This window comes from Micromonospora sp. NPDC005173 (genome assembly GCF_040608515.1).
GTDB lineage: Bacteria > Actinomycetota > Actinomycetes > Mycobacteriales > Micromonosporaceae > Micromonospora.
This window is the reverse complement of record NZ_JBEXIK010000005.1, coordinates 54,378-272,308: the sequence shown is the minus strand read 5'-3', so window position 1 is coordinate 272,308 and position 217,931 is coordinate 54,378. Positions and strand designations below refer to the sequence as shown.

The window sequence follows — 217,931 nt, the reverse complement described above, 5'->3', positions numbered from 1 at the left end:
GGTCGGTGGTTCGTGTCCCTGCTGGTCGATGACCCCACCGTCAAGGCACTGCCGCCGCTGTTCACGGCGGTCGGGGTGGACGTGGGCATCACGAGTCTGCTCACCGTGTCCACCGGGGAGAAGGTCACCAACCCGCGTCATGAGCGCGCTGACCGGCGCAGGTTGGCCAAGGCGCAGCGGAACCTGTCCCGTAAGGGCAAGGACACCAAGAACCGGGCCAAGGCTCGCGTGGTGGTGGCTCGGATTCATGCCCGTATCGCCGATCGGCGGCGGGATCACCTGCACAAGCTGTCGACTCGACTCGTCCGCGAGAATCAAACGGTCGTGATCGAGGATCTCAGTGTGCGTAACATGCTGCGCAACCACAGTCTGGCCCGCGCTATCTCCGACGCGGCGTGGACCCAACTGCGCAGCATGATTGAGTACAAGGCCGCCTGGTACGGGCGGACCGTTGTCGCCGTCGACCGCTGGCATCCGAGCACGAAGACCTGCTCGGCGTGCGGGCGGATCAACACCGCAATGACCCTCGGCGTTCGCGCCTGGACGTGTCCCGGCTGTGATGCCGTGCACGACCGGGACGTCAACGCAGCGTGCAACATTCTCGCCGCCGGGCTGGCGGAGAGGTGAAACGCCTGTGGAGGGACGGTAAGACCCGACCCGCGCAAGCGGTGAAGGCGCGGCCCGGTGAAACAGGAACCCCCCCGGGTGACCGAGGGAATCCCCGCCCTTCAGGGCGGTGGAGGATGTCAAAAACGGGTTGTCAGAGATCGCAGCCCCGACGAGTCAGCGATGCCAGGACCTCGCCGGTAATTCGTCACGGCCGTATACCGCCGAGGATCTGCTCGGTGGTCCTGCCGGCACGGTGGCCAACCCACGCCCCGGGCAGCGGAGCTGCATGACGCCTTTCTCAGGCACGAGGAATGGCGTACCCAAGGGGATGAGTCAGGCATCGGGAAAGGTGGATCGTGAGGGGTGCCGCAATGGTGATGCTGGTCGCAGGGGCGCATCCGACGACCCCGGCAACCGTGCCGGCGATCAGCACGCCGCTGGCATTCGCACACTGATCACGAGTGCTGCGTTCCTTGTTCGTCCGCGACCTGAATGATCGTCTTGCCTGGCGTGCGGCGGCGGGCGAACGCGGAGGCGGTTTCGGAAAGCGGTCGCACGGCGCCGACGATGGGGTTGAGCCGTCCGGTCCGGAGGCGCTGGGCGAGGTCGGTCAGCCGAGTGCGATCAGGTTCGACGACGAAGAAGATGGCCCGCCCGTCCTTGGGCTGCACGGTAGGTGGCGTGGCGATGGTGACGAGGGTGCCGCCCGGGCGTACCAGTTTGGTCGATCGCTCGAGGATGTCGCCGCCGATGACGTCGAATACCACGTCCACCTCGCCGACGTGCTGCAGATCGTCGGCGTGCAAGTCGAGGAAGGTCTGCGCGCCGAGGCCGAGCGCGACGTCACGGTCGCCTGCTCGGCCGGTGCCGATCACGCGAGCGCCCACCTCCCGCGCGAGTTGAACGGCGATCGAGCCGACGCCGCCCGCGGCGCCGTGAATGAGGACGGTCTGGCCGGTCGTGAGGTGGGCGTGGTCGAACAGTCCCTGCCACGCGGTCAGTCCGGAGATGGGCAGCGCGGCCGCCACGGTGTGGTCGATGTCGGCGGCGAGGGGGGCGAGGTTGCGAGCCTCCACCGCGGTGTATTCGGCCAGGGATCCGTTGCGGGTCCAGTCGGTCAGTCCGAACACCCGCTGGCCCACGGTGAGGCCGGTGGTTCCGTAGCCGAGCTCGACCACGACTCCGGACAGCTCGTGCCCGGGGATGCTGGGTGCCCGGTCGCGACCGGCGCGATCGGACCACGTTCCCGGCCAGTCGAGTTCTCCGGGGGTGAAGCCTGCCGCGTGCACTTGCACGATGACGTCGTTTTCCGCAGCGTGGGGGTAGGGCATGTCGGTCAGGGTGAGCCCGCTGACACCCGCGTCACGGTCTCGCACAGTGATCGCTCGCATGCTCGAATCCTTTCCAAGAAAGTTCGTCGGCTCTTACCGTTCATCGCGTGCTCGCGTGAGATGTCCAATCAGCTTGGCCAGGGCGATCCGACGATGCGTTCGACCGTCGTGACGCGCTGGAAGCCGGGGATGAAGTGTTCGAGCACGTCGGAGTTCACGGTGCCGTTCGTGGTCTCGGGACGGTTCTTCAGCCCGTCGACGTGGGCCCGCAGAAACTCGTTCTTGAAGTCCCCTCGTGGGTGGACGGCGAGAATCTCGTCCAGCTGATCGTGTTCCAGTCCGTCCAGGCCCAACCCGAGCACGTCGGTCAAGACACCGAGGTACGTGGTCGCGATTTCCGGGGCCATCCGGTCGGGGATGCCCGGCGTGGTGTGTAGCGCGATCGCCGTCCAAACGGTCTCGGCGGCCGCCGTCGAGAAACCCCGGTCGAGGAGGAACTTGCGCGCGTGGTCGGCGCCATCGACTTCGAAGCGCTGCTCGACGTCGGAAAAGGGAGTCAGGAGGCCGGCGTCATGGAACATGGCCGCCAGATAGAGCAGCTCCGGGTCCGGTTTCACGCCGAGCTTGTGAGCGTGAATCAGGCTGAAGAGGAAGACCCTTCGGGAATGGTGGTAGATGAGAGGGCTGGTCGTCTCCCGGATGCGCCCGGTCGCTTCGGCGACCGCCGCTGTCTCAGGAATCTCCAGCCCCGCGATGACCTCTGGCACGATCTCTGACCTTCCCCGAGTGTGTGGACCATGTTTCCGACCTCCATGCTGCCCACCGATCGTCGTATGGCGCCGCCTTCGTCCGGACGGAAATCACCTATATCCGGACAGGGCGAAGTCGCAGTCGTGCTCCACCCACGCGCGGTGCCGTGTCCCCCCAGCGGGACGAGCGCGTGGCCTGCGACTTCGTGTCGTCCGTCACGGCCCGTTCCACGCGACGCCTGGTGTCGGGTTCATCGCGTGAGTCAACCGGGCATCGGTTGCGGAAAGAGGATTTCGTAGACCAGCCTTGCGACGGCTCCGGCGTTTCTTGAATAAACCCCGCTGTGTACGTAATCAGCCGAAGATCGCAGGGAGTTCGTTTACCTGCAATAGTCGAAACGTGAGTAACTCGGCCACGAGGATCCCCGTCGTCTCCGGTAATGTCGTGCTACCAATAGGCGGTGTCCATGCTCATGTTTCGCCGACCCGACGGCGGTCAGTGCCGCCGGGGTCCGGTCGCTCCCCGCAGGGATCCGGCTTCGAAGGGACCGGTGTGGTGAACGCTGGCCCCCATCGCGTCGCGATCTTCGTCTACGACGGAGTGACGTTGCTGGACGTCGCCGGTCCCGCGGAGGTGTTCAAGGAGTCGAACCGGTTCGGTGCCGACTACCGGATCGTGCTGCTGTCGCCGACCGGTGCGGACGTCACGTCGAACCTCGCGGTCCGGGTCGCGGTCGACGGCGCCATCTCCTCGGAGCCGGCTTTCGACACGTTGCTGGTGGCCGGGTCCGACCTCTATCCGCGCGCCCGTGTCCCCGCCGACCTGGCGGACGTCGTACGGATACCGGCGGCTGTGGCCGGCCGGGTCGCATCGATCTGCACCGGGGCGTTCGTCCTCGCCGCCGCCGGCATCCTCGACGGCAAGCGTGCGACCACGCACTGGCAGGTCGCGCACGAGCTTGCCGCCTGGTATCCGACGTGCCGCGTCGAGCCCGACGCGATCTACGTTCGCGATGGCACCACGTACACGTCGGCAGGGGTGACGGCCGGGATCGACCTGGCGCTCGCTCTCGTCGAAGAGGACCACGGGCCCGACCTGGCACGCGACGTCGCACGCGCCTTGGTGGTGTACATGCAGCGCGCGGGCGGCCAGTCCCAGTTCTCGGCGCCGCTGCAAGGACCGCCGCCCCGCTCGCCAGCGCTCCGCAGAATCACCGACCTGGTGACGGCGGACCCCCGTGGGGACCACTCGCTCGGTGAACTCGCGAAACACCTCAACGTGAGCACCCGGCACCTCACCCGGCTTTTCCACGACGAGCTGTCCACGACACCGGCCCGCTACGTGGAAAACATCCGATTCGACATGGCCAGGGCACTGCTCGACCAAGGACACACCGCGACGCAGGCCGCGACCCTCGCCGGGTTCCCCAGCTACGAAAGCATGCGACGGGTTTTCGCCAGGAAGCTGTCGATCAGCCCAGCCGCCTACCAACGCCGGTTCAGCACGACCCGCCGTGCGAATGCGGGTTAGTGCTCCAGTTGCAAGTTGCGGGAGCTGGCGTGCGGCCGCGTCGTGTCTGGCCTCCGCCTCAGGACGGGTCCTGGCTTGGCGTTGCGCGTCAGGAACCGACTCAGCTCACCGGTCGGTTGCGACTGCCGCGATGGCGGCGAGCGGCCGATGAGTGCCGTCACTGGGCCGCCGCTGGCGCTCAACTTCCGTGAAGCCGGCACGCGTCAGTCGCTCGGATATCGCGTCGACGGGCCAGCGATAGGCGGTCACGACTTTGTGGTCGAAGGCGTCGACCTCGTCACCGTCGAAGAGACCCAGCACCAACGTTCCGGACGGGGCGATGGCTCGCCGGAACTCAGCGAGCATGCCGTCGAGATCTTGCGGCGGTAGATGGATCAACGAGTACCAGGCCAGGATGCCGGCGATGGAGTGGTCGGCGACGTCGAGGCGTTCCATCGACCCGAGGTGGAACTCGGCGCTCGGGTGGTTCGCCCTCGCGTGGGCGATGAACTCGGGGACCATGTCGATTCCCGTTGCGTCGACGCCCAGTGAGCGAAGGTAGCCGGTGATATGGCCAGGCCCGCAGCCGAGATCGAGCACCGTGCCAGGTCGGCCTGCCAGATGTCGCCCGATGAAGGCGAGGTCGTCGGCGTGTACCTGCTGGCTCGTGCCGAACAGCTCGATGTAGAGCTCTGCAACGGACGCGTACGCCTGCCGGACCTGCTCCATGTTCACCGCCTGACTATATGAGCTCTCGGATTGGCCGGAGCCGGGCCCATGACCAGTTCGCCGCCGACCGAAGGCGGCGACTCAGGCCAACCGTCGCCGTGGTCGCAATTACCGATCGCGGTAGGTCAGCTCCTTGATGCGTTCTCGCGCACGGTGGTTCAGGCTACGAGCAGGCGGAGGCCGAGCTCTGCGGTGTCGAGGGGGACGAGGTCGCGGTTGCGCTCGGCCCACCGACCTGAGGAAAGGTCTTCGCGGAGTGTGCTGACTGCCCGCTGCTCAGCCTGCGGTCCGACTCTGGTCCATACCGAAACCGCGCGGCGTACATGTTCGTCCAGGTATGCCTCAGGCCGGCGCCAGTGTGCCTCGAAGAAGCCGTCAGCGCAGTCCCAGGGGACGAGCACCGGCTCCGCGCGTCCTCCGATCGCGCGGGTCAGGTCGGCCAGGGACGGCCAGCCGACGAGAAGGTTCGCGAATTCAGGCAGGTAGTCGCGGGTGAGCCAGAACCGCTGACGCCAGCCGGTGTCATCGGCGTCGTACGTGAACACCACCACGCGGCGGGCCACACGCCGCATCTCACGCAGCCCGGCGACCGGGTCCGGCCAGTGATGGACGGTGCTGACCGCCATCGCGGCATCAAAAGACTGGTCCTCGAACGGCAGACTCTCCGCGGCGGCGGCCACGCACGGCGCCGCGCCCACGGGACGCTGCGCCCGCATGACCGCCGACGGTTCCACCGCCGTGACATCGCGGTCGGGGGGCTCGTAGGAACCGGTGCCAGCCCCGACGTTCAGCACCGTTCGTGCGTCCCCCAGCGCATCCCAAATCTGCGCGGCGATCCGCGGCTCGGTGCGCCGCGTCGCTGGGTAAGCAGATCCGATGGCGTCGTACAACTGCGCGCCGAACACTTGCAGTTGCTCCTCTGGCGTCGTCCTGATCCCCATTGCTCGTGCCTCCAGTTCCCTGTCTATGGCCGTGACCATGGCAGCAGCTCGGTCGCGCTGGTCCGTTAGCAGGCCGCGCAGCCGGCACAGGTGCGCGACTGCGTCGGTGGCCGGATCGTCAACCAGATCCGCGATCTCCCGCAATCCGAAGCCGAGCCGCCGGTAGGCGAGCACCTCCCGGAGTCGCTCCACATCGTCGGCGGAGTAGGCCCGGTGCCCGGCCGCGGTCCGCGTGGACGGCTCCAGGAGGCCGATCTCGTCATAGTGATGCAGCGTGCGGACGCTGACGCCGGCCAACTCCGCCACACGCCCCACGGTCAGGTGATCCTCCACGCCACCGACTATGTGGCATGACGCCGCGTGAGGAGCAAGCCCCTCGCTGCTGGCATGATCGAGTTTCCGCTCATCGGCAACGCCTGCTTGATCATTGTGCGGTTGACGTTGCCTTCGAGGGCGCCGCCGTACGGCATGAACGCCGTCCTCACATCGGGCCGCCGGTACAGGTTCGGTGGGCAAGCATCGTGCACCTCCCGGTCGGCGTTCGGAGCGTCCGACTACGTCAGCCGTTGGCGCGGGTGCGCCGGCTTCCGAGCGCGGTGCCGAGGGCCGCGCCGGTGGCGGTACCCGCCGTCCATTCGAAGATCATGCCGAGGAGGAACTCTGGACGCAGCACATCGAGGACAGCGGCTTGCCACGTCGGCGGCACGGCGTCGCCGGTGCTCAGGTAGCCAGCGTGCTGGTTCGCCCAGACCACGGCCTCGGGGAGGCTGACGGCGAGCACCGCGACCAGGGCGGCCAGCCCGGCCAGTGCTCCGGTGCGCAGCCCGGCGCCGAAGGATCGGTTGCGCCAGGCCGTGGTGAGCGCGACGGCCAGCAGTAGGGGCATCGGGAGGAACACCCAGAAGCCGAGTATGCCGCCGCGGTCGTGCGCCAGCGACCAGCGCGAGGCGGCCAACGTGGCACCTGCCACGACGACCGCCGTCCCTGCGGCCAGCAGCCATGCGCCGTGCGGCAGCGCGGACCGCAGCGCGGCCCGTACCCCGCCGAGGGCGAACCTGCGGCGCTCGGCTGGCGGGTCGATCGCCGCGAGTTCGGCCCGCAGCGCGGCACCCCATGCGGATCGGTTGTGGGGCAGGTCGGCGGTGGCCAGGTCGAGCAGGATCTGCCAGACGTCGCGTGCCGCGTGCTGACGGCCTGCAGTGCGGGCGCCGAGCGCGGCTCCGAGGACTGGCCACGGCATGTTCCAGGCCAGCGCGACCAGGAAGACGTCGAGCGGCATCAGCAGGTCGCCGTCGCCGAGGTTCGCGATGACCGGGAACATGCCGGGCTCGGCCAGATAGGCGGCGCGCAGCGGCAGGTACGCGGCCGCGGTGCCGGCGACGATGGCGGCGAGGGCGAGCAGCCCGGCGATGGCGCCGGCTCCGAATCCGCGGGCGCGGGACACGGCGGCTGCAGCCGCGCCGACGAACGCGGCGCACCCGAGGGCCGCGAGCACTCCGAGCATCATGGACAGCAGCACTACGTCAAAGCCCCAGCGCGGGCCGTTGGTGACCGTGGCGAGGTACAGGCTCTCCAGGCCGGCAGTGAGCAGCGCGCTGGCCGCGGCGACGGCGATCAGTCTCGGCCACACCGGACGTCTGGTGCCGTCTCGCCACGCGGCGCGGGCGCGGGCGGCGAGCGTGCGCGCACCGCCCCGGCGTACGGCGTCACGCAGCCGGACCGCGAGCACCACGATCGCGAGCAGGGGCACCGGTAGGAGCAGCACCAGGATGAGGAGGAAAGCGAGCATCGAGGGCCTCCGAACGGCAGGTGCGGGTCGAGGTCGAGCGGTCGAAGCTCAGGTGGTCCCGGGCGCGAGCCGGGCCGCGCCCGGGGCGGGTGCGCCGTTCCTGGCACGTGCCGTCGCCGCGACGGCGCGCGCGAGTTCGGCGCCCGCGGTGCTGAGCCGGTACAGGTGCCGGGCCGGCCGCCCGCGCGGCGGGTCGGTCTCCCAGGAGGTCTCGACGTGTCCGCGCTCGGCGAGGCGGATCAGGATCGGGTAGACGGTGCCCGCCTTCAGGTCGAGGGCGCGGCACAGGTCGTAGCCGTGGCTCCAGCCCTCGCCTGCCTCGGCGAGGGCGGTGAGTACGGCCGCGGTCTGCGGGGAGGGATATCGGGTGCGGACCATGACACCATGGTCTACCTAGATAGAGTTATGCGCAAGACCCATCCCTTGATCTGCATTGCGCCTCCGGCTGACCGCTGGATGGCGAGCCGCTGAACCTCCCGCCATGATCAAAGCAGCGATGGTCGACTACATAGGCCCAAGGTCGAGAAGCGAACCCACGCTCATCGGAATCTGAGGGCGTCCACGACGACGGCGATTGGTAAAGCACGCTGACTCAGCTTTGTTGGTAGCTCACCGCGGCGAACCCGCACGGCTGGTGCAGGTGCAGGTAGTAAGCGCCTTCGCCGAAGTCGTCCAGGTCCGCGCCGCCGATCAAACCCACATAGTCCATCGGTTGGCCGCAACCGGGGCAGTCGGCGTGCTCGGCGTCCTGGATCCAGTCGGGCCGACCGCCCAGCGTCGAGCCGCCGCGATTCCAGGCGCTGGCCTGGTAGGGGTTCGGCAACGCCGGCCCCAAGACCGGAAGCAGCGCCGGCGGGTCCTCCGGTTCGGCAGCATCCGAGAGGTAGCTCGGGCGGGTGTTGCCGGCCCACCAGGTAGCGGAGCCGGCCGGCGTGACCCGGCTGTACAGCGTCGTATAGCAGGCGCAGAAGTGGCAGGTCTCGATCACCAATCGGCCGGACCAGCCCGCATGTGTCAGCGCAGCTTCGATGGCCGGTTCTGCGGTGTCGAGGTCCGCGGCAACCCAGAGCGGCGACGCACACCATGGACAGGTGGGCCCGTCTGCGCGTCGGGGTGTTTCGCGAATGACCCACCGATGCGCGGTGTCCCCGCACAGGCCCCGTCGGCTGTCGCCTGGGCCGATCGTCCAACCGCCCTCGAGCGCGTAGCTCAGCGCACCGACGTGCAGTTCGTCCGCGCCGGCCGGCGGTTGCGTCGACCAGCGACGCATGGCGCTCTCGGCGAGCGGGTGAGCACAGTGCGCCAGGATCAGGAGTAGATGATTGAGCCGATTGGGTGTCCGCCCGCCGTCGATCTGCTCGATGACCTGGCGAACAACGTCGGCGCCTGCCGCGCGGTACAACTTCGCCGGCCACAGCACGTCGAGGTCGAGCAATAGGCCCTGGTACGGGGCCAGCCTCTGCGGATCGGCGTCCGCGATCTCGCACAATTCCTCGATCGCGTCGTCGTCCTCGGCGGCCGTCCTCCTGATCAATTCCTCGATCACGAGCGGATCGTAGCCGGGTCGATTGGCCGGCCACCGTCAGCTGTAGTACTGAGCGAGGCAGAACTCGTGGTCCTCCGGGTCGGCCATGACCACGACCACACCCTCGTCATAGTCGTGCCGTTCACCGGTAAATCGGCCACCAAGGCCGATGACCAGCGCCATCGCCTCGTCGATATCGTCGACGGAGACGTCGAGGTGAATCCGAACCTTGCCTGTTCGAGGCTCCGGCACTGGCTGGAACACCAGCCGCGGCTGAGGGTCACCTCGCTCGCCGAGGTAGACCCAACCCTCCTGCGACGGCCCAGGCTCGCGACCGAGCAGGCCACTCCAGAACCGGGCTACCCGCTCGGGGTCAACGCAATCGATCGTGACACCGGACCAGACGTTCGCCATGTACTGATCCTGACAGAGCTCCGGTCGGCGATTCGTCCAGCGTCGACGCCACCCAGAGGCACTCGGGTCGGTATCACACGAGACGGGTGACGGCTTGGGCGCAGACCAGCGAAGTGGTCAACCGCCGTGGTGCCACTTTCCGCAGATGGGTCTCGTCCTTCGGCGCTGAGCGGACTTGTGGTGCCGGCAAGCGTGGGGGCCTGGGGCGTCGGCATCCGGCGGGTTTCCGCGGGCCGCCCCACCGCCTGTTCTCGCGTTACTAAGTGGAGTGATTCGCATCACGTCGTGTCATGTTTCGACGTTCCGTGGTGTCTTGGGGGCATGACTGAGCACATCACACGCCACAAGAAGGAGCTGACCTGCAAGGTCGCGCTGTCGAGGATCCGTCGCGAGGCCCGCAAGCCGGGTTCCACGGGCTGGGTCAAGGGCGGTCGCCAGCTGGAGCAGCCGGCCTTCGCCGCGCGGGTGGTCACGTCCCCGTGACCACCGACGAGCATGCCGAGCGGTTCACCCTGTTGCGGCCGCTGCTGTTCACGATCGTCTACGAAATACTCGGCTCCGCTACCGAATCCGACGACGTGCTGCAGGACAGCTATCTGCGGTGGGCCGAGGTGGACCTCGCGACGGTGCGGGACACCAGGTCGTACCTGGCGCGGTTGGTGACCCGTCAGACGCTCAACGCGTTGCGGGCGAGCGCGCGCCGTCGCGAGGACTACGTCGGCCCGTGGCTGCCCGAACCGCTGTTGCTCGACGAGAACGACCCGTCGGCCGACGTGGTGCTCGCCGAGTCGGTGTCGATGGCGATGCTGGTACTGCTCGAAACGCTCACCCCCGATGAGCGTGCGGTGTTCGTGCTGCGCGAGGTGTTCGGCTTCGGCTACGACGAAATCGCCGCAGCGGTGGGCAAATCCGTGACGACGGTGCACCAGGTGGCGCACCGCGCCCGCGAGCACGTGCAGGCGCGACGCAGGCGATTCCAGCCCGTCGACGCCGCGAAGACCGCGCAGATCACCGAGCAGTTCATGACCGCGGCGGACACCGGTGACATGGCGGGGCTGCTCTCCCTGCTCGCGCCGACCGTCACCTGGACCGCCGACAGTGGCGGCAAGGCCACCGCGGCGCGCCGGCCGGTGGTGGGCGCGCGGAAGGTGGCGACCGTCCTCATGGACCTCCTCCGCACGGGCCGGCAGAGGCCGGGCATGCGAATCCAGATGGTCAACTGCAACAACGCGCCCGCGATGGTTGCCCACGTCGGGGACCGCCCCGAAGGCGTCCTCCTGATCGAGATCATCGACGGGAAGATCACCAACTTCTACGCCATCCGCAACCCAGACAAACTCGTCGCGATGACGGTTCCGCGTCAGATCAGCCGGTAAGTTGCCCGCCTGCTCGCCGGTGTCGCCCCCGCTTCGGCAGGGCTCTCAATGTCGTCTACCGCAGCGTCAACGGCGACTCATCGGTGCTGCTGTTCGACGGTTCCTCCGCCTTCGCCGTCGTCATCCTCGACCTCACTTCGGGCGGCGGCCAGGTGTGCGGAATCTGCGCCGTCATCAATCCCGACAAGCTTCCCACGTCGACTGAACACTGAGGAATCCCCATGCTGCGAAAAGTAATGACCTTGCCCAGCGGCAGGATTGCGAAATGGGCCATCGTGGCCATCTGGGTCGCCCTGATGGTGCCGGCCCTCATGCTGGCAGGCAACCTGGGCGACGTTGAGAAGAACGACAACTCGGCCTGGCTGCCCAGCAACGCGGAGGCGACCAAGGTCATCGACCAGGCCAAGAAGTTCCAGCCCGCCGAGACCCTGCCCGCGATCGTGATCTACGACCGGCCCGAGGGCGTCACCACTGCCGACATGGCCAAGGCTCAAGCCGATGCCGACGCCTTCAAGGGCATCGAAAAGGTCGTGGGGCAGCCACAGGGCCCATTGAAGGCCCAGGATGGCAAGGCCATCCAGACCGTGGTCCAGGTTGACGACGGTAACGAGGGTTGGGACGGGGCCCACAAGGTCGTCGACGCGATGACCAAGATCGGCGAACAGAACGCCAACGGCCTCGGGTTCCACGTCACCGGCCCGGCCGGTTACGCGTCCGACTCGATAACGGCCTTCAGCGGAGGAGGCGCCCTGGGGGCGATCACCGCGTTGGTGGTGGTCGTCATCCTGCTGTTCACCTACCGCAGCCCGTTGCTGCCACTGCTGCCGCTGCTGACCGCGGGCGGTGCCCTGGTCGCGGCGGAAGCGGTGATCTACCTGCTGGCGAAAAGCGCCGGGCTCACCGTCAACACGCAGACCAGCCTCATTTTGACCGTACTGGTGTTCGGCGCCGCCACCGACTACGCGCTCCTGCTCATCTCGCGGTACCGGGAGGAGTTGAGGCGGCACGAGGACCGGCACGAGGCGATGGCGGAGGCCCTGTACCGCTCCAGTCCCGCGATCATCGCCAGCGCCGCGACCGTCGCTGTCAGCCTGCTGGTGCTGCTGCTGGCCACTCTCAACTCCACAAAAGGGCTCGGCCCGGCCTGTGCCGTCGGTATCCTCGTCGGGCTGCTCGCCATGGTCACCCTGATGCCGGCCCTGTTGGTCATCTGCGGCCGCTGGATCTTCTGGCCGGTGAAGCCGTCGTACGGCTCGGTCGGGACACCCAAGGACAGCATCTGGACGCGGGTCGGCACCGCCATCTCCGGTCGGCCGCGGATCGTGTGGGTCGGGACCGCGCTCGTCCTCGGCGTCATGGCGATCGGGGTGACGGGGCTCAAGGCCGATGGGATCCCGAGCAAGGGCCAGTTCACCAACGAGCCGCAGGCGGTCGTCGGCGAGGAGATCCAGTCCAGACACTTCCCGGCCGGGTCGGGTGACCCCATTTACGTCGTGGCCAAGGCTGCCTCGGCGGAGCAGGTCACGAGCGTGCTGTCAGGCGTCCCAGGGGTCGCCGACGTCGCGGCACCGATGATCAAGGATGGTGAGGTCTTCGTTCTCGGGACGCTCAAGGACGCTCCCGGCAGCAAGGCCGCGATGCGCACCGTCGAGCAGGCCAGAACCGCGGTCCACAAGATCGAGGGTGCGGATGCCCGGCTTGGCGGCAGCACGGCGATCGCACTCGATACACAGCAGTCGGCCGCCCGCGACTCCAAGGTGATCATCCCCGTCGTACTGATCGTGGTCTTCCTCATCCTCGCGCTGCTACTGCGGGCGATCGTCGCACCGCTGCTGCTCGTGGCGACGGTGGTGCTGTCGTTCGGTGCGGCCCTCGGCGTGAGCGCTCTGATGTTCAACCACGTGTTCGACTTCGCCGGGGCGGACGCGAACTTCCCGCTCCTGGTGTTCGTGTTCCTGGTCGCCCTGGGCATCGACTACAACATCTTCCTGGTCACCCGGGTACGGGAAGAGGCACTGCTGCACGGCACCCGGCGCGGCGCGCGGACCGGGCTGTCCGCGACCGGCGGCGTGATCACTTCGGCGGGTCTGGTACTGGCCGGTACCTTCGCGGCGCTGGGATCGCTGCCGTTGGTGTTCGCGGCGCAGCTGGGGTTCGCGGTGGCGTTCGGCGTGCTGCTGGACACCATGATCGTCCGCTCGGTACTGGTCACCGCGCTGACTCTGGACGTGGGTCGATGGATGTGGTGGCCCAGCAAGCTGTTCAAGCACCACGAGCCCCAGCCGTCGGCGGGCAAGGCCGACCCCGAACCGGCTTTCGTGGACGCGGGCAGGTGACAGCCTTCCGGCGCCGGGCCGGAAGGCCCTGCCTCGGGAGGTGACGCCGCTTGGGAAGGCCGGCCGTACGGTGCGCGGCCACGACCGTGTTCGGCCGCGTTGTGTGGGCCAACTCCGGCCCTTGCGACTTACATTGGGAGCGCCGGCCCGCTCATGGACCTTGTCCATGAGCGGGCGGGGTGCGGTTGATGGTTGCTCGTAATCCAGATGTGGGCTCACTTCGGACTTGTCGAGCTCGCTCTGGTACGCGGCTCGCGGTGGTGGTCGGGCGAGGCGCCGACGAGCTGGTGTGTCCGGTGTTGTGACGCGGCCCTGTACCGCCCGCTGACTAGAACCCAGCCGGCCACCACGACCATCGGCGCCGTCATCACCATCGTGGTCGCAGTGGCATCGGACCCTTCACCCAGCAGCGTGCCGGTCAGCAGCGACAGGGTCATGTTGTTCCCGGCATGGGCGACGCTGGTGGTCCAGATGCTGCCGCTGCGCAGCCGCAGCCAGGAAAGAATGATCTCTTGGCACATGAATGACACCGTCCAGACCAGCAGGCCCAGGGCCACGTTGCTGAACTGGATGTACCCGAGGAAGGGCAGCGGGTAGTGCCAGATCGCCCAGATCAGGCCCGTGGCCAGGGTGGCGGCCAGTGGTCGTCCGGGGAGGATCCGCAGCCGCAGGTAGCTGGTCCAGCCGAACTCCTCGCCCCAGTAGAGCGGGGCGAGCAGGGGGACGACGAGCATCAGCACGGCCAGGAAGGCCCACCAGGGCAGGCCCGGTACCAGATCGTTCATCGGCGCCAGGGTCGGCCGCCACAGCCCCACGGCCGCTGAGATCCCGAGGGCGGCGGCGGTGGAGGCCAGCGGTCCCAGCCATGCCGCGAGGTAGTGGGGCCAAGCGGCGCGCAGCCGCAGCGCCAACCCGGCGTCGGCGAAGCCCTCGCGCGTGACCCAGCGCCGGACGATGAAGGCAGCGGCGGCGGGCGCGATCCAGCCGAGGGAGAGAATCTGCACGAGCGGATTCGCCAGCGAGAAACCCTGTAGGTACAGCGCGATCTCGATGGTCCAGGTCACGCCAAAGCTGATCAGTAGGAAGGTCGTCAGTCCCTTGGTTCTCGACATGGCACCAGGCAACCAGCGGACCTGACGAAGATCACTACGGACAGCTATCAGAACGGGGTAGGGCTGGGTCTACCTCGTCGGTATGGCCAGCTCCAGAGACTTCGTTGGCACGGCTGATTAGCGTGATGGCCGTGCGCACAGACAGCCCACCGACAGCGCTGCGGGCCCTCGGCTACCGTCGGTTTCTGGCCAGTCGGTGGCCGTGGCGGTCGGCGGCCTACCTGCTCACAACGTTGCCGGCGGCGGTCCCGGCCTTCGCGGTGCTGGCGATCCCCTGGCTGGTCCTGGTAACACGGTTGGCGACGGAGGGCTTCGCGGCCGGGACGATCCTCTTCCTGATCTTCATCGGAACGGCGCTGGTCGGCATCCTCGGGCCGGTGATCGCACCGCCGCTGGCCAACCTGGAGCGCCGGCGCCTGCGCCTGGTCGACGATCGGCCAACGGCTGCTCCGCGCCGGAGGCCGCCGCTGCCCGGGCCGCTGTCGTGGCTACGGCACCGCTACACCGATCCAGCCACCTGGCGCGAGGTCGGCTACGCCTGTCTGCTGGCCACCGTGGCGCCGGTGCTGTCGATCGCGGCGCTGCTCACCCTGCCGTGGGCGGTTGTGTCCATCGTGAGTCCACTGATCGTGCTGGCCCAACAACCGGGCGGCGACCCCGTGGCGTTGGGCTTCGGCACTGCCGCGACGGTCGAGCAGACCGTGCCCTACACGGTCATGGGCGTCCTGGTGTTACCGCTGATTCCGTACCTGCAGGCGCTGGTGGCAGGCGGGCACGCGGCAGCGGCACGTGCCCTGCTGCTGACCGATTCCGCGGAACGGTTACGCGCCGAACTGGTCGAGGTGTCGCGCTCCCGGGTACGGCTCGCGGACGCCTTCGAGGCCGAACGCCGCCGCATCCAACGAGACCTTCACGACGGCGCCCAACAGACACTCGTCAGCCTCACACTGCAACTCGGGCTGATCAAAGTCGACCTGCCGCCCGACTCGACCGCCGCCAGCGGCATCGCCAAGGCGCACGACCGGGCCAAGCAGCTGATGGCCCAACTCCGCCAGCTCATCGACGGGATCCAGCCGCAGGTCCTGTCAGACCTCGGCCTGCCCGCCGCGCTCGAAGAACTTGCCGACCGTTCGACCATCCCGGTCACCGTCGACGTCGACATGTCCGGGAGGCTGTCCGACCAGACGGAGAACGCCGCGTACTTCGTGGCGGCCGAGGCTCTGACGAACATCGCCAAACACAGCGGCGCCACCAGCGCGGCCGTGACCGTACGCCAGCAACGCGACAGCCTCACGGTCGAGATCAGCGACAACGGTCGCGGCGGTGCCGATCCAGACCGCGGCACCGGCCTGACCGGGCTGGCCGACCGGGTGGCGGTCAACGGCGGCAGAATGTTGCTGTCCAGCCCGGCCGGCGGGCCGACCGTTCTCCGTGTGGAGCTTCCATGCAGCCAGCAACCATCCGGGTAGTCGTCGCCGACGACGCAGCCCTGCTCCGGGAAGGACTGGCCGGCCTGCTCGAACGGTTCGGGTTGCACGCCGTTGCCGTCGTCCGCGACGCCGAGGCACTGAAGGTCGCCGTGGACGAGCACGCCCCCGACCTTGTCCTCACCGACATCCGGATGCCCCCGACATACACCGACGAGGGATTGCGCGCCGCCGTCGAACTCCGCCGGGCCCGTCCCGGCCTCGCGGTCGTCGCACTCAGCCAGTACGTCCAGCACAGCTACGCCGCGGAGCTGCTCGACTCCGGCGACTGCCGCGGTGTCGGCTACCTGCTCAAGGACCGGGTCGTCGATGTGGAGGACTTCATCGCCACGTTGCGCACGGTCGCCGCCGGCGGCACCGTCATCGACCCTCAGGTGATCAGCCAACTCGTGCGTCGTCGCCGTGACCCACTGTCCGCTCTGTCGGCGCGCGAACGCGAGGTGCTGGCCCTGATCGCCGGGGGTCACTCCAACACGGCAATCGCCCAGCGGCTGTTCGTCTCCGAGGCCGCCGTCGGCAAACACGTCGGCAACATCTTCACAAAGCTCGACCTGGTCCAGGCCGGCGACACCAACCGTCGCGTCCTGGCCGTCCTGGCCTACCTCAGAAACACCGCTTGACCCTCGCCTTGCGCAGTGATCCGGCCGTCATGCGCGAGGTCACTGCGCGAGGGAGTCCGCCAGGTCGCTGGCCAACCGGTCCGCCGATTCCAGTGGGATCGGCTCGAACATCGCCGGCTCGTCCTCCGGGAAGAGCGCGGTCGGGCCGTAGATCCAGTCCGTGAAGGAGTGGTCGTCGACCTCCCGGGCGCGGAGCAGCACATTGCGTTGCTCGCGCTCGACGCCGTCGAGGTGCCACAGTTCGCCCCACGCGCGCGCCGTCAGCAGCACGCGTCGGCAGTGCTCCGGTCGGACCGCCTGGTAGGCCGCGAGTGCGCCCAACCAGTCGACGGCGCCGTCATCGTCCCGAAGTCGCTTGACGTGCTCGGCGAGTACCCAGCCGTCCTCGATCGCCATGATCGCGCCCTGCGCCAGGTATTGCAGCGGCGGATGGGCGGCGTCGCCCAGGAGGGCGATCCGGCCGTCGACCCAGGTGGCGATCGGGTCGCGGTCGTACATCCGCCACCACTTGTCGCGCCACATGTGCGGCAGTCCGTGCTGAACGGCGTCGAAGGTCCCGGCGAAGGCGGTGTCGAGCTCGTCGGGTGTTCCCCAGTCCTCAAGCCCGGCGAGTGCCTTGGGGGACTCGAAGACGGCGACCTGGTTGAGGAGGTCGCCACCACGTAGTCCGTAGTGGACGAAATGGCAGCGCGGGCCGACGTACACGACGATCTCGGAGAGGTCGACCGGGCGGCCTACCTCCGCGATCGGCACGGTGCCGCGGTAGGCGACGTATGCCGAGGAGACGGGTTGGTCGTCGACGAGGAGCTTCCGGGCGACGGAGTGCAGGCCGTCGGCCGCGATCACCACAGCTCCCTCATGGATGGTGCCGGCATCGGTCGTCGCGGTCGCCGTGTCCCCTTCCTGCGAGTACGCCGCGACCCGCTGCTCGGTGAGCAGCTCGACGCCGGCCTTCCGACATGCTTCGAGGAACAGCCCGTGAAGGTCGCTGCGGTGGATGACCAGGTACGGGAAGCCGTAGCTCCGCTCGAGGTCACGGAGGTCCAGCGAGGTCAGGTCCCGTCCGTCGACCGCGTCGCGCATCACCATCTTGTCGGGTACGACGCCGCGGGCCTTGGCCTCCTCGAGCAGCCCGTAGTCATCGAGGATCCGCGTGCAGTTCGGTGCGAGCTGGATGCCCGCGCCGACTTCGCCGAATTCCTTCGCCTGTTCGAGGACCCGCACCTTCAGTCCGAGGCGGGACAGCGCGAAGGCGGTGCTCAGCCCGCCAATCCCGCCACCGACGAGGACGACGTCAGGAGTGCTCATGTTCCTTGCCTTCTCAGAGCCAGGGGCCGAGGTCGGGAACCCCGGCGAGGGGGTGGGGCCGGCCGGCCAGGTAGGCGACCACCTCGGGCAGCGGACCGTCGGGAACCCCGACGAGACCGCGCTTGGCCTGGATGTCCTCCACGAGCGCGGAGAGGAATCCGTCCGGGAGGTCGGCGAAGGTCAGCCCCGTGCCGAGATCGACGGCGTGCACGCAGATCTCGCGGGCCCGGAGCCACGGGATCTCCGTGGCGGCGACCGAGCGGCCTTGGGCGGTGACGACCTCGGCGCGCCACTGGTCGGTGGTGAGGGCGTCCATGGCGACCGCGAGGTCGCGTGCCGATCCGTTCGTCCACGCCGCCAGTCGAGCTGCGGAGAGCTGCGGGCCGGACTCGATGTCGGCGTTTCGCTGGTCCATTGAGGAGTACATGGGCGTCCGCTCGCCGGTCCTGGCCCAGCGCACGAGGTTGCCGAGCGCGTCGGCGTTGCCGGCGACGTGCGCCACGAGGTGCTTGCGGGTCCAGCCGGGCAGAGCGCTGGGCTCGGTCATCGCCTGCTCGTCCAGCGCGGCGACCTGCGTGGCGAACAGCTCCGTTCCGTGCTCGACCCACTTCAGCGACTCGACGTGCGTGCGCAGCATCAGGACTCCTTGACGACCTGGTTGGTGCAGGCACCGATACCGGCGATCTCGGTCACGACGGTCTCGCCGCCGACGAGGTAGACCTTCGGGTCGCGCGCGTGGCCGACACCTGCGGGCGTGCCGGTCGCGATCAGGTCGCCCGGGTTGAGCCGGATGACCGTGGACACGTACCGCACCAGGTGCACCGGGTCGAACAGCAGCGTGCCGGTGTCGTCCTGCTGCATGACCTGGCCGTTGACGGTCGTCTTCACCTGGAGCGCCGGGCGGACGCCGCCGACCTCGTCGGGCGTCACGACGTACGGGCCGATCGGGGTGGAGGAGTCCCAGATCTTGCCCTGGGTCCACTCGATGGTCCGGAACTGCCAGTCGCGGACGGAGACGTCGTTCATGACGGTGAAGCCGGCGATGGCGGCCTCGGCCTCCGCCTCGGTGGCGCGCCGCACGGGCTTGCCGACGACGACCACGAGCTCGACCTCCCAGTCGAGGGCGTCGGTCTCGGCGGGCTTGGTGATCGGGTCGTTGGGTCCGATGAGGGTGTCGGCGAACTTGGTGAAGAGGGTCGGGTACGCCGGCAGCTCGCGACCCATCTCGGTGATGTGGTTGGTGTAGTTGTGGCCGACGCAGACCACCTTCGACGGGTGGGGCACCACCGGCGCCAGGTCCGCGCCCTCGGCCGGCCAGGTCTCACCGGTCGCGGAGGCCGCGATCGTGGCCCAGTCGTCCTGCGCGAACAGGGCGCCGACGTCCTCGTGGCCGAGGTCGACGAGGACGTCCCCGTCGAGGCGGACGGCACGGGTACCGCCGTCGACGCGGAGGGTGGCGAGCTTCATCGGAGGGTCTCCTGACGGTCGAGTTGGAGCGCCTCGAAGACGGGCGCGTCCGAGAAACGGAAGAGGTCCAGGGCGCCGGAATCGGAGTCGGTGGTGCCGGCCTCGGCGCGGGCGGAGAACGGCTCCCAGGACGGGACCACGAACAGGTCGCCCCGGGTGACCGACCAGGCCTTGTCGCCGACGGTCACCGTGCCGGAGCCGTCGAAGACCTGGTACACCGATGACCCGGTCTGGCGGACCGGTGTGGTCTCCGCGCCTCGGACGATCCGGTGGAACTCCGCGCGGATCGTCGGGAGCACGTCCCTGCCGTCGTGCGGGTTGCTGAACCGGACCGCCGCGTGGCCGGGCTCGACGGTGCCGCCGTACCCCTCCTTCTCCAGCAGCAGTTGGTCGCGGAGGGCGGCGTCGGTGTGTTCCCACTTGTAGGCCAGCAGCGGCGATCCGGGGGCTACCTCGCCCACCGAGAGCGGACGCAGGCCCGGGTGGCCCCACAGCCGCTCGGAGCGCGAGCGCTCCGGCGTGATCCGCTCAGCCTCGCTGATCTCTTCGCGGCCGAACTGGAAGAACTGCGACTCGGTGGCGTACTGGAACGGGATGTCGAGGCCGTCGATCCAGGCCATCGGCTCGGAGGTCGCGTTGTGGTGCGCGTGCCAGTTCCAGCCGGCCTGCGGCAGGAAGTCGCCGCGGCGCATCGGGACCGCGTCGCCGACCGGGGTCTCGCCGCTGCCGCCGACCACGGTCCACACGCCGGAGCCTTCGACGACGAACCGGAAGGCGTGCTGGGTGTGCCGGTGCTCGGGGGCGTCCTCGCCGGGCATCAGGTACTGGATCGCCGCCCACAGCGTCGGCGTCGCGAACGGTCGACCGCCGAGCGCCGGGTTCGCCAGGGCGATCGCACGACGTTCACCCCCGCGGCCCACCGGGACGATGTCGCCCGCCTTCTCGGCCAGGCGAAGCAGGTTCTCCCAACGCCACACGTGCGGCACCGCGCGCGACCTCGGGTGCGCCGGCATCAGATCGCCGATCTCGGTCCAGAGCGGCACCAGTAGTTCCTGCTCGAAGCCGCGATACAGCTCCTCCAGCGCTGGCGTCACGTCCGGCTGGCCCGGCGCCGAGACCGCCTTCAGGTGGACCGGGGTGTCAGTCGTGCTCATGCCGCCTACGATGAAGCCTGTCGCATCAGCAGAACGCAGGATTCTGGAGAGCGGAACGATCCGGCCATGAGCAGTGCGGAACCGAAGACCCCACCGACGTACCTCGTGACCAGTGCCGACCATGCGCTCCGGATCGCGGTCATGCTGCAGTTGGAGGGGCGGCTCACGGTGAGCCAGGTCGCTGAGCGGCTCGGCGTGGCGCGGTCGACAGCCCACCGATTGCTGCAGACGCTCGTCTACCGCGACTTCGCGGTCCAGGACGACCAGCGGGTCTATCACCCGGGGCCGGTCCTCGAGCTCGCCGCGCACTCGCAGTCGCGCACGTCGCAGCTACGCGCCGCCGCGCTGACGCATCTCCAGCGGCTCGTCGAGGTCGTGGGCGAGTCGGCGAACCTGGCCATCCGCACGGGCGACACGACGCGCTTCATCGCGAGCGTCGAGTGCCGGCAGGCGCTCCGGGTGGGTTCGCGCGAGGGGATGGTGTTCCCGGCCCACCGCACCACGGCCGGGCTCGTGTTGCTCGCGGAGCTGCCGCCGGCCGAGGTCGACGAGCTCTACGCCGCTGAGCGGTACGCCCAGCGCCCCGACGAACGACCGGATCTGGCGACTCTTCGGGGTCGGCTGACCCGCGTCCGCCGGGCCGGGTTCGCGCTCAACAACGGGCTGTCGGAGCGGGGCATCGTCGCGGTCGGCGTCCCGGTCCGCGACGCGGAGGGCACGGCGCTCGCCGGACTCTCCGTCTCGATACCGGCGGTCCGTTACGACCGCGGGCAGCTCCCGGCGCTCGTCGCCACCCTCCACGGGGCGGCCAGGGCCGTCGAGGCGGGCATCGACTGAGCCGATACATGCACCACGTGCATGCCGAACCATGCAAAACATGTGTTGGCTTGATGTGGGGGCGGTCACTTCAATTGGACGCACCGCAACACCACCCCGAGGTGACCCATGACCGATTCCATCGCACCCATCTCCGATCTCGATCTGTTCGACGACGCGGTGCTCGTCGACCCGTACCCCTCGTACGCGGCACTGCGCGACCTTGGCGGCGTCGTCCGTCTCCCGGCGAACGACGTCCACGTGCTCACGAGATACGACGTCATCCGCAACGCCCTGGCCGACTGGGAGAGCTTCTCCTCCGCAGGGGCGATCGGGTTCAACCCGGCGGTGAACGAGGCGCTCACGGGCACGTCCCTCGCCTCCGACCCGCCGGTCCACACCCAGCTGCGGGCGACCCTGACCGCGAACCTGTCGCCGCGCGCGCTGCGCGGCCTGAAGGCCAGCATCGACGCCAAGGCCGATGCCCTCGTCGAGCGACTGGTCGACAAGGGCTCGTTCGAGGCCATCGACGGGCTGGCCCGCGCCCTGCCGCTCGAGGTCGTCGCGGATCTCATCGGGTTCACCGGCAACGTCCGCGACAACATGCTGCGCTGGGGTCAGGCCGCGATGCAGGTCATCGGGCCGATGAACCAGCGCACCGCGGAGAGCTTCCCGATCGCCGGCGAGCTGTACGGCTGGTGCTCGACCGTCACCGCCGAGGACCTGGCGCCCGGCTCGGTCGGCCGGGGGATCTTCGAGGCCGAGGCGCGCGGCGACATTCCGCCCGACACGGCGGGCCACATCATCCACCAGTACCTCGGCGCCGGCGTCGACACCACCATCGCCTCGATCGGCAACATCGTGGCCCTGTTCGCGGCCCATCCCGAGCAGCTCGCGCTGGTCCGGGAGAACCCGTCGCTGGTGCCGGCCGCGTTCAACGAGGTGCTCCGCTACTGGGCACCGCTCCACGCCTGGGGACGTCGCGCGACCCGGGACGTGACCGTCGATGGGGTCCTCATCCCGCAGGGCGCGAAGGTCGCGATCCTGTTCGGCGCCGGCAACCGGGACCCGCGCCACTACGCGGACCCCGACGCGTTCCTGGTCGAGCGCAACCCGGTCGACCACCTGTCCTTCGGGTACGGCCCGCACGGCTGCGCCGGACAGGGGCTGGCCCGACTCGAGGCGCACGCCGTCATCGAGGCGCTGGCCCGCCGGGTCGGTCGCCTGCTCGTTGGGCCGGAGGTGCGGGTTCCCAGCAACATCACCCGCAGCATCGAGGAGCTGCCCGTCCTGGAGGTGGTGCCGGTATGAGGATCGTCCTGGATCGTCCGCGCTGCGAGGGGCACGGGCTGTGCGAGGAGGCCGCGCCCGACCTGATGCACCTCGACGACGCCGGCGAGCTGGTGCTCGACCGTGAGGAGATCAGCGACGCCGACGCCGCGCCGGCCCAGGGGGCCGTCCGGGTCTGCCCGGTCGCGGCCCTGCGCCTGGCATGAGTACGCCGATCCAGCGGGTCGTCGTCGTCGGCAACGGCATCGCGGGCCTCACCGCGGCCGACACTCTGCGTCAGGCTGGCTTCGACGGGGAGCTGACCATCGTCGGCGACGAGACGCACCCGGCGTACAGCCGTCCGGCCCTGTCGAAGGCGTTGCTGCGCGACGGCGACGACCTGTCGTCGCACAAGTTGCCGCCGACCACCCACGGGGCGATCGAGTTGTTGGGCGTACGCGCGACCGGGCTCGACGTCGACCGTCGGCTCGTCGCGCTCGACGACGGCGGGGCCTTGCCGTACGACCGACTCGTCCTCGCCACCGGGTCCCGGGCGCGACGGTTGTCCGACCTTCCCGAGGAGGTCGTGCTGCGCGGCCTCGATGATGCGCTCGCTTTGCGCAAGCGCGTGGCCGACCGACCGTCGGTCGTCGTGGTCGGCGGGGGTCCGCTCGGCATGGAGATCGCGTCGGGCTGCCTGGCCGCGGGGTGCCGGGTCACCCTCGTCTCCCAGGGCCTGCCGTTGGTCCTGCAGCTGGGCCCTTACCTGGCCGGGGCCTTCGTCACGGCGGCGCGGGAGCGCGGGCTCAGCATCGTGCAGACCGGATCGGCGCGACTCGATCGGCGTGGCGACGACGTCCGGGTGGTCCTCGACGACGGCGCCGTCCTCGAGGCCGAGCTGGTGGTGACCGCCGTCGGCGACGTCCCGAACACGGAGTGGCTCGCGGACACCGGCCTGGCTGACCGAGGCGTCATCCAGGTCGACTGCCGCGGGCTGGTCCGGCCCGAGATCGCCGCCGTCGGCGACCTGGCGGCGTTCCCCACGCCACACGGCCGGCGACGCATCCCGCTCTGGAGCAGCGCCATCGAGCAGGCGAAGGTGGCGGCGGTCGCCCTCGTCCGTGGGGACGACACTCCACCGCTCGCGTTCCAGCCGTACTTCTGGACCGAGCAGTTCGGCCTGAGCCTCAAGGCCGTCGGTCATCTCCCGCTTGAGGGCGAGCCGACGTACGTCGAGGGAGGGCCCGACGGTCCGGCGCTGATGCGCTGGTCGCACGGTGACGGCTCCGGCGCGGCCGTGGCGCTGAACCATCGGACCTCGATCCCGCGACTGCGCCGCCTGAGTCAGCAGGCCGGGTAGGGTTTCGTCGCGATGAGCGACGACGGAGAGGGCGCCACGGGGTCCGGGTTGTATCGGCTGGCATCGGTCAACCTCAACCTGCTGGTGCCCCTCCTCGCGCTCCTGGAGGAGCGCTCGGTGACGAGGGCGGCCGAGCGCGTCGGTCTGTCGCAGCCGGCGATGAGCCACGCGTTGGGTCGCATGCGGCGTCTCCTCGGCGACGACCTGCTCGTCCGGCAGGGGAGCAGTGTCACGCTGACTCCGCGCGCGCTCGAGCTGATCGGGCCTGTGCGGGCGACGCTTCAGCAAGCCGCGGAGGTGGTCAGATTCCCGGGCTTCGACCCGGCGACGGACCGCCGGGTCATCACCGTCGCGATGACCACCAGCACGGCCTTTGTCCTCGGGGCGCGGTTGGTTCGACTCGTGGCGGAACGAGCCCCGAACGCGATCCTCCGCGTACGCACCATCGCCGTGCCGACCGAGACCACCTTCACGGAGCACGGCGTCGACGCCGTGCTGCTCTCCGAGGCGTTCACGTCGCCGTACCCGCGGGAGCGCCTGTACGACGACCGCATCGTGGTGGTGGCCTCGATGGACACTCCGCCGGAGGCGAGCGCGCTCGACCTGCTGACCACGCAGCCGCACATCGTCGTCGACACCGAGCGGCGGGTCTTCCCGTACTCGGTGCTCGACGAGAAGGGCATCGACTACCGGGTCGGTCAGCTGATCTCCGACTTCCTGCTCGTCCCGTACCTGGTCGGACGGGCCGGCGGTGTCGCCCTCCTGCGCCATCGGGTCGCCGCGCAGATGCGGACGCTCGTCGACCTGCGGATCGAGGAGTTCCCGTTCCCGCTCCCGGGGCTGGGCATCGACATGGTGTGGAACCCGCACCTCGGCGACCACCACTTCATCTCCTGGTTGCGCCAGCTCCTGTTCGACGCGGCGCGGCCCTGACGCGCACAGCTCACGAGGGCGCGAGTCGGGTACGGGGTGCCGCGAGTGCGCGGCCGATGCCGTGGGCGGCGACGCGCATCGCGGGTAGCAGTCGCGCCTTGCCTTTGAGGTGGGGGACCACCACGCCGAGCGCGGCGACGGTGCGATCGTCGGCCGTCACGGGGACGGCGATGGAGCACGCGCCGAGGCTCATCTCCTCGCCGGTGGTCGCGTACCCGTCGCTGAGCACCCGGTCCAGCTGTTGCTGGAGACGTGCCGGTGAGGTCACCGTGTACGGCGTGGCTCGGGGGAGTGGCCTGCCGAGCACCTCGGCGCGCACCGTGGCCGGCGCGTGCGCGAGCAGCACCTTCCCCACGCCGGTGGCGTGGATCGGCAACCGGGAGCCGATCGTGCTGATGATCGGGAGCGAGGCGTTGCCGGACAGGCGGTCGAGGTAGAGCACCTGGTCGCCCTCGCGGACGGCGAGGTGCACGGTCACGCGCGTCGCGGCGTACAGGTCCTGCAGGTACGGCGAGGCGACCTCGCGCAGCGCCGTCTCCGCGGGTGCGAGCAGGCCGAGGTCCCACAGCCGCCGGCCGACCGCGTAGCCACCCGACGGCGTACGGCGCAGTGCGCCCCACGCCACCAGCTCGCCGACCAGCCGGTGCGCGGTCGGCAGGGCGAGGCCCGCGCGCCGCGCGAGCTCGCTGAGGGTGAGCACCCGGTGCTCGGGGTCGAAGGAGCCCAGAATGCCGAGCAGGCGCGAGGCGACCGTGACGCCGGGGGCGCCCGTGGTACGGGGCATCGGTGCACTCCTTCCATTCAACGGAAGCCGGTGCTTCGGCGATTGTAGGCCGCGGACCTACGTTGAACGACGTGACGACGCAAGCAGAGATCAGCGCGGAGATCGCGCGGATCGCGGTGGCGCGGCGCGATGTCGGTCCGGCCGACCAGCCGGCTCTCGACTACCCCCCGTACCGCTCCAGCCTCCTCCGGCACCCGACCAAGGATCTGCAGCTCGCCGATCCCGAGGGGGTCGAGCTCTTCGCGCCCTGCTTCGGCCATTCCGATGTCGACCCGCTCGAGGCGGACCTGACCATCCAGCACCGCGGCGAGCCTCTCGGTGAGCGCATCACCGTCGCCGGTCGTGTCCTCGACGGCGACGGACGGCCGGTCGTCGGTCAGCTGGTCGAGATCTGGCAGGCGAACGCGGCGGGCCGCTACATCCACCAGCGTGACCAGCACCCCGCGCCGCTGGATGCGAACTTCACGGGTGCCGGGCGGTGCCTCACCGGGCCCGACGGCTCCTACCGCTTCCGCACGATCAAGCCGGGCGCCTACCCGTGGCGCAACCACGACAACGCCTGGCGGCCGGCGCACATCCACTTCTCGCTGTTCGGTATCGACTTCACCGAGCGACTCGTCACCCAGATGTATTTCCCGGGCGACCCGCTCTTCGACCTCGACCCGATCTACCAGTCGATCATCCAGCCTGCGGCACGTGAGGCGCTCGTGGCCCGCTACGACCACGACGAGACCGAGCCGGAGTTCAGCCTCGGCTATCGCTGGGACATCGTGCTGACCGGTAGCCGGCGGACCTGGACGGAGCAGTCGGCATGAGCGACCTCGTGGCGACCCCCGGACAGACCGTGGGCCCGTTCTTCGGCTACGGCCTCCCGTACGCCCGCGGACACGAGCTGGTGCCGGCGAGCAGGGCGGGCGCCATCCGGCTGCACGGGTTCGTGTACGACGGTGCGGGCGATCCCGTCCCGGACTCGCTCATCGAGCTCTGGCAGGCCGATCCGGAGGGCAGCGTCGTCCAGCGGGAGGGCTCGCTGCGCCGGGACGGGTTCACCTTCACCGGCTGGGGCCGGGCCGCGACCGACGGGCGGGGCCACTACGAGTTCTCCACGTTGCGGCCCGGCGCCCAGACGGCCGAGCGGCCCGCGTTCTTTGCGCTGACCGTCTTCGCGCGTGGGCTGCTCGACCGGCTGTTCACCCGCGTCTACCTGCCCGACGACCAAGCGGTACTGGACGCCGATCCCTTCCTCAGCGCGGTGCCGACCGTCCGACGCCGGACGCTGCTCGCCGTCGCCGAGCCCGAGGGGTACCGCTTCGACCTGCGGCTCCAGGGGGACGACGAGACGGTCTTCCTCCGGCATGTGCGGTCCTGATGGCCGACCTGTTCTGGCCCGGTGACGAGCGCGCGGGCGCGCTCCTCAGCCAGCAGCGCTTCCTCGCTGCGATGCTCGAGGTCGAGCAGCAGTGGCTGTCCGCGTTGTCGGCCTGCGGCCTCGCACCGGCGGGGGCTGCGCGGTCCCTCGACGACGTCGTGGGCGCGGAAGACGTGGCAGAGCTGGCGACGGCGGCCGAGGCGAGTGGCAACCCCGTCGTTCCGCTGGTCCGGCTGGTGCGCCAGCGGCTCGGCGACGGACCCGCGGCGACCTGGCTGCACCGGGGTCTGACCAGTCAGGACGTGGTCGATACCGCGCTCGTCCTGTGCCTACGCGAGGCGCTGGTCGCCGTCCTCGCCGACCTCCGCGCCCAGTCGATGACGCTGGCCGCGCTGGCCGAGCGCCATCGCGCCACCCCGATGGCCGCCCGGACCTTGACCCAGCCCGCCGTACCCCTGACCTTCGGGTTGAAGGCCGCAACCTGGCTCGACTCCGTCATCGAGGCCGCGTGGGCGGTTCGTAGCGCGAAGAAGCGTTTGGCCGTGCAGGTCGGCGGCGCGGCCGGAACCCTCGCTGCCAGCACCGAGCTCTTCCGCCGGGTCGGCAGCTCCGATCCCGCCGCCGCGTCGCTCGCCCTCGTCGCCGACCTCGCCGACCGGCTCGGCCTGCCACCCGCGGCGCCTTGGCACACCGTGCGGGGCCGGCTGACCGGCGCCGCGGACGCGCTCGTCGCGGCCGGGGACGCCTGGGGTCGGATCGCGTCCGACGTCGCGCTCCTGGGCCGGCCGGAGGTCGGTGAACTCGCCGAGCCCACGGTGCCCGGCCGCGGCGGCTCGTCGACGATGCCGCACAAGGCGAACCCGATCCTCTCGGTGCTGCTGCGACGGCACGCCCTCGCCGCGCCGATGCTGGCGTCCACGATGCACGTCGCCGCGGCGACGTACGTCGACGAACGGCCCGACGGTGCGTGGCACGTCGAGTGGGACACCCTGCGAGTGCTGGGCCGCCGCAGCGTCGTCGCCGCATCCCAGGCCACCGAACTGCTCGCGGGGCTCACGGTCCACTCCGACCGGATGGCCGAGGCCGCACGCCGGGGTGAGCTCCTCGCGGAGCGGCGCAGTCTCGACGCCGTTGTCGAGGACCAGCCCGGCGGGCCTCCGTACCTCGGTGCGACCGACCGCATCATCGCCCAGTCGTTGGCTCGCTGCGCCCAGACGTGGAAGGACGATGGATGAGCACCCCGGAACTGACGACGGTCCACCTGGCCGGGCCGGTGGCCCGGCCACTTCTGGTGGTCGGTCCCTCGCTGGGTACCTCCGTCGAGAGACTGTGGGGCGAAGTCGCCTTGCTGCTCGCCGACGACTTCCACGTCGTCGGCTGGGAGCTGCCCGGGCACGGCGGCGCGCCGCTGGGCGAGCCGTTCACCATCGCCGAGCTGGCGCGCGGCGTCCGTGCGGCGGTCGACCGTGTCTTGGCACACCGGGGTGAGCCGGACGGTCCGTTCGCCTACGCCGGCGACTCGGTCGGTGGTGCCGTCGGGCTGCAACTCGTCCTCGACCACGCCGACCGGATCGACCGGGCCGCCCTCGTCGCGACCGGCGCCCGCCTCGGCGACGCCGACCTCTGGCGCGACCGCGCCGCACTCGTGCGGGGTTCGGGGACGGCCGCGTTGCTCGGCACCGCCGCTCAGCGGTGGTGGGCTCCGGGCTTCGCGGAGCGCGACCCCGACGTCGCCACGGCGCTGCTCGACGACCTCCGTGCGGTCGACGACGAGGGGTACGCACAGGTTTGCGACGCCCTGCGGGACTTCGATCTGCGAGACCGGCTCCGCGAGGTCCGACGGCCGCTGCTCGCCGTCGCCGGTTCTGCCGACCAGGCAACTCCGGTTGCCTCCCTGCGGGAGATTGCCGACGGCGTCCCCGGCGCGCGGCTGGTCGAACTCGACGGCGTCGCGCACCTGCCGCCGGTGGAGGCGCCCCGCGCGACCGCGAGTCTGCTCCGCGCCCTCCTCGCCGGCGCCGACGCTCGTCGCGCGACCGGCGTGGCCAACCGGCGAGCGGTCCTCGGCGACGCCCACGTCGACCGCGCGATCGCCGCCACCAGCCCGCTCACGGCCGACTTCCAGGACCTCATCACCCGGTACGCCTGGGGCGAGATCTGGGACCGTCCCGGCCTGTCGCGACGCGACCGCTCCATCGCGGTACTGACCGCACTCGTGGCCGGCCGCCACATCGAGGAGCTGGAGTTCCACCTCCGCGCCGCGCTGCGCAACGGGCTCACCCGGGACGAGATTGTCGAGGTGCTGCTGCAGGCCGCCGTCTACCTCGGCGTGCCGGCTGCCAACACCGCCTTCGGGGTCGCCGCCCGAGTGTTGGAAGCCGAGGTCTGACGGCGCGGCTCAGCGCTCAGTGGCGCCCGATCGAGCCGACCCAGCTCTCGGTGAGGACGTCCAGCATCTCGTCGTGCCCGACACCCCAGGTCCCCGGTGTCCAGTGGCGCGCGGTGTAGTCGAGCTCGGTCATCGCGATGACGCCGCGGAAGTGGCGGGTAGCGGCGGGAAACCGTTCGGCCCGGTCGAGCCCGTCCCTGATGTCACCGATGGCCTCGTTCAGCCACTCGTCCAGCAGCGTGCGGATCTCGGGGTCGACCGCCGCGGCCTCGTAGGCGGCCGTGGTGTAGGGGCGGATCGCATCCCATCGTTCCGAGGTCGACGCGAGCCAGGCGCGGATCCGCTCTCGTGAGCCGTCCTCGACCACGGCAACCAACTCACGCTCGGTCGACCCGTGCTCGGCGGAGGGGACCCGGTCGAGGGCGGCGTTGAGCCGCTCCGAGATGAGGGCCTTCATCAGGTCGACCTTGGAGGGGAAGTACGCATAGAAGGTCACTCGGGTCGTTCCCGCCGCCGACGCGATGTCGTCGACCGTCGTCGTCGCATAGCCCTTGGACACGAACAGGTCCAGACCGGCGTCGAGCAGGAGCCTTCGCGTCATCTCCTTCTGTGCCTCACGAAGCCTCGCCATGCCCGCCAGCATAGAGCACGACGACTGGCCGCCGTGCTTACCGATCGTTTCAAGTACGTAGTGCTCAGACTCTTGACGCCCTGTCAAGTCACGTGACACCTTGCACATCCGACAGGTGATCGCGCTCACTTCGGGGTGGCTGACCCCGAGCGGTCGGAACGGTCGCCCCGGCTCATCGACAAGGAAGAAATCCGCAATGATGCAGACCGCTGCGCGCAAGCAGGGCTACACCGCCACGGTGGTCGCCGGCTGCTTCGCCGTACTCCTCGCGCAGGTGGCGTACTCGCTGCCCGGCGCGCTCAATGGCACTTTCCAGCAGGAGTTCCAGACCACCGGTGCCCAACTGACCTGGGTCACGGCGGCCTTCGCCATCCCCATGGTCGTCTTCGAGCTGACCACCGGCGTGCTCGGTGACCTGTTCGGTCGCAAGCGGCTGCTGCAGGTGGGTGCGCTGCTGACCGTGGCCGGCTCGCTCGTCAGCTACCTCGCCGAGACGGTCCAGATCCTGTGGGTCGGCCAGATCGTCGCGGGTCTCGGAGCCGCGATCCTCTATCCGATCTCGCTCGCCATGCTGGCCGCGGTCAGCCCGTCGCAGGAGGCCCGCTCCAAGGCCATCGCCGTCTGGGCTGGCTTCCTCTCGATCGGCGCGGCGATCTCCCCGTTGATGGGTGGGTGGCTCGCCGCAGAGGGCAACTGGCGAATGTCGTACCTCGTCGTGATCGCGGCGGCGGTCATCTCGATCGCAATCACCCAGCTCGCTGCCGACTCCTCGGCACCGGAGGGGCGCAAGCTGGACATTCCGGGTCAGGTCACGCTGGCCCTCGGTCTGATCGCCATCCTCTTCGCCGCCACGCAGGGCTCCGAAGCCGGCTTCGCCCGCCCCGAGATCATCGGCGCCTTCGTCGCGGGCCTCGTGCTCCTCGGCGCCTTCGTCGTCATCGAGCTGCGGACCGACGTCCCGCTGCTGCACCTCAGCATCTTCGCCAACCGGTCGTACGCGATCGTCGCGATCACCACGGTGGTCGGCATGTTCGCGTTCCTCGCGATCTGCTACTCGATGAGCATCTGGCTCGGCGCGATCCAGCACCAGAGCGCTCTGAAGATCGGCGTGCTGTTCCTGTTCATCCAGGGGCCGGCGTTCGTACTGGTGCCGGTCGTCTCCCACCTGATTCGGAACTTCTCGTCCCGCTGGGTGCTCACCGTCGGTTTCGCCCTCATCGCCGTCAGCGGCATCTGGTGCTCGACGTTCGATATCCACCACATGAGCTGGACGCAGTTCATCGGTCCGATGCTGGTCCTCGGTGTCGGCTTCGCGCTCACCGTCGGCTCGATCACGGCCGTCGCGATCAACACTGTTCCGCTGCGGCTCGCCGGCATGGCCAGTGCCACCACCAACCTGCTCCGCGACTTCGGCTTCGCTCTCGGTCCGGTGCTCATCGCCGCGTTCGCGGTCAGCCGGGCGAACAGTGACCTGAGCACTGGTCTCGACGGAGCGATCGGCGAGTCCGGGCTCACGCCGCCGTACACCGACATCGCCGGGGGCATCGCGCACGGGGGTGGCGCCATGGCGATCAACTCGATGCCGGTCGTGCCCGGCGCCGGCCCGGACCTGCCGCCGGTGCCGATGCCGGGGAGCCTCCACGTGCTCGCGTTCGAGTCGCTCGGCAGCGCCTACAGCCTCGCGTTCCTGGTCGCCGGCCTCTGTGCCGCCGCCGCTGCGGCGCTGACGCTGGTCGGGCTCTCCGGCGCGAAGCGGGCCGACGTCGAGGAGCCGCTGATCGACGAGGAACTCGTCACCGCCGCGTGACCTGAGAGTCGCCGAACCTGGTCGAGGTCCCCGCTTCGCGGAGGTGGGGACCTCGATCGCGTACGGGTAGGCTATTTAATTTACCTCACGACCAAATTCTTGACACGGCGTAAACGAACGTGAAACCGTTCACCTCGGCGGCGTGACCGCAGTCACTCGCCGAGACCGAGAGGAGAGCGAGTGATGGGCGCCCAGACTGCCGGGGACACCACCGTCAACACCGTCCTTGGGCCCGTTCCCGCACAGCAGTTGGGGGTCGTCGCGGTGCACGAGGCTCTGCTGTCGGTCGTTCCGGGAGCGGAGTACGCGTTCGACGTCACCATCGACCGTGCCGAGATCTTCGAGATCCTGGCCGAGAAGCTGAAGGACTTCCGCCGGCACGGCGGCGGGACGATCGTCGACAGCACCGGCATGTTCCACGGGCGCGACGTGCGGCTGTACGAGGCCCTCTCCCGCACGACCGGTGTGCACATCGTCGCGTCGGTGGGCCAGGGCCCCGAGGAGATGCTCGGCGGCTACTTCCTGACGCCGCAGACCAATCCTCCGACGCCGTGGCCGGCCGAGAAGTTCGCCGACCTCTTCGCCAGGGAGGTCACCGAGGGCATGGTGGTTCCCCGGGTCGAGCGGCGGGCCGCGGCGGGTCTTGTGGCGACCGCCGCGACCCTCGCGGGCATGACCGCGACCGACGAGAGCCTGTTCCGCGGCGCGGCCCGCGCCGCCGCGACCACCGGTGTCCCGCTCTCCATCCGCTACGGGAACGACGCCGTACGTGACCTCGAGATCGTGCTGGACGAGAAGCTGCCGGCCGACCGCGTCGTCGTCGGCGGGCTCGACCGTAGGGACGCCGTCGCCGCCGGTGCGCCGCTCAAGGTCGCGACGCGCGGCGCCTACGTCGGCCTGGACCACGTGGGCACCGAGGACGACGGCCACATCAGCGACGCCGAGCGCGCCGCCCTGGTCGCCGAGCTGGTCGAGGCTGGCCACGGCAGTCGGATCCTGCTGTCGAGCAACGCGACCGGCGTCGCCAAGGGACACCCGGCCAACGGCCTGCCCTACAGCTACGTCCTGACCGCGTTCGTCCCCCTCCTCAAGGCACAGGGCATCAGCGACGAGGACATCCAGCGGATTCTCGTCGACAACCCGCGCGACCTGCTGTCGGTGCGCTGAGCGCGCGAGAGCTCAAGACATCAAGTTTCTTCTCTCAAAGGTGAGTGTTGTGTCGAGAGTCAACACCGTCCTGGGGTCGATCCCGACCGAGGAGCTGGGTCTCGTGGCTGTCCACGAGCACATCGGGTACGGCATGCCGGGCTCCGAGCTGGACACGAAGTGGTGGAAGAGCCCCGAGCAGCGGTACGAGGAGACCGTCCCGAAGCTGCGCCAGTTCCACGAGTACGGCGGCGGCACGTTCGTCGACGCAACCGGCATCTGCAACGGCCGAGACGTTGACTACTACAAGTCGCTGTCCGCGAAGACCGGCGTGCACATCGTGGCCAGCACCGGCTTTGTCGGCGGCGACACCGCGCTGCCGTTCTTCGCCCAGGCGAGCACCGAATACCTGGCCCAGCACTTCGTTCACGAGATCACCGTCGGCATCGGCAACACCGGCGGCCGCGCCGGCATCATCAAGGTCGGCGTGAGCCGCGGCGGCCGCATGACGGACCTGGACAAGCGCATCTACCGCGCTGCCGCACGGGCCGCCCTGACCACCGGCGTGCCCATCCTGACCCACCTCGCAATCGACGTCGAGAACGCGATCGCCATCTTCAACGCGGAGGGTCTCCCGCTCGACCGCGTCCTGTTCGGGCACGTCGACGACGGCGTCAACGCCGACAAGACCCGCGACACCTGGATCGCGGAGCAGGGCGGCCGGGTCGGGTTCGACACCTTCGGCTACGAGACCGAGCTCCCGGACCCGCCGTTCTGGGCCCGTCCGCGCAAGGAGCGGCTGGACCACTTCCTCCGGTTCATCGGCCAGGGGCACCTGGGCAAGGTGCTCGCCTCGGCCGACGCCAACTGCAGCCCGCTGGGCTGGGCGGGCGTGCAGGGCCACACCGTCAACTACATCTTCGAGGACCTCATCCCGGACCTCCGCGCCGCCGGTCTCGACGAAGCCGCGATCAAGACCATCCTCGTCGACAACCCCGCTGACTTCCTGACGATCCAGAACTGACAAGGACAAGAACCATGCAGACCTCCGACTTGAAAAAACTGAGCATCGCCATCGTCGGCGGCGGGTACGGCGGCGCTGCCGCGGCCAAGGCCCTCAGCCTCCTCGGGGCCGACGTCAACGTGTACGAGCAGGCCAACCAGATCCGCGAGGTCGGCGCCGGCATCGGTCTGCGTCCCTCCACCATGGGCCGGTTCCGTACGTGGGGGATCTTCGACGCGATCGCGAAGGTGAGCTCCCCGAGCGACTACTTCGAAATCCTCACCGCCACCGGTGAGCCGATCATGAAGGAGGAGTGGCCCGGCATCCACGACACCGCCGAGGTGACCAAGACCCACCTGATCCACCGCGGTGACTTCATCGACGCTCTCCTGGGCGTGCTTCCCGAGGGCATGGTGCACCTCGGTCACAAGCTGGAGACCGTCGCGGACCAGGGCGACCGCGCGACGCTCACCTTCGCAGGGGGCGAGAAGGTGACGGCCGACCTCGTGATCGGGGCCGACGGCATCCGCTCGGTGATCCGTGAGCAGTTGTTCAGCGACAAGGCTCCGGTGTTCTCCGGTGAGCGCGCCTACCGCGCGGTGATCTCCGCCGACGACGCCTACGGGCTGGTCGTCGACGACAACCTCCGGATGTACCTCGGCAGGGGCACGAAGGTCTACCTGCTGCCGCTGCGCCACCGCAACCAGGTGTCGTTCGACGTCACCGCCCTGTGCCCCGACAGCACCTGGACGCCGAAGGTCACGAAGGACGACCTCCTGGCTACGCTGGACGGCTTCGACGAGCGAATCGTGAATATCACGCGCGACCTCGACATGGACACCCTGAACGCCCGCGCCGTCTACGACATCGACCCGGTCGACACCTGGCACTCGGACTCCGTCGCGCTGCTCGGCGACGCGGCCCACTCGATGCTGCACCACCAGGGCCAGGGCGCCAACTCGGCGATCATGGACGCCGGCGCCCTCGCCGACGCCCTGCTGGAGGCGGGCTCCGTCCGGGAGGCGCTGGCCCTGTACCAGGCGACCCGCAAGCCCGTCACCGACGAGCTGCAGCGCATCTCCCGTCAGGGATGGACCGAGGACGAGGTCAACGACGTCTTCCCCGGCCAAAAGCCCGCGGCCCGGTCGGAGGCCTGACGCCATGGCACTGCACCCGGAGATCGCGAAGGTCATCGCCAGCCTGCCCGCTCCGCCTCCCGGTCCCCTGGACCCGGAGGCCATGCGCGCCGGCGAGGAGGCGACGGTTCCCCCGCTGGACGAGCGGCTGCCGCTTCACTCCGTCGAGGACACGACCGCCCAGACCCCGGCGGGCGACGTGCCCGTGCGCATCTATACACCGGTCGACGCCGAGGCGTACGGCCTGCTGGTCTACTTCCACGGCGGCGCCTTCTTCCTCGGCAGCCTGGACACCCACGACCACGTCGCGCGCTCGCTGGCGAAGGAGACCGGGCTCAAGGTCGTCTCCGTTGGCTACCGCCGGGCGCCCGAGGCTGCCTTTCCGGCTGGCCTCCAGGACTGCTACGCCGTAGTGCGCTGGGTCGCCGATAACGGCGAGCGCCTCGCCTGGGACGGCGCCGCTCTCGCCATCGCCGGCGACAGCTCGGGCGGCACCTTCGTCGCGGCCGTCGCCGCGATGGCCCACGACGAGGGATTCGATCGCATCACGCACCAGGTCCTCTTCTACCCCTCGCTCGATCTCGACTTCGACGTCGACCGCTACGCCTCGCTGCGCGAGAACGCTGTCGGCTACGGCATGGAGACGGCAGGGCTGAAGCCGTTCAACGCCTTCTACCTCGACAGCGGCGCCGACCCCGCCGACCCGCTGGTCTCGCCGATCAAGCGGGCCGACCTCACCGGGCTGCCGCCCGCGCTGATCGTGACCGCGGAGCACGACCCGCTGCGTGATGAGGGCGAACTCTACGGCCAGCGCCTCAAGCAGGCCGGAGTCGACGTCACGGTGAGTCGCTACGCGGGCGCCGGCCACGGATTCGTGCAGCACTTCTCCTGGCTCCCGGCGTACCACCGGGTCTTCGAGGAGACGGCCGCCTTCCTGCGGAGCGGGTCATGACGCAGGTGGACGTCCACCCCCTGGTCTCGCCGTGGGGTCGGTTCGGTCTGTACAGCTTCTTCATCGACGCCCCCGAGCCGGCCATCGTCGACACCGGGATCGCCTCCTCGCCCGCCGAGGGCATGGTCCCCGCGCTGGAGGCCATCGGGCGTCGCATCGAGGACGTGCGCTGGATCCTGCTGACCCACGGCCACATCGACCACGTCGGCGGCGCCCGCGCCCTGTGGGAACTCACCGGTCGGCGCGCGCAGGTGGTCATCCACGAGGCCGACGCCGCGATGCTGCGCTCGCGCCGGGCGCACGTGGACGAGTACCTCCACGGTCGGGCGCGGTACCTGAACGACCCCGAGGGCGAGGCGAAGGTGACGGCCGCGGCCAACGCGGTCATCTCCGGCGAGATGGAGCCGACCATGCTGCTCAAGGGCGGTGAGACCCTCTCGCTCGGCGGCGACGTCACCGTCTCCGTCCACCCGATCCCGGGCCACACGCCCGGATCGGTGGCCTATGTGATTGACGGCCAGCGCTCCGCGTTCGTCGGCGACGCCGTCCAGGTCCACGGGGCCGCCAACGGCTTCCCCGGCTACGTCGACCCGGTCGCGTACCGCGCCAGCCTGCGGTACCTGCGCGACGAGGTCCGTCCGCAGCGCCTGTACCTCGGGCACCCGTACCGCCGCGCGGACGGCATGCCGTACGGCGTCGAACTCGACGCCAACCAGGCTCGGGAGGCGCTCCAGGGGAGCCTGGACCTGGAGGTCGCCGTCAGCGAGGCGGCCTGCCGCTGTCTTCAGGACGGCCTGCAGGAGACGGACTCGCCGTACTCCCCGTTCGCCCCTGTCGCCGAGCGGCTCCGGTACACCGGCGACCCCACGCTCGAGCCGTCGCCGTTCTTCACCTCGATGCACGGCTACCGCACGCACTGCAACCAGAACTCGTAACTGAGGACAAGGAACTTCGCACTCATGGCTGACTTCCAGACGATCCAGGCGGGCGAGCAGGCGATTGCCGTCCGCAAGGAGCTGCAGGTGCCGATGCGCGACGGGGTCACCCTCGCCGTGGACGCCTACCACGGTATGGAGGACAAGCCGCGGCCGGCTCTGATTGCGATGAGCGCCTACGGCAAGGAGTTGCAGGCCCTCGCCCTCACCCTGCCGCCGCAGCGTCGCCCCAGCCCGATGTGGGACGGCTGTATCGAGGCTGGCGACATCGCGCGCGTCGTCAAGGAGGACTACGTCCACGTCATCGGTGACATGCGTGGCACCGGCGACTCCGGCGGCGCGATGATCGGCAACTACAACTTCGGTGGTGTTTCCCAGGGTCAGGACCTGTACGACCTGATCGAGTGGGTTGCCGAGCAGCCGTGGTGCGACGGAAACATCGGCATGATCGGCATCTCCTACTTCGGGTCGATGCAGGTGCTCGCCGCGGCCGAGCGGCCGCCACACCTGAAGGCGATCTTCGTCAGCGGCGGCCATTTCGACTTCTACGAGACCACGTACCACGGCGGCATCATGTGGTTCATGCCGCGGGCTGCCCGCGAGGGACGCGGTGGCGACTCCGGCATCGCGCATACCAACGTCAAGTCCCGTATGCAGGAGGTCTACTCACCGGAGGAGCTCAAGAAACTCGTCGACGAGCGGCTCGGTGACCCGGACGTCGCCGCGTGGCCGAACCTCGTGCACGTGCTGAAGTACCCGAAGAACCGCGAGCTCTGGTTCGACATCGTGATGAACAACCTCGACGGAAAGTGGTACGAGGAGCGCAACCCCATCACGCTGGCCGAGAACATCGACATCCCGGTCTATCTCCAGATCGACCAGGGACGCGGCTGGACGGTGGACAGCCACATCGAGCTGTTCAACCTGCTGAAGGGTCCCAAGAAGCTGGACATCGGCTCCTACCCGCCGATGCAGTCGCGCCCGTGGATCGAGGAGCACGACAAGATGTTCCGCTGGTACGAGTACTGGCTCAAGGGCATCGACAACGGCATCAAGGACGAGCCGGCCGTGAGCGTCTTCGTAGAGGGCTCGCGCGAGGTGGTCACCGCAGAGCAGTGGCCGCCGAAGGAAGTCGAGTACAGGCCGCTGTACCTGCGACCGCGCCACAAGCTCTCCTCGCAGCCTGAGCTGATGGGCATGGAGCACGCCGCCCCGGACGGCTTCTACCAGGCACCGCTGACGGTGACCGACAAGGTGGAGACGGTCAGCTGGAGCACCGCGCCATTCGAGGAGCCCACGGAACTCATCGGCGCCGGTGCGGCGCACCTGTTCGCCGAGATCGACCAGGACGACACGAATTTCATTCTGCGGCTGTGGGACGTCGCCCCGAACGGAAGCCGCCAGCTGATCACCACAGGTTTCCTCAAGGCGTCGCACCGCGAGTTGGACGACCGGACGACCGAGGGCAACCCGTACCACCCGCACACCCGCGCCGTGCCGGTGGAGCCCGGCAAGATCGACGAGTACGTCCTGCGGCTCTACCCGTTCGCGGCGACGTTCAACCCCGGCCACCGTCTGGTGGCGGAGCTGTCCAACGACGAACCGCTGGCCGACGCGCACAACGCGCTGCTGCCACCGGACTCGTTCCACCTCCCGGTGGGTCGCCCCGTCACCCACAAGATCTATCGCGACGCCGCCCACCAGTCCCGACTCATGCTGCCGTTCACGGTGCGCACCGCGGCGGAGAAGAGGTAGGCGGGCATGGCATTCGTCTACGCAGCGGTCCGCACTCCGTTCGGCCGGTTCAACGGAGCGCTGGCCGGCGCCCGTCCCGACGACCTCGCAGCGACCGCGATCACCGGCGTGCTCGCGAAGGCGCCGGCGCTGGACCGGGCCGAGATCGGCGAGATCGTGTGGGGTTGCGCGAACCAGGCTGGCGAGGACAACCGGAACGTCGGCCGGATGGCCGGACTGCTCGCCCGAGTGCCGGTGTCGGTACCTGCGACCACGGTCAATCGGCTGTGCGGCTCGTCGCTCGATGCGGCGATCGTCGGGTCCCGCACGATCGACACCGGTGACGCCGATGTCGTGCTTGTCGGCGGCGTGGAGTCGATGACCCGGGCGCCGTGGGTCCTGCCAAAGCCGGACCGAGCATTTCCTGCCGGCAACACCACCGCCGTTTCGACGACGCTCGGCTGGCGTCTGGTCAACTCGCGGATGCCGTCGGAGTGGACGGTGTCGTTGGGGGAGTGCAACGAGCAGCTCCAGGAGCGGTTCTCGATCTCAAGAGAGCGGCAGGACGAGTTCGCTTCGCGCTCGCACCGGCTCGCGGCGGCGGCCTGGGACGAGGGCTTCTACGACGACCTGGTGGTTCCGGTCGACGGCGTCGACCTGACCCGCGACGAAGGCATCCGCGCCGACTCCACGCCGGAGAAACTCGCCAGTCTCAAGCCGAGCTTCCGGCCCGACGGCACGATCACGGCTGGCAACGCATCACCGCTCAACGACGGGTCGGCGGCGTTGCTGCTCGGCTCGGAGGCCGCTGCCGCGCAGATCGGGCTTGACCCGGTTGCCCGGATCGTGGGGCGTGGTGCGTTCGCGCTGGAGCCGCAAGCCTTCGGGTTCGCTCCGGTCGAGGCTGCCAACAGAGCACTGGAACGGGCCGGCATCGGCTGGGATCAGGTGGGTGCTGTCGAGCTCAACGAGGCGTTCGCCGTCCAGTCGCTCGCGTGCCTGGATGCCTGGAAGGTCGACCCCGAGATCGTCAACGTCAAGGGTGGTGCGATCGCAATCGGCCATCCGCTCGGCGCCTCGGGCGCCCGCATCCTCGGCACCCTCGCCAAGGTGCTGGTTGCGAGGCGCGAGCGGTACGGCGTCGCGGCGATCTGCATCGGCGTGGGCCAGGCACTCGCCGTGGTCCTTGAGAACGTCACTGGAGGAGCGGCGTGAGCAAAGCGCAGATCTTCGCATCGCCGGACGAGGCGGTGAGCGTCGTCAAGGATGGCGACACCGTTCTGGTGGGTGGCTTCGGCCTCGCCGGCATGCCGTTCGACCTGATCGATGCCCTGATCCGGCACGGCGCGGGCGACCTCACCATCGTGTCCAACAACGCCGGCAACGGCGACGTGGGCCTGGCCGCACTGCTGAAGGCCGGCCAGGTGCGGAAGGTCCTGTGCTCGTTCCCACGGCAGGTCGACTCCTACGTCTTCGACGACCTCTACCGCCGTGGGGAGATCGAGCTCGAGGTCGTTCCGCAGGGCAACCTCGCCGAGCGGATGCGGGCGGCCGGGGCGGGCATCGGGGCGTTCTACTGCCCGACGGGCGTCGGCACGCCGCTCGCCGAGGGCAAGGAGACCCGCACAATCGACGGACGTGACTATGTCCTCGAGTATCCGATCAAGGGTGACGTCGCCCTGATCTCCGCTCACACTGCCGACACCATGGGCAACCTCGTGTACCGCAAGACCGCCCGGAACTTCGGCCCGGTGATGGCCACGGCCGCCACGACGACCGTCGTCCAGGTCTCGTCACTCGTGGACGCGGGGCAGATCGACCCGGAGGTCGTCGTCACCCCGAGCATCTACGTCGACCGGGTGGTCCAGGTCGAGCCACGTCACTACACCGTGCGGGGAGCCCGCTGATGCCACTCAATCCCGACCAGCTCGCAGCCCGGGTCGCACAGGACATCGAGCCGGGCAGTTTCGTCAACCTCGGCATCGGTCAACCGACCAAGGTCGCCGACCACCTGCCGGCCGAGATCGGCATCGTCCTCCACACCGAGAACGGCATGCTGGGCATGGGCGCAGCGGCTGTCGGCGACGAGGTCGACCCTGATCTCACCAATGCCGGCAAGGTACCGGTCACCGAACTGCCCGGCGCGGCGTACTTCCACCATGCGGATTCCTTCGCCATGATGCGCGGCGGCCACCTCGACGTGTGCGTCATGGGCGCCTTCCAGGTCTCGGCGAGCGGGGACCTCGCCAACTGGGACACCGGCGCGCCCGGCTCGATCCCCGCCGTCGGCGGCGCGATGGATCTGGCGATCGGCGCCAAGCGGGTCTACGTGATGATGACGCTCTTCGCGAAGGACGGCAGCCCGAAGCTCGTGCCCACCTGCACCTACCCCCTCACGGGTGTCGGCTGTGTCAGTCGTGTATACACCGACCACGCGGTGTTCGAGATCACCCGCGACGGTGTTCACGTGATCGAGTCGTTCGGCACCTCCGTCGAGGAGCTGCGGGCTCGGCTGGAGGTCGCTTGTGACTGACGTCCACATTCTCAATCGTCGGTAAAGCGATGTCTGGCATTCTTGCCCGGTGAACCGACACCGGGCCAGGCCCCCGAACCGGGTGCTGGCCGGCGCCGACGTGGCGCTCGTGGGCCTGTTTTCGGCGCAGGACAACGAGTTCGGTGCCAAGCTCGATCTTCTGGCGACCGCAGTGGAAGCACACGGTGGTCGGGTGGTGAGTCGGCACGTCCAGCGGCGGGGCGTCTCTCGCGGCGGTGTGGACAAGATGACCACTCCCTTCTCGCGACGGACGTTGCTCAGCCCGGGTAAGGCACGCGAAGTCGCCGACGCGTGCCAGGCGTCCGGAGTCGGCGTCGCGGTCTTCGCGAACCCGTTGACCGAACATCAGCGAGCTGTCCTCAACGAGATGTTCGACTGCCTCGTCATCAGCAACGAGGACCTCTTCGTAGGCCCGGAGGTCAGGCCAGCAGACGTTCCCGCATCCTCGCGCCCAGATTGATCCCAGCTACCGCCCGAGGGCCGGTCGGATCGTGCACGGCGAGGGTGTTGTTCCGGCGCATCAGCTCACGGACCGGAGGTGGCAGCCGGGGCGGGTCATCCATGGCCGCCAGGACCTTCGCGGCGCTGGAGATCAGTCGATCGGCCAGGGCGGCGGCGTCGGTGTCTACCCGCACCCGGCCGTACTCCCAGCCGGCGGTGGTGAGGTCGAGCACCTCGAACATGTGGGTCAGGAGCGGGTTCGGGTCGGTCACCCGGTCGAGCCGGGGCGCCTGGCTGCCGACTACCGCGACGGCGGCAGCCACCTGCGCGTACGGATGGAAGCCGCACGGCAACGCGAACAGTGGCCACCGCAGGGCCGGGCCGGCCTCCATCCACAGCGGCCGGTAGTTCCGGCGGTGCACCAGGAGCCGCCGGCCCGTCCGTCGGTGTATTTCCTGGGCCTGGGTCTTCAGGTCCGCGTGGGCCTCGTCGGCGACCTGGCTCACGATCCGGGCTGCCACCACCAAGCCGTCGTCGCTGTTCAGCATTCCGGTGACGGCCTCGACCTGCTCGGAGAACCGGATCTGCGCGCCGGCGCCGTACCGATACTGGACGTCCCGTAGCAGCGCCTCCTGCCGCCCCGCATCGAGCTGGACCCGCCCGCCGCCCAGCAACCGCCGGAGCCAACGCATTTCGCCTCGTTTCAGCCAAGCCGTCCCAGACCGCGGCAATGCTAGTGCGTCGGACCTTCCTCGTCCGGTGACGGGGTGGCAGAGCGACCTCTACGCAGGACGACGCGGTGTTACCGGCGACGCGGCGTGATCAGTCCCGACTCGTACGCCCACACGACCAGCTGGGCACGGTCGCGGCAGTGCAGCTTCATCATGGCCCGGTTGACGTGCGTCTTGGCGGTCAACGGACTGATCACCATGCGCAAGGCGATCTCGTCGTTACTCAGCCCTCGGGCGACGAGCTCGACGATCTCCTGTTCGCGGGCGGTCAGCACGTCGCGTCCGGCGGCTGGCTCGGCCGGCGGTGGGCCGGCCACGAACTCGCTGATGAGCGTACGTGTGACGGCCGGGGCGAGCAGCGCGTCGCCGCGAGCCACGACAGCCACTGCCTGCAGCAGGTCGGCGGGGTCGGCGTCCTTGAGGAGGAAACCGCTGGCGCCCGCGCGGAGTGCGGCGAAGACGTAGGAGTCGAGCCCGTAGTTGGTGAGGATGAGGACGCGGATCGCGGCGAGGTCGGGATCAGCGGCGATGCGCCGGGTGGCTTCGATGCCGTCGAGTCCCGGCATCTGCACGTCCATGAGCACGACGTCCGGGCGCAGGCGTCGCGACAACTGGACGGCCGACGTGCCGTCGGTGGCCTCGCCGACGACCTCCAGGTCGTCCTCGGCGTCGAGCAATGCCCGGAATCCGGCCCGCATCAGAGCCTGGTCGTCGGCGAGCAGGACCCTGATCATGCCGGCTCCTCCCTCCGGTCGGAGCCGCCACGATCCGTGGCTGACTGAGCTGGTTGGACCTCGCGCAAGCGCTCGGTCATGCCTGACCGTCCAGCGGGAACGTGGCCCGTACCGTGAACCCGCGGTCGTCGTGGGCGGCGGCTCGCAGTGTGCCGCCCACTCCGGTTACCCGTTCCCGCATGCCGCGCAGGCCCACACCCGGTGTCACCGGCCGGACCGGCGACGCCTGGCCGTCGTCGGTCACCGAGACGGTCAGCTGCGCCGGGGCGTACTCGACGTGGACCTGGGCGGTGGCGGGGCCGGCGTGGCGGGCCACGTTGGTCAGGGCCTCCTGGACGACGCGATATCCGGCCTGGTCGACCTCGGCGGGCAGGTCCCGGGGTTGACCCGTGACGGTCACCTGCACCGGTACGCCAGCGGCCCGGGTCCGTTCGGCGAGCTCGCCCACCCAGGTCAGCCCGACGCGGTCCTCGTCGGAGGGTGAGCGCAGAACGCCCAGCGTGGCTCGCAGTTCCCGCATCGCGGCGCTGCTGGCCTCCTGGATCGCCAGCAGCGTGGCCGAGGGCTCCTCGCCGTGCTTGCGGGCCAGGTGCACGGCGATCCCGGTCTGCACCTTGATCACGGAGATGTTGTGGGTCAGCGAGTCGTGCAGATCGCGGGCGATGCGCAGGCGCTCCTCCCCGGCGCGGCGCAACGCCATCTCCTCGCGGGTGCGTTCGGCCTCGATCGCCCGCTGCTCGACCTGTTCCAGGTACGCCCGGCGCTGCCGCGCGACGAACCCGGCGACGTTGGCCGCCACAAACCAGCCCAGCAGCAGGGCGGTCCGCTCGGCGATCAGCTGGCCGGGTTGGCCGGCGGGCGCGACCGAGATGTCGCGGGCCAGGAAGCCACCGAGGAAGACGACGCTGGCCAGGGCGGCGGCCGATCGGTGCCCCCGCCAGGCGGCGACGTAGACCGCGCCGAGGACGGGGAACGCGGCGGACACCCCGGAGTGCACCCGGACGTGGAGGGTCAGCATGGCGACGGTCACCACGCTCAACGCCACGACCGGGTACCGCCGGCACACCGCCAGGGCTGCCGCCATGGCCAGGACCAGGAGGACGTCGACAGCCCCGACCGTTGCGGCGTCCGGTGCGAGCGCGGCGTTGCCGAGCAGGAGGCCGCCGAGGGCGAGGCCGCTGAGGACGTACGGCAGGTCGCGGCGCATGGTCGAACTGTAGAACGGCCGTCGTCAGCGGAGCATCCCGCGCCCGCAGTAGATGAGGCGTACTGCGGACGCGGTATCGGCGGCCGGGCAAGTGTCTGCGGCGGCACGACGTATTCCCGGCCCGTCGAGGCAAGCATCGAGCTCATGACATACCGCTTCTTCACCCCCAACCCCGCGAAGGCGGCGACCGGTCTCACCGCGGAGGTCTACCGGCAGCTGTGGGACGACTTCATCGGGCCGGTGCCCACCTTCCAGGCGCTCTCGCCCGTACCGGAGGTGCTGGCCGCCACCTGGGCGCTGATGCGCGAGGCCCTGCTCGCCGGGGACGCGTCCCGGGTCGACCGCGAGCTCGTCGCGTCGACGGTGTCCCGCGCCAACCGCTGCCGGTTCTGCGTCGACGCCCACGTGATGCTGCTGCACGCGCTGGGCGAGCACGCGTTGGGCGAGGTCATTGCCCAGGGCGGGACGCCACCCGAGCCGAGGCACGCCGAGCTCGCCGGCTGGGCGGAGGCAAGCCGCAGCCCGAAGGCCGCCGGCTGGACCAGCCCGTACGGCCCCGAGGTCACCGGCACCCTGCTCGCCTTCCACTTCATCAACCGGATCGTCTCGGCGCTGCTCGACCCGGATCTGCTGCCCGGCGGCCTGCAACGCTCCCCGCTGGTGCGGTCGGTCGGAGGTCGGCTCTACGCCAAGACGGCCCGGGGGCCGAAGGAGCCCGGCCGCAGCCTCTCGCTCGTCGACGCCGGCACGACGGCGCCACCGGCCTGGGCGGGGGACAGCCCGGTCGGTGTCGCGTACCTGGCGCTGAGCAACGCCGCCACCCAGTGCGGGGACCTCCTGGGCGACGTGGCGCGCCAGACCGTCACGGCCACCGTGCGCTGGGAGGACGGGCGGTACCCGGCCCGGCCCTCGGACTGGGCCGTCGACCTGGTCCGGGACGTGCCCGGCACGGACCGCGTCGGGACTCGGATCGCGTTGCTGGCGGCGTTCGCTCCCAGCGCCATCAGCGTGGGCGACGTCGCCCTCTGGCGGCTCTCCCATCCGGCCGACGCCGACCTCGTGCGGCTTGTCGCGTACGGGGCGATCACGGCCACCGATCACGTCGCCCAGGCCCTGGCCTCGGCACACCTCTAGGAGGTCACCATGCGCAAGGCATTCGTCATCACCAGCATTCTGTTGCTCGTCTCGTTCGTCCTGCAGTTCGTCTTCGCCGCCGTGGGCGGGTTCACGAAACCCGCGGGCGACGGCGCCTATGTCCTGCACAGCGTCAACGGCATGGCGGTCATCCCCGTTCTCTCCCTGCTCACTGCCCTGTTCGCCGCGCTGGCGAAGGCGCCCGGCCGGCTCGTCGGACTGGCGATCCTGCCGATCGGCCTCGTCGTCGTGCAGGCGCTCATCGCCATGCTCGCGAACGCGTCCACCGACCCGGCGGGCGCCAGCACCCCACTCGGCCTGACCATCGCCGGGCTGCACGCGGTCAACGGAATCGTGGCGGTGCACGTCGTGGTCAGCGTGGTTCGGGCGGCGCGACAGCTGGCCAGCCCGGCGCCGGTCGACGCCACCCCCGTGACCGTCCGGGAAGCAGAGCCGGCATGACCACCGGCTCACTGCTCGCGGCCGACCTCGTGATCGCGGTCCTCGCGGCCGCCGGATGGCTGGGCGGCGGCGCCGCGTCGGCCGCCCGGCGCCGCCCGCTCGCGCTGGGACTGGCCGCCTTCGCGCTGCTCGCCACGCTCGCCCGGGCGATCACGATCACCGCGCTCGCCCGCGCCGGCTGGTGGTTCGCGGCGGAGAAGGTCCTCATCGCCGCCCCACTGTCGCTCGCGGCGGTGGCCGTCGTCGGGCCGCGGCTGCTGAGGCTGCCGGGCGACATCCGGTCCGTCGCGGTCCCGCTTCTCTTCGCCGGGTACGCCTCGAGCAGCGCACTGCTCGTGACGCTCCTGCACGGCTATCCGGCGTCGGCGGGCACGGGACTGCTAGCGGTCGCCGGGGTTGTCGCGGCGACCGCGGTCTCCTGGCGCGCCCTCGGCGCGCGCCCGTCCCGTTTGGTGTCCCGGGCAGCCCTCGTGGTGGCGGTCGCGGCGCTGGTGACCGGAACCGGGTTAGCCGCCGCCCCGGCCGCCGCGCCCGGCGTACCCCATGATCACGGATATCGGGATGCGCGGACCGCCGACGAACCCACCAGGCGGTTCGCCCTGACGGCCGGGACCACCACGGTGAGCGCGAGCGGCCGGGACGTCGCGGCGTGGGCGTTCAACGCGCAGGTTCCCGGGCCGGAACTGACAGCCACCGTCGGCGACGTCCTGGAGGTGACGCTGCGCAACCGGGACATCGAGCGAGGCGTCACGCTGCACTGGCACGGGTACGACGTGCCGAACAGTCAGGACGGAGTGCCGGGCGTGACGCAGGCGGCGGTGCTGCCCGGACAGGAGTTCGTCTACCGGTTCCGCGCCGACCAGGCCGGGACGTACTGGTACCACACGCATTCGGTCTCCGACGTCGGCGTCCGGATGGGTCTCTACGGTGTCCTGGTGGTGCGCCCGGCGCCGATGACCGGCGTCGACGTCACGGTGCCGGTGCACACGCTGGCGGGCCTACCGCTGCCCGCACCGAGAACCGAGCCGGTCGAGGCGGGTGTGCCCGTGCGGCTGCGGCTGATCAACACCGACAGCACGACGCACCGGTACGCCCTGGCCGGGACGGCATTCCGGGTCGCCGCGATCGACGGATCCGACCTGCAGGGCCCTACGTCGCTCGTGGACACCGCCGTGCTGATCCCGGCCGGGGGTCGTTACGACCTGGTGTTCACCGCCCCCGCCACGCCGGTGGCGCTGTTCGTCGACGGACGGGCGGTCTACTCGACCGGACCGGTGTCGGCGGCGACCGCCGCGTGGCCGGTGCTGGATCCGCTCACCTACGGCGTCGGTTCTCCGGTGCCGTGGTCCCGGTTCGACCGGGAGTTCACCCTCGTGCTCGACCGCGGCCTCGACCTGCACCGACTGCTTCCGCGATACGCCCACACCGTCAACGGCGCGGCCGATCCGGACATCCCGTCGCAGGTCGTCCGCCTCGGCGACGTTGTCAGGTTCACGATCGTCAACCGGTCTCAGATCGTGCACCCGTGGCATCTGCACGGCCATCACGTCCTGGTGCTGTCCCGCAACGGAAAGCCGGCGACCGGAAGCCCATTGTGGCTGGACTCCTTCGACGTACGCCCCGGCGACGTGTGGGAGGTGGCGTTCCGGGCCGACAACCCAGGAGTGTGGGCCAACCACTGCCACAATCTGGGGCACGCCGACGCCGGGATGATGCTGCACCTGATGTACTCGTGATCCTCAGGAATGCGGGACTGACCGCCGTGCCCAGGTCGGTGTCCAGACCTCGGCGTCGGGTGCCTCCGCCCGTCTGGAGTCGAGGTAGTCGCGAAGCTTGCGGAGCGCGGGATGCGGGTTGTCCGCACGCCAGATCATCGACATCGGGTAGATCGGGGTCGGACCACGCACCGGGATCCGCCGCAGGTCGTAGCTGTCCGGCCACAGGTACCGCGAGCCTTCGCCGACGAAGGTCGCCAACTCCGGGGAGTCGGCGATCTCCGCCAGCAGAGCCTCGTTTCCGAAGATGGGCCCGACCACGTCGATGGTGAGCCCGAACGCGGCGGCGAGTTCGTCGTAGTAGTCGGCCCATTCGGTGCCGGGGGCCATGCCGGGCATCCAGATGCGATGTCCGGCAAGGTGAGCGGGCGTGACGGCGCGCGCGTTGGCGAGCGCATGGTTGGGCCCGACGAGGAGCTGGTGTGGGTCGTCGATCACTCGGGCGGCCTTGATCGCGCCGGGCAGATGCTGCGGGGGAGTGGTGACAGCGTGGAAGCTGGCGTCGATCGTCCCGGCCTCGACGGCGGCGATCGCGGCGTCGACGTCGGCATTCAGGGTCACGACATCCAGCTCGATCTCGGGGTGCAGACGGTAGAAGTCCTGCAGACGTACCGCCGGCGCTATCCGCCGGTTGACGACGTCGACGCGTAGGGCGCGCCGGCCAGGGCGCACGGACGCGTCGGCGCGCTCTGCCACCCGCAGGAGTTCACGGGCGTGGGGCAGGAACGCCTGGCCGTCGATCGTGAGCTGGACCCCGCGGGCCGTACGGGTGAACAAGCGCACGTTCAGGTCGTTCTCCAGCGCGGCGACGCGCTTGGAGACGGCCTGCTGGGTGATCGACAGCGCGGCGGCGGTTTCCTGGAACTGGCCGGCGTCCGCAGCGGCGACGAAGGTGCGCACGGCGTCGAGATCCACGCGAAGACCCTAATCGCACAACAGACGGTTGTGGCTCGCCGCCAGTTCAGTTGTTTGACCCGTCGTCCCGGGCCTTGCTTTGCTCTCCAGCGATCAACGGCCGGTTGTCGAAGCGGGAGGCGCGGAGCGTGGTCAGACGGCGATCCCTGGGCCGACAGTTCGGATGGCTGTGGGCGGCCTACGCGGCCAGCGCCTACGGCTCGGCGCTGGGGTTCGGTGCGTTCCCGCTGATCGCCGTACTGGTGTTGGATGCCAGCCCCGCTCAGGTGTCCGTGTTGTCCGCGGTGGGGCCGGCAGTGGGCGCGCTGATCGCGCTGCCGCTCGGGCCGTGGGTGGAGTTCCGCCGTAAGCGGCCGGTGATGATCGCGATGGACCTGGCCCGGTTCGCGGTCATGCTGACGATCCCGGTCGCCTACGCCTTCGGCATGCTCAGCTTCGTCCAGCTACTGATCGTCTCGGCCGTGGTCGCCGCAGCCAAGATCGCCTTCAGCGCGGCCAGCGGCGCCCACCTCAAGGCCCTCGTCCGGCCAGAAGACCTGCTGGTGGCCAACGCGCGGTTCGAGTCGACGACGTGGAGTTCCATCGCCGTCGGCCCGCCGCTGGGCGGAGCGGCGATCGGCCTGTTCGGGCCGGTCACCACCGTGGTGGCCGACGCACTCAGCTACCTGTTCTCGGCGCTGGGCATCACGGCGATTCGCGGTCGCGAAGAACACCCGCAGCGAGCCGAGAAGCGCCGGGTACGTGCCGCCGAGTTGCTCGACGGCTGGCGACACCTCCTGAGCCATCCCGGCCTGCGGGCGCTCTACCTCAACCAGCTGCTCGTCAGCGGACTGATCATGGCCACCGAGCCGCTGTTGGCCGTGCTCCTGCTCCGCGAGCTCGGATTCCCACCCTGGCAGTACGGCCTCGCCTTCGCCGTCCCCTGCGTCGGCGGACTCATCGGCTCACGTCTCGCCCGCGGCGTCGTGGCGCGGTACGGCCAACACCGAATCCTCCGTACGGTCGGTACGCTGCGCGCGGTCTGGCTGATCGGCCTCGCCTTCGTGCAGCCGGGTGTCGCCGGCCTCGTGACCGTGATGACTGTCGAGCTCGCGATCATCATCAGCATGAGCCTGTACAACCCGGTACTCGCCACCTACCGGCTTGAACACACGCCCAACGACCGCATCGCCCGTACCCTTTCCGCCTGGTCGATCAGCAGCAGCGCAGCCATCGCCATCCTCAGCGCGCTCGGCGGACTGCTCGCCAGCGCCACCAGCCCACGCACGGCTATCGCCGTCGCGGGACTGCTCATCCTCGCCAGCCCGCTGCTGCTACCCCGCCGCCAGGACTCCGTGACCCGGCTGTCGAGCAGGTCCGATCAGTCGTCGCCGGCGGGCGTGTGAGGCGGGCGGCCTACCGGCGCAGGGTCTCGACCGTCACCTTCGCCGCCTGCGCGATCAGCTTGTCGTCGTACTCGGCGTCCTTCTCGTCGCGGGTCGAGAGGATCGCGAGCACGATGGGGGCGCTGTCGGGGGGCCAGACGACGGCAATGTCGTTGCGGGTGCCGTACCCGCCTGAGCCGGTCTTGTCGCCGACCTGCCAGGCGGCCGGGACGCCGGCCCTGATGAGCTTGTCTCCGGTCGTGTTCCCCTTGAGCCACGCGGTCAGCACCGTGCGGTCTTCGGCGGAGAGCGCATCGCCGAGAACGTACGCGCGGAGGTCGGTGGCAAGGGCCCGGGGAGTGCTCGTGTCGCGCTGGTCGCCGGGGGTCGCCTCGTTGAGGTCGGTCTCGAACCGCTCGGGATCGGTGACCTGGTCGCCGAGGTCGCGTAGGGCCCGCTCGAAGCCAGCCGGGCCGCCGAGCCGCTTCAGCAGCAGGTTGGCGGCGGTGTTGTCGCTGTACCGTACGGCGGCGTCACCCAGTTCGCGCGGCGTCATCCCCTTCCCCGCGTGCCGCTCGGTGATCGGCGAGTGGGTCACCAGGTCGGCCCTCGTGTACCGGACCACCTGGTTCAGCTCGGCAGTCGAGGTCGCGTCCAGCACCGCGGCGGCGGCGAGCGCCTTGAAGGTCGACGCGTAGGCGAACCGCTCGTCGGCGCGATGCTCGACGGTGCGGCCGGTGCCGGTGTCGATGGCATAAACGCCGAGCCGAGCGTCGAACTCCGCCTCGAGGAGGGCGAAATCCGGCCTGGCAGCGGGCGCTGAGGGGGAGGTGGCGACGGGGCTCGACGGAGAGTGCGACGGGGAAACGGTCGGCGCTTCTGCTGCCGAACAGGCGGCGAGCGCGAGCGCGGTGGTGGTCGCCACGGCAGCCCGGCGGGTCGCGAGAAGCACGGTTCGTGTTCCTTTCGTCGGTTGACGCCCCGGACCGGTTTTGCCGTTAGTTGCCCGGGGCAATAGGAGGGCGACGACAATCCTCTGGAGGGACGGCTCTCGTGGAAGTTACCGGCTTCTTCACCGCCATCATCATCGGTCTGATCATCGGCGCGCTCGGGCGGCTGGTCGTACCAGGCAAGCAGAACATCCCGATCTGGCTGACCCTGCTCATCGGTGTGGTCGCCGCGATCCTCGGCACCCTCGTCGCTGGCGCCGTCGGCGTCGACGACACCAGTGGGGTGGACTGGATCGAGCTGGTCCTCCAGGTCGTCTTCGCCGCTATCGGCGTGGCGATCGCCGCCGGCGCCTACGGCCGCCGCCGCGTGCACTGATCTTCGCGCCATCGCGACGGCCCGACCCCGTTCAACAGGGTCGGGCCGGCGCCCGTTGTGCGGGCTGTGCGGCCTCGTCTGCTATCGGCGTCATGGCCGAGGCGCCCGATTGCCGCCATGGTGGAGGAGAGCACGGCGGCGCTGGCGGGCGGAACGCCTTGTCTCTCACGTGGACTGGCCGGGTGGCGTCGATCCGCTGCCTTCTATACCGTGGCACGGTTGCGGGAGTGCCTTCCTCGATGGGGCGGTCCCGCGACCGGATTGTGCGTACGCAGTTGAGACGGGGGTTCGTCGTGACCATGGATCCGCAGGCGACCGGCCGGCCTGAGGCTGGCCAGGTCGACGTGCAGCAGAAGCTTGACACGTCGGTGCCGCATTCGGCGCGGATCTGGAACTACTGGCTCGGCGGCAAGGACAACTTCGCGGTCGACCGCGAGGCCGGCGACCAGTACCGGCAGGTCTTCCCCGGCGTCGTCGACGTCGCCCGTGCCTCCCGGCAGTTCCTGGTCCGTTCGATCACGTTCCTCGCCGGTGAGGCGGGGGTTCGCCAGTTCCTCGACGTCGGCACCGGGCTGCCGACGGCCGACAACACCCATCAGGTGGCGCAGCGGATCGTGCCGGAAGCGCGGATCGTCTACGTCGACAGCGACCCGCTGGTGCTGGTGCACGCCCGTGCGCTGCTGATCAGCACGGCCGAGGGCAGGACCGCCTACATCGACGCCGACCTGCACGACCCGGCCGCGGTCATCGCCGAGGCCGGCAAGACGCTCGACTTTCAGCAGCCGATCGGGCTCATCCTCAGCGGTGTCATGGGCCACGTGCCCGACTACGAGACGGCCCGGTCGATCACGCGCCAGCTGCTGGCGCCGTTGCCGAGCGGCAGTTACCTCTCACTCAACGACGGCACGAGCCTGATCAGCCCCGAGATGCAGCAGGCGCAGGACGACTACAACGACAGCGGGGCGACCCCGTACACACTGCGCTCGCCCGACCAGATCGCCGGGTTCTTCGATGACCTGGAATTGGTGGAGCCCGGCGTCGTACCGTGCCCGCAGTGGCGACCCGACGACGCGGTCGACACGCCCGTCGACATCGACGCCTTCGGCGGGGTCGGCCGCAAGCACTGAGGACTCCCGGGGGCGGCCTGTGGGAAGCGGAGCCAGCACGACCGCCCGCCTGCGCTGAGCTGGCGGGCGTGGTAACCGCGCTCGGTGAAGACCGCGCGTGCGGCGGCCACGATCGCCCCGCGATTGTCAGCCGAAGCAGCCGGGCCGCGGTTGACCTGACGTTTGTCACCGAGCACACTGAAAAGTGTGACCGGACGACATTGTCCGGTTAGGGGAGGCTGCCGATGACCTTCGACAGAACCTATGACGTAGTCGTTGTGGGCACCGGTGCTGCCGGCTTTGCCACCGCTCTGGGTGCGATCGACGAGGGTCTTTCAGTACTGATGCTGGAGAGCACGGCGAAGTGGGGCGGCAACAGCGCGAAGTCCGGTGGCGGCATGTGGTTGCCCAACAACCCGCTCATGCGACGCGACGGTGTGGGCGACTCGCGCGCCGAGGCGCTGACCTACCTCGAGGCCACTGTCGGGGACGAGGGCCGTTCGACCAGCCGGGAGCGCAAGGAGGCGTTCGTCGACGGTGTCGCCGACTTCGTCGAGACCGCGCAGAAGTACGGCATGGAGTTCGTACGCGCCGCCGAATACTCCGACTACTACCCGGAGCGGCCGGGCGGAAAGATCGGCCGCTCCATTGAGCACAAGCCGTTCAACCTACGCAAGATCGGCAAGTGGTGGCACTCATCGCAAGCACCCGCGGCGATGCCGATCCTCACCGACGACGTGTGGTTGCTGGGCCGGGCCTGGTCGACGCCCAGCGGCTTCCGGCGTGGTGCGCAGCTCGCCTTCCGCGCGGCAGGCGGCCTGGTTCGCGGTGCGAAGCTCGCGGGCATCGGCGCCGGCCTGACGGCGTCGTTCCTCAACGTCGTGGTGGTCAAGCACAAGGCCGACCTGTGGCTGGAGTCGCCGCTGGAAGATCTTGTTGTCACGGACGGCCGGGTCGTCGGGGTGCGCATCACCCATGAGGGCGGGCAGCTCACGATCGGCGCGCGCCGCGGCGTGATGCTCGCAGCCGGCGGCTTCGACTACAACCGCGAGTGGCGGCGGAAATACCACGGCATCGACGGCTCCCCGTCTGGTGCACCGGGCAATCTCGGCAAGCCGATCGGCATCGCGATGTCTCACGGCGCGGCCACCGAACTGCTCGACGACGCGTGGTGGGGAGCGTCCGTCGCCGCGACAAGCGCGTCCGAGCCGTCGTTCATCGTCGGCGAACGGTCGTTCCCATTCTCGATCATCGTCGATGCGCGGGGCGATCGGTTCGCCAACGAGTCGGAGTCGTACGTCGACCTCGGGCACCACATGCTCGACCACGACAAGGCTGGACCGTACTGGATGATCGCCGATCGCCGGCATGCCCGTCGTTACCTTCGCAGCTACCTGCTGGATCCCAAGGCGAAGCGGGCGATGCGGCGCGAGGGGGTGCTGTTCAAAGCAGACACGCTGGAGGAGTTGGCGACGCTGATCGGCGTTGATCCGGCCTGCCTGACCGCGACGGTCGAGCGGTTCAACGGCTTTGCCCGCGCCGGTGTTGACGGCGACTTCGGCCGCGGCAACTCGGCGTACGACCGCTACTACAGCGACCCGCTGGTCCACCCGAACCCCAATCTCGGCACGTTGGAACACGGGCCGTTCACCGCCGTTAAGGTCGTCATCGGGGACCTCGGCACCAAGGGCGGCGTGGTCACAGACGCCGACGGCCGCGCCCTGCGCGAGGACGGATCGGTGATCGAGGGGCTCTACTCGGCCGGCAACAACTCAGCCTCGGTGATGGGCAGGACCTACCCGGGCCCCGGCTCGACTATCGGCCCGGCTGTGGTGTTCGGGCTGCGCGCCGCCCGCCACCTGGCACACGGGAGATAGGGAGACCGTCGTGGAGATCAGGGACAACGTTTTCGTCGTCACCGGTGGTGGAAACGGGATCGGTCGGGAGGTCACCCTGGCGTTGCTCGCGCGTGGTGCCCGTGTCGTCGCCGTCGACCTGAGTGAAGCCGGCCTCAAGCAGACAGCCGATCGTGCCCGCGCCGGCGATCGGCTGATCACCATGCCCATCGACCTCACCGACCGCGCGGCGGTCCTGGCGCTGCCCTCGGCAGTCGTTGCCGCCCACGGACAAGTCGACGGCCTGATCAACGTCGCCGGCATCGTGCATGACTTCAAGCCGATCGCCGCACTGAGTTTCGAGGACATCGAGCGCGTCATGGCGGTCAACTTCTGGGCCACTGTCAACACCACGAAGGCCTTCTTGCCGCTGCTCGAAGCACGGCCGGCGTCGTCGCTGGTCAATGTCGGTTCGATGGGTTCGCTGGTGCCGTTCCCGGGACAGGGCGCTTACGGTGCGAGCAAGGCGGCGGTGAAGCTCTTCACCGAAGGGCTCATCGCCGAGCACCAGAGCGGTCCACTCAAAGTGACCATCGTTTTCCCGGGTGGCATCGCCACCAACATCCTGGGTAACTCCGGGGTTGACGCCAGGGGCGCCGTCGCCGATCAGGCGCAAGCGGCGGCCAAGCTCACGTCTCCTGAGGAGGCTGCGCGGCAGATCGTTGAGGCTGTCGTGACGGGGGCGCCGCGAGTCACGATCGGCAAGGACGCTCGGATGCTCGACCGCATGTCTCGTCTCATGCCCGCCCGCGCGATTCCCCTGATAGCCAAGAAGATGCGAGACCTGGTGGAATAGCGGCGCCAGGCGCCCTGTCATTCCGATGAGTGACGCAACGCCGTAAGTCCCGCCCGCTGACCAGCTGACCGGGCCCGCAATCTGTTGAACCGGCCCCGTCGCGCAGCGGCGGGGCCGACTCGCCGGGCATCGGCACCGCCGCGTAAAACTGGACGTCAGCCAGTGCGGGCGAGCGCGAAGCCCGCTGACCGCCCCCATGCGCCGGCTCTCGCACGGACACTGCAAAAAACCTGCAAGCGCTAGCCCTTGCCTTGAGGGAAACCGCTTTCCTACGATTGCGTTGCATCGATGTTTCATTTCTGGGCCGGGCGAACACATTTCGGGCAACGCCACTGTCGGCATGCCGTTTGCGCAGCGGTTCCCTCCAGTTGGCAGGGCGATGGATGAGCTACGCCCATTGATTGCCGACAATTTCAGAGCGGTCGAGAAGGCGTCGCACCGACAGGAGTGCGGTCGCGTCGACCGCCGCAGGCACGGCGAACCATTCGAATACGAAGGTGAGGCGAGATGAGACGACCAGTCGCACTGCGACTTCAGGCAGCACTGGCCACGGCAGTAGTTGGGATCGCGATCGGGGTGGGCCTGCCGACCCCGCAGGCGTCAGCGGCGGCCGACAGCGCCACCGGCTACGCCACCCAGAACGGCGGGACCACCGGCGGCGCGGGCGGGCAGACGGTACGAGCCACCACGGGGACCGCGATCCATGCGGCGCTGTGTGGTCGGGTCAGTAGCAGCACCCCGATCATCATCGAGGTCACGGGGACCATCAACCACGGCAACACCAGCAAGGTTTCGGGTTCGAGCTGCAACACCGCGGACGGCGTGATCGAGCTCAAGCAGATCAGCAACGTCACCATCATCGGGGTTGGCAGCGGAGCCGTTTTCGACCAGCTCGGCATCCACATCCGCGACTCCAGCAACATCATCATCCAGAACGTGACCGTCCGGAACGTCAAGAAGTCGGGCTCGCCGACCTCCAACGGTGGGGACGCCATCGGCATGGAGAGCACCGTCCGCAACGTTTGGGTCGATCACGTCACCCTGGAGGCATCGGGCGGGGAATCGGAGGGGTACGACGGCCTCTTCGACATGAAGGACAACACCCAGTACGTGACCCTGTCCTACAGCATCCTGCGCAACTCCGGTCGCGGCGGCCTCGTCGGGTCCAGCGAGAGCGACCTCTCGAACGGCTTCATCACGTACCACCACAACCTGTACGAGAACATCGATTCCCGTACGCCGCTGCTCCGCGGCGGCACGGCCCACATCTACAACAACCACTACGTGAGCCTCCACGAGTCCGGCATCAACTCCCGGGCCGGGGCAAAGGCCAAGGTGGAGAACAACTACTTCCGGAACTCCAAGGACGTCCTGGGTACCTTCTACACCAACGAGCGCGGCTACTGGCAGGTCAGCGGCAACACCTTCGACAACGTGACCTGGTCCAGCGCCGGCATCGAGAACTACCCCGCCGGCCCCAACCCGACGTCCAACACCACCGTCAGCATCCCGTACTCGTACAGCCTCGACGGGGCGAGCTGCGTGCCGGACGTCGTCCGGCAGACGGCGGGCGCGAACACGGGTCTGCGGGTTTCGGACGGTAGCTGCTCGCCGCAGACCCCGCCGCCCACCACGCCCCCGCCGACCACGCCCCCGCCCACCACGCCCCCGCCCACCACGCCGCCGCCGCCCAGCGGGACCAACCTCAGCCTCGGCGCCGGTGCCGACGGCTCCAGCAAGGCCAGCGGGACAAGCTATGGCAACGTGCGGGACGGCGGCATCAGCACCTACTGGTCGCCGGTCGGATCGACCGGCTCCATCTCGATCAAGTGGGGTTCCGCCACCCGGGTGTCCCGAGTGATCATCCGCGAGCCGTCGGGAACCCAGGGTTCCGTCGGGTCCTGGCAGCTCATCAACCACGACACCGGGGCCGTCCTGGCCTCCGGTGCCGGGGCGGGTTCCATCACCTTCTCCGCGACCTCACTGGTCAAGATCACCTTCAAGATCAACAGCTCGAGCAGTACGCCGCGAGTCGGTGAGTTCGAGACGTACGCCAGCTAGCAGCCGGCGCGGGACGGGGGCGGCAGATACCGCCGCTCCCGCCCCGGACATCACCATCGCGCAACCACCTCGCACGCAACGGCGTGTGGCTGCCGCGCCACCTGGGCGGCACGGCAGCCACAGGGGTGTCACCTGTTGTGCTTCTCCTGGCACGGCACGCAGAAGCGAGCATGCGGGAGAACCTCAAGCCGCTCCGCCGGGATGTTCTGGTGGCACTTCTCGCAGGCACCGTAGGTGCCATCGGAGATCCGGCTCAGGGCACCGGTGATCTGCTCGATGTTGCGGCGGGTGGCCACCAGCAGCGCGGCCCGGTTGTCGGCCTCGCTGGGGTCGCCGGTGTCCGCGTTGAGTTCGGTCAGTTCCCGCAGGCGAGCCGTCTGCGTGGCGAAGTCGTCCGCCAGGGACGCTCGCAGATCAGCCAGCCAAGTCTGGTCGACGGGATGATGATCGATGCCCATGGTCTGCCTTTCAAAAGGAACGGGAAAAAGAAAAAGGGCCGAAGCTCTATAGCTTCGCCCTGGCGGTCGTTCTGAGATGCAACGATTCCGCGGGAGGGCCTCGGCCAGTTCGCGCCGGGCTCGACAGCCGCGGTGTAGGCGCGATGTGCAGCGCACGGACAACCGGCACCCGCATGCAGGACTTTCGGCGCGCCGCCGTCGTCACGCGGACAGCGTCGAGCGCCGCCACCTCGGTGACGGCAGGCGAGCGGAACGTCACCGGCGGCATGCCTCCACCATAGGGTGGTGACTGACCTAAAGCCAACGCCTCTTGAGGGATGGTCACCGCAGCCGAGAGCGGCGCGGGGGTGGGAGCAGTCGGGTGCTCAGCCGCCGCTTGTGAGCGGGCGGCTGACGGTGGTGCCGAACGTTAGGCTCTCGCCGTGCCGGCCCTGATCGAGATCGTGTCCGTCATTGATGCCGCTCCGAGCGTGGTATTTGACCTGAAGCTCGACATGGATGTCCACGCCGCGTCCCTGCGATCCAGCCAGGAGACAGCCGTCACCAGCACCGGTCGACGCCAACTCGCGCTCGGGGACGAGGTCACCTTCCACGCCCGCCACTTCGGGCTGCGCTGGCGCATGACGAGCCGAATCACCGTCTACGAGCGTCCAGACCGCTTCGTCGACGAGCAGACGCGGGGCCCCTTTCGCCTCCTGCGACACGAGCACCAGTTCCACAACCTCAACGGCGTAGGAACCCAGATGACCGACCGCCTGTGGGTTGTCGCGCCCCTGGGACCGATGGGCACGGTTGTGACCCGTGCCCTGATTGCGCCGTACCTCCGCCGACTCTTGAGCCAGCGGGCAGCTCACATCAAGCACCTGGCGGAAGCCAGCCATTCGTAGCGCCAGAGGTACCGGCGGGCCTGGCCAGCGCCACGGCCAGGAGAAATTCGCGCGGCCGGGTGCTGGCCGGCCTGGCGGTGATGATCGTGCCGCACGGACTTTGCATGGGGGATGCAAGGATGGCGGCATGGGCAGGCCAAACGACCGGCGTGAGCCGTGAACCAGCACGAGCGGTGGCACCGGCTCCTGGACATGGTGGCGGCCGAGGGACAGCTCGACATCGAGTCCACCGCCCGTGAGCTGGGCATGAGCACGGCGACCATCCGGCGCGACTTCGACGAGCTCGCCATGCAGCAGCTGGTGACCCGCACCCGCGGCGGCGTGGTCGGCACCAGCGTCTCCTACGACCTGCCGCTGCGGTACAAGGCGGTGCGGCAGGCGTCGGAGAAGCAGCGGATCGCCACGGCCGCCGCCGCACTGATCCCAGCACGGAGCACGGTGGGGCTCAACGGAGGCACCACGACGACCGAGGTGGCACGGGCGCTCGCGCTGCGCACCGAACCGAACGGGCAGATGCCGGCGCTCACGGTGGTGACCAATGCGCTGAACATCGCCAACGAGCTCATCGTGCGGCCGCACATCCGGGTGGTGCTCACCGGCGGGACCGCCCGCCCGCGGTCGTACGAGCTGGTGGGCCGCATCGCCGAGACGATGCTCGGGTCCGTGGCGCTGGACGTGGTCGTGCTCGGGGTGGACGCGATCGACCACCAGCACGGCGCCAGCGCGCACAACGACGGCGAGGCGGCGATCAACCACGTCATGGTGACCAGCGCCGCGCGGACGATCGTGGTGGCGGACGCCTCGAAGCTGGGCCGGCGGAGCTTCAACCGGATCTGCCCGCTGGCCAACATCGACACTCTGATCACCGACAAGGCGGCGGACCCTGAGCAGGTGAGCCTCGTCGAGCAGGCCGGGGTGAAGGTGGTACAGGTCTGACCCGTCGAGATCGAGCGGTCGCAGTCCTCATCCGGGACCGCATCGCCGAGCGGCACGGTCGTGTGGCACGACCCTGTCAGTGTTCACCTCTGCAACTTTCTGCAAGCACTGCGGCGGCTCCTGCGCACCCCGTACCGGCTCGCCGACCGGCTCCGACGGCTCGCATCGCTGCACGGATCCCGTGTCCTGTCGGATATCGCAGCCGCTGAGCCCTCGTGGTCGGAACTCCGGGGCGTTCTGGGCGGACCTTGACGGCGGTACGGCCAGATCCTAAGGTCTGCAACATCCTGATTGATTCTGGCGCTTCAGTGTCACGAAAGATCGTGCGTGCTCGACTGGCCGGCATCTTCTGGGGAGGCGGATTATGAAGCGACAGGTGGGCGCGGCGCTCGTGACCGCCGAAGACCCGTCAGAGGGCCGGGAGCGGCGTGACCTGGTCATCTCGGTGTCGCTCAATCCCGCCCTGGACATCACCTACACCGTGCCCGAGCTGGTGGCGGACACGTCGCACCGGGTGACGAGCGTGGTCTCCCGTGCCGGGGGCAAGGGTCTGAACGTCGCCCGGGTGCTGCGTCAGTTGGGTGCCGAGACCCTGGTCCTGGGCCTGTCCGGCGGCGCCGTCGGCGAGCACATCGAGGCCGAGCTGGCGGCGGTCGGCGTGCCGGCGCAGTTCACCCGCCTCGGCGCGGAGACCCGCCGGACGGTGACCGTCCTCGCGCGGGGCACGGCGACGGTCCTCAACGAACCAGGCCCGCACGTCACCGAGGCGCAGTGGGCGGCGTTCCTGGACGCGTTCGCGGAGCGGGTCCGGGCGGCACGGGTGGTGGTGCTGTCCGGCAGTCGACCACCGGGTGTACCCGAGACCGCCTACGCCGATCTCGTCACCATCGCCCGGGCCGGCGGGGCCGAGGCCATCGTGGACGCGGAGGGCCCCGCGCTGCGACACGCGCTGGCTGCGGCACCAGCGCTGGCGAAACCGAACGCCCACGAGGCGGCGGACCTGCTCGGCCGCCCGGTACGTACCCGCGACGACGCCGTGGCGGTGGCGCACCGGCTCGTCCGACTCGGTGCCAGCGCGGGCGTGGTCTCCCGGGGCGCGGACGGGTTCGTGGCGGTTACCGGCGGGGTCGCGTTCAGCGCCCGCGCGCCCGAACAAGTGTCCGGCAACCCGACCGGCGCTGGCGACGCCCTGGCCGCCGTCCTTGCGTACGGGCTCATCACCCGCGCGCCGTGGCGGGACGTCCTCGCCCGAGGCGCGGCCGTCTCTGCGGCCGCCGTCGCCTGCCCGTGGGCGGGCGAGTACGACGACGACGTGGCTTCCCGGCTGCTGGACGGAACCACGGTGGAAACACTGGAAGAGCACCGCACCGAGAGAGAGCAGGAACCGTGTCGTACGTCGCCTCCGAGATAGCCTCCCAACCCGAGACTTGGCGGCGCGCCGTGGACCTGGTCGCCCAGCCGGGCGTCGCGCGGGCCCTGCCCCAGGCCGGTGAACGGGTCGCCGTCGTCGGCTGCGGCACGTCGTACTTCATGGCGCAGAGTTTCGCGGCGCTGCGAGAGTCGGCGGGCCAGGGGGAGACCGACGCCTTCGCCGCCTCGGAATTCCCCGCCGGACGGCGGTACGACCGCGTGGTCGCCATTACCCGCTCCGGCACCACCACCGAGGTGATCCGGCTGCTTGAGCAGTTGCCGCCGGGCAGTCGCTCGACCGTGATCACAACCGACGCCGACCGGCCGGTGACCCGGCTCGTGAGCGACTGCGTCGTCCTCGACTTCGCCGACGAGCAGTCGGTCGTGCAGACCCGCTTCGCCACGACCGCACTCGCCGCCTGGCGCGCCGGTCTCGGGCAGGACCTGACCGACCCGATCAGCCAGGTGCGGGCACAGCTGAGCACGCCGCTCGACCCGGCCGTGGCCGGCCGGGACCAGTTCACCTTCCTCGGCACCGGCTGGACCGTGGGGCTGGCGCACGAGGCGGCCCTCAAGCTGCGGGAGGCGGCACAGGTGTGGGCCGAGTCGTACCCGGCAATGGAGTTCCGACACGGTCCGATCAGCGTGGTCGACCACCGGTCTGTGGTCTGGATCTTCGGGCCGGTGGTCCCCGGCATCCGCGACGACCTGGCCGCCACGGGCGCGATCGTGGTGCACGAGGACGTCGACGCCATGGCGCACCTCACCACCGCGCAGCGGCTCGCGGTCGAGCTCGCGGTCCGTCGCGGCCTGCATCCGGACCGACCCCGACTGCTCACCCGGTCCGTCGTCCTGCCCGCACCGGCCGCCTGAGGAGCGCTGATGACCCTCGTCCCCACCGCCGACCTGGTGGCGGCGGCCCGCGCCGCTGGTACCGGCGTGCTGGCATTCAACGTGATCACGATCGAGTACGCCCAGGCGATCGCCGCCGCGGCGCAACGTGCCCACCGGCCCGCGATCCTGCAGATCAGCCAGAACGCGGCGCGCTACCACTCCGGCGTGTCGGCCATCGCCGCGGCGACGGCCGAGATCGCGCGGAAGTCCAGCGCGAACCTGTCACTGCATCTGGACCATGTGGACGACATCAGCCTGCTGGAGCAGGCCGCCGACACCGGTTTCAGCTCCGTGATGGTCGACGCGTCCGCGCTGCCGTACGCCGCCAACGTGGCCACCACCCGCAAGGCGACCGACTGGGCGCACGACCACCGGCTGTGGGTGGAGGCGGAACTCGGCTACGTCGGCGGTAAACCGGATGCCCCGGCGAGCGCCCACACCGTTGGCGTCCGCACCGACCCGGCCGAGGCCGCCCGGTACGTGGCTGAGACCGGCGTCGACGCGTTGGCGGTCGCGGTGGGCAGCTCGCACGCGATGGCCGACCGAACCGCCTCGCTGGATCTCGACCTGGTGGCCGCGATCCGCGACGCCGTACCCGTGCCCCTGGTCCTGCACGGTTCGTCCGGGGTGCCGCTGGAGCAGATCCGCGCCGCGGTCGGTTGCGGCATGGTGAAGATCAACGTTGGTACGGCGCTCAACGTGGCCTTCACCGACGCGGTCCGGGGCGCCCTGCCGGAATCCCGCGACCCGCGCCGGTACCTCGCCGCTGGACGGGACGCGGTGACCGGTGTTGTCGAGCGGCTGCTCACGCTCCTGCCCGCGGCACCGTAGCCGGTCGCGCCACCGCAGGGTTGCCGCGACGGCGCCCAGGGTGCCGCCCTCGTCGCCGCTCAGAAGCCCTGGTCGGACTGGGCCGACCAGGGCTTCTGGTTGTCCTGCTGAACCAATCCCGGTGTCAGGCGACGAAGCGGGTACGGCGGCGGCGGGTCACCACGAACAGGGCGGCACCCACGGCCAGCAGAGCGGCCGCGCCGGCCAGAACGATGCCGGACTGGCCCGTGATCGGCAGCGACGGGCCGTCGCCCTCCCCACCGCCACCGATGCCGCCGGCCGGGTTCACGACCAGCTTGGCCACGTCGTTGTCCGGCGTCACGTCAGGGGTCGAGGACTTCGCCGTGACGGTGCCGGTGAGTTCCCCGGCGGCGTCGACCCGCAGCCCGAAGTCCCACGTGACAGCTTGGTCCACCGCGAGCGGGTGGACGGCCGTCCGGCAGGCGTAGCCGGTGTCCGCCTTCGTGCAGCCGGCGGGCACCGTCGTCACGGTGGTGCCCGTCGGGGGAGTGAACGTGACGGTCGCGGCCGGCTCGGTGATGCCGGAGGCGTACGCGGGACCGAGGTTCTTGACGCCGAGCTTCGCGGTGACCGTGCTGCCCACGGCGGCCCGGACCTCCCCGCCGACGGCGCTCACGTCGGAGCGGTTCGTGCCCTCGACCGTGAGGATCACGTGCTGCGTGTCCAGGAAGAACGAGTCCTCGGTCTGGGCGCCCTGGGCGCGCAGCCCGGCGGGCTTCCGGACGAGGCCGAGGGTGCCCTGCGTGCCGCGGGTCGGCTTGGTGGCCCGGACCATGTCGAGGTTGTCGCGCCCGTCGATCGGGGTCGACCACGTGAAGCTGGCTCCGGCAACGCCCGGCGCCGGCACCTCCGGCCGCAGCCGCAACGGCAACTCCTCGGAGAGCACGTACTCCTGCTTCGGATCCAGCGTCGCGTCGAAGTGGCAGTACGCGGCGAAGCTGCCGTACTCGCAGTTGTCGTAGCGCTTGGGCACGGTGAACATGGCCTCGTAGAAGAAGAACAGGCCCACGCCGGTGATCGCGTTGTCCCCGGTGTTTCGCACCGTGAGCGGGTTCGTGACGGTGTCGCCCGGCTTGGCCTTCTTGGTGGTGATCGGCCCAACCTCCAGAGCGACCTTCTCGCTGATGGTCACCTTCGAGGTCTTGGTGAACGTCTGGTCTCGGCTGGTGACCTTCACGCTCACCTCGCCCTCGTCGCCGACCTTCGCTGCAGTCTCGGGCCGGAAGGTGAGCGTGGTGATACCCGCGAATAGGCTCTCCGAGGAGAGGGTGTCGAACCTGCAGGTGATGCTCGTGCCCGACTGCTCGCACGGGCTGGGGCCGTCGAACGTGAGCTTGGCCGTGGCGACGCCGGCGAGCTTCGCGGTGTCGATGGTGACCGCCACGTCGTTCAGGGTGAAGTCGGCGTCGTAGTTGTAGAGGTAGACGGACTGGGTCTTGCCAAACGAACCGGGCACCAGTGCGGTGTGGTCCAACCTGAGCTGCGTGCCCTTTGGCAACGCGACCGCGGCGACCGGTGCGACCGCGTTGGCACTGAGCACACCGATGGCGCAGGCGCCGAGCCACGCGGCGACGCGCAGCAGACGTGAACGACTCACAAGCGTTCCTCCCCCGTAGATGAACGGGAGCGATCATAGCCGTCGCGACGCGTTTCGTTGGGGCGCGATGCGGCCCCGGTGAGCAACCGGGTGCGCCGGCGCCCGGCTGGGCTATTGCAGACGCTGGTCGTCGAGGTCGAGGCGGTACCAGTTGCCGTCGTCGATGAGATGCAGGTCGGGTCCGCGGCCGGTGACCTGGGTCGCCTCGGGCATCGGGGAGCCGTCGGGCAGGACGAGCCGGTACTCGGCGACCTTGTGCAGTTGATCCTGGTCGCAACGGGCGATGACCAGCACGTCATGGTTGGGGCCGTAGCCGCCGTACATGGCTATGGTCTGGTCCGCGACAGCGAGGGCGCGTACGCCCCGGGCGATCGTGTTGTGCCAGCCGGTGACCGTGCCTGCCTGGATCCGCACGACGGGAAAGCCGGTGTAGTAGCAGGCCCAGGCGGTGTCGCCATCGACGTTGAGGGCGTAACAGTCGCTGATGGCACCCCAGGGCTCGTCGACGTGCGAGGGGTAGCGCCAATCAGGCTCCAGGTCAGGTGAGAACCGCACCAGCCCTGGCGCGCCCAGCGGGGGTGGCGATTCAGGGCCGCCCCAGCTGTAGTTGCCATAGACACCCTCGTCGAAGTAACCCATCCAGATGTGGCCGGAGCGGGAGACGCGCACGTGCTCGATGCCGTCACCGACGGTCTTCTCGGCGACAACGCGCCCATCGCCGTCGTAGATGATCGCGTTGCGATCGGGGCCGCCCGGTCGCCACCGGCAGCGCGCGGCCACGACGAGCACACGGCCGTCGGGCAGCACCTGGACAGTCGGATGAGCAAGCGGCAGATCTGAGATCCGGACACTCGTTGCCACGCCCTCCCGGTGCGCGGTGACGCGCACCGTCACCGCCTCGGACGCCCGTGGGTCGGGAAAGCTCGCCCATCCCGGCTGCGTGGTGGTCGCGGTCAGCGCGGCGACACCTTCCGGCGAGGTCGATAGCGCGATGACCTCACCGTTGGGGCCGACGGACGTGGTGACCAGCACGTCATCGGCATCGCCTGCCGTGATCACGCCATGCCGACGCACCGCCATCTCCGGCAGCGCCGCCACCTCCGCGCGTCGCTTCTTCTCCCGCTTGCGCCAGTCCTTCATGGCCACATCTGATCATCGACAACGCGACCGGTCCACCTGTTAGCGCATTCGATGCCCTCGATCTCGTTCGCGCTGGCCGCCACGACGTAGACCCCGGCTCATCATGCGGACAGCCCCTGATCGGTCATCCTCGCGTTCAGCGAAGAAGATCAAAATCAAGGGCTGTCGGCTGATCAGTACGCCTGTTCCGACGTAGCGCCAGCGAGGGTGAGCCTGCGCGATCAGTGCCTCGTCAGTGCGGGTGGACCGCACTGACGAGGCACATGATCACGGGATGGGCGCTACTTCTCGACGATCTTGATCGTCGCCGTACGGTAGTTGTTGCGCTGGTCGTTCTTCGTCGGGTCGTAGTTCTTCTCGATGTTGCCGGCGCTGTCGACCGAGAACCAGCGGAACGTCGTCGTCTCGGTCACGTGGAACACCTGCCCCGGCTCACGGAACTCGGTCGCCGCATAGCGTGGCGACTCGAGCGTGGGTCGGCTGCCGTCCGTCGTGTAGTAGATGGTGGCCGGCTCGCTGGTCTCGAAGCGCACGTCGACGGGCCCGCGGTACTTCCCGTCGCCGGGGACGAGCCGGGACGTCGGGTCCTTCTTGTCCTGGCCCCAGTCCGCCGCGACCCGGAACATCTCCATGATCCCGTTGGCGTACTCCATCGTCTCGGCGTGACCGCTGACGAGCTCGGGATTGCCCGCCCATTCTGGCTGGAACGAACCGCCCTGCCAGTCGCCGGTGCCCGGGTTGTAGACGGAGCCGCCGACCTCCCAGCCGAAGGCGTAGATCCCGTAGGTGTAGTACAGGTCCTCGCGCACATTGCCCGCGGAGGAGTAGAGGACGTCGGACGAACCGCCGACGTTCTCCGGCGTGACGACGGTTTCCCGGTGCGCCTTGACCTGCGACAGGATCCTGGCGGCCGACTGCCAGTAGAACGCCTCGTCACCCAGCGGCGGGCGCGGCGTGGTGATCCGCCCGTCCGCGATGTAGGCGCCGGGCTGCCAGAACAACTGACCGCCGTTGGAGTGCACCGACATCATGAACTTGATGTTCGAGTACTTCTCGACGAGCCAGATGATGTTCTTCGACTCGGGCTCGGACAGCTCCTCCGGCCCCTGGTAGGTGCCGCTGACGCAGTTGGTTGACCCTCCCGCGTAACCGTCGTGGCCCGACCCGACCCGGTAGTTCCGGTTCAGGTCGACGCCCCAGGAGTTCCGCTGCGCCGGATCGGCGGTCGCGTCCGGGCAGTGGTTCGTCATGTTCTTCCGCTGCGAGGCGAAGTTGTAGAAGCTGTAGTTCGCCCCGTCGGGGTTGTTGGAGAGGATGAAGAAGACGTCGGTGTTGTCGACGATCTTCTTCGTCTCCCGGTCGGACCGGTAGTTGTGCACCAGGCGCTCGGCCGACTCCAGGCTGGTCGTCGCCGGCACCCACTCGCGGGCGTGGTCCTGAGCCTGGATCAGGACACCAGGCTTCTTGCCGTCACGGTGCTTGCCGATCCGCAGGACGGGGATCGTGACCGGGCCTCGCGGCACCTCGCCCGCCGGTGCGCCGGCGCGCTTCTGGTCGAGGAAGTCGCTCAGCGCAACCGGGCCGGACGTCGGCGCGACGATGCCGGTGCCCGCGTTGGTGCGGTACGGGTGTGCCCGGTCGATGAGGCCCTGGGACTGGGCCCGCAGTGCGTCCGCCACCTGGGTGGCCGTACTCGCCGGTCCACCGGAGGCGTCCTTCGCGAGGAGGACGCGGACCGCCTTGCCTGCGACCTCCACCGCGAGCGGGAGGCTCGCGCCCGGCCGGTCCACGAACTCGACCGTGATGTCGTTGCCGCCCTCGTGACCCCACGCCGCCGAGCTGACGACGACCGCCGCCTGCCCCGTGCCGCCGATCGTGGCCTGCGCCTTGCGCTGGTAGCCGTTCGTCTGGTTCGGCAGGTAGACGATCTCGGCGATGTCCGGGTACTGGCGGGCGATCTCCTTGGCGCGGCTGTAGAGCTGCTGCGGGTGCTTGTAGCCGTCCACGAAGTCCGACTTGTAGGACGGGTTCGCGGTCAGCGGCGGCGGAGCGTCCTCGAGCCAGTTGGAGACGACGCCGGTGACGACGCCGCCGGTGGAGCTCGTCACCTGGATCTTGTCGGGGCGTGCGTCGAGCTTGAACAGGTTCCGGTGGAACATGTACTGCCCGGAGTCCACGAACCGGCTCATCGTCCGGGCGAAGCCGAACGGCGTGCCCTTGCCCGAGTCGTTCTCGAGCTGCATCCCGACGATCGGGTCTGCCTGCTGCCCCTCGGTGGTGCGCGCCTCGACGTAGAGGAAGCCCTGGCCCTTCGTGGTGAACCAGTCGGCGCGGGCGATGCGTACCGTCGCCTCGTGGTTCAACGGCTGGACCGCCCGCGAGGCAGCGCCGTTGATGCCGCCGTCGGCCTCGTCGCTCCACGCAAAGCCCACGTCGTCGCCGAGGACCTCGACGCCCATCGCCTTCAGTTCGGCGACCTGCTCGGCGGTGACCACCGCCTCGCCTTCGATGCCGGTCGGCACGCGCTTGAGGCCGTGCTCAAGGTCGAAGCCGGCGGCGACCACCTTGTCCAGCATGTCGGCGCCGGCCAGCTTGATGTGTACGAGGCGTACCTGCTCCCGATCCTCGAGTTGGGATCGTCCGGCCGTGGCTGTCGACTCCGTGGGATCCGCGCCCGCGGGCCCGGTCGCCACGAGGACGCCCGCCACCAGGGCGGGCAGCGCGAGAAGCGCGATGCGTCGTTGTATGTGTCGCATACTCCCCCTCCTTCTGCTTGCGACGTGTGATTGATGTGCTGGTCGGCCCTCGCGGAGGTCGCGCCTCCATTGAGGACAGTCTGGTGAAGCCGTCGTGCGGCGTGCCTGCGTACGACGGTGGTTGCCGTTGCGAGAAGGGTCGGGAAGGGCCGTGAGCGAGCTGAGTGCGGTGAGCGTATGTGCGTTTCGGGCGTCAGTGGCTCGCGTGCATCGAATTTGAGCATTACTTGAGCTGAGGGGGTTTCTCCGCCGCATAGACGGCCGTGAGCGCTGGCGGGGATGCTGGGGTGAGTCGGGTCGATCCGATGTGTCCGCCAGCCGGCCCCGGGGAGGGACGGCGTCACTGGAGGGTGAGGTCTGCACCATGCGCGTCGGCCAGACAGCGAGGTCTCCGTACGATTTCCGCCTGCTCGTGGTGGCACCGGACCCGGATCTGCGTGGTTCGCTCACGGCCCAGCTGAGCTTCGCGGGCTATCTGGTCACCTCTGCCGCGACCGGTGCCGCCGCGCTGCGACTGCTGGGGGAGCATCACGTCGATCTGATCGTGGTCGACGTGGAGATCCCCGATGTCCACGCCCTCGCCCGTGATCGCCCGATCCTCACCGACCGCCCCCCGGTCCTGTGCCTTGCCGCGTGCGAGTTTCTGGGGGCTCTGGTACCCGTGCTCGGCACCGAGATCCAGGACTACATCACCAAGCCGTGCCGGAGCGCGGAGTTGTTGGCCCGCGTGCAGGTGCTTCTGCGCGACAGGACCAACACGGGATCGGGGACCGTGCTGCGGCACGGTGATCTGCTGCTCGACGAGGTCGTCTGCCGGGCGTGGCGGGGTGATCGGGTGCTCGACGTGACCCCGGCGGAGTACCGGCTCCTGCGTCACCTGTTGCTCAACGCCGGCCGGGTGCTGTCGAAGGAGCAGATGGCCTGGCAGGTCTGGAGCGAATCCCGTGGGGTCAATGCCATCGAGCGGCTGGTGTCCCGACTGCGGCAGAAGGTGGACGAGACAGGGCCCCATCTGATCCACACGCACCGGGGATTCGGGTACTGGCTCGGCTCCTCCCAGTGACCTGAGTCACGTCAGGGATCTGTCAGGTTTGCGTCCAGGTTCCGTCAGCGCCCTTTGTTTGCATGGGTTGTCAGTCTTCGCGCGACGCTCCGAGGAGACCCATGTCCGAAACCGGCGTGCCCGAGTACCCGATGGCGCGTGAGGCGGCCTGCCCCTTCGCCCCCGCTGCCACCCTCCGCGCGATGACCCGGGAGAACCCGGTCGGGAAGGTGCGGATCTGGGACGACAGCACACCGTGGTTCATCACCCGGCACGCCGACCAGCGCGCTCTGCTGAACGACCCGCGGCTCAGCATCGACGAGAAGCGGCCGGGCTTTCCGCACATGACCCGCAGCCGCGCGGCGGGCGCCCCGCACTACCCCGCGCTGATCACGAACACGGACCCGCCCGAGCACACCCGCCTGCGCCGTACGGTCAACGCCCCCTTCATGGTGAAGCGGGTGGAGGCACTGCGACCGCGGATCCAGGAGGTCCTCAACTCCCTCATTGACGAGATGCTCGCCGGTCCGAATCCGGCCGACCTGGTTCAGGCGATCGGTCTGCCGGTACCCACGTTGGTCATCACCGAGATCCTCGGCGCGCCGTACAAGGATCATGAGCTCTTCCAGACCGCCAGCCACCAGCTGGTCAGTCATGAGGCGACGCCCGAGGATGCTCAGGAAGCCGCCCAGGCCCTGAGCGGGTACATCGGTGACCTGTTTCGGCGCCGGATGTCCGACCCCGGCGACGACGTGCTGTCCGAGATGGCGGGTCGGGTCAAAGCGGGGGAGATGACCCCTCAGGAAGCCATCACCATGGCCATGGCCATCCTCATCGCCGGCCACGAGACCAGCGCGAGCATGATCTCCCTGGGCACTCTCGCGCTGTTGCGGAATCCGGACCAGCTTGCCCTGCTACGGGAGAGCGACGACCCGAAGTTCGTGGCCAACGCGGTCGAGGAGCTGCTGCGCTACCTGACGATCGTGCACACCGGGATCCGGCGCATCGCCAACGAGGACATCGAGCTACGCGGCAAGGTCATCAAGGCCGGTGACGGCGTCATCTTCGATCTGTCCGGCGCGAACTGGGACGCCGAGGAGTTCCCAGACCCGGAGCGGCTGGACCTGCGGCGGCCTGCCCGTCAGCACCACGCGTTCGGTTACGGCGCCCACCAGTGCCTGGGCCAGTCGCTCGCCCGGGTGGAGTTGCAGGTCGTCTACGGCACTCTCTACAAGCGCGTCCCGACCCTGGCGCTGGCGGTGCCGTTCGAGGAGGTCGAGTTCGCTATGGAAGGCGTCGCCTACGGCCTCAGGTCCCTGCCGGTCACCTGGTGAGAGGAGCCGAGATGACGTTGCGAGTGGAGTTCGACGAACCGAAGTGCGTCGCGGCCGGGCAGTGCGCGATGGTCGCACCCGGCGTCTTCGACCAGCGCGACGAGGACGGTGTCGCGATCGTGCTCGACGACGAGCCCGGCCCGGAACAGCATGACGAGGTGCGGGAGGCCGCCGCCGTCTGCCCGGCGGCCGCGATCCGCCTGGTGGAGCAGTGAAGCACGCTGTCGTGGTGGGTGCCTCGGCAGCCGGCCTCGCCGCCGCGGAAACCCTGCGCCGCGAGGGCTACGACGGCACCCTCACCCTGATCGGTGAGGAAATCGATCCACCGTACGATCGTCCGCCGCTGTCCAAGCAGATCCTCGCCTCCGACTGGGACGCCGACCGGCTGGCCCTGCGGACCCTGGAGCAGCTGACCGCGCTGCGTCTGGACCTGCGGCTCGGTGCCCGCGCGACCGGCCTGGACCGAGCGGAACGCGTCGTGCGGCTGGCCGACGGCACCGTGATTCCCTACGACGGGCTGATCATCGCCACGGGGGTACGGCCGCGGCGGCTTCCGGGCGTGGGCGCGCACGTCCTGCGTACCCTCAGTGACGCGCTCACCCTGCGCAGGAGGCTGCGCCCCGGCATCCGGTTGGCCGTCGTCGGCGCCGGGTTCCTCGGCGCGGAGTGCGCCGCCGTGGCCCGCGGCCTCGGCTGCGACGTCGTCCTGCTCGAGCCGGCGCCGGTGCCGCTCGCCCATGCCGTCGGCGAGCAGATCGGGCGGGTCCTCTCGCAGGCGCACCGCGAACACGGCGTCGACCTGCGCACCGGCGTCGCGGTCTCGGCTGTCACCGACACCGGTGTTTTGCTGACCGGGGGAGAGCTGGTCGAAGCCGACGAGGTCCTGGTTGCGATCGGGTCGCAGCCCAACACCGAATGGCTCGACGGCAGCGGCCTGGAGATCGCCGACGGACTGGTCTGCGACCAGTACAGTGCCGCCGCGCCGGACGTCTACGGCGCCGGCGATGTCGCTCGCTGGCACAACCCGCTGTTCGGCGTGCCGATGCGCGTCGAGCACCGCACCAACGCCGCCGAGCAGGGCATGGCGGCCGCCCGGAACCTGCGGTATCCCGATGCGCGGAAGCCGTTCGCGCCGGTGCCGTACTTCTGGTCCGATCAGTACGACATGAAGATCCACGCCTACGGCCACCTGCGCGGCAGCAACGAGGTCGCCGTCGTTGACGGCGACCTCGAACAGCGACGGTTCGTGGCCGCGTACCGCAGTGGCGACCGTCTGGTCGGCGCCCTCGCCGTCGGCATGCCGCCCAAGGCCATCCGCCGGTGGCGGCAGGCCGTCGTTACCGGCACCGCCTGGAAGGACAAGTGACGGACGGTGTGGCGTCGTACGCACTCATCGGGATGTGCGTTCGATACCGCGCCGGACGAGACCGCGGACGCCGGGGAGTGTGATCGCTCGGATCGCCAGGTCGTTCATCCACACGTGGAACTGGCTGGGCGGCGCGTACTGGTGCATTCCCCGGCGCGCGAGTGCCTGTCGTTTGGTGACCTCCGGGCGCAGGCCGGCTTCCCACTCGGCCAGGGCCGCCGGGATGTTGTCGTCGTGCCGCCGCAGGGCTGCGCCGAGCTGGTCGGCGCCGGCGAGCGCGAGGGCCGCGCCGTGTCCGGCGAAGAGGGTGACGCACCAAGCCGCGTCTCCGAGCAGCACAATCCGGCCGGCGCTCCATCGGGGCATGACCACCTGGCTGACTGAGTCAAAGTAGGCATCGGCCGGATCCTTCTCAAGATGACGGATCGCATCGGGCACGCCCGCGCCCAGATCGCCGAACGTCGCGCTGAGCGCATCCACCGGTCCGCGTCTCAGGTCCGAGCCCGGGTCCGCGCATCGGTACGTGAAGAATGCCGACGACCGTTGTGGGCCCAGGTTGACGATCGCCGCGGTGCGTCCCGGACCGATGAAGGTCGTGGCGGACGACTCCGGCACGCCCGCCACCGGATGGACAAGCGGGAACGCGGCCACAACGTACGGGAGATCGACCCGGTGTCCAGAGCCGAATGCCGCCGTGCGGGTCGCGGAGTGAACACCGTCGGCACCGATCAGGAGATCGGCGTCCGCTGTCGTGCCGTCGCTCAACATCACCCGTACCCGGTCGGCGTCCTGGTCGACAGAGGCGACCGTGGTGCCGAAGCGAATGTCGGTGCGGTCGCGCACCGCTTCGTACAGGGCGGTCTCCAGGTCGCCACGGAACACCGACATGGTCCGTTTGCCGAGGGCGGCTTCGGCGATGGCGGACGGCACGGTGAACTTGGGCCGCCCGTCGGCCCGGACCAGCACGGTGGTGAACAGGCCCAGTTGCCGGTCGGACAGGGCGGGTAGGAGGCCGATGCGCTCGGCAGCGTCGTAGCCCGCCCCGAGCAGGTTCACCAGGTAGCCACTGCTCCGCCGGGCCGGAGCGCGCTCCACGACGAGCGTGTGCCACCCGTCCTGTCCGAGACGTAGGGCCATGGCCAGCCCGGCGATACCGGCGCCAACGATTACCGCGCGCTTCATCCATACTCCCAGCGCCGAGAATGAGCATCTGCTCAAACAAGTATGAGCATCTGCTCATACTGACGCAACAGCGGCTGGGGCCAACGCTTAGAATTCCGGGCATGCCACGCGGAGTCGCCATCCCCGAGCCCAGGCAGCAGTTGTTCGCTGCCGTGGAGCGGGTGATCGCGGAAGACGGACCGAGTCGACTCACCGGCCGGGCCGTGACCCGCCAGGCCGGCGTCGCCACCGGCCTGCTGTACGCGCACTTCGCGAACTTCGACGACTTCCTGGTCGGCTACGCGGTCGACCGCGCCTTCCAGATCTCCGGCGAGGTCGCCGGCCTCCCGGGGCGCGCCGGGACCGGCACGGTCACCGGGAATCTCAGCGACGCCATCCTGGCGACACCGCTGGCCATGCTGCTGGCATTGACCCGGCTGATGGCCTACCGGCCGGAACTGGCGGCAGGCGTCGAAGCGGTGCTGGGCGAAGGTAACGCCGGACTGCAGACGGTCGAGCGTGCGACCGCCGACTACCTGGCCGCCGAGCAACAACTCGGGCGGGTGCCCGCGGGGGCCGACACAGAGGCGCTGGCCTTGACGGTGGTCGGCGTGCTGCACCACGTCGCACTCACCGGCGGGACCAGCCCGACGGCGACCAACCGGATTCGCCGGGCCCTGGCCGCGCTGACCGACGGTTTCCCGGCCGTCGCCCCGTCCTGACCCCAATCCTCGCCAAGCGAGCGTCCGCATCCCCGACCTGCCGGGCTGACGGGATCGGGGTCGCTACGGTTCCCCCGCCTTCGTGCGCTCAGGGTGCATGTCGCCCGAGGTCGCTGGGCGACCAGGGAGGTTGATGCACAGCTGTCCCGGCTCAGCACCGCACACCGGGCAGGGGCGGTACGACTCGACGGGTCCCGGATCGAGGCCCCTCGCCCGGGCCGCTCGGGCAATGTCCTCGGCCGCGTGGTGCAGCTCAAGGTCCCGATGTCTCACGGCAGCCTGGTGGATTCGCTGGAGTGCGCTTCGCGCCAGCTCCCCTGGGTCGGTCATCCAACCGACCTTCCCGCTGTACTCGCCGACACACGCACCCCTCTCCCCTTCCGGCGTGCCCGCGAACGGGGAGAGTGCCTGGTCCACGGCGTGCTGCCGCCGGCAACGTCTACGCTGTGACCAGCGGCCACCGCACCATGCGACTGTCGTCCACACACACAGCCCATGCGGTGGCTGCGTTGCGCCTGTCGGCCCCGTCCAAGATCCGAACGGGCGACTGCAGTACCAGGTGCGAACGAACGCGATCCTGCGTCGGGCGAGAAGGGCGGATCATGATCGCTACGTGGTGCCGGGCGCTGACTCCCTTCCTGGCCGGGGCAGGCGGATGAGCGCAGTCGCGTTCCTCAACATCGCCATGCACGGGCACGTCAACCCGACGCTGCCGGTCGTGGCCGAGCTTGTTCGTCGCGGGCACTCCGTCACCTACCACACGATGCCCGCCCATGCCGAGGAGATCGCGGCCACCGGCGCGCGAGTGCTCCTGTACTCCGGGGCTGACGTACCGCTGTCCGGCCCGCCGATGCCGATCACGGTGATGGAGCAGCTTGCGCGCACCGCCGTACGGGTGCTGCCCGGCGTCCTCACCGATCTGCGCGGCGTCCGGCCCGATCTGATCGTGCACGACTCCCTCTGCCCGTGGGGGCCGGTGGCCGCCCGCGAACTCGACGTGCCGGCGGCGTCGTCGTTCACCACGTTCGCGTTCAACCGGCACGTGCCCAGCCCCACCCGCGGCTCCTGGGAGCTGCTCGCCGCGGCGGCGTCCAATCCCCGCCAAGCCGGGGGGTATCTGAGGTCGCGCTGGGAGCTGCGCCGCCGGTACGACAGCCGTGCGGTGCCCCTGATCGACCTGGCGAACATCCGTCAGCCGCTCAACCTGGTCTACACCTCGCGGGCGCTCCACCCCGAGGCCGACAGTTTCGACCAGTCCTACCGGTTCGTCGGGCCGAGCGTCGGTGCCCGCCCAGCCGACTCGTCGTTCCCGGTCGATCGGCTGCGGGACCCGGTGCTGTACGCCTCAATGGGCACGGTGTTCGGGGCCGGCCCGCAGCTGCTGCGCACCTTCGTCGAGGCGCTCGCCCCGCTGGGTGGCACCGTGATCGTCTCCACCGGACAGACCGATCCCGCCGCGCTCGGTCCGCTGCCGGCCAATGTGATCGCCCAGCGCTCCGTACCGCAGCCGGAGGTGCTGGCCCGCGCAGCGCTGTTCATCACCCACGGCGGGGTGAACAGCGTCAACGAGGCCCTGTACGCCGGCGTCCCGATGCTGGTGGTTCCGCAGGGCGCGGACCAACTGATGGTCGCTTCCCGCATCGTCGAGCTCGACGCCGGCCTCTCGATCCGCACCGAGGACGTCAACGTGGAGGTCGTGCGCGCCCTCGCCCGGCGCCTGCTCGACGAGCCGCGATTCCGGGCCGCCGCACGCACCCTGCAGGTCGCCCAGCGTGAGGCAGGGGGCTCTTCGCGCGCCGCCGACGAACTTGAGCGCTATGTGCAGCAGACCGGCCCGGTCACTCAGCCGGCCTCTGCCGAGCTGCCACCGCAGGGCTGACCGGTGTCCCCCGTCGTCGCCATCCTGCTGCTGCTCGCCGGGCTGTCCGAGGCCGCCGGGCGTCTCCTGCCCGTGGTCGCACGGCTGCCCAGCGTGTCGCGTACCAGGGTGGTCGGGTTGATGCTGGCCGGCGCCCTGGTCGACGGCGCGGTGTTCGCGCTCTGGCCGCTGTCCGCGTGGACCCTTGCCGAGCTGGCACTGCCCACCTCATCGTCCGACGAGGCCGCGCTGGTCTGGACACCAGGCATGGCTGCCCCGCTGCTGCTGGCCGCAATCCTCGCGTTCCCGCTGCTCGGGCCGCTGCTGCACCTGGTGCTCATGGTGGGAGTGGGGGCCGGCCTCGCCGCCGCGCTCGCCACGGTGGCCGGCCTCGGCTGGTGGGATGCCGCCGGCTGCGTGGCCATCGCGGGAATCGGGCTCGGCGTCGCCGTCGAGGGCGTCCGTCGCCTGGTCGTGAGGCTCAACACGAGAAGAGCACCGGAGCCACGTACATGATCGAGTTTGCGCTCCTGCTGCTGCTCGGCGGGATCGGCCCGGTGCTGCTCGCCGAAGCTCTGCTCGCCCGCTATGAGGTGCTGGCCTATGCCGCCGGCTGGCGAACTCCCACCACCGCGCTGCCCAAGGGCATGCCCTACGCCCGGGGCGCGGACCCGGACCGCCCTCCGGACGCCTACCTGGTCTATCTGGACGGTATCGGGAAACGCCGCTTCCACGACACCCGAGACGGTGGCCGACTGGTCAAGTCCCTGATCGCCCGAGCGCCGGAGCTCAGGGTGCTGGGCCAGGTGCAGCCCTACTCTCCGCTGGCCGATCCGTTGGCCGACCGTCCGGTGTGGACCTGGCTACGCCGCCACATCGGGCTGGTGCTGTTCCTGCACAACGTGGTGCAGATCTTCGTCGCCGCCGACCGCCGGTACCGTCCCCTGTACAACCGCGCCGTCGGCTCGCAGATCGCCACGCAGCTCCGGTTCGCCGGCTACCAGCATGACAGCGGTATCCCCGTGGTACTGCTCTGTTACAGCGGCGGCGCCCAGGTCGCCACCGGCGCGGTCGACGAACTGTGGTCCCAGCTGCGCTGCCCGCTCTGGCTGATCACTCTCGGCGGGTTCCACAACGGCGCCAACGACATCACCCACGCCGAGCACCTCTGCCGGCTCACCAGTGCCGGCGACCGGATTGAGCGAGTAGGCACCTGGATGTTCCCGCAGCGGTGGCGGCTGTTCCGCTGGAGCGGCTGGAACCGGGCTGACCGCGCGGGAAAGATCACGGTGCACCGGCTCGACCCGGCGACCCACGTCGGGCCGCACAGCTACATCAGTCCGGAGGTCGGGCTACCCGATGGCCGCAGTTACCTCGACCGGACCACCGACACCGTGATCACGCTGATCCGGGAGCGCCTGGCCGCGACTGCGGAGACCGACCGCCCGCTGCCATGAACGGCTTGACCATGGCGCACGGCCGGGACCAGTCGTCGCCGCGCTGTGCGTCGGGGGATGGAAGCCGCCCTGGCCCCACATCGCGAGGATGCGTTCGGCCAGGGCGGCGATCAGCTGGTGGGTCAGCGACGACCTTCCACGTTCAGTTCGGCGACCGCGGCGTACTTGTGCCCGGTCTGTTCGCTTAGGGCCACCAACCGGACGTACCTCGCCGTCACCGCGGGGAAGACCGCGCGCTGAGGTGCGAGCGACGTGGTGAAGCGGCTGGTGGCGAGGGGCGCTTCCCATGTCGTGCCGTCGAGGCTGGTGTAGATCTCGTAGTCCGCGACCTGCTCGTTGGCGCTGTTCTGCCGGCGGGTGTACTGGAGTCCACTGATCCGGTGTGCTCCACCCAGGTCGAGGGTGATCCGGTGCGGATAGCCGGGAGCATCGGCGCGGGACCATTCGGTGTGCCAGAACGTCGCGTCGCTGCCGTCGAGCACGTTGCGCGCTCGCCCGTCTTCGCTGGCGGTCTCTTCGCTGTCGACGTCGGCGATGCTCATTCGGGCCTGGTCGAGCAGCCCCACTGTGACGGTGAACGACGTCGACGTCTTGCCCACGGAGGTACGTAGTGTTGCTGTCACCGGGTAACGACCGGGAGCTGTGTCACGGGGAACCTTGATGGTCACCTTGCCCTTGGTCTGATGTCCGGGCCGGAGGGGCGTGACGGAGCCCCGCATCTGCCAGTCCGAGGGCGCCTGCAGTTCGAGGCGGGGCTTCGGTACGGCGATTCCGGACTGGTTCGTGACGGTGACCGGCACGGTAATCCGCTGGCCTGGGTCGATGGCGACATCCGGAATGGCGACGTTGGCGCAGATACCGTCCAGCCACGCGAGGTTGAAGTTGGCGTATCTGATGCCGTTGGCGGGCTCGTACAGCAGGCCGTAGGTGCCGTCGGGCAGTGCGGTGAGGGTTGAGTAGGACATCGCGCCGGGTTGGAAGACCTTCGAGACCGGCCAGGTCTGGCCGTCGTCGCAGGACATCCGGATCGTGCCCTGACTGCGCGAGGTCTGGTTGGCGGCGTTGGAGAAGAGCAGGATCTTGGCCTGAGCGGAGCCGGCCGGGGCGTCGGGGAAGGCCCGGATGATCGAGGCGTTGTTCGTCGGGTCGGGGAGTTCGCGGTCGACCGTCACCGGGCCGTAGCTGTGCCCGCCGTCGGTGGAGATGGTCACCTTGCGGTAGCCGCTGCGGGCCGAGTCGCGGCTGTTGAGCATGACGCGGCCGTCGGAGAGTTCCACGGTCTTGTTCTCGTCCATGCCGACTCCGACGGCTTCGCCGGCCCGCCAGGTCGTTCCGTGGTCGTCGCTGTACACGCTCACCGACTGGAAGGCTCCGGCGGCGTTGATGATCGTGTACTGCTGGATGAGTCGACCGGCGTGCGGTCCGTAGCGGAGTTGGATGCCTTCGCCGGAGGCGGCGAAGCGGCTGCGCCAGCCCGGGTCCGGGGTGATGTCGGCCGTGATGGTCCGCTCCGACCAGGTCCGGCCGCCGTCCGCCGAGGTGGCGACGTTGGCGTGGAGCACGTTGGGGTCTGCGGGGTCGGTGCCGGGTCGGCTGCCGCTGAAGCCCTGTTTCTGGGAGTAGACGTGGAAGTTGAAGATGGTCCCGGTCTCACGGTCGACGAGGTAGCTCGGATCGGAGAACCCCTTGATCGGGGCCGTGGTCTGGCCGGCGCTGACGACCTGTTGCTCGCCCCAGGTCCTGCCGCCGTCGGTGCTGCGGCGCTGGAGGATCGAGTTGGGACCGGGTGCGTCGATGCCGGTGGGGCGGCCGTCGTAGGAGGCCAGCAGGTCACCGTCGGGCGTCACGGTCAGGGCTGGGATGCGGTAGTTGGGAAAACCACCCGCTCCGTTGACCGCCAGATCCTGCTCCGTGTAGAGGGGCGGGACGGGGGCGGCCTGTGCGGGGGCGGCGCCGGTGAGCGTGGCTGCTGCTATCGCTGGTACTAACAGCAGGCTGGCGGCTCGGCGCGGGTGGCGGCGGAGGTGCGGATTCACGGTCAAGGGACATCCTTCCGCGGATTCCAATGTTGATCACAACATAAGATGTGTGACGTCTGATGTCCATGCCTGATGTCGAGGCTTGTTGGCCATCCCAGTTACCCGGCCCTCAGCCTTACCGCTGACGTGGCACCCAGAACTCCACCTCGGTGCCCTCCGGCGGGTGACTGTGGATGCTGGTCGTGCCGCCGAGATCGGCGATCCGGCCCCGCATCGACTGAGCCACCCCCAGCCGGCCGGCGCGGGCCGCGTCGGCCAGCCGCTGTGCGTCGAACCCGACCCCGTCGTCACGGACGGTCACTCGCACCCCGTCTCCTTCGTCTTCCAACAGCACCCACGCCCGGGCGGTCTGGCCGGCGTGCCGGCGGACGTTGTCCAGGGCGGCCTCGACCGCCGCGACAAGTTCGGCGGCGGGACCCGACGGCAACACGACTGGTTCTGCGGGCGCGGACACCTCGACCATGGGGGAGGCCAGGGCGGTGAGCGCCGTCCGCAGGTCCGCTTCACCGCCGGTACGGGCCACCTCGGCGCCGCCGGTGAGTAGGTTGCGCAGTGCGACCTCCTGCTCGCCGGCCAACTTTGCCAGCTGTGAGCCGGTCGCTCCCAGCTGCGAGCCCTGCCGCTGAACCAGCGCCAGCACCTGCAGAACACCGTCGTGGATCGGCCGGGCCAGCCGGTCCCGTTCGGCGGCAGCAGCCTCCTGTCGGATCAGCTCGGCCCGTTTCCGTTCCGCCCAGCGTTCGGCCATGTGATGCGCGACGCCCAGACCGCCGATCGCCGCGCCCGCCACGAGAAGCAACACGGCTGATGTGGTGATGTGGAAGACCGGGTTGAGATACGACGACGCCGGCAGGCCATCCTGCAGATACGTCACCTGGACAATCTGTAGCCCGCTGGCGGCGAGCACGCCGACGAGGGGGCCGAGCACGGCAGGAACAGCGCCACGGGCCGCGAGCACTGGCGCGGTCGCGCCGGCGACCGCCGTAGCCGCCGCGGTAACCAGAACGAGCAACAGTAGCGCCGGAATGACCCGCTGCTGTTCGGCCAGTTTCTCCGGATGGCCGGTCGTGGCGGCGTACGCGATGAGCACCGCCGTTGCCGCGCCCGCCGCCAGCGTACCGGCGGCCGCGACCCGCCACCGACTGCTGGCGGCCGCCGCACCGACCACCGCACCCGCGAGCGCACCCAGCCAGCGCACCGGACCCATCGCGCTGAGCGCGGTGAACGCCAGGATCAGCGGTGCTGCCACCGCCACCTGGACGGTTGCGACAGCGAGCGCCGCGGCCAGCGACCACAGTCCCGCGACGGCCGCCAGGCCCATCGCCACCACCAGCGTGACCACACCTGTCACCGCGATGGCCACTGCCTCGTGCCGGTACAGCGACGACCAGCTGACGTCCAGCAGCGCCGCGAGCCGCTCGGTGGTCAACAGGGACAGCGGAAGCACCAGGCACACCGCCAGCCCGGCGGCGATGACCAGCCGCAACCGCTGCCACGCCCACGGGCTGGTGCCCGGCGGCCCGGCCGCGGCGCCGTCGCCACGTCGGATCCGCCGGGCCGCGGGGATGAGCGCAACGAGGGCAACCGCGGTCATACCGGCATGCCAGGCAGGCCGCGACGGGTCCGAGTACAACCAGCCGGGGCCGACCAGCGCGGAGCCGACCAGGCGGGACCCGAAAGCCAGCCCCACCAGGGCCGCGCCCACACGTGGTGAGCCGTTGCCCAACAGACTCTGGGCACCGGCGAGGACGCCCACCAGGGCGAGTGGATACGCCGCGGAATGCGCGAAGGTCAGCACCAGCGGGTACGACAGGCCCGTCAGCTGCGCCCAGACGTAGGGCACGCTCAGCAGGCCGGCCACGGCCAGCAGAAACGGCCACCAACGCAGCAGGCACAGGCCCACCACGGTCGCCAGGATGGGGATCAGGGCGAGTATCCACCCCTGACCGTGGTACACCGGCCGCACGGGCGTGGCGATGAACGGCGGCAGCCCGCCAGCGTACTGGGGCGATGTCGCTACCGTGAGTAACAGGCAGCCACCCAGGCCAGCCAGAGCCTCCCGCCACTGCGGCGGCTTCTCCATCATGGCGCCGATCATGACCGATCCATCGGAACCGCGCCGTCCGCCCGGCCACAGGTGACGGCCGCGGCCACGCCAGGATGCGGCAGGCGGTCGGGCCGACCCTCAGGGCAGTATTCGAAGTGCCACCACTCGTTGTCGTACCTGCGGTACAGGCCGTACCGCGCGCCATGCCGCTCCAGCCAGCGAGCGCCTTCCGAGGGTCGTATGTCCAGGGCGGTGCCCGCCACGTGGCGCGACTCGTCTGGCGGGAGCGTCCACCGCCGAGCGGCCGCCACCGACCCGCTGCGCCGGACCTCCTCGGCGTAGAGAGCCGCTTGCGTGGCGGCGTCCCGGTAACCAGAGGTCAGTCCTATCAGCTCCCCGTACCGCCACAACGCCTGGCTGCGCGCCGCTTCGAAAGCCGCCCGGGCCGGGGGAGCCAGGCCGGCCAGGTTCTCGGCCGGGAAGCGCAGCGCCAGCGCCCACTGGCAGGCCGTATGGCGGGCATGCCCCGGAGCGACCATGTACGCCAAGGGGGCCAGCAAAAGGGCCAGCAGCCTGGTGACGGCAGGGTAGACCAGATCCCTGGTGCGAACGGTCCGGGCAGTGCCGACGCGGTGGGTGGCGTGCAGAGACATGCCCACCACGATCTCGATACCGACGGCCGTGGGCATGAGTCTGAGTACTCAGCACCGATGGCTCAGGCGGTGTCGCGGCGACGGGTCAGCTGGATGCCCGCTTCGGGAGCAGCAGCTCCTCATGATCGAGTTCACGTTCCAGAATGCGGAGCTCTTCGTCGGGCAGCCGGCCGGCGTCGCGCCAGCGCACGAGCTCCTCGCGCTGCGCGTCGATGGCAGTCCGGCGGACACGAAGCGCCGTCTCGTACTGCGGTGAGGTCGGTATCTCGGATGACCCGCTCCGCTCGAGCAGATCGAGCCGCCCGCGGTAGCGCGCCAATCGGGTCAGCAGCTGCGTACGGGTGGTGTTGACGGCCACTGCGCTGTCCGGCTCGTCGGCGGCAACTTCGTCGAGGCGGGCCAGGGCGGCCTCGACCGCCGCCGAGCGGGCCTCGTTGCGTACGCGAGCCTGGTCGGTCTCGTTGGCGCGCAGGCCCAGCATCCGCACGAGCGGTGCGAACGTCAGGCCCTGCCCGACGAGCGTCACCAGTACGACCACGAAGGTGCAGAACAGAAGGAGGTCGCGATCGGGGAAGGGCGCGCCACTGTCGGTGGTCAGCGGCAAAGTGAAGATCGCGGCCAGGCTGATGACGCCGCGGGTGCCGGACCAGCTCAGTGCCGTCACCTCGCGGAAGGAGAGCCGGCGGGCGTTGCGATCCGCGCGCGCGACCTGCCGGGCGCTGCTGGGCTCGTCGGGGTCGTCCTGCTCGGATATGCCGCCCAGCCGGGTGTGCAGCGACCGGGGGAGGGACTGGGTCAACACCAGCCACGCCGGGCGGAGAAGCAGCACCACGCCGACAGATATCGCGACGGCGATGACGATGGTGGACAGGTCGTACTGGCGCAGGCCCTTGATGACCTCGGGAAGCTGCTGGCCGATCAACAGGAAGACGAAGCCTTCGAGGAGGAAGTCGACCAGCCGCCACACCGCGCTGGTCTGCAGCCGGGCGGCGCCGGACCCGAGCTGGGGCGTCTGATGGCCGACGATCAGCCCGGCGACCACCACGGCGAGCACCCCGGAGACGTGTAGCTCCTCGCCCAACAGGTAGGCCACGAACGGTGTCGCGAGCGAGATGGCGTTGGACATCAACGGGTCCGCGGTCAGCGGTCGGGCCAGACGTACCGCCCAGGCGACGGCCGCCCCCACGGCGACCCCGCCGACCGCCGCCAGCAAGAACTGCCCAACGGCGGACGGGAACGAGAACTCACCACCCACGGCAGCGGCCACCGCGACGCTGAGCATCGTCAGCGCGGTGGCGTCGTTCAGCAGCCCCTCGCCCTGGATGAGCGTGACCAGCTTCGGCGGCAGGTTGACCCGGCGGCCCACTGCCAGGGCGGCCACCGGGTCGGGCGGCGCGATAGCGGCGCCGACCGCGATGCCGGCAGCCAGGGTCGCCCCGGCGACGAACAGGTGGAACCCGACTCCCACGAGTACCGCGGTGAGGAGCACCAGCACCACGGACAGGCTGACCACGATGCGGAGGTTCCGGCGGATGTCCAGCAGCGAGGAGTCCAGTGCGGCGCTGTAGAGCAACGGCGGCAGCACGACCATGAGCACAAGGTCGGGATCAAGGCTGACGTTGGGGCCCGGGAGCAGCGCGTACGCGATGCCGATCAGCGGCAGAAGCGCTGCCGCCGGCAGGCCGGTGCGGGCCGCCACCCACCGCACGGCGACGATGACCGCGACGGCGGCGAGCACGAACAACAACATCGAATGGGTGCTCACCTGGTGACTTCCCCCTGGAGCGGCGTGAGGTGCGAGGTCCTTCGGGTCGACTGCCGGCTCGCGGCCGAGCCGGCCGGTCGTATCCGATCGGTGACACCCGTCGACGCCGTAAGGCCTGGCAGCGCAGCCTGCAGCAATCCCGAGCCTACCCGTTTGATCAACGCGCCGTTCAGCGGCGGTCCCGGGAGAGCGTGCGACCAGGGGAGGACGTCAGCGGTGGGGTGGTTGTACCGAGAGTTCGTGCTGGAAGACGTTCCGTGGGTCCCATCGGGCCTTGACCTGCTGCAGTCGCGGGTAGTTGGGGCCGTAGTAGAGGTCGGTCCAGGATCGGGATTCGGCGGCTCGTGGCCGCTGGTGTCGACCAGCGGCCACGAGCCTTCGCGTACGGCTGCTAACCGACGACCACGACACCGCCGTCCTGCACCGGTTGCAGGTGGGCCGGGTCGAGATCGTCGGGCGCACCCCGCCCACTGTCGTAGACGACCCGTCCGCCGTCGTTCTCCCAGATCCTGATCCGGAACCGGTCCACGTCGCGCCCGCCCGCCGCGTCGTCGGCGACCGTCACCTGGTACGAGTACCCGGACTGGCCATTCACCGTTCCCTCGCCGCGGTACTGGCCCACCGCGCCGGAGACGGTCAGGCGCTCGTTCGTCGTCCCGGCGAACGCGAAGTCGCGGTCCCGCAGCCGGAATGTGGTCTGCCCGAACGGGGTGGGCGAGCCCTTCACCAGGTCGGCGACGAAGGCGAATTCGCCCGTGCCGGTGGCGGTCAGGTCCGCGCTCCAGGATCCAGGTGGGGAGACGATCGCACCCGCACCGGCGACCGTGACATCAGCCGGGTCGTAGACCACGATCCGGATCGTCTGCTGCCCCAGCCCGCCGTCGCTGTCGGTGATGGTGAGGCGGGCGAGGTGCACACCGGGCCGCAGGTTGCCGGTGGCCACACAGACGCCCTCGTTGCGCGCCTCGGTGACCACGCCGGGGATCGCCGGCTCGGCATCGTCGACGTCCCAGTCCATCGTGCACCGGTGAGCGTCCGGGACGCCCGGGTCGGTGAACGTGGCCCGCACGCTGACCGGACCGGCCGCCCGCAACTCCTCGTCGAGCGCGATCGGGCTCACCTCGATCGGCGGGTTCGCCACGGTGACCGTCACGGTGTCGGTCGTGGTGCCGTGCCGGGCGTCGGTGGCGGTGAGTTCCAGCCGATAGGTGCCACCCCGGTTGGCCCGGAACGACGGCCTGCTGGCCGTCCCCTCCAGTTGCAGGCCGCTGCCGAGCCCGCCGCCGTTCGGCTCGGCGAGCACCGTCCAGGACAGGGTCACCGGGTCGCCGTCCGGGTCGGTGGTCCGGCTCGCGTCCAGGGTGACCACGTCGCCCTCGGTAGCTGTCCGGTCCGGCCCGGCGTCGGCGAGCGGTGGGCTGCCGGCGGTGAGCACCCGTCCCACGGTCACCTCCGTGCGCGCGGTGGCCTGGCCACCGTCGGCATCGGTGGCGGTGACGGTGATGAGGTGTCGTCCCTCGGTGAGCTGTCCGGGGGTGAGGGTGGCGCCCGCGCCGAGGTCGCCGTCGAGGCTGGACGCCCAGCGCACGGCGGAGCCGTCGAGGGTGCCCTGCTCCGGGTCGGCGGCCGACGCGGCCAGCGTCACCGTCTGCCCGACGGCGAAGAACGCGCCGCCGAGCGGGGCGGTGATCCGTACCGCCGGGGTCTTGCCGGCGACCGTGAGCGGCCCGCTGGTGGCCTCGGCGGTGTTGACCCCGTCGGTGGCCCGCACCCGCAGCCGGCCGGTGGCCGCACCGCCGGTGCCCGCGAGCAGCCCGGCATCGAGGGTGTACGACGTCCCGGTGACGCCGTTGGCCAGCACCCGCCAGTCGTCGGACCCGTCCGGGCTGTAGAGGACGCTCGCGGTGACCGGGCCGCCGTCGGCGTCGCCGGCCGTCCAGCGGAGCGTGACCGGCCCGGTGGCCGGCACCGGGTCGGGCGGTGCCTCGCCGGTCAGCGACACGGCGGGCCGGTTCGCCGACACCGCGAGGGCGGCGAGTTCCCGTCCCGTCCGGGTGTCCACCAGGGTTACCCGCCGGGTGTCGGGTGCGAAGTCCACCACCTCGTCGAAGGTGCGTGTCGCCCCGTGTTCGGTGCCTGCCGGTGGGGTGAACGCGTGCTCGACCAGGGTGGTGCCGGCGGCGTCGAGCAGCCGCAGCGCGTACGGGCCGGGGGTGGTCGCCGGGCGCTGGGTGATCCTGGCGACGCGCTGCCCGGTGAGGGTGGCGCCGGCGTCGTCGATGGTGCCGGACAGCGTCAGCAGGTCACCGGCCGCGCCCTGCTGGACGGGTGGGTTCTGCACACGGTCCCGCCACAGCTTCCACAGGTCGTCCGAGACCCACGTGGCCCGGCAGTAGCTCATCAGGTCCGCGACCGGCGGGCTGGTGTCCGGCGCCCAGACGATCCGGCGCGGGACGCCGAGTGAGGCGTCGCCGATGTCGTAGCCGGCGAAGGCTGGGTTTGCCAGGTCCGGCCCACCAATGGTGCCGCGCGGGTACGGGTACGGTCGTGGCCCATCTTCGTCGGTGCGGTCCTCGGTGCACTCCACGTGCCGGGCGCCGAGCAGGTGCCCCAGCTCGTGCTGGATCACGGTCGGACTGGTTGAACCCCCGACGGCAACCCAACCGGGGATGTCCTCGGCGACACCGCCCATCTGGGGCCGGTTCACCAGCACCAGGTGGTAGACGCCGGGTTCCCGCTCACCGGCCGTCGCCTGCTGGTAGCGACTCAGCACCGAGAACGCGTCCGACGCGTCGAGACGGTAGATGTCGTCGTTGATCCAGGAGTACGGGTGTTCGTCCCGGAACTCGGTACGGGTCACTTCCAACCGGCTCGTCGGTAGCGTGCGCCGCAGCAGCGACTCGGCCCGGTTCAGCTCGGCCTCGGCGGGCAGCACCCATTTGCCGTCGCGTTTGAAGCCGAAGCCGACCAGTTGGATCCGCACCGGGTTGGACGCCAGGAAACGCACCGTGCGCTCGTGGACGTTGTCCAGGTAGGTCGGCTCGGTGACCCGGCGGTCGGGGTTGACCTCGACCCGTAGCCGCACCTCGCCCTCGCTGGTCCAGTTCGTCGGCAGCTCGAACAGGAAGCCGCCGCCGAGCTGCCCGCGCCGCACCGTGCGGTCCGGAACCAGCGTCCGGCCAGGGTTGGCCGGCGAGATCGGTGGGCCCAGGGACGTTCCGTCGGGTCGGAACCCGTGCAGAGCGGCCGTCACCGCGGGCGTCGCGGCGTCGGTGCCGACGTACGCCCGGACCACGGTGCGGCGGTCGGCGACCAGGGCGACGGAGTTGCTCTGATCCTGGATCACCTGGGTCGCCTCCAGATCGGCGACGCTCAGGTTCGGTCCCGGTTCGGTGCAGGTGTTCAGGTAGACGCGCAGGCTGTTGTCGACCTCGTCGAGGACGACCACGTCGAGGGACTGGTTGTTGTCGAACCGGCCCACCGCCGCCTGCACCGGTCGCCTGCCGGCGGCCAGCACCGCAGGTTGCCCGAAGGTGCCGTCGCCGCGACCCGGGAAGACGTAGACGGCGCGGCTGGCGTAGCCGACCACCACCAGGTCCGGCCGGCCGTCCCGGTTGACGTCGGCGACGTCCACGTCGTGCGGGCCCTCCGGCCCCGGGGTCAGCGGCGCCAGGTCCACCGACGGCAACTCCTGATCGGCTGGCGGGGGCCCGCTGCCGCCGGCCGGGTCGTGGAAGCCACGCCACAGCCGGATCCGGTCCTCGCCGAGGATCGCGACGGCCGCGTCGAGCTGACCGTCCAGGTCGAAGTCGGCGATCGCGGGCTTCCACGCCTCGCCCAGGCCCTCGATTCTGGGTGCGGGGCTGAGCTTTCCGTCGCGGACCACCGAGGCCGTGCTCTGCGCATGGCTGCTGAACAGCAGGTCGGGTACCCCGTTACCGGTCAGGTCCCCGGCCGTGACGAAGTTGGGCTGGACGTACGTGGGCTGGTCGCCGAGCGTGAACCGGGAGTCGAAGCCGCCGTTGAGGTTGCGGAAGACCCGGACACGGTTGTCCTCCGGGTCGTCCGGTACCTCGGGGTCGAGGGCGGCGAGGTCCGGTAGCAGGTCACGGTCGAAATCGGCCACCGCCACGTCCGCGACGTTGCGGTCGAACAGCACACCACGGCCCGGCCCGAAGCTCGGGTCGGTGCCGGCGTTGCCCGACCACATGCCCACCCCGTCGGTGGTGGCGACGGCGTAGTCCGGTTTTTCGTCCCGGTTGAAGTAGCCGACGGCGATGTTGCGCGGCGTCCCCGGCGCTTGATAGACCTCCGGCGGTGCGCCCGGCCCTATCGATGTGCGGAATGTGCCGTTGCCGACCGCGATGAACTGGTGGACGTCGCCGTCGCCGCCCGCCGACGCGACGAGCAGGTCGTCGAAGCCGTTCAGGTTGGTGTCGGCGACCTCGACGTCACGCGGACCGGCGACCCCGGCGACCGCCGGCATCGCAGTGAACCCGAACGTCTCACAGCCGGAGGCGAGCGTCGCCCGCGCGTCGGGCGTACCGCCGGCTGCGGCCGGCGCGGCCGATGAGGCTGGCACCCCCACGGCCGAACCGAGCAGTACCACGGCCAGAGCCGCTGCCACCCGGCCGGCCAGCGGGCCGAACCATCGTGATCGCATCACTGCCACCTTTCCGTGCCCACGACGGCACGAGGCACGCCGTCAGACACGGTCGTCGTCTGGATGAGGAGTCCCGGCTGGGAACACCGGAAGATGGCTGACGGCGGGCACCGGCGCGAGCCGGGCGGCCGCGCGGCAGCACCGCCCGTCAGCCAAGAACGAGTCTCATCGATGGAATCGGCCGGGACCAGGGTCCGCTGTCCCGGACGGCCGAACAGCCCGCTCGATCTTTCGGTACGGACGCGAGGCAACCCCTGCCCGTCCGTCCACATCGGGCGGACGAGTCGGGAAGGCGATTGCGTCGGCGACGATCGGCAACGAGCGGAGGCTCGTCAGGTCAGTGGCGGCCGGGGGTGGCGTGCACAGGGTGGAGTCGCCTTCCTGACCCTGCTGGGACGGCGGCCGGGCACCGGGGGAGACGGGTCAGGAGGCGGCCAGTCGATCCAGCAGTTCGTTGAGCAGGGCCTGCTCCCCGGCTGACAGCCCGGCCGAATCTTGGTCGAGCAGTGTGCGCAGGGTCAGTGCGGTGCAGGCGCGGGTCATTGCCGGTTGGTCGGCCTCCGGGCTGTTCCGCAGGACACCGGCGAGTGCTGCTTCGCGGACGCGATCGGAGAGGTTCATGTCGCGCTGGTCGTCCGGCTGGGTGATGAGACTGAGAGTGGCCCCGATGTTGGCGGCCAGGATCTGCTCGGCCGCGTCGTCGGCCGGCACCTTGAGCAGCCCTTCCCGCGCGGCCGCGACCAGCAGGTCCCGCAGGATGGCATGTGCTGGTGCGGTGATGGTGCAGGGCTTACCGAGCTCGACCTGTCCGTACAACAGCGCGTAGAACGTCGGATGGTCCAGCCCGAACTGGACATGCCGGTCCCAGCCCTGGCGGATGGCGTCCACCGGATCGCCGGTGTCGCCGGAAGCCGGCGAGGGCCGGACGTACTGGGTGAAACCGTGGCCGATCACCGCGTCGACCAGACCCTGCTTGCTGCCGAAGTGGTGGTACAGAGTTGGTGCCTGCACTCCGGCGCGTTCGCAGACCGCTCGGGTCGACAGGGCGCGGTCGTCGGAGCTGGCCAGAAGTTCGGCTGCGGCCAGCAGGAGTCGGTCCCGGGTGTTTCCGGTCGATGCTCTACTGCCCATGGCGCTAGCATATTCGATGTAGCGCTACGTACCCAGCTGTAGCGGTATGGGTGGGTGGGGTGGTGGCTGAACTGGGCCCGGCAGTCTGTCACGACCCGGGGTTCTGGCGGAGGCGCCTGGTTGGACGCTACAGTTGCCACTGTAGCGATTGACGCTTTTTCGGTGCCCACGTTTCTGCTCGCTCACCGAGGGCAATCCTGCTCAGGGGTCCCGCCAGTCCGCACAGCCCATCCCGCGCCGCCGCACGGGTCGCCGACGACAACGTGAACGGCGCCACCCCGAAAGGTGCAATCAGGTGCGTGCAGGGTCCAGCCGGTGCACCTCGGAGGCTTCGGCCACGGCTCGGCGAGTGACGTCATGAGATGCACGTTCCCCCTCCGGCGGTCGAGCCTTGTTCGTGGCAGGCCCGTCCCACCACACCAACCGGCTCGAACGACCGCAGACGCGCAGCGGCAGCGGTGGGCGGTGGAGACGATGGCGGTGGCTCCACACGACCACCTGCTGGAGATCGGTTGCGGTCGAGGAACAGCCGTCGCGCTGGTCGCCGAACGACTCACCACCGGCAAGATCGTGGCCATCGACCGCGCGGCGACGATGGCGCGGCTCGCAACAGAACGGAACGCGAGCCACATCAGCGCCGGCCGGGCCGAGATACGACGTGCGGGGTTCGAGTCGGCCGATCTTGCGGCCTGTCACTTCACCAAGATTTTCGCAGTGAACGTCAGCCTGTTCTGGCTGGGCGCCGCGACAGAGCAGATCGAGCGGATCCGGGACCTGCTGGCTCCGGGGGGCGTTTTCTACGTCTTCGGTGAGCGGCCCACGTCTGCGAACGCCACGGGGAACGTCATGTCGACCGAACGTCTGCTCCGCGCACACGGGTTCCGCACGACAAGATCAATCGTGGCTCGCGGGCAGAGCCGCTTGTTCACCTGCGTCACCGGTACGCCGATCTGACGATCGATGATGGACGGCACGGTCGGTGGCTTCCGACGTGCCGCGTGGGTGTCGGAGCCCGGGTGGTGACCGGGCCCCGACACCCGCCGAGGGTTGTCAGGCGATGGGGAAGGAGCCGCCGTTCCCCTCCGCCTGGATTGGGTCGAACCAGCGGTTCAGCGGCGCGGCTTGGGTGCGATGCGTGGCAGGACGTACGGCGGTCCGGCGAAGATCAGGTCGGACTTGAGCTCGTGGTACGCCCGCTTGGGTTGGTAGCTCTCGTCGTAGATGGTGGCCATGCCCTGCGGCGGGTCGTTGAACCAGCCCGGCACCCACGAGTGCTTGTCGCTGAAGCCCCAGACGGTGTACGACAGGCAGCTGCGTACGGCGAGGCAGGCCTTCATCAGCACGCTGAAGTTGGCGGCCGACGCCTGCAACCGGGGGTTGATCTCCGCCGAGTTGCCGGCCTGGACCGCCTCGGTCATCTCGCTGCGGACGTCGACCTCGGTGAACGCGGTGGCGACACCGAGCGCGGCGAACTTCTTCAGTGCGGCGGTCACCTGGAGGGTGTCGTAGTTGCCGTACTGGGTGCCCAGGTGGCCCTGGGAGCCGACGCCGTCGATCGGGACGCCCTGAGCGAGCAGACCCTTGACCATGTCGTGGACGAACTGCGGCTTGTCGTCGGCCGGATTGCCGGAGCCGAACGCCTCGATGTTGTAGTCGTTGTAGAACAGCAGCGCCTTGGGATCGGCGGCGCGTGCCCAGCGGAACGCGTCGGCGATGTAGCCGGGCCCGAGGTTCTGCGCCCAGAAGCCCTTGTAGTGCAGGGTGGACGGGGTGTCCCACGGGTCGCTGACCGCCTCGTTGACCACGTCCCACTGCCAGATCTTGCCCTTGTACCGGCTGACGACGGTGGTGATGTGCCTGCGTAGCAGCTCGCGCAGCTCCTGCCTGCTGATGGAGCCGTCGGCGACGCCACTGGTCAGCCAGGCGGGCAGCTGGTTGTGCCAGACCAGCACGTGGCCGCGCACGCTCTGCCTGTTGCGCTTGGCGAACTCGACGAGCTGGTCTGCCGCGGCCCAGTCGTAGGCGCCGCGGGTGGGCTCCAGGCTCTCCCACTTCATCGCGTTCTCGGCGGTGACCGAGGAGAACTCGGAGGTGGTCAGCCGGCGGTACTGCGGGTCGCTGGTGTCGTTGAGGGCCGCCATGTCCACCGCGGTGCCGACCTGGAGGCCGTGGCGCAGGCCGAGAGCGGCCAGGCTCTGCGCGGTCGGATCGTAGGGCCGGTTCGCGGCGGCTGGCACCGTGTTCAAGGCCGCAACGGTCGCGACGGCGACAGCGCCGGCGGTCATCCACCGTCTTAGCTTCATCTGCCTTCCTTTCATATTGATCGACAAGAGTCGATCATGAAACAGAGGGTGCGGGGCCGGTGCTGATGATCTGGGGGTGGGGTCGACGCCGGGTGTCGAGCGGTCGGGCTGACCGTGGGTGGTGCCGGTAGCTCGGGGTGGAAACCGGAAAGCTGCTCGAAACATTATGGTTGTCGATGTCCCTCGTCAACCTCGAAAACTTCCGGAAATCAGTTGTGTGAGCTGCGAAGCCCTGATTGCGCCGATGCCGAAACTTTCGAAGGGTGGCGGCGCGGCGGCATAGCCGGCAACACGAGGTCGCCGGCTGTGCCGTACGTGGATGTGTCTGCGGGTTGCCCTAGGCGCGGACCACGGCATCGCGCCAGAGACGCGGCCTAACGTCGACGGGCAGGCGGCGACGTGGTTGCCGACCCCTGACGCCCCGACCGCTGCGGGCCGGTCGGCTGGGCATGCCAGCGGGCCAGCTCGTCGGCGGTGGCGACGCGTACCGGGTCGGGGTTGGCCCAGCTCCAGTTGGGGTGGGCCCGGTTGGTGAGAAGGACGAACACGAGCTTGCGGGTGGGGTCGACCAGCAGGGAGGTGCCGGTGAAGCCGGTATGCCCGAAGGTGGTCGGACGGCTGAGCCGACCCATGAACCAGGGCTGGTTGAGCACCACGCCGAGCCCGTGGTCGGCGGTGCGGTGCGGCCGTTCGGGGTCGACGGCGGGCAGTCCCGCGTTGGCGTTGGTGAGCATCCGGCGCACCGTGCTCTCGGCCAGGACCCGGCGCCCACCGTAGGTGCCGCCGTCGAGCAGGAGTTGACCGATGACGGCGACCTCCTGCGCGGTGCTGAAGATGCCGGCGTGCCCGGCGATGCCGCCGAGGTGGTTGGCGACGTCGTCGTGCACGACCCCGCGGAGAAGTCCGCGTGAGGAGCGGGCGTCGGTGGCGACCATCCGAGCGTCCCGTTCGGTGCTGCTGATCCAGGTGTTCGGGTTGAAGCCCGTCCACCGCAGGCCGAGCGGGTCGGTCAGGCCGGTCTTCAGTGCCTGGTCGAGGCGTTGGCCGGTGACCTTCTCGACAAGCTTGCCGGCGACCATCAGGCCGACGCTGGAGTAGCGGAACACCCGGCCGGGCACGCCGCCGCTGACCAGCGGGGTGGCCAGGACCGCCTTCCACTTCTCGGCGAGGGTGGGGTAGCCGGTGACGTTGGCGCCCACGGGCAGACCGCTGGTGTGTGCCAGGAGCATCGCCACGGTGACGGCCGACTTGCCGGTGCCGGTGAACTCGGGCAGGTAGCTCACCACTGGTGCGTCGAGGTCGAGGCGCCCCTGCTCGACCTGCTGCAGCACGAGGATGGCCGTGTAGACCTTCGTGATCGACGCGAGGTCGAAGATGGAGTCGGGACGCATCCGGACGCGCTGCGCGGCTGGCAGGAGCACCGGCCCGGCGCCGAAGCGAAGCGCCTCGCCGACGGTTGCCTGAGCGCTCGGCTGCCCGCCGGCGAGGGTGAGCGCCACCGCCCCCGCGTACGTGGGGTGCGAGGGGTTCTGGCTGGTGGGCTGCAGGTGGACGTTCAGGACGCCGGTCAGCCGCTGGCTGATCGTTCTCGAGGTGCGGGCCAGGGGACCGGTGGCCGCGGCGCCACCCTGTCCGGCTACGGGCTCAGCCGGGATCTGCCATGAGCCGGCCTGCCCGGTCGAGGGCTTCGACTGGCAGCCGGTGAGCGCCGCAGCGGCAGCGGAGAGTCCGAGGCCAAGCATCGAGCGTCGATCGATACGCACGGCAGGATCATGCCATCTCATCAGGCGTGACGACAGCACAGCTCTGCGACTGGCTGTTGTCCGTACCTCTGTCGATGGACGGACGGCCACGCGGTGCGTGGTTGGATGCGGGCATGGCTGAGTATCCGCAACTGCTGCACACGGTCATCGACACAACGGACGTCCGTGCCCTTGCCGAGTTCTATCGGCAGCTCCTGGGACTGCGGTACCGGCAGGGCGACGAACCTCCGGCGGATGGGGTTGCGGACGACGCGGACTGGCTCGTCCTCGTGGACGTGAACGGGGCCCGCAGGCTGGCGTTTCAGCAGGTGGAGCGTCTGGAGCGTACGACGTGGCCCAAGCATGACATTCCCATGCAGATGCACCTCGACTGCACAGTGTCCAGTTTCGAGGAGCTGCAGCGGCAGCGGGAGCGGGCCGAGTCGCTCGGGGCGCAGTTGCTGCTGGACCGGTCGGACCACGCGGACGAGCCGCTCTATGTCCTCGCCGACCTCTCGGGTCATCCGTTCTGCATCTTCGTCGGCTGATCCGCGGCTTTTTCGCCACGCGGTCGCCGCTGGCAGCATGTTTCGCTCGGATCAACCCGTTGACACGGCCGTGGTCTGCCCGGAACTATCAGCCACAGTCCAGCGGTCCCGCGTCGTCGGTCACGAGCCTTCATGACAACGATGTCAGGATCGATCGCAGCAGCCACGGTCCACTCTGCCCAGACGTTCGACGTACTCGACCCGGTTCGAGGCGAAAGGCCCTGTCCCCATGTCGCATTCCCCCCCTGTGCGCTCCTGGTCCCCTCGTCTGCTCGCCGCGACAACCGCAGTCCTGCTCCCGGTAGGGCTGCTCGTCGCCGCACCGCTGGCCAGCGCCGCGCCCCCCACGCCGCAGCCCGGCAACTTCAACTCCTCGTTCGAGTCGGCCGACCCGCAACCCGCCACGAGCACCGTGGAGGTCGGCCAGAACGGAAAGCCGATCCAGGCGAACCTCAGCGGATCGGTCACCACGCTGCCAGGAAGCCTGCTCGACCAGGTCAGCGCGGTAACCGCGAGCGCCGACAACCCGCCGAACGAGATCGCCGCGAACCTCAAGGACGACGACCCCGCGACAAAGTGGCTGGTGTTCGCCTCGACCGGCTGGGTGACCTACCGGCTGGCCGAGCCCGCGGCGGTCGTGCGGTACTCGCTGACCTCAGCGGACGACGCACCCGGCCGCGACCCCCGGGACTTCGTCGTGCAGGGATCGAACGACGGCAGTACCTGGACCGACCTGGACCAGCGCGCCGGCGAGACGTTCAGCGGGCGGTTCGCCACCAACATCTACAGCTTCACCAACACGACCGCCTACGGCTACTACCGGCTGAACGTCACCGCGAACTCCGGTGACCCCCTCGTGCAACTCGCCGACTGGAACATCAGCGACGGCTCGGACGTGCGGCCGCCGGCCACCCCCATGGTCAGCGAGGTCGGCGCCGGTCCGGACGGCGGCTACACCACGAAGCCGGAGGCCGGTTTCACCGGATTGGCCGCACTGCGGTACTCCGGTGGCGCCGAAGGCGACGGACGCTCGTACGGGACCAACAAGCTGTTCGACGTCGACATCCCGGTCGGGCCGAAGACCCGGCTGTCCTACAAGATCTTCCCTGAGTTCACCGGGAAGGACGGACGCTACCCGTCCACCTACGCGGCGGTTGACCTGCACTTCACCGACGGCAGCTACCTGAGCGGGCGTTCGCCCGTCGACCAGCACGGCTACGCGCTCACCGCAGCCGGACAGGGTGCGTCGAAGGTGCTCTACGCCGATCAGTGGAACGCGGTGCAGTCCGACATCGGCACCGTGGCAGCCGGCAAGACGATCGACCGGATCCTGCTCGCCTACGACAATCCGCAGGCCACCGGGCAGACCCGGTTCCAGGGCTGGCTCGACGACGTCGAGCTGACGGGCTCACCGGCGTCGATCGACGGCTCACGGCTAACCAACTACGTCGACACCCGGCGCGGGACCAACTCGACGGGCGGGTTCTCGCGCGGCAACAACCTGCCGATCACCTCGGTGCCGAACGGCTTCAACTTCTTCACGCCGGTGACCGACGCCACGTCCAACTCGTGGGAGTACCAGTACCACCGGGTCAACAACGCGGCCAACCTGCCGACCCTGCAGGGCCTCGCGATCTCTCACGAGCCCAGCCCGTGGATGGGTGACCGCAACCAGATGTCGGTCATGCCGGTGGCGGGCGACAGACCCCTCACCGGGACGCCCGCCAGCCGGGCGCTCGCCTTCAGCCACGAGGACGAGACGGCGCAGCCGGACCTCTACCGGGTCACGACGCAGAACGGTCTGACGGCGGAGATGTCGCCGACCGACCACGCCGGAATCATGCGGTTCACCTTCCCGCCCGGGCAGCCGACCGGAAGCCTCGTCTTCTACAACGGCACGTTCACCATCGGCGCGGACGGCACGTTCACCGGCTGGGTCGACAACGGAAGCGGCCTGTCGGCCGGCCGTACCCGGATGTTCGTGTCCGGCGCCTTCGACCGGGCGCCGACGGCGTCCTCGGCGACGTCCGCCACCTTCGACGTCACCGCGGACCGTCAGGTGACGATGCGCATCGCGACGTCGTTCCTCTCGGTCGACCAGGCCCGCCGGAATCTCGACCTGGAGGTCACCGGGAAGAGCTTCGACCAGGTCCACGCCGCCGCCACGGCGGCTTGGAAGGATCGACTCGGCCGGGTTGAGGTCCGGGGCGCGACCGAGGCGCAGTTGGTCACGATGTACTCGAACCTCTACCGGCTGAACCTGTACCCGAACTCGCAGTCGGAGAACACCGGCACCGCCGCCGCGCCGCGCTGGCAGTACGCGAGCCCGGTGTCGGCGCCGACCGGTACGTCGACCCCCACCCAGACCGGCGCGAAGATCGTCGACGGGCAGATCTACGTCAACAACGGCTTCTGGGACACCTACCGCACCGTGTGGCCCGCCTACGCGCTGCTCTACCCGGACGTCGCAGCCAAGATCTCTGACGGGTTCGTCCAGCACTACCGCGACGGCGGTTGGATCGCCCGCTGGTCGTCTCCCGGGTACGCCGACCTGATGACCGGCACCAGCGCCAACGTGGCACTGGCGCAGGCGTACCTCACCGGGGTCAAGCTGCCCGACCCGCTGGCGGCGTACGACGCGGCGGTCAAGGACGCGACCGTCGCGTCCGGGCGCAGCGAGGTCGGCCGTAAGGGCATCGAGACCTCGCTGTTCCTCGGCTACACGCCGACCTCCACCGGCGAGTCGGTGTCGTGGGCGCTGGAGGGCTTCATCAACGACTACGGCATCGGCAACATGGGTGCGGCCCTGGCCAAGGACCCGGCCACGCCGAAGTCGGAACGCGAGCGGCTCAAGGAGGAGTCGCGGTACTTCCTGGAGCGCGCCCGCAACTACGTCCACCTCTTCGATCCGAAGACGAAGCTCTTCCAGGGCCGCGACGCCGCCGGCAACTTCCTCGCCGGTGACCCATTGGACTGGGGTGGCGTCTACACCGAGACCAACGGGTGGAACTTCGCGTTCACCGCGCAGCAGGACGGCCAGGGACTGGTCAACCTGTACGGCGGCCAGAAGGCGCTGCGGGACAAGCTCGACGAGTTCTTCTCCACCCCGGAGAAGGCCGACCGTCCCGGCGGTTACGGCGGCACGATCCACGAGATGCTTGAGGCGCAGGCGGTGCGGATGGGTCAGCTCGGCATGAGCAACCAGCCGTCGCACCACATCCCGTACATGTACGACTTCGCGGGCGCGCCGGACAAGACGCAGGCGATCGTGCGGGAGATCCTGCAGCGCCTCTACGTCGGCAGCGAGATCGGCCAGGGCTACCTGGGCGACGAGGACAACGGCGAGATGTCGGCGTGGTACATCCTCAGTTCGCTGGGCATCTACCCTCTGCAGGCCGGGTCCGCCCAGTGGGCCATCGGCTCGCCGCAGTTCACCAAGATGACCGTCCACCGCACGAGCGGCGACATCGTCGTCAACGCGTCGAACAACAGCACGACGAACGTCTACGTGCAGAGCGTCAAGGTCAACGGTAAGAAGCAGCGCGAGGTGTCCCTCGACGTGTCCGCGCTCGCCAAGGGCGGCACGATCGACTTCCAGATGGGTCCCAAGCCGTCGTCCTGGGGCAGCGGCAAGAACGACGCGCCGCCGTCACTGACCAAGGGTGACGCCGCGCCCAAGCCGCTGCAGGACACCACCGGCCCCGGTCTCGGCACCGCGACCGCGAGTGACGGGCAGGACGCCTCGAAGCTGTTCGACGACTCGTCGACCACGCAGCTGACGTTCACCTCGGCCACGCCGCAGATCAGCTGGGCCTCCCGTGGTGGCAAGCAGAAGCCGAGGTACTACACCGTCACCTCCGGTGCGGCCGCGGGCGATCCGGCGGCCTGGCGACTGCAGGGCTCCAACGACGGCATCACCTGGAGCACCGTCGACTCCCGAAAGGACGAGGTGTTCCCGTGGCGTAACCAGACCCGTCCGTTCACGATCAGCGATCCGGGACGGTTCGCGCAGTTCCGCCTCGCCGTGACCAAGACCGTCGGCGCCGCGCAGACGAACCTCGCCGAGATCGAGTTGCTCGCCGGAGGCGACCTCGAACTCGGTGGCGGCGACATCTCGGTGACCGCCGCGGGCAGCGTGCACGCGACGTCCGGTGTGCCCGTGTCGGTGCCGTTGGCCTCCGTCACCGGGGGCACCGCCACCGGCTACCAGGCCACGATCGACTGGGGTGACGGCTCACCGGTCACCGAAGGAACCCTGACGCTGAGCTCTCGGGCCGTCTACAGCGTCAGTGGCGCGCACACCTACGCCACGCCGGGTCACCACCAGGCGAGCGTCACGGTGACCGACGGCACCGGCCAGAGCTCGGCGACGGTCGGCGTCGACGTGGCCTACGCGCCGAGTTCCGGGCTCACCGCGGCATTCGACACCGTCTGCATCGGCGACGAGGGCACCCTCGCGGCGAACTGCGACGCCAAGTCGTGGGCGTACTCGCGGGCGGCCCTGACGGCAGCCGGCGTGACCCAGGGCCAGCGGCACGAGGTGCCCGGAACGGCACTGACCTTCACGCTGCCGGTGATCCCGGCGGGTCAGCCGGACAACGCCACCGGTAACGGCAAGACGATCGTTCTGAACCTTCCGACCGACGCCAGGAGCATCTCGTTCATCGGCGCCGGCACGCAGGGCGACCAGAGCACCACCGGCACGGCGACGTTCAGCGACGGCAGCACCGCCAGCATCCCGATCCAGATGAGTGACTGGACGCTGGGCGGCAACGCCAACGGCACTCCGTCCTACAGCAACATCGTCGTCGCCAAGGCCGCGTACCGGCTGAGCGGTACGAGCCGGGACGGCGCGCAGCCGTTCCTGTTCGCCACCGCGCCGTACCAGATCCCGGCGGGCAAGACGCTCGTCTCGGTGACCCTCCCGACGCAGACCGGCAACCCCGGCTCGGAGGGCAGGATCCACGTGTTCGCCATCGCGGACGACGGCACGCCGGCCCCCGCGCTGGCGACCGTCGCCCCGAGTGACCAGACGGTCAACGCCGGTCAGGTCCTCTCGGCGAAGCTCGGCTCGGTCACCGGCGGCGTGCCCGGCACCCCGGGCTACCGCGCCCGCGTCCAGTGGGGTGACGGCACGATTCCGGGCGACGTCACGATCGACCAGTCCGGTGTGATGAGCGGACAGCACACCTACACGCAGGAGGGCACCTACACGGTGCACGTCACCGCGTGGGACACGTTGTCGAGCAGCACCGGGACGTTCACCGTGACCGTGGCACGTGGCGCCCGCCAGCCGGCGATCGCGGTGTCCGCGTCCGCCACCACTGGTGAAACGATCACCGTCAACGGCAGCGGGTTCGCTGCCGGTGAGCAGGTGACCGTGACTCTCGGCACCAGCCCGACACGGACCATGAAGGTCGCGGCCTCCGCGGCGGGAGCGGTCCGAGTCTCGGTCCCGACGTCCGATGACGCGCAGCCCGGCCGGTACTCCGTCACCGCCACCGGCGCGTCCTCGCGGACTCCGGCGACGGCCACCGTCCAGGTGACCGAGCAGCAGGAGGCGCCGAGGTATGCACCGGCAGCGGCGCTGACGACCACGGCGGGCCCGCGCGGCACCGCGATCACGGTCGACGGTTCCGGGTTCGCGCCGAACGAGGCGGTCACCATCAGCCTTGGTGACGGCCTCGCGGTCAGCACCGTGCGCGCGAATGGTGACGGCGTCATCTCTGGCGCGACCGTCAGCGTTCCCGGGGCGGCGAAGGCCGGCTCGACCCGGCGCCCTGCCTGCTCATGATCGACTCGACGTCGGCGATGGTGCGGTGCCCGGGGCCTGCGTGGTGAGCGCAGGTGGCATAGCGTGCCGGCATGGCGGCACTGGAACTCGTACCGATGACCGAGGAGCAGTACCTGCGGTATCGGCATCGAGCGGAAATCAGCTATGCGCACGACATCGCAGCTTCCGGCGCGGTGCCGTTGCCGGAGGCGCAGGAGAAGTCGCGCCAGGACTATGACCGACTTCTGCCCGGCGGCTTGGCGACGGAGGGTCATCATCTCTGGACCGCCTACGAGGTCGATGTCGAGATCGGCATGCTGTGGCTGCACCTCGAACGAAAGTCCGACGGTCTGCACGCTTTCGGCTACGACTTCCACGTGGAATCGGACCTGCGCCGCAAGGGCTACGGTCGAGCGATCATGCAGGCCGCGGAGCAGTTGTGCCGGGAGTGGGGCGTCGTGTCCGTGGGCTTGAGTGTCTTCGGTTTCAATTTCGGCGCCCGTGACCTGTACGAGCAGATGGGCTACGAGGTCACCGCGATTCAGATGCGTAAGCGTCTGTAGTCCGCGGACACCGCGCCGACCGGACGGGTCGAGCTGGAGCTGACTCTCCTCACAGTAACGATCAAGTAACGGGCGCGAACCTTTCCCGGGGGATGGCCTGTCTTGAAGGTCGTCGGCCCGTCAGGGCCAGGGGAGGCGTCGATGAAGCTGGTGTGGAGGCGGGCCCGCGAGGCACGGGGTCTGCTGGTGGCCGCGGTGATCGCCGCCCTGGTTGCCGTCGCGTTGGTCACCGGCCTGTCCGACTACAACCGCCGCGCGGTGGACGCCGGGCAGCGGGCGCTGGTGGCGGCCTCGCCGGCCGAGGAGCGCGGCCTGCTGGTCAATGGCTCCGGCGGGCGCGACGCCGCCGAGTTCGCCACCCGCGACAAGGCGGTCCGGGACCAGTTCGCCGACGGGCTCGCCGGCGTGCCGGTCACCGTTGCCGCAGCCCGGTACGGAACCGGCCGGGAGTTGACCGGCGACCTCGGGTCGGTGCCCCGTACCGGCGACGAACCGGTCTTCGCCAACCTGGCCACCCTCGAAGACCTGGCCGCGCACGCCGAGCTCACCAGCGGGGCGTGGCCCCGCCCCGGCGCGAACCCGATCCAGGTGAGCCTGCCGGAACGGGTCGCCACCGCGCTGGGCCTGACCACCGGCGAACCGATCCCGGTGCGCGACCGGTCCATCGAGCGGGCCAGCCAGGTGGTGCTCGCCGGCACCTGGCGGCCCCGCGATCCTGCCGAGGCGTACTGGCTGCTGGCCCCCGGGGTGGGTGCGGGCAGCGCCGGCTCGGCCACCTCGTACGGGCCGTTCGTGCTGGACCCGGCCGACTTCGCGGCCACCTTCCCGGGCTCGGTGTCGGCGTCCTGGCTGGCCGAACCGGACCTCGCGGGCGTCGACGCCGCCGACCTGCCCGCCGTGCGGACGGCCATGACGGCGGCCGCCACGGCGGTGCCCGAGGCCGCCAACCTGGGCGCGTCGGGGCAGACGCTGACCCGGATGGATCGGCTGCTGGACCGGATGGCCCGAGCCGACCTGGTGGGCCGCTCCGCGCTGGCCACCCCACTACTGCTCATCCTGGTGCTCGGCGGGTACGCGCTGGTGCTGGTCGCCGCCCTGCTGCACGAGGACCGCCGCGCGCAGACCGCGCTGCTGCGCGCCCGTGGCGCCGCCCGCCGGCAGTTGGCCGGCCTGGCCGCCCGCGAGGCGGCCCTGGTGGTCGCCCCGGCCGCCCTGCTCGGGCCACTGATCGCCGTGGAGGCGCTGCGGTACGTCCGGCCGGGCGGGGCGGCGGAACTCTCCACCGCCGGCGGCAACACCACCCTGGTCTGGGCGGCTGCCGCCGCCACCGCGGCCGGCTGCCTGGTGGCCATGGTCGCTCCGACGCTGCGCGGCTCCGGCACGTACGTGGCCGACATGGCCGCCCGGTCCCGGCCGAACCGGGCGGCGAGCGTCCAGCGGGCCAGCGTCGACCTGGTGCTGGTGGCGCTGGCCCTGCTCGCCTGGGTGCAACTGCGCCGGTACGCCTCTCCGCTGGCCGGCTCGGGTGGCCGGCTCGGGATCGACCCGCTGCTGATCGCCGCTCCGACGCTCGGCGTGCTGGCCGGCGCCGTGCTGGCGCTGCGGGTGCTTCCGCCGCTCACCCGGTTCGCCGAGCGGTTCGTCGACCGGCGTCCCTGGACGGCCACCATGTTGGGCATGTGGCAGGCTGGCCGACGTCCGCACGCTGGCCCGGTGCTGCTGCTCGCGCTCGCCGTCGGTGGCAGCACGCTGGCCTGGTCGCTGATCAGCACGGGGGAGCGGTCCCAGGCCGAGCAGGCCGGTCACACGGTCGGCGCCGACCTGCGGGTGACCGAGCGGGCGGGTTCCGGCCCGCCGACCCGGGTCGGTCAGCTCGCCGCCCTGCCGGGCGTGGAACGGGCGCTGCCGGTGTGGCGCGACGAGGTGCGGGTCGGCCGGAAGGACCTGCCGGTGACCGTGATCGGCCTCGACGCCGCCAGCGCCGCCGGCGTCGTACGGCTCGGCGACCAGCTGGCCGACGAGCCGGTGCCGCAGCTCTACCAGCAGATGGTGCGGGCCCGGGGTGCCCCCGCCGGCGTCGAACTGCCCGCCGACGCCCGCGAGATCACCGGCACGGTCCGTACCCCGGTGGAGGGGGCAACCCGGCCGCTCCAGATCGCGGTGACGCTGCTGGTCACCAGCTCCGACGGGCTCGCCCTGCGGCTCCCGGTGGCCGACGCCGACAGCGACGGCCGGATCACCCCGTTCACCGTGCGACTGCCCGACGTCGACGGGGCACGGCTGCGGCTGGCCGGCTTCGAAGCCGACGGCGGGCCGGCGGTCGGCACGTCCTACCGGCTCCAGGTGGACGGGTTGACGGTGGTCGGTGCGGACGGCACCACCCGGCCCGCCGGACTGACCGGTGACTGGGTCATGGTGGCCGGCGACGAGCGACCCTCGCCGGTGCGGACCACCGCCACCGGGTTCTCCGAATTCCACCCGGTGGCGTTGATTCCCGGCGGGCAGTTCGCCTACCAGCCGGACACCCGGTTCGCCATCGTGCCCGCCGGGCAGAGCCCAGCCATACCGGTGCTGATGACCCCGCAGGTACGCGACACGCTGAGCCTCGGCATCGGCGACACCATCAACCTGACGCTGTCCGGAGCGACGCTGCCGGTCAAGCTGGTCGGTGAGGTGACCGCCGTGCCGGCCACCACCGGTGAGGGCATCCTGCTGGACCTGCCCGCTGCGGTCGACGCGCTGATTCGAAGCGGCGGCGTCGTGCGACCAGTGCCGGAGTGGTGGATCGGCACCGACGACGCGACGGCCGCCGCCCGCGCCGCCAGCGAGTTGCCCGCTGTCACCGTGCTCGCCCGCGAGGCGGTGATCGAGTCGTCCGCCGAGGACCCGTACTGGCGCGGGTCGCGTACCGGAATGCTCGCCGCGGCCCTCGGTGCGGTGCTGCTCGCCCTGGTCGGCCTCATGGTCGACGTCTGGGCCACCGCCCGGCGCCGGCTGAGTGAGTTCGCGGTGCTGCACACCCTCGGCGCCACGCCCCGGCTGCTGGCCCGGGCGTTGCTGGCCGAACAGACCTTCCTGGCCGGCATCGGCGTGGGGGTCGGGCTGCTGCTCGGCGCCGCGGTGGGGGCAACCATGGCTCCGCTGGTCATCCTCACCCCGGCCGCCGGCCGGCCGGTGCCCCCGGCGACGTTCGAGCTGCCCTGGGTGCCGATCGGCGCGACAGCGGTCGGCCTGCTGCTGGCGGCGCTCGCCTTCAGCGCGTTCATCGCCACCGGCATCCGGCAGCGGGTGGCGGCGGTGCAGTTGCGGATCGGGGGAGAACGATGAGCGGGCGCGACGTGCGACCCGGTGACCGGGCGCGACGGGGGAGTACCCGATGAGCATCGGTGCGGCCGTCCGGCGAGTCCGGGCGTACGGCGGGCAGTTCCTGCTCCTGGCGGTGCTGACGCTGGTGGTCACGCTGCTGGTCAGCGGCGTGCCCCGGCTCGTCAACCGGCTCGCCGAACAGGGCCTGCGGGCGCAGTTGACCAGCGAGCCGGCCGCGCGCCGGGACATCTCGTACACCTCCGGGGTAATGACCGCCCCGTCCACGAAAATCATGGGCGACGCCCGCAGGCAGTTCGAGGCCATGGCCGAGAAGATGCCGGCGCCGGTGCGCTCGGCGGTGGCCGAGCGGTGGTACAGCGTGGACGCCGCGCCGACCCGAGTGGTCGGCCCCGACCTGAAGGCACGCAACCTGCTGGTCGACCTGGGCCTGCGTGCCATGCCTGGCGTCCAGGATGCCGGCACCCTCGTCGAGGGGACGTGGCCGAACGAGACGTACGTCCCCGACCGGCCGACCGAGGTGGCGCTCGACGCCGACGTGGCCCGCAAGCTGAACCTGCGGGCCGGCAGCCAACTGCAGATCGGCACACCCACCAAGACCGGTATCACCGACCCGGCACCAATGGTGGTGGTCGGGCTGTTCCGCCCCGTCGACCGCGCGGGCGGCATCTGGGACGCGCTGCCATCGCTGCTGCAGGTCATCAGTCCGCGCGGGGACGGCGAACCGTTCATCGCCGTGGGTGTGGTTGCCGAGGTGACCATCGACAAGCGGGCCGCGGCTGGTTGGCCGGTGCGTTCCGACTGGCGTTACCGGCTCGGCATCGACCGGATCGACGCGCGTCAGCTCGACCAGTTGATCGACGGCCTGCAACAGCTGCAACGCGAAGCCGATCCGAATCTCACGCTGATCCAGGGCGCCGACATTCCGCTGCGCGCGTTCGCCGCACAGGTGGACGCCGCCCGGACCCTGCTGGCGGTGATCTCGGCCGGGGTGCTCGCCACCCTGGCCGGGCTCGTCGTACTCGCGGCGATCCTCGCCGCCCGGCGCCGCCGCTCGGAGTTCGCCCTGCTGCGCGCCCGTGGTGGCGCGGCCACCACGGGCGCCCGGCGCAGCCTCGCCGAGTCGCTGCTGGTGGTACCGGTCGCCGCCGTCCTGGGCTGGTGGCTGGGCACCCTGGTCCCCGGCACCCCAGACCCGACCGCGCCGTACGTCATCGCGGCGGCCGTGCTGGTCACCCTGGCACTGCCGATGGCCACGCTGGCCGTGCCGGCCGGCGGGGCCGCCCGCCGGGACCTGATCCGGGTACGGCCCTCGGCCCGCCAGCTCACCGTCGAGGTCTTCCTGCTGCTGTTGGCCGGACTTGCCACGGTGCTGCTGCGCCGGCGCGGACTCACCCTCGGCGAGGTGGACCCGTTGCTGGTGTCGGTGCCCGTGCTGTTCGCGATCGCCGCGGCAGTGCTCGCGCTGCGCGCGTACCCCTGGCCGTTGTTGTTGGTCAGCCGGCTGGCCGCGCGGACCCGGGGCAGTGTGACCTTCCTCGGCACCGCGCGGGCCGGCCGGTCCGCCGTCGCCGCCCCACTGGTCGTCGTGGTGCTGGCGATCGGGACCGCGGCGTTCTGCGCGGTGGTCGCCGCCGGCGTCGACGCGAGCCGGGACCGGGCCGCCGAGCAGGCGGTCCCGGCCGACGCGCTGATCCGGGGTGAACGGTTCGCCCCGGACACCATCGATGAGTTGGGCCGCCTGCCCGGGGTACGGGCCGCAACCCGGGTGCTGAACGAGCCGGCTGACCGGCTGGCTGCCGACGAGATCGGCACCGACGCCCGGATCGGGCAGGTGGCCGTGCTGTTGGTCGACGCCCCGGGGTTGGCCACGGTGACGCGGGAGTCCGGTGTGGACCTGCCGATGTCACCCGCGCTGCTCACCGCCCGGGCCGAACCGGGGCCGCTGCCCGCGGTCGTCTCCCCGGCGATCGCCGCTGACCTGGCCCGCGCCGGGCTGGACGGTTCCGCCTTCGCTTCCGTGCAGGGCCAGCGGTACGAGTTCCGAGTGGCCGACACCGCCGAGAGCTTCCCGCTGCTGCCGGAGAACAGCAGCCGGTTCGTCATCCTGCCCTGGCAGGCGCTGCCCGAGCGGAACACCACGCCCGTACCGACCAGCGTGCTGGTCGCCGGGGACCGGCTGGACGCGGAGGTGCTGCGCCAGGCCGGTGACCAGGGACAGCTGCGCTACCAGCAGACAGGGGCGGTGACTGGTCGGGAACGGCCGAGCGGGGTGACGGTCTCCACCCGGGCGGACGTCCGACAGGAGTTGGCTGACGGCGGGGCGAACGGGGTGCTGGCCTTCGGGTTCGTGGCCGGCGCCATCGGTGGCACCGTGCTCGGGTTGCTGGCCATCGCGTTCACCGTGCTGGCCGGCGCGCGGGCCCGGGGCCAGGTGCTGTCCCGGCTGCGCACCCTCGGCCTGTCCCGTCGGCAGTGGCGGGGGCTGCTGCTGGTCGAGCTGACCCCGCTGGTCGGGGTGTCGGTGCTGACCGGCGCGCTGGTCGGGGCGCTGCTGCCCCTCCTGCTCAACCCGGTGCTCGGCCTGTCCGCGTTCACCAGTGGTGTCCCGGTCCGGGTGGCCTTCGAGCCCGGTCTGGTCGCCGCCGTGCTCGCGCTCGGGGCGGTCGCCCTCGGCTTCGCGGTCGCCGTCGAGGCCATGAACAACCGCCGGCTGCGCCTCGGTGAGGTGCTCCGGCTCGGAGAGGAGAGCTGAGATGACCGCTACTGCCCAGATTCCCGTGGCGCCCGACCTGGCCGCCCTGCAACAGCGGGCCGCGCAGCGTGCCGCCGAGCGGGCCGGCGGCCAGGACCGGCTGCGCGGGCACATCGTCTGCGACGGCCTCGTGCGCATCTTCAAGACCGAGGGGGTGGAGGTGGTCGCCCTGCAGGGGCTCGACCTGGTCATCGACCGGGGTGAGCTGGTCGCGATCGTGGGCGCCTCCGGCTCGGGCAAGTCGACGCTGCTCAACATTCTGTCCGGCCTGGACACCCCGACCGCCGGCATCGCCCGGGTGGCCGACTACGACCTGCTCTCGCTGTCCGCCAAGCGGCGGCTGAGCTACCGGCGGGAGCTGGTCGGGTTCGTCTGGCAGCAGACCGGCCGCAACCTGCTGCCGTACCTCACGGCGCTGGAGAACGTCGAGCTGCCGATGCAGTTGGCCGGCAAGCGCTCCCGGCGGGCACGCCGGGAGCGGGCCCGGGAGCTGCTCGACCTGGTCGGCGTGGGCTACTGCGCGGATCGGCGGCCGGGGCAGCTCAGCGGCGGCGAGCAGCAGCGGTGCGCGGTGGCGGTGGCGGTGGCGAACGACCCGGAGGTGCTCTTCGCTGACGAGCCGACCGGCGAGTTGGACGAGGCGACCGGTGCGGAGGTCTTCGCGGCGCTGCGCACCATCAACGCCGAGCTGGGCGTGACCATCGTGGTGGTCACCCACGACCAAGCCGTGGCCACGCAGGTCCGCCGGACCGTCGCGATCCGCGACGGCCGGACCGCCTCCGAGGTACGCCGGACCGCGCGGGTCGGCGCGGACGGCAGCACCGAACTGGTCAGCGAGGAGTACGCGGTGCTGGACCGGAACGGTCGGATGCAGCTGCCGGCCGCCTTCGTCGACGCGTTGGCGATGCGGGAGCGGGTCCGGCTCGATCTCGAGCCGGACCATGTGCAGGTACGGCCCGGTGACCGGGCCTCGGATGGGCAGGAGGGGCGGGCGTGAGCCGTCGGGACATGGTGGTTACCGGCCCAGCCGGGGCTGGCGGGCTGGCCCAGGCTGGGGCGGTCCCCGGTGAGGTGGTCCGGGTCAGCGGCGTGAGCCGGACCTTCGGCCGGGGCGAGCACGCCGTGCACGCGGTGCGGGACGTCTCGTTGAGCGCCAACCGCGGCGAGTTGGTCGCCATCCGGGGCCGCTCCGGCGCCGGCAAGACCACGCTGCTGAACCTGATCGGCGGGCTGGACCGGCCGGACAGCGGCCAGGTGGTGGTGGCCGGGCACGAGGTGACCGCGGCCGGCGAGGCCGAGCTGCTGAAGCTGCGCCGGGGCACCGTCGGGTTCGTGTTCCAGACGTTCGGGCTGGTGCCGATCCTCTCCGCCGCCGAGAATGTGGGCGTGCCACTGCGGCTGGCCCAGGTGCCGGCGGCCGAGCGGGAACAGCGGGTCGCGGTGTTGCTGGAGCTTGTCGGCCTGGGCGGGCACGCGGCGCAGCGCCCGTACGAGCTCTCCGGCGGGCAGCAGCAGCGGGTCGCGGTGGCCCGCGCACTGGCCAATGAGCCGGACCTGCTCATCGCCGACGAGCCAACCGGCCAGCTCGACTCGGAGACCGGTCGGTCCATCATGGATCTGCTGCGCGCGGTGGTGCACGCCCGAGGCATGACGGCGCTGGTGGCCACGCACGACCCCGCCCTGATCGACCTCGCCGACCGGGTGCTCAACCTGCGCGACGGCCGCCTGGTCGACGGCTGACCGCTGCCCTCGACCCATGCGCGTGGGCCGTTGGCCGTGAGCGGTGGGCGGTGCGCGTGGGGCCGTGGGCGGTGAGCCGTGAGCCGTGGGCCGTGGGCCGTGAGCCGTGAGCCGTGGGCGGTGGGCGGTGGGTCGTGGGCCGTGGGCCGTGGGCCGTGAGCACCGTGGGCTACGGGCTCGGCGAGAGGCGACCGGCAGGGGCATGTTCGCTCCCTGTCGAGCTGCCCCAGATATGGACCGCGGAAGGCGCGGGCACGGAAGGCGTGGGCACGGAAGGCGTGGGCACGGAAGGCGTGGGCACGGAAGGCGTGGGCACTGGAGCCCAGGTGAGGGAGCCTGGGTGGGGCGCCGCCGTCGGCTTGTTCGCAGTTCCGGATGTGGGTCACGGGGTGGTGCGGGAGTGTGGAAGCTCGCCGTCGATGCGGTTCGCTGCCCCAGATCTGGGGCAGCTCGACAGGCGTCGAGGGGCACCTGGGGACCTCGGGGCGTGATGGGGCCAGAGGCAGCCGAGGGGCCGACGCCACCGACGGGCTGGCGTCACCGACGGGTCGACGTCATCGACGGGCTGGCGTCATCGACGGGCGACGTCACCGGCGGGCTGGCGTCACCGGCGGGCCGACGTCACCGGCGGGCTGGCGTCACCGGCGGGCCGACGCCACCGACGGGCTGGCATCACCGGCGGGCCGAGGTCTCCGACGGGTCGACGTCATCGACGGGCTGGCGCCGTCGGCGGGCGGTCAGAGGGCGAGCTTCATGCCCTCGTGGCTCGCCACGAAACCGAGGCCCAGGTAGAAGCGGTGTGCATCCTGGCGGGCCTTGTCCGTGGTGAGCTGCACCAGCGCACAGCCGCGCTGCCGGGCCTGGTCGATGGCCCAGGTCATCAGCTTCCGGCCCAGCCCCTGGCCGCGCCGGTCGGACCGGACCCGGACCGACTCGATCAGGGACCGCTCGGCGCCGTGCCGGCCGAGCCCGGGGATGTAGGTGATCTGGAGGCAGCCGACCAGCTCGCCGCCCTGCTCGGCGACGATCAGCTGGTTGCGCGGGTCGGCGCTGATGTCCGCGAACGCCCGCTCGTACGCCTCGTCGACCTCGGTGAGGTCGCGGGCCTTGCCGAGGACGTCGTCGGCGAGCAGGGCGATGACGGCGGGCAGGTCGGCCCGTACCGCCTCGCGGTAGATCATGTCGGTCATGCCGCTGAGCCTGGCACAGTGACGTCGGCGGATGGGTCGGTGCCGCTTGCCGGGAGGGGGCAGCATAGGGCGGCATGGACCTTCTGTTCCTGCCGTTCCGGTGGATCTACCGGGCGTTGGTGTGGTTCGCGAACTCACCCCGCACGCTGATCACGTCGTACCTGCTGATGATCGTGGTGGCGGGGGTCATCTACGGCGAGGTCGAGCAGCGCAGCCCGGCCGACGCCGTCTGGTGGGCGGTGGTGACCGCGTCCACCGTCGGGTACGGCGACATCTCGCCGACCACCTGGGCGGGCCGGACGCTCGCCGCGCTGCTCATCTCGACCATGGTGTTGCTGGTGATCCCGCTGATCACCGCGCACTTCGCCAGCCGGCTCATCGTCGATGACGACGCCTTCGTGCACGAGGAGCAGGAGCAGCTCAAGACCGACGTGCGGCGGATGCGGGCGCTGCTGGAGGAGATGGCCGCCCGGCAGGGCATCGAGCTGCCGCCGCTGCCGCCGACCCGGCCGGTCACCGAGCCGGGCAGCGTAGCCCGTCCCTGGGGACGGTCAGGTCGATCAGGTAGGCGTCCACCGCCGCGGTGATGCAGGAGGTCTGCGGGTAGGCGGTGTGCCCCTCGCCTTCCCAGGTGAGCACCCGACCGACGCCCAGCATCGAGGCGAGCCGGGGGGTCTGCTCGTAGGGCGTCGCAGGATCGCCGGTGGTGCCGACCACCACGATGGGCGGCGCGCCGTTGGCCCGGCCGGTCGGGTACGGGTCCCGCCCGCCCGGCCACTCGACGCAGCTCAGCATGCCGACCGCCAGCGCCGGCCCGAACAGCGGGTACTTCGTGCGCCACTGTGACTGCAACTGGCGGATCTGGGCCCGGCTCGGCTTCTCCGTCTCGTCGGCGCAGTTGATGGCGAGGTTGGCGTCGAACAGGTTCGAGTAGTGCCCGTCGCTCTCCCGCCCCGCGTACGCGTCGGCGAGCCGGAACACGTCCTTCGGGTCACCCTCGGCCAGCCGGTCGATCGCACGGGCCAGCTCCTGCCAGCCGGACTCGGTGTAGAGCGAGGAGATGACCGCGTAGAAGACCCAGCCGGGAGTCGCCTCCCGCCCGTCGTCGCCGCGGACCGGCGAGACCCTGGCCTTGTCGATGGCCGTGGTGACGGCGGCGCGCGCGTCCGGTGCGATCGGGCAGCGGTCGGCGGTCGCGGCGCACCAGCGGGTGAAGTTGTCGAAGGCCCGCTCGAAGCCGCGGGCCTGGCTCTCCGAGCCGGCCACCAGCCGCTGCTGAGGGTCGACCGCGCCGTCGAGCACCAGCGCCCGCACCCGCTGCGGGTAGAGCTGGGCGTAGACGGCGCCGAGCAGGGTGCCGTACGAGTAGCCCAGGTAGGTGAGCTTGTCGTCGCCGACGGCGGCGCGGACCGCGTCCATGTCCCGGGCGGCCTGCTCGCTGCCGTACAGCGGCAACTGGTCGCCGTACCGGTCGCCGCAGCCCCGCCCGATCCGCTGGCTCAGCCCCACGAAGCCGTCGAACGCCGACTGGCTGGTCGGATCCGGGTCGTAGCCGAAGCTGGCGTCCAGGTCGGCGTCGGAGATGCACTTGACCGGGCTGGACCGGGCCACCCCGCGCGGGTCGAAGCCGACGATGTCGAAGCGTTCGGTGATCGTGGTGGGCAGCCCACCGAACTGGGTGCCGAAGGAGAGGTAGACGGCGGTGTCGACGCCGGAGCCACCGGGACCACCCGGGTTGATCACCAGCGAGCCGATCCGGTCCCGTTGCTTGGTGGACCGGGCGCGCAGCAGGGCGATCTCGAAGGTCTGCCCCGCGCCCGGGCCGGCGGTCGCCCCGCCGCCGGTGCCCCAGTCGCGCGGGACGGCGATCCGGGTGCACTCGTAGCGCATGTCCGGTGCGCCCCGCCCGACCAACTCGTCGGCCACCTCCGGGCAGGCTCGCCAGGTCGGGGAGTTGCCGGTTGGCGCCGCCTCGCCCTCCACCTCGGTGCGTGGCGCGAACGCCGGCAGGGTGCAGCCGGCGGTGAGCAGCGCGGCCACGGCGAAGCCGGCGAGAGTGCGACGAACCCGGCGACTGGTCGCCATTCGAGGCCGGTCGGCGGTGCGGGTCACGTGGTCCTCCGGAGTCGAGTCGACGGCCAGGCTACGCGGGACCGGTGGCGGCCCGGTCCACGGTGGCCGCCGGGTCGCCGCGCAGCACCTGGTCCACATCGAAGCGGATCGGGCGCTCGAGCTGGTCGTAGCGGCAGGAGCGAGGATCGCGGTCCGGCCGCCACCGGACGAACTGGGCGGTGTGCCGGAACCGTTCGCCCTCCATCGCGTCGTAACCCACCTCGACCACCAGCTCCGGGCGCAGCGGCTCCCACTCCAGGTTCTTCGTGCCGGTCCACCGGCTCACCCCGCCCGGGATGCGCTGGCCGCGCTCGTGGTCACCGTGCACCCACGGGTGCTCGCCGCCGGTGTCCCGGTAGGGCGCCAGCTCGTCGAGCAGCTCGGCCCGCCGGGCCATGCTGAACGAGGCGCTCACCCCCACGTGGTGCAGCACCCCCGCGTCGTCGTAGAGGCCGAGCAGCAGCGAGCCGACCACCGGGCCGGACTTGTGCCAGCGGAAGCCGGCCACCACCGCGTCCGCGGTGCGGGCGTGCTTGACCTTGAACATCAGCCGCTTACCCGGCTCGTACGGCAGGTCGGCCGGCTTGACGATCAGCCCGTCCAGCCCGGCGCCCTCGAAGACGTCGAACCACCGGCGGGCGGTCTCCGGGTCGGTGGTCACCTGGGTGACGTGCACGGGCGGGCGCACCTTGGACAGCGCCTCCACCAACCGCTCCCGGCGGCGCGGGTAGGGCTGGTCGACCAGGGCCTCGTCGCCGATGGCCAGCAGGTCGAAGGCGACGAAGTCGGCCGGGGTGGTCTCGGCCAGCAGCTTCACCCGGGACGCGGCCGGGTGGATGCGCTGGGCCAGCAGCTCGAAATCCAGCCGGGGCTGGCCGCCCGGGCCGTCCCGCCGGATCACGATCAGCTCCCCGTCGACCACGCACCGCTCGGGTAGCTGTCGGCGGGCCTGTTCGACCACCTCGGGGAAGTAGCGGGTCATCGACTTGCCGCCGCGGCTGGCCAGCTCCACCTCGTCGCCGTCGCGGAACACGATGCACCGGAACCCGTCCCACTTGGGCTCGTAGGTCACCCCGGGCGCGGTGGGCAGCTTGGGGACGCTCTTGGCCAGCATCGGCTCGACCGGAGGGTTGATCGGCAGGTCCACGGCGACCAGTCAATCAGACGGTGCCGACAGTCGTGAGGCAGATCACCGTGGGTGCCGGGGTGGCGTGTCCGCCCGCGCGCCGCTCGTCCCGACCGGGCGAATCAGATAGCCGCAGGTCAGAGCTAGTTTCGCGAGGTGTCCGAGTGGGTCTGTGACTGCTGCGGGCGGTGGCGGGTGAGCGTCGAGCTGATCCGGGGCCGCTACCGGTACCGGCTGGTCCGTCGCTACCCGGAGCAGTTCGGCGGCGGCAAGAACGTGCTCGGCGAGGTCGGGTCGGTGCCGGAGTTGGCGGAGCTGCTGCGTCGGCGTACCCCGCTCACCCTGGCCGACCTGCGCGAAGCCGCCTGATTCCCGGCGGCGCTTCCGCAGCATGGCCGGCCAGTGGTTGCCCGGGTCACCATCCGTCGGGCAGCCTCGTCTCCATGACGCGGTGTCGCCGGGCGGCGCCGCCGGGGAGGAGACGCGATGCGGTTCGAAGCCGGTACGGAGATCGCCGCCGACGCCCAGCGGGTGTGGGCGGTGCTGATCGACGTACAGCGGTGGCCCGAGTGGACGGCCTCGGTGAGCCAGATCGAACGGGGAGAGCCGGGGCCGCTCACCGTCGGCGCGACCGCGCGGTTGACGCAGCCGAAGCTGCGGCCGGCGGTGTGGCGGGTCACCGAGCTGACCGAGGGGCGCGACTTCACCTGGGTCTCCGAGGCCCCCGGCGTGCGGACCCGGGCGGAGCACCGGTTGCTGCCGCTGCCCGACGGGCGTACCCGGGTCGAGCTGGCCATCGCGCAGTCCGGGCCGCTGGCCGGGCCGGTCGGCTGGCTGTACGGCGGTCTGCTCCGCCGCTACCTGCGACTGGAGGCCGACGGGCTCAAGCGTCGGAGCGAGCTGGGCTGACCGCCGGCTTGTCCAGTACGGCCAACCGGATGCCGTTCGGGTCCGGCCGGTGCGCCACGATCCGGTAGCCGTGCCGTTGGTACAGCCGAACGTTGCGGGCGCTGTCCGCGCCGGTGAACAGGGTGAACAGGGCCACCGAGGGCGGGCAGGCGGCCTCGATCGCGGCGAGCAGCCGACCCCCGACGCCCCGCCCCTGCTGGTCCGGGGCGACCGACAGCCGCCCGACGTGCGCGGTGTCCCCGTCGAGGTGGGCCCGCACGGAGCCGACCAGCCGGTGCCCCAGCCGGGCGGCGAGCACGGTGGTCGGACCGGTCAGCACCGCCCTGACCTCGTCCAGTGTCTCGGTCAACGGCGGCAGGAACGGATCGGTGTAGTGCTGCGCCTCGGTCAGGTACGCGGCGCGCTGCACGGTGAGGATCTCGCCGGCGTCCGCGACACCGGCCGGGACGATGCTCGCCTCGACGCTCATCCGGGCAGCACACCACAGCCGCCGCCGTCCTCGACCGGCGGCCCGGCCGGCCGGCCGTACCCTGACGCGTGTCCGGACGAGGTCGAGGGGGAGCGGTGGCCGAGCTGACGTACCCGGAGGTGGGCCGGACCCGGCACGGGTCGCTGCCCGGCGGGTACCACCACCTGCGCCACCGGTACCCGCTGCCGGCCGGCTGTTTCGAGGTCGCGGCCGACGCGGTGCTGAGCTGGCGGCTGCACCGCGCCGCCGGGGTCCGGATGCGCACCGACGCCCCGCGCGCCACCGAGGGCGTGCTGGTGACAGCCGGCCTGGGTGTCGGTCCGGCCCGCATCTGGGGGCCCTGCCGGGTGGTCTGGAGCGATGAGTCGCCGGGTCTCGCCGGCTTCGGCTACGGCACCCTGCCCGGGCATCCGGAGCGCGGCGAGGAGGCGTTCGCGGTCAGCCGCGACGACGCTGGCGCGGTCTGGTTCGAGGTGCGGGCGTTCAGCCGCCCGGACCGCTGGTTGACCCGCGCCGCAGGCCCGGCTGTGCAGGCCGTGCAGCACACGTACGCCTGGTGGCTCGGCCGCACCCTGCGCCGGCTCTGCGCGGGCCGCTGACCAGCGTTTCGCCGGCCGCTCAGAACCGCCGGCTGCTCAGAACCGGGCGAACGAGCGGATCGGGGCGCGAGGACCGTACTTCGGTGCCTGGATGCCGGCGGCCTCCAGCAGCAGGCACACCCGGCCCCGGTGGCCCCGGAACGGCTCCAGCAGGGCCAGCATCCGAGCGTCGTCACCCCGTGGCTCGCCGGCGAGTGCCCAGGCCACCGTGTTCGGGATGTGGTAGTCGCCGACGCTGACCGCGTCCGGGTCGCCGTAGGCGGTCCGGACCACCTCGGCGGCGGTCCACGGCCCGATGCCGGCGACGGCGGTCAGCCGGCGGGTGGCCTCGGCGGCGTCGGCGGAGCGCTCCAACCGGTCGGCGAGCGCGGCGACGCGGCGCAGCGTGTCGGCGCGGCGCTGCTCGACCCCGAACGGGTGGAACACCCAGTACGGGGTGGCGGCCACCGCGGCGGCCTCGGGCGGCAGCAGCAGCGGTTGCAGCGGACCGGGCGCCGGCTCGCGGAAGTGCCGCACGGTCGCCGAGTACGCCCGGTACGCCTCCTTGCCGGTGACCTTCTGCTCGAAGACCGCGCGCAGTAGCCGGGGGAAGACCTGCCCGGTGGCCGGCATCCGCAGCCCGCGATGCTCCCGGGCCAGCCGAGCGACCAGGGGGTGCGCCGCGGCCAGCTCGGCGAACCCGGTCAGGTCGTCGCGGAGCCCCGCGATCGCGTCCGCGCGGGCCAGCACGTGCTCGGCACCCGGCCCGTAGCCCTCGGCCACCAGCTCGCCGCCGGACGGCCGCAGGGCGAGGGTGGCCGGTCCGTCCGGAGTGCGGGTGGCCCACCAGAAGGTGCCGGCGGCGACACGGGCACACGGGTCGTACGGGCTGAAGGTGAGCGCGCGGACCGACGCGGCCAGCCGGTAGCCGACCGGCGGGTGCAGCACCCGGGTCGCGGCGGGCTCGGTCTCGGTCACCCCACCACTCTGCCAGGTCGCGATGCGGCCCCGAGGACCGCACTACCGGTTCCACGGTCGGCTGGGGAGAAACGTGAGGACAGGTTCAGCCGGCCGTACCGGTGTGGTCGTACCGCCTGAACGGCCAGGATTCTTCCGGCGAATCGGCGCAGACCATCTTTACGTGACGATCTCCTGTGGGCCAGGAATCGATCTTATGGTTGTTTGATGGCCTGCGGGTGAACCTACTGCTCCGGGCCACCTGCGGCGGCCACCCTTTCCCGGCAATTCGGAGAGCGCGAGCCGGCCCGGAGATCGGTGCCAGCCGACAGACCGCGACAGTGCAGCGCGCGGACGGCACAGATCGCCACGCAGTGCCAGCGGGGGACCTGTGAAAGGGCATGCAGTGATGGCTGCACAAGTGTGTCTCGAGCCAGCGCGCGACGAGTTTCAAGCCGCTACCGACCAGCAGGACTGACCGTGATGGCTGCCGACGAGGCGGTCGTCCCGAGCGGACGGCCCGCCGCATGATCGCCCTGAAGATCTACCGACTCCTGCCCTCACCGGCGCGGCGTCGCCTGTTGGGTCTGCTGCCCGCGCACCGCAGGATCGGCCTGGTGCACGCCTTCTCGCGGCCGCGCGGCGGCGACACCGTGCATCCGGTGGGTGCCCGGGTGAGCGTTCCCGACGGTGGCGTCCGGATCCAGGCCGAGGTGGTCGCCACGGCCACTCCGTTGCAGCTGTGGCACCGCAACCTCACGGCCGTCACCGCCGCCCTGGAGGCGGCCGGCATCGACTACCACTGCCTGCGCAACGACGACTACCTGCGTAGCTCGGTCGCGGTCCTCGACGATCAGCGGCCGGCGGTGGGTCGCCTGGTCCGGTCCGCGCCGGCGCTGTCCGGCGCACACGTCCGGGTGGTCAACGTCCAGCCCGGTCGGGACCGGCCGGACGCGGCCCCGGCCGAGGTGTTCCAGATTTGGTTCCCGGTGACCGACGCGCGGGCGGGCGTCGTCCTCGGTGCGCAGTTCGCCTGCGAGATCGAGTTCTGGACTCGGCACGGCGACGTTGTTCGCGCTCCCCGGCACAACGCGGTGATCGACGAAGCACCCGCCGAGGCGGAGAAGGTCCGGGTCGCCGCAGCACTGATCAGCCACTTCGTTCCGGAGGCGGACGATCACACGTACCGCACCCGCCGCGATCTCACGGTCCGGGCCCCGGACCGGGTGGGCTTCCCGATCGACGCCGTCTACACCTGGGTGGACGGGTCGGATCCCGAATGGCTGAAGCGCAAGATGGCCGCGCTCGGCGCTCCCGATGGTCCCCTGCACGCGGTCGCGGCGAACACCTCGCGCTACCACAACCGGGACGAGCTGCGGTATTCGATGCGCTCGTTGCACAGCTTCGCGCCGTGGCTACGCCGGATCTTCCTGATCACCGACAGTCAGCTGCCCAGCTGGCTCGATCCGAACCACCCGATGGTCACCGTCGTCTCGCACGCCGAACTCTTCGCGGACCTCGGCGGACGCTCGTCGTTCAACTCACACGCCATCGAGTCCCGGCTGCACCGCATCGACGGTCTGGCCGAACACTTCCTCTACCTCAACGACGACGTCTTTCTGGGCCGGCCACTGCTGCCGACGCACTTCTTTCACGCCAACGGGATCGCCAAGTTCTTTCTCTCGCGGGCGCAGTTCGGGCTGGGCGAGGCGAAGCCCAGCGACCCGCCGGTGAACGCCGCCGGCAAGAACAACCGCCGGCACATCCAGCGGCAGTTCGGCGTCACCATCACCCAGAAGATGAAGCACACGCCTTTCGCGTTGCGGCGCAGCATCATGCAGCAGATCGAGGGCATGTTGTCGACGGACGTGCTGGCGACGGCCCGGCACCGCTTCCGCCACCACGGCGACCTGTCCATCCCCTCCTCGCTGCATCAGTACTGGGCGTACCTGATCGGCCAGGCGGTGCCTGCCGACATCGAGTACGAGTACGCGGACCTCGGTCACCCCTCGACCCCGGCCCGCCTCGCGGAACTGCTGGCCCGCCGGCACCGTGAAGTGTTCTGCCTCAACGACACCGACTCCGATTCCCGGGCGATCGAGGAGCAGGAGAAGATGCTGGCTGACTTCCTGCCGCGCTACCTGCCCTTCCCGGCGCCCTTCGAGCTGCCCGACGACGTGGTCGCCGAGCGCAGGCGGTTGGGGGCCACCGCCCTGTGGCGTAGCTCCTTCCGGCCGGTCCCGGGGGCCCGTCGCGCCGCCCCCATTGATGCGCCGACCCTGCCGAACAACATGGTCAACACGGTCACCGACTTCAAGGCCGTCGTGACGAGGCCGGACGGCTGACCCGACTGCGCCGCCCCAGCCAGTGTTTCCCGTACACCATTCCTAGTGGAGCCCAGTTTGGTTCGCCCCGAACCCCAGCCGTCGTCGTCGGAGCCGCCACGGGCGCTCGCTGAGCCGTCGGGGCTCGTCGACGTCTACCGCCGGGTGTTGAGCGCGCAGACCCGTCGTGCCATCGCGACGAAGGTGAGTCCGCGAGCGCGCCACCAGCTGAAGCAGTGGGTCGCTCGGGCGTCCCGGGACGCCCAGGTGGCGGGGCGCCGGGGCGAGCGGCTGGCCCGGCGGCAGCCGGAACTGCTCGCCGGTGGCGACCGGGCGGTCGTGACGGCCGACCGCGCGTCGCGGATCGCCCGAGTCGATCCGGCCGTCACGCCGCTGCGAGCCCGGACGGCGAACCTCACGGCCGTGACGGCAGCGCTCGACGAGGCTGGCGTGGAGTACTTCCGCGTCCGCGGTCGGTCACACCGGGCGTCGGTGGTCGCCGTCGACGACTCCGACCGCAGCCGCGTCTACGCCGCGCTCGCGGCGGCCTGCGGTCAGGTGCCCGGCTACGTCTCCGTACCCCGAGGCAGTGGTGAGCGGCCGCCGGCCGCCGGCTTCGAGCCGAAGACGTGGGACCGGGTTGCGGACGCCCCGGTCGTGCGGCTGACCTGGTACTGGACGGACCCCCGGCACCGGCTGGTGCTGGGGCCGGCGTACGGCTGCGACGTCGAGTTCTGGACCCGGCAGGGGGACACGCTCGTCGCCCCGCGTCGTAACCCGGTGGCGGAGCAGGTCCAGGTGTCGTCGCCTCCGGTCCTCGTGCCCGAGTCGTTGTTCACCGACCTGGTGCCGCCGACAGCCAGCGCGACCGCTCGCAGCCGGCAGGAGTTCGCGGGGCGGCGCCCCGAGGACGTGTCCTTCCCCATTGACGTCGTCTACACCTGGGTGGACGGCACGGACCCGGACTGGCTGCGTCGGCGCGCCGACGTGACCGGGATTCCTTACCACGCCGAGGCAGCGAGCCCGGCTCGGTTCCTCAGCCGCGACGAACTCCGCTACTCGCTGCGGTCGGTACACCTGTTCGCGCCCTGGGTGCGACACATCTACCTGGTGACCGACGACCAGGTGCCCAACTGGTTGGAGCTGTCCGCACCGGGGATCCGCGTGGTCAGCCACCGGGAGATCTTCACGGACCCGTCGATGCTGCCCACCTACAACTCGCACGCGATTGAGAGCCAGCTGCACCACCTCGACGGCCTCTCCGAGCACTTCCTGTACTTCAACGACGACGTCTTCCTCGGCACCGAGGTGCTCCCCCAGGACTTCTTCCTGGCCAACGGCATCTCCCGCTTCTTCCCGTCGCCGGCGCTGGTGCCGTCGGGCGCCCCGAGCGCCGAGGACATCCCGTCGTCGGCGGCCGGGAAGAACAATCGGGCACTGATCGCCGAACGCTTCGGAACCGTGCTCAACCAGAAGATGAAGCACATGCCGCACGCGCTTCGGCGCAGCGTTCTGTACGAGATCGAGCAGGAGTTCCCGTTGCCGCACCGCGGGACCGCCGCCAGCCGGTTCCGCGGCATGACGGACATCTCGATCGCCTCGTCGTTGCACCACTACTACGCGTTCCAGACCGGTCGCGCCGTGCCTGGCGAGTTGGAGTACGCCATCGCCGAGTTGTCCCACCCCGACACTCCAGCGCGACTCGCGCACCTGCTGGCCCGCCGGGACCGGCACGTCTTCTGTCTGAACGACGCGTTCTCGTCCGAGGAGGACCTGACCGCTCAGCTCGCGGTCCTCACGCCCTTTCTGGACACCTACTTCCCGGTGCCCAGCCCGTGGGAGAAGGCCTGACATGGTTGCCGCGCCCCGTTCCACACCGTCTCGCGGCGACCGCCGTCGTCGCTCTCCCAGACCGGGGGTAACGCGTTGTTCTGGTTGAGACACGGTGGCGGCCGGTCCGTCCCCACGTCGGCACGCCATCCTGCGGCTTACCTCCAGGTCGTCGCGCACCCCGACGACGACCTCTTCTTTCTCAACCCCGCCGTGCAGCAGGCGATTGGCAGCGGTTCCCCGGTCACCGCGGTCTATCTCACCGCCAGCGAGGCAGACGGCCGCAACGCTCCCCAGAACCAGCCCGATCGCCGTGCCGTTCCGGTCGATTTCGCCGGTTACGCTGCGGCTCGCCAGAACGGCATCCGGGCGGCGTACGCGCAGATGGCTCTCGGCGACCGGCGGGCCGCCTGGTCACGGGTCGCCCAGGTGCTGGCGGGTGGCGTGCCGGTGGAGATCGCCACCCTGGTCGACGCGCCGGCCGTGCGGCTGGTCTTCTTCAACCTGCGGACGCAGGACGCCGTCGCGGACGAGCCGCCCCGGTGGCTCAGCGTGCTGTGGGAGGGACGACTGGCTGCCCTGCCGGCCCTACGGCCGACGGGCAGCCCGTTGGAGGCCGTCGGCGAGTACGACCGGGAGCAACTGCTCACCGCGTTGACGGCGCTGCTGCGGGAGGTCGAGCCGACCGTCGTGCGGCTGCTCGACCCCGATCCGGACCACAAGACCTACGACGCCGCCAGCGGGCGGATCGCGTACTCCGACCACCTCACGCACACGGCCAGCGCGTACTTCGCCCTTGAGGCGGTACGACGCTACGAACAGGCCGGCGGGCGGCCGGTCCTGCGGGAGAGCTACCGGGGCTACTACAACCGGCACTGGCCGCGGAACCTTGGGCCGGGGGCGTTCGCCGCGAAGAAGGCACTGCTGGACATCTACGGCGGTGTCCCCCGGGACTGCGGGGACCCGGTGGGTTGCGGCGACTACCAGGTCGGCGACCAGGGTCACGTGCCCGGTTACGGGCAGAGCACCCATCCCCGCTATCCCGGGAGCGCATCCTGGCTGCGCCGACAGGCCGACGGGCGGCTCGCCGCGTTCGCGGTGCTCGGGGACCGGGCGGCGGTGTGGCGGGAAACCCGACCCGGCAGCGGGAATTGGCGTGGGCCCGATCTGGTCGACGGGGCAGGGCTGGTGCCGCACCTGTACGCGCTTCCGGGCGCCGACGGTCGGATCCACCTTTTCGGTGTCCGACAGGTGCTGGACCCGGCGCGGGAGGGACACCGGCGCGTTCTGGTGACCACTGTGGAGTCGAAGCCGGGCGGACCGTTCGGCCCCTGGGTGGAACTGGGTAACCCGGCGGACGGCGCCGTCGACGCGGAGGTGCGGCGGCTGGAGATGGGCATGCCGGTCGCCGCTGTCGGTGCCGACGGTCGAGTGCAGGTGTTCGTCCGCAACTTCGGGCGTGGCGTGAGCAGCCGGGCGCAGACCGGCCCGGATACCTGGGGCCCCTGGGGCGACCTCGGCGGCAGTGTCGTGCAGGAGGGACTGGCGGCCACGAGCGCCGCCGACGGTCGCATCGAGCTATTCGCGGGCACCGACAGGGCGGTGCTGCACTGGCGCCAGGCCACAGTCGACGGGCCGTTCGAGCGGCCATCGACGTTGTCCGTTCCGGCCCCGGCTGGTCCGTTGACCGTCCTGCAGGAGCCCGGGGGCCGGTTGCTGCTGGTGTTCCGCGAGGCGGAGAGCGGTCGGGTGATGGCGTTGCGGCAGCGGGTCGGCGGTGGCTGGCCGGTCAACCCGGCGAGCCTCGACGGGCAGGGCGGCTTCGGGCCGGTTGCCGCGGCGGCGGTTCCCCGGGATCCCGGCGGGACGGTGCTGATGAAACGCGACGACGCCGGTACGACCAGTCTGTCCTGGCAGCCGGCGGGGCGGGGGGTGTCCACGGCGTGGTCCACCACCGGTGTCCTCTTCGTCGGCTCCCCGGCCCTGGCGGTGGACGCCAGCGGACGGGCCGTGGCCGCTGTCGTCGGGGTGGATGGACGACTCTGGACGGCTAGCCAGCGCCGGGCGGGCTGTGGTGAGCAGTTCGGCAACTGGACGGCCATTGGGAATGGGCGGGGACGGGCATGAGCGGGACGGGCATGAACGGGGCGCATCTGCGCGATCTGGCGTCCGACGCGCTGCGGCGCTGGCCACGGCTGCGGGTCGCCCTGCGCCGGGCCGACCGGCAACTGAGCCGGCAGGTGGCGCAGCTGAAGGGCACCGTCCGGACACCGGCTCCCCGACGGCTCTTCCGGGCCGCGCTGCCGGCCGGACCGTCGATCCAGGCACGTTTCGTGGGCGTGCTCGACGGTCACACCCTCAACCTGGACCTCGAGGTGCCGTCCGCGCTCGCCGCCGACGTCGTCGGTGCCGAGCTGCACCTCGTCCGCGGGAGTACGCGGCTCAGCGCGCCCGCCGACCTGCGGCACGGCAGCGGAGGTCTGGCCGTGTCCACCGCCCTCCTGCTCTGCGGTAGGCCGGGTGGACTGGATCTTTCCCCGGGCGATCCGTGGCGGGTGGAGTGTCGCCTCATCAGCGGGTCCGGTGGGGGAGATCCCGTCCGGGTGGTCGGCGGCGCGACCGAACGCCCTGCGGGCCCGACCGTGTCGGCGCCGCGCTGCCCCGACTCGGGATACCGGTACCGACCGCTGACCGACCAGGCCGGCCGGCTCGCGCTCGCTGTCACGGCTCCCGGGGCGCTGGCCGAGCTGACCGACGTCCGACTCGACTGGACCGGGGCGAGCCTGGACGTGCGGACGGTCGGTTGGCAGCCAGACGGGCCGGTGGAGGTCGGGTTGGAGCCGCGGGGCGGCGGCGAGTCTTTCCGGGTCCGCGGCGAGTCGGTAGGCACGGACCTGCTGCGGTTCGCCCTGCCGCTGTCGCCGATGACGGAGGTGGGACGCGTTCGGGAGAGGATCTTCGACGTCCGGCTGTACGCCGGGTCGCGCCGGCTGCGTGTCGGCACCGTGCTGCACGATCTCGCCAACCCCAAGAAGTCCCTGCGTCCGGCGGCGGCGATCGTCTGGGCCGCGCCCGGCCGGTCGGTCCGGGTCCGCCCCTACTTCACCCCGGCCGGCAGCCTCGCCCTGGCCTGCCTCCCCATCCAATCCCGCCCGACGGACGGCAACTCATGAAGATCACCTATTTGCTCACGTGGGCTGATGCCATCGGTGGCACCGAACGCACCGTCCTGCGACAGGCGAACTGGTTGGCCCATCGGCACGAGGTGGAGGTCATCGGTGTCCTCCGCACCCGCGACGAGATGCCCTTCGAGGTGGACTCCGCGGTAAAGCTGGTGCACCTGATCGACACTCGCGGAGGCGTGTCCCGGCCGGTGCGTGGCGGGATGCCCGACGCCATCGCCGAGGCGCTGGCTGCCGCGCCCAGCACGCTCGTCCGGCGACACTGGGAGGGCGCGTTCTCCGCGCTGTCCGACCTCGAGCTCGAACGCGTGCTCGGCGAGACCGACGCCGACGTGGTGGTCACCACCACCCCCGCACTGCTCGCGGTCGCCGCGACGCTGTTGCCCCGACGCGTGGTGATCGTCGCGCAGGAGCACCGCGTCGCCGAACTTCGGGGCTCCTCCGGCGAGCCGTTCGGGCTCTTCGCCGCCCGGGCCGACGCGATCGCGCTGCTCTCCCGGCCCACCCGGGACTGGTTCGCCGAACTGCTGGCGGATGCCGCTCCCCGGCTGGTCGTGCTGCCCAACCCGATCGAGGAGGGTTACCGGCCACGGTCTACGCGGGAGACCCGTACCGTCGTGATGGCGGGTCGGTTGAGCCCGGAAAAGCAGTTCGAGCACGCGATCGCCGCCTTCGGCCAGATCGCCCCGGACCACCCCGACTGGCGGCTGCGCATCTTCGGGGGCGGTTCACGGACGCGCCTCGAGGAGCGCATCGCCGGCCTCAAACTCGGCAACCAGGTCCAACTGCTCGGCCCGACGGAGAGCATCGAGGACGAGTGGGCCAAGGCGTCGGTGGCGATGGTGACGTCCCGCGTCGAGTCCTTCGGCCTCACCCTGATCGAGGCGATGAGCGCCGCCGTACCGGTGGTGGCGTACGACTGCCCCAACGGGCCGCGTGAGGTGATCGAGGACGGCGAAACCGGGTTCCTCGTCGCCGCCGACAACATCGACGAACTCGCCGCCGCTCTGCGGAAGCTCGTCGAGGACGACGGCCTGCGGCACACGATGGGGCACGCCGCACTGCGCGATGTGGAGCGCTTCTCCGTCGAGCGGGTGATGCCACAGTGGGAGCAGCTCTTCGCCGATCTGCTCGCTGATCGGGGCCGTCCGGGGTGGGCCGATCGGCGACTCGCCGCGGTGGCCGCGCACCAGGCCCGGAGGGCGGCACCGAACGTGGTTCCGACCAAGGCGGCCGCCCAGAGCGTGGGCGAGGTCGACGTGGAGGCATGGGCGGCCGGAGTCGAGGCCGGACGGGACGACCTGATCTGGACGCGGGGGCAGTTGACGCGCCTCCGGGACTCCACGCCGTACGAGGTCGCGCGGGACAATCTGGACCTGACCGTGGACAGCCTCGACGCCGGGGGCATCGACTACTTCCTCGTCCGACAGATGTCGCCGACATTCCGGGTGGCGGTACGGGAGGAGGCCCGGCAGTCCGTCGTGGCCGCCCTCGCCCGCCGGCACGCGGATCGGCCGGTCTACGTGGAGGCCTTCGACCAGCGGAACCGCACAATGGGGGTCTGGCCGGCGGCGGCCACGATCGGGGTGGCCGCCATGGCGACGGCCGCCTGGCTGCGGGTCTTCGAACCCGCGATGACCCTGTCGCAGACGCTGCGGCTGGGCACCATCTACGGGTGTGCCCTGGAGTTCTGGCAGACCGCCGAGGACGGATCGGACCTCTGCGGCCCGACCCGGACGTTGGTGGGGGAGCGGCTGGCCGCCGAATCCCTCACTCCCGCCGCGGTGACGGTGGGTGGGCGTGACTACCGATCCGTCGAACCATTCACCCGACGGCTCGCCGACGAGATCACTTTCCCCATCGACGTCGTCTACACCTGGGTCGACGGGGCGGACCCGGCCTGGGCGCGCCGCCGCGCGCAGGCACTCGGGATCGGGTACGCCGAGCAGGGCGCGTTGCAGGGCGCCGAACGCTTCCGCAGTCGGGACGAGCTTCGGTACTCGCTACGGTCGGTCGATCTCTTCGCGCCGTGGGTGAACCGGATCTGGATTGTCACCGACGACCAGGTGCCGGACTGGCTCGACACCGGGCATCCGAAGATCCGGATGGTCGACCACAGGGAGATCTTCGCCGACCCGGGCGTGCTGCCGACGTTCAACTCCCACGCCATCGAGACACAACTGCACCACATCGAAGGGCTGTCCGAGCACTTCGTCTACCTCAATGACGACGTCTTCTTCGGCCGGCTCTTCGGTCCCGACATGTTCTTCGACCCGGGTGGGCTGCCCAAGGCGTTCAAGAGCCCCACCCAGATCCCGCTCACGCCCACTGGCCCGGACGATGAGGCGTTCGCGGTGGCCGCCAAGAACAACCGGCGGTTGCTGGAGGGAGCGTTCGGCAAGACGCTGATCCACGCGTTCCTGCACGCTCCGCACGCACACCGACGCAGCACCCTCTACGACATTGAAGCGGCGTTTCCGGAGCAGGTCCGGCGGACGGCAGCCAACCGGATCCGGTCGACCGACGACGTATCCATGCTCTCGTCCCTGGCGCATCACTTCGGTCTGATGAGCGGACGGACGACGGGAGGATCGGTCCGCTGCACCTTCGCCAACGTCGGGCTGGCCGCGCACCTGCCGCGGCTGGACAATCTGCTGGCCGGTCGGGCATTCGACGTGTTCTGCCTCAACGACTACCACGACGGCGACGTGCCGGCTGAGGACCAGGCAAGGATCATCGAGGCGTTCCTCGGTGCCTACTTCCCCATCGCCAGTCAGTTCGAACGGGGTAGTGAGCGCAACCGCCGGCTGTCCCCGGCCCGGGGGCGGTGACGACGGCACCGGACCTGCCGGCATGACGGTGGTCGGCCGCGCCCTCCCCGGCTGCGACCGACCACCGTGCCTTCCGACGTGCGGGCTCAGAACGAGGGCGCCCCCGTGCCGAGCGGGACTCAGTACGAGTAGCCCGAACTGCCGGCGTCGCCCGTCCCGCTGTCGGCCGGCGGGGCGACCGCCTTCGGCGTCGAGGTGGGCAGGCAGCTCAGGTTCTTCTTGCCGTCCGGCTGGACCACGAACCAGGTGCCGCCGACGGCCTGGCCCTTCCACTGGCCGGGCTTCTTGTCGCCGATGTAGCGGTACACCGGCCAGCCGCCGACGGTGAGCTGACGGGTGCCGTCCTGCCGGGTGACGCTGCCGACCTTGTCGTCGGAGACGCCGGTGAGCTGCGGGTTGCCGTCGGTCAGTGCCGGCGGCCACACCTGCGCGCACTTGTCGACGCAGTTCGACGCGGGCGGGTCGGCGGTGTCCTTGTCGAAGCGGTACAGGATCCAGCCGTCCTGGTCGGTGACCACGCTGCCCATCCGGGCGACCTTCTTGCCGATCAACTGCTCGGTCAGGTCGACGTTCGCGGGCGGCGGCGCGTCGGCCACCGGGGCCTCCGCAGACGCCGAGGCCTCGGGTTCAGCCGTTGCGGTGGGCTCGGCCGCAGCAACGGCGACCGGCTCGGCCGCGCCCGGGTTCGCCCCGTCGTAACCTGCGGGAGCGCAGGCCGTTAGTGCGACCATCGCGCTCACGACGATGACGGTCCGCTTCATCTGTGCCACGTGCCCTCCTCATTCTTGGCAGTTCACCCATAGGTACGGCAGGAGAGCTGTCAAGGTTGAAGTAGTAACAGTGGTCAATTTCACTTGAATTGGTTGAACCGATTCGGGCGGTCGTCCGTATGGCACTGCACGGGACCTTTCCCGTACAACGACAGATCGGCGCCGGCCATTGTGAAAATGGCCGGCGCCGACGCGGTACGCGACTTACATGGGCACCGTGACCAGCGGGCTGGCCACCCCGTTGCCGTCCACCGACTGCACCTGGAGCTGCTTGATGTCGCCGACCGGAGCCGATGTCGAGGCGCTCAGTTCGAGACCCTGTGGCCGGGTGTTGGTGCCATAACCGCCGGCCGGCACCGACCAGGTCGAGATCACCTCGGTGGAGGCGTTCTTGCGCACCACCACCAATCGGCAGGTCCGCGGGCCGGGCAGTTTCCGCAGGTTGAAGTTGATCCGGGTGCCGTAATCCCGGGTGACCAGGAACATCGTCGTCTGCACGCCCGTGGTCGGGTCGGTGGCGTCGACCTGGTCGCCCTCCTCCTCGGTGCCGCCGACGCCCGGGCCGGTCGGCCCGCCCGTCGGTCCGCCGGTCGGCGGATCGTTCGCCGGCGCGCTCGGCGTCGACTCGGCGAGCACCCCCGGCGGCTCGCTGTCGGTCAGGCTGACGAAGCCGAATCCGGTCAGGCCGCCGAGCACCACCACCGCCGCAGCGGTGGCGAGCATTTGGCGGAACCGGGTGCGCCGCCGGTCGGCCCGGACCGCGACCAGCGTCCGGTCCAGCAACGCGGGGTCGGTGGCGGTCTGCTCCAGCGCCATCATCGTCTCGCCGTCGATGTCGGAGAGCAGCCCGACCACCGGCACCATCGTCTCCAGCTCGGCCGCGCACGCCCAGCAGGTGGCGAGATGCTCCTCGAACCGCTCGGTGTCCTGCTCGTCGAGTACGCCGAGCGCGTACGCGGCGACGTCCATATGTTCTGGCCGGCTCATTCTGTCACCCCCCGCTCCTGCAGAGCCGTGCGAAGCGCACGCAGCGCGTAGTAGACCCGTGACTTGGCGGTGCCGAGTGGAAGCCCCAACTCCTCGGCGGCCTCCGGCACCGTCCGCCCCCGGAAGTACGTCGAGATCAGAATCTCGCGGTGCGACTGGCTCAGCGTACGTAGTGCGTCCGCCACCGTCATGGTGCGCAGCACCCGGTCGGTGCTGTCCGCCTCGGCGAACGCGGTCAGATCCCGGTCGTACGTCTCCGGCGGCCGGGCCTGCTCACTGCGGTGCTCGTCGATGGCGATGCGGCGGGCCACGGTGACCAGCCACGGCCGCAGCGAACCCTGCCCCTGCGCCCCGAGGCGGTGCGCGTTGCGCCAGGCCCGCAGCAGCGTCTCCTGGACGATGTCCTCCGCGCGCTGCCGGTCCCCCCCGGTGAGCCGCATGACGAACATCAGCAACGGACCGGCGTGCTCGGCGTAGAGCAGCCGGATCAACTGGTCGGAGTGGCTCGCCTCGGTTGACGTCGCCTGATGGCGCCCGGGCGCCGGTCGCGGCGTCACCGGACCATTCTGGCGAGAGGTCGCTCGGGCGTCGACCCCTCGGGCAGACGAGGTTGGCCGCGATGAGGACCGCGCGGACAACCAGTCCGCGCGAACCGCGTCGCCATGCCAACCGGCCGCCACCGCGTGCATGCAGACCTCCGGGGTGTCCGTGACCAACGCCGGCCCATGAGGTGGGCCGCCCGGTGGTACGCACCGCCACCCCCGAGCGGATCAACGAACCGCGAAAAAAGTTTCTGCTCAGCCCTCGGACGGGCCGGTCAGCGGCGGACGGAGAACAGGCCCGGCGGTGGCGGATCGGAGCCCGTGGCGTCGGCGTCCCGCACCACCGGCGCACCGCTGGCGAAGCGGTCCAGCTCGTCGCCGGCCACCACCCGGCCCGGAAACCAGTCGCCGGCCGCCCGGCGGGTCAGCTCGGGCACCGGGGGCGTGGTCCGCCCGGCGACCAGCACCAGGTTGCCGTACCGCCGGCCGCGCAGCACCGCCGCGTCCCCGACCAGACAGGCCTGGGGCAGCACCGAGCGGACCGTGGCAACCTGCCCGCGGGCGTGCCGCAGCGGCGGGCCGTCGGCCAGGTTCGCCAGGTACCAGCCCGCCGGGCGGAGCACCCGGGCCACCTCCGCGGCGTACTCCACCGAGGTGAGGTGGGCCGGGGTGCGGGCACCAGCGAACACGTCGGCGACCACCACGTCGTAGCTGGCGTCCCGGGTGGCGGCCAGCACGGCCCGGGCGTCCTCGACCCGGACCCGCAGCCGGGCGTCGGTCGGCCAGGGCAGCGCCCGGCGGACCAGCTCCACCAGCGCACCGTCCACCTCGGACACCCGCTGCGTGGAGCCGGGCCGGGTGGCGGAGACGTACCGGGGCAGGGTCAGCGCGCCGCCGCCGAGGTGCAGCACCCGCAGCGGCTCGCCGGCGGGTGCGATCAGATCCAGCGCGGCGGCCAGCCGCCGGACGTACTCGAACTCCAGGTGGGTGGGGTCGGTCAGATCGACGTGCGACTGCGGCGCGCCGTCCAGCAGCAGCGTCCACGAGCCGGGCCGGTCCGGGTCCGGCAGCAGCTCAGCCTGCCCGGTGTCCACCTGCTCGACCAGCCGGTCACCTGCCCGTTTGCGTCCCATCGCAACCAGTATCCGCGCTCAGCGGGCGGCGCGAGCCGCGGCGGTCAACGCGCGGTGCAGCAGCCGGGAATCGCCGAGCAGCGCCCGCAGGCGGCGCTCCAGGCCGGCGATCGGGATCAGGTTCTGCGGGGCCCTCGGGTCCTTGTACGGGGTGGAGGCGAACCGGGGCAGGGTGACCAGCGACAGGTCGGCCAGCTCGATCGCCGCCTCGATGGGCAGGTCGGCGGAGCACTCCACCCGGACGATGCCCGCCCACGGCGCGCCGAGCGCCACCGGCAGCCGCAGATACCACGACCAGCCACCCCAGGCCGTGCCGAGCCGGAACACCGGCGAGCGCTCACCGGGCGCCAGGCTGGTCACCACCGTGGTCAGCCGGGCGTCGAGGTACTGACTGTGCTGCGTCTTGATGTAGCCGAGCGTGCGCGGCAACTGCCGGCGGCTACGCAACGGGCCGTCCACCACCAGCAGATCGCCGTCGACCCGGGCGGCGTCGGAGACCGCCACCTCCAGCGCGGTCAGCGGGCCCTGCACGGCGGCCGGCAGCTTGGCCAGCTCACCGGTGCCGCCCACCCGGTGCACCGGGTAGCGGATCGCCCCCGCCACCACGTCCTGCGCCGACGGGCTGGCCGTGAACAGACCCCGACCGACCCGGGTACCGGCCAGCTGCGCCGCGCCCCGGCCCAGGTCACAGCGAACCACCCCGGCCGCGTACGAGGCGGCCAGCCCGGGGAACGACGCGCCATCGGCCTCGGCCGTCCAGATGCTCGCGTCGATCCGGCGTACCCCGTCGACCAGCAGCACCACGTCCGGCGCCCGCACCCCCGGCCGTACCCCGATCGCCCGCCAGTCCACGGCGGGCAGCTCCACGTCCGCGTCGACCTGCGCGCTGCTCGGCGTCGCCGGCCCGGAAGCGGACGCCTCGAACGACGCCCCGTACGCCGGGTCCCACGAGTCGACGAAGAACGCGGCGTCAGTCACCGAATGAGCCTTTCGTTCGCGACTGCGGGGCTCCGCTGGGCTGCGCTCACCGGCCGGTCCGTTCCACGCGCGCCGAGCGGGCGTCCTTGCGTACCTCGAACCGGACCGGGATCCGCTCGGCCAGCGCCGGCACGTGCGTCACCACGCCCACCATCCGGTCACCCCGGGCGGCCAGGTTTTCCAGGGTGGCGGCCACCGTGTCCAGGGTGGCCGCGTCCAGCGTGCCGAAGCCCTCGTCCAAGACGATCGACTCCAGGCTCGCCGCCGTGGTGGACATCCCGGCGAGCTGTTCGGAGAGCGCCAACGCCAACGCCAACGACGCCTGGAACGTCTCGCCGCCGGAGAGGGTGCGCACACCCCGGCGCAGCCCGGCGTCGTGGTGGTCGACCACGAAGAACTCGCCCTTGTCGTGCACCAGCTCGTACTGCCCGGACGACAGCTCCCGCAGGATCCCCGACGCGCCGTCGACCAGCAGGTCCAACGCCTCGGCCAGCAGCCACCGCTCGAAGTTGTTGGCCCGCAGGTGCCCGGCGAGCGCGCGGGCCACCTGCGCCTCCCGCTCGTGCCCGGTGCGCTGCTCGCGCAGCGTCCCAGCCTGCTCGCGGCGCTCCCGCAGCCGGCGTCGGTCGGCGTCGGCCCGCTCCACCGCCACCGTCGCGGCGTGTACCGGATCGTCCACGACCGGCACGTCGGCGGCGGCGAAGATGTCGGCGATCCGCCGCTGCACGGCGTCGGCGGCCGCCTCGGCGTCGGCCACGACGGCGGCCCGGCCGGCCCGGTCGGCGCGGCGGCGCTCCGCCTCGGCCGTCGCCCAGCCGGTCAGCGCCGCCCACGCGGCGGCCACGTCGTCCCGGTCGGTCGCGGGCGGACCGAACCGGGCCAGACCGTCGCGGGCGGTGTCGAAGCCCCGCCAGGTCGCCCGCAGCCGCTCCTGCGCCGAGTCCACTCCGGCGCGGGCCTGGCGGGCGCTGTCCCGGCCCACCCGGACGGCGGTCGCCGCCTCCTCCAGCGCGCGCCGCAGCCGCGCGTGCTCGGCCAGCTCCCGGCGCAGCGCGGCCGGCTCGGCCGCGCCAACGAGCTGCCCGTCAAGGTCGGCCAGCCGGGCGTCCAACTGCTCCTGCCGGGCCTTGGCCTGCACCAGCAGCCGCTCCAGGTCGCGCGCCGCCGTGTCCCTCTGCTGCACGGTCGCCTGGGCGGCCTTGGTGGCGGCCCGCGCCGCCTTGCCGGCCGCCGTGGCGGCGGCCACCGCCGAGTCGGCCGGCACCGCCGGCACCTCGGTCACCGGCTGCTCGCAGACCGGGCAGGGCCCGCCGGGATGCAGGTGCACCCGCAGGCTGACCGCCAGGTCGGTGGCCTTCGCCTCCTCGTGCGCCCGGAAGGCCGCCTCCAGCTCCGTGTCGGCCCGCTCGGCGTCGGCGCGGGCGGCGGCCAGCGCGGCCACCGCCGCGCTGTGCTCGTCGTTCGCCGCGCCCACCGCCGCGCGGACCGTCTCGGCCTCGCCGGTCAGCCGGTCCCGATCGTCGTACGCCCGCAGCAGCAGTCGCAGCGCGCTCTCGTCCCCTGCGCCGGCCAGCTCGCCGCGCAGCTTCTCCTCCCGCTCCTCGGCCAGCGAGACGCCGGCGGCTGCCGCCTCGGCCTCGGCCCGCGCCTCGGTCACCGCACGAGCCACCTCGGCCACGCCGCGCGGCGCGCGCACCCCGGTCAGCACGGTCAGCTCGTCGTCGAGGGCGGTCAGCGCACCGGCCGCCTCCCGCGCGGTGGCCCGGGCCGCTGCCAGCTCCGGCACGGCCGCGGTCACCGCGGCGGCCAGCTCGGCCATCCGGTCGACCCGGGCGTCGGCCTCGGCCAGCGCCTCGTCGTCCACGCCGGTGAGCCCGGCCAGCAGTTGGTCGACCGCGTCCAACCGGGCTTCCGCCTGCGCGGCACGCGCCGTCGCCCGCTTCTGCACGTCCTCGTAGACGCCGAGGCCGAGCAGGTTGACCAGAATCTGCTGTCGGGTCGCCGGCTTGGCGTGCAGGAAGTCGGCGAACTGCCCCTGCGGCAGCACCACACAGCTGGTGAACTGCTCGTACGGCAGCCCGACCGCCTCCAGCACCGCCTGCTCCATCTCGGCGGGGGTGCCGGCCACCACCTCACCGAGGTCGTCCGGGCTCAACCCGGTGTCCAGCTTGGTCACGTCGAAGCCGGCCGGCATCAGCTGCAACCCGGCGTTCGCGGTCTTGACGTTGCCCCGGCCGTCCCGGCGCACCACCCGGGTGGCCACGTACCGGGCCCCGCCGGACTCGAAGACCAGCCGCACCCGGGCCTCGGTCGAAGACGGCGCGAGCGCGTTGGCCAGCCCCCGGGTGCCGCCCCAGCGGGGCACCGTGCCGTAGAGGGCGAAGCAGATGGCGTCCAGCACGGTGGACTTACCCGAACCGGTCGGGCCGATCAGGGCGAAGAAGTCGGCGTCGGTGAAGTCGACCGTGGTGTCATCCCGGAAGACCGTGAAACCGGCCATGTCCAACCGCATGGGACGCATCAGTGATCCACCTCCTCGAACAGCTCGTCGAAGAGTTCCCGGACGCCCTCGTCGGCGTGGCCCCGGCTGTCCAGGTAGTCGGCGAACAACTCCCGGGGCGAGCGCCCCGAGCGTTGCGCGATGCGGGCGCCGCTGCCCGGCGCGGCGAGCAGCTCCGGGTCGATCCGGATCTCCAGCGCCCGGGGGAGCAGCTCCTGGATCTCCTCGCGCAGGCCGGCGCGGGGTTGCTCCCGCACGTACACGCGCAGCCACGCGTCCGGCGCCTCGATCTCGGCGAGCTGGGCCAGGGTGCCCCGCACGGTGCGCAGCGCACTCGCCGCGGTCACCGGCACCTCGCGGACCCGGGCGGCGGTGGTGGCGGTCACCTCGACCAGCGTCACCGAGGGGACGTTCTCCTGCTCGCCGAAGTCGACCGCGAGCGGGCTGCCGCTGTAGCGCACCGGGCAGGGGCCGACGACCCGCTGCGCCCGGTGCAGGTGGCCCAGTGCCACGTAGTGCGCGGTGGCCGGGAAGACCGTGGCCGGCACGGCGTAGCCGAGCACGGTGTGCGCGTCCCGTTCGCCGCCGCCGGTGGCCGCGCCCGTCACGGTCAGGTGCGCGGTGACCAGGTGCACCCGGTCCGGCTCGGTGAAGCCCTCGGTGAGCCGACCCAGCACCCGGCCCAGGTGGTCGGCGTAGGTCTGGTTGGCCTCGGCGGCGGTCAACTCGTACATCTCCAGCGCGCGCACCGCGTACCGCTGGGACAGGAACGGGAGCGCGGCCAGCCGCCACCGCTCGCCGCCGGCGGTGGTGCCGTCGATCACGTGCTCGTCCGGGTTTTCCCGCACACCGCCGCGCAGCGTGATGCCGGCGGCCTCCGCCCAGGGCCGCAACGCGTCCAGTGCCGGGCCGTTGTCGTGGTTGCCGCCGATCGCGACCACGTCGGCGCCGGTGCGACGCAGCGCGGTCAGCGCCCGGGTGACCAGCCGGGTCGCCTCCGAGGTGGGCGCGGCGGTGTCGTAGAGGTCGCCGGCGACGATGACCAGATCCGGCTGCTCGGCGTTGGCTATGTCGATCACGCCGGCCAGTACGGCCTTGTGCTCCTCGGCCCGGGACTGCCCCTTGAGCACCTTGCCGACGTGCCAGTCCGAGGTGTGCAGGATCTTCACCGTGGCTGCCTTCCGTGCTGCGCGACTGCGTGACTCACCGGGCCACCCCTAGAACGGGATGTCGTCGTCGGTGCCGCCGCCGGAGCCCACCACGGCGAACGGGTCGGCGGACTGGGTGATCGAGCGGAGCGTCTCCGATGGAGCCCGGCCCGCCTCGGAGACCCGGGTGGCCCAGGCCGGGAACGGGAACTCCAGGCAGAGCGGCACCGGAATGTCCGGCTGGTTGACGAACATGGTGCCCGGCTTGGCCAGCAGCGCCCGCTGCCGCTGCGCCGGGGGCAGGAAACCGTACTCCGGGCGGGAGGCCTCGGCCGGGTCGAGCCGGCCGACCACCCGGATCGCCGAGTTGGTGACGATCCGCCGCTCCACCTCGCTCGCCGTCTGCTGGGCGCCGATCAGGATCACCCCGAGCGAACGGCCCCGCTCGGCGATGTCCAGCAGCACCTCCTTGATCGGCGAGGAGCCTTCCCGGGGGGCGTACTTGTTGAGCTCGTCGAGGACGACGAAGAGCAGCGGCTTGGCGGTGCCGGACTTCTCCTTGCGCTCGAACTCGCTCTTGAGCGTCACACCGACCACGAAGCGCTGGGCGCGGTCCGGAAGGTTGTGCAGGTCGACCACGGTGACCTGCGCGGACTCGCTGGTGTTGATCGAGTGCGGGCGGCGGGTGGCCAGGTCGCCGCGGATCAGCCGGGCGAGGTCCTTCTTGCTGCCGATCAACCGCCGGGCGAACGCGTTGACCGTGCCCAGGCCGACCGCGCTGCCCGCCCAGTCGGAGCGGGTCTCGTCGTCGTTGAGCTGGTCGACGATGTGGTCGACCAGGTCGCCGTAGGAGCCGAGCCGGACCCCGTCGATGCTCACCCCACCGTCGGCGGGCTGGGCGTACCGGGCCAGGTGCGCGGTGACCGAGTGGACCACCATCGTGTACTGCTGGCGCTCGTCGTCGGCGTCGGCGAAGACGTACGGCAGCAGCCGGTCTGCGCAGAACTCGCTGAGCGTCCAGTAGAAGGCGTCCACGCCGGTGAGGCGGCTGCTCACGTCCGGTGTGCCGGCGGAGTCGCCGACCCGGGGCGGGGCGTACACCCGCACGTCGGGGAAGGCGCCGGCGGTCAGCCCGAGCTTCGCGTACGCCGCGCGGGTGGGCTCGTCGAGCCGGGTGTTGGGGTGGTCGAGGAAGAGCAGGTCCTCACCCTTGACGTTGAAGATCAGCGCCTTGGCGTTGACCGCGTCGCCGCCCAGCACGCCCGAGCGGAAGACCGAGTAGAGCAAGAAGGTGGCGAAGCTGGTCTTGGTGGCCACCCCTGAGATGCCGGAGATGGAGACGTGTGCGCCCCGGCTGCCGTCGAGGAAGTCGGCGTTGAGGTAGACCGGCACCCCGTCGCGGCCCATCCCCATCGGGATGCGCCGCTCCATCCGGTCGAAGTGCAGCGCCCGGGCCCGCGCGTCACCCTCGGCACGGTGCACCACCGCGCCGGGAGTCGGCGGCACGTAGAACTCCGGATCGACCCGGGTGGTGGTCACCTCGGCCGCCTCCTGCACCTGCGCCGGCAGCGTCCCGTCGGCGATGGCGAAGACGTCCGAGTCGAACTGGGCACCCTCGTGCCGGGCCCGGACCTGGGTGACCACCCCGGCGATCGTCACCGGCTCCCGGTCGGGCAGCTCACGCCGGGTGACCACCACGTCGTCGAGCTGGAGGTAGCTGCCGGGCGCCACGGCCGTCCAGAACTGCAACGGGGTGGCGTCGGCGGTGCCCAGCACCCGGCCGACCGGCTGGCCCGGGTTGTCGAGGCCGTCGGGGCCGTCGTCGGTCATCGGGCGACTCGGGTCGGTCGGGCATCACGGTCGGGGCGCATGAGGTGCATCCTGCCCGAGGAGTACGACAGGTCGCCACGCGACGCGGCGGACGACACCATCCGCCGTCGCGCTCACGACGCTGGGTGTGCGACCGGCGACGGCCCGTCGCGGTGTCGGCTGTTACGGGCGGGCGTGGCGGAGCATGAGGACGCCGTCGTCGGCGGCGAGTACGTGCCGCAGCGGCAGCTGCCGGGGCGGCGTGGCGGCGCCGGCGGTGATCCGACCCGGGCCCGGGCCGGCGAGCAGCGGCGACACGGTGAGGCACAGCTCGTCGATCAGGTCGGCGGCGGTGAGCGCGCCGAACAGGTGCGGGCCACCCTCGCAGAGCAGTTGGGACAGCCCACGCCGGTGCAGCTCGTCGAGCCCGGCGGCCAGGTCGACCCGGTCCGCGCCGAAGGGCAGCACGTCGGCGACGTCGGTGAGACCGGGCGGCGGGTCGGCGCCGGCGTGGGTGAGCACGATCGGGCGTACCGGCGCGTCGGCGAGGGCGGCCTGCGCGGGGTCCAGGTCGAGCGTGCCGGAGACGACCACCAGCGTCGGGTACTCGGCCAGCCCGTTCGCGCGGCGCCAGGCGCGGCGGCGCTCGTCGAGCCGAACCGCCCGGTAGCCCTCGTGCCGGAGCGTGCCGGCGGCCACCACCAGCGCGTCGCAGAGCATCCGCAGCAGCCCGAAGACCCGCTTGTCCGGCTCGCCGGAGAGCCCGGCGGAGTAGCCGTCCACGGAGACCGCGCCGTCCAGGCTGGAGACGAAGTTGACCCGCAGCCGGGGCCGGTCGGCGCGGCCGTAGAGCGTGGTCAGAGCGGCGTCGTCGAGCGGCAGCTCGGACGGCTCGGGCCAGAGCCGTCGGATCGGGATTCCGACGGTCATTCGCTGGCCGGACCAGTGACCGGAGGGGTCGGTCGGGCGGTACGGTGCTGACAGTCGCACCAGTTCCGGCCCGGGCATTCGTCGTGTCGCCGGGCCCGGCACGCTCGGCAGATCATGCTCGAAGCCTAAGCCGCGGGAGGACAGGGACAGCATGCCGCGTCAGATCTTTCAGCTGAAGATGTCCCTCGCCGGCGTACGCCCGCCGGTGTGGCGCCGGGTGCTCGTCCCGGCCGGCTACACGTTGGACCGACTGCATCGGGTGGTCCAGCACGCGATGGGCTGGCGCGACTGCCACCTGCACTCGTTCGAGATCGACGCTGTGCAGTACGGCGAACCCGACCCGGACGGGGAGTTGGCGCTGCACGACGAGCTGGACGTTCGGCTGGACGCGGTCCTCGGCAAGGGCAGTCGGTTCTCCTACACCTACGACTTCGGGGACTGGTGGGAGCACGACCTGGTGGTCGAGGACGCGCTGACCGCCGACCCCGATGAGCGGTACCCGATCTGTCTCGACGGCGAGCGGGCCTGCCCACCGGAGGGTATCGGCGGGCCGCTGGGCTACCGCGCGCTGCTGGTCGCGCTGGCCGAGCAGGGCGATCCGGCGGACCTCGACGACCCACAGCAGGCGATGCTGCGCGACTGGGCAGGCTCCACGTTCGACCCCTCCCGCTTCGACGCCAGCCGCACCAACACCCTCCTGCGCCGCTTCTGCTGACGTCGCGCCACCCACCGCTCGCTCCTGCCGCGCCGCCCACTGTGGGGTGAGGCGCCTGGCGGGCCGGTGGCGGTAACGATCTGGGAACGCTCCCATCGACCTATTGACACCCCCGTTACCCGCCGGCAATCTCATGGGAGCGCTCCCGGGAGTGTCGTGGGTCACCCACGCTCCCCGGATCCGGCGTGGCAAGCACCCCCCACCACACCCACCCAGCCTCACCACCGGAAAGAGGGGTCAGCGAATGAGTGTCACCACGCGGCGTACCCGCCTGGCGGCCGCTGCCCTGGCCGCGATCACCGCAATCGGCGGTCTCGCGGCCTGCGGCAACGACGACGAGCCGGCGGCCGGCGAGAAGCCGGCAAAGCTGGTCGTCGACACCTTCGGCGAATTCGGCTACGACGAGATCGTCAAGCAGTACGAGAAGGACACCGGGATCAAGGTCGAGCTGCGCAAGACCGCCCAGCTCAACGAGTACCGCCCGAAGATCGTCCGCGCGCTGGCCACCGGCAAGGGCGCCTCCGACGTCATCGCGCTCGAAGAGGGCATCCTCAACGAGTTCAAGGCCAACCCGGCCAACTGGGCCGACCTCGCTCCGCTGGTCGCCGACCACAGCAAGGACTACCTGCCCTGGAAGTACGAGCTGGGCAAGGCGCCGGACGGCCGGCTGATCGGCCTGCCCACCGACGTCGGCAGCCTCGCGGTCTGCTACCGCCGGGACCTGTTCGAGGCCGCCAAGCTGCCCACCGAGCGGGACCAGGTCGCCGCCCTCTGGCCGGACTGGAACGGCTTCATCGAGACCGGCAAGAAGTACCGCGCGGCCACCGGCAAGGGGATGCTCGACTCGGTCACCACCGCCTCCAGCGCCGTGATGTTCCAGAAGGGCGGTGACCTGTTCTACGACAAGGAGGACAACGTCGTCGCCGAGACCAGCTCGTCGGTCAAGGCGGCCTGGGACACCGGTGTCGCCATGGCGGACGCCAACATCTCCGCGAAGACGGCGACCTGGTCGCCGGAGTGGTCGGCCGGTTTCAAGCAGGGCACCTTCGCGGCGACCTTCTGCCCGTCCTGGATGCTCGGCATCGTCCAGGAGAACTCCGGACCGGAGAACAAGGGCAAGTGGGACGTGGCGGCGGTCCCCGGCGGCGCGGGCAACTGGGGCGGCTCCTGGCTCGCCGTGCCGGAGCAGAGCAAGTACCAGAAGGAGGCGGCGAAGCTCGCCGAGTACCTCACCAACGCCCAGAACCAGGTGGCGGCGTTCAAGCTCAAGGGCCCACTGCCGACCAACCTTGAGGCGCTGAAGAACCCGGACTTCCTCGCCTACACCAACGAGTACTTCAACAACGCCCCGACCGGCAAGATCTTCGGGGACAGCGTGGCGAAGATCCAGCCGCTGCACCTCGGCCCGAAGCACCAGGGCATCAAGGAGAACGCCTTCGAGCCGGCACTGCGGTCGTACGAGAGCGGGCAGGCCGCGAAGGACAAGGCCTGGGAGCAGTTCGCCAAGGACGCCAAGACCCAGGGCGCCTTCTGACCTCTGATTCCTCTCCACAGCGGTGGCGTCCGGGCAGCCGTCCGGACGCCACCGGTGGCGTCCTGTTCCGCGTGCCACCCCGCAGCGCCGGCCTCCCGGCGCCGGGAAAGGAAATCCCATGAGCCTGCCGGCCACGACGGCGCCGCCGCCTCCCGCCGCGCCGCCCCCTGACCCGTCCACCCCGCGCCGGTCCCGCGCGCACTCGCTGACCCGCCTGGACCTGAAGTTCTCGCCGTACCTCTACATCGCGCCATTCTTCGTGATCTTCGGCGTCTTCGGGTTCTACCCGATGCTGCGGACCGCCTGGATGTCGCTGCACGACTGGAACCTGGTCGGTGACCACACCTTCATCGGGTTCGACAACTACACCGCACTCGTCACCGACGAGTACTTCTGGAACGCCACGGTCAACACCTTCGGCATCTTCCTGCTCTCCACCGTCCCGCAGCTACTGCTCGCCCTCTTCCTGGCGAACCTGCTGAACCGGACCTTCCTGCGCGCCCGGACGGTGTTCCGGATGGCGATCTTCATGCCGAACGTGGTCTCGGTCGCCGCGGTGGCCATCGTGTTCGGGATGCTCTTCCAACGCGACTTCGGCGTGTTCAACTGGCTGCTCGGCATGGTCGGCATCGACCCGGTGGACTGGGACGCGCAACGCTGGAGCTCCTGGACCGCCGTCGCGTCGATGGTCAACTGGCGGTGGACCGGCTACAACACGCTGATCCTGCTGGCCGGCATGCAGGCCATCCCGCGCGACCTGTACGAGGCCGCGTCGATCGACGGGGCCAACCAGTGGAAGCAGTTCTGGCGGATCACCCTGCCGATGCTCACCCCGACCTTCGTCTTCGTGGTGATCCTGTCGACCATCGGCGGACTGCAGCTCTTCACCGAGCCGCTGGTCTTCGCCAACGGCAACATCACCGGTGGCGACCAGCGGGAGTTCCAGACGCTGGCCATGTACATGTACGAGCTCGGCATCGAGAACCTGAACACGGCGGGGTACGGCGCCGCCGTGGCCTGGGCGATGTTCATCATGATCGCGCTGTTCTCGCTGCTCAACTTCCTGCTCGTCCGCCGCTCGGTGAAGTGAGGAGACAGCCGTGAACTCCGCCTCCCAGCGCCTCTGGCGCACCAGCCCGCTGACCTACTGCGCACTCGTGCTCGCGGTGCTCTTCTCGATCTATCCCTTCTACTACATGATCGTCATCGCCACCCGCAGCCTGGACGCCATCAACGACGTGCCGCCGCCGATGACGCCCGGCGACTCGTTCGGCGACAACTTCGGCCGGGTGCTCGACAACGACGCGGCGAACTTCGTCACCGGCCTGATCAACTCGCTGATCGTCTCGTCGGTGGTCACCCTCTCCGTGGTGATCACCGGGTCGCTGGCCGGCTTCGCGTTCGCCAAGCTGCGTTTCCGGGGCCGCAACGTCCTGCTGCTGTCGATCATCGTGACCATGATGATCCCCACCCAGCTCGGTCTGATCCCGCTCTGGGGGATGATCCAGGATTTCGGCTGGTACGACACCCTCTACGCGGTGACCGTGCCGTTCCTGGTCAGCGCGTTCGGCGTGTTCATGATGCGGCAGTACGCCAGCCAGGCGGTCTCCGACGAGCTGATCGAGGCCGGCCGAGTCGACGGGGCCAACACGTTCCGGATCTACTGGAACATCGTGCTGCCGGCGCTGCGGCCCGCCGCAGCCGTGCTCGGCCTGCTCACCTTCATGGAGACGTGGAACTCCTACCTGTGGCCGTACGCGGTGCTCACCCCGGAGAACCCCACCCTGCAGGTGTCGCTGGCGTTCCTGTCGTACGCCTACTACACCGACTACTCCCAGGTGTTCGCCGCCACGGCGATCGGTACCGTACCGCTGGTCATCGTGTTCATCGTGTTCGGCCGCCAGATCATCGGCGGGATCATGGAAGGTGCCGTCAAGTCGTGAGCAACCCCGCCAGCCCGCCCGCCGTCGGCGTCCTCGACGAGCGCCCCGGGCTGACCTTTCCGCCCGGCTTCCTGTGGGGGGCCGCGACAGCGGCGTACCAGATCGAGGGGGCGGCGGCCGAGGACGGCCGTACCCCGTCGATCTGGGACACCTTCAGCCACACCGACGGCCGGGTGCTCGCCGGGCACACCGGCGACGTGGCCTGCGACCACTACCACCGGCTTCGCGGCGACGTCGCGCTGATGGCCGAGCTGGGCCTGAAGTCGTACCGTTTCTCGGTCTCCTGGCCCCGGGTGCAGCCCGGCGGCACCGGTGCGGCCAACCCGCAGGGCCTGGACTTCTACCGGCGGCTCGTCGACGAGCTGCTGGCGCACGACATCGAGCCGTGGCTCACCCTCTACCACTGGGACCTGCCGCAGCCGCTGGAGGACGCCGGCGGCTGGCCGGCCCGGGACACCGCCGCCCGCTTCGCCGACTACACGACGCTGGTCGCCGACGCGCTCGGCGACCGGGTGCGCTACTGGACCACGCTGAACGAGCCGTGGTGCTCGGCGTTCCTCGGCTACGGCTCCGGCGTGCACGCCCCCGGCCGCTCCGACGGCGCGGACGCCGTCCGCGCCGGACACCACCTGATGCTCGGGCACGGCCTGGCCGTGCAGGCGCTGCGGACCGCCCGGCCCAGCGCCGAGGTGGGCGTGACGGTCAACCTGTACCCGGTCGACCCGGCCAGCGACGCCCCCGCCGACGTGGACGCGGCCCGGCGGATCGACGCGCTGGCCAACCGGTTCTTCCTCGACCCGCTGCTGCGCGGGTCGTACCCGGCGGACCTGGTGGCCGACCTGAGCACGGTGACCGACTTCGACCACGTGCGCGACGGGGACCTGGCGACCATCTCCACGCCACTGGACGTGGTCGGGGTCAACTACTACAGCCGGCACGTGGTCGCCGCCCCGGTCGAGGGCGCGGAGCCGGAGCCGTACTGGCGGGCACCCTCCTGCTGGCCGGGTAGCGAGGACGTCCGGTTCGTCACGCGCGGCGTCCCGGTCACCGACATGAACTGGGAGATCGACGCCCCGGGCCTGACCGAGACGTTGCGCCGGGTGCACGACGAGTACACCGACCTGCCGCTCTACGTCACCGAGAACGGCTCCGCGTTCGTCGACACGGTGGTCGACGGGCAGGTCGACGACGTCGACCGGTTGGCCTACTTCGACGCCCACCTGCGCGCCGCGCGCGAAGCGATCAACGCCGGGGTGCCCCTGCGCGGATACTTCGCCTGGTCGCTGATGGATAATTTCGAATGGGCCTGGGGTTACACCAAGCGGTTCGGCATGATCCATGTCGACTACGACAGCCAGGTCCGCATCCCCAAGTCCAGTGCCAGGTGGTACGCCTCGGTGATCCGACGCAACGGTCTGGCCGCACAATAGGCTCGGGCCAGCCATCAGGGCGGTCCTGGTGTCCACCTCCCGCAGGTGGCACCGGGTCCGCCCGCCGTCGGAGGAGCAGACGATGACAACGCAGCGCACCCGGTCGCTCGGGCGCCCGACCCTCGATGCGGTCGCGGCGCGCGCCGGCGTCGGGCGGGGCACGGTCTCCCGCGTGGTCAACGGCTCGCCCCAGGTCAGCCCGGAGGCCCGGGCCGCGGTCCAGCAGGCCATCGCCGAGTTGGGGTACGTGCCGAACCGGGCCGCCCGCGCGCTGGTCACCCAGCGGACCGACTCCGTCGCGCTGGTGGTGTCCGAATCCGGTGATCGGGTCTTCACCGAGCCGTTCTTCGCCGGCATCGTGCGGGGGATCAGCTCCGCGCTGTTGGAGACGCCGATGCAGCTCTGGCTGGCCATGGCCCAGTCGCCGGTGGAGCGGGAGCGGGTCGAGCACCACCTGACCAACCAGCACGTCGACGGCGTACTGCTGCTGTCGTTGCACGACTCCGACCCGCTGCCGACCCTGCTGGAGGAGCGCGGCCTGCCCGCCGTCCTCGGCGGCCGGCCCGCCCGGATGCTGCAACCGGGCGCCCAGGCGGCCTGGTTCGTCGACGTGGACAACGTTGGCGGCGCGCGGCAGGCGGTGGAGTACCTGGCCGGCCGGGGGCGGCGCCGGATCGCCACCATCGCCGGGCCGCAGGACATGGGCGCCGGCCTGGCCCGGTTGGTTGGCTACACCGAGGCGGTCAAGGCCACCGGGGCCGGCGTCAACCCCGACCTGATCGCGTACGGCGACTTCAGCGAGGGCAGCGGCGCGGCCGGCATGCGGCGGCTGCTGGATGCCTGCCCGGACCTGGACGCGGTCTTCGTCGCGTCCGACCTGATGGCGTTCGGCGCGCTGCGTACCCTGCGCGAGGCCGGACGGCGGGTGCCCGAGGACGTCGCGGTGATCGGCTTCGACGACGCGCCGATCTCCCGGCAGGCGGATCCGCCGCTGACCACGGTCTTCCAGCCGGTGGAGGAGATGGGCCGGCAGATGGCCCGGCTGCTGGTCGCCCGCATCCGCGGCGACGACCTCCCAGCCCCCCACATCCTCCTGGACACCCAACTAGTCCACCGCGCCTCCGCCTAACTCGAAAATCGAACCGCACGTAGACGCGCGGCAGCATCCCGCGTAGCGAAGCGGAGCGGGATGGGTTCTTGCTGGGTGGGCGGCTGTTATGCGGCGAGGTCGAGGGTGACGCGGTAGCCGAGGGCTTCGAGGTGGTGGATGTGGTTGCGTTTGCGGCGTTCGGTGTCGGTGCGGGTGAGGTAGAAGTCGGCTCCGAGGTCGTGGAAGCGGGTTTCGGGGTTGGATAGCAGGTGCCAGATGATGGTCAGGACCGAGCGGCCGACTGCGACGATCGCGCGTTTGGCGCCGCGTCGTCGGGCGATGCGCCGGTATCGTTCGCCGAGGAACGTGCTGGTCCGGGCGGCGGAAACCGCGATCTGCCCGAGGACGCGGGCGAGGTAGCGGTTGCCGTGTCCGGTTGATCCGTTGCCTTTGCGGCGGCCGGCTGACTCCTTGACACCGGGGGCGAACTTGGCCCAGCCCGCCAGGTGGGCTGGCGTGGGGAAGCGGGTCATGTCCACGCCGATCTCGGCGATGATCGCGGCAGCGGCGGCCGGGCCGACCCCGGGGATGTCAAGCAGCCGGGCCGCCGCCGGGGCGAAAGGGGCCAGTTGCGCCTCGATCCGGGCGTCGACGTCGCGGATGTCGGCCTCGATCGCCTCGACTCGGGCGATCATTTTGCCCAGCAGGAACGCGTGGTGGTCGGTGAAGTGGCCGGTGAGGGCTTCCTGCAGCGCGGGGATCTTGCGTCGCAGGCTGGAACGGGCCAGTTCGGCCAACGTGTGAGGGTCACGCTGCCCGGCGATCAGCGCTGCCATCATCGCCCGCCCGGACGTGCCGAACAGGTCGCTGACCACGACCGACAGCTTGATCTGCGCGTCTTCGAGCAGCTTCTCCGCCCGGTTGCGTTCCGCCCCGGCCTCGGCGATCAGATCGACCCGGTAGCGGGTCAGGTCCCGCAGCATCCGGATCGGCGAGGGTGGCACGAAACTCGGCCGGATCATCTGCCGTTCGGCGACCTTGCACAACCACACCGCGTCCAGCTTGTCGGTCTTCGGCCGGCCCGGTAGATGCTTGACGTCGCGGGCGTTGACCAGCCACACCTCGAAGCCGTGCGCTTCCAACAGGTAGAACACCGGCTTCCAGTAGTCACTGGTGGCTTCCATCACCACCCGGGTCACCCCCAGCACGGCCAGGCGTTCCGCCAGCCCGATCAACGATCGGGTCATCGTCGGGTAGGTCCGCACCTCCTGCAGCCGCCGCCCGGGAGTAGCGTCGTCCGGCACTCGTGCGCAGCACACCAGCGATGCCTTACCGATATCCAAGCCGGCGACATGCGTGATGATCTCTTCCTCGTCGTGCGCCCGTTCCAGCACTACACCCTCCTAGCAGCACAAACAGCAAGGACGGTCGCCCGCGGCAGCCACAGAACGGGTGAATCTAACTCGCGTGCTCGCAGCAACAGTGAAGGGCCCATAACGCGGCTGCCCGCGTCCGACTAACCCACGACCTCGTACGGACCAAGGAGATACGACGTCAGCGGGCGACCAACACGATTTTCAGCCCGGAACGGGCCACCTCGCCAGAGGCGACAGGGACTAACCCCCCGGCCTCCCCGGTCCCGCCCCCTCGCGCCCGCGCCCGCTCGCGCCCCCTCGCGGCGTGATCATGAGGTTGACGGGGACAATTCGGGCACGACGCACCGCTAACCTCATGATCACCGGGTGAAGCGCGCATGATCGCGCTCGATCCTGGATGTAGTGGTGTTGGGCTTGGGCGAGGGGACTACATCCTGGATCGAGCGCGATCATCGGGTGCGGCGTGCGGCGTGCGGCGTGCGGCGTGCGGCGTGCGGCGTGCGGGGTGCGGTGGGTGGCGTGGTCAGGCGGGGGTGGGGGTCCAGCGGCGGAGTTCGCGCTTGGCCAGGGAGTTGCGGTGGACCTCGTCGGGGCCGTCGGCCAAACGCAGGGTGCGGATCTGCGCCCAGAGGGCGGCCAGCGGCGTGTCCTGGCTGACGCCGGCGCCGCCGTACCCCTGGATGGCCTTGTCGACCACCCACTCCGCCATCGCCGGCGTGCCGATCTTGATGGCCTGGATCTCGGTGTGCGCGCCCTTGTTGCCGACGGTGTCCATCAGCCAGGCCGTCTTGAGCACCAGCAGCCGGGACTGCTCGATGCGCACCCGTGACTCGGCGATCCACTCCCGGACCACGCCCTGCTCGGCCAGCGGCCGGCCGAACGCGATCCGCTCGTTGGCCCGCCGGCAGAGCAGCTCCAACGCCCGCTCGGCCATCCCGATCATCCGCATGCAGTGATGGATGCGGCCCGGGCCCAGTCGGGCCTGGGCGATGGCGAAACCGGTGCCCTCGGCGCCGATCAGGTTCTCCGCCGGCACCCGGACGTCGGTGAAGTCGATCTCGGCGTGCCCGCCATGGGAACCGTCGGTGTAGCCGAAGACGGTCATGCCCCGGCGCACCGTCACCCCCGGGGTGTCCCGGGGGACCAGCACCATGCTCTGCTGGCGGTGCCGGTCGGCGTCCGGGTCGGTCTTGCCCATCACGATGAAGATCTCGCAGCGCGGGTCCATCGCACCGGACGACCACCACTTGCGCCCGTTGATCACGTACTCGTCGCCGTCGCGGGTGATCCGGGTGGCGATGTTGGTGGCGTCGGAGGACGCGACGTCCGGCTCGGTCATGCAGAACGCGGAGCGGATCTCGCCCTCCAGCAGCGGCATGAGCCAGCGCTCCCGCTGCGCGTCCGAGCCGAACTCGGCCAGCAGTTCCATGTTGCCGGTGTCCGGAGCCGCACAGTTGACCGCCTCCGGTGCCAGGTGCGGGCTGCGCCCGGTCAGCTCGGCGAGCGGGGCGTACTGGAGGTTGGTCAGGCCGGCGCCGTAGCGCGGGTCGGGCAGGAAGAGGTTCCACAGGCCGCGCTTGCGGGCCTCCGCCTTCAGCTCGGCCAGCACCGGCGTACGCGACCACGGGTCGCCGGCGACCGCCTGCTCGGCGTGCACCGCCTCGGCTGGATAGACGTGCTCGGTCAGGAACCGGGTCAGCTCGTCGCGCAGCTCCTCGGTCCGGGCGTCGTACGAGAAATCCATCACCGCTCCCTGGCGGCGGTCAGCCCGTGTTCGACCAGCGGTGCCACCATGTCGCCGATCCGGTCGAAGCCCTCGCCGAGCGTCTGCCCGAGCGTGTGGCGGTAATGGATGCCCTCGCAGATGACCGCGAGCTTGAAACAGCCGAGCGCCACGTGCCAGTGCAGCGGCCCGACGTCGACGTCGCTGCGCCCGGCGTACCGGTCGATCAACTCGGCGCCGGTGGGGAAGCCGGCGCGCGGGCCGAGCCCGTCGGCGACCGGATTGCCGGCGGTCGTCTCGCTGTCGCCCAGCACGTTCCAGTACGTCAGTAGCAGCCCCAGGTCGGCGAGCGGGTCGCCGAGGGTGGCCATCTCCCAGTCGAGCACCGCGTGCACTGCCACCGGGTCGGCCGAGGCGAGGAGATTGTCCAGCCGGTAGTCGCCGTGCACGATCCGGCCCGCGTTCGCACCCTCGGGCGCGGTCGCCGCGAGCAGGTCGCGCAGCTCGTCGATGCCGGGCAGTGGGCGGCTGCGCGAGCGGTCGAGCTGCCCGGCCCAGCGGCGGACCTGCCGGGCCAGGTAGCCCTCGGGACGGCCGAAGTCGCTCAGCCCGACCGCGGCCGGCTCGACGGTGTGCAGCGCGGCCAGGGTGTCCATCATCGCCATTGCGAGGGCCCGGCGTCGCTCGTCGCCCAGCGGGTCGGTCTGGTGGCGGTTGCGGAACACCTCGCCGGGCATCCGCTCCATCAGGTAGAACGGCGCGCCGAGCACCTCCGGGTCCGTGCAGAGCAGCAGCGCACCCGGCACCGGCACATCGGTCGGCGCCAGCGCCGAGATGACCCGGAACTCGCGGGCCATGTCGTGGGCGGTCGCCAGCACGTGCCCCAGCGGCGGCCGGCGCAGCACGACCTCGCGGTCGCCGAGGCGCAGCAGGTAGGTGAGGTTGGACTTGCCGCCCGCGATCAGTTGGGCCCGCAGCGGCCCGACGGCCAACTCGGGGCGGTGCTCTGCCAGATAGTCGGCGAGCCGAGCCAGGTCCAGCCCGGCGGGCGAGGCCGGAACGGCTCCCGGCCGGATCGCATCGACGGCCGGATCGGTCATCCGACTAGTTGATGGCAGCCGGCTCACGTTGTCAAGGTCGGATTTTGCCCTCGGGACATGCCTCTGCAACAGGGACGAAATGGTCACGGACCAGGCTGGGACCAGCCCTGCCGGCCACTGCCGGCCCGCCGAGCGGAGGGACAGACATGTTGCTGCGAGTTCGGGTCACCCTGCCGGACCGTCCGGGCACCCTCGGCCAGGTCGCCCGCACGCTGGGCGTATCCGGCGCGGACATCGTCCAGGTGGTGGTCCTGGAGCGGCTCGGCGGGCGCGCGGTGGACGACTTCACGGTGGTCTGGCCGGGCGCGGCCCGGGTGGAGCGGCTGCTGGCCGGCCTCGCGGCGATTCCGGGCGTCCGGGTGGACGGTGTGTGGCGGGCGATCGGCGCGCCCACCACCACCGGCCAGGACGCGGAGCTGCTGGCCCAGGTCGCGGCGAACCCCGCCGACGGGCTGGCCACCCTGGTCGACGCGGTACCCGGGCTGCTGGCGGCCGACTGGGCCGTTGCCGCCGTGGTGCCGCTGGACTGGGCGTCGCGGACCGGAGGCGCCGGCGGGGCGACCGTCGAGCACGCCAGCTGGCGTGCTCCCGTACCGCTGCGGCTGCCGGAGGTGACCCCGCTGCGCGGCCGGTCGGTGACCACGCCCGACGACACGCACCACGCGATCACGCCGTTCGGCCGGGCCGGCCTGGTGCTGGTGGTGGCCCGTGAGCACAGCGACACCCTCTCCGCCGCCGCGTTCCACAGCACCGAGGTGGACCGGCTCACCCAGCTCGTCCGGGCCAGCGCGGTGATCCTCGGTGACCGGCTGGACCTGGTCGGCGCGCCTCCGGTGGTCGCTGGCCCCTGAGCAACCCGAGGAGTTCCCGGGACGTCACCGGCGAGCAACCGGGCGGCAACAGCCGGAGGCGAGGCTCATACCGGGGAAGGGAGCCAACCATGACGTTGTGGCGGATTCGAGCCACCGTGGACGACCGACCGGGGTACCTGTCGGTTCTCACGGCGAGCCTCGCGCTGCGCGGGGTCAACATCCTCACCGTGCAGGTGCAACCCACCGAGCACGGCGCGGTGGACGATTTCCTGGTCGACGCGCCGGACGCGCTCGACGAGGCCGAACTGATCGCCGCCGTCGAGCGGGGTCGGGGCCGGGACTGCTGGGTGGCGCGCAGCGAGGCGCGCGGCCTGGCCGACCAGCCCACCCGGGTGCTCGGGCTGGCCAACCGGCTGGTGCGCGACCCCGACGCGACGGGCGAGGCGCTGCGTACCCTGCTCGGTGCGGATTCGGTCAGCTGGCGGCCCGCGTCGATCGGCCTCGACCGGGGGATCGTCGGCGCCAGCATGCTGCTGGCCGACCCGGCGGGCGGCTCGTTCGCGCTGCGGCGGGCCGCGCCCGCCTTCACTCCGGCGGAGTACGCGCGGGCGCAGGCCCTGGTCGAGTTGGCCGCCACGGTGGCGCGCCGGGCCGCCGAACAGGTCACCCTGGTGCTGCCTGACGGTGCCGAGCTGACCGTCCGGCCGGCCTGCGCGGATGACGTGGCGGGCGTGCTGGAGCTGCACGAGGGTTGCTCAGTGCGCAGCCGGCACCGGCGCTACCTGGGCGGGGCGGCGCTGCCGCAGCCGGCCCGACTGCGTCGGCTGCTGGAGCCGAGCCGAGGGCTGACCCTGATCGCCTCGGCACCTGCCTCCGACGGTGTGGCGGAGTCGGTGGTCGCGATGGCGAACCTGCTCGGCGAGGGCGACGAGGCCGAGGTGGCGTTGCTGGTACGCGACGACTGGCAGCGGCGAGGGCTGGGCTCGGCGCTGCTGCGCCGGCTGGTCGGGCACGCCGACCGGGCCGGGTACGCGGCGTTGCTGCTGCACGTCCAGGCCGAGAACACCCCGATGCTGCGGACCCTGCGCCGGCTGGATCGGCCCAGTGTTGCCGAGCGTGACGGCGCCCTGCTCACCCTCACCGTTCCACTCGCCGTCCCCGCTCCGGTGGAAAGGAAGGGCACCTTCCTGACGCCCGGGGCATAGCAGGAACTCCGCCAGCGCGGTGTCGAGCGGGCCCCCTGCCGTGCCGCCAGGGGGCCCTTCCGCACACCTCGATCAGGTGGTGGGGTAGCTGCTGTAGTCGGGGAAGTTGCCGTAAAGCCGGCTGTCGCCGCCGACGGTGACCGCCTGCACCAGCAGGTCGCCGCCGACGAACGCGCCCTTCCAGGAGGCGCCCCGGCCACCGAACGCCTCGTCCCGGTCGCCGCGCGAGCGCGGCTTGTTGATGCCCACCTTGAACGCCTGGAGGTCCACCGCGAGCTTGCCGGCCTCGTCGGTGTCGTCGCAGGCCAGCGACGCGACCAGCGCGCCGTTGGAGGCGTTCATCGCGGCCAGCAGTTCGTCGGTGGTGTCGACCACGACGATCGTGTCGACCGGCCCGAACGGCTCGGCGTGCATCAGCCGGGACCGGCCGGGCGGGGCGAGCAGCACCGACGGCGCCACGTACGCCGAGGTGTCCTGCTCGGGCAGGAACGGTGCGCCGGTCAGCTTGCCCCGGTGCAGCGGCACCGCGCCGCCGCGGACCGCCTCGTCGACCTTGCGGTGCAGCTCGTCGGCCTTGGCGGCGCTGATCAGCGGCCCGAAGTCCAGCTCGGGCAGCGGGTCGCCGGGCCGCCAGGTCTCGTCCACGGCGAGCGGGTGGCCGAAGCGGACCGAGCGCACCACCGGCAGGTACATGTCGAGGAACTCGTCGACCAGGTCGCGCTGCACCACGAACCGGGGGTACGCGGTGCAGCGCTGCTTGCCGTACTCGAAGCCCTTCTTCAGGTGCGTGGCGAGCAGGTCCCACTGGGAGAAGTTCCAGATGCCCCAGGCGTTGAGGCCCTCCTGCTCGATGAAGTGCCGCTTGTCGCTGTCCAGCAGCGCGGCGGCCACCTTGCCCCCGTTGGAGCGCCCGCCGACGAACGCCACCGCCCCGATCTCCGGCGCGCGGACCAGCACTTCGGACAGTTCCTCGCCGCCGCCGGAGACCAGCGTGGCGGGCAGCCCGGCCCGGCGCATCAGCGCGTGCGCGACGGTCAGGCAGACCGCGCCGCCCTGTGACGGGGTCTTGGCGATGACCGCGTTGCCGGCCAGCAGTTGGACCAGCTCGGCGTGCACCAGGACGCTCATCGGGTAGTTCCACGACGCGATGTTGCTGACCGGGCCGGGCAGCGGTTCGCGGCCGTCGGCGAGCATCCGGTCGATCTCGCCTGCATACCAGCGGACGCCGTCCAGCGCGCGGTCCACATCGGCGCAGGCCAGCCGCCACGGCTTGCCGATCTCCCAGACCAGCAGCAGCGCGAGCAGGTCGCGGTGGGCGGTGAGCGCGTCCAGCGCGTCGGTGACCCGGGATTTGCGCTCGGCGAGTGGGGTCTGGGCCCAGGCCCGGTGCGCGGCGGCGGCGTGCGCGACCGCGGCGCGGGCGGTGTCGGCGTCGAGCCGGGGCAGGTTGACCACGACGGTGTTGTCCACCGGGGTGCGGACCGGTGCGGGGCGGCCGATGGCCCGCCAGTCGCCTTCGACCAGGTTGTGCAGGGTGGTGACGCCGTCGATCTCGGCGCCGAACGCCTCCGGGGTGGCGGCCACCGCGCGGGCGAGGACGTCGGACCATGCGGTGCCCTCGGCGAGTCGTAGTGCCATCGCGTTCTCCTCAGGGTTGTCCGGGGAGCGGCGGCGTCGATGGCACCACTGGTGACCGGTACTGTCTCGCGCCGGGTAGCGGGTCAGCAACAGTACGTTTGTCTGGCTGGACACGGTCGCGTCCGCGCAGCCCGGCGGCTCGCTCGATGGCGAACCGTCCGACCTGCGCAGACGTTCCCTGTTAAATCAACGAATATCGATGATGTGACCTAGCCCCCGGGCGCCGTCGACCGGTTACCCGTCAGTACGGATCGACGGCGGGAGCGGATCAACCGCCCAGTGCGTCGACCGCCTCGGCGGTGGTGCAGACCGTGCCCAGCGCGCGGAAGATGTTGTTCACCGCGAACTCGTGCGCGGACGTCTGGAGGCCGCTCATCGCGTCCTGCGGCAGCACCACCCGATAGCCGATCTCGTAGCCGATCCGGGCGGTCTGTTCCACCCCGTAGTTGGTGGCCACGCCGGCCACCACCAGCGTGTCGACGCCCCGCTCGCGCAGCGTCGCGTCCAGGCCGGTGTCCTGGAACGGGCCCCAGGTGCGCTTGGTGATCTCCAGGTCGCCCGGGTGTGGCGCAACCTCCGGCACCAGTTGGCTGCCGGCTGACTGTGGATCGACGCCCGGCTGGTCGAACCGGACCACCACGACCAACGCCCCGGCGGCGCGTGCGGCGTCGGCGAGCGCGACGCACCGGGCCACCACCTCGGCGCCGGAGTGCGGGGCGAGGGCCTGGTCGACCATCTGTCGTTGTAGGTCGATCAGAAGGATGGCGGTACGGGATGGTTCCAGGGCATTCATCGGCCGACCCTAGCAACGGCGCGACCGGCCGCCGGAGGAGCTCCGGCGGCCGGTCGGCACTGCGGCGGGATCAGCTGGTGAAGGTGATCCGGTCGCGACGGCGGCGCAGCATCAGCAGCGCCCCGCCGCCGATGAGGGCGACGCCGCCCAGCGCGATGCTGGTGACGGCGACGCCGGTCTTCGGCAGGCCGCCCTCGCCGCCGCCGCTACCCGTGCTCGGCGACGGCGAGATCGAGTCCGACGGCGCGACGGAGTCCGACGGCGACACCGACTGCGACGGCGAGGTCGACTGCGAGGGGGACGTGGACTGCGACGGGGAGACGGAGGTCGACGGCGTCGGCGACGCGGTGGTCGACGGGCTTGGGCTGGGCGACTGGCCGGTGCCGGCGCACGTGTGGCTGAGGTTGAACTTGTCGGCCCCGCCGGTGATCTGGGCGGTGCCGGCGCTCAGCGTCCAGCCGGCCGGGGTGAAGACGTAGGCGTGCATCACCTTGTCGCCGGCCTTGTAGAAGTAGTCCGGGTACGCGTCGGTGCTGTCCGGCACCCGCACCTGGACCGGTGTGGAGCTGTTGGCGAAGGTGAGGGTCAGCGACTCGAAGCTGCTGTCGCCCCGCCCCTGCTGCGGGAGAACGAAGTGCCACCCGTCGTAGCCGGCCGGAAGGTCGTCGAACCGTTCGTCGCCACACTCCTGGTTGGCGAAGGTCCCCGCCTGCGAACCCACGTGGGCCGGGTTGAGCGAAATCGACGTGGCGACCGCCCAGGCGGGCGAGCCGATGGCGAGACCGGCCGTGGCGGCGGCCGTGCAGACGGCCGCGCGCGCCAGGCGCCGACGCTGTGGCATGAGGATTCCTCCGAGATTGGCCGAGGGGACGGCACATGATCCATCCGCGGGATCCCCGACCGGCATCGGTCAATCGGCCTGAGCTGCGACGACGTCCTGGACAGGAGGTGGATCCCGGCGGACTTTCCCGGCCGTCGAGCGCGTGTCGCGGTAACGCGTACGTGCGCTGCGACGCTGCCGGCGCACTCGGCGGGCTTCCCAACCGGCGGTGTCCACATTACATTGTCGCTTATCCATGGGAGCGCTTCCATAGATGCTCATGGTCACTCCACCACCCCGCAGTCGCCGGTGGCCGTGCCGTTCGACGCCGTCCCGCGTCGGTGCGGCCGCCGGCGGCGCCTCCGACAGGAGCCCGCCATGCGCCACCCCACCCGGCCGGTCCCCGGCCACCCCGGCCGATCGCCGGTCGTCGACCAGCCCTGGCCGCGGCGGCTGCTGGCTGCCGGCGTCGCCCTGCTCACCGGGCTGTCCCTCGCGGTCGCCGCACCCCCGTCCGGGCCCGCGTCCGCCGCGCCGGCCTTCAACTACGCCGAGGCGTTGCAGAAGTCGCTGCTCTTCTACGAGGCGCAGCAGTCCGGCCGGCTGCCCGACTGGAACCGGGTCTCCTGGCGTGGCGACAGTGCGCTCACCGACGGAGCCGACGCGGGGCTGGACCTCACCGGCGGCTGGTACGACGCCGGCGACCACGTCAAGTTCGGCTTCCCGATGGCGTTCAGCGCCACCATGCTCGCCTGGGGCGCGGTCGAGTACCGCAGCGGCTACACGGCCTCCGGGCAGTTGCCGCACCTGCTGAACAACCTGCGCCACGTCAACGACTACTTCATCAAGGCACACCCCGCGCCGAACGTCCTCTACGGACAGGTCGGCAAGGGCGACGACGACCACAAGTGGTGGGGACCCGCCGAGGTGCTGCCAATGGCGCGGCCCGCGTACAAGATCGATGCGAGCTGTGGCGGCGCGGACCTGGCGGGGGAGACGGCGGCCGCGATGGCCGCCTCCTCGATGGTGTTCCGGCCCACCGACGCGGCCTACGCCGACCGGCTGCTCGGGCACGCCCGGCAGCTCTACACCTTCGCCGACACGGTGCGGAAGTCATACCACGAGTGCATCACCGATGCGACCAGCTTCTACCGCTCGTGGAGCGGCTGGCAGGACGAACTGGTCTGGGGCGCGATCTGGCTGTACCGGGCCACCGGCGAGGCCAGCTACCTGGCCAAGGCCGAGAGTGAGTACGACAAGCTCGGCACCGAGAACCAGTCCACCACCCGCTCCTACAAGTGGACCATCGCCTGGGACAACAAGCAGTTCGGCGCGTACGTGCTGCTGGCCAACCTGACCGGCAAGCAGAAGTACGTCGACGACGCCAACCGCTGGCTGGACTACTGGACCGTCGGCGTGAACGGCCAGCGGGTGCCCTACTCGCCCGGCGGGATGGCGGTGCTCGACTCCTGGGGTGCACTGCGGTACGCCGCCAACACCTCCTTCGCCGCGCTGGTCTACAGCGACAGGACCACCGACGCGACCCGCAAGGCGCGCTACCACGACTTCGCCGTCCGGCAGATCAACTATGCGCTGGGCGACAACCCGCGCAGCTCCAGCTACGTCATCGGGTTCGGCGCCAACGCGCCGCGCAACCCGCACCACCGCACCGCGCACGGCTCCTGGTGGGACAGCCAGAGCGTGCCCGTCGAAACCCGACACACCCTCCACGGCGCGCTGGTCGGCGGCCCGTCCGCGGCCAACGACGCGTACACCGACAGCCGGTCGGACTACGTGATGAACGAGGTGGCCACCGACTACAACGCCGGCTTCACCTCCGCGCTGGTCCGGCTGGTCTCCGAGTACGGCGGCAATCCGCTCACCGGTTTCCCGGTCGCCGAGACGCCGGACCTCGACGAATTGACCGTGGAAACCACCGTGATGCAGGCCGAGCCCCGGGCCACCGGGCTGAAGGCGATCATCTACAACAAGTCCGCGTTCCCGGCCCGGGCCCTGACCGACGGCCGGTTCCGGTACTACTTCCGCCCCGACGGCACCGGGCCGGTGCAGGTCACCGCCGGCTACACCCAGGGCTGCCCGTCCCCGACCACTGCCCGGCAGTTCAGCGGCGACATCTGGTACGTCGAGGTGGACTGCACCGGGCACACCATCGCGCCGGCCGGCCAGTCGCAGCACCGGATGGAGGTCCAGTTCAAGATCGGGGTGCCGGAGGGCGGCACCTGGGACCCCACCAACGACCCGTCGTACCAGGCCACCGCCGGGCCCAACGCGCGCGTTCCGCTGTACTCGGGCGGCACCCGGGTCTGGGGCGACGAGCCCGGACCGGCCACGCCGGACACGACCGCTCCGACCGTGCCCGGCCAGCCCGTCGCGTCCAACCTCACGGCCCGCTCGGTCACCCTGACCTGGGCGGCGTCCACGGACAGTGGCGGTAGTGGGCTGGCCGGGTACGAGGTCCGCGAATTCCTGGTCGGCAACGACGTGGTGGTGATCCGGCCCGTCACCGGCACCTCGCTGACCGTCTCGACGCTGCTGCCGGAGCGGACGTACCAGTTCACGGTGGTGGCCCGCGACGGCGCTGGCAACACGTCGGCCGCCTCGCCGACACTCAGCGTGACCACGCCGCCGGCCGGTAGCGTCGACACCACCGCGCCGAGCGCGCCCGGCACCCCGGTCGCCTCGGCCGTCACCGCCACCGGGCTCACCCTGAGCTGGCCGGCGTCGACCGACAACGTCGGCGTCACCGGGTACCGGGTCTACCGGGAGGCCAGCACCACCGACCCGCTGGTCGGCTCGCCGACCGCCGCCACGCTGGCGGTGTCCGGGCTGACCGCCTCCACGGCGTACCAGTTCTACGTGGTGGCCGTGGACGCGGCCGGCAACACCTCCGCGGCGTCCGTGCCGGTCGCCGTGACCACCGCGCCTCCGCCAGCCGGCGGTGCCTGCGCGGTGGGGTACGTCACCAGCGACTGGAGCACCGGCTTCACCGCCACCGTGACGATCACGAACACCGGCACCACCGCGATCAACGGCTGGACGCTGAGGTTCAGCTTCCCCGGCGGGCAGACCGTCAGCCAGGGCTGGTCGGCGACGATCAGCCAGGCCGGCGCGGCGGTGACCGCGACGAACCTCTCCTACAACGGGACCGTGGCCCCGGGGGCGTCGGTGAGCTTCGGCTTCAACGGCACCCACTCCGGCAGCAACCCGAAACCCACCGCCTTCACCGTCAACGGCACCGCCTGCACGCTCGCCTGACCGAGATCTTGGACAGTTGCCGTTCACCGGGAACGGCAACTGTCCAAGATTCACTTGTCGTCCCGCCAACCGGCGGCAATGAGGGCGCCACGGACGGTTGAGGTCCCGGCCGGCTCACTCCACGAGGTCGTCGGCGAGCAGGTCCATCAGCAGGCCGTCGTGCCAGCGACCGTCCTCGCCGCGCTCGTAGCGGCGCAGCACCCCCACCGGTCGGAAACCAGCCTTGGCGTACGCCCGGATGGCGGCGCTGTTCGCCGCCGCCGGGTCGATGGTGAAGCGGTGGTGGCCGTACTCGTCGATCAGGTGCCGGGCCAGGGTGCGGATGGCGTCCACGCCGAGCCCGGCGCCGCGTACCGCCGGGTCGAGGAAGATGTCCAGGCTGGCGTGCCGGTAGTCCGGGTCCGATTCGGCGTACCACTGGATCGCGCCGATCACCCGGCCGTCGTGCTCGATGGCGTACAGCGTCAGATCGTCGTCGTCCAGGTCGGCGCGGACGGAGTCGGTCAGGTCGTCGCCGCCCCGCCACCACCGGCGTACCTCCGGATCGGCCCGGATCGCCGCGAGGGCCGTCACGTCGTCGTCCGTCACCGGCCGCAACGTCACCGCACGCCCCCGCAGCATCGGCTCAGCCCCGGATCTCGCCGTGCTCGACGCAGACCGCCGACCAGCCGACCGGCAGCACCTGCACCTTCATCCGGCGGCGGCAGTGCGGGCAGTAGCGCGGCGGCTCCAGCGCCCGGGCCGCCGCGCACGACTCGTGCCCGCCGATCGCCGCGTCCTCGCCGCAGCGGTCACACCAGCGCTGCGCCGCCACGGGCTCGACAAGCTCGGTCACGTCGTTCTCACCGGATCATCTCAGAGGGTCGCCGAGAGGGCCTTGACCGGCATCTTCAGCTCGTCCAGCAGGTCCAGGTCGGCGGTCGCTGGCCGACCCAGCGTGGTCAGGTAGTTGCCGACGATCACCGCGTTGATGCCACCGAGCAGACCGTCGCGGGTGCCCAGGTCACCGAGGGTGATTTCCCGGCCGCCCGCGTACCGCAGGATGGTGCGCGGCATGGCCAGCCGGAACGCGGCGATGGCCCGCAGCGCGTCCTTGCCCTCCACGACCGGGCGGTCACCCAGCGGCGTGCCGGGGCGGGGGTTGAGGAAGTTCAGGGGCACCTCGTGCGGGTTGAGCTCGGCGAGCTGCGCGGCGAACTCCGCCCGCTGCTCGACGGTCTCGCCGAGGCCGAGGATGCCGCCGCAGCACACCTCCATGCCGGAGTCGCGGACCATCCGCAGCGTCTCCCAGCGCTCCTCCCAGGAGTGCGTGGTGACCACGTTCGGGAAGTACGACTGGCAGGTCTCCAGGTTGTGGTTGTAGCGGTGCACGCCCATGTCGACCAGGTCGTCGACCTGCTCCTGGGAGAGCATGCCCAGCGACGCGGCGACCTGGATGTCGACCTCGGCCTTGATGGCGGCGACGCCCTCGCGCATCTGCTTCATCAGCCGGGCGTCCGGGCCGCGCACGGCGGCCACGATGCAGAACTCGGTCGCCCCGGTCTTCGCGGTCTGCTTCGCCGCCTCGACCAGCGACGGGATGTCCAGCCAGACCGAGCGCACCGGGGAGGTGAACAGGCCGGACTGGGAGCAGAAGTGGCAGTCCTCCGGGCAGCCGCCGGTCTTCAGCGAGACGATCCCCTCGACCTCGACCTCCGGGCCGCACCACCGCATCCGCACGTCGTGGGCGAGCTGGAGGGCGGCGGGCAGGTGCTCGTCGGGCAGGTTGAGCACGGCGAGGACGCCGGCCTGGTCGAGGCCGACGCCGTCACCCAGGACCTGGGTTCGGGCCTGGTCGAGGATCTCTGGCATGGCTCGTACCCTACAAGGCCCCCGGGTCAGCGGGAACGGCCTGCTGGCCGGTCGGCCCGCTCGCAGCGGGCCTGCCTCGAAGCTGGAGTTCGGTGCAGGTTTGGCCCCGCGTACCGAGTGGATCCGTCGGGCCGGTGGTGGCGGGTGGTAATTTCGCCCGGCGGGTGTCGGGGTGACCGGCCCGCACGGCGGCGAAGGGGTGACGGTGGCGGACTGGCTGGCGGCGCTCGACCGCCGCGCGGATCTGCGGGCGAAGGCCGGGCTGACCCGGCGGCTGCACCCGCGTCCCGCTGGCGACGGGATGACCGATCTGGCCGGCAACGACTACCTCGGCCTGGCCACCCATCCGGAGGTCACGGCCGCGGCCGCGGCGGCTCTGTCGGCGTACGGGCTGGGAGCGACCGGGTCGCGGCTGGTGCGCGGCTCCACCGATGCGCACCAGGCGCTGGAGGACGAGCTGGCGCATTGGCTCGGCACCGACCGGTCCCTCGTCTTCTCCTCCGGCTACCTGGCCAACCTTGGAGCACTGCGGGCCCTCGTCCAACCCCGGACGCTGCTCGTCTCCGACGCGCACAACCACGCGTCCCTGATCGATGGCTGCCGGATCTCCGGCGCGGAGACCGTGGTGACGCCGCACGCGGACGTCACAGCGGTGGCCGCAGCGTTGTCGGCCGCCCCGGGCCGCCCGGCGGTGGTGGTCACCGAGTCCGTCTTCTCGGTCGACGGCGACCTCGCCCCGCTGGCCCGGCTGCACGAGGTGGCCCGTCGGTACGGCGCACTCCTGCTGGTCGACGACGCGCACGCGCTCGGCGTGACCGGTCCGACCGGCGCCGGTGCGGTCGCCGCCGCCGGGCTGGCCGGCGAACCGGACGTTGTCGTCACCGCCACACTGTCCAAGGCGCTCGGAGGAGCGGGTGGCGTGGTCGCCGGCCCGGCCGAGTTCGTCCGGCACCTGGTCGAGACCGGGCGCACCTTCATCTTCGACACCGCGCTGCCGCCGGCGGTCGCCGCCGGCGTGCACGCCGCGCTGCGGCTGGCCCGGGCCGGCGACGGCCTGCGCGCCGAGCTGGCCGACCGGGTGGCGCTGGCGGTCGCTCGGCTGCGCGCGGCCGGGCTGACCGTCTCCGCGCCGGACGCGGCGGTGATCTCGGTGACCGCTCCCGGGCCGGAGGCGGCGACCAGCTGGGCCGCCGACTGCCGGGACCGGGGCGTCGCCGTGGGCTGCTTCCGGCCGCCGTCCACCCCGGACAGCCGTTCCCGGCTGCGGCTCACCATCAGCGCCGGGGTGTCCCGGGCCGATTTTGAACGCGCCCTGGACGTCATCGTGGAGTGCGCGCCGTGAGCGCGAGGAGCGAGCCGGGTTTGCGAGCGCTGCGGTGAGCGAGCCGTGGCGTGGCCCGGTGCTCGTGACCGGCACCGACACCGAGGTCGGCAAGACCGTGGTCACCGCGGCGATCGCCGCCGCCGCGCAGGCCGCCGGCCTGCGGGTGGCCGTGGTCAAACCCGGCCAGACGGGTACGTCCGGCGGCGAACCCGGCGACGTGGACGCGATCAACCGGCTGGCGGCCCCGCTCACCGGCCGTACCCTCGCCAGCTTTCCGGACCCGCTGGCCCCGCTGGCCGCCGCTCGGGTCGCCGACCTGCCGCCGCTGGAGCTGTACACCGCCGTGGACGCGGTTCGCGACGAGGCCGACAAGCACGACCTGGTGCTGGTCGAGGGTGCCGGTGGGTTGCTGGTCCCGATGGGGCTGCGCCCGTCCGGCGAGCCGTGGACGATGGCCGACCTGGCGGTGTCGCTCGGTGCGCCCGCCGTGGTGGTCGCCCGCGCCGGGCTGGGCACGCTCAACCACACGGCGCTGACCCTGGAGGCGCTGGACCGGCGGGCGGTGCCGGCCGGCGTGGTGATCGGCGCCTGGCCGGCCACGCCGGAGCTGGTGCACTGGACCAACCTCACCGATCTGGTACCGAACCTGCTCGGCGCGTTGCCCGCCGGCGCCGGCGCCATGGACCCGGGCGTGTTCCGGCGCTCCGCGCCGGGCTGGCTCACCCCAGCCCTGCACGGGGTGCTCGACGACTGGCGGGCCTGGGCCGAGGAGATCGGCTGATCACCTGACTTTCGTCGGTGTCCGGCCAGGTCGTGCGTGGGTAGCCTGGCCGCCGTGAGGATCCCGAGGTGGCCGGTGGACGGGGCGTCGGGCGTGGCGCGGCCGAAGGATGCGTTGCTCTGGGTGGTGCTCGCCGCCCCCATCGGGTTCGCGGGGCTGACCCCGCCGTTCTCGCGGCACGGTCTGGCGTCGCTGGTCGGCGGGCTGGCGCTGCTGGCCGTGGCGGTGGTGCTGAGCCGGCGTCGGCCGCTGGTCGGCCTGCTGCTGGTGGTGCTCGGGTCGCTGGTCGACGGCAATTTCGTCTTCGCCATTCCGGTGTTCAGCTACCTGACCGGGCGGCGCAGCGCCGGGGCGGCCCCGGCGGCCGTGCTGTTCGGCGTGATCGCGTTCGGTGGCACGGTGCTGAACCTGGGGTTGCTCGGCACCGCGGCGGGCACCTGGTTCATGCTCGCCTCGGTGCTGCTCTTCGCCGGTGTTTTTCCGTGGCTGGTGGGCCGGTACCGCCGGCAGCAGCAGGAGTTGGCCGACGCGGGCCGCCGGCAGGCTGACGCGCTGGCGCGCGAACAGCGCGGCGCCGCCGAGCGGATCCGGCTGCGCGAGCGGGCCCGCATCGCCGAGGAGATGCACGACTCGCTCGGCCACGACCTCAGCCTGATCGCGCTGCGCGCCGCCGCGCTGGAGCTCGCCGACGACCTCGACCTCGCACACCGGGCGTCGGTGGGGGAGTTGCGGGCCAGCGTCGCCGCCGCCACCGAGCGACTGCACGGCATCATCGGCGTGCTGCGGGAGGAGGGCGGCCCTGCTGGGCTCCGGCCCGCCGGGGAGACCGTCGCCGACCTGGTGGAGGGTGCCCGGGAGGCGGGGATGGCGATCCGGTTGGACGTCCCGCCCGGTGCGGTCGAGCTGCCCGGGATGACCGGGCTCGCCGCGCACCGGGTGGTCCGGGAGGCGCTCACCAACGCGGCGCGCTACGCCCCAGGCGCCCCGGTGACCGTCACTCTCGCCCCCGCTGCGGACGAGATCGAGGTGCGGGTAGTCAACGAGCTGGCACCGGCCGGCCCGCTGCCCACCCCACCGTCCTCCGGCAGCGGGCTGCTCGCCCTCGCCGAACGGGTCCGCCTGGCCGGCGGCATGCTGGACGTTGGCCCGCGCCCGGACGGCGGCTTCGCGGTACGGGCCCGACTGCCACTGCCCACCGCCCCTGCCAGCGTGGTCTCCGCTGTCCCTGCCGCCGGTGGGTGGCCGGCTGCGGATGAGGCGCCCGGCCCGGTCGAGGGCGGCGCGGAGCGGCCGGCCGACGCCGAGCTGCGTGACGCCCACCGACGGGTACGGCACAGCCTGCTGCTGGCGCTCGGCGCCCCGGCCGGCCTGGCCCTCGTCCTGTCGCTGATCTACTACCCGGTCGCCACGGCCGGCACCGTGCTGGACGAGTCGGCGTTCGACCGGATGCGGCCGGGTGTGGCGCGCGGCGATCTGGCCGAGCTGCCCCGGCGGCAGGTCGACCCGAGTGCCGGCGTACGGCGGGCCGGCTGCGAGTACTACACGGACGGTAACTTTCCCCTCGCCGCGCCGACCTGGCGGCTCTGCTTCGCCGACGGCCGACTTGTCAGCAAGGAGCGGATCTGACGATGACCAGCGACACCATGGAACGTGGGCCGGTACGGGTTGTCCTCGCCGATGACGAGGCGATGATCCGGGCTGGTGTTTGCGCCATCCTCGCCGCCGATCCGGGCATCGAGGTGGTCGCCGAGGCCGGCGACGGGCGGGCGGCGGTGGAGTTGGTCCGCGCACACCGGCCCCGGGTGGCGCTGCTGGACATCCGGATGCCGCGGCTGGACGGGCTGGCCGCCGCCGCCGAGATCCGCCGGGTGGCGCCGGCGACGGCGACGGTCATGCTGACCACGTTCGGCGAGGACGACCATGTGGCCCGGGCGCTCGGACACGGTGCCAGCGGGTTCCTGCTCAAGGCCGGGGACCCGCGCGAGTTGATCGCCGGGGTGCACGCGGTCGCCGACGGCGGGGCGTACCTGTCGCCGCGGGTGGCCCGCCGGGTGATCGAGCTGGGCGCTGGGCGGTTGGCCCGCCGGCCCGCAGCGCGGGACCGGACGGCGGCGCTGACCGAGCGGGAACGGGAGGTGCTGGCGCTGGTCGGGGCGGGGCTGTCCAACGCCGAGATCGCCCGCCGGCTGCACCTGGTGGAGGGCACCGTGAAGAGCTACCTGACCAGCATCTTCACCCGGTTGGACGTGCGTAACCGGGTGCAGGCGGCGATCATCGCCTACGAGGCGGGGCTGGTCGACGGGTGAGCGGGGGCCGGCAGGCCCCCGCTCACCGTTCAGGCGTCGCGGCGGCGCAGCGCGACCCGGCCCAGCAGCAGCGCCGCGCCGGCCCACCCGGCGAGCAGCAGCAGCCCGACCGCGCCCGGGTACGGCTCGGTGTCGCCGGCCAGGAAATGCCCACCGGCCACGCCGGGGAACACGTCGGCGATCCGGTTCAGCACGGCGATGTCCGGCTCCTGAAGCGACAGCGGCACGATCATCAGGGTGGCGAACAGCACGGTGAGGGTGAGCACCGCGCTGCGTAGTGCCGCGCCGAGGCCCAGCGCGAGCACGCCGACCAGCGCCAGGTAGGTCGCCACCGCCACGATGTCGCTGATCGTGCCGGCGACCGGCACGCTGCCCCACTCGCCGAGCGCCGGCCCCGCGACCAGTGCGCCGACGCCGCCGAGCAGCAGCCCGAGGGCGAAGGTGACCGCGCCGGCGACCACGGCCTTGGCCAGCAGCACCCGGCCGCGTGCCGGGGTGCACTGCAGGGTCGTCCGGATGGTGCCGCTGGTGAACTCGGCGGTGATCGCCAGTAGGCCCAGCGCCAGCACGGCGTACTGGGTCAGCTCGACGGAGTCGATCACCACGCTGCCGGCGGTGACGATTCCCCGGTCGTCGAGCGGGTCGTCGTTGGTGTTGTCGTTGGCCGCGTAGATGGCCAGCTGGACGGCGCTCGCAGCCATCAGCAGCAGCGCGGCCAGCGCCGTCCACCAGGTGGTCCGCACCGAGAACAGCTTGGTCCACTCGGCGGCCACCGCGCCGCGGAAGGCGGTCGGGGCGGGACGGGTGTTCGGGATGGTGTCGGTGCTCATCGTGCCCCGCTTCCGGTCGGGCCGCCCGCGTACTCGACGCTGGCGGCGGTCAGCTCCATGAACGCCTGCTCCAGCGACGCGCCGTGCGAGCTCAGCTCGTGCAACCGCACCCCCAGCTCGTACGCCAGGTCACCGACCCGGTCCACGGTGCTCCCGGTGACGGTCAGCTCGTCGGGGCCGGCCGGCTCGACGGTGGCGCCGGCCGCGACGAGGCGCGCGCCGAGGGTGGCCAGCCCGTCCGGGTGCGGACTGCGGACCCGGACGGCGACTGCGCTGCCGGCGATCACGTCGTCGATCGGCGCGTCGGCGAGCAGCCGTCCGCGGCCGATCACCACGAGCTGGTCGGCGGTGAGCTGCATCTCGCTCATCAGATGGCTGGAGACGAAGACGGTCCGTCCCTGGTCGGCGAGCGAGCGCATCAGCTGTCGGACCCAGCGCACCCCGTCCGGGTCGAGGCCGTTGACCGGCTCGTCGAACATCAGCACCGGCGGGTCGCCGAGCAGCGCGCCGGCGATGCCGAGCCGTTGACCCATGCCGAGGGAGAGGGTCTTGCCCGGCTTGGCGGCGGCGCGCTCGTCCAGCCCGACGGTGTCGAGCACCTCGTCCACCCGGCGGGCCGGGATGCCGTTGCTGCGGGCCATGGCCAGCAGGTGCGCCCGGCCGGACCGGGTCGGGTGGATGGCCCGGGCGTCGAGCAGCGCGCCCACCTCGTGCAGCGGCTGCCGCAACTCCCGGTACGCCCGGCCGCCGACCAACGCCTGCCCGGCGGTGGGCCGGTCCAGGCCGAGGATCATCCGCATGGTGGTGGACTTGCCGGCGCCGTTCGGGCCGAGGAAGCCGGTGACCCGGCCGGGCGCGACGTCGACGGTCAGGGCGTCGACCGCGACGGTCGCTCCGAACCGTTTCGTCAACCCACGTAATGTGATCATGCGTTGACGCTAGGCGCACGGACCGCCCTGCCGCCGCGCCTGAACGGCAGCACTGCGCCCTGACTTTCGTCAGGTCCGCAACGTCGGTCAGCCCACGTAGTCCTCCAGCACCGCCGGGGTGAGCCCGGCCCGGTGGATCGCCTTCAGCGCCGCGAGGAGGTCGTCCATGAGCGCCGGCCGGAAGTGCATCAGCAGTACGTCGCCGGGCCGGACGACCTTCTCCGGAGTCTGGTAGCGCACTTTCCCCTCGTGGACGGTCTCGGTCCAGTGGAAGACCGCCTTCATGCCGCAGTCGTGGGCGGCCTTCAGCGTGGTCGAGTCCCGGTCGCCGAATGGTGGGCGGAACAGGGCCGGTCGCTTGCCGAACAGCGTCTCCAACGTGTCCGCCGCGCCGCAGATCTCGTGCTTCTGGGAGGCGTACGACCGGCCCGTCAGCGAGGGGTGCGTGATGGTGTGGTTCGCCACGACCCCGCCGGCCGCCTCGATCTGCCGGAAGTAGTCGGTGTGCTCGGCCGCCGCCGGCGAGTTCAGGAACATGGTGACCGGGATGTGTGCCTCCCGGATGAAGTCGATCACCTCGGGCGGGCGGGCCAGCCCACCGTCGTCGATGGTGATGAAGGCGACCTTCTGCTCGGTTGGCACCCGGTGCCAGAACGGCGCCGAGCCGTTCGCCGCCGGCTGCACCGGTTGCGGTGGTGGTGCCGCGGGGAAGGCCGGCACCTGCGACACGTACCAGGCCAGGCTCTTGAATGCGGGCTTTCCGGTCGCGGACGGCGAGGTCGACGGCGTCGCCGAGGGCGCGACGGACGGGCTCGGTTGATCCGCGGTGATCCGCTGGACCTGGAGTCTGGGGCGGTGGTCGGCTGCGCAGGCGCTCAGCGCCAGGAGGGCCAGAAGTGTTGCCGCGCGGATGCGGCGCACAGGGGTTGCTGACACGCCCGGAAACGTATCGAGTCGCTGTCAGGATCTTGCAGCCCGGTGGTGCTCCCGCTGGCGGCACCGAGGTGTTGCCCGGGCTGCCTAGTCTCGGTTCAGAGTTGCTTCGGTCAACGGGGGCGGCGGATGGCGCGGTGGATCATGCAGGTGCTCGCCGCATGTGGCTTCGGCCTGCTGCTCGGGTTCATCGGACTGAGCATGACCTTCAATCTGTTCGGGACGGTCGACGAGCAAGCCCGGCAGATCTCGAAGAGCTCGTGGAACCGCCTCTGGGGAGCGCCCGATCGCGACCCGGCCGAGGTAGGGCAGGATGTCGGCTTCCAGATCGGGCGGCTCATCGTCGGCGGTAGCACCCTGCTTCTCGGCGCGGCCGCGGTGATCGGCAGCATCGTGCTACTGGTCCATGGCCCGCTCGACTGACCGGATCACGAAGGCGTCGGGCATCCGGAAGGTGAGGTTGTCCGGGCACCAGGGCGCGCGGACCACGGTCACCCCGTCGAGCAGCGGCGCGGCCTCGGCCACCACCACGGCCGCCTCCATCCGCGCCAGCACGTCACCGACGCAGCGGTGCGCACCGGCGCCGAACGCCACATGCCGGCGCGATCCGCGCTGACCCGGGCGGAACTCGTCGGGCGCCTCGACGACCGCCGGGTCCCGGCCGGCGCGGGCCAGCCAGAGCACGAGGCTGGTGCCCGCCGGCACCACCGTCCCGCCCAGCGTGCTGTCCGTCGCCGCGACTCGGCGCCAGGTGACGATCGGCGGTTCCAGTCGCAGTCCCTCCTCCACCACGTCGGCCACCGCGACCTCGCCGGTGCGGAGCCCGGCCCGCACCGACGGCTCACCGGCCAGCCGGTGCAACAGCAGGGTCAGGAACTGCGAGGTGGTCTCCTGCCCGGCGACCAGCAGGAAGAAGAGCGCGCCGACCACCACGTCCGGCGCGTGCCCGGCCGCGCGCAGTTCGGCGGCCAGCCCGCCGCCGGTGGCCGCGAAGTCGCGCAGCACGCGGTGGAACCGGCCCACCTCGGTGGCGAGCGCCTGCTGCCGGTCGGCGTCCAGCGGCGCCCAGAACAGCTCCAGCGCGGCCCGGGCGAATTCCTTGACCGCGCCGACCGGTGCGTCCGGCAGCTCCACCAGCCGGGCCAGCACCAGCAGTGGCAGGTCCGCGGCGAGTTCCGCGTAGAGGTCGACTGGCGCGCCGGCGTCGAGCGTGGCGGCCAGCCGGGTGACCCGGTCCCGGACCAGCGCGGTGAGCCAGGGGCGCTGCGCGGCGACCCGGGCGGGGTGCAGCGCGCCGGCGACGATCGACCGGATCTCCGGATGGCTGGCGCCCGAGTTGTTCGCCAGGGTCGGTGGCAGCCGGAACCGATGCCCGGCGAGCACCCGCAGCGCCGTCACCGGCATCGGGGTCACCGCGTCCAGCGCGTTGTCCGGCCGGTAGGTCGCCGGGTCGGCGAGGACCTGGCGGACCAGCGCGTGTCGGGTCACGACCAGATGGGGTACGCCGACGTGGTCGGTCACCGTGGCCACGTCCGGCCAGGGTGCCTCGACCTCGGACGCCCAGCTCCGGAACAGCACGCCGCCACGCTAGCCGGCGGCCCCCGGCAGCCCGGCCCGCAACTGCCACACGGTGGTGCGCTTCACCCGGACGCTCTCCAGGGCCTCCGGCACCGGCACGTCGTAGTGGGCCAGCTCGTCGAAGCGGTCCCGGGGCAGGAACGCCCGACCGGGGTCGCCGACCAGCACCAGGGCACCGGCACGGGCGGCGCGGAGCAGGAATCGCAGCATCCGGCGGGCCATCGCCTCGCTGTAGAAGGCGTCCCCGGCGAGCACCACCTCGGCCTCCCCGGCGTCGCCGTCGAGGATGTCGCCGAACTCGGCGTCGACGCGTACCCCGTTGGCCTCGGCGTTGAGCGCGACCGCCGCCACGGCCAGTTCGTCCACCTCGACGGCCCGGACGGCGGCCGCGCCGGCCTGGGCCGCGGCGATGGCCACCAGGCCGGAGCCGGAGGCGAGGTCGAGCACCCGGCGGCCGGCGACCAGCTCCGGGTGGTCGGTCACGTAGCGGGCGAGGGCCTGGCCGCCGGCCCAGGCGAAGGCCCAGAACGGCGGCGGCCGGTCGGTGCTGAACTCACCCTCGGTCAGCTCCCAGAGCCCGATCGGCTCGTCCGCCTGGTGCAGCCGCACCTCGGGGACGAAGGCCACCGGGGTGAGCCGGGCATGCAGCCGGACGAAGGTGGTGGAAAGTTCGGACACGTCGGCGATTGTCCCAGCGACCCGGAGCCCGGCGTGTCGCGGGGGATCGGTGACCGGTTCACCACCGTCGGTGAAACCGCGCACTGTCCTTGCCGCCCGGTGCGAACACACCCGTCTGGTCGGGTCGACGCCCCGCTCCTAGCGTTGCGTGGTGGAGGCAACCGAACGGAGACGGCGGTGGTGACGGTGTGGCGGTACGCGCTGCGGCTCGGGGTGGTGCTGGCCTGTCTGAGCGGGGTGGAGCTGGTGCTCGCCGCTCCGGCGCAGGCGGCGTTCACCACCGAGTTGAGTGGACTGCCGGCCCGGTTCACCGCCGGCGACCAGGTGCGCACGGTCTCCGCGGTGGTCTCGCGGACCGACCGGCGCGGCGGGTGCGTGAAGGTGCGCTGGTCGATGGTGCTCAGCGTGCAGGGCATCCGACTCGACCAGGTGAAGATGGACCGGGTGGAGGAGACCGGCGACTTCCCGCTGGAGATCCAGACCGAGGGCGACGTGGCCCGGCTGACCGACCGGCAGCTCGACCCGGGCACGCTCTGCCCGGACCGCACGGTCACCGCCCGCTACCGGTTGGCCTTCGCCGAGGACGTCACCCAGGGACGGGTCACCCTCGCCGCGGAGGCGTACGACGCGAACCTGCGCCTGCTGGCCCGCCAGACGGCCACCCGCTCGGTGGTGGGGGTCGGCGGCGTCCCGAGCAGGTCGGCGGAGCCGACCGGAACACCAGCGGAGCCCAGCGACCCGGCGAACGCGCCGGGCGAGGAGGAGAGCGCGGAGCCGGTCGGCGACCAACCGGTCGACGCCGCGCAGCCGGAGGCCGGCCGCCCGGTATCGCAGGCCGGCGGCTTCGGCGTGACGCAGGCGGCGTTCCTGCTCGGCGGGCTGCTGCTCTCGCTCGGGTTGGGGCTGCTGCTGCGGCTGCGCCACCTGACCCGGGTCACGACCGCGGAGGCCGACGACCCACCGGTGGACCGGCTGTGGGAGCGGCCGGCCGGCAGTTGGCGAACCGCCGGCCGCTGATTCGAGGTCGAGGTGGTCGGGGCCGGCGAAGGTCCGCCGGCCCCGACGGTGTCACTTCGAGAACGCCTGGAACTCGGCGATCCTGACCTGGTTCCGGGCCGGGCTGGCGGTCGCGCAGTCCGTCGTCGTGGCCGGGTCGTTGTCCTGCTCACCGGCGTACTGCGGGCCGCCGGTGCACTGGCTGGCCAGCACCTCCAGCCGCAGGTGGGTGGCGAGCGTGGTGGGCACCGCGAACGTCCGGAGGTTGATGTCCCGGGTGTACGCCCGGTACGCCCCGCCGGGGAACGCGTCGCCCGCACTGGTGTAGATCCGCTGCCAGCGCGCCGGATCCGCGCAGTCAGTGGTCTTCGCGTTGCAGGCCGACACCGCGAACGAGCGCAGCGCGCTGAGCGCGTTCTGGCCGCCCGTGTCGGCGTCCCCGGTGATCGCCGGGCGCAGCATGGCGCTGACGTTCACCCGCTTGACCACCTGCGGTGCGTCCCCGGGCAGCGCCACGGTGAGCTGCCGGCCGGCCACCCCGTCCAGCGAGGCCCAGTTCGTCGCCTCGGTGTCGTCGGCGACCCGGTCCAGGTTGACCCCGTCGCCGCTGACCGTGGCGCCGGACGCCGTGGACGCGAGGTTGCGGCTCATCCGCAGGTCCACGTATCCGTCGTGATCGGCCTTGGCGACCACGCTGAGCCGCTGGTGCCCGAAGCCGGGCGCCACCGCGAGCAGGTCGTACGTGCCGGCCACCAGCTCCACGGTGTCCGGGATCGGCGTGGCCGGGTCAGTGTCCGCGATCGGCATCGCCCGTGCCTCGTACGCCCCGACGTACACCCGGATCGGCGCGTCGGCGCTATCCCCGCGCGGGCGCAGGGTGAGCGTCGCGTTGCCGCCGCGCGGCGAGGCGAAGCTCGGCGTCGGGTCGGTGTCACCGGCGCCGTTGGTGACGGCGTCGCGGCCCATCCCGGAGCGGGCGAACTCGGCCCAGATCAGGTCCTGGTTCGCGCCGCCGAAGCGGAGCAGGTCGGCGGTGAGCATGTTGTCCCGCATGTCGAGCATGCTCACCTGGCTGGCCGCCTGGAGCAGGAACGAGTCGAAGACCAGCTGCGACCAGCGCCGGTTGCCCGGGCACTTGTCGGCGGCGACCTTCCCCTGCGCGCACTCCAACTGCCGCTGCGGGGTGCCCAGGCCGTACCGCTTGACCAGCGCGGAGCGGACCCGGAAGTTGGTGGCGCCCCAGATCTCCCCGTCGGCGTGCACGGCGGGACCACCGGTGTTGTAGCCGATGTCGGAGTAGTTCAGCGGGCTGCGGCTGAGGTCGTAGTTGCGGATGCCGCTGACCAGGTTGCCGGTGACGTAGCCGCCGGTGACGAAGGGCGTCTCGCCGGGCGCGCGCAGCCCGTGCTGGAAGAGGTACTCGGCGGCGAGCAGGTCGCTCCACGACTCACCCATCGACCCGCCCTGGTGGCCGCCGATCCCGCTGTCCGGGCCGGCGATCATCCGGTTGCTGATCGCGTGGGTGTACTCGTGGCCGATCACCGTCATGTCGTAGTCGCCGTCCACGCACGGCGGGTACGGCCCGCCGGCCTGCGGCTGCCACAGGTACATGTTGGTGGTCGGCGGCAGCCCGTCGCGCGGGGTGCCCTGGTTGGCGTTGTTCCGGTTGCCGCTCAGGGCGCCCTGCTGGGCGCGGCCCTGCTCGGCGTCGCCGCCCAGCCCCGCCGGGGTGAGGTTGACCGCCTGGAGGTTCCACGCCGACTCGGTGAAGCCCAACTGGTACGCCCAGTCGTGCATCCGGTTGTGCATGGCGAAGAGGTTGCCGATCGCCGCGTCGGCGTCGTTGCGCTGCGCGGAGGTGAACACCTCCGGATTGCACTTCGCCTGGTGCCACTGGTCGGTGAACGGGTACTCGTAGCGGCGTTCCGGGCTGGGGGTGGCCGGGACGACCGGAGTGCCGGCGCCCCAGGAGAGCACCGTGTTGGCCGAGTTCCCGCGCGAGGTGAAGGTGGGCGTGCCGGTTGCCGCGTCGACGTCCCACGGCTGGCCGGTCGCCGGGTCGCGGAACGCGGCCTGACAGCCGGGCGTGGGGTCGCCGCACCAGCGCACCCGGGGGTCCTGCCCGGGAGCGAGGTCGCGGGGCGGGGTGGCCGGGAAGACCGCCCAGCTCGGGTTGTCGGAGTCGAAGTCGACGAGGTCCTCGCGGACCAGCACCTGCCCGGTGATCCCGTCCACGTAGGTGGTGAACGCGGCCGGGTGGTCGGTGTCCGCGCCGATCAGCGTCACCTCGTATCCGGCCCGAGGCCCGTCCACCGGGGTGGGCACGGCCACCGCGCGCACGGTGTGGCTGGCCACCGCGCTGGCGTCCAGCTTGGCGTCGGCGAGCGCGGCGGCGTACGCCTGCTCGGCGGTGCGGGTGGCCGGCGCGGGTGCGCCGGTGTCGCGGGCCAGCGAGGAGCTGACCGAGAGCACCGCGCCGCCGGAGACCGCGATGGTGACCAGGCCGTCCGGGCCAGCCGGCAGGTCGCCGAAGCGCTGCCGCAGGGTGACCACGGCGCCGCTGCCGATCGGGCGGACCAGCACCCGCTCCAGGCTGGACACCGTTGCGGTGTCCATTCCGAACAGGTCGCGGTTGGCGGCCAGGTAGGCGCGGGCTGCGGCCTCCGGGTCGGTGGGCAGGCCGGTGGCGAGCGGGGTGCGGCCGGGGCCGAGCGCCTGCGGGGTACCGAGCCGGTTCCACCGCACGTCGGGGTCGGCGGCGCGGGCCAACCCGCGCTGGCGGGCGTCCGGTGCCGCCGTACCGGTGCGGTTGTCGACGTCGGCGTGCTGGTGCCCCTCGGCGAACGGCCCGGAGCGGCGCTCGGCGGACGGCGCGCCGCCGGCGGGGGCCGCGGTGCTCGCGCCGGTGGGGAGCAGCGCGGCGACCGTCGCGGTCGTCGCCAGTACGGCGATGAGCCGGCGTCGACGCCGGCTCATCGGGGGTGACCACTCCGGTTGTGGCACGGGACCTCCTCGTGGGAGCGGGATGGCCGGCGGCCGCCGGCCGACGCTGCGCGGTAACGCATGCGCATCTGTGGATATCAGCCGCTAGGGGTGGCGGCAAGGCCCCGGGCCGGCGACGCGCCGACAGATCGAGATAAATCAACGGTGCCGGTGCCCGCACGCCCGGCTGCCCGCCGGATCGACCCGGCCAAACGGGGTCAGTCCAGGTCGGTGGGATCCAGGCCGAGTTCCCGGGAGGTCACCAGCCGGACCCACTCGCCGAACTGCCGGCGGGAGATCACCCGGTCGTGCACGGCGAGCTGCACGGCCAGGCCGTCCATCACCGCGCTGATCCGCCAGGCGGCCCCGTCCGGGTCGGCGCACTGGAAGGTGCCGTCGGCGACCCCGGCCGAGATCACCGCGGCCAGGTCCTGCCGCCAGCGCAGGTCGAGCCGGCGGGAGACCTTCTCCACCTCGGGGGTACGCAACGACTCCGACCAGCCGTCGATCCACATCGACCAGGAGGTGGCTCGCCCGGCCGGGGTGTAGAGCTTGAGGATCCGCCGGAGCTTGGTCAGCGGCGGGGCCGAGGAGCGGGTCACCACGTCCAGTCGGGCCAGGTCCTGCTCGACCGCGTACGCGAATGCCTGCGCGAGCAGTCGCTCCTTGGTGGCGAAGTGGTAGAAGACCAGCGCCTGACTCACACCGGCCGCCTGCGCCACGTCCGCTGTCCGGGTGTTGGCCAGACCGCGCTCGACGATCACGTCACAGGCGGTGCGCAGCAGGGCATCCAGGCGGATCTCGGCCGCACGTCTCGTCACGACCGTTACCGTAGCCTATCTGCCCGAACACGAACAGTTACCGCCACCGTCCGATTCGTCGCACGACAGTCGGAAGCCGGACACTTCCTGAGGATGCCGCCTGTCGTTCTTCTGGGAGAGTTCGTCGAGGTCCGCCGGCACTGGTCGACGCACCGGGACGCCCACCGAGGGGCTCCCCGCCTGCGCAGGGCGGCAGGCCCCGGCGGTGCCGGAGTGTGACGATCAGGGAGTACCAGGTCAGCCCCCTAGGAAGCCGGTCGGTGGTGGCTCAGGTCCCGCCAGCGGTCGTGCGCTCGTCCACCGGCTCGGGGATGGGACGCGCCGAGCCGGACCCCGAGTTGGCAGTCGTTCATCGGCTCGGCTAAAGTTCTCATCCGTGACCCGGGAACGCCCGGGGGGCGTGCGGACGTAGCGCAGCTGGTAGCGCATCACCTTGCCAAGGTGAGGGTCGCGGGTTCGAATCCCGTCGTCCGCTCGGAGCTGCCGCCACGTATGACGGGGGCAACCTCGGTGGGGTGGCCGAGAGGCGAGGCAACGGCCTGCAAAGCCGTGTACGCGGGTTCAAATCCCGTCCCCACCTCAGCACAAGGCACGGGCGATTGGCGCAGTGGGAGCGCGCTTCCTTGACACGGAAGAGGTCACTGGTTCAAACCCAGTATCGCCCACCAGCAAAAAGGCCAGGTCAGAGATTATCTGACCTGGCCTTTTCTTGATCTCACCCTAGATCATGAGTCACCCATGAGTTGCGACGGTCTCCATGCCCGCAGACACGCCGGCCAGCCCGGACCGAGCCGCACTCATCGCCGGTCATCTAGAACGACCCGGACTGCCATACCGCCGTCTGGCGTCACAAGCGGGCGCGGCTTCAGCTCGTGCTTCCACAGGATTTCGCATATCTGGTCGAGGCCTCGAGTGAGGTGTCGACGGTAGGTTGAGAACGGTAGATTCAACCGAAGGGCGGCACTTTGTTGGGTTCGTGACCCTTCAAGGTAGGTGGCGGCAACGGCGCGATGCATTTTGACCGTACGCGGATCCTCGCGCAGTGCGCTGACGGCGTCGCCGAGCACATCTCGCAACGCCCCGGCCACTGCCGCCTCGTCGACCGGGTGACCGGCGAGCGAATGCCGGACGAGTTTAGCGTGCCTGAGTGGGTTGGCAGCCAGTTCGCTGGTGCTCCGCCAGCTACCGAACGCATGCCGTACTGCCGAGTCGAACTCGGTTCGCGACAGTTTGTTCATGGCGCCGGCAGGTTGAGTGGTGGGCGACGTGTTGTAGCGGTCCGCGAACCAGTATTCGAGGGGGGCGTGCTCCCAATTTCGGCCGAACAGCGTGTGCTCCACGCCGTCGATTCGGGGGCGCTGCGGGACCGGCCGGTGTTGTGCGTGGTCCATGAGCCGACGCCAGTAGTCGGGATCGGCGGGCACGACATATGAGCAGGCCAGATTCTCCGCTTGTACCCACTCCGCCATGATGCGCAGCTGCATGGGGTGCAGCCTCGGCGTTACGCGGTGGTACGAAGCGGGATAGGCAATAAACCGGTCAATCCTGATGTGCTCGTGGGCGCGCAGCGCGCCGGCCTCGGTGGCGTGGGCCCAGGCGGCAGCCGCGACCGGGTCTCGCTGGAGTGCCTCTCGGTCACCAGCACGAAGCCGGATCCATACCATGAACGCGACGAGAGCCCCAGATTCCGAACGATAGAGGCGTACGCACTCCGGCTCTCGCTGCAGCCAGAAGTCCAGAATGGCGATGGACTCCGGCCCTTCGGTCTCGGCCGCCATCGCGAGGATGTCGTGGCGGTCCTCCGGATTCATGGCTGCCTCGCGTAGCTGTCCTTCATACGGGGTGCTGAAGGAGTACCGGTCCTCCTCCTCCAGTTCAGGTAGCAGGAGGTGAGACAGGTCCCGCATCGCGGGCAGCACGTCGGAACCGGTGGCGGCCCGGCCGACCTGGAGCAGGTACGGCCAGATTCGGTTGTAGATTTCGGCGTAGCGCTGTTGATTTCGCCATCGCAGGTCCGCCTCCAGGACCCCGCGGACGATGTCGTGCGGATATATTCCGCGTGGACCCAGTTCTACGTATGGTTGCTGAATCAGCCAGTCGAACACCATGGCAGCGTCCGACTTGCTCATCACCGTCTGCAGCAGTCCTTCCGTAGTCACACGCGCTTGGGTCAACACGGTCAGCGCCACACGATGCGTCTCACTCGGCACGGGTCCCACGAGCTGACCCATCAACGGCGCGATGAAGTCCTGCGTGGGTCTCCACCTGGCATGGGAGGCACCGATGCGGGCGGCGGCCTCTGCCATGAGGCTCAGGGCCAACGGATTCCCGCCGGCGAAGGCGGCGATGATGTCTCGTAATTCCGGCCTCACACCACGGGCATCGAGCAACGCGGCAGACTCCTTGAGACTGAGCCCATCGAGCTCCAGCACTTGAAGTGTGCCCGCCCAGGCTACATCGGAGGTCCAGCTGGCCGCCGGTGGTCTGCGGCCGGCCACGACCACCACCACACCGGTCTTGACCTGTGGAAGGAAGCGGTCCCGCAGCCAGTCTTCCAGAACCTCGCACTTCTCGAAGGTGTCAATCAACACCACCGTTCGGTGATCGGTGTGTGCCGTCTCCGCCTCCACAAAGAATTCGGCAGGAGACGGCTCCGTGCGGCCGTCAATTTCGATCACAGTGCGACCGGATTCCTCGGCTGTGTCCTTGAACCGCCGGAGCAGCGACGACTTGCCGATTCCACCGGGCCCATGCAGAAAACACACCGCGTATGCGCCGGGCTCACCGGCCAGCGCGGCCCGAAATTCGGCCAAGTAATGCTCTCGACCGATGAGACCGCGAGCACGAGACTCGCGGAGACGGCCCGCCAACCGGGCCTGCGGCGGGGGCGGGAATTCAAGGATGACGCAAAGGTCCCTTAACAAGTCTGAGCGCTAGGCTGCTGCGGCTACGAGGCGGCCGGCTCAAAGCGTAGACGGGTTCAACGTTCTGCCATGTTCGACAACGATCACCCTTTGGCATGGCGACTTTGATGAAAGTTCAGCCTACCCGAAGCGGGCGGGTCGACTGCCTCCAGGGACAGTCGCCCCCACTACCTCGGTTTATTGACTGATTACTGCAAGACGCCCGGGCCAAAGCCTTTCTGTATGTGCCCACCCGCATGGCCGCACGACCTCATCGCGTGAGTGATGTCAGCAGCTCCCGCAGCCAGGCGATCTCCGTGCGGCTGGTGGTGGTGGCGATGCGGAACAGCCCTTGGCGGAAGGGGTCGTCAGGGAAGTCGGCGGCACGCAGTGGTCGGTCACCGTCCCAGAAGAAGCTCGCCGGCTGGGTGAGGAAGTCGAGCCGACGCTGCAGGACGGCGGCCTGGCCGGCCGGGTCGTCGAGATGGCGCAGGAAGGCCAGCAGCGTGAACCAGCGGTTCTCGTCGGTGATGAACAGTTCGTCGGGGGTTCGGAGCTGACGTCTCAGCTCCGCCTCCCCGGCTGGGCTGAGGATGAGTACGTGCCGTGGTGCCGCCACCTGGCCGGCCTGCACATCGCGACGGAGAAAGCCCGCGCGCTCCATCCGCTTGATCGTCGGGTACAGCGTCCCGTCCGCGATTGGTCGGACGTGGCCGGTGAGCGCGGCCACGCGCCGGCGCAGCTCGTACCCGTGCAGCGGGGCGTCGGCCAGGAAGCCCAGTATCGCGAACTCCAACATCGTGTTAGCTTACCTCCGCAACGGTATACCTCGAAGCCGAGGTATTAGTCAGGAGGTACGTGATGCGCGGCGCCCAGGTGCGACCAGATGGCACGACGATCCGCTGGGTGGAGCTGCCCGGCGCCGAACCCACCCGGGTCTACCTGCACGGTCTGGGCGCCTCCTCGCCGGTTTACTACGCAGGAGTGGCCACCAACCCCACACTCGCCGGACGGCGCAGCCTGATGATGGATCTGCTCGGGCACGGCATCAGCGACCGGCCGGCCGACGCCTCGTACACGTTGGAGGAGCACGCCGATCTGCTCGCCACGGCGCTGACCGCGGCCGGCGTCAGCGGCGCGGAGGTGATCGCCCACAGCATGGGCGGCGCCGTCGCCATCGTCCTGGCCGCGCGCCATCCGTACCTCGTCGCCGCACTGGTCCTGGTCGACGCCACCCTCGACCCGCAGCCTCCGGGCGTCGGCATTCAGGCCCGCTACACCGAGGAGCAGTTCGTCCGCGGCGATGGTCGAGCCGAGACGCTCGACCGCGTCGGCCCGGCCTGGGCGGCGACCATGCGGCTCACCGGTGCGGAAGCGCTCTACCGCACCGCGGCGCACCTTGGCGCCGGCACCACCCCCACCATGCGTGACCTGCTGCTCGACCTGCCTGTGCCGCGTACCTACCTCCACCCGGCCGACAACGAACCGATCGGTGCGCGTGCCCTCAGCGACGCCGGCGTGCGGGTGGTCGCCGTGCCGGGCTCCGGCCACAACATCATGTTGGACAACCCCGACGGCTTCGTCGCGGCCACCGCCGCGGCACTGCTGGCGTAGGGCAGGCGGTCGACCCGTACCCGGAGGGCTCGGCTCAGAACGTCAGCAGCCGGAAGGTGCCCACGGTGCGGAAGCCGAGGCGGCGGTAGACGGGCTCGCCGACGGGAGTCGAGGTGAGAGCGGCCGTGCGGACGCCCCGCTCGCCGGCTAGGTCGAGCGCGGCCCTGGTCATTGCCGCGCCGATGCCCCGCCGGCGCTGCTCGGGCTGAGTGCCGACGAAGTACAGCGTGACCAGGCCGTGGCTGAGCCAGGCGACGGCCGTCCCGACGATCCGGTCGTCGAGGCGGCCGGCCAGCCTGAGCACGGTGCCGTCGCCGGAGAACGCCTTCTCCCGGTCGATCGCCGCCGCCACGCCCTCCGCCGGGATTCCGGACACCCGGGCATACGCCGGGACGAACGTGTCCAGGTCGGTGCTCTCGCTGATGTGCAGCCCGGCGGGCGTCGGAGCGTCGGCCGCGTCACCGATCGCCACGGTCATGATCGGCAGACGGGCGACATCGACGGCGCCGAGGGACGCCAGGCCGTCGGCCGTGCCAGCGTCGCTGTCCGGGCCGACCCACCACACTCGGAGTACGCCGTCGAGGCGGCGCCGGGCCTCGGTGAGGGCATCCTGCGGCGTACGCCCGGTCACGCGCAGCACGCCGTTGAGGGGCGCGTGCGGCACGTCGCTGCGATAGGTCAGTAGGTCGGGGTCCCCGGGCTCGCCGATGTTCCAGCCGAGCAGGTAAGCCCGGTGCGCGGCCAGAACGGTGTCGAGGAACTCCACGAGTCGGATCGTAACGCGGGCCTCTGGGCAGTATGTGGAACGAACGTACAAGTAATGATCGGCCCTGAGAGGTGTGGCTGGCTGCGGTTTCGGGAATCTGCCGGACGGAAGGCGGCCCCCACCGGGCTCGCCGTGATGCACGATACTTTGGCGTACGTTCCAGATATTCGCTAGTGTGAGTGCATGGCCCGTACTCGTGAGTTCGACCTCGACGCCGCGGTGGACGCGGCCATGCAGGTGTTCCGGAGCAAGGGCTACGAGGGCACCTCGATCCGTGACCTCGCGGAGGCGACCGGCCTGGGCAGCGGCTCGATCTACGCCGCGTTCGGCAGCAAGGACGGTCTGTACCTGGCCGCGCTCGACCTCTACCGGCACCGCTACGCCGCCCCGCTGGTCGAGATGCTGCGCGCGGGCAACGACGCCCGCGAGGTCGTCCGTGCGATGTTCGTCGACCTGGTGGACGACGTCGCCGGCGACGGTCAGCGTCTCGCCTGCCTGATCGTCGGGGCATCGATGGAACGGGCCCACCACGACCTGCGGGTCGCCGAGCGACTCCGCTCGACCACCCAGTCCGTGGAGTTGGCGCTCTACGACCTGCTCGCCGAGGGGCAGCTGCGGGGTCAGATCCCGGCCGACCGCAGCGCCAGCGACCTGGCCGCCTTCCTGGTGACCAGCCTCCAGGGCCTGCGGGTGATGGGCGCCATCAACCCGGACCGAGCGGCCCTGATGCGCTCCGCCGAGGTCGCGCTCAGCTGCCTGAGCTGACCGCCCGCACTGGGCTGACCGGCACCCCCGCGCGGCGATGGCCTACCCGGTCGCGGAGAGCAGCGCCTCGGCGAGGTCGGTGCGGGCGCTGAGCAGTGTCCGGCCCCGCCGGTGCGTCACCACCAGGCCGGCCGCGCGCAACGCGGTGAGGTGTTGGGAGACCCCGCCGGGCGACATCCCGGCGCGTCGGGCCAGCTCCGTGGTGCTCACCGGCCCGGTCAGCTCGGTGAGCAGCCGGGCCCGCCCGCGACCGATCACGGCGGCCAGCGCGTCCGGTACGCCGTTCGGGCGCTCCCACAGTGTGCCGAGCCCGCGTGCCGGGTAGGCGAGTTGCGGCGCGCCCCCGGCGGAGACACTCAGCACGGACGGCCAGACGAAGACCGACGGGACCAGCACCAGCCCCGGCCCGTCCGGGACGTCCGGGGCCAGGCAGTGCCGCTGCGCGATGAGCAGGGTGTCGTCCTCCCACCGGACCTGCCGATGCAGGTCGTTGAGGAGCACGGCCGCGCCGTCCTCGGCCAGCAGACGGGCGCGGGCGGTGACGTCGGCGTCGAGCAGCAGCCGTAGCCGTGGCCAGTGCGGGGCCAGGGCGATCCGCCAGTACGCCTCGATCTCCTCGGCCAGCCGCCGCAGCCCGGCTGGCGGGTCGGCGTACAGGGCGGCGAGCGCCGGGCTTCGGTCGCCCGGGTACAGGTCCAGGTGCGTGCGGACGGTGTCGGCCGGGGTGGCGCGCAGGGCGGCCAGTTCGGCGGCCAGGTCCGGGATGAGACCGGCGGACGGAGGGGTGAGGAAATCGGCCAGGTATCCGGGCGGGGCCGGCACCAGCTGCCAGAGCAGCCCGCCGTCCGGGCCGGCCAATCCGGCCTCGACCAGCGGTGGACGGACCCGACGTACCCAGGGCAGGTGGACGGCGTGGTCCCCGGGGTCGCGCAGCACCCGGACGCTCGCGACGACCTCCCACAGGCAGGAGACGGCGAACCGGATGCGGGCTACGGCGCCCGCCGACAGGCCGATGGCGACCACGGCACCCCCGTTGGATTCAGCTGGGACTGAAACATTACTGCGGCGGTCGGGGCGGGCCGAGACTTGCCGGGTGAGCGAACACCACACCCGAGCAGAACTGTTCCGATCCCTGCACACCCCCGGATCGCCGCTGGTCCTCGTCAACGCCTGGGATGCCGCGAGCGCCCGGATCGTGGCGGCCGCCGGCGTCCGCGCGGTGGCCACCACCAGCGCCGGCGTCTCCTGGAGCCTGGGCGCCCCGGACGGCGACGTCCTCGGTCGCGACGCGGCCGTCGACTTGGTCGGCCGGGTCGCCGCCGCGGTGCCGCTGCCGGTCACCGCGGACATCGAGTCCGGGTACGGGGCGACGCCGGCGGAGGTCGGTACGACCATCCGCGCGGTGCTGGACGCCGGTGCCGTCGGCGTGAACATCGAGGACGCCCGACGCGAGGCCGGCCCGCCGTTGCGCGACGTGCCCGACCAGTGCGCCCGGATCGCCGCGGTGCGGGCCGCCGCCGACGCGGCGGGGCTGCCGGTCTACGTCAACGCCCGGATCGACACGTTCCTCAGCGGCACCGGCGGCCGGGACGAGACCGTGGCCCGGGCCACCGCCTATCTCGCGGCCGGCGCGGACGGCATCTTCGTGCCCGGGGTGGTCGATCCGGTGACCATCCGCGCGCTGGTGCAGGCGGTGCCGGCGCCGCTGAACGTGCTCGCCGGGCCGGGTGCGCCGGCGGTGGGGGAGCTGGCCCGCCTGGGGGTGGCCAGGGTGAGCCTCGGCTCGTCGGTCGCGGAGGCCGCGTACGCGGTTGCCCGCCGGGCGGCGGACGAGGCGCTCGGCGCGGGCACGTACGACGCGCTGGCGGACGCCCTCGACTACGGCACGCTCAACGCGTTGATGCGCTGAACGGGGAGGGCGGGGCCATTGCCGACGACGGGCCGGTCACCTCGGTCGAGGTGGCCAGCCCGTCGTCGCGTGATCTGCCGGCTCCACCGGCGATGGGCAGGGGTCGGATCACAGCGGCGGGCCGATGTCCCGCCGCTCCTCGACCCGGCGGTACTCCACTGGCTCCTCGACCCGCCGGTACTCGACCGGCTGCTCGCTGGTGGTGACCACCGCGCGGCGGCGACCCCAGATCAGCGTGGTCATGATCAGGCCGAGCACGCCGGCCGCCATCAGGATCCAGCCGACCACGTCGAGGTCGATGCCGCCGACGCTCGCGTCCAGGGCGAAGGTGAGGATCGCGCCGAGCGCGATGAGGAAGATGCTGGTGCCGATACCCACGACAGCCTCCTTAGGGGGTGTGGTGCGCTGTCGAGGTCCTTCAGTACCCCCTCACCAACCAGCGCAACCACCACGGCCGCAGGGTGCCGCGCCCAGCGATCTTGGCATCGGGTAGAGTTCACCCGTCGCCGGCACTTGCCGGAGACGTGCGGACGTAGCGCAGCTGGTAGCGCATCACCTTGCCAAGGTGAGGGTCGCGGGTTCGAATCCCGTCGTCCGCTCGCGATCCGCCCCGCGATCCTGATTGTCGGGTCGGGCGATCACCACGGGCGATTGGCGCAGTGGGAGCGCGCTTCCTTGACACGGAAGAGGTCACTGGTTCAAACCCAGTATCGCCCACCAGATTCATCCGTAGTGATGCTGAGCTGCGGCGGCGCTCATTCCCCCTTTTCCCTGAGGGTGCGCGCTGGTGTGGTCGCGGCTTCTACGCGGAACACGGGATAGCGCGCCGCTATCGCCTCGAAAGCCGTCAGGGGTGCGCCGCGGTCCACGGGCAGGTGTGGTCGTGCTCCAGGCACCTTCTGCAGGTACCGCTTGAGGATCGGGGCACGCTCTTCGACGGGTACCTCGACCAGTTGGCGGGGCCGGGCGCGGCCGCGTCGGATGGTGACCCGGCCGTCCGCCGCCCGGACGTTGCGGACCCAGTTGCAGTCGTTGCCCAGCATCGAGACCAGGTACCAGACGCCGTCCCGGTCGGCCATGCCGAGCGGGAACCGGGTGATCCGCCCGGTGCGACGGCCCGGCACCTCAAGGGTGACCCAACGTCGGGGCAGCAGGCCGGCACCCTGTACGACCGCCCAGAACCGGGCGAACCGGCGGGCCGTCGAGTTGCCGCGCCCTCCGGTGTACATGGCCCGGAGTTCGTCATCGGCATATGGCCAGCGTGCCATCGGGTCCTCCCAGTGCGCGGCTCGTGCGGCGTCGTCTTCCTTCTTTAAAGGTTGCCGATGTCAGACCAGAGATACAGAGTCCAAAGTCCACATCCGGTTCGAGGACGTCATCCGGGACGCGGCCCGCCGACAATCCGGTGGCGGTCCGGATCGGTCGTTGCGAGACTCTGACCTGTGCGAGAGCCGGACCGTTTCCGAGCCGCCGTCGGCGCCTGGGCGGCTGGCGGCACGGATGCCGCAGCGGCCGCCGCGGCGGCCCGTGAGTTGGCCCGCGACGGCCTGGCCACGGTCGTGCTCGTCGAGGGGGTCAGCGACCAGTGCGCGGTGGAGGCGCTGGCCGCACGGCGCGACCGTGACCTGGCCGACGAGGGCGTGTGTGTGGTGCCGATCGGGGGCGCCATGAGCGTCGGGCGGTTCCTGCGGCTCGTCGGTGCACAGGGGCTCGCCCTGACGGTGCGGGGGCTCTGTGACGAGGCCGAGGAGAGCTACTTTCGGCGCGGGCTCGAACAGGCCGGCCTGGGCAGTGGCCTGACCCGGTCGGCGATGGAGGCGCTCGGCTTCTACGTGTGCGTCGCCGACCTCGAGGACGAGCTGATCCGCGCGCTCGGCAGCACCGGCGTCGAGCAGGTCCTCGCGGCGGAGAAGGACCTGGCCAGGTTCCGGGTCTTCCAGAACCAGCCCGCGCAGCGCGAGCGGTCGGTCGAGCGGCAACTGCGCCGCTTCATGGGCACCATGAGCGGTCGCAAGGCCCGGTACGCCCGCGCGCTCGTCCGCGCCCTCGACCCGGCCTGCGTACCCCGACCGTTGGACCACCTTCTCGCCGGCTAGCCCAACCGACCTGCCGCGTCAGCCAGCGGTTCTGCCAGCGGCAGATCCGCTACCGGTGAACATGGGTGTCACCCGCTCTGGCCAGCAGGCAGGGTGGACCGCATGAGACTGCTGGTGCTGGGCGGGACGGGTTTCGTGGGTGGAGCGACGGTGGCCGACGCGGTTCGCCGCGGCTGGTCGGTGACGGTGTTCAACCGGGGGATGCACGGCACGGTCCCGCCCGGCGTACAGCGGTTGCGGGGTGACCGGACGCAGCCGGACGGCCTGGCGGCGCTGGCGGGCGGCGAATGGGACCTGGTGGTCGACACCTGGGACGATGCCCCCCGGGCGGTGCGGGACGCGGCTCGCGCGCTGGTCGGCGCGGTCCCGCACTACGCCTACATCTCCAGCGGCTCGGTCTACGCCCAGCCGGTGCCGGCGCAGGTCGGCGAGGAGGCGCCCACTGTGGGCACGGCCGCCGCCGACGCCACCGGGGGAGACTACGCGGAGTGCAAGGCGGGCGGGGAGTTGGCCGCGACGGAGGTCTACGGCGAGCGGGCGCTGCTGGTGCGCGCCGGGTTGATCCTCGGGCCGGGGGAGGACATCGGCCGGCTGCCGTGGTGGCTGCAGCGGGTGGCCCGCGGCGGTGACGTGCTCGCGCCCGGCCCCCGGGATCTGCCCGTGCAGTACATCGACGTGCGCGACCTGGCCGCGTGGACGCTGGACCGCGCCGCCGAGCGGGTCGGCGGTGCCTTCAACGTGATCAGCCACCCGGGGCACACCACGATGGGCGAGCTGCTCGACACGGTCGTCGCGGTGACCGGCTCCGGCGCCCGGCTGCACTGGACCGACCCGGCGCCGATCCTGGCCGCCGGCGTGGTCCCCTGGAACGACCTGCCCATCTGGGTTCCGGAGGGTCACGAGTTCCGGTGGATGCAGGAGCGCGGCGTGCAGAAGGCGTACGCGGCGGGGCTGACGTGCCGACCGGTGGCCGACACCGTCGCCGACACCTGGCGCTGGCTGCGTGCGGTGGGGTCGGTGCCACCGCGCGCCGGCCGGCCGGCCCGGGAGCCGGTGGGGCTGGATCCCGCCCGGGAGGCGGAGCTGCTCACCGCCTGACCGGGCGTCCGCCGTCGACGGGGTGCGGCTGGTGATGCCGGCTCAGGCCGGCACCACCGGCAGGTCCAGCACCTCGTCGATGCTGCGGCGTGGGGTCGGTCGGCCGGGCTGGCCGTACCCGATCCGCAGCACCATCTGCGGTGTGCCGAACCGGCCCAGCGACAGCCGCAGTTGCTCCCGCGCGCCGGGCACCTCGATCGGCTGGGAGAGCATCGACACGCTGAGCCCGGCGTCGGTGGCGGTGAGCAGCACCCGTTGCAGGGCCTGCCCGGCGATGACCTGGTCCACCGCGGTGTTGCCCACCGAGCCGAGCACCGCCACCAGCGGCTCCGGCTCGAAGTCCCGCCCCGGGGCCCGGTCGAGCCCGCCGAAGGCGCGCGCCGGCAGCACGTCCTGCGGCTCGCTCTGCGGGCCGCCGGCCGAGGAGGGCACGCCGTCCGGTGCGGGCTCCCGGCGTAGCCACTGCTCGCGCTCCGCCCGGTAGGCCGGGTCCCGCTCCAGCACCCGGTGCGCGCTTCGGGCGATCTCGCCGAACGCGGCGACCGCGCTCACCCCGATCAGCATCTCCAGCCAGCACTCCTCGGTGCGGGCCGCCTCGCCGAGCCGCCAACGGGCGTCGGCCGGAACCGGGTTCGGCCAGAACGGCAGCCGGTTGCTGAACCGGCGGGGGATGGCGGCGTACAGGCTCTGCTCCGCGGGGGTGGGCGGGCGCGGGGTGTCCGGCACCAGCCGGACCAGCAGGTTCGGCTCGGCCGGGTCAGGGCGCAGCCGCACCTGGGCCGGGATGCCGGCGACGGCCAGCGCGATCCGCAGGTTGAACAGCGCGGCGCCGCAGGCGACCCGCACTCCCCACCCGCTCGGGTCGGTCGCCGGCAGCCGGCGGGCCGGGTCGGCCAGCACGTCGATCCCGCCGTCGCGCAGCCGCAACCGCCACGGCTGGGTGTTGTGCAGAGAGGGTGCCCGTACCGCGTCCATGGCGGCGGCCCGCAGCTGTGCGGGGGTGTAGCCGATGTCCATGGCGGGTGCTCCTTTCCCGGTGCCAGCGGCCGATGGTGCGGGCGACGCACCCCTACCGTCCGCCCGTCGGGTGGGCGGCGGGCAGGGCCGGACGTCCCGATCCGTCGTGCCCGACCGGCCCCCTGCCCGGGTCCGACCGTCGCGCTGGCCCGGCCTCGCAGGTGGAACCGGTGTGATCGGGACCTTCGGCCCGTGCACCTGACGCGGGACTCGGGTAGAAACGAGGAATGATCCGCGTGTTCCTCCTCGACGACCACGAGGTCGTCCGCCGTGGCCTGGCCGACCTCCTGCAGAGCAGCGGCGACATCGAGGTGGTCGGCGAGTCCGGCTCCGCGCAGGAGGCGGCCCGCCGCATTCCGGCGTTGCGGCCGGACGTGGCGATCCTCGACGCACGGCTGCCCGACGGCAACGGCATCAACGTGTGCCGCGACGTGCGCGCCGTCGACTCGTCCATCAAGGGCCTGATCCTCACCTCGTACGAGGACGACGAGGCGCTGTTCGCGGCGATCATGGCGGGCGCCGCCGGGTACGTGCTCAAGCAGATCCGCGGCACCGACCTGGTCGACGCCGTGCGTCGGGTGGCGGCCGGGCAGTCGCTGCTCGATCCGGCGATCACCACCCGGGTGCTGGAGCGCATCCGCAACGGCGTCGAGCAGCCGCGCGAGTTGAAGTCGCTCACCGAGCAGGAGCGACGGATCCTGGAGTATGTGGCGGAGGGGATGACCAACCGGGAGATCGCCGGGAAGATGTTCCTGGCCGAGAAGACGGTGAAGAACTACGTCTCCAGCGTGCTGGCCAAGCTGGGCCTGGAGCGCCGCACCCAGGCCGCCGTCCTGGCCACCCGCCTGCTCGGCAAGACCCCCTGACCCGACCCGCGCCGATCAGTCGCGCAGCGGCACGGACCAGCTCACCTCGGTGCCGTGCGGCTCGACCGGGCGGATCGTGAAGGTGCCGGCGTGACGTTCGGCGCGTTCGCGGAGGTTGACCAGCCCGCCTCGGGCGGCGCTCGGATCGCAGCCCACGCCGTCGTCGGTGACCGTGACGGTGACATGGCCGGCGTCGACGCGTACGGCCACGGCGACCTGGTCGGCCTGCGCGTGGCGGACCGCGTTGGACAGCGCTTCGCGCAGTACGGCGGTGAGGTCCGGGCGGATCGCGTCCGGGACGGCGCTGTCCACCGGCCCGGTCAGCTCCAGGTGGGGCTTGTGGTCCAGCGACTCGGCGGCCAGCTCGATCGCCTCGCGGATCTCGGTGCGCAGCGCTGCGGTCATGGGCGTGCGCAGCTCGAAGATGGTCCGGCGGATGTCCCGGATGGTGGCGTCCAGGTCGTCGACCGCCGCGTTGATCCGTTTGGCCACCTCCGGGCGGGTCATCATCGGCGCGGCGCTCTGTAGTTGCAGGCCGGTGGCGAAGAGCCGCTGGATCACGACGTCGTGCAGGTCGCGGGCGATCCGCTCGCGGTCCTCCAGGACCACCAGCAGCTCCCGCTCCTCCTGGCCACGGGCCCGCTCCATGGCCAGCGCGGCCTGCCCGGCGAAGCTGCCCAGCAGGGCCACGTCGTCCTCGCTGGTGCCGCCGCCGCGTTCCGGCCGGTGCGCCACGACCAGCACACCGTGCAGGGTCTCGGCGGTGGCCAGTGGTGAGATCACCGCCGGGCCGGTGTGCAGCAGCGCGGGCCACGGTGCGGCGTGCGCGAGATCGTCCACCTGGTCGTGGCGGCCCTCGGCCACCGCAGCGCCGAAGCTGGTGTCGGCGAACGGCAGGACCGTGCCGACCAGCGCCCGGGCCTGCTCGTCGGCGCCGTCGACCACCTCCACGGTGAACTGGGTGCTGTCGGTGTCGTAGAGCAGCACCAGCGACAGCTCCGCCTCGGCGACCTCCCGGGCACGGCGGGCGACCAGCGCCAGCGCGTCGGTGCGACGCACCTCGCCGAGCAGCACCGAGGTGATCTCCGCGGTCGCGGCCAGCCAGCGTTCCCGCCGGTGCGCCAGGGCGTACAGGCGGGCGTTCTCGATGGCCACGCCGGCCGCGGCGGCGAGCGCGACCACGATCTCCTCGTCGTCCTCGGTGAACTGCGCGCCGCCCTGCTTCTCGGCCAGGTAGAGATTGCCGAACACCTGGTCCCGGATGCGCACCGGCACGCCCAGGAAGCTGTGCATCGGCGGGTGGTTGGCCGGGAAGCCGTAGGAGCGGGGGTGCTGGGTGATGTCCGGCATCCGCAGTGGCCGGGGGTCGTCGATGAGCAGGCCGAGGACGCCCCGCCCGTGTGGCAGGTCGCCGATCTGGGCGTGCACCTCGGGGGAGATGCCGTGCACGATGAAGTCGTGCAGCAGCCGGTCCGGGCCGACCACGCCCAGCGCGCCGTACCGGGCGCCGGCCAGCTCGCAGGCCGCCTGCACGATGCGTTGCAGGGTGCTGCGCAGGTCCAGGTTGGTGCCGATGGCGACCACCGCGTCGAGCAGGGCGCGCAGCCGCTCCCGGCTGGTGACGACCTCGCCGACCCGGTCCAGCATCTCCTGGAGCAACTCGTCGAGGCGGACCCGCGGCAGCGGGCTCAGCCCGAGCGACGGGGTCACGTGGGCTTCCTGACGAGGCTGCGGGGCGCTGTTGGTCATCGAGCGATGGTATCGCCGATGATCGCCGTGGCCAGAACCGTCAACCCCGCTCGCCGCGTACCGCGGTGGTGTCGATCACCTGCTCGGTGGTCAGCCGCGGGGTGTGCGGCGGGCCCGCGTGCGTCGGGTCCGCGATCCCCAATCGCAGCACGAGGTACGGGAAGCCGAGCCCGGCGAGCAGGTGCCGGAGGCTCTGCCGGGTGCCCTCCACCTCCACCACCGAGCTGAGCGGTACCAGCGAGACGCCGAGCCGGGTGGCGGTCAGCCAGGCGGCGGAGAGCGCCTCGCCAGCGCGCAGCCAGCTGTCCGGTTCGTCCTCGTCGCCGTAGAGCATCGCGTACACGGCGGCCCGGTCGTGGCCGGGGCCGATCGGCAGGCCGCCGGGGTGGCCGAAGTCGCGGGCCGGCACGGTGGTCTGCGGAGGCTGTTCGGGCAGCACCTCCGGTGGCAGCCCGGTGCCGGTGCCGGCCCTGCTGGTCCAGTACGCCAGCTCGGCGCGCAGCTGCGGATCCTCGGCCTCGACGGTGTCGGCGTGCCCGGCCGCGGCGGCCAGCTCGAGCACCTGGTCGCCGTCGAGGATCTGCAACCGGCCGCCCTCGGTGGTGACCGCCCGGGTGATCTCCCCGATCGCGGCGGTCGGCACCGGCTCGTCGCTGACCGGCCGCCGGTCGGTGTGCCGGATCTGCATGCACTGCACCATCCGCATGGCGTCCGGGTCGGCCGTCACGCGGGTGAGGGTGGTCAGCCGGGCCAGCAGCTCGCGGTCGGCCGGGTCGGGCATTCGCTCCACCACGGCGCGCCACCCCTCGGCGGCCAGCGCCAGGCGGGCGTGGTGCAGGGCGGCGCCGCAACTGATCGCGAGCAGCCGGCCCTCCGGGTCGGTGGCGGTGAGCTGCCGGTCGGCGACGGTGCGCAGCTCCAGTGCGTCAGGCAGCACCCGCCAGCGCCACGGCTGGGTGTTGTGCAGCGAGGGGGCGTGGCCAGCGGTGGCGGCGGCCTCCGCCAGCGCGGTGGTCAGCTGGCTCTCCTGACTCATGGTCACGACCTTTCCATCTCTGCCCATCGTGCCTCACGGCACGGTGCTGTGCGCGGCTTGCCGGTCCATCCTCTGGCATCCGAGGGAGTCCCGCACGGGCCGCAGGCGCCGATCACATCGCGTCGTTACGCCCGCCGGACCAGGCCCGGGGTCAGCGTTCCCGGACCACCGCGACCGGGCAGTGGGTGTGCTGGATCAGCTGTTGGCTGACCGAGCCGAGCAGCATGCCGGCCAGGCCGCCCCGGCCCCGGCTGCCGACCACCACCAGCCGCGCGTCGCGGCTCGCCTCGATCAGCATGGCCGCCGGGCTGCCCGGGACCAGGTCGACGGTCACGGTCAGTTCGGGGAACGTCCGCCGCCATGGCTCCACGTTCTCCTCCACCGCGGCCCGCTCGTCCGGGACCCCGGCCGCCCCGCCGGGGCCGGGCGTCCAGGCCCGCAGGACGCGCAGCGGCACCCGCCGCTGGGCCGCCCGCTCGGCCGCGAAGCCGAGCGCCACCAGCGACGGCTCGGAACCGTCCACGCCGACCGCCACCGGCCCGGCCGTCGCGTCCGCCGGTGCGCTGCCGGCCCCGTCCCGGACCACCACGACCGGGCAGTGCGCGTGTGCGGCGACCGCCACCGCCGTCGATCCAGCCAGCAGCCCACCGAACCCGCCGTGGCCGCGGCTGCCGAGCACCAGCAGCCCGGCCTTGGCCGAGCGTTCCTGCAGTACCAGGGCGGGTGGCCCGTCGAACACCTCGCCGGTGACGGTGAGCCCGGGGTGCGCGGCGGCGGCCTTCGCCGCCGCGTCCCGGACCAACTCCTCCACCTGTCGCCGGGCGGCGTCGTCCGGCCAGATGCCGGGCGCCACGCCCGGGCCGACCCAGCTGGCTACGGTCAGCCATTCGAAGACGTACGCCAGCCGCACCGGCTGGCCGCTGCGCCCAGCCTCGTCCAGCGCCCAGTCCAGGGCCACCGAGGCGTCGGTGGAGCCGTCGTAGCCGACCAGAATTTCCGAGTCGCGCACGTTGTCCTCCTCAGGGGTTGGTCGGGTCGATTTCCCGGACCCAGCGCCACTCCGCGACCTGTGGGTCATCCTCGCCGTGCCGGCGGGTGTAGTCGCGGGCCGACTGCCGGGCGTCGACCATCTGCTGGCGCAGGTGCGCGGCGCGGGCCGCCAGCCCGGGCACCCGGTCGATGACGTCGATGACCAGGTGGAAGCGGTCCAGGTCGTTGAGCATCACCATGTCGAACGGCGTGGTGGTGGTGCCCTCCTCCTTGTAGCCGCGCACGTGCAGGTTGTCGTGGTTGGTACGGCGGTAGGTGAGCCGGTGAATCAACCACGGGTAGCCGTGGTAGGCGAAGATGATCGGCCGATCCGCGGTGAAGATGGTGTCGAACTCGTTGTCGGGCAGGCCGTGCGGGTGCTCGGTGGCCGGCTGGAGTCGCATCAGGTCCACCACGTTGACCAGCCGCACCCTCAGGTCCGGCAGGTGCCGGCGCAGCAGGTCGGCGGCGGCCAGCGTCTCCAGCGTGGGGACGTCCCCGCAGCAGGCGAGCACCACGTCCGGCTCGCTGCCGCCGTCGCTGCTGGCCCACTCCCAGATGCCCAGGCCGCGCCGGGTGTGCTGGATCGCCTCGGTCATCGACAACCAGTTCGGCGCCGCCTGCTTTCCGGCCACCACCACGTTGATGTAGTGCCGGCTGCGTAGGCAGTGGTCCATCGTCGCGAGCAGCGTGTTGGCGTCCGGCGGCAGGTAGACCCGGACCACCTCGGCCTTCTTGTTGACCACGTGGTCGATGAAGCCGGGGTCCTGGTGGGAGAAGCCGTTGTGGTCCTGTCGCCAGACGTGGCTGGAGAGCAGGTAGTTCAGTGAGGCGAGCGGCTGCCGCCAGGGGATGCCCCGGGTCACCTTCAACCACTTGGCGTGCTGGTTGAGCATCGAGTCGACGATGTGGATGAACGCCTCGTAGCTGGTGAACAGGCCGTGCCGGCCGGTCAGCAGGTAGCCCTCCAGCCAGCCCTGGCACAGGTGCTCGGAGAGCACCTCCATCACCCGGCCGTCCGGGGAGAGGTGCTCGTCGCTGGGCACCGTGTCGGCCACCCAGGCCCGGTCGGTCACCTCGAAGGCGGCGCCCAGCCGGTTGGAGGCGACCTCGTCCGGGCCGAACAGCCGGAACGTCTCCGGGTTGGCGGCGATGACGTCCCGGATCCACGCGCCGAGCACACCGGTCGCGCCGGCCATCGGCTCGCCCGGCTGGGGGACGTCCACGCCGTACTCGCGGAAGTCGGGCAGCGTCAGGTCGCGGAGCACCACCCCGCCGTTGGTGACCGGGTTGGCGCTCATCCGCCGGTCGCCGTGCGGCGGCAGCGTGCACAGCTCGTCCACCGGCGCGCCGGTGGCGTCGAACAGCTCCTCGGGGCAGTAGCTGCGCAGCCAGCGCTCCAGCTCGGCCAGGTGCGCCGGGTTGTCCCGCACCCCGGACAGCGGCACCTGGTGGGCGCGGTAGGTGCCCTCCACCTGGGTGCCGTCGACCTCGCTCGGCCCGGTCCAGCCCTTCGGCGTCCGCAGGATGATCATCGGCCAGCGGGGACGCTCGACGGCGCCGCCGGAGCGCGCCTTGAGTTGGATCGCGGTGATCTCGTCCAGCGCACGGTCCATCGTCGCGGCGAGCGTGCGGTGCACCTGGGCCGGGTCGTCGCCGGCCACCACGTACGGCTGGTAGCCCGAGCCGCGCATGAGGTCGAGCAGGTCCGCCTCGGGGATCCGGGCCAGCACGGTCGGACTGGCGATCTTGTAGCCGTTGAGGTGCAGGATGGGCAGCACCGCACCGTCGCGGGCCGGGTTGAGGAAGACGTTCGAGAGCCAACTGCCGGCCAGCGGCCCGGTCTCCGCCTCACCGTCGCCGATCACACAGGCGACCACCAGGTCCGGGTGGTCGAAGGCGGCGCCGTAGGCGTGGCTCAACGCGTACCCCAGCTCGCCGCCCTCGTGGATCGAGCCCGGCACCTCCGCCGCCACGTGGCTGGGAATGCCGCCCGGGAAGGAGAACTGCCGGAACAGCCGGGCCATCCCGGCCTCGTCGCGCGAGACGTCGTGGTAGCGCTCCGACCAGGTGCCCTCCAGCCAGGTGTTGGCCACGATGGCCGGGCCGCCGTGCCCGGGGCCGGTGACCAGCATGGCGTTCAGGTCGCGCGCCACGATCACCCGGTTGAGGTGGGCGTAGATCAGGTTGAGCCCGGGGCTGGTGCCCCAGTGACCGAGCAGCCGCGGCTTGATGTCGTCGACGGTCAGCGGCTCCCGCAGCAGCGGATTACCCAGCAGGTAGATCTGCCCGACGGTGAGGTAGTTCGCGGCTCGCCAGTAGGCGTCCAGCCGGCGCAGCTCGTCGTCGGTGAGGGCACGGCGCGCGTCGAGAGCGGTGTCCATGATGCTGAACCTCTCGCGGGTAGGAGTGGGGCGTCCGGCGTCCAGCCTCGTCGCCGCCGACGCCCCAGGGTCAGGGCCGTTGGTCCCGGGTCGGGCGGACGTCGGGCCCAGTCAGCGGAATGTCGGTCAGCCCGCGGACGACGATCACCGGGGCCGGGGAGTGGTAGAGCAGGGACTGGGCGACCGAACCGAGCATTCCACGCCCCGGTTCGTCGCCGCGGGCGGCGACCAGCGTCAGCTGCGCCGAGCGCGACATGTCGACCAGCACCTGCTCGGGAGCGCCGCGGATGACGCGGCACTCGACCGGCACCTCCGTGCGGCGGGCGGCGTGGCGGGCCATCAGCTCGGTGAGCTGATCGGTGACCTCGGCGGTGTCCTCGTCGGGCTCCACCACCCGCAGCGCCAGCAGTCGGGCGCTGCGCCGGGTCGCGCACTCGAAGGCCCACTGCAGGGCGAGGGTCGAGCTGGGCGAGCCGTCCACCCCGACCAGCATCGGGCCCGGCGGCGGCGGGTCGTCGCGGACGACCAGCAGCGGGCAGCCGGCCCGTGCGGCCAGCTGCACGGCAGGCGTGTCGGACGCGACGCACTCGCCGCTGCCGGCCATCCCGCTGTCGCCGACCGCGAGCAGGAAGGCCGCCTCCGACCGGCGGATCAGGGTGAGCAGCATGGCGTTCTCGATGATCTCGCCGCGTACGGTCAGTCCCGGCTCGACCTCGTGGGCGAGCTGGGCGGCCCGGGTGATCAGGTCTTCGGCGTGGTCCCGGGGCGCGGCGACGGTGTCCGCGGCGAAGGCCGCCTGCCAGTCGAAGACGTGCAGCAGGTGCAGCGGCCGGCCGTGGGTGGCGGCCTCCTGTGCGGCCAGTCGGACGACCGGGAGGTCGCGGTCCGAGCCGAGACCGACCAGCACCGCTGCATCGGCGGATGCGGCCATCCGACATCACCTCCCGGGCGTCGCGCCCGGCACGACCACGCTGTCCCTGACCGAGGGTAGTCGGGTGGTCACGATGGTGGGCCGGATCGGGGGTGCTGTCGATGTGGGTTCTCAGCGAAGGTGCCACGTTCGTGGCCACTCAGTCGAGACAGAACTCGTTGCCCTCGATGTCCTGCATCACGAGGCACGACTCGTTGTCGCCATCGGCAAGCAGTAGTCGCACGCGTGCCGCGCCGAGCGGGACCAGTCGTGCGCATTCGGCCTCAAGTGCGGCCAGGCGCTCTTCACCCACGAGCCCGGTGCCGACCCGCACGTCAAGATGCAGCCGATTCTTGACGACCTTGCCTTCGGGAACGCGCTGGAAGAACAGTCGCGGGCCGACACCTGAGGGATCACCGCATGCGAACGCTGAACCCTGTTGCTCGGGCGGCAGCGCGCGATCGAACTCGTCCCAGGTGGCGAATCCCTCGGGTGGCGGCGGTACCACGTACCCCAACACCTCGCACCAGAAGCGGGCGACGCGCTCAGGCTCTGCGCAGTCGAAGGTGACTTGGAACTGCTTGACCGACGCCATCGGTCCACCATAGGGGCGGGGTCTGTCGTTGTCTCCACGGACCCGCCCCTGGTGGTGAGAACGGATCAACCTCGCTGAGCACCCACAGTTGATTCCTGGCGGCGCCGTTCGTCAACTGGGGTTGACGCGAGTGGCGCTGTCAACGTATGTTGACGGCATGAGTCAGGCGACGGAACTCGCGGCGGCAGCCGGCAGCACCGACCCCCGGGTCGGGCTGCGCGCCGTCCGCGCGCTGCGCCGGCTGCTCGAGCGGCTCGAGGTGGTCCAGGTGGACAACGCCCGTCGACAGGGCTGGTCCTGGCAGGAGATCGCCGACGCGCTCGAGGTCAGCCGGCAGGCGGTGCACAAGAAGCACGCCGGGCGGCCGGCGGTCAATCAATCCTGGGAGGCGTGATGTTCGAACGGTTCACCGACCGGGCGCGCGACGTGGTGCACCGGGCGCTGGAGGAGGCGCGGGCCGAGGGCCAGCGGCCGGTCGGCACCGAGCACCTGCTGCTCGCCCTGACGGCCGACGAGGCCGGCCTGGCCAGCCGGGTGCTGGCCGACGCCGGGGTACGCGCCGACGACCTGCGCGAGCGGGTCCGCCGACACACGGCCAGCGGCGGCGCCGGCCTCGGCGACGCGGACGCGGCGGCGCTGCGCGAGATCGGCATCGACCTGGCCGCGATCGTGGCCCGAATCGAGCAATCCTTCGGCCCGGACGCACTGCGCGAGGCTGTGCCGGCACCGCGCCGCCGCTGGGGCCGCCGGCGTTTCCTCGGCGGGCCGTTCTCGCCCCGGTCCAAGAAGGTGCTGGAGTTGTCGCTGCGGGAGGCGCTGCGGCTGCGTCACCGCCACATCGGCACCGAGCACATCCTGCTCGGGGTGCTCCGCGAGGGCCAGGGCCTGGGTGCGCTGGTGCTCACCGAGGCCGGGGCCGACCTCGACGATCTGCGCCGACGGGTGGAGAGCGCCCTGCGGACGGCGGCCTGACAGCGGTCGCGTGAAACAGCGGCAGGCGTGTTGAAACCTGTCTGTGGCACTTCCGACGCCGGCCGCTCGTGGGCTCGCTGAAGGCGTACCGGTGCTGCACACTGGCGCCGTGGATGCTGGACAGGAAAGGCGGCCCTCGGGCGGCGACGGCGGGCTGCGGTCCGCCGTCGTGGTCAACCCGGTGAAGGTCGACGATCTCGACGAGCTGCGCCGCACCGTGAACGACGCCCTCGCCGCCGCCGGCTGGCCCGAGCCGCAGTGGTTCGAGACCACTGCCGATGACCCCGGGCGCGGCCAGACCGAGCAGGCCGTCAAGGCCGGCGTCGACCTGGTCTTCGCCTGCGGTGGCGACGGCACCGTGATGTCCTGCGTCAGCGGCCTGGTCGGCACGGACGTGGCGCTGGCCGTGCTGCCCCAGGGCACCGGCAACCTGCTCGCCGCCAACCTGGGTCTCTCCACCGACATGGCCGCCGGGCTGCAGGTCGCCATCGAGCGCGGCCGACGGCTGCTCGACGTCGGCGCCGTCGAGGACCAGTACTTCACCGTGATGGCCGGCATGGGCTTCGACGCCCAGATGCTGGCCGCCACCTCCGAGACCACCAAGGCCCGGATCGGCTGGCCGGCGTACGTGGTGGGTGCCGCCCGGCACCTGCGGGACCGGCCGATGCGGGTGCAGATCCGCATCGACGACCGCCCGCCGGTGCGCCGCCGGGCCCGCTCGGTGCTGATCGCCAACGTGGGCCGGCTCCAAGGCGGCGTGCGGCTGCTCACCGAGGCCGAGCCGGACGACGGCTGGCTCGACATCGCGGTGCTCACCCCACGCAACCTGCGACACTGGCTCGCGCTCGGCTGGGCCGTGATCCGCCGCAACGGCCGGGTGCCGCAGATGGAGGTGTTCCGCGGCCGGCGCGTGGTGGTCACCAGCAACCGGGCCCAGCCCCGGGAGCTGGACGGCGACCTCATCTCCCCGGGCCGGCAGCTGCGGGCGGAGGTCCGGCCCCAGGCGCTCTGGCTCTGCGTGCCACAGCCCGAGGACGCCCCCGACCTGGCCGTCGACGCGCAGCGAGTCGGGGAACGGGGCGAGCAGCTGATCGAGGAAGCGCGCCGTGAGTAGCACCCGGATCGTGCCGGAGACCCGGCTGATGGCCGACGAGGAGCTGTCCGCCGACGACGCCTGGCACACCCTGCGCCGCCAGGGCGGCTGGCACCTGCTGCGGGACGCCTTCATCCGTTTCCGCTACGGCGACGGGTTCAGCCACGCCCGGGCCTTCGCGCTGCAGCTCTGCCTCGCCGTGGTGCCGTTCATGATCGCCCTCACCGGCCTGATCAGCGAGCTGGGCGTCGAAGAGGGCGGCCGCGTGGTCGCCGACACCGTCCTGGCGCTCACCCCCGGCCAGAGCGAGCAGGTGGTCGCCGAGCTGCTCGGCGAGGGCGAACGTGTCGAGGACGCGGGCGAACTGGCGCTCACCCTCGGCCTGCTCACCGGGCTGGTCGCGCTGACCACCACGATGGCCCAGATCGAACGGGGCGCCAACCGCATCTACGGCGTGGAGCGGGACCGCCCGGCGCTGCGGAAGTACTTCCGTGCCGCCGTGCTGGCCCTCACCGCCGGCCTGCCCGCGTTGGCCGGCTTCCTGATCCTGGTCGCCGGCGGCGCGGTGGGCGACTCGGTACGGGAGCACTACGAGTGGGGTGCGGTCGCCAACGGCGTCTGGAACGTGATCCGCTTCCCGCTGAGCCTCGGGCTGACCGTGCTCGCCGTGGCGGTGCTGTTCCGGCGCGCGCCGCGCCGCAAGCAGCCCGGCCTCTCCTGGCTGTTCTTCGGCGCCGGCATCGCCACGGCGCTGTGGTGGCTGGCCAGCCTGCTGCTCGCCGCGTACGTGCGGTTCAGCGACGACTTCGGCCAGACCTACGGCGCGTTGACCGGGATGATGGCGCTGCTGCTCTGGGCCAACCTCACCGGCATGGCGCTCTTCGGCGGGCTGGCCTTCGCCGCCCAGCTGGAGGCGTTGCGCATCGGCGTGCAGGAGCCCGCCCAACCTGACCTTTGGGAGCCGGAGGCCGACCGTGCCGAGCTCTTCGACACCGGGGACATGACGGCCCTGTAGCCGCCCCCGTCCGACGTCCGCGTGTACGGGAGGCGCCGATCGGGTAAAGCGCACCGCCAGGCAGACAAGGGAGGTGCGGGGTGACCGCGGTCAAAGAGGTGGTGCGGCGTCCGATCGGGCATTTCGCCGAGCGGAGCATCGCTGGTCTGGCGGCCGTCACCGGCGCCGGGGTGGCCTTCGGGCTGCTGTTGTTGCTCGTCCGGGTGCGGTGGAGCCCGTTGCAGGACGCCGACCACGCGGTCGCCGATTGGTTCAACGATCTCGTCGCCCCGCACCACGCACTCGTCACCGTGCTCCAGGCGGTGACCGACCTGGGCGGCCGGCCGATCCTCATCTGGCTGGTCACCATCGCCGTGGTCGGATTGCTGATCCGGCGGCAGCCACGGCTGGCCGTCTACCTGATCATCACCGGGGTCGGCGGCCTGATCCTCGACCCGTCGCTGAAGACGCTGGTCGGCCGGCTCCGCCCGGTGGTGGACCTGCCGATCGCCAGCGCCCCGGGCAACAGCTTCCCGAGCGGGCACGCGCTCGGCTCGTTCGTCGCGTACGGGGCGCTGCTGCTGGTCTTCCTGCCGGCGATGGCGCCCCGCTGGCGTAAGCCGGCGATCGTCGCGGTCGGCGTGCTGGTCACCCTGATCGGGCTGACCCGGATCGCGCTGGGCGTGCACTTCGTCTCCGACGTGCTGGCCGGCTGGCTGCTCGGCGCCGCCTGGCTCGGTGTCACCTCGTACGCCTTCCAGCTGTGGCGGCGTGAACGGGGCCGCCCGGTCCCGCCGTTGACCGAGGGGCTGGAGCCGGAGGCCGGGCATGACATCGCCCCCGCCCCGGCCGAGGAGCACGTGCTGGCCCACCCCCGCTCGGCGGTGGCCGAGCTGCTGGTCGGCTGGGTGCTGGTGTTCGGGGCGCTGTACGCCTTCGGCACGTACGTCAGCTACCACGCCAAGGGCACCTTCTTCGACACCCTCGACACCGAGGTGCCGCGCTGGTTCGCCGACCGGCACACCGAGGTGCTGACCGAGGTGAGCTGGTGGTGGAGCAAGTTCGGCGACACCCACGCCATCCTGCTCATCGCGCTGGTGTTCTGCCCGCTGGTGCTGGCGGTGTGGCGGCGCTGGCGGCCGGTGCTGTTCGTGGCGCTGGCGATGGTCGGCGAGCTGACCCTCTTCCTCGCCTCCGCCCGGGCGGTCGACCGGCCGCGCCCGGCGGTGGAGAACCTGGACGGGCAGATGCCCACCTCGTCGTTCCCGTCCGGGCACATCGCGGCGACCATCTGCATCTGGCTGGCGATCGCCGTCATCGTGCTGCCGCGTACCGATCGCTGGTGGCGTTGGATCCTCGTGGCCCTGGCGGTGATCATGCCGGTCGGGGTGGCCACCTCCCGGATGTACCGGGGGATGCACCACCCGACCGACTTCATGGGCGCGATGCTGCTCTCCGCGCTCTGGATCGGGCTGCTCTACCTGGTCATCCGGCCGAACGCCGACGTGCGGGAGGGCAACCAACCGAGCATCGAGTCGGAGGACGTGGACACCCTCGACGACGAGCTGGCCCGGGCCGGCCGGGCGGACTGAGCGTCCCGTGCTGCGGGTGATGACCTGGAACATCCGGACCGGCGGTCGGGACCGGGGTGGCTCCGACCGGTGGGACCTGCTGGTCGAGGTGATCACCGCGCAGGCGCCGGACGTGCTGGCCTTGCAGGAGCTGCGCGGCTTCGACCGCGGCGGGCTCCTGGCCGAGGTGGCGGGTCGGGTGGGGATGACACCCCACCTGGCCCGGTCCTGCTTCGGACAGCCGGTGGCGGTGCTGGTCCGGCCGCCGCTGCGGGTCGTCGCCGCGGGGTCGCTGCGCCGGCCGTTCCACCACGCCGCCGCCCGCGTCGTGGTGGCCACCTCGGCCGGTCCGCTGACCGTGCTCGGCACCCACCTCTACCCGTACTCCGGGGGACGGCGGCGGGTGGAGGTCGACTGGCTGGTGGCCGCGCTGCGACGCGCCCAGGGGCCACTGACGCTGGTCGCCGGTGACCTCAACTCGCTCGACCCGACCGTCGACCACACCGCGCGCCTGGCCGGGATGCCCGCTCTCTACCGGCGGCGCCACCTGCGGCGGGGCGGCGGCGCCGTGGACACCCGCGCTGTCGCCCGGCTGCTGGCCGCCGGCCTGGTCGACCTCTGGCCGTCGGCCGCCGCCGGAGCACCGGAGGCCGACGGCCGCACCGTGCCCACCCGGTTCGGCGGGGCCGAGTTCGCCGGGATGCGACTGGACTACCTGTTCGGGACCCCGGCGCTGGCCGAGCGGGTCCGGGACTGCCGGGTGATCCGTGGCGGGGCGGCGGACACCGCCTCCGATCACTATCCGTTGCTGGCCGATCTGGACCTGGACCCAGCCCCACGCTGAGCGGTCCGCTAGGTGCGACCGGGACCCCAGGCGTGGCGCGGGCCCGTTACGGTGCCCACCGTGACCGACCGTTCGACCGTCCGCCCGCCGCTGCCCGGCGCGCCCACTGTGGCCGGTCCGGCCGCCGACCCGCCGGCCGCCGCCGAGCTTCCGCTCGTCGCGGCCGTCGCGCGCGGTGTGGCGCTGGTCGTGGTGCTGCCGGTACGCCTGCTCTGGGAGCTGATCGCGGCCACCGGCCGGCTGCTGTACCGCTACCTGCTCGGCCCGACCGGCCGGTTCCTGCGCCGCTGGCTGCTGGCGCCGCTGGCCTGGGCGCTGCACCGACTCCTGTGGGTCCCGCTGGTCTGGCTCGCCCGCACGTTGGTCTGGCTCCCGCTGGTCTGGCTCGTCCGCACGTTGGTCTGGCTCCCTCTGGTCTGGCTCGTCCGCACGTTCGTCTGGCTCCCCCTGGTCTGGCTCAGCCACGCCATGGCCTGGGTGGCCCGCGTGGTGCTCCGCCCGCCGTTGGTCCTGTTCGGCCGGGCGTTGGTCTGGCTCGTCGAGCACCTGGTGGTACGGCCGCTGCGCTGGCTGGGCACGGTGCTCGCGCCGGCCGGCCGGCTGGTGGTCGCCGCCGTGGTGGGGGCGTGGCGGGTGGCCGGGTGGTTGCTGCGGCTGCTGTACCGACCGCTGCTGCGCGGTCTGCGGTGGGCCTGGTCGGCCATCGTCGTGCCGGTGGCGCGTGGCGCCGGGGCGGCGTTGCGGGCCACCGTGTCACCGGTGGCCCGCTGGATCCGCCGTTCGGTGCTCGATCCGGCTCGGCTGGCCTCCCGCGAGGTGCTCACCGCCCTCGGCCTGCGCCGCTGACGCCGGCCGCGCCGGTGCGCGTGCAACCTGATCCCCATCCGCGTCCATCCATAGGGTGACAGCGTCGGAATCCGGAACGGGAGTGGTTGATGCATGCCGCACAACGGCACGAGTACGTCGAGTTCGTCACCGGAGTGACCGAGAAACTGCGACGCACCGCCTACCTGTTGACCGGTGACCGGCACCGGGCCGACGACGTGGTGCAACAGACGCTCACCCAGCTCTTCGTGAAGTGGCCCCGGGTACGGCAGGCCGACAACCTCGGTGCGTACGTCCATCGGATGCTGGTCAACGCGTTCAAGCAGGAGCGACGGTCCCGCTGGTGGGGCGTCCAGTTGTTCGACCGCACACCCGAGCCGGTGCCCCGCGGGGCACCGTCCGGGCCCGGTGACGCCGCCGCGGACGCCGTGACGGTGCGTGCCGCGCTGGCGGCGGTGCCACCCGGCCAGCGGGTGGTCCTGGTGCTCAGGTTCTACGCCGACCTGAGCGTCGAGCAGACCGCCGAGGTGCTGGGCTGCTCGACCGGAAACGTCAAGAGTCAGACCGCGCGGGGGCTGACCGCGCTGCGCCGGCAGTTGCCGCAGGACGCGGAGTCGAAGGGAGCGGCCCGGTGATCGATCAGGAGGAGACGGACGTGCGGAGCCTGTTGGCGCGCGCGGCCGACGACCTGCCCGGCGGCGGGGTGTCGATGGAGAGGGCGTTGGCCGACGGCGAGCGGACGGTCCGCCGGCGCCGACAGTTGACCGCGGTCGGGGCGGCGGCCACGGTGTTGGCGTTGCTCGGCTCGGCCGCCCTGCTGGCCGGTGTCCGGCCGTCGGTGGACCCGTCGCCTGCGGACGATCCGTCGCCGTCCGCGACGGCCCCGGCGGGACCGCCCACGGTGGCACCGGAGGCATTCGATCCGACGCTGCGGCTGTTCCGGCTCGGGTCGGTGACGGCCGAGGCGGTCAGCCAGTCGTACCGGACGGATCTGAAGGTCCTGGCGGTGGACGCGAGCGTTCCCGAGGCGATCAGCCCCGGCGGGCCGGTGGAGCCGGGGCCGATCATGGGCGTGGGCCGGTCGGTGACCGTGCGGCTGGGTGCGCGCGGGGTCGATCTCTTCGCCAACCAGCGGCAGCGGAGCGAGTTGGACGGTCCGCCACCGGCGGTCGCCCTGCCCGGCACGCCGGTGGCACCGGTCGACGGGCACTCGGCCTTCCTCTACACCGACGGCAGCGAGACGCTGCTCTCCTGGCAGTACGCGCCGGACGGCTGGATGTCGATCCGCATGTCGAAGGTCGACCATCCCGAGGAGCTCGGCCGCCAGATCGCGGCGGGGCTGGTGTGGGAGACCCAGCGAGTGAGCGTCCCGTTCGCGCCGGTCGCCATACCGGCCGGCGCCACGCTGAAGGGCACCGAGCTGCGGATGTACAACGGAAAGTGGCTGGACGTCCACGTCCACTACCGCACGGGTGGACCAGGCCCCCGTCAGGACCTCAGCATCGGCGTGAGCAACGGGACCTTCGCCGGTGACGGAAGCGACTTCGAGGAGTCCCGCACGATGGTGGCGGGCCGCGTCGGGTCGGTGATGAGCGATGACGCGGGCATCGGAGTGTTCCGGGTGGCGCAGGTGCCCGGCTGCTCGGGATGTGTCACCGAGGTCTCGACGGAGAGTCCGGCCGGCGCGAGCGCGGTGGGTGGCCGCGACGGGGGCCTGGAAATGGCAGCCTCGATGCGGATGACCGAGGGCTGGAACGACCCGGCGTCCTGGCGTCCGCTCTAGCGGTGAATGCGGTGGCCGACCCGGCGTCGGGTCGGCCACCGGACCGCCGGCTCGGCTCAGAGCACCAGATTGAGCAGTACGGTGAGCACCACCGACGCGACGATCGATGCGAGGATCATCAGCAGGCAGCCGAGACCTCCACCGAACGGCCGGATCTCCGTGTTGCCAAAGCGCATGAGGTTTCACCTGTCCGTGAGTGCGGGGACGACGACCAACCGAGCGTTCGAGACGAGCCAGGTCATCTGGTCCCGCCAGCCAAACTGCGCAGTGCTCACAGCGAGCGCAGCCGGGGCAGCAACTCCTCCTGCGCCCAGTCCAGGAACATCGGCTGGGTCTCTCCGCCGACCTGGACGATAGCCACGTGGGTGAAGCCGGCGTCGACGAACTTCCGGAACGCCTCCACGTGCGTGTCCACGTCCGGGCCACAGGAGATGCCCTCGGCGACGTCCTCCTCCCGGACGAACTGGGAGGCGGCGGCGAAGGAGTCCGGGCCGGGCAGTTCGGCGTTGACCTTCCAGCCCAACCCGAACCAGCGGAACTGGTCGTGCACGATCTTGCGGCACTCCGCCTCGTCCGGGCCGTAGCAGATGGGCACCTGCCCGTAGCGGGGTTGGCCGGCGCCGCCAGCGTCGTCGTACATCTCGATGATGTGCCGGTCGGGCTCGGTGGCCACGAGGCCGTTGCCGTACTCGGCGGCCAGGGTGGCGGACTGTCGGCCGGAGGCGGCGATGGCCATGGGAACCGGCCGTTCCGGGCGGTCCCAGACGTAGGCGTCGGGCACGTCGAAGTGGTTGCCGGAGAAGGTCAGCGACTCGCCGTTGAGCAGCGGCCGGATGATCTGCAACGCCTCCTCGAACATCTCGTGCCGCTGCTGCACGTGTGGCCAGCCGCCGACCACGTGCTCGTTGAGGTTCTCCCCGGCGCCCAGGCCGAGGGTGAACCGGCCGTCCGAGAGTGCCCCGATCGTGCTGGCCTTCTGCGCCACGACGGCCGGGTGGTAGCGGCGGATCGGGCAGGTCACGAAGGACATCAGCTCCGCGCGGGAGGTGGCGTGGGCGACCGCGCCGAGCACCGACCAGGCGTACGGGGAGTGGCCCTGTGCGTCCAGCCAGGGGGAGTAGTGATCGGACACCACCAGTTGGTCGAAGCCAGCAGCCTCGGCCCGGACCGCGTGGTCGATCAACTGCTTCGGACCGGACTGCTCGCACATCAGGGTGTAGCCGACACTGACCATCCTGGTTTCCCTTCCCACCGGCGACGTTCCCGGGATACCCCGGTCGGCAGCGGTCAACCATCCCGTCCGGTTCCGACGGACAACGCTTGACGGATGACGATGGCCTGCCTACGGTCGCTCTTAACCGGTTAAGAGAGTCCGGTGTGGCGTACATCCTGTGGTGGGGATGACCGCCCCGTGACGGCCCGCGTCCGCGTGGGCCGTCACGGCTGTCTGCCGCCCGGATCCGGCCACTGAACCGGTTGCGCCGACCGATCCATCGTCCTACGCTGATGCCTGCGCCGTCGGGATCCGGGCGGCGGCTGTCGGGCTGCAGCCGCCTTCCCCTGTCACGTCCCACCCCTGTCGGGCACCGGGGGTCCTCCCTGAGGAAGGCCATGAAGACTCGACTCTCCGCCGCCGGCGCGGCCCTGCTCGCGCTGCTCGTCGCCGTGCTGGCGTTCGGCCAGCCGGCACACGCCGCGGCCGGTTTCTCCGTCGCGGGCGGCAAGCTGTACGACGCCAACGGCACCGAATTCATCATGCGCGGGGTCAACCACGCGCACACCTGGTACCCGCAGCAGACCAGTTCGTTCGCCGACGTCAAGGCGCTCGGCGCGAACACCGTGCGGGTGGTGCTCTCCAGCGGCGACCGGTGGACCCGCAACACCAACGCCGACGTGGCCAACGTCATCTCGACGTGCAAGGCCAACCGGCTGATCTGCGTGCTGGAGGTGCACGACACCACCGGCTACGGCGAGCAGAGCGGCGCGATCACCCTCGATCGGGCCGTCGACTACTGGCTCAGCATCGCCGACGTGCTCGCCGGCCAGGAGAAGTACGTCATCGTCAACATCGGCAACGAGCCGTACGGCAACCAGAACTACGCCTCCTGGGCCACCGACAACGCCAACGCGATCAAGCGGCTGCGCGCCGCCGGGCTGACCCACACGATCATGGTGGACGCGCCCAACTGGGGGCAGGACTGGTCGTTCACCATGCGCGACAACGCCGCCTCGGTCTTCGCCGCCGACCCGGCCCGCAACACCGTCTTCTCCATCCACATGTACGGGGTCTTCGACACCGCCGCGGAGATCAGCGACTACCTGGGCCGGTTCCGCACCGCGGGGCTGCCGATCGTGGTCGGCGAGTTCGGCTTCAACCACTCCGACGGCGACCCGGACGAGGACACCATCCTCGCCTACAGCCAGGCCAACGGGATCGGCTGGCTGGGCTGGTCGTGGAGCGGCAACGGCGGTGGGGTGGAGTATCTCGACATGGCCACCGCCTTCAACCCGGCCAGCCTGACCAGTTGGGGCCAGCGGATCTTCAACGGCGCCAACGGCATCCGGCAGACCGCCCGGGAGGCAACGGTCTTCGGCGGCACCCCGCCGCCGACGACCCCGCCACCCACGACCCCGCCACCCACCACTCCGCCGCCGGCCGGTGGCTGCACCGCGACGTACACGATCGTCAACCAGTGGCAGGGCGGCTTCCAGGGTGAGGTGCGGGTTACCGCCGGCGCGACCGCGATCACCGGCTGGAGCGCCCGGTGGACCTTCGCCAACGGGCAGAGCGTCAGCCAGTCCTGGAACGTGACGCTGACCAGCAGCGGAGCCGCGGTGACCGCGCGCAACGTGGACTACAACGGCCGGCTGGCCGCCGGCGCCAGCACGAGCTTCGGCTTCATCGGCGGCTGGACCGGCAGCAACGCCAAGCCGGAGGTGAGCTGCACCGCGAGCTGACCGACGGGCAGGTGGCCGGGCCCGCGACGGGCCCGGCCACCGCGACCCCTCGTGGTCAGTGCTCCCCGGCCAGGTTCACGATGACCACCCCGGCGATGATCAGCGCGATGCCGCCGAGCTTGGCCAGCCCGACCGGCTCGTCCAGGAACACCGCACCGATCGCCACGATGGTGGCGGTGCCCAGGCCCGACCAGAGGGCGTACGCGACCCCGACCGGGATCTCCTTGACCGCCTGGGCCAGCAGGATGAACGCCACGACGTAACCGCCGAGGCAGGCCACCGTCGGCCAGAGCCGGCTGAACCCGGCAGTGGTCTTGAGGAGGCTGGTCGCCAGCACCTCGGCGGCGATGGCGATCCCCAGCAACACGTACGCCATGCGGCCCTCAGTCCTTCGTGGTGGGTTGGTGCGCCACGGCGGCGAGTCGGGCCGCCCGCATGGTGAGGTAGCGCTGCTCGGGCAGGCTGCTCGTGCGCCCGGCGGCGGCCCGGTAGTCGGCGATCGCCCGAGCGTGGTCGCCGGCCATCTCGTTCAGGTGGGCGCGGGCGGCGGACAACCGGTGGTGCCCGGCCAGCCGTGGGTCGTCGGTCAGCGCGTCGAGAGCGGCCAGGCCGGCCACCGGCCCGTGCACCATGGCGGTCGCCACGGCCCGGTTGAGGGACACCACCGGGCTGCCGGACAGTCGCTCCAGCACCTCGTAGAGCGCCAGGATCTGCGGCCAGTCGGTCGCCCCGGTGCTCGGCGCCTCGTCATGCAGCGCGGCGATGGCGGCCTGCACCTGGTACGGGCCGACCGGCCCGCGCGGCAGCGCCCAGGTGACCAGCGCGACGCCCTCGGCGATCGCCGCCGCATCCCAGCGGGTGCGGTCCTGATCGGCCAGTGAGATCAGCTCGCCGGAGGGCCCCGTGCGGGCCGGGCTGCGCGCCTCGGTGAGCAGCATCAACGCCAACAGCCCAGCCGACTCGCTGTCGGTGGGCAGCCGGGCGTGCAACGCGCGGGTCAGCCGGATCGCCTCCACCGCGAGGTCGACCCGGCGCAGGTCCGGGCCGGCGGTGCTGGTGTGCCCCTCGGTGAAGATCAGGTAGAGCACCTGCCGCACGGCGGCGAGCCGGTCGGCCCGTTCCGCCTCGTCGGGCATCCGGAACGGCAGCCCCGAGGAGCGGATGCGCTGCTTGGCCCGGCTGATCCGCTGCGCCATGGTCGCCTCCGGCACCAGGAACGCACGGGCGATCTCGGCGGTGCTCAGCCCGCCGACCGCGCGCAGGGTCAGTGCGACGGCCGACGCCGGGGCGAGCGCCGGGTGGCAGCAGAGGAATAGCAGGACCAGGGTGTCGTCCCGCTCGGCGGTCAGCTCCTCGTCCGCCGCCGGTGCGTGCTGTCGGTCGTACGGGTCCCGCTGGGCGACCAGGTCCTCCCGGCGACGCCGGGCCTGCTCGCCGCGGACCAGCTCGATCATCCGGCGGTAGCCGACCTGGATCAGCCAGCCGCGCGGGTTCGTCGGCGTCCCCTCGGTTGGCCACTGGTTGGCGGCGGCCAGCAGGGCCTCCTGCACCGCGTCCTCGGCGGTGGCGAAGTCCCCGAACCGACGGGCGAGCACGCCGAGGACCTGCGGCGCCAACTCGCGCAGCAGGTCCTCGATGCGGGGATCGGTGGTCGTCAGCCCTCACAACTCCACGGGTGGGGCGGACATCACCGGGTGCACCTCGATCGGCATGTTCAGCGGCCGGCCGCCGGGGCCGGGTGCGGTGGAGATGTGCGCGGCGATCTGGACAGCCCGGTCCGGGGTGTCGCAGTCGACGACCCAGTAGCCGGCGAGGAACTCCTTGGTCTCGGCGAACGGCCCCTCGGTGACCACCGGCGCGCCGTCGGTCCCGGCGCGGACGATCCGGACCTGCGCCGGGCCGCCCAGCCCCTGGCCGTCGACCATCTCGCCGTCGCTGACGAGCTTGTCGTTGACCTCCTGCATGAAGCCGATGTGCGCCCGGATCTCCTCGGGGCTCCAGGTGTCGATGCCCGGGAAGTCGGTCCCGGCGGCGCTGAACTGCATCAGCAACATGTACTTCATGGTTTCGCTCCTCACGCCTGCGCACCATCTTCGGTGCTCTCACCCTGAGGTAGAAGCAGGCGGCACCGTTCTCGACACCCCGACCCAAAGAATCTCCGGAAATCTTGTCAGCCGGCGGCGATGACCTCCAGGACCAGGCTCTGCTCCGGGTGCAACGCGGGCAGTTGCACCCCCATCCGGGCCAGTGCCGCCCCGCTGAGCGTGACGCCGGTGGCCAGCCAGCCCGGCGCGGACCGGTCGATGGTCGCCGGGGGCGGCACCTCCGACACCGGTCGGACCAGGTAACGCCGGCCCGGGTCCAGGCCGGGCAGCCGGACCGCGCCGGGGGACTGCGCCACCGAGGTGGCCAGCCGAGCGACGGCGTACACCGCGTGGGTGCCGTCGTGGTCGACCACGCCGTGCGCCCAGACGGCCGGGTCCGGGTGGTCGACCCGGACCACGCGGCCGGCGTGCAGCAGCGGCCGGAGCCGCTTGTGCAGCGCCACCCAGGCGGCCAGGTCGGTCTGCTCGGCGGCGCTGATCGACGCGATGTCCCACTCGATGCCGTGGTGGCCGAAGAGCGCGGTGGCCGCGCGGAAGCCGAGGTCGTGCACCCGGTTGGTGGTGTGCGAGCGTTCCGGCCCGACGTGTGTGCCGACCAGCTCCGGTGGCAGCAGCAGCCCGGTCCAGCGCTGGATGCTGAGCCGTTCCAGGGCGTCGTTGCAGTCGCTGGCCCACACCCGGTCGGTGCGCGCCAGGATGGCCAGGTCCACCCGGGCGCCACCGGACGCGCAGCTCTCGATCTCCACGCCGGGGTGGCGGCTGCGCAACTCGTCGAGGAGCCGGTAGACGGCCAGGGTCTGCTCGTGCACGCCGGGGCGGCCGTGGTGCCCGGCCTCGGTGAGGTCCCGGTTGTGGTCCCACTTGAGGTAGCTGATGCCGGGGTGTTCGGTGAGCAGCTTGTCGAGCCGGTCCAGCAGGTAGTCGTACGCCTCCGGGCGGCCCAGGTCGAGCACCTGCTGGTTGCGCCAGAGCGGCGGCAGCCGTCCCGGCACGGCCAGCAGCCAGTCGGCGTGCGCGCGGAACAGGTCGGAGTCCGGGTTGACCATCTCCGGCTCGACCCAGAGGCCGAACTCCAGGCCCCGGCCCGTCACGTGGTCGATCAGCGGTTGCAGGCCGTCGGGCCAGACGCCCTCGTCGATGAACCAGTCGCCGAGCCCGGCGGTGTCGTCGCGCCGGCCGCGGAACCAGCCGTCGTCGAGGACGAACCGCTCGACGCCGATCTGCGCGGCCCGGTCGGCGAGCGCACACAGCCGGTCCAGGTCGTGGTCGAAGTAGACCGCTTCCCAGACGTTGAGCGTCACCGGGCGGGGGGAACGCGGGTGACCGGGCCGGGCGCGCAGGTGGGTGTGCAGCACGTCGCTGAGCCCGTCCAGCCCGGCGTCGGACCAGACCGCGTAGAGCAGGGGAGTGGCGTACGACTCGCCGGGGCCGAGCCGGATCTCGCCAGGGGCCAGCAGCTCGCCGCCGCCGAGGGTCGACTCGCCGGTGGGGCGGCGCTCGGCGAAGGTGACGTGGTCGCCGCTCCACGCGGTGTGCACCGCCCAGACCTCGCCGTGGGCGAAGCCGAACCCGGCGGTGCCGGCCACGAGCAGCAGGGTGGCGTCGTGCCCGGTACGCCCGTGCCGCCCCTCGCGGACCCAACTGCCCTGCTGCCACGGGTGCCGCTGCGGGGACCGTTCCCGGCACCACCGGCCGGTCAGGTCAAGCAGTTCGGTGGCGACCGCCGGCACCGGCAGCACCGGGGCCAGCTCCCGCAGCTCGTACGCGCCGTCGCCGTCATTGCGCAGCCGGTGGCGCAGCAGCAGCAACCCGGTCGGGTCCACCTCGATCTCGATGGTCAGGGACAGCTCGGCGGCCGGGTCGCTGGCCCGTACGGCCACCCGTGCCGAGCCCTCGTCGGCCGGCTGGTCAACGTCGACGCCGTCCAGCCGGAAAGCCGTGGACCAGCCGGTGCCGTCGCGGTGCCCGGCCAGCCCTGGCCGGCCGCTCCAGCCGGCGCTCGCCTCGGGCAGCAGGGAGAGCACGGTGGGCTCGTCGAAGCTGCTCGGCACCACCGGCGGTACGGTCGCGTCGGCGAGCTGGCGCAGGCCGTCGTCGTCGAGGTCGCCGACGTCGCCGCCCCAGTGCACGATGCGGGGCAGCCCCGGGCCGCGCGCGTCGAGCACCAGGCTGGTCCGCGCGCGGCGCAGGTGCAGGATCGTCATCCTTTGGAGGCTCCCAAGGTCAGGCCCCGGACGAAGTGCCGCTGGAGCATAAAGAAGATCACCAGGGTGGGGATCGCGACGAGCACGCTGCCCGCCGAGACCAGGTTGTTGTCGGTGAAGAACTCACCGCGCAGGTTGTTCAGCGAACTGGTCACCGGGAACTTGTCGCCGGTGCGCATCAGCACGGTGGCCCAGAAGAACTCGTTGTAGATCCAGGTCACCTCCAGGGTCGCCAGCGCCGCCAGGGCCGGCCGGCACAGCGGCATGGTGACCTGCCAGTACTGCCGCCAGATGCTCGCCCCGTCGACCATCGCCGCCTCGTACAGGTCGCGGGGCAGCGCCTTCATGTAGTTGCTGAGCACGAAGACGCAGAACCCGCACTGGAAGGCCACGTTGATCAGGATCAGCCCCCAGTAGCTGTCGTAGAGCAGCTCCGAGTCGCTCATGAACTCCGGCAGCGGCACCTCGGTGAACAGCCGGAACAGGGGGATGAGCAGCGCCTGCTGGGGCAGCAGGTTGGCTGCCGTGAACACCCCGAGCAGCACGAGGTTGAGCTTCCAGCTGAACCGGGCGATGACGAACGCCACGCACGAGGCGAGGAAGAGCGTCAGCAGCACTGCCGGCACGGTGATGTACACCGAGTTGAGGAAGTGCTTACCGAACTCCGCCGTCTGCCAGGCGGTGACGTAGTTGTCGATGGTCCAGCCGCCGAACGAGACGTAGCCGTTGGCGGCGGTGTACTCGTAGGAGCGCAGCGACGTCAGCACCGCCCAGGCGATCGGGAAGAGCCAGGTCAGCGAGACGACGATGAGGAAGCCGTGCAGCAGCAGCCGCAGCGGGGTCAGCTTGCGGCGTCGGCCGGGGGCGTCGGCTTCGCCTTCGGTACGCCGGGTCGCGGTCGCGGTGCTCATTCCCGGTTCTCCCTCATCACGGTCGCCAGGTAGATGGTGATGAAGACGAGCGAGACGACCAGCATGATGGTCGCCAGCGCCGAGCCGAACCCGATCCGGCTCGCCTCACCCACCACGTTCTGGGTGACCAGCGCGGAGATCAGCTCCAACCCGTTGCGGCCCTTGTTGACCACCCAGACCAGGTCGAACGCGCGCAGCGACTCGATGACCGTCACCACCAGGACGATGATGTTGATCGGCCGCATCACCGGGAACACCACCCGGAAGAACGCCCGGCTCTCCGAGGCGCCGTCGACCGCGGCGGCCTCCCGCAGCGACGGGTCAACGCCCTTCAGCCCGGCCAGGTACAGCAGCATGATGTAGCCGACGTGCCGCCATCCGGAGGCGACCATGACCGCCCAGATGTTGACGTTCGAGTCGCCGTACCAGTCGATGTTGCTGCCGAAGACCGCGTTGATCAGACCCTGGTCGCGGGAGTAGAGCAGCTGCCAGACGAAGCCGATCAGTGCCAGCGAGAGCACCACCGGCAGGTAGAGCGCGGTCTGGTAGAACCGGCTGCCCCGCAGCTCCTTGTCGAGCAGGACGGCAAGGAACATGCCGAACGGGGTGGCGACGACGAACAGCGCCGCCAGCCAGAGCAGGTTGTGCTGGACCGCCGGCACGAACGGCGGGTAGATGTTCACCACGTCGCTGTAGTTGCGGGCGCCGACGAATTCGATCTCGTTCAGTGGGCCAATGCCGTCCCAGTTGGTGCCGGAGAGCAGCACGGTGGCCACCGCCGGCAGCCAGACGAACCCGGTGACGAGCAGCAGCGGGACGAGCACCATCAGCGTGATGACCACGCGGTCGGTGCGGGACAGGAGCCGTAGCCGCCGGCGACGACCACCCTTGGAGGTGGTCGCGGCCGGCGGCGGCACGGCGCGATCCGCTTGGATCAGGGGCAGGTCGGACACGATGTCCTCCCCTTTCCGCCGTCAGTCAGTGAAGATCGACTTCTTCTGGTTCTCGATGCTCGAGGTGAGCCCGCCGATGTCCTTGGGGTCCTTGATGAACTGCTGGAGCGCCGGGATGATCACCGTGGAGGCGAAGTCCGGCCGGGTGTCCCGGTCGAGGAACTGGGCGATCTCGGTGGCCGACCCGACCAACTCGGCAGCCTTCTTCTGCAGCGCGGTGTAGCCGCTGACGTCCGCGCCGCTGTTGGCGACGAGGGTGGCCGGGTCGTTCTTGACCGTGATGTCCGCAGCAGCCTTGCCACCGAGGTACTCCAGCAGCTTCCTGGCGTTGTCCTCGTTCTTGGGCTTGCGGGCCATCATGTAGCCGTCGATCGGTGCGTCCAGCGCCTTGGCGCCGATCGCCGGGTCGATCTCGGGGAAGGTGAAGAAGTCGAGGTCGCTCTGCTCCTCGTTGCTGAACTGCTGGCCGACGAAGAGACCGAGCAGGTACATGCCGCTCTTCTTCTGCTGCAGCGACTGCGCCGCCTCCTGCCAGGTGCGGCCGAGGCTGTCCGGCTGGTGCAGGGGGAGCAGGCCGGCCCAGGTGTCGAAGACCTTCTTGACCTTGTCGGAGGTCCAGGCCTCCTTGCCGGCCATCAGGTCGATGTGGAACTGGTAGCCGTTGATCCGCAGGTTGAGGATGTCGAAGGTGCCCATCGCCGGCCAGCCGTCCTTGTCGGCGAAGGCGATCGGGGTCAGGCCGTCCTTCTTCATCTGGCCGGCGAGGGTGGTGAATTCGTCGAGGGTCTTCGGCTGCTGGTAGCCGTACTGCTGCCAGACCGACTTGCGGTAGAAGACCGCCCACGGGTAATACGACGCCGGAACGAAGTATTGCTTGCCGTCATCCCCGGTGGACGCCTTCTTGAAGGCGTCGGAGTAGCCCGAGAGCTTGCCCCACACGTCGCTGATGTCGCCGGCCAGGCCCTTCTGGGCGAAGAAGCGCATCCGGTAGCCGGCGAACCAGGTGAACACGTCGTCCGGCTTGCCCTGCAGGTAGTTGTTGATGTTCTCCTGGAACGTGTTGTGGTCGACCGTGTTCACCGCGACCTGGACGCCGGACGAGGTCTTGAAACCGTCCGTGACCTTGGCGACGACGTCCTTCGGTTTCGGGTCGGACTGGTTCGAGCCGAGGGACACGTCCTTCGAGTCGGACCCGCTGGAGTCGTCGCCGCAACCGGCGAGCAGGCCGGTGCCGAGCAGCGCGCCCGTGCCGGCCGCGCCGGCCAGCAGCGAGCGTCGGTTGATGCCGGCGACAGAGGACGGTACGAGCCGAGCCAGGTACTCGGCTTGGGATCGGGGACGGGACATCTGTGCCTCCTGCGAATGAAGAGGTGCTACGCCCAAGGGCCGTCAGGGGTGGTGAAGGCAGGTTCGGCGCCGTGAATACACATCGGGATCCCACGAGAATCCACATTGGCAAACACGAACGGCCATTGGGGCCTCAAGCTACCCGTCCGCCGGGCGCTGTCAAGAGGGCAATTCGCCTCCCAGAACTCAGTCGTGACACGGCTGTTACGTGGTAAACGTTGGAAAAGAAATCGATGTTGGAACCTGTTGACTTCCGTGGGTTGCCAGGTGCACCCTCAGCTCTCATGCGGCGATGGCAGGGTGACGGCATCTATTTCGGCGGCGACTACAACCCCGAGCAGTGGCCCGAGCAGACCTGGTCGGAGGACGTCGAGCTGATGCGTCAGGCCGGGGTCAACCTGGTCTCCGTCGGCATCTTCTCCTGGGCACTGCTGCAACCCGCCCCCGACCGGTTCGAGTTCGGCTGGCTGGACCGGGTGCTGGACCTGCTGCACGACGGCGGCATCCAGGTCGACCTGGCCACCGCCACCGCCAGCCCTCCACCATGGCTGGCCCGTGCGTACCCGGAGACGCTGCCCCGCCGCGCCGACGGCGCGATCCTCTGGCCGGGCGGGCGGCAGGCGTACTGCCCCAGCTCCCCGGTGTTCCGGGAGCGGTCGCTGGAGCTGGTGCGGGCGGTCGCCGGCCGGTACGCCGAACATCCGGCGGTGGTGATGTGGCACGTCTCCAACGAACTGGGCTGCCACAACGTGCACTGCTACTGCGACGTCAGCGCACACGCGTTCCGCGATTGGCTGCGCGAGCGCTACGGCGACCTGGACCGGCTCAACGACGCGTGGGGCACCGCGTTCTGGAGCCAGCGCTACGGCGACTGGGCCGAAATCAACCCGCCGCGCACCGCGCCGACCTTCGCCAACCCCACCCAGCAGCTGGATTTCCTGCGCTTCTCCTCCGACGAGCAACGGGCCCAACTGCGCGCCGAACGCGAGCTGCTGAAGACGCTGGTCGGCCAGCCGGTGACCACCAACTTCATGATCGGCACCGGGATCAAGTACATGGACTACCACTCCTGGGCCGACGACGTGGACCTCGTCTCCAACGACCACTACCTGACCGCCGCCGACCCGCAGGCGCACGTCGGGTTGGCGCTCTCCGCCGACCACACCCGTGGCGTCGCCGGTGGCGATCCGTGGCTGCTGATGGAGCACTCCACCAGCGCCGTGAACTGGCAGCCGCGCAACGTGGCCAAGCTACCGGGGCAGATGCGCCGCAACAGCCTGGCGCACGTCGCCCGCGGGGCCGACGGGGTGCTGTTCTTTCAGTGGCGCGCCTCCCGGGCCGGCGCCGAGAAGTTCCACTCCGCGCTGGTTCCGCACGCCGGGCCGGAGACCAAGGTGTTCCGCGAGGTCTGCCAGCTCGGCGCGGACCTCAAGGCGCTGGCCGAGGTGCGCGGCAGTCGGGTGGATGCCGAGGTGGCCATCCTGTTCGACTGGGAGGCGTGCTGGGGCGTCGAGCTGGACTCGCACCCGAGCGTCGACGTCCACTACGCCGACCGGTTGGCCGCCCTCTACGGCGCGTTGTGGCGGGCCGGCGTGACCGCCGACATCGTCCACCCGTCGGCGGACCTCAGCGGCTACCGACTGGTCCTGGCACCCACCCTCTACCTGGTCCGCGACGCCGACGCCGACGCGCTGAGCCGGTTCGTCGAGGCCGGCGGCACCGCGGCGGTCACCTACTTCAGCGGCATTGTGGACGAGAACGACCACATCCGGATGGGCGGCTACCCGGGAGCCTTCCGGGAACTGCTCGGCGTACGGACCGAGGAGTTCTTCCCGCTGCGCGAGGGGGAGAGTGTCCGGCTGGACGACGGCAGCACGGCCGACGTGTGGACCGAGTGGCTGCACGCCGAGGGCGCCGAGGTGCTCGCCTCGTACGCCGACGGGCCGTTGCCGGGCGTACCGGCGCTCACCCGGCATTCGGTCGGCGCGGGCACCGCCTGGTACGTCGGCACCCGGCTGGACGAACCGGCCACCGACCGGCTGGTCGCCCGCCTGCTCGACGAAGCCGGAGTCCGCCCGGCGGCGCAGGCGCCGACCGACGTCGAGGTGGTGCGGCGTCGCGACGGCGAGCGAAGCTGGCTGTTCGCGATCAACCACACCGAGGCCGAGGTACGACTCACGGCGACCGGCACCGAGCTGTTGACCGGAGTGCGGTGTGCCGGTGAGCTGACGGTGCCGGCCGGCGAGGTGGCCGTGGTCCGCGAGGACCGGGCCGCCGACCCAGCCTGATCCGGCGACAGCGTCGGTGCGAAGGAGGTTCCCCAGGTGCTCGCCCAGCAGCGGCAGACCGCCATCCTCGATCTGATCCGTCAGCGTGGTGGCGTACGGGTGAGCCACCTGGTCAGCCGGTTCGGCGTGTCCGACATGACGATCCGGCGTGACCTGGAGGTGCTGGCCGAGCGCGGGCTGGTGGACAAGGTGCACGGCGGCGCGACGCTGGCCGGGCCGGGCTCCGCCGAGGAGCCCGGCTTCGCCGCGAAGTCGATCCGCCAGCAGGCGGAGAAGCGGGCCATCGCCGAACGGGCGGCGACCATGGTGGAGCCGGGGATGGCCATCGCGCTCTCCGCCGGCACCACCACCGCCGCGCTGGCCACGCTGCTCTCCGACGTACGAGGGCTGACGGTGGTGACGAACTCGATCCCGGTGGCCGACGCGCTCTACCAGAATCCGCGCGCCGACCAGACGGTGGTGCTCACCGGCGGCATCCGTACGCCGTCGGACGCGCTGACCGGGCCGGTGGCCGAGGCGGCGATCAGCGCGCTCAACGTCGACCTGCTCTTCCTCGGCGTGCACGGGCTCAGCCCACGGACCGGATTCACCACGCCGAACCTGCTGGAGGCCGGGGTCAACCGCTGCCTGATCGGCGCTGCCCGCCGACTGGTGGTGCTCGCCGACCACACCAAGTGGGAGACCATCGGGATCGCCACCATCGCCCCGCTGGAGGCCGCCGACGTGCTGATCACCGACGTCGGGTTGCCAGCGGAGGCGCGTACGGCGATCGGCGAGCAGGTCGGCGAGCTGATCCTCGTCGAGGCCGACTGACGGCCTGACGCTCCGACCGGAGCGTCAGTCCGGCCGCCCAGCTTGCCGTCGTTTGAGGAGGTACGGCAGCGCGAACAGGTACAGACCGGTGAACAGGAGCAGGGCGAGGGGAAACAGCGGCACGTAGGACACCCAGACGACAGGCTCGTCCTGTGCCAGGGCGACGAAGGTGACGATGACGGTCACCGTGAAGGCGATGGCCAGCCAACGGTGAATCTGTCGCACCCACCGGTTTGAGTTCAAGGAAGCCTCCTTTGAGGACGCGCAACCCGGCGATGTGCCGGGTGGGATGTCGATGGCGGTCACGCTAACCGCGGCTCGTCGACCAGGGCTTCTCGATTCCTGACCGCTTGCACTCGGGCTGCACGCCGGCTTGGACGGAACCTTCTGGCTCTTCAAGATGCCAGCCCCGTACTCCGATGTGGCCCATGCCTGGCAACTGTTTCGAGGGTGTTGGCCAGGAAGTTTGCGTCATCGGGGACGCGGTTTCTGACGGCAGTGCACACCTTTCAAGCCCTGTAGAGCTGCCCCAGAAATGGGGCGGGGACCGCCCGGAGGGCTCGATTCAGGGGTGCGGGGTTGGCCGGAGACCCACGAACCGGCGCAGCCCCTTGATCATCTGCCCTTCCGCCGATATTGCGGTAATCCCCAGCGAGCCGCGATATCGGCGAGATCGAGTCGATCAAGCGGCTCAGCTCCGGTGAGGCGGGCCGATCGCGCCGCTCGCCCCATATCTGGGGCAGCTCGACAGGGGCCGACCGGGGCAGGGCGGCTGCGCTCGGGGGAGTGCGAGGGTCTTCAGCTCTCCTGGGAGAGGCGCTGGTCGATCAGGACCTGGATGCCGTCGAGGATCCGCTGTAGGCCGAACTGGTATAACCAGTCCCGGTCGGCCTCCGGGTCGTCGGTCGAGGCGAAGCCGGCGTCTCCGGTCGGCGGTGCTGGTGGGCCACATCATGGCGAGCGTGGCGCGCAACCTGGTGACGAGCATCGTCGTCGGGGTGGCGCTCCTGCTCGGCTTCCAGCCAAGGCCCCGGTGCGCCGGGTGGCGCTGCTCGGCCTGCGAGTCGCTGACGCGACGTACCGCGCCTGCGTGGCGACACAGGGTGGCGGCCACCTGCACTTCACAGGCACCTCACAGGGCTGCTGGATAAAGTGCCTGCGAGTCAACGTCCGACTCCATCCTGGAGCGGTCGGCTGTCGCACAGGAGTTTCCGATGGTCTTCAAGAAGATGTTGAGCGCGTTCGGTGTGGGCGGTCCCAGCGTGGACACCGTGCTGACCAACCCCAACACCCGGCCCGGCCTGACCCTCGACGGGCAGGTCAACCTCGTCGGCGGTGACAGCCCGGCGGCGATCGAGCAGGTCGTGATCGGCCTGGTCACCCGGGTCGAGGTCGAGGGCCATGACACGGAGTACGCGGGCACCATGGAGTTCCACCGGATGGCCGTCAGCGGCCCCCTCCAGCTCGCGCCCAAGCAGCAGGTCTCGATCCCGTTCCAGCTTCCGGTTCCGTGGGAAACCCCGATCACCGACGTGTACGGCCAGCGCCTGCACGGCATGACGATGGGCCTGCGCACCGAGCTGGCCGTGGCCCGCGCCGTGGACAAGAGCGACCTGGACCAGGTGGCGGTGCACCCGCTTCCGGTGCACGAGCGGATCCTGGAGGCGTTCCAGCGGCTCGGCTTCCGGTTCAAGCACGCTGACCTGGAGCGCGGCCACATCCGGGGCGTGCAGCAGACGCTGCCGTTCTACCAGGAGATCGAGTTCTTCGCCTCGCCGCAGTACTCCAGCACGATCAGGGAGGTCGAGCTGACCTTCGTGACCAGCCAGCGCGGGGTCGAGGTGATCCTGGAGTGCGACAAGCGGGGTGGCTTCCTCAGCGCCGGGCACGACGCGTTCGGCCGCTACCAGGTGTCGCACGCCGACGTCGACCGGGTGGACTGGGCGCAGGTCGTCGACGGCTGGCTGCGCGAGACCACCTCCCGCTACGGCAACCTGCGTACCCAGGGCTTCGGGCCGGGTCACGGGCACGGCCGGGGGCGCGGGATGGGAATGGGCGGCATGGTGGCCGGCGCGGCACTCGGCGTCGCGGGCGGCATGATCGCCGGCGAGATGATCGAGGACGCCTTCGAGGGTGACGCCGGTGAGGACTTCGGCGGATTCGACGAGTAGTCGCCAGATGCGACGGTGGCCTCCGGGAGATTCTCCCGGAGGCCACCGTCTCGTCTCATGGTGCGTTAGCGCCGCCTGTTGCTCCGCTCCTTGCCGGACCGGCGTGCGGATCCGGCCTTCGACAGACCACGGCTGACCAGGTAACCACCGGTCAGGATGGTCAGGAACCACCACGCCTGGTTCGGGTTGTTGATGTTCAGCCCGTTGGTGGCGGAACCCCGCCAGAACGCGGCGATCACGACGACTGCGACCGCAGCGGCGTAGATCCAGAATTCCGTCGTCAGGAACGCCTGCTTGGTCTCCGTACCCGGCGACGGCATCTGTTCCCGGTGCCCGTCAGTCATGACCGGCATCTGCTGGGTCTGCATCGACGCCGGATTCTGCACGTCCGACATCGGCCGGTTCATCGGCCTGGTGGAAGCAGCCTGCGTGCTCATCTGGTCCTCCTCAGGATGCGATGAGTCGTACCTGCATTCCCTCGCCCCGCTACCGCGTTTCGGCCACGGCAGGGTTCGCGTTCGTGGCGGGGACACCCCCCGACTACCCGAGGCCCCTGAGCAGGTAACACCGAACGCCGGCCGGAAAAGCCGGCCGGCGTTCGGGTGGTCAGCGCGTCAGCGCAGGCCGTTGCGCACTGCCACGCTCACCAACAGGTCCGGGTCGTCGGTGATCATGCCGTCGACACCGAGGTCGATGACCCGCTGCATCACCCGCGCGTCGTCGACGGTGTACGGGATCACCTTCAGGTCGTAACGCGTCTGAAGGGTCCGCACGTCCGGTCCGTGGAAGTACGCCGGGTTCTCCCGCAGGTACCAGTCAGCCGAGGCGACCGTTCCCTGGCGCGGGTCGTGCACCTGCCAGTTCGCCGACACCGTGCCGGCGCCCGCGGCCCGGGTCAGCTTGCCCAGGTCCTGGTACTTCCACCAGTCCAGCCCACCGGTCCACGGGCTCCGCACCGACGGGTCGCCGTACACGGCCTCCAGCGAGCACTCGTCGGCGAGGGTGGCGCACTCGGCCGGGCCGTACTGCCAGACCAGGCCGACCGTGCCGATCCGGTGGTCGAGCTGCCGCGCGTAGGTGATGGTGCGCCAGTCGAACGACTGGATGGTGGCCCGGCTGGTGAAGCCGGCCCGCTGGATCGCCTCGACCAACTTGCGGGTGAAGCTGCGGTACGGCTCGGTGTCGTTCACCACCGGGCTGATCTTCGTCTCGATGTTCATGCCGATGTCGTTGCGCCCACTCGCCTTCACCAGGGCGAAGACCTCGTCCAGGGTGGGGATCCGGGCACCCGGCGCGGGCACCTGAGCGGGCAGCTCGGGCAGCGTCTTCGTGCCGCAGTCCACGGTCTTGAGCTGCGCCAGGGTCAGCTGGTGCACCGGCTTGCCCACGTACGGGAACTGCCGGTCGCCGGGGCGTACCGGCGCGGTGTCGACGCAGTGCGAACCGTTGACGGTG

189 protein-coding genes, 5 tRNA genes and 1 pseudogene (1 of these 195 only partly in view) are annotated in these 217,931 nt (G+C 71.0%); 107 read left to right on the top strand and 88 right to left on the bottom strand.

Features of this window, described 5'->3' with window-relative positions; genetic code table 11:
• Positions 1–627, top strand: a 627-nt coding sequence (locus tag ABZV00_RS09950; protein ID WP_355603696.1) for an RNA-guided endonuclease TnpB family protein, incomplete at its 5' end; no start/stop codon positions are given.
• A gap of 437 nt (positions 628–1,064) precedes the next feature.
• On the opposite strand, the gene ABZV00_RS09945 is transcribed toward ABZV00_RS09950, so the two are convergent.
• Entirely contained in the window at positions 1,065–2,000 is a 936-nt protein-coding gene (locus ABZV00_RS09945; RefSeq protein WP_355603693.1) for an NADP-dependent oxidoreductase, read from the bottom strand.
• A gap of 68 nt (positions 2,001–2,068) precedes the next feature.
• Positions 2,069–2,707, bottom strand: a complete 639-nt coding sequence (locus ABZV00_RS09940; protein WP_355603690.1) for an HD domain-containing protein — start codon at positions 2,705–2,707, stop codon at positions 2,069–2,071.
• 382 nt (positions 2,708–3,089) lie between these two features.
• On the opposite strand from ABZV00_RS09940, the gene ABZV00_RS09935 reads away from it, so the two are divergent.
• Positions 3,090–4,220 (top strand): GlxA family transcriptional regulator, encoded by a 1,131-nt coding sequence (locus tag ABZV00_RS09935; protein WP_355603688.1) that lies wholly within the window; start codon positions 3,090–3,092, stop codon positions 4,218–4,220.
• 105 nt (positions 4,221–4,325) lie between these two features.
• On the opposite strand, the gene ABZV00_RS09930 is transcribed toward ABZV00_RS09935, so the two are convergent.
• The 6 genes from ABZV00_RS09930 to ABZV00_RS09905 all read right to left on the bottom strand — a co-directional run bounded on the left by ABZV00_RS09930 (position 4,326) and on the right by ABZV00_RS09905 (position 9,597).
• Positions 4,326–4,934, bottom strand: a complete 609-nt coding sequence (locus tag ABZV00_RS09930; protein ID WP_355603685.1) for a class I SAM-dependent methyltransferase — start codon at positions 4,932–4,934, stop codon at positions 4,326–4,328.
• A 152-nt stretch (positions 4,935–5,086) separates the two neighbouring features.
• The gene (locus ABZV00_RS09925) at positions 5,087–6,202 is read right to left on the bottom strand and encodes a MerR family transcriptional regulator (protein WP_355603682.1); all 1,116 of its coding nucleotides are present in this window, start codon (positions 6,200–6,202) and stop codon (positions 5,087–5,089) included.
• A 226-nt stretch (positions 6,203–6,428) separates the two neighbouring features.
• Positions 6,429–7,658 carry a hypothetical protein gene (locus ABZV00_RS09920; RefSeq protein WP_355603679.1) on the bottom strand — a complete coding sequence of 410 codons (1,230 nt, stop codon included), beginning with the start codon at positions 7,656–7,658 and terminating at the stop codon, positions 6,429–6,431.
• Positions 7,659–7,706: 48 nt separating this feature from the next.
• Positions 7,707–8,036 carry a PadR family transcriptional regulator gene (locus ABZV00_RS09915; protein ID WP_355603676.1) on the bottom strand — a complete coding sequence of 110 codons (330 nt, stop codon included), beginning with the start codon at positions 8,034–8,036 and terminating at the stop codon, positions 7,707–7,709.
• Positions 8,037–8,250: 214 nt separating this feature from the next.
• On the bottom strand, positions 8,251–9,204 hold the full coding sequence (locus ABZV00_RS09910) for a hypothetical protein (protein ID WP_355603673.1): 954 nt from the start codon (positions 9,202–9,204) through the stop codon (positions 8,251–8,253).
• 36 nt (positions 9,205–9,240) lie between these two features.
• Entirely contained in the window at positions 9,241–9,597 is a 357-nt protein-coding gene (locus tag ABZV00_RS09905) for a VOC family protein (protein ID WP_355603670.1), read from the bottom strand.
• Positions 9,598–9,918: 321 nt separating this feature from the next.
• Here ABZV00_RS09905 and ABZV00_RS09900 point away from each other — a divergent pair, with 321 nt between their 5' ends.
• The 4 genes from ABZV00_RS09900 (at position 9,919) to ABZV00_RS09885 (ending at position 13,309) form a co-directional block, all read left to right on the top strand.
• Entirely contained in the window at positions 9,919–10,080 is a 162-nt protein-coding gene (locus ABZV00_RS09900) for a hypothetical protein (RefSeq protein WP_355603667.1), read from the top strand.
• A complete protein-coding gene (locus ABZV00_RS09895; RefSeq protein ID WP_355603665.1) occupies positions 10,077–10,973 on the top strand; it encodes an RNA polymerase sigma-70 factor in 897 nt (298 codons plus the stop codon). The genes ABZV00_RS09900 and ABZV00_RS09895 overlap by 4 nt, the downstream gene beginning before the upstream one ends.
• 83 nt (positions 10,974–11,056) lie before the next feature.
• Positions 11,057–11,185 carry a hypothetical protein gene (locus ABZV00_RS09890; RefSeq protein ID WP_355603662.1) on the top strand — a complete coding sequence of 43 codons (129 nt, stop codon included), beginning with the start codon at positions 11,057–11,059 and terminating at the stop codon, positions 11,183–11,185.
• Between the two features lie 9 nt (positions 11,186–11,194).
• Positions 11,195–13,309 (top strand): MMPL family transporter, encoded by a 2,115-nt coding sequence (locus tag ABZV00_RS09885; RefSeq protein WP_355603659.1) that lies wholly within the window; start codon positions 11,195–11,197, stop codon positions 13,307–13,309.
• Positions 13,310–13,524: 215 nt separating this feature from the next.
• On the opposite strand, the gene ABZV00_RS09880 is transcribed toward ABZV00_RS09885, so the two are convergent.
• Positions 13,525–14,421: a type II CAAX endopeptidase family protein gene (locus ABZV00_RS09880; protein ID WP_355603656.1), complete on the bottom strand. Its 897-nt coding sequence runs from the start codon at positions 14,419–14,421 to the stop codon at positions 13,525–13,527.
• 131 nt (positions 14,422–14,552) lie between these two features.
• Between ABZV00_RS09880 and ABZV00_RS09875 the strand changes: the two genes are divergently transcribed.
• Together ABZV00_RS09875 and ABZV00_RS09870 are read left to right on the top strand one after the other, a co-directional pair.
• On the top strand, positions 14,553–15,890 hold the full coding sequence (locus ABZV00_RS09875; RefSeq protein ID WP_355603653.1) for a sensor domain-containing protein: 1,338 nt from the start codon (positions 14,553–14,555) through the stop codon (positions 15,888–15,890).
• Entirely contained in the window at positions 15,866–16,528 is a 663-nt protein-coding gene (locus tag ABZV00_RS09870; RefSeq protein WP_355603650.1) for a response regulator transcription factor, read from the top strand. Before ABZV00_RS09875 ends, ABZV00_RS09870 begins: the two co-directional genes overlap by 25 nt.
• Positions 16,529–16,567: 39 nt before the next feature.
• On the opposite strand, the gene ABZV00_RS09865 is transcribed toward ABZV00_RS09870, so the two are convergent.
• Genes ABZV00_RS09865 through ABZV00_RS09850 form a run of 4 tightly spaced genes read right to left on the bottom strand, consistent with a single transcriptional unit; the run spans position 16,568 to position 20,457 of the window.
• Entirely contained in the window at positions 16,568–17,836 is a 1,269-nt protein-coding gene (locus ABZV00_RS09865; protein ID WP_355603648.1) for an FAD-dependent monooxygenase, read from the bottom strand.
• Positions 17,837–17,849: 13 nt separating this feature from the next.
• Positions 17,850–18,473: a maleylpyruvate isomerase N-terminal domain-containing protein gene (locus ABZV00_RS09860; protein WP_355603645.1), complete on the bottom strand. Its 624-nt coding sequence runs from the start codon at positions 18,471–18,473 to the stop codon at positions 17,850–17,852.
• Positions 18,473–19,303 (bottom strand): fumarylacetoacetate hydrolase family protein, encoded by an 831-nt coding sequence (locus ABZV00_RS09855; protein WP_355603642.1) that lies wholly within the window; start codon positions 19,301–19,303, stop codon positions 18,473–18,475. The genes ABZV00_RS09860 and ABZV00_RS09855 overlap by 1 nt, the downstream gene beginning before the upstream one ends.
• Positions 19,300–20,457: a cupin domain-containing protein gene (locus ABZV00_RS09850; RefSeq protein WP_355603640.1), complete on the bottom strand. Its 1,158-nt coding sequence runs from the start codon at positions 20,455–20,457 to the stop codon at positions 19,300–19,302. The genes ABZV00_RS09855 and ABZV00_RS09850 overlap by 4 nt, the downstream gene beginning before the upstream one ends.
• Before the next feature lie 66 nt (positions 20,458–20,523).
• Here ABZV00_RS09850 and ABZV00_RS09845 point away from each other — a divergent pair, with 66 nt between their 5' ends.
• The 5 genes from ABZV00_RS09845 to ABZV00_RS09825 all read left to right on the top strand — a co-directional run bounded on the left by ABZV00_RS09845 (position 20,524) and on the right by ABZV00_RS09825 (position 24,835).
• Positions 20,524–21,294 carry an IclR family transcriptional regulator gene (locus ABZV00_RS09845; protein WP_355603637.1) on the top strand — a complete coding sequence of 257 codons (771 nt, stop codon included), beginning with the start codon at positions 20,524–20,526 and terminating at the stop codon, positions 21,292–21,294.
• Positions 21,295–21,402: 108 nt separating this feature from the next.
• Positions 21,403–22,584 carry a cytochrome P450 gene (locus tag ABZV00_RS09840; protein ID WP_355603634.1) on the top strand — a complete coding sequence of 394 codons (1,182 nt, stop codon included), beginning with the start codon at positions 21,403–21,405 and terminating at the stop codon, positions 22,582–22,584.
• Complete coding sequence (locus ABZV00_RS09835; protein ID WP_355603632.1) at positions 22,581–22,769, top strand: ferredoxin; 189 nt, start codon at positions 22,581–22,583, stop codon at positions 22,767–22,769. The genes ABZV00_RS09840 and ABZV00_RS09835 overlap by 4 nt, the downstream gene beginning before the upstream one ends.
• Positions 22,766–23,902 (top strand): FAD-dependent oxidoreductase, encoded by a 1,137-nt coding sequence (locus tag ABZV00_RS09830; protein ID WP_355603629.1) that lies wholly within the window; start codon positions 22,766–22,768, stop codon positions 23,900–23,902. Before ABZV00_RS09835 ends, ABZV00_RS09830 begins: the two co-directional genes overlap by 4 nt.
• A gap of 12 nt (positions 23,903–23,914) precedes the next feature.
• On the top strand, positions 23,915–24,835 hold the full coding sequence (locus ABZV00_RS09825) for a LysR family transcriptional regulator (protein WP_355603627.1): 921 nt from the start codon (positions 23,915–23,917) through the stop codon (positions 24,833–24,835).
• A 10-nt stretch (positions 24,836–24,845) separates the two neighbouring features.
• Here ABZV00_RS09825 and ABZV00_RS09820 read toward each other — a convergent pair whose 3' ends face one another.
• Complete coding sequence (locus tag ABZV00_RS09820; protein WP_355603625.1) at positions 24,846–25,619, bottom strand: IclR family transcriptional regulator; 774 nt, start codon at positions 25,617–25,619, stop codon at positions 24,846–24,848.
• Positions 25,620–25,729: 110 nt separating this feature from the next.
• On the opposite strand from ABZV00_RS09820, the gene pcaH reads away from it, so the two are divergent.
• The 5 genes and pseudogenes from pcaH to ABZV00_RS09795 all read left to right on the top strand — a co-directional run bounded on the left by pcaH (position 25,730) and on the right by ABZV00_RS09795 (position 29,377).
• Positions 25,730–26,434 carry a protocatechuate 3,4-dioxygenase subunit beta gene (gene pcaH / locus ABZV00_RS09815; RefSeq protein WP_355603744.1) on the top strand — a complete coding sequence of 235 codons (705 nt, stop codon included), beginning with the start codon at positions 25,730–25,732 and terminating at the stop codon, positions 26,432–26,434.
• The gene (pcaG, locus tag ABZV00_RS09810) at positions 26,431–26,988 is read left to right on the top strand and encodes a protocatechuate 3,4-dioxygenase subunit alpha (protein ID WP_355603623.1); all 558 of its coding nucleotides are present in this window, start codon (positions 26,431–26,433) and stop codon (positions 26,986–26,988) included. Before pcaH ends, pcaG begins: the two co-directional genes overlap by 4 nt.
• Complete coding sequence (locus ABZV00_RS09805) at positions 26,988–28,223, top strand: lyase family protein (RefSeq protein WP_355603620.1); 1,236 nt, start codon at positions 26,988–26,990, stop codon at positions 28,221–28,223. The genes pcaG and ABZV00_RS09805 overlap by 1 nt, the downstream gene beginning before the upstream one ends.
• Positions 28,220–28,951, top strand: a pseudogene (locus tag ABZV00_RS09800) (alpha/beta fold hydrolase); the annotation flags it as partial. The gene ABZV00_RS09805 and the pseudogene ABZV00_RS09800, both read left to right, overlap by 4 nt.
• Before the next feature lie 30 nt (positions 28,952–28,981).
• Complete coding sequence (locus ABZV00_RS09795; protein WP_355603742.1) at positions 28,982–29,377, top strand: carboxymuconolactone decarboxylase family protein; 396 nt, start codon at positions 28,982–28,984, stop codon at positions 29,375–29,377.
• Between the two features lie 16 nt (positions 29,378–29,393).
• Here the strand turns inward: ABZV00_RS09795 and ABZV00_RS09790 are convergent, their stop codons facing one another.
• Positions 29,394–30,137: a TetR/AcrR family transcriptional regulator gene (locus tag ABZV00_RS09790; protein WP_355603617.1), complete on the bottom strand. Its 744-nt coding sequence runs from the start codon at positions 30,135–30,137 to the stop codon at positions 29,394–29,396.
• Between the two features lie 67 nt (positions 30,138–30,204).
• Between ABZV00_RS09790 and ABZV00_RS09785 the strand changes: the two genes are divergently transcribed.
• The 11 genes from ABZV00_RS09785 (at position 30,205) to ABZV00_RS09735 (ending at position 41,735) form a co-directional block, all read left to right on the top strand.
• Positions 30,205–31,815 carry an MFS transporter gene (locus tag ABZV00_RS09785; protein WP_355603614.1) on the top strand — a complete coding sequence of 537 codons (1,611 nt, stop codon included), beginning with the start codon at positions 30,205–30,207 and terminating at the stop codon, positions 31,813–31,815.
• A 183-nt stretch (positions 31,816–31,998) separates the two neighbouring features.
• Positions 31,999–32,982 carry a hypothetical protein gene (locus tag ABZV00_RS09780; RefSeq protein WP_355603612.1) on the top strand — a complete coding sequence of 328 codons (984 nt, stop codon included), beginning with the start codon at positions 31,999–32,001 and terminating at the stop codon, positions 32,980–32,982.
• A gap of 49 nt (positions 32,983–33,031) precedes the next feature.
• Positions 33,032–33,985: a hypothetical protein gene (locus ABZV00_RS09775; RefSeq protein WP_355603609.1), complete on the top strand. Its 954-nt coding sequence runs from the start codon at positions 33,032–33,034 to the stop codon at positions 33,983–33,985.
• A gap of 14 nt (positions 33,986–33,999) precedes the next feature.
• Positions 34,000–35,121 carry an FAD-dependent monooxygenase gene (locus ABZV00_RS09770; protein WP_355603606.1) on the top strand — a complete coding sequence of 374 codons (1,122 nt, stop codon included), beginning with the start codon at positions 34,000–34,002 and terminating at the stop codon, positions 35,119–35,121.
• Positions 35,122–35,125: 4 nt separating this feature from the next.
• Positions 35,126–36,052 carry an alpha/beta hydrolase gene (locus tag ABZV00_RS09765; protein WP_355603603.1) on the top strand — a complete coding sequence of 309 codons (927 nt, stop codon included), beginning with the start codon at positions 35,126–35,128 and terminating at the stop codon, positions 36,050–36,052.
• The gene (locus tag ABZV00_RS09760) at positions 36,049–36,987 is read left to right on the top strand and encodes an MBL fold metallo-hydrolase (RefSeq protein WP_355603600.1); all 939 of its coding nucleotides are present in this window, start codon (positions 36,049–36,051) and stop codon (positions 36,985–36,987) included. Before ABZV00_RS09765 ends, ABZV00_RS09760 begins: the two co-directional genes overlap by 4 nt.
• Positions 36,988–37,011: 24 nt before the next feature.
• Entirely contained in the window at positions 37,012–38,742 is a 1,731-nt protein-coding gene (locus ABZV00_RS09755; RefSeq protein ID WP_355603597.1) for a CocE/NonD family hydrolase, read from the top strand.
• 6 nt (positions 38,743–38,748) lie between these two features.
• Entirely contained in the window at positions 38,749–39,936 is a 1,188-nt protein-coding gene (locus ABZV00_RS09750) for a thiolase family protein (protein ID WP_355603594.1), read from the top strand.
• On the top strand, positions 39,933–40,628 hold the full coding sequence (locus tag ABZV00_RS09745; RefSeq protein ID WP_355603591.1) for a 3-oxoacid CoA-transferase subunit A: 696 nt from the start codon (positions 39,933–39,935) through the stop codon (positions 40,626–40,628). The genes ABZV00_RS09750 and ABZV00_RS09745 overlap by 4 nt, the downstream gene beginning before the upstream one ends.
• Entirely contained in the window at positions 40,628–41,254 is a 627-nt protein-coding gene (locus ABZV00_RS09740; protein WP_355603588.1) for a 3-oxoacid CoA-transferase subunit B, read from the top strand. Before ABZV00_RS09745 ends, ABZV00_RS09740 begins: the two co-directional genes overlap by 1 nt.
• A 49-nt stretch (positions 41,255–41,303) precedes the next feature.
• Positions 41,304–41,735, top strand: coding sequence for a hypothetical protein (locus tag ABZV00_RS09735; protein WP_355603585.1), 432 nt, complete (start codon positions 41,304–41,306; stop codon positions 41,733–41,735).
• Here the strand turns inward: ABZV00_RS09735 and ABZV00_RS09730 are convergent.
• The 3 genes from ABZV00_RS09730 to ABZV00_RS09720 form a co-directional block, all read right to left on the bottom strand.
• A complete protein-coding gene (locus tag ABZV00_RS09730) occupies positions 41,695–42,408 on the bottom strand; it encodes a hypothetical protein (RefSeq protein WP_355603582.1) in 714 nt (237 codons plus the stop codon). The genes ABZV00_RS09735 and ABZV00_RS09730 overlap by 41 nt on opposite strands.
• Positions 42,409–42,518: 110 nt before the next feature.
• On the bottom strand, positions 42,519–43,181 hold the full coding sequence (locus tag ABZV00_RS09725; protein ID WP_328425279.1) for a response regulator transcription factor: 663 nt from the start codon (positions 43,179–43,181) through the stop codon (positions 42,519–42,521).
• A gap of 76 nt (positions 43,182–43,257) precedes the next feature.
• Positions 43,258–44,388 carry a sensor histidine kinase gene (locus ABZV00_RS09720; RefSeq protein ID WP_355603578.1) on the bottom strand — a complete coding sequence of 377 codons (1,131 nt, stop codon included), beginning with the start codon at positions 44,386–44,388 and terminating at the stop codon, positions 43,258–43,260.
• A gap of 144 nt (positions 44,389–44,532) precedes the next feature.
• Between ABZV00_RS09720 and ABZV00_RS09715 the strand changes: the two genes are divergently transcribed.
• Genes ABZV00_RS09715 through ABZV00_RS09705 form a run of 3 tightly spaced genes read left to right on the top strand, consistent with a single transcriptional unit; the run spans position 44,533 to position 47,720 of the window.
• The gene (locus ABZV00_RS09715) at positions 44,533–45,522 is read left to right on the top strand and encodes a carboxymuconolactone decarboxylase family protein (RefSeq protein ID WP_355603575.1); all 990 of its coding nucleotides are present in this window, start codon (positions 44,533–44,535) and stop codon (positions 45,520–45,522) included.
• 9 nt (positions 45,523–45,531) lie between these two features.
• Positions 45,532–45,984, top strand: coding sequence for a DUF6220 domain-containing protein (locus tag ABZV00_RS09710; RefSeq protein ID WP_355603573.1), 453 nt, complete (start codon positions 45,532–45,534; stop codon positions 45,982–45,984).
• Positions 45,981–47,720 (top strand): multicopper oxidase family protein, encoded by a 1,740-nt coding sequence (locus tag ABZV00_RS09705; RefSeq protein ID WP_355603570.1) that lies wholly within the window; start codon positions 45,981–45,983, stop codon positions 47,718–47,720. The genes ABZV00_RS09710 and ABZV00_RS09705 overlap by 4 nt, the downstream gene beginning before the upstream one ends.
• A 3-nt stretch (positions 47,721–47,723) precedes the next feature.
• Here the strand turns inward: ABZV00_RS09705 and ABZV00_RS09700 are convergent, their stop codons facing one another.
• Positions 47,724–48,674 carry a LysR family transcriptional regulator gene (locus ABZV00_RS09700; RefSeq protein WP_355603568.1) on the bottom strand — a complete coding sequence of 317 codons (951 nt, stop codon included), beginning with the start codon at positions 48,672–48,674 and terminating at the stop codon, positions 47,724–47,726.
• Between the two features lie 128 nt (positions 48,675–48,802).
• On the opposite strand from ABZV00_RS09700, the gene ABZV00_RS09695 reads away from it, so the two are divergent.
• A complete protein-coding gene (locus tag ABZV00_RS09695; protein WP_355603565.1) occupies positions 48,803–50,059 on the top strand; it encodes an MFS transporter in 1,257 nt (418 codons plus the stop codon).
• A 10-nt stretch (positions 50,060–50,069) separates the two neighbouring features.
• Here the strand turns inward: ABZV00_RS09695 and bla are convergent, their stop codons facing one another.
• Positions 50,070–50,990, bottom strand: a complete 921-nt coding sequence (bla, locus tag ABZV00_RS09690) for a class A beta-lactamase (protein WP_355603562.1) — start codon at positions 50,988–50,990, stop codon at positions 50,070–50,072.
• Positions 50,991–51,091: 101 nt separating this feature from the next.
• Here bla and ABZV00_RS09685 point away from each other — a divergent pair, with 101 nt between their 5' ends.
• The 5 genes from ABZV00_RS09685 (at position 51,092) to ABZV00_RS09665 (ending at position 57,222) form a co-directional block, all read left to right on the top strand.
• Positions 51,092–51,364, top strand: coding sequence for a GlsB/YeaQ/YmgE family stress response membrane protein (locus tag ABZV00_RS09685; RefSeq protein ID WP_355603560.1), 273 nt, complete (start codon positions 51,092–51,094; stop codon positions 51,362–51,364).
• A gap of 299 nt (positions 51,365–51,663) precedes the next feature.
• Positions 51,664–52,491 (top strand): SAM-dependent methyltransferase, encoded by an 828-nt coding sequence (locus ABZV00_RS09680; RefSeq protein ID WP_355603740.1) that lies wholly within the window; start codon positions 51,664–51,666, stop codon positions 52,489–52,491.
• A gap of 224 nt (positions 52,492–52,715) precedes the next feature.
• Positions 52,716–54,347 (top strand): FAD-binding protein, encoded by a 1,632-nt coding sequence (locus tag ABZV00_RS09675; RefSeq protein ID WP_355603557.1) that lies wholly within the window; start codon positions 52,716–52,718, stop codon positions 54,345–54,347.
• 10 nt (positions 54,348–54,357) lie between these two features.
• Positions 54,358–55,161, top strand: coding sequence for an SDR family oxidoreductase (locus ABZV00_RS09670; RefSeq protein WP_355603554.1), 804 nt, complete (start codon positions 54,358–54,360; stop codon positions 55,159–55,161).
• A 507-nt stretch (positions 55,162–55,668) separates the two neighbouring features.
• Entirely contained in the window at positions 55,669–57,222 is a 1,554-nt protein-coding gene (locus ABZV00_RS09665) for a polysaccharide lyase family 1 protein (RefSeq protein ID WP_355603552.1), read from the top strand.
• Between the two features lie 128 nt (positions 57,223–57,350).
• Here the strand turns inward: ABZV00_RS09665 and ABZV00_RS09660 are convergent, their stop codons facing one another.
• Positions 57,351–57,680 (bottom strand): TraR/DksA C4-type zinc finger protein, encoded by a 330-nt coding sequence (locus tag ABZV00_RS09660; protein WP_355603549.1) that lies wholly within the window; start codon positions 57,678–57,680, stop codon positions 57,351–57,353.
• 422 nt (positions 57,681–58,102) lie between these two features.
• Here ABZV00_RS09660 and ABZV00_RS09655 point away from each other — a divergent pair, with 422 nt between their 5' ends.
• From ABZV00_RS09655 to ABZV00_RS09635, 5 genes are all read left to right on the top strand, one after another.
• Complete coding sequence (locus ABZV00_RS09655; protein WP_355603547.1) at positions 58,103–58,567, top strand: SRPBCC family protein; 465 nt, start codon at positions 58,103–58,105, stop codon at positions 58,565–58,567.
• 156 nt (positions 58,568–58,723) lie between these two features.
• Positions 58,724–59,503, top strand: coding sequence for a DeoR/GlpR family DNA-binding transcription regulator (locus ABZV00_RS09650; protein ID WP_355603544.1), 780 nt, complete (start codon positions 58,724–58,726; stop codon positions 59,501–59,503).
• Positions 59,504–59,867: 364 nt separating this feature from the next.
• Positions 59,868–60,914, top strand: coding sequence for a hexose kinase (locus ABZV00_RS09645; RefSeq protein WP_355603541.1), 1,047 nt, complete (start codon positions 59,868–59,870; stop codon positions 60,912–60,914).
• The gene (locus ABZV00_RS09640) at positions 60,890–61,786 is read left to right on the top strand and encodes an SIS domain-containing protein (protein ID WP_355603539.1); all 897 of its coding nucleotides are present in this window, start codon (positions 60,890–60,892) and stop codon (positions 61,784–61,786) included. Before ABZV00_RS09645 ends, ABZV00_RS09640 begins: the two co-directional genes overlap by 25 nt.
• A 9-nt stretch (positions 61,787–61,795) precedes the next feature.
• Positions 61,796–62,638 (top strand): class II fructose-bisphosphate aldolase, encoded by an 843-nt coding sequence (locus tag ABZV00_RS09635; protein ID WP_355603538.1) that lies wholly within the window; start codon positions 61,796–61,798, stop codon positions 62,636–62,638.
• 124 nt (positions 62,639–62,762) lie between these two features.
• Here ABZV00_RS09635 and ABZV00_RS09630 read toward each other — a convergent pair whose 3' ends face one another.
• The 3 genes from ABZV00_RS09630 to ABZV00_RS09620 form a co-directional block, all read right to left on the bottom strand.
• Positions 62,763–64,256, bottom strand: coding sequence for an LPXTG cell wall anchor domain-containing protein (locus tag ABZV00_RS09630; protein WP_355603535.1), 1,494 nt, complete (start codon positions 64,254–64,256; stop codon positions 62,763–62,765).
• Between the two features lie 111 nt (positions 64,257–64,367).
• Positions 64,368–65,354 (bottom strand): hypothetical protein, encoded by a 987-nt coding sequence (locus ABZV00_RS09625; protein WP_355603532.1) that lies wholly within the window; start codon positions 65,352–65,354, stop codon positions 64,368–64,370.
• Between the two features lie 323 nt (positions 65,355–65,677).
• Positions 65,678–68,152 (bottom strand): M14 family metallopeptidase, encoded by a 2,475-nt coding sequence (locus ABZV00_RS09620; RefSeq protein ID WP_355603529.1) that lies wholly within the window; start codon positions 68,150–68,152, stop codon positions 65,678–65,680.
• A 364-nt stretch (positions 68,153–68,516) separates the two neighbouring features.
• On the opposite strand from ABZV00_RS09620, the gene ABZV00_RS09615 reads away from it, so the two are divergent.
• From ABZV00_RS09615 to ABZV00_RS09600, 4 genes are all read left to right on the top strand, one after another.
• Positions 68,517–69,215, top strand: a complete 699-nt coding sequence (locus ABZV00_RS09615; RefSeq protein WP_355603526.1) for a response regulator transcription factor — start codon at positions 68,517–68,519, stop codon at positions 69,213–69,215.
• Positions 69,216–69,316: 101 nt separating this feature from the next.
• Positions 69,317–70,528 carry a cytochrome P450 gene (locus ABZV00_RS09610; RefSeq protein WP_355603523.1) on the top strand — a complete coding sequence of 404 codons (1,212 nt, stop codon included), beginning with the start codon at positions 69,317–69,319 and terminating at the stop codon, positions 70,526–70,528.
• A gap of 11 nt (positions 70,529–70,539) precedes the next feature.
• Positions 70,540–70,743: a ferredoxin gene (locus ABZV00_RS09605; RefSeq protein WP_355603520.1), complete on the top strand. Its 204-nt coding sequence runs from the start codon at positions 70,540–70,542 to the stop codon at positions 70,741–70,743.
• Positions 70,740–71,894, top strand: coding sequence for an FAD-dependent oxidoreductase (locus tag ABZV00_RS09600; RefSeq protein ID WP_355603518.1), 1,155 nt, complete (start codon positions 70,740–70,742; stop codon positions 71,892–71,894). Before ABZV00_RS09605 ends, ABZV00_RS09600 begins: the two co-directional genes overlap by 4 nt.
• 24 nt (positions 71,895–71,918) lie before the next feature.
• Here the strand turns inward: ABZV00_RS09600 and ABZV00_RS09595 are convergent, their stop codons facing one another.
• Positions 71,919–73,076, bottom strand: a complete 1,158-nt coding sequence (locus tag ABZV00_RS09595) for an FAD-dependent monooxygenase (protein ID WP_355603515.1) — start codon at positions 73,074–73,076, stop codon at positions 71,919–71,921.
• A gap of 101 nt (positions 73,077–73,177) precedes the next feature.
• Between ABZV00_RS09595 and ABZV00_RS09590 the strand changes: the two genes are divergently transcribed.
• The 4 genes from ABZV00_RS09590 (at position 73,178) to ABZV00_RS09575 (ending at position 77,092) form a co-directional block, all read left to right on the top strand.
• Entirely contained in the window at positions 73,178–73,777 is a 600-nt protein-coding gene (locus tag ABZV00_RS09590; protein ID WP_355603512.1) for a TetR/AcrR family transcriptional regulator, read from the top strand.
• A 655-nt stretch (positions 73,778–74,432) separates the two neighbouring features.
• Positions 74,433–75,656 (top strand): macrolide family glycosyltransferase, encoded by a 1,224-nt coding sequence (locus tag ABZV00_RS09585; protein WP_355603509.1) that lies wholly within the window; start codon positions 74,433–74,435, stop codon positions 75,654–75,656.
• A 3-nt stretch (positions 75,657–75,659) separates the two neighbouring features.
• On the top strand, positions 75,660–76,151 hold the full coding sequence (locus tag ABZV00_RS09580; RefSeq protein WP_355603507.1) for a hypothetical protein: 492 nt from the start codon (positions 75,660–75,662) through the stop codon (positions 76,149–76,151).
• Complete coding sequence (locus ABZV00_RS09575) at positions 76,148–77,092, top strand: hypothetical protein (protein ID WP_355603504.1); 945 nt, start codon at positions 76,148–76,150, stop codon at positions 77,090–77,092. Before ABZV00_RS09580 ends, ABZV00_RS09575 begins: the two co-directional genes overlap by 4 nt.
• Before the next feature lie 122 nt (positions 77,093–77,214).
• On the opposite strand, the gene ABZV00_RS09570 is transcribed toward ABZV00_RS09575, so the two are convergent.
• The 7 genes from ABZV00_RS09570 to ABZV00_RS09540 form a co-directional block, all read right to left on the bottom strand.
• Positions 77,215–79,128 carry a discoidin domain-containing protein gene (locus tag ABZV00_RS09570; protein ID WP_355603737.1) on the bottom strand — a complete coding sequence of 638 codons (1,914 nt, stop codon included), beginning with the start codon at positions 79,126–79,128 and terminating at the stop codon, positions 77,215–77,217.
• A 118-nt stretch (positions 79,129–79,246) separates the two neighbouring features.
• Positions 79,247–81,229: an ATP-binding protein gene (locus ABZV00_RS09565; protein WP_355603502.1), complete on the bottom strand. Its 1,983-nt coding sequence runs from the start codon at positions 81,227–81,229 to the stop codon at positions 79,247–79,249.
• Positions 81,226–81,867, bottom strand: a complete 642-nt coding sequence (locus ABZV00_RS09560; protein ID WP_355603499.1) for a D-alanyl-D-alanine carboxypeptidase family protein — start codon at positions 81,865–81,867, stop codon at positions 81,226–81,228. Before ABZV00_RS09560 ends, ABZV00_RS09565 begins: the two co-directional genes overlap by 4 nt.
• A gap of 49 nt (positions 81,868–81,916) precedes the next feature.
• The gene (locus ABZV00_RS09555) at positions 81,917–83,581 is read right to left on the bottom strand and encodes a Na+/H+ antiporter (protein WP_355603735.1); all 1,665 of its coding nucleotides are present in this window, start codon (positions 83,579–83,581) and stop codon (positions 81,917–81,919) included.
• A gap of 225 nt (positions 83,582–83,806) precedes the next feature.
• Positions 83,807–83,968, bottom strand: coding sequence for a BBE domain-containing protein (locus ABZV00_RS09550; RefSeq protein WP_355603497.1), 162 nt, complete (start codon positions 83,966–83,968; stop codon positions 83,807–83,809).
• Between the two features lie 19 nt (positions 83,969–83,987).
• Positions 83,988–88,259 (bottom strand): FG-GAP-like repeat-containing protein, encoded by a 4,272-nt coding sequence (locus ABZV00_RS09545; protein ID WP_355603495.1) that lies wholly within the window; start codon positions 88,257–88,259, stop codon positions 83,988–83,990.
• Between the two features lie 423 nt (positions 88,260–88,682).
• Positions 88,683–89,390, bottom strand: a complete 708-nt coding sequence (locus ABZV00_RS09540) for a TetR/AcrR family transcriptional regulator (RefSeq protein WP_355603493.1) — start codon at positions 89,388–89,390, stop codon at positions 88,683–88,685.
• Between the two features lie 474 nt (positions 89,391–89,864).
• On the opposite strand from ABZV00_RS09540, the gene ABZV00_RS09535 reads away from it, so the two are divergent.
• Positions 89,865–90,344: a class I SAM-dependent methyltransferase gene (locus ABZV00_RS09535; RefSeq protein ID WP_355603732.1), complete on the top strand. Its 480-nt coding sequence runs from the start codon at positions 89,865–89,867 to the stop codon at positions 90,342–90,344.
• 155 nt (positions 90,345–90,499) lie between these two features.
• Here ABZV00_RS09535 and ABZV00_RS09530 read toward each other — a convergent pair whose 3' ends face one another.
• Both ABZV00_RS09530 and ABZV00_RS09525 read right to left on the bottom strand, forming a co-directional pair.
• A complete protein-coding gene (locus ABZV00_RS09530) occupies positions 90,500–91,693 on the bottom strand; it encodes an endo-1,4-beta-xylanase (RefSeq protein WP_355603491.1) in 1,194 nt (397 codons plus the stop codon).
• A gap of 374 nt (positions 91,694–92,067) precedes the next feature.
• Positions 92,068–93,456, bottom strand: coding sequence for a serine hydrolase domain-containing protein (locus ABZV00_RS09525; RefSeq protein ID WP_355603489.1), 1,389 nt, complete (start codon positions 93,454–93,456; stop codon positions 92,068–92,070).
• 113 nt (positions 93,457–93,569) lie between these two features.
• On the opposite strand from ABZV00_RS09525, the gene ABZV00_RS09520 reads away from it, so the two are divergent.
• The 7 genes from ABZV00_RS09520 (at position 93,570) to ABZV00_RS09490 (ending at position 108,138) form a co-directional block, all read left to right on the top strand.
• Complete coding sequence (locus ABZV00_RS09520; RefSeq protein WP_355603486.1) at positions 93,570–93,983, top strand: VOC family protein; 414 nt, start codon at positions 93,570–93,572, stop codon at positions 93,981–93,983.
• Between the two features lie 229 nt (positions 93,984–94,212).
• Positions 94,213–99,777 carry a GH92 family glycosyl hydrolase gene (locus ABZV00_RS09515; protein ID WP_355603483.1) on the top strand — a complete coding sequence of 1,855 codons (5,565 nt, stop codon included), beginning with the start codon at positions 94,213–94,215 and terminating at the stop codon, positions 99,775–99,777.
• 71 nt (positions 99,778–99,848) lie between these two features.
• Positions 99,849–100,319: a GNAT family N-acetyltransferase gene (locus tag ABZV00_RS09510; RefSeq protein WP_355603481.1), complete on the top strand. Its 471-nt coding sequence runs from the start codon at positions 99,849–99,851 to the stop codon at positions 100,317–100,319.
• A 141-nt stretch (positions 100,320–100,460) separates the two neighbouring features.
• Positions 100,461–103,646, top strand: coding sequence for an ABC transporter permease (locus tag ABZV00_RS09505; RefSeq protein WP_355603479.1), 3,186 nt, complete (start codon positions 100,461–100,463; stop codon positions 103,644–103,646).
• 49 nt (positions 103,647–103,695) lie between these two features.
• The gene (locus tag ABZV00_RS09500; RefSeq protein WP_355603477.1) at positions 103,696–106,398 is read left to right on the top strand and encodes an FtsX-like permease family protein; all 2,703 of its coding nucleotides are present in this window, start codon (positions 103,696–103,698) and stop codon (positions 106,396–106,398) included.
• Between the two features lies 1 nt (position 106,399).
• Complete coding sequence (locus tag ABZV00_RS09495) at positions 106,400–107,395, top strand: ABC transporter ATP-binding protein (protein ID WP_355603474.1); 996 nt, start codon at positions 106,400–106,402, stop codon at positions 107,393–107,395.
• 11 nt (positions 107,396–107,406) lie between these two features.
• Positions 107,407–108,138, top strand: a complete 732-nt coding sequence (locus ABZV00_RS09490; protein ID WP_355603729.1) for an ABC transporter ATP-binding protein — start codon at positions 107,407–107,409, stop codon at positions 108,136–108,138.
• 737 nt (positions 108,139–108,875) lie between these two features.
• Here the strand turns inward: ABZV00_RS09490 and ABZV00_RS09485 are convergent.
• Complete coding sequence (locus tag ABZV00_RS09485) at positions 108,876–109,328, bottom strand: GNAT family N-acetyltransferase (RefSeq protein ID WP_355603472.1); 453 nt, start codon at positions 109,326–109,328, stop codon at positions 108,876–108,878.
• Positions 109,329–109,402: 74 nt separating this feature from the next.
• On the opposite strand from ABZV00_RS09485, the gene ABZV00_RS09480 reads away from it, so the two are divergent.
• Positions 109,403–109,915 (top strand): potassium channel family protein, encoded by a 513-nt coding sequence (locus ABZV00_RS09480; RefSeq protein ID WP_328425007.1) that lies wholly within the window; start codon positions 109,403–109,405, stop codon positions 109,913–109,915.
• On the opposite strand, the gene ABZV00_RS09475 is transcribed toward ABZV00_RS09480, so the two are convergent.
• The gene (locus ABZV00_RS09475) at positions 109,842–111,413 is read right to left on the bottom strand and encodes an alpha/beta hydrolase (protein WP_355603726.1); all 1,572 of its coding nucleotides are present in this window, start codon (positions 111,411–111,413) and stop codon (positions 109,842–109,844) included. The genes ABZV00_RS09480 and ABZV00_RS09475 overlap by 74 nt on opposite strands.
• 58 nt (positions 111,414–111,471) lie before the next feature.
• Positions 111,472–112,587, bottom strand: a complete 1,116-nt coding sequence (locus ABZV00_RS09470; protein ID WP_355603468.1) for an ATP-dependent DNA ligase — start codon at positions 112,585–112,587, stop codon at positions 111,472–111,474.
• Positions 112,588–112,722: 135 nt separating this feature from the next.
• Between ABZV00_RS09470 and ABZV00_RS09465 the strand changes: the two genes are divergently transcribed.
• Together ABZV00_RS09465 and ABZV00_RS09460 are read left to right on the top strand one after the other, a co-directional pair.
• On the top strand, positions 112,723–112,935 hold the full coding sequence (locus ABZV00_RS09465; protein WP_328425011.1) for a hypothetical protein: 213 nt from the start codon (positions 112,723–112,725) through the stop codon (positions 112,933–112,935).
• Between the two features lie 117 nt (positions 112,936–113,052).
• A complete protein-coding gene (locus tag ABZV00_RS09460) occupies positions 113,053–113,475 on the top strand; it encodes an SRPBCC family protein (RefSeq protein ID WP_355603464.1) in 423 nt (140 codons plus the stop codon).
• On the opposite strand, the gene ABZV00_RS09455 is transcribed toward ABZV00_RS09460, so the two are convergent.
• The gene (locus tag ABZV00_RS09455) at positions 113,450–113,944 is read right to left on the bottom strand and encodes a GNAT family N-acetyltransferase (protein ID WP_355603461.1); all 495 of its coding nucleotides are present in this window, start codon (positions 113,942–113,944) and stop codon (positions 113,450–113,452) included. The two genes, ABZV00_RS09460 and ABZV00_RS09455, sit on opposite strands and share 26 nt — an antisense overlap.
• Positions 113,945–114,039: 95 nt before the next feature.
• On the opposite strand from ABZV00_RS09455, the gene ABZV00_RS09450 reads away from it, so the two are divergent.
• Positions 114,040–114,543: a DUF1990 domain-containing protein gene (locus ABZV00_RS09450; protein WP_355603458.1), complete on the top strand. Its 504-nt coding sequence runs from the start codon at positions 114,040–114,042 to the stop codon at positions 114,541–114,543.
• A 36-nt stretch (positions 114,544–114,579) separates the two neighbouring features.
• Here ABZV00_RS09450 and ABZV00_RS09445 read toward each other — a convergent pair whose 3' ends face one another.
• Entirely contained in the window at positions 114,580–115,500 is a 921-nt protein-coding gene (locus ABZV00_RS09445) for a DNA-3-methyladenine glycosylase 2 family protein (protein ID WP_355603455.1), read from the bottom strand.
• Between the two features lie 506 nt (positions 115,501–116,006).
• On the opposite strand from ABZV00_RS09445, the gene ABZV00_RS09440 reads away from it, so the two are divergent.
• The 5 genes from ABZV00_RS09440 to ABZV00_RS09420 all read left to right on the top strand — a co-directional run bounded on the left by ABZV00_RS09440 (position 116,007) and on the right by ABZV00_RS09420 (position 125,646).
• Positions 116,007–117,824 carry a stealth family protein gene (locus ABZV00_RS09440; protein ID WP_355603452.1) on the top strand — a complete coding sequence of 606 codons (1,818 nt, stop codon included), beginning with the start codon at positions 116,007–116,009 and terminating at the stop codon, positions 117,822–117,824.
• 183 nt (positions 117,825–118,007) lie between these two features.
• The gene (locus ABZV00_RS09435) at positions 118,008–119,654 is read left to right on the top strand and encodes a stealth family protein (RefSeq protein WP_355603450.1); all 1,647 of its coding nucleotides are present in this window, start codon (positions 118,008–118,010) and stop codon (positions 119,652–119,654) included.
• A 75-nt stretch (positions 119,655–119,729) separates the two neighbouring features.
• Positions 119,730–121,760 (top strand): PIG-L family deacetylase, encoded by a 2,031-nt coding sequence (locus tag ABZV00_RS09430; protein WP_355603447.1) that lies wholly within the window; start codon positions 119,730–119,732, stop codon positions 121,758–121,760.
• 11 nt (positions 121,761–121,771) lie between these two features.
• Positions 121,772–122,806, top strand: a complete 1,035-nt coding sequence (locus ABZV00_RS09425) for a hypothetical protein (RefSeq protein ID WP_355603445.1) — start codon at positions 121,772–121,774, stop codon at positions 122,804–122,806.
• A complete protein-coding gene (locus ABZV00_RS09420) occupies positions 122,803–125,646 on the top strand; it encodes a stealth conserved region 3 domain-containing protein (protein WP_355603443.1) in 2,844 nt (947 codons plus the stop codon). Before ABZV00_RS09425 ends, ABZV00_RS09420 begins: the two co-directional genes overlap by 4 nt.
• Positions 125,647–125,765: 119 nt before the next feature.
• Here ABZV00_RS09420 and ABZV00_RS09415 read toward each other — a convergent pair whose 3' ends face one another.
• From ABZV00_RS09415 to ABZV00_RS09375, 9 genes are all read right to left on the bottom strand, one after another.
• The gene (locus ABZV00_RS09415; protein WP_328426389.1) at positions 125,766–126,407 is read right to left on the bottom strand and encodes a hypothetical protein; all 642 of its coding nucleotides are present in this window, start codon (positions 126,405–126,407) and stop codon (positions 125,766–125,768) included.
• Positions 126,408–126,620: 213 nt separating this feature from the next.
• On the bottom strand, positions 126,621–127,403 hold the full coding sequence (locus tag ABZV00_RS09410) for a zf-HC2 domain-containing protein (RefSeq protein WP_355603440.1): 783 nt from the start codon (positions 127,401–127,403) through the stop codon (positions 126,621–126,623).
• On the bottom strand, positions 127,400–128,092 hold the full coding sequence (locus tag ABZV00_RS09405; RefSeq protein ID WP_328425023.1) for a sigma-70 family RNA polymerase sigma factor: 693 nt from the start codon (positions 128,090–128,092) through the stop codon (positions 127,400–127,402). Before ABZV00_RS09405 ends, ABZV00_RS09410 begins: the two co-directional genes overlap by 4 nt.
• 128 nt (positions 128,093–128,220) lie before the next feature.
• Positions 128,221–129,078, bottom strand: coding sequence for a fused MFS/spermidine synthase (locus ABZV00_RS09400; RefSeq protein ID WP_355603437.1), 858 nt, complete (start codon positions 129,076–129,078; stop codon positions 128,221–128,223).
• An 18-nt stretch (positions 129,079–129,096) separates the two neighbouring features.
• On the bottom strand, positions 129,097–130,056 hold the full coding sequence (locus ABZV00_RS09395; protein WP_355603434.1) for a hypothetical protein: 960 nt from the start codon (positions 130,054–130,056) through the stop codon (positions 129,097–129,099).
• A 46-nt stretch (positions 130,057–130,102) separates the two neighbouring features.
• Positions 130,103–132,577: an SMC family ATPase gene (locus ABZV00_RS09390; protein ID WP_355603432.1), complete on the bottom strand. Its 2,475-nt coding sequence runs from the start codon at positions 132,575–132,577 to the stop codon at positions 130,103–130,105.
• On the bottom strand, positions 132,577–133,725 hold the full coding sequence (locus ABZV00_RS09385) for an exonuclease SbcCD subunit D (protein ID WP_355603429.1): 1,149 nt from the start codon (positions 133,723–133,725) through the stop codon (positions 132,577–132,579). Before ABZV00_RS09385 ends, ABZV00_RS09390 begins: the two co-directional genes overlap by 1 nt.
• A gap of 48 nt (positions 133,726–133,773) precedes the next feature.
• Entirely contained in the window at positions 133,774–135,534 is a 1,761-nt protein-coding gene (locus ABZV00_RS09380; RefSeq protein WP_355603426.1) for an ATP-binding protein, read from the bottom strand.
• Between the two features lie 162 nt (positions 135,535–135,696).
• Positions 135,697–136,443, bottom strand: coding sequence for a pyrimidine reductase family protein (locus tag ABZV00_RS09375; protein WP_355603423.1), 747 nt, complete (start codon positions 136,441–136,443; stop codon positions 135,697–135,699).
• Between the two features lie 151 nt (positions 136,444–136,594).
• On the opposite strand from ABZV00_RS09375, the gene ABZV00_RS09370 reads away from it, so the two are divergent.
• From ABZV00_RS09370 to ABZV00_RS09345, 6 genes are all read left to right on the top strand, one after another.
• Positions 136,595–137,158: a plasmid pRiA4b ORF-3 family protein gene (locus tag ABZV00_RS09370; protein ID WP_355603420.1), complete on the top strand. Its 564-nt coding sequence runs from the start codon at positions 136,595–136,597 to the stop codon at positions 137,156–137,158.
• A gap of 244 nt (positions 137,159–137,402) precedes the next feature.
• Positions 137,403–138,692 carry an extracellular solute-binding protein gene (locus ABZV00_RS09365; RefSeq protein WP_328425038.1) on the top strand — a complete coding sequence of 430 codons (1,290 nt, stop codon included), beginning with the start codon at positions 137,403–137,405 and terminating at the stop codon, positions 138,690–138,692.
• 118 nt (positions 138,693–138,810) lie between these two features.
• Entirely contained in the window at positions 138,811–139,782 is a 972-nt protein-coding gene (locus ABZV00_RS09360) for a sugar ABC transporter permease (RefSeq protein WP_355603417.1), read from the top strand.
• Between the two features lie 10 nt (positions 139,783–139,792).
• Positions 139,793–140,635: a carbohydrate ABC transporter permease gene (locus tag ABZV00_RS09355; protein WP_355603414.1), complete on the top strand. Its 843-nt coding sequence runs from the start codon at positions 139,793–139,795 to the stop codon at positions 140,633–140,635.
• Positions 140,632–142,065 (top strand): GH1 family beta-glucosidase, encoded by a 1,434-nt coding sequence (locus ABZV00_RS09350; protein ID WP_355603411.1) that lies wholly within the window; start codon positions 140,632–140,634, stop codon positions 142,063–142,065. The genes ABZV00_RS09355 and ABZV00_RS09350 overlap by 4 nt, the downstream gene beginning before the upstream one ends.
• 82 nt (positions 142,066–142,147) lie before the next feature.
• The gene (locus tag ABZV00_RS09345; protein WP_355603408.1) at positions 142,148–143,194 is read left to right on the top strand and encodes a LacI family DNA-binding transcriptional regulator; all 1,047 of its coding nucleotides are present in this window, start codon (positions 142,148–142,150) and stop codon (positions 143,192–143,194) included.
• 86 nt (positions 143,195–143,280) lie between these two features.
• Here ABZV00_RS09345 and ABZV00_RS09340 read toward each other — a convergent pair whose 3' ends face one another.
• The 3 genes from ABZV00_RS09340 to ABZV00_RS09330 form a co-directional block, all read right to left on the bottom strand.
• A complete protein-coding gene (locus ABZV00_RS09340) occupies positions 143,281–144,549 on the bottom strand; it encodes an IS110 family transposase (RefSeq protein WP_355603405.1) in 1,269 nt (422 codons plus the stop codon).
• A 505-nt stretch (positions 144,550–145,054) separates the two neighbouring features.
• Positions 145,055–146,275, bottom strand: coding sequence for an acyl-CoA dehydrogenase family protein (locus ABZV00_RS09335; RefSeq protein ID WP_355603402.1), 1,221 nt, complete (start codon positions 146,273–146,275; stop codon positions 145,055–145,057).
• Entirely contained in the window at positions 146,275–147,354 is a 1,080-nt protein-coding gene (locus tag ABZV00_RS09330; RefSeq protein ID WP_328425049.1) for a phosphotransferase family protein, read from the bottom strand. Before ABZV00_RS09330 ends, ABZV00_RS09335 begins: the two co-directional genes overlap by 1 nt.
• A gap of 146 nt (positions 147,355–147,500) precedes the next feature.
• Here ABZV00_RS09330 and ABZV00_RS09325 point away from each other — a divergent pair, with 146 nt between their 5' ends.
• Both ABZV00_RS09325 and ABZV00_RS09320 read left to right on the top strand, forming a co-directional pair.
• A complete protein-coding gene (locus ABZV00_RS09325) occupies positions 147,501–148,205 on the top strand; it encodes an amino acid-binding protein (RefSeq protein WP_355603398.1) in 705 nt (234 codons plus the stop codon).
• A gap of 89 nt (positions 148,206–148,294) precedes the next feature.
• Entirely contained in the window at positions 148,295–149,371 is a 1,077-nt protein-coding gene (locus tag ABZV00_RS09320; protein WP_355603395.1) for a GNAT family N-acetyltransferase, read from the top strand.
• 72 nt (positions 149,372–149,443) lie between these two features.
• Here the strand turns inward: ABZV00_RS09320 and ABZV00_RS09315 are convergent, their stop codons facing one another.
• From ABZV00_RS09315 to ABZV00_RS09305, 3 genes are all read right to left on the bottom strand, one after another.
• Positions 149,444–151,009: an aldehyde dehydrogenase family protein gene (locus ABZV00_RS09315; RefSeq protein WP_355603392.1), complete on the bottom strand. Its 1,566-nt coding sequence runs from the start codon at positions 151,007–151,009 to the stop codon at positions 149,444–149,446.
• Positions 151,010–151,277: 268 nt separating this feature from the next.
• Positions 151,278–151,802 (bottom strand): isochorismatase family protein, encoded by a 525-nt coding sequence (locus ABZV00_RS09310; protein ID WP_355603389.1) that lies wholly within the window; start codon positions 151,800–151,802, stop codon positions 151,278–151,280.
• Positions 151,803–151,872: 70 nt separating this feature from the next.
• Complete coding sequence (locus ABZV00_RS09305; RefSeq protein ID WP_355603386.1) at positions 151,873–152,643, bottom strand: LPXTG cell wall anchor domain-containing protein; 771 nt, start codon at positions 152,641–152,643, stop codon at positions 151,873–151,875.
• 357 nt (positions 152,644–153,000) lie between these two features.
• On the opposite strand from ABZV00_RS09305, the gene ABZV00_RS09300 reads away from it, so the two are divergent.
• Positions 153,001–155,898: a glycoside hydrolase family 9 protein gene (locus ABZV00_RS09300; protein WP_355603383.1), complete on the top strand. Its 2,898-nt coding sequence runs from the start codon at positions 153,001–153,003 to the stop codon at positions 155,896–155,898.
• 114 nt (positions 155,899–156,012) lie between these two features.
• Here the strand turns inward: ABZV00_RS09300 and ABZV00_RS09295 are convergent, their stop codons facing one another.
• The 3 genes from ABZV00_RS09295 to bioB are packed head-to-tail and all read right to left on the bottom strand — an operon-like array spanning position 156,013 to position 157,749.
• Complete coding sequence (locus ABZV00_RS09295) at positions 156,013–156,519, bottom strand: GNAT family protein (protein ID WP_355603380.1); 507 nt, start codon at positions 156,517–156,519, stop codon at positions 156,013–156,015.
• A 4-nt stretch (positions 156,520–156,523) separates the two neighbouring features.
• On the bottom strand, positions 156,524–156,733 hold the full coding sequence (locus tag ABZV00_RS09290; protein ID WP_328425065.1) for a hypothetical protein: 210 nt from the start codon (positions 156,731–156,733) through the stop codon (positions 156,524–156,526).
• A gap of 20 nt (positions 156,734–156,753) precedes the next feature.
• On the bottom strand, positions 156,754–157,749 hold the full coding sequence (bioB, locus tag ABZV00_RS09285) for a biotin synthase BioB (protein WP_328425067.1): 996 nt from the start codon (positions 157,747–157,749) through the stop codon (positions 156,754–156,756).
• Between the two features lie 205 nt (positions 157,750–157,954).
• Here bioB and ABZV00_RS09280 point away from each other — a divergent pair, with 205 nt between their 5' ends.
• Genes ABZV00_RS09280 through ABZV00_RS09265 form a run of 4 tightly spaced genes read left to right on the top strand, consistent with a single transcriptional unit; the run spans position 157,955 to position 162,160 of the window.
• Complete coding sequence (locus ABZV00_RS09280) at positions 157,955–159,091, top strand: 8-amino-7-oxononanoate synthase (RefSeq protein ID WP_355603722.1); 1,137 nt, start codon at positions 157,955–157,957, stop codon at positions 159,089–159,091.
• A 58-nt stretch (positions 159,092–159,149) separates the two neighbouring features.
• Positions 159,150–159,854: a dethiobiotin synthase gene (gene bioD, locus ABZV00_RS09275; RefSeq protein WP_355603720.1), complete on the top strand. Its 705-nt coding sequence runs from the start codon at positions 159,150–159,152 to the stop codon at positions 159,852–159,854.
• A 54-nt stretch (positions 159,855–159,908) separates the two neighbouring features.
• Positions 159,909–161,480, top strand: a complete 1,572-nt coding sequence (locus tag ABZV00_RS09270; protein ID WP_355603375.1) for a histidine kinase — start codon at positions 159,909–159,911, stop codon at positions 161,478–161,480.
• A gap of 2 nt (positions 161,481–161,482) precedes the next feature.
• Positions 161,483–162,160 (top strand): response regulator transcription factor, encoded by a 678-nt coding sequence (locus ABZV00_RS09265; RefSeq protein ID WP_355603372.1) that lies wholly within the window; start codon positions 161,483–161,485, stop codon positions 162,158–162,160.
• A 29-nt stretch (positions 162,161–162,189) separates the two neighbouring features.
• Here ABZV00_RS09265 and ABZV00_RS09260 read toward each other — a convergent pair whose 3' ends face one another.
• The 3 genes from ABZV00_RS09260 to ABZV00_RS09250 form a co-directional block, all read right to left on the bottom strand.
• Positions 162,190–162,990: an ABC transporter permease gene (locus tag ABZV00_RS09260; RefSeq protein WP_355603369.1), complete on the bottom strand. Its 801-nt coding sequence runs from the start codon at positions 162,988–162,990 to the stop codon at positions 162,190–162,192.
• Entirely contained in the window at positions 162,987–163,919 is a 933-nt protein-coding gene (locus ABZV00_RS09255; protein ID WP_355603366.1) for an ATP-binding cassette domain-containing protein, read from the bottom strand. The genes ABZV00_RS09260 and ABZV00_RS09255 overlap by 4 nt, the downstream gene beginning before the upstream one ends.
• Before the next feature lie 87 nt (positions 163,920–164,006).
• Positions 164,007–164,855, bottom strand: a complete 849-nt coding sequence (locus ABZV00_RS09250; protein ID WP_355603363.1) for a polysaccharide deacetylase family protein — start codon at positions 164,853–164,855, stop codon at positions 164,007–164,009.
• A gap of 141 nt (positions 164,856–164,996) precedes the next feature.
• Between ABZV00_RS09250 and ABZV00_RS09245 the strand changes: the two genes are divergently transcribed.
• Positions 164,997–165,275, top strand: a complete 279-nt coding sequence (locus ABZV00_RS09245; RefSeq protein ID WP_355603361.1) for a hypothetical protein — start codon at positions 164,997–164,999, stop codon at positions 165,273–165,275.
• On the opposite strand, the gene ABZV00_RS09240 is transcribed toward ABZV00_RS09245, so the two are convergent.
• Both ABZV00_RS09240 and ABZV00_RS09235 read right to left on the bottom strand, forming a co-directional pair.
• A complete protein-coding gene (locus ABZV00_RS09240) occupies positions 165,249–166,382 on the bottom strand; it encodes a cytochrome P450 (RefSeq protein WP_355603717.1) in 1,134 nt (377 codons plus the stop codon). The genes ABZV00_RS09245 and ABZV00_RS09240 overlap by 27 nt on opposite strands.
• A 57-nt stretch (positions 166,383–166,439) precedes the next feature.
• Positions 166,440–167,108 carry a 50S ribosomal protein L11 methyltransferase gene (locus ABZV00_RS09235; protein WP_355603358.1) on the bottom strand — a complete coding sequence of 223 codons (669 nt, stop codon included), beginning with the start codon at positions 167,106–167,108 and terminating at the stop codon, positions 166,440–166,442.
• Positions 167,109–167,285: 177 nt separating this feature from the next.
• On the opposite strand from ABZV00_RS09235, the gene ABZV00_RS09230 reads away from it, so the two are divergent.
• Positions 167,286–168,125, top strand: a complete 840-nt coding sequence (locus tag ABZV00_RS09230; protein ID WP_355603355.1) for a hypothetical protein — start codon at positions 167,286–167,288, stop codon at positions 168,123–168,125.
• 51 nt (positions 168,126–168,176) lie between these two features.
• Here the strand turns inward: ABZV00_RS09230 and ABZV00_RS09225 are convergent, their stop codons facing one another.
• The gene (locus tag ABZV00_RS09225) at positions 168,177–171,107 is read right to left on the bottom strand and encodes a M36 family metallopeptidase (RefSeq protein ID WP_355603352.1); all 2,931 of its coding nucleotides are present in this window, start codon (positions 171,105–171,107) and stop codon (positions 168,177–168,179) included.
• Positions 171,108–171,304: 197 nt separating this feature from the next.
• Complete coding sequence (locus tag ABZV00_RS09220; RefSeq protein WP_355603349.1) at positions 171,305–171,907, bottom strand: TetR/AcrR family transcriptional regulator; 603 nt, start codon at positions 171,905–171,907, stop codon at positions 171,305–171,307.
• A 402-nt stretch (positions 171,908–172,309) separates the two neighbouring features.
• On the opposite strand from ABZV00_RS09220, the gene ABZV00_RS09215 reads away from it, so the two are divergent.
• The 3 genes from ABZV00_RS09215 to ABZV00_RS09205 all read left to right on the top strand — a co-directional run bounded on the left by ABZV00_RS09215 (position 172,310) and on the right by ABZV00_RS09205 (position 172,575).
• Positions 172,310–172,382 (top strand) — tRNA-Gly (locus ABZV00_RS09215).
• A 34-nt stretch (positions 172,383–172,416) separates the two neighbouring features.
• A tRNA-Cys gene (locus ABZV00_RS09210) sits at positions 172,417–172,487 on the top strand.
• A gap of 13 nt (positions 172,488–172,500) precedes the next feature.
• Positions 172,501–172,575: transfer RNA gene (locus ABZV00_RS09205), tRNA-Val, on the top strand.
• Positions 172,576–172,704: 129 nt separating this feature from the next.
• On the opposite strand, the gene ABZV00_RS09200 is transcribed toward ABZV00_RS09205, so the two are convergent.
• Together ABZV00_RS09200 and ABZV00_RS09195 are read right to left on the bottom strand one after the other, a co-directional pair.
• Entirely contained in the window at positions 172,705–174,777 is a 2,073-nt protein-coding gene (locus ABZV00_RS09200) for an ATP-binding protein (RefSeq protein WP_355603346.1), read from the bottom strand.
• A 304-nt stretch (positions 174,778–175,081) separates the two neighbouring features.
• Positions 175,082–175,609: a PadR family transcriptional regulator gene (locus ABZV00_RS09195; protein ID WP_328425091.1), complete on the bottom strand. Its 528-nt coding sequence runs from the start codon at positions 175,607–175,609 to the stop codon at positions 175,082–175,084.
• Between the two features lie 62 nt (positions 175,610–175,671).
• Between ABZV00_RS09195 and ABZV00_RS09190 the strand changes: the two genes are divergently transcribed.
• Entirely contained in the window at positions 175,672–176,424 is a 753-nt protein-coding gene (locus ABZV00_RS09190) for an alpha/beta fold hydrolase (RefSeq protein WP_355603342.1), read from the top strand.
• A 34-nt stretch (positions 176,425–176,458) separates the two neighbouring features.
• On the opposite strand, the gene ABZV00_RS09185 is transcribed toward ABZV00_RS09190, so the two are convergent.
• Complete coding sequence (locus tag ABZV00_RS09185) at positions 176,459–177,190, bottom strand: GNAT family N-acetyltransferase (RefSeq protein ID WP_355603340.1); 732 nt, start codon at positions 177,188–177,190, stop codon at positions 176,459–176,461.
• A 183-nt stretch (positions 177,191–177,373) separates the two neighbouring features.
• Here ABZV00_RS09185 and ABZV00_RS09180 point away from each other — a divergent pair, with 183 nt between their 5' ends.
• On the top strand, positions 177,374–177,955 hold the full coding sequence (locus ABZV00_RS09180; protein ID WP_355603338.1) for a TetR family transcriptional regulator: 582 nt from the start codon (positions 177,374–177,376) through the stop codon (positions 177,953–177,955).
• Between the two features lie 42 nt (positions 177,956–177,997).
• On the opposite strand, the gene ABZV00_RS09175 is transcribed toward ABZV00_RS09180, so the two are convergent.
• The gene (locus ABZV00_RS09175; protein WP_355603335.1) at positions 177,998–178,978 is read right to left on the bottom strand and encodes a DUF5937 family protein; all 981 of its coding nucleotides are present in this window, start codon (positions 178,976–178,978) and stop codon (positions 177,998–178,000) included.
• A 70-nt stretch (positions 178,979–179,048) separates the two neighbouring features.
• Here ABZV00_RS09175 and ABZV00_RS09170 point away from each other — a divergent pair, with 70 nt between their 5' ends.
• Positions 179,049–179,864, top strand: a complete 816-nt coding sequence (locus tag ABZV00_RS09170; RefSeq protein WP_355603333.1) for an isocitrate lyase/phosphoenolpyruvate mutase family protein — start codon at positions 179,049–179,051, stop codon at positions 179,862–179,864.
• A 108-nt stretch (positions 179,865–179,972) separates the two neighbouring features.
• Here ABZV00_RS09170 and ABZV00_RS09165 read toward each other — a convergent pair whose 3' ends face one another.
• Positions 179,973–180,242, bottom strand: coding sequence for a DUF6458 family protein (locus tag ABZV00_RS09165; RefSeq protein ID WP_355603330.1), 270 nt, complete (start codon positions 180,240–180,242; stop codon positions 179,973–179,975).
• Positions 180,243–180,390: 148 nt separating this feature from the next.
• Here ABZV00_RS09165 and ABZV00_RS09160 point away from each other — a divergent pair.
• A tRNA-Gly gene (locus ABZV00_RS09160) sits at positions 180,391–180,463 on the top strand.
• A gap of 46 nt (positions 180,464–180,509) precedes the next feature.
• Positions 180,510–180,584, top strand: a tRNA-Val gene (locus ABZV00_RS09155).
• Positions 180,585–180,619: 35 nt separating this feature from the next.
• Here ABZV00_RS09155 and ABZV00_RS09150 read toward each other — a convergent pair.
• Positions 180,620–181,132, bottom strand: coding sequence for a nitroreductase/quinone reductase family protein (locus ABZV00_RS09150; protein ID WP_355603327.1), 513 nt, complete (start codon positions 181,130–181,132; stop codon positions 180,620–180,622).
• Between the two features lie 174 nt (positions 181,133–181,306).
• Here ABZV00_RS09150 and ABZV00_RS09145 point away from each other — a divergent pair, with 174 nt between their 5' ends.
• Positions 181,307–181,960, top strand: a complete 654-nt coding sequence (locus ABZV00_RS09145) for a TOPRIM nucleotidyl transferase/hydrolase domain-containing protein (RefSeq protein WP_355603324.1) — start codon at positions 181,307–181,309, stop codon at positions 181,958–181,960.
• A gap of 102 nt (positions 181,961–182,062) precedes the next feature.
• The gene (locus ABZV00_RS09140) at positions 182,063–183,058 is read left to right on the top strand and encodes an NAD-dependent epimerase/dehydratase family protein (protein ID WP_355603321.1); all 996 of its coding nucleotides are present in this window, start codon (positions 182,063–182,065) and stop codon (positions 183,056–183,058) included.
• 42 nt (positions 183,059–183,100) lie between these two features.
• Here the strand turns inward: ABZV00_RS09140 and ABZV00_RS09135 are convergent, their stop codons facing one another.
• The gene (locus tag ABZV00_RS09135) at positions 183,101–184,075 is read right to left on the bottom strand and encodes a nitroreductase (RefSeq protein WP_355603318.1); all 975 of its coding nucleotides are present in this window, start codon (positions 184,073–184,075) and stop codon (positions 183,101–183,103) included.
• 227 nt (positions 184,076–184,302) lie between these two features.
• Here ABZV00_RS09135 and ABZV00_RS09130 point away from each other — a divergent pair, with 227 nt between their 5' ends.
• Positions 184,303–184,941: a response regulator transcription factor gene (locus ABZV00_RS09130; RefSeq protein WP_355603316.1), complete on the top strand. Its 639-nt coding sequence runs from the start codon at positions 184,303–184,305 to the stop codon at positions 184,939–184,941.
• Positions 184,942–184,956: 15 nt separating this feature from the next.
• Here ABZV00_RS09130 and ABZV00_RS09125 read toward each other — a convergent pair whose 3' ends face one another.
• The 6 genes from ABZV00_RS09125 to ABZV00_RS09100 all read right to left on the bottom strand — a co-directional run bounded on the left by ABZV00_RS09125 (position 184,957) and on the right by ABZV00_RS09100 (position 192,644).
• Positions 184,957–186,690, bottom strand: coding sequence for a GAF domain-containing sensor histidine kinase (locus tag ABZV00_RS09125; protein ID WP_355603313.1), 1,734 nt, complete (start codon positions 186,688–186,690; stop codon positions 184,957–184,959).
• Positions 186,691–186,730: 40 nt separating this feature from the next.
• Complete coding sequence (locus ABZV00_RS09120; protein ID WP_355603311.1) at positions 186,731–187,753, bottom strand: nitroreductase; 1,023 nt, start codon at positions 187,751–187,753, stop codon at positions 186,731–186,733.
• Between the two features lie 124 nt (positions 187,754–187,877).
• Positions 187,878–188,735, bottom strand: coding sequence for a universal stress protein (locus ABZV00_RS09115; RefSeq protein ID WP_328425118.1), 858 nt, complete (start codon positions 188,733–188,735; stop codon positions 187,878–187,880).
• Between the two features lie 10 nt (positions 188,736–188,745).
• A complete protein-coding gene (locus tag ABZV00_RS09110) occupies positions 188,746–191,139 on the bottom strand; it encodes a phosphoketolase family protein (RefSeq protein WP_355603308.1) in 2,394 nt (797 codons plus the stop codon).
• Between the two features lie 70 nt (positions 191,140–191,209).
• Positions 191,210–192,070, bottom strand: coding sequence for a universal stress protein (locus ABZV00_RS09105; RefSeq protein ID WP_355603306.1), 861 nt, complete (start codon positions 192,068–192,070; stop codon positions 191,210–191,212).
• Between the two features lie 139 nt (positions 192,071–192,209).
• Positions 192,210–192,644 (bottom strand): VOC family protein, encoded by a 435-nt coding sequence (locus ABZV00_RS09100; protein ID WP_355603303.1) that lies wholly within the window; start codon positions 192,642–192,644, stop codon positions 192,210–192,212.
• A gap of 157 nt (positions 192,645–192,801) precedes the next feature.
• Here ABZV00_RS09100 and ABZV00_RS09095 point away from each other — a divergent pair, with 157 nt between their 5' ends.
• From ABZV00_RS09095 to ABZV00_RS09055, 9 genes are all read left to right on the top strand, one after another.
• Entirely contained in the window at positions 192,802–193,038 is a 237-nt protein-coding gene (locus ABZV00_RS09095) for an HTH domain-containing protein (RefSeq protein ID WP_074318164.1), read from the top strand.
• A complete protein-coding gene (locus ABZV00_RS09090) occupies positions 193,038–193,616 on the top strand; it encodes a Clp protease N-terminal domain-containing protein (RefSeq protein WP_328426397.1) in 579 nt (192 codons plus the stop codon). The genes ABZV00_RS09095 and ABZV00_RS09090 overlap by 1 nt, the downstream gene beginning before the upstream one ends.
• A 109-nt stretch (positions 193,617–193,725) precedes the next feature.
• Positions 193,726–194,730, top strand: coding sequence for a diacylglycerol kinase family protein (locus ABZV00_RS09085; RefSeq protein WP_355603300.1), 1,005 nt, complete (start codon positions 193,726–193,728; stop codon positions 194,728–194,730).
• The gene (locus ABZV00_RS09080) at positions 194,723–195,724 is read left to right on the top strand and encodes a YihY/virulence factor BrkB family protein (protein WP_328425126.1); all 1,002 of its coding nucleotides are present in this window, start codon (positions 194,723–194,725) and stop codon (positions 195,722–195,724) included. The genes ABZV00_RS09085 and ABZV00_RS09080 overlap by 8 nt, the downstream gene beginning before the upstream one ends.
• Before the next feature lie 80 nt (positions 195,725–195,804).
• Positions 195,805–197,295: a phosphatase PAP2 family protein gene (locus tag ABZV00_RS09075; protein ID WP_355603297.1), complete on the top strand. Its 1,491-nt coding sequence runs from the start codon at positions 195,805–195,807 to the stop codon at positions 197,293–197,295.
• A 7-nt stretch (positions 197,296–197,302) separates the two neighbouring features.
• Positions 197,303–198,118: an endonuclease/exonuclease/phosphatase family protein gene (locus ABZV00_RS09070; protein WP_355603294.1), complete on the top strand. Its 816-nt coding sequence runs from the start codon at positions 197,303–197,305 to the stop codon at positions 198,116–198,118.
• Between the two features lie 60 nt (positions 198,119–198,178).
• Positions 198,179–198,964 carry a hypothetical protein gene (locus ABZV00_RS09065; RefSeq protein WP_355603291.1) on the top strand — a complete coding sequence of 262 codons (786 nt, stop codon included), beginning with the start codon at positions 198,179–198,181 and terminating at the stop codon, positions 198,962–198,964.
• An 89-nt stretch (positions 198,965–199,053) separates the two neighbouring features.
• Positions 199,054–199,578 carry a SigE family RNA polymerase sigma factor gene (locus ABZV00_RS09060; RefSeq protein ID WP_355603289.1) on the top strand — a complete coding sequence of 175 codons (525 nt, stop codon included), beginning with the start codon at positions 199,054–199,056 and terminating at the stop codon, positions 199,576–199,578.
• Positions 199,575–200,726: a hypothetical protein gene (locus ABZV00_RS09055; protein ID WP_355603286.1), complete on the top strand. Its 1,152-nt coding sequence runs from the start codon at positions 199,575–199,577 to the stop codon at positions 200,724–200,726. Before ABZV00_RS09060 ends, ABZV00_RS09055 begins: the two co-directional genes overlap by 4 nt.
• Positions 200,727–200,997: 271 nt before the next feature.
• Here ABZV00_RS09055 and ABZV00_RS09050 read toward each other — a convergent pair whose 3' ends face one another.
• The gene (locus tag ABZV00_RS09050) at positions 200,998–201,960 is read right to left on the bottom strand and encodes a TIGR03557 family F420-dependent LLM class oxidoreductase (protein ID WP_328425138.1); all 963 of its coding nucleotides are present in this window, start codon (positions 201,958–201,960) and stop codon (positions 200,998–201,000) included.
• Between the two features lie 377 nt (positions 201,961–202,337).
• Here ABZV00_RS09050 and ABZV00_RS09045 point away from each other — a divergent pair, with 377 nt between their 5' ends.
• Positions 202,338–203,684 (top strand): cellulase family glycosylhydrolase, encoded by a 1,347-nt coding sequence (locus tag ABZV00_RS09045; protein WP_355603283.1) that lies wholly within the window; start codon positions 202,338–202,340, stop codon positions 203,682–203,684.
• 55 nt (positions 203,685–203,739) lie between these two features.
• On the opposite strand, the gene ABZV00_RS09040 is transcribed toward ABZV00_RS09045, so the two are convergent.
• The 7 genes from ABZV00_RS09040 to ABZV00_RS09010 form a co-directional block, all read right to left on the bottom strand.
• Positions 203,740–204,060: a multidrug efflux SMR transporter gene (locus tag ABZV00_RS09040; RefSeq protein WP_328425142.1), complete on the bottom strand. Its 321-nt coding sequence runs from the start codon at positions 204,058–204,060 to the stop codon at positions 203,740–203,742.
• Between the two features lie 7 nt (positions 204,061–204,067).
• A complete protein-coding gene (locus ABZV00_RS09035) occupies positions 204,068–205,321 on the bottom strand; it encodes a sigma-70 family RNA polymerase sigma factor (protein ID WP_355603715.1) in 1,254 nt (417 codons plus the stop codon).
• A 24-nt stretch (positions 205,322–205,345) separates the two neighbouring features.
• Entirely contained in the window at positions 205,346–205,747 is a 402-nt protein-coding gene (locus ABZV00_RS09030; protein WP_355603281.1) for a YciI family protein, read from the bottom strand.
• A gap of 107 nt (positions 205,748–205,854) precedes the next feature.
• The gene (locus ABZV00_RS09025; protein ID WP_355603278.1) at positions 205,855–207,993 is read right to left on the bottom strand and encodes an alpha-galactosidase; all 2,139 of its coding nucleotides are present in this window, start codon (positions 207,991–207,993) and stop codon (positions 205,855–205,857) included.
• A complete protein-coding gene (locus ABZV00_RS09020) occupies positions 207,990–208,904 on the bottom strand; it encodes a carbohydrate ABC transporter permease (RefSeq protein ID WP_328425147.1) in 915 nt (304 codons plus the stop codon). The genes ABZV00_RS09025 and ABZV00_RS09020 overlap by 4 nt, the downstream gene beginning before the upstream one ends.
• On the bottom strand, positions 208,901–209,857 hold the full coding sequence (locus ABZV00_RS09015) for a sugar ABC transporter permease (protein WP_328425149.1): 957 nt from the start codon (positions 209,855–209,857) through the stop codon (positions 208,901–208,903). The genes ABZV00_RS09020 and ABZV00_RS09015 overlap by 4 nt, the downstream gene beginning before the upstream one ends.
• A 21-nt stretch (positions 209,858–209,878) precedes the next feature.
• Complete coding sequence (locus tag ABZV00_RS09010) at positions 209,879–211,204, bottom strand: ABC transporter substrate-binding protein (RefSeq protein ID WP_355603275.1); 1,326 nt, start codon at positions 211,202–211,204, stop codon at positions 209,879–209,881.
• A gap of 284 nt (positions 211,205–211,488) precedes the next feature.
• On the opposite strand from ABZV00_RS09010, the gene ABZV00_RS09005 reads away from it, so the two are divergent.
• Both ABZV00_RS09005 and ABZV00_RS09000 read left to right on the top strand, forming a co-directional pair.
• The gene (locus ABZV00_RS09005; RefSeq protein WP_355603273.1) at positions 211,489–213,492 is read left to right on the top strand and encodes a beta-galactosidase; all 2,004 of its coding nucleotides are present in this window, start codon (positions 211,489–211,491) and stop codon (positions 213,490–213,492) included.
• 36 nt (positions 213,493–213,528) lie between these two features.
• Complete coding sequence (locus tag ABZV00_RS09000) at positions 213,529–214,305, top strand: DeoR/GlpR family DNA-binding transcription regulator (RefSeq protein ID WP_355603270.1); 777 nt, start codon at positions 213,529–213,531, stop codon at positions 214,303–214,305.
• 24 nt (positions 214,306–214,329) lie between these two features.
• Here ABZV00_RS09000 and ABZV00_RS08995 read toward each other — a convergent pair whose 3' ends face one another.
• Positions 214,330–214,548 (bottom strand): hypothetical protein, encoded by a 219-nt coding sequence (locus ABZV00_RS08995; protein ID WP_328425157.1) that lies wholly within the window; start codon positions 214,546–214,548, stop codon positions 214,330–214,332.
• A 971-nt stretch (positions 214,549–215,519) separates the two neighbouring features.
• Here ABZV00_RS08995 and ABZV00_RS08990 point away from each other — a divergent pair.
• A complete protein-coding gene (locus ABZV00_RS08990) occupies positions 215,520–216,476 on the top strand; it encodes a sporulation protein (protein WP_355603267.1) in 957 nt (318 codons plus the stop codon).
• Positions 216,477–216,541: 65 nt separating this feature from the next.
• Here the strand turns inward: ABZV00_RS08990 and ABZV00_RS08985 are convergent, their stop codons facing one another.
• Positions 216,542–216,913, bottom strand: a complete 372-nt coding sequence (locus ABZV00_RS08985) for a hypothetical protein (protein ID WP_328425161.1) — start codon at positions 216,911–216,913, stop codon at positions 216,542–216,544.
• A 177-nt stretch (positions 216,914–217,090) separates the two neighbouring features.
• On the bottom strand, positions 217,091–217,931 hold the 3' end of the coding sequence (locus tag ABZV00_RS08980; RefSeq protein WP_355603264.1) for a glycerophosphodiester phosphodiesterase family protein. The gene runs 1,202 nt beyond the window's last position; 841 of the gene's 2,043 nt are visible here — the last part of the coding sequence; the start codon falls outside the window, past its right edge — the gene reads right to left on this strand; it ends in the stop codon at positions 217,091–217,093.

What these genes read in the sequence shown, in the direction of transcription:
- ABZV00_RS09945 (WP_355603693.1), bottom strand. Translation starts at nt 2,000, where the DNA reads ATGCGAGCGATCACTGTGCGAGACCGTGACGCGGGTGTCAGCGGGCTC.
- ABZV00_RS09920 (WP_355603679.1), bottom strand. Translation starts at nt 7,658, where the DNA reads ATGCTCGCTTTCCTCCTCATCCTGGTGCTGCTCCTACCGGTGCCCCTG.
- ABZV00_RS09915 (WP_355603676.1), bottom strand. Translation starts at nt 8,036, where the DNA reads ATGGTCCGCACCCGATATCCCTCCCCGCAGACCGCGGCCGTACTCACC.
- ABZV00_RS09905 (WP_355603670.1), bottom strand. Translation starts at nt 9,597, where the DNA reads ATGGCGAACGTCTGGTCCGGTGTCACGATCGATTGCGTTGACCCCGAG.
- ABZV00_RS09900 (WP_355603667.1), top strand. Translation starts at nt 9,919, where the DNA reads ATGACTGAGCACATCACACGCCACAAGAAGGAGCTGACCTGCAAGGTC.
- ABZV00_RS09885 (WP_355603659.1), top strand. Translation starts at nt 11,195, where the DNA reads ATGCTGCGAAAAGTAATGACCTTGCCCAGCGGCAGGATTGCGAAATGG.
- ABZV00_RS09880 (WP_355603656.1), bottom strand. Translation starts at nt 14,421, where the DNA reads ATGTCGAGAACCAAGGGACTGACGACCTTCCTACTGATCAGCTTTGGC.
- ABZV00_RS09870 (WP_355603650.1), top strand. Translation starts at nt 15,866, where the DNA reads ATGCAGCCAGCAACCATCCGGGTAGTCGTCGCCGACGACGCAGCCCTG.
- ABZV00_RS09865 (WP_355603648.1), bottom strand. Translation starts at nt 17,836, where the DNA reads ATGAGCACTCCTGACGTCGTCCTCGTCGGTGGCGGGATTGGCGGGCTG.
- ABZV00_RS09860 (WP_355603645.1), bottom strand. Translation starts at nt 18,473, where the DNA reads ATGCTGCGCACGCACGTCGAGTCGCTGAAGTGGGTCGAGCACGGAACG.
- ABZV00_RS09855 (WP_355603642.1), bottom strand. Translation starts at nt 19,303, where the DNA reads ATGAAGCTCGCCACCCTCCGCGTCGACGGCGGTACCCGTGCCGTCCGC.
- ABZV00_RS09850 (WP_355603640.1), bottom strand. Translation starts at nt 20,457, where the DNA reads ATGAGCACGACTGACACCCCGGTCCACCTGAAGGCGGTCTCGGCGCCG.
- ABZV00_RS09845 (WP_355603637.1), top strand. Translation starts at nt 20,524, where the DNA reads ATGAGCAGTGCGGAACCGAAGACCCCACCGACGTACCTCGTGACCAGT.
- ABZV00_RS09840 (WP_355603634.1), top strand. Translation starts at nt 21,403, where the DNA reads ATGACCGATTCCATCGCACCCATCTCCGATCTCGATCTGTTCGACGAC.
- ABZV00_RS09835 (WP_355603632.1), top strand. Translation starts at nt 22,581, where the DNA reads ATGAGGATCGTCCTGGATCGTCCGCGCTGCGAGGGGCACGGGCTGTGC.
- ABZV00_RS09830 (WP_355603629.1), top strand. Translation starts at nt 22,766, where the DNA reads ATGAGTACGCCGATCCAGCGGGTCGTCGTCGTCGGCAACGGCATCGCG.
- ABZV00_RS09825 (WP_355603627.1), top strand. Translation starts at nt 23,915, where the DNA reads ATGAGCGACGACGGAGAGGGCGCCACGGGGTCCGGGTTGTATCGGCTG.
- ABZV00_RS09820 (WP_355603625.1), bottom strand. Translation starts at nt 25,619, where the DNA reads ATGCCCCGTACCACGGGCGCCCCCGGCGTCACGGTCGCCTCGCGCCTG.
- pcaG (WP_355603623.1), top strand. Translation starts at nt 26,431, where the DNA reads ATGAGCGACCTCGTGGCGACCCCCGGACAGACCGTGGGCCCGTTCTTC.
- ABZV00_RS09805 (WP_355603620.1), top strand. Translation starts at nt 26,988, where the DNA reads ATGGCCGACCTGTTCTGGCCCGGTGACGAGCGCGCGGGCGCGCTCCTC.
- ABZV00_RS09785 (WP_355603614.1), top strand. Translation starts at nt 30,205, where the DNA reads ATGATGCAGACCGCTGCGCGCAAGCAGGGCTACACCGCCACGGTGGTC.
- ABZV00_RS09780 (WP_355603612.1), top strand. Translation starts at nt 31,999, where the DNA reads ATGGGCGCCCAGACTGCCGGGGACACCACCGTCAACACCGTCCTTGGG.
- ABZV00_RS09770 (WP_355603606.1), top strand. Translation starts at nt 34,000, where the DNA reads ATGCAGACCTCCGACTTGAAAAAACTGAGCATCGCCATCGTCGGCGGC.
- ABZV00_RS09765 (WP_355603603.1), top strand. Translation starts at nt 35,126, where the DNA reads ATGGCACTGCACCCGGAGATCGCGAAGGTCATCGCCAGCCTGCCCGCT.
- ABZV00_RS09760 (WP_355603600.1), top strand. Translation starts at nt 36,049, where the DNA reads ATGACGCAGGTGGACGTCCACCCCCTGGTCTCGCCGTGGGGTCGGTTC.
- ABZV00_RS09755 (WP_355603597.1), top strand. Translation starts at nt 37,012, where the DNA reads ATGGCTGACTTCCAGACGATCCAGGCGGGCGAGCAGGCGATTGCCGTC.
- ABZV00_RS09750 (WP_355603594.1), top strand. Translation starts at nt 38,749, where the DNA reads ATGGCATTCGTCTACGCAGCGGTCCGCACTCCGTTCGGCCGGTTCAAC.
- ABZV00_RS09740 (WP_355603588.1), top strand. Translation starts at nt 40,628, where the DNA reads ATGCCACTCAATCCCGACCAGCTCGCAGCCCGGGTCGCACAGGACATC.
- ABZV00_RS09730 (WP_355603582.1), bottom strand. Translation starts at nt 42,408, where the DNA reads ATGCGTTGGCTCCGGCGGTTGCTGGGCGGCGGGCGGGTCCAGCTCGAT.
- ABZV00_RS09725 (WP_328425279.1), bottom strand. Translation starts at nt 43,181, where the DNA reads ATGATCAGGGTCCTGCTCGCCGACGACCAGGCTCTGATGCGGGCCGGA.
- ABZV00_RS09720 (WP_355603578.1), bottom strand. Translation starts at nt 44,388, where the DNA reads ATGCGCCGCGACCTGCCGTACGTCCTCAGCGGCCTCGCCCTCGGCGGC.
- ABZV00_RS09715 (WP_355603575.1), top strand. Translation starts at nt 44,533, where the DNA reads ATGACATACCGCTTCTTCACCCCCAACCCCGCGAAGGCGGCGACCGGT.
- ABZV00_RS09710 (WP_355603573.1), top strand. Translation starts at nt 45,532, where the DNA reads ATGCGCAAGGCATTCGTCATCACCAGCATTCTGTTGCTCGTCTCGTTC.
- ABZV00_RS09705 (WP_355603570.1), top strand. Translation starts at nt 45,981, where the DNA reads ATGACCACCGGCTCACTGCTCGCGGCCGACCTCGTGATCGCGGTCCTC.
- ABZV00_RS09680 (WP_355603740.1), top strand. Translation starts at nt 51,664, where the DNA reads ATGGATCCGCAGGCGACCGGCCGGCCTGAGGCTGGCCAGGTCGACGTG.
- ABZV00_RS09675 (WP_355603557.1), top strand. Translation starts at nt 52,716, where the DNA reads ATGACCTTCGACAGAACCTATGACGTAGTCGTTGTGGGCACCGGTGCT.
- ABZV00_RS09665 (WP_355603552.1), top strand. Translation starts at nt 55,669, where the DNA reads ATGAGACGACCAGTCGCACTGCGACTTCAGGCAGCACTGGCCACGGCA.
- ABZV00_RS09660 (WP_355603549.1), bottom strand. Translation starts at nt 57,680, where the DNA reads ATGGGCATCGATCATCATCCCGTCGACCAGACTTGGCTGGCTGATCTG.
- ABZV00_RS09645 (WP_355603541.1), top strand. Translation starts at nt 59,868, where the DNA reads ATGAAGCGACAGGTGGGCGCGGCGCTCGTGACCGCCGAAGACCCGTCA.
- ABZV00_RS09635 (WP_355603538.1), top strand. Translation starts at nt 61,796, where the DNA reads ATGACCCTCGTCCCCACCGCCGACCTGGTGGCGGCGGCCCGCGCCGCT.
- ABZV00_RS09620 (WP_355603529.1), bottom strand. Translation starts at nt 68,152, where the DNA reads ATGCGACACATACAACGACGCATCGCGCTTCTCGCGCTGCCCGCCCTG.
- ABZV00_RS09615 (WP_355603526.1), top strand. Translation starts at nt 68,517, where the DNA reads ATGCGCGTCGGCCAGACAGCGAGGTCTCCGTACGATTTCCGCCTGCTC.
- ABZV00_RS09610 (WP_355603523.1), top strand. Translation starts at nt 69,317, where the DNA reads ATGTCCGAAACCGGCGTGCCCGAGTACCCGATGGCGCGTGAGGCGGCC.
- ABZV00_RS09605 (WP_355603520.1), top strand. Translation starts at nt 70,540, where the DNA reads ATGACGTTGCGAGTGGAGTTCGACGAACCGAAGTGCGTCGCGGCCGGG.
- ABZV00_RS09595 (WP_355603515.1), bottom strand. Translation starts at nt 73,076, where the DNA reads ATGAAGCGCGCGGTAATCGTTGGCGCCGGTATCGCCGGGCTGGCCATG.
- ABZV00_RS09590 (WP_355603512.1), top strand. Translation starts at nt 73,178, where the DNA reads ATGCCACGCGGAGTCGCCATCCCCGAGCCCAGGCAGCAGTTGTTCGCT.
- ABZV00_RS09585 (WP_355603509.1), top strand. Translation starts at nt 74,433, where the DNA reads ATGAGCGCAGTCGCGTTCCTCAACATCGCCATGCACGGGCACGTCAAC.
- ABZV00_RS09575 (WP_355603504.1), top strand. Translation starts at nt 76,148, where the DNA reads ATGATCGAGTTTGCGCTCCTGCTGCTGCTCGGCGGGATCGGCCCGGTG.
- ABZV00_RS09565 (WP_355603502.1), bottom strand. Translation starts at nt 81,229, where the DNA reads ATGATCGGCGCCATGATGGAGAAGCCGCCGCAGTGGCGGGAGGCTCTG.
- ABZV00_RS09560 (WP_355603499.1), bottom strand. Translation starts at nt 81,867, where the DNA reads ATGCCCACGGCCGTCGGTATCGAGATCGTGGTGGGCATGTCTCTGCAC.
- ABZV00_RS09555 (WP_355603735.1), bottom strand. Translation starts at nt 83,581, where the DNA reads ATGTTGTTGTTCGTGCTCGCCGCCGTCGCGGTCATCGTCGCCGTGCGG.
- ABZV00_RS09545 (WP_355603495.1), bottom strand. Translation starts at nt 88,259, where the DNA reads ATGCGATCACGATGGTTCGGCCCGCTGGCCGGCCGGGTGGCAGCGGCT.
- ABZV00_RS09540 (WP_355603493.1), bottom strand. Translation starts at nt 89,390, where the DNA reads ATGGGCAGTAGAGCATCGACCGGAAACACCCGGGACCGACTCCTGCTG.
- ABZV00_RS09535 (WP_355603732.1), top strand. Translation starts at nt 89,865, where the DNA reads ATGGCGGTGGCTCCACACGACCACCTGCTGGAGATCGGTTGCGGTCGA.
- ABZV00_RS09530 (WP_355603491.1), bottom strand. Translation starts at nt 91,693, where the DNA reads ATGAAGCTAAGACGGTGGATGACCGCCGGCGCTGTCGCCGTCGCGACC.
- ABZV00_RS09520 (WP_355603486.1), top strand. Translation starts at nt 93,570, where the DNA reads ATGGCTGAGTATCCGCAACTGCTGCACACGGTCATCGACACAACGGAC.
- ABZV00_RS09515 (WP_355603483.1), top strand. Translation starts at nt 94,213, where the DNA reads ATGTCGCATTCCCCCCCTGTGCGCTCCTGGTCCCCTCGTCTGCTCGCC.
- ABZV00_RS09510 (WP_355603481.1), top strand. Translation starts at nt 99,849, where the DNA reads ATGGCGGCACTGGAACTCGTACCGATGACCGAGGAGCAGTACCTGCGG.
- ABZV00_RS09505 (WP_355603479.1), top strand. Translation starts at nt 100,461, where the DNA reads ATGAAGCTGGTGTGGAGGCGGGCCCGCGAGGCACGGGGTCTGCTGGTG.
- ABZV00_RS09500 (WP_355603477.1), top strand. Translation starts at nt 103,696, where the DNA reads ATGAGCATCGGTGCGGCCGTCCGGCGAGTCCGGGCGTACGGCGGGCAG.
- ABZV00_RS09495 (WP_355603474.1), top strand. Translation starts at nt 106,400, where the DNA reads ATGACCGCTACTGCCCAGATTCCCGTGGCGCCCGACCTGGCCGCCCTG.
- ABZV00_RS09490 (WP_355603729.1), top strand. Translation starts at nt 107,407, where the DNA reads ATGGTGGTTACCGGCCCAGCCGGGGCTGGCGGGCTGGCCCAGGCTGGG.
- ABZV00_RS09485 (WP_355603472.1), bottom strand. Translation starts at nt 109,328, where the DNA reads ATGACCGACATGATCTACCGCGAGGCGGTACGGGCCGACCTGCCCGCC.
- ABZV00_RS09480 (WP_328425007.1), top strand. Translation starts at nt 109,403, where the DNA reads ATGGACCTTCTGTTCCTGCCGTTCCGGTGGATCTACCGGGCGTTGGTG.
- ABZV00_RS09475 (WP_355603726.1), bottom strand. Translation starts at nt 111,413, where the DNA reads ATGGCGACCAGTCGCCGGGTTCGTCGCACTCTCGCCGGCTTCGCCGTG.
- ABZV00_RS09460 (WP_355603464.1), top strand. Translation starts at nt 113,053, where the DNA reads ATGCGGTTCGAAGCCGGTACGGAGATCGCCGCCGACGCCCAGCGGGTG.
- ABZV00_RS09455 (WP_355603461.1), bottom strand. Translation starts at nt 113,944, where the DNA reads ATGAGCGTCGAGGCGAGCATCGTCCCGGCCGGTGTCGCGGACGCCGGC.
- ABZV00_RS09440 (WP_355603452.1), top strand. Translation starts at nt 116,007, where the DNA reads ATGATCGCCCTGAAGATCTACCGACTCCTGCCCTCACCGGCGCGGCGT.
- ABZV00_RS09425 (WP_355603445.1), top strand. Translation starts at nt 121,772, where the DNA reads ATGAACGGGGCGCATCTGCGCGATCTGGCGTCCGACGCGCTGCGGCGC.
- ABZV00_RS09420 (WP_355603443.1), top strand. Translation starts at nt 122,803, where the DNA reads ATGAAGATCACCTATTTGCTCACGTGGGCTGATGCCATCGGTGGCACC.
- ABZV00_RS09415 (WP_328426389.1), bottom strand. Translation starts at nt 126,407, where the DNA reads ATGAAGCGGACCGTCATCGTCGTGAGCGCGATGGTCGCACTAACGGCC.
- ABZV00_RS09410 (WP_355603440.1), bottom strand. Translation starts at nt 127,403, where the DNA reads ATGAGCCGGCCAGAACATATGGACGTCGCCGCGTACGCGCTCGGCGTA.
- ABZV00_RS09405 (WP_328425023.1), bottom strand. Translation starts at nt 128,092, where the DNA reads ATGCACGCGGTGGCGGCCGGTTGGCATGGCGACGCGGTTCGCGCGGAC.
- ABZV00_RS09400 (WP_355603437.1), bottom strand. Translation starts at nt 129,078, where the DNA reads ATGGGACGCAAACGGGCAGGTGACCGGCTGGTCGAGCAGGTGGACACC.
- ABZV00_RS09390 (WP_355603432.1), bottom strand. Translation starts at nt 132,577, where the DNA reads ATGCGTCCCATGCGGTTGGACATGGCCGGTTTCACGGTCTTCCGGGAT.
- ABZV00_RS09380 (WP_355603426.1), bottom strand. Translation starts at nt 135,534, where the DNA reads ATGACCGACGACGGCCCCGACGGCCTCGACAACCCGGGCCAGCCGGTC.
- ABZV00_RS09375 (WP_355603423.1), bottom strand. Translation starts at nt 136,443, where the DNA reads ATGACCGTCGGAATCCCGATCCGACGGCTCTGGCCCGAGCCGTCCGAG.
- ABZV00_RS09370 (WP_355603420.1), top strand. Translation starts at nt 136,595, where the DNA reads ATGCCGCGTCAGATCTTTCAGCTGAAGATGTCCCTCGCCGGCGTACGC.
- ABZV00_RS09365 (WP_328425038.1), top strand. Translation starts at nt 137,403, where the DNA reads ATGAGTGTCACCACGCGGCGTACCCGCCTGGCGGCCGCTGCCCTGGCC.
- ABZV00_RS09360 (WP_355603417.1), top strand. Translation starts at nt 138,811, where the DNA reads ATGAGCCTGCCGGCCACGACGGCGCCGCCGCCTCCCGCCGCGCCGCCC.
- ABZV00_RS09345 (WP_355603408.1), top strand. Translation starts at nt 142,148, where the DNA reads ATGACAACGCAGCGCACCCGGTCGCTCGGGCGCCCGACCCTCGATGCG.
- ABZV00_RS09335 (WP_355603402.1), bottom strand. Translation starts at nt 146,275, where the DNA reads ATGGATTTCTCGTACGACGCCCGGACCGAGGAGCTGCGCGACGAGCTG.
- ABZV00_RS09330 (WP_328425049.1), bottom strand. Translation starts at nt 147,354, where the DNA reads ATGACCGATCCGGCCGTCGATGCGATCCGGCCGGGAGCCGTTCCGGCC.
- ABZV00_RS09325 (WP_355603398.1), top strand. Translation starts at nt 147,501, where the DNA reads ATGTTGCTGCGAGTTCGGGTCACCCTGCCGGACCGTCCGGGCACCCTC.
- ABZV00_RS09320 (WP_355603395.1), top strand. Translation starts at nt 148,295, where the DNA reads ATGACGTTGTGGCGGATTCGAGCCACCGTGGACGACCGACCGGGGTAC.
- ABZV00_RS09315 (WP_355603392.1), bottom strand. Translation starts at nt 151,009, where the DNA reads ATGGCACTACGACTCGCCGAGGGCACCGCATGGTCCGACGTCCTCGCC.
- ABZV00_RS09310 (WP_355603389.1), bottom strand. Translation starts at nt 151,802, where the DNA reads ATGAATGCCCTGGAACCATCCCGTACCGCCATCCTTCTGATCGACCTA.
- ABZV00_RS09305 (WP_355603386.1), bottom strand. Translation starts at nt 152,643, where the DNA reads ATGCCACAGCGTCGGCGCCTGGCGCGCGCGGCCGTCTGCACGGCCGCC.
- ABZV00_RS09300 (WP_355603383.1), top strand. Translation starts at nt 153,001, where the DNA reads ATGCGCCACCCCACCCGGCCGGTCCCCGGCCACCCCGGCCGATCGCCG.
- ABZV00_RS09295 (WP_355603380.1), bottom strand. Translation starts at nt 156,519, where the DNA reads ATGCTGCGGGGGCGTGCGGTGACGTTGCGGCCGGTGACGGACGACGAC.
- bioB (WP_328425067.1), bottom strand. Translation starts at nt 157,749, where the DNA reads ATGCCAGAGATCCTCGACCAGGCCCGAACCCAGGTCCTGGGTGACGGC.
- ABZV00_RS09265 (WP_355603372.1), top strand. Translation starts at nt 161,483, where the DNA reads ATGACCAGCGACACCATGGAACGTGGGCCGGTACGGGTTGTCCTCGCC.
- ABZV00_RS09260 (WP_355603369.1), bottom strand. Translation starts at nt 162,990, where the DNA reads ATGAGCACCGACACCATCCCGAACACCCGTCCCGCCCCGACCGCCTTC.
- ABZV00_RS09255 (WP_355603366.1), bottom strand. Translation starts at nt 163,919, where the DNA reads ATGATCACATTACGTGGGTTGACGAAACGGTTCGGAGCGACCGTCGCG.
- ABZV00_RS09245 (WP_355603361.1), top strand. Translation starts at nt 164,997, where the DNA reads ATGCAGGTGCTCGCCGCATGTGGCTTCGGCCTGCTGCTCGGGTTCATC.
- ABZV00_RS09195 (WP_328425091.1), bottom strand. Translation starts at nt 175,609, where the DNA reads ATGTTGGAGTTCGCGATACTGGGCTTCCTGGCCGACGCCCCGCTGCAC.
- ABZV00_RS09190 (WP_355603342.1), top strand. Translation starts at nt 175,672, where the DNA reads ATGCGCGGCGCCCAGGTGCGACCAGATGGCACGACGATCCGCTGGGTG.
- ABZV00_RS09180 (WP_355603338.1), top strand. Translation starts at nt 177,374, where the DNA reads ATGGCCCGTACTCGTGAGTTCGACCTCGACGCCGCGGTGGACGCGGCC.
- ABZV00_RS09150 (WP_355603327.1), bottom strand. Translation starts at nt 181,132, where the DNA reads ATGGCACGCTGGCCATATGCCGATGACGAACTCCGGGCCATGTACACC.
- ABZV00_RS09140 (WP_355603321.1), top strand. Translation starts at nt 182,063, where the DNA reads ATGAGACTGCTGGTGCTGGGCGGGACGGGTTTCGTGGGTGGAGCGACG.
- ABZV00_RS09135 (WP_355603318.1), bottom strand. Translation starts at nt 184,075, where the DNA reads ATGGACATCGGCTACACCCCCGCACAGCTGCGGGCCGCCGCCATGGAC.
- ABZV00_RS09130 (WP_355603316.1), top strand. Translation starts at nt 184,303, where the DNA reads ATGATCCGCGTGTTCCTCCTCGACGACCACGAGGTCGTCCGCCGTGGC.
- ABZV00_RS09125 (WP_355603313.1), bottom strand. Translation starts at nt 186,690, where the DNA reads ATGACCAACAGCGCCCCGCAGCCTCGTCAGGAAGCCCACGTGACCCCG.
- ABZV00_RS09120 (WP_355603311.1), bottom strand. Translation starts at nt 187,753, where the DNA reads ATGGGCAGAGATGGAAAGGTCGTGACCATGAGTCAGGAGAGCCAGCTG.
- ABZV00_RS09110 (WP_355603308.1), bottom strand. Translation starts at nt 191,139, where the DNA reads ATGGACACCGCTCTCGACGCGCGCCGTGCCCTCACCGACGACGAGCTG.
- ABZV00_RS09105 (WP_355603306.1), bottom strand. Translation starts at nt 192,070, where the DNA reads ATGGCCGCATCCGCCGATGCAGCGGTGCTGGTCGGTCTCGGCTCGGAC.
- ABZV00_RS09100 (WP_355603303.1), bottom strand. Translation starts at nt 192,644, where the DNA reads ATGGCGTCGGTCAAGCAGTTCCAAGTCACCTTCGACTGCGCAGAGCCT.
- ABZV00_RS09095 (WP_074318164.1), top strand. Translation starts at nt 192,802, where the DNA reads ATGAGTCAGGCGACGGAACTCGCGGCGGCAGCCGGCAGCACCGACCCC.
- ABZV00_RS09090 (WP_328426397.1), top strand. Translation starts at nt 193,038, where the DNA reads ATGTTCGAACGGTTCACCGACCGGGCGCGCGACGTGGTGCACCGGGCG.
- ABZV00_RS09060 (WP_355603289.1), top strand. Translation starts at nt 199,054, where the DNA reads ATGCATGCCGCACAACGGCACGAGTACGTCGAGTTCGTCACCGGAGTG.
- ABZV00_RS09050 (WP_328425138.1), bottom strand. Translation starts at nt 201,960, where the DNA reads ATGGTCAGTGTCGGCTACACCCTGATGTGCGAGCAGTCCGGTCCGAAG.
- ABZV00_RS09045 (WP_355603283.1), top strand. Translation starts at nt 202,338, where the DNA reads ATGAAGACTCGACTCTCCGCCGCCGGCGCGGCCCTGCTCGCGCTGCTC.
- ABZV00_RS09040 (WP_328425142.1), bottom strand. Translation starts at nt 204,060, where the DNA reads ATGGCGTACGTGTTGCTGGGGATCGCCATCGCCGCCGAGGTGCTGGCG.
- ABZV00_RS09030 (WP_355603281.1), bottom strand. Translation starts at nt 205,747, where the DNA reads ATGAAGTACATGTTGCTGATGCAGTTCAGCGCCGCCGGGACCGACTTC.
- ABZV00_RS09025 (WP_355603278.1), bottom strand. Translation starts at nt 207,993, where the DNA reads ATGACGATCCTGCACCTGCGCCGCGCGCGGACCAGCCTGGTGCTCGAC.
- ABZV00_RS09020 (WP_328425147.1), bottom strand. Translation starts at nt 208,904, where the DNA reads ATGAGCACCGCGACCGCGACCCGGCGTACCGAAGGCGAAGCCGACGCC.
- ABZV00_RS09010 (WP_355603275.1), bottom strand. Translation starts at nt 211,204, where the DNA reads ATGTCCCGTCCCCGATCCCAAGCCGAGTACCTGGCTCGGCTCGTACCG.
- ABZV00_RS09005 (WP_355603273.1), top strand. Translation starts at nt 211,489, where the DNA reads ATGCGGCGATGGCAGGGTGACGGCATCTATTTCGGCGGCGACTACAAC.
- ABZV00_RS08990 (WP_355603267.1), top strand. Translation starts at nt 215,520, where the DNA reads ATGGTCTTCAAGAAGATGTTGAGCGCGTTCGGTGTGGGCGGTCCCAGC.
- ABZV00_RS08985 (WP_328425161.1), bottom strand. Translation starts at nt 216,913, where the DNA reads ATGAGCACGCAGGCTGCTTCCACCAGGCCGATGAACCGGCCGATGTCG.